The organism is Achromobacter sp. FW305-C-13 (assembly GCF_058783475.1).
This window is the reverse complement of sequence record NZ_JBYSYN010000005.1, coordinates 1-191163: the sequence shown is the minus strand read 5'-3', so window position 1 is coordinate 191163 and position 191163 is coordinate 1. Positions and strand designations below refer to the sequence as shown.

The 191163-nt window shown below is 65.3% G+C and carries 170 protein-coding genes, 2 tRNA genes and 1 pseudogene; 96 read left to right on the top strand and 77 right to left on the bottom strand.

Annotated elements, in window-relative coordinates; genetic code table 11:
• Window positions 1-166: 166 nt before the first annotated feature.
• Both AC3WMU_RS28505 and AC3WMU_RS28500 read right to left on the bottom strand, forming a co-directional pair.
• The gene (locus AC3WMU_RS28505) at window positions 167-907 is read right to left on the bottom strand and encodes an aldolase (protein WP_006223534.1); all 741 of its coding nucleotides are present in this window, start codon (window positions 905-907) and stop codon (window positions 167-169) included.
• Between the two features lie 43 nt (window positions 908-950).
• A complete protein-coding gene (locus tag AC3WMU_RS28500) occupies window positions 951-1664 on the bottom strand; it encodes a haloacid dehalogenase type II (RefSeq protein ID WP_006223533.1) in 714 nt (237 codons plus the stop codon).
• Window positions 1665-1814: 150 nt separating this feature from the next.
• On the opposite strand from AC3WMU_RS28500, the gene AC3WMU_RS28495 reads away from it, so the two are divergent.
• Window positions 1815-2690 (top strand): LysR substrate-binding domain-containing protein, encoded by an 876-nt coding sequence (locus AC3WMU_RS28495; protein ID WP_280029507.1) that lies wholly within the window; start codon window positions 1815-1817, stop codon window positions 2688-2690.
• 70 nt (window positions 2691-2760) lie between these two features.
• On the opposite strand, the gene AC3WMU_RS28490 is transcribed toward AC3WMU_RS28495, so the two are convergent.
• The 4 genes from AC3WMU_RS28490 to AC3WMU_RS28475 form a co-directional block, all read right to left on the bottom strand.
• The gene (locus AC3WMU_RS28490; protein WP_035212718.1) at window positions 2761-3162 is read right to left on the bottom strand and encodes a YchJ family protein; all 402 of its coding nucleotides are present in this window, start codon (window positions 3160-3162) and stop codon (window positions 2761-2763) included.
• A 17-nt stretch (window positions 3163-3179) separates the two neighbouring features.
• Complete coding sequence (locus AC3WMU_RS28485) at window positions 3180-3452, bottom strand: GNAT family N-acetyltransferase (protein ID WP_280029504.1); 273 nt, start codon at window positions 3450-3452, stop codon at window positions 3180-3182.
• A 90-nt stretch (window positions 3453-3542) separates the two neighbouring features.
• Window positions 3543-4250: a hypothetical protein gene (locus AC3WMU_RS28480; protein ID WP_006223529.1), complete on the bottom strand. Its 708-nt coding sequence runs from the start codon at window positions 4248-4250 to the stop codon at window positions 3543-3545.
• A 53-nt stretch (window positions 4251-4303) separates the two neighbouring features.
• Window positions 4304-5251: a 3-hydroxyacyl-CoA dehydrogenase NAD-binding domain-containing protein gene (locus tag AC3WMU_RS28475; RefSeq protein WP_492283320.1), complete on the bottom strand. Its 948-nt coding sequence runs from the start codon at window positions 5249-5251 to the stop codon at window positions 4304-4306.
• Window positions 5252-5366: 115 nt separating this feature from the next.
• Here AC3WMU_RS28475 and AC3WMU_RS28470 point away from each other — a divergent pair, with 115 nt between their 5' ends.
• Window positions 5367-5999 (top strand): cysteine peptidase family C39 domain-containing protein, encoded by a 633-nt coding sequence (locus AC3WMU_RS28470; protein ID WP_006223527.1) that lies wholly within the window; start codon window positions 5367-5369, stop codon window positions 5997-5999.
• A 4-nt stretch (window positions 6000-6003) separates the two neighbouring features.
• On the opposite strand, the gene AC3WMU_RS28465 is transcribed toward AC3WMU_RS28470, so the two are convergent.
• Window positions 6004-7401, bottom strand: a complete 1398-nt coding sequence (locus AC3WMU_RS28465; RefSeq protein WP_006223526.1) for an MFS transporter — start codon at window positions 7399-7401, stop codon at window positions 6004-6006.
• A 136-nt stretch (window positions 7402-7537) separates the two neighbouring features.
• On the opposite strand from AC3WMU_RS28465, the gene AC3WMU_RS28460 reads away from it, so the two are divergent.
• Window positions 7538-8407, top strand: coding sequence for a LysR family transcriptional regulator (locus AC3WMU_RS28460; protein ID WP_492283319.1), 870 nt, complete (start codon window positions 7538-7540; stop codon window positions 8405-8407).
• A gap of 102 nt (window positions 8408-8509) precedes the next feature.
• Window positions 8510-9925 (top strand): amidase family protein, encoded by a 1416-nt coding sequence (locus AC3WMU_RS28455; protein ID WP_006223524.1) that lies wholly within the window; start codon window positions 8510-8512, stop codon window positions 9923-9925.
• A gap of 9 nt (window positions 9926-9934) precedes the next feature.
• On the opposite strand, the gene AC3WMU_RS28450 is transcribed toward AC3WMU_RS28455, so the two are convergent.
• The 10 genes from AC3WMU_RS28450 to AC3WMU_RS28405 form a co-directional block, all read right to left on the bottom strand.
• Window positions 9935-10471 carry a GNAT family N-acetyltransferase gene (locus AC3WMU_RS28450; RefSeq protein WP_492283318.1) on the bottom strand — a complete coding sequence of 179 codons (537 nt, stop codon included), beginning with the start codon at window positions 10469-10471 and terminating at the stop codon, window positions 9935-9937.
• A 24-nt stretch (window positions 10472-10495) separates the two neighbouring features.
• Complete coding sequence (locus AC3WMU_RS28445) at window positions 10496-11281, bottom strand: 2-keto-4-pentenoate hydratase (protein ID WP_006223522.1); 786 nt, start codon at window positions 11279-11281, stop codon at window positions 10496-10498.
• Window positions 11282-11285: 4 nt separating this feature from the next.
• Complete coding sequence (locus AC3WMU_RS28440) at window positions 11286-11666, bottom strand: hypothetical protein (RefSeq protein ID WP_006223521.1); 381 nt, start codon at window positions 11664-11666, stop codon at window positions 11286-11288.
• Window positions 11667-11825: 159 nt separating this feature from the next.
• Complete coding sequence (locus tag AC3WMU_RS28435; RefSeq protein WP_492283317.1) at window positions 11826-13106, bottom strand: glutamate-5-semialdehyde dehydrogenase; 1281 nt, start codon at window positions 13104-13106, stop codon at window positions 11826-11828.
• 105 nt (window positions 13107-13211) lie between these two features.
• The gene (holA, locus tag AC3WMU_RS28430) at window positions 13212-14267 is read right to left on the bottom strand and encodes a DNA polymerase III subunit delta (RefSeq protein WP_006223519.1); all 1056 of its coding nucleotides are present in this window, start codon (window positions 14265-14267) and stop codon (window positions 13212-13214) included.
• A 3-nt stretch (window positions 14268-14270) separates the two neighbouring features.
• Window positions 14271-14933 carry an LPS-assembly lipoprotein LptE gene (locus tag AC3WMU_RS28425; protein WP_492283316.1) on the bottom strand — a complete coding sequence of 221 codons (663 nt, stop codon included), beginning with the start codon at window positions 14931-14933 and terminating at the stop codon, window positions 14271-14273.
• Between the two features lie 11 nt (window positions 14934-14944).
• Entirely contained in the window at window positions 14945-17602 is a 2658-nt protein-coding gene (gene leuS / locus AC3WMU_RS28420) for a leucine--tRNA ligase (RefSeq protein ID WP_492283324.1), read from the bottom strand.
• Between the two features lie 84 nt (window positions 17603-17686).
• Window positions 17687-18910, bottom strand: a complete 1224-nt coding sequence (locus AC3WMU_RS28415; protein WP_006223516.1) for an MFS transporter — start codon at window positions 18908-18910, stop codon at window positions 17687-17689.
• 54 nt (window positions 18911-18964) lie between these two features.
• Window positions 18965-19477: a MarR family winged helix-turn-helix transcriptional regulator gene (locus tag AC3WMU_RS28410; RefSeq protein ID WP_006223515.1), complete on the bottom strand. Its 513-nt coding sequence runs from the start codon at window positions 19475-19477 to the stop codon at window positions 18965-18967.
• Window positions 19478-19628: 151 nt separating this feature from the next.
• Window positions 19629-20087, bottom strand: coding sequence for an HU family DNA-binding protein (locus AC3WMU_RS28405; RefSeq protein WP_006223514.1), 459 nt, complete (start codon window positions 20085-20087; stop codon window positions 19629-19631).
• Window positions 20088-20445: 358 nt separating this feature from the next.
• On the opposite strand from AC3WMU_RS28405, the gene AC3WMU_RS28400 reads away from it, so the two are divergent.
• The 4 genes from AC3WMU_RS28400 (at window position 20446) to AC3WMU_RS28385 (ending at window position 25038) form a co-directional block, all read left to right on the top strand.
• Window positions 20446-21600, top strand: coding sequence for a D-alanyl-D-alanine carboxypeptidase family protein (locus AC3WMU_RS28400; RefSeq protein WP_424624311.1), 1155 nt, complete (start codon window positions 20446-20448; stop codon window positions 21598-21600).
• A gap of 39 nt (window positions 21601-21639) precedes the next feature.
• Window positions 21640-22188 carry a hemerythrin domain-containing protein gene (locus AC3WMU_RS28395; protein WP_006223512.1) on the top strand — a complete coding sequence of 183 codons (549 nt, stop codon included), beginning with the start codon at window positions 21640-21642 and terminating at the stop codon, window positions 22186-22188.
• Between the two features lie 82 nt (window positions 22189-22270).
• Window positions 22271-23143 (top strand): phosphonopyruvate hydrolase, encoded by an 873-nt coding sequence (locus AC3WMU_RS28390; protein WP_280029489.1) that lies wholly within the window; start codon window positions 22271-22273, stop codon window positions 23141-23143.
• Between the two features lie 143 nt (window positions 23144-23286).
• Window positions 23287-25038 carry a SulP family inorganic anion transporter gene (locus AC3WMU_RS28385; RefSeq protein WP_006223510.1) on the top strand — a complete coding sequence of 584 codons (1752 nt, stop codon included), beginning with the start codon at window positions 23287-23289 and terminating at the stop codon, window positions 25036-25038.
• A gap of 22 nt (window positions 25039-25060) precedes the next feature.
• On the opposite strand, the gene AC3WMU_RS28380 is transcribed toward AC3WMU_RS28385, so the two are convergent.
• The 6 genes from AC3WMU_RS28380 to AC3WMU_RS28355 all read right to left on the bottom strand — a co-directional run bounded on the left by AC3WMU_RS28380 (window position 25061) and on the right by AC3WMU_RS28355 (window position 31047).
• The gene (locus tag AC3WMU_RS28380) at window positions 25061-25819 is read right to left on the bottom strand and encodes an ABC transporter ATP-binding protein (RefSeq protein WP_280029485.1); all 759 of its coding nucleotides are present in this window, start codon (window positions 25817-25819) and stop codon (window positions 25061-25063) included.
• The gene (locus AC3WMU_RS28375; RefSeq protein WP_454677574.1) at window positions 25816-27693 is read right to left on the bottom strand and encodes an ABC transporter permease; all 1878 of its coding nucleotides are present in this window, start codon (window positions 27691-27693) and stop codon (window positions 25816-25818) included. The genes AC3WMU_RS28380 and AC3WMU_RS28375 overlap by 4 nt, the downstream gene beginning before the upstream one ends.
• Window positions 27693-28922 carry an ABC transporter substrate-binding protein gene (locus tag AC3WMU_RS28370; RefSeq protein ID WP_006223507.1) on the bottom strand — a complete coding sequence of 410 codons (1230 nt, stop codon included), beginning with the start codon at window positions 28920-28922 and terminating at the stop codon, window positions 27693-27695. Before AC3WMU_RS28370 ends, AC3WMU_RS28375 begins: the two co-directional genes overlap by 1 nt.
• Window positions 28923-29109: 187 nt before the next feature.
• Window positions 29110-29277, bottom strand: a complete 168-nt coding sequence (rpmG, locus tag AC3WMU_RS28365; RefSeq protein ID WP_003810296.1) for a 50S ribosomal protein L33 — start codon at window positions 29275-29277, stop codon at window positions 29110-29112.
• A gap of 37 nt (window positions 29278-29314) precedes the next feature.
• The gene (rpmB, locus tag AC3WMU_RS28360; RefSeq protein ID WP_006223506.1) at window positions 29315-29551 is read right to left on the bottom strand and encodes a 50S ribosomal protein L28; all 237 of its coding nucleotides are present in this window, start codon (window positions 29549-29551) and stop codon (window positions 29315-29317) included.
• A gap of 347 nt (window positions 29552-29898) precedes the next feature.
• Window positions 29899-31047: a Bcr/CflA family multidrug efflux MFS transporter gene (locus tag AC3WMU_RS28355; protein ID WP_006223505.1), complete on the bottom strand. Its 1149-nt coding sequence runs from the start codon at window positions 31045-31047 to the stop codon at window positions 29899-29901.
• 207 nt (window positions 31048-31254) lie between these two features.
• Between AC3WMU_RS28355 and AC3WMU_RS28350 the strand changes: the two genes are divergently transcribed.
• The 5 genes from AC3WMU_RS28350 to AC3WMU_RS28330 all read left to right on the top strand — a co-directional run bounded on the left by AC3WMU_RS28350 (window position 31255) and on the right by AC3WMU_RS28330 (window position 36939).
• Window positions 31255-32523: a class I SAM-dependent methyltransferase gene (locus AC3WMU_RS28350; RefSeq protein ID WP_454677572.1), complete on the top strand. Its 1269-nt coding sequence runs from the start codon at window positions 31255-31257 to the stop codon at window positions 32521-32523.
• 524 nt (window positions 32524-33047) lie between these two features.
• Window positions 33048-34049, top strand: a complete 1002-nt coding sequence (locus AC3WMU_RS28345) for an ABC transporter substrate-binding protein (RefSeq protein ID WP_006223503.1) — start codon at window positions 33048-33050, stop codon at window positions 34047-34049.
• A gap of 265 nt (window positions 34050-34314) precedes the next feature.
• Window positions 34315-35172, top strand: coding sequence for an ABC transporter permease (locus tag AC3WMU_RS28340; RefSeq protein ID WP_006223502.1), 858 nt, complete (start codon window positions 34315-34317; stop codon window positions 35170-35172).
• Window positions 35169-36425, top strand: a complete 1257-nt coding sequence (locus tag AC3WMU_RS28335) for a quaternary amine ABC transporter ATP-binding protein (RefSeq protein ID WP_488703502.1) — start codon at window positions 35169-35171, stop codon at window positions 36423-36425. The genes AC3WMU_RS28340 and AC3WMU_RS28335 overlap by 4 nt, the downstream gene beginning before the upstream one ends.
• Before the next feature lie 139 nt (window positions 36426-36564).
• Complete coding sequence (locus AC3WMU_RS28330; protein WP_006223500.1) at window positions 36565-36939, top strand: tautomerase family protein; 375 nt, start codon at window positions 36565-36567, stop codon at window positions 36937-36939.
• A gap of 24 nt (window positions 36940-36963) precedes the next feature.
• On the opposite strand, the gene AC3WMU_RS28325 is transcribed toward AC3WMU_RS28330, so the two are convergent.
• The 4 genes from AC3WMU_RS28325 to AC3WMU_RS28310 all read right to left on the bottom strand — a co-directional run bounded on the left by AC3WMU_RS28325 (window position 36964) and on the right by AC3WMU_RS28310 (window position 40565).
• Window positions 36964-37593: a Rossmann-fold NAD(P)-binding domain-containing protein gene (locus AC3WMU_RS28325; RefSeq protein ID WP_006223499.1), complete on the bottom strand. Its 630-nt coding sequence runs from the start codon at window positions 37591-37593 to the stop codon at window positions 36964-36966.
• 19 nt (window positions 37594-37612) lie between these two features.
• Window positions 37613-38035 (bottom strand): GreA/GreB family elongation factor, encoded by a 423-nt coding sequence (locus tag AC3WMU_RS28320; protein WP_424624314.1) that lies wholly within the window; start codon window positions 38033-38035, stop codon window positions 37613-37615.
• Window positions 38036-38333: 298 nt separating this feature from the next.
• Entirely contained in the window at window positions 38334-39170 is an 837-nt protein-coding gene (locus tag AC3WMU_RS28315) for an alpha/beta fold hydrolase (protein ID WP_006223497.1), read from the bottom strand.
• A 150-nt stretch (window positions 39171-39320) separates the two neighbouring features.
• Window positions 39321-40565 carry an MFS transporter gene (locus AC3WMU_RS28310; protein WP_424624316.1) on the bottom strand — a complete coding sequence of 415 codons (1245 nt, stop codon included), beginning with the start codon at window positions 40563-40565 and terminating at the stop codon, window positions 39321-39323.
• A gap of 60 nt (window positions 40566-40625) precedes the next feature.
• On the opposite strand from AC3WMU_RS28310, the gene AC3WMU_RS28305 reads away from it, so the two are divergent.
• The 3 genes from AC3WMU_RS28305 to AC3WMU_RS28295 all read left to right on the top strand — a co-directional run bounded on the left by AC3WMU_RS28305 (window position 40626) and on the right by AC3WMU_RS28295 (window position 44399).
• A complete protein-coding gene (locus AC3WMU_RS28305; RefSeq protein WP_424624317.1) occupies window positions 40626-41573 on the top strand; it encodes a helix-turn-helix domain-containing protein in 948 nt (315 codons plus the stop codon).
• Between the two features lie 182 nt (window positions 41574-41755).
• Window positions 41756-42574 (top strand): glucose 1-dehydrogenase, encoded by an 819-nt coding sequence (locus AC3WMU_RS28300; protein WP_280029475.1) that lies wholly within the window; start codon window positions 41756-41758, stop codon window positions 42572-42574.
• A 4-nt stretch (window positions 42575-42578) separates the two neighbouring features.
• Complete coding sequence (locus AC3WMU_RS28295; RefSeq protein ID WP_492283315.1) at window positions 42579-44399, top strand: glycoside hydrolase family 15 protein; 1821 nt, start codon at window positions 42579-42581, stop codon at window positions 44397-44399.
• A gap of 64 nt (window positions 44400-44463) precedes the next feature.
• Here the strand turns inward: AC3WMU_RS28295 and AC3WMU_RS28290 are convergent, their stop codons facing one another.
• A complete protein-coding gene (locus AC3WMU_RS28290; RefSeq protein WP_454677568.1) occupies window positions 44464-44751 on the bottom strand; it encodes a hypothetical protein in 288 nt (95 codons plus the stop codon).
• A 484-nt stretch (window positions 44752-45235) separates the two neighbouring features.
• On the opposite strand from AC3WMU_RS28290, the gene AC3WMU_RS28285 reads away from it, so the two are divergent.
• Window positions 45236-46018, top strand: coding sequence for a BON domain-containing protein (locus tag AC3WMU_RS28285; protein WP_492283314.1), 783 nt, complete (start codon window positions 45236-45238; stop codon window positions 46016-46018).
• Between the two features lie 65 nt (window positions 46019-46083).
• Window positions 46084-46263, top strand: a complete 180-nt coding sequence (locus tag AC3WMU_RS28280; RefSeq protein WP_081534063.1) for a hypothetical protein — start codon at window positions 46084-46086, stop codon at window positions 46261-46263.
• Between the two features lie 77 nt (window positions 46264-46340).
• Here AC3WMU_RS28280 and AC3WMU_RS28275 read toward each other — a convergent pair whose 3' ends face one another.
• Together AC3WMU_RS28275 and AC3WMU_RS28270 are read right to left on the bottom strand one after the other, a co-directional pair.
• Window positions 46341-47426 carry a calcium:cation antiporter gene (locus AC3WMU_RS28275; protein WP_492283313.1) on the bottom strand — a complete coding sequence of 362 codons (1086 nt, stop codon included), beginning with the start codon at window positions 47424-47426 and terminating at the stop codon, window positions 46341-46343.
• A gap of 94 nt (window positions 47427-47520) precedes the next feature.
• On the bottom strand, window positions 47521-49074 hold the full coding sequence (locus AC3WMU_RS28270) for a PAS domain S-box protein (protein WP_492283312.1): 1554 nt from the start codon (window positions 49072-49074) through the stop codon (window positions 47521-47523).
• Between the two features lie 76 nt (window positions 49075-49150).
• On the opposite strand from AC3WMU_RS28270, the gene AC3WMU_RS28265 reads away from it, so the two are divergent.
• Entirely contained in the window at window positions 49151-49684 is a 534-nt protein-coding gene (locus AC3WMU_RS28265; RefSeq protein WP_035212723.1) for a CinA family protein, read from the top strand.
• Window positions 49685-49742: 58 nt separating this feature from the next.
• Here AC3WMU_RS28265 and AC3WMU_RS28260 read toward each other — a convergent pair whose 3' ends face one another.
• The 3 genes from AC3WMU_RS28260 to AC3WMU_RS28250 form a co-directional block, all read right to left on the bottom strand.
• A complete protein-coding gene (locus AC3WMU_RS28260) occupies window positions 49743-51479 on the bottom strand; it encodes a hydantoinase B/oxoprolinase family protein (RefSeq protein ID WP_280029464.1) in 1737 nt (578 codons plus the stop codon).
• Window positions 51480-51490: 11 nt separating this feature from the next.
• Window positions 51491-53566, bottom strand: a complete 2076-nt coding sequence (locus AC3WMU_RS28255; RefSeq protein WP_492283311.1) for a hydantoinase/oxoprolinase family protein — start codon at window positions 53564-53566, stop codon at window positions 51491-51493.
• Between the two features lie 130 nt (window positions 53567-53696).
• Window positions 53697-54641 (bottom strand): LysR family transcriptional regulator, encoded by a 945-nt coding sequence (locus AC3WMU_RS28250; RefSeq protein ID WP_006223485.1) that lies wholly within the window; start codon window positions 54639-54641, stop codon window positions 53697-53699.
• A gap of 130 nt (window positions 54642-54771) precedes the next feature.
• Between AC3WMU_RS28250 and AC3WMU_RS28245 the strand changes: the two genes are divergently transcribed.
• Window positions 54772-55743 carry a Bug family tripartite tricarboxylate transporter substrate binding protein gene (locus tag AC3WMU_RS28245; protein ID WP_006223484.1) on the top strand — a complete coding sequence of 324 codons (972 nt, stop codon included), beginning with the start codon at window positions 54772-54774 and terminating at the stop codon, window positions 55741-55743.
• An 85-nt stretch (window positions 55744-55828) separates the two neighbouring features.
• On the opposite strand, the gene AC3WMU_RS28240 is transcribed toward AC3WMU_RS28245, so the two are convergent.
• Window positions 55829-56197, bottom strand: a complete 369-nt coding sequence (locus AC3WMU_RS28240) for a VOC family protein (protein ID WP_006223483.1) — start codon at window positions 56195-56197, stop codon at window positions 55829-55831.
• Window positions 56198-56458: 261 nt separating this feature from the next.
• Between AC3WMU_RS28240 and AC3WMU_RS28235 the strand changes: the two genes are divergently transcribed.
• Complete coding sequence (locus AC3WMU_RS28235; protein WP_492283310.1) at window positions 56459-57694, top strand: MFS transporter; 1236 nt, start codon at window positions 56459-56461, stop codon at window positions 57692-57694.
• 16 nt (window positions 57695-57710) lie between these two features.
• On the top strand, window positions 57711-58955 hold the full coding sequence (locus AC3WMU_RS28230) for an arsenic transporter (RefSeq protein WP_492283309.1): 1245 nt from the start codon (window positions 57711-57713) through the stop codon (window positions 58953-58955).
• Here AC3WMU_RS28230 and AC3WMU_RS28225 read toward each other — a convergent pair.
• Window positions 58945-59907 carry a LysR family transcriptional regulator gene (locus AC3WMU_RS28225; protein ID WP_492283308.1) on the bottom strand — a complete coding sequence of 321 codons (963 nt, stop codon included), beginning with the start codon at window positions 59905-59907 and terminating at the stop codon, window positions 58945-58947. The two genes, AC3WMU_RS28230 and AC3WMU_RS28225, sit on opposite strands and share 11 nt — an antisense overlap.
• A gap of 108 nt (window positions 59908-60015) precedes the next feature.
• On the opposite strand from AC3WMU_RS28225, the gene gbd reads away from it, so the two are divergent.
• The 3 genes from gbd (at window position 60016) to AC3WMU_RS28210 (ending at window position 64291) form a co-directional block, all read left to right on the top strand.
• Complete coding sequence (gbd, locus tag AC3WMU_RS28220) at window positions 60016-61152, top strand: 4-hydroxybutyrate dehydrogenase (protein WP_492283307.1); 1137 nt, start codon at window positions 60016-60018, stop codon at window positions 61150-61152.
• A 101-nt stretch (window positions 61153-61253) separates the two neighbouring features.
• Window positions 61254-62588 (top strand): MFS transporter, encoded by a 1335-nt coding sequence (locus tag AC3WMU_RS28215; protein ID WP_424624327.1) that lies wholly within the window; start codon window positions 61254-61256, stop codon window positions 62586-62588.
• Window positions 62589-62695: 107 nt separating this feature from the next.
• Complete coding sequence (locus AC3WMU_RS28210) at window positions 62696-64291, top strand: aldehyde dehydrogenase (NADP(+)) (RefSeq protein ID WP_492283306.1); 1596 nt, start codon at window positions 62696-62698, stop codon at window positions 64289-64291.
• A 50-nt stretch (window positions 64292-64341) separates the two neighbouring features.
• Here the strand turns inward: AC3WMU_RS28210 and AC3WMU_RS28205 are convergent, their stop codons facing one another.
• Complete coding sequence (locus AC3WMU_RS28205) at window positions 64342-65730, bottom strand: MFS transporter (protein WP_424624329.1); 1389 nt, start codon at window positions 65728-65730, stop codon at window positions 64342-64344.
• Window positions 65731-65872: 142 nt separating this feature from the next.
• On the opposite strand from AC3WMU_RS28205, the gene AC3WMU_RS28200 reads away from it, so the two are divergent.
• Complete coding sequence (locus AC3WMU_RS28200; RefSeq protein ID WP_088590878.1) at window positions 65873-66778, top strand: LysR family transcriptional regulator; 906 nt, start codon at window positions 65873-65875, stop codon at window positions 66776-66778.
• 93 nt (window positions 66779-66871) lie between these two features.
• Here AC3WMU_RS28200 and AC3WMU_RS28195 read toward each other — a convergent pair whose 3' ends face one another.
• The 6 genes and pseudogenes from AC3WMU_RS28195 to AC3WMU_RS28170 form a co-directional block, all read right to left on the bottom strand.
• Entirely contained in the window at window positions 66872-74248 is a 7377-nt protein-coding gene (locus tag AC3WMU_RS28195) for an autotransporter domain-containing protein (protein WP_492283323.1), read from the bottom strand.
• A gap of 30 nt (window positions 74249-74278) precedes the next feature.
• A pseudogene (locus AC3WMU_RS28190) lies at window positions 74279-74383 on the bottom strand (ESPR domain-containing protein); the annotation flags it as partial.
• A gap of 164 nt (window positions 74384-74547) precedes the next feature.
• Window positions 74548-75600: an asparaginase gene (locus AC3WMU_RS28185; protein ID WP_492283305.1), complete on the bottom strand. Its 1053-nt coding sequence runs from the start codon at window positions 75598-75600 to the stop codon at window positions 74548-74550.
• Window positions 75601-75683: 83 nt separating this feature from the next.
• A complete protein-coding gene (locus AC3WMU_RS28180; RefSeq protein ID WP_492283304.1) occupies window positions 75684-77210 on the bottom strand; it encodes an FAD-binding oxidoreductase in 1527 nt (508 codons plus the stop codon).
• A gap of 7 nt (window positions 77211-77217) precedes the next feature.
• Window positions 77218-78585, bottom strand: a complete 1368-nt coding sequence (gene glcF, locus AC3WMU_RS28175; RefSeq protein WP_492283303.1) for a glycolate oxidase subunit GlcF — start codon at window positions 78583-78585, stop codon at window positions 77218-77220.
• A gap of 107 nt (window positions 78586-78692) precedes the next feature.
• Window positions 78693-79649, bottom strand: coding sequence for a helix-turn-helix domain-containing protein (locus AC3WMU_RS28170; protein ID WP_088590883.1), 957 nt, complete (start codon window positions 79647-79649; stop codon window positions 78693-78695).
• 147 nt (window positions 79650-79796) lie between these two features.
• Between AC3WMU_RS28170 and AC3WMU_RS28165 the strand changes: the two genes are divergently transcribed.
• Complete coding sequence (locus AC3WMU_RS28165) at window positions 79797-80762, top strand: Bug family tripartite tricarboxylate transporter substrate binding protein (RefSeq protein ID WP_492283302.1); 966 nt, start codon at window positions 79797-79799, stop codon at window positions 80760-80762.
• Between the two features lie 188 nt (window positions 80763-80950).
• Here AC3WMU_RS28165 and AC3WMU_RS28160 read toward each other — a convergent pair whose 3' ends face one another.
• On the bottom strand, window positions 80951-81418 hold the full coding sequence (locus AC3WMU_RS28160; protein ID WP_492283301.1) for an ester cyclase: 468 nt from the start codon (window positions 81416-81418) through the stop codon (window positions 80951-80953).
• A gap of 230 nt (window positions 81419-81648) precedes the next feature.
• Here AC3WMU_RS28160 and AC3WMU_RS28155 point away from each other — a divergent pair, with 230 nt between their 5' ends.
• From AC3WMU_RS28155 to AC3WMU_RS28135, 5 genes are all read left to right on the top strand, one after another.
• A complete protein-coding gene (locus tag AC3WMU_RS28155) occupies window positions 81649-82611 on the top strand; it encodes a Bug family tripartite tricarboxylate transporter substrate binding protein (RefSeq protein WP_006222030.1) in 963 nt (320 codons plus the stop codon).
• 4 nt (window positions 82612-82615) lie between these two features.
• Window positions 82616-83257, top strand: a complete 642-nt coding sequence (locus tag AC3WMU_RS28150) for a glutathione S-transferase family protein (protein ID WP_006222029.1) — start codon at window positions 82616-82618, stop codon at window positions 83255-83257.
• A 10-nt stretch (window positions 83258-83267) separates the two neighbouring features.
• Window positions 83268-84050 carry an aldolase gene (locus tag AC3WMU_RS28145; RefSeq protein WP_006222028.1) on the top strand — a complete coding sequence of 261 codons (783 nt, stop codon included), beginning with the start codon at window positions 83268-83270 and terminating at the stop codon, window positions 84048-84050.
• A gap of 85 nt (window positions 84051-84135) precedes the next feature.
• On the top strand, window positions 84136-84690 hold the full coding sequence (locus AC3WMU_RS28140; protein WP_006222027.1) for a helix-turn-helix domain-containing protein: 555 nt from the start codon (window positions 84136-84138) through the stop codon (window positions 84688-84690).
• Window positions 84691-84734: 44 nt separating this feature from the next.
• Window positions 84735-85100 (top strand): cupin domain-containing protein, encoded by a 366-nt coding sequence (locus AC3WMU_RS28135; RefSeq protein ID WP_006222026.1) that lies wholly within the window; start codon window positions 84735-84737, stop codon window positions 85098-85100.
• A 10-nt stretch (window positions 85101-85110) separates the two neighbouring features.
• Here the strand turns inward: AC3WMU_RS28135 and AC3WMU_RS28130 are convergent, their stop codons facing one another.
• A complete protein-coding gene (locus AC3WMU_RS28130) occupies window positions 85111-85479 on the bottom strand; it encodes a hypothetical protein (RefSeq protein ID WP_006222025.1) in 369 nt (122 codons plus the stop codon).
• Between the two features lie 228 nt (window positions 85480-85707).
• Between AC3WMU_RS28130 and AC3WMU_RS28125 the strand changes: the two genes are divergently transcribed.
• From AC3WMU_RS28125 to pdxK, 15 genes are all read left to right on the top strand, one after another.
• Window positions 85708-86385: an STN domain-containing protein gene (locus AC3WMU_RS28125; protein WP_006222024.1), complete on the top strand. Its 678-nt coding sequence runs from the start codon at window positions 85708-85710 to the stop codon at window positions 86383-86385.
• A complete protein-coding gene (locus AC3WMU_RS28120; protein WP_492283300.1) occupies window positions 86375-86944 on the top strand; it encodes an RNA polymerase sigma factor in 570 nt (189 codons plus the stop codon). The genes AC3WMU_RS28125 and AC3WMU_RS28120 overlap by 11 nt, the downstream gene beginning before the upstream one ends.
• Window positions 86935-87939 carry a FecR family protein gene (locus AC3WMU_RS28115; protein WP_492283299.1) on the top strand — a complete coding sequence of 335 codons (1005 nt, stop codon included), beginning with the start codon at window positions 86935-86937 and terminating at the stop codon, window positions 87937-87939. The genes AC3WMU_RS28120 and AC3WMU_RS28115 overlap by 10 nt, the downstream gene beginning before the upstream one ends.
• Before the next feature lie 111 nt (window positions 87940-88050).
• Window positions 88051-100614 carry a filamentous hemagglutinin family protein gene (locus AC3WMU_RS28110; RefSeq protein WP_492283298.1) on the top strand — a complete coding sequence of 4188 codons (12564 nt, stop codon included), beginning with the start codon at window positions 88051-88053 and terminating at the stop codon, window positions 100612-100614.
• Window positions 100615-100944: 330 nt separating this feature from the next.
• Complete coding sequence (locus AC3WMU_RS28105; RefSeq protein ID WP_492283297.1) at window positions 100945-102582, top strand: ShlB/FhaC/HecB family hemolysin secretion/activation protein; 1638 nt, start codon at window positions 100945-100947, stop codon at window positions 102580-102582.
• Window positions 102583-102620: 38 nt separating this feature from the next.
• The gene (locus tag AC3WMU_RS28100; protein ID WP_427956449.1) at window positions 102621-104543 is read left to right on the top strand and encodes a DUF2341 domain-containing protein; all 1923 of its coding nucleotides are present in this window, start codon (window positions 102621-102623) and stop codon (window positions 104541-104543) included.
• A gap of 9 nt (window positions 104544-104552) precedes the next feature.
• Window positions 104553-104972 (top strand): ExbD/TolR family protein, encoded by a 420-nt coding sequence (locus AC3WMU_RS28095; RefSeq protein WP_006222018.1) that lies wholly within the window; start codon window positions 104553-104555, stop codon window positions 104970-104972.
• Between the two features lie 17 nt (window positions 104973-104989).
• Window positions 104990-105703: a TonB C-terminal domain-containing protein gene (locus AC3WMU_RS28090; RefSeq protein ID WP_006222017.1), complete on the top strand. Its 714-nt coding sequence runs from the start codon at window positions 104990-104992 to the stop codon at window positions 105701-105703.
• Between the two features lie 36 nt (window positions 105704-105739).
• Window positions 105740-107434 carry a putative porin gene (locus AC3WMU_RS28085; RefSeq protein ID WP_006222016.1) on the top strand — a complete coding sequence of 565 codons (1695 nt, stop codon included), beginning with the start codon at window positions 105740-105742 and terminating at the stop codon, window positions 107432-107434.
• A 10-nt stretch (window positions 107435-107444) separates the two neighbouring features.
• Window positions 107445-108137 carry a DNA repair protein gene (locus AC3WMU_RS28080; RefSeq protein WP_492283296.1) on the top strand — a complete coding sequence of 231 codons (693 nt, stop codon included), beginning with the start codon at window positions 107445-107447 and terminating at the stop codon, window positions 108135-108137.
• A gap of 44 nt (window positions 108138-108181) precedes the next feature.
• The gene (locus AC3WMU_RS28075) at window positions 108182-108679 is read left to right on the top strand and encodes a YbjN domain-containing protein (protein ID WP_492283295.1); all 498 of its coding nucleotides are present in this window, start codon (window positions 108182-108184) and stop codon (window positions 108677-108679) included.
• A gap of 73 nt (window positions 108680-108752) precedes the next feature.
• Window positions 108753-109814: a peptidylprolyl isomerase gene (locus AC3WMU_RS28070; RefSeq protein WP_492283294.1), complete on the top strand. Its 1062-nt coding sequence runs from the start codon at window positions 108753-108755 to the stop codon at window positions 109812-109814.
• The gene (locus AC3WMU_RS28065; protein WP_492283293.1) at window positions 109750-110247 is read left to right on the top strand and encodes an antitoxin Xre/MbcA/ParS toxin-binding domain-containing protein; all 498 of its coding nucleotides are present in this window, start codon (window positions 109750-109752) and stop codon (window positions 110245-110247) included. Before AC3WMU_RS28070 ends, AC3WMU_RS28065 begins: the two co-directional genes overlap by 65 nt.
• Complete coding sequence (locus tag AC3WMU_RS28060; protein ID WP_492283292.1) at window positions 110244-110753, top strand: RES family NAD+ phosphorylase; 510 nt, start codon at window positions 110244-110246, stop codon at window positions 110751-110753. Before AC3WMU_RS28065 ends, AC3WMU_RS28060 begins: the two co-directional genes overlap by 4 nt.
• 77 nt (window positions 110754-110830) lie before the next feature.
• Window positions 110831-111694 (top strand): pyridoxine/pyridoxal/pyridoxamine kinase, encoded by an 864-nt coding sequence (gene pdxK, locus AC3WMU_RS28055; RefSeq protein ID WP_492283291.1) that lies wholly within the window; start codon window positions 110831-110833, stop codon window positions 111692-111694.
• A gap of 28 nt (window positions 111695-111722) precedes the next feature.
• Here pdxK and cynS read toward each other — a convergent pair whose 3' ends face one another.
• The 8 genes from cynS to amaB all read right to left on the bottom strand — a co-directional run bounded on the left by cynS (window position 111723) and on the right by amaB (window position 120694).
• Window positions 111723-112166, bottom strand: coding sequence for a cyanase (gene cynS / locus AC3WMU_RS28050; protein WP_006222009.1), 444 nt, complete (start codon window positions 112164-112166; stop codon window positions 111723-111725).
• Window positions 112167-112177: 11 nt separating this feature from the next.
• Entirely contained in the window at window positions 112178-112972 is a 795-nt protein-coding gene (locus AC3WMU_RS28045) for an ABC transporter ATP-binding protein (RefSeq protein ID WP_424624344.1), read from the bottom strand.
• A 4-nt stretch (window positions 112973-112976) separates the two neighbouring features.
• On the bottom strand, window positions 112977-113819 hold the full coding sequence (gene ntrB / locus AC3WMU_RS28040; RefSeq protein WP_006222007.1) for a nitrate ABC transporter permease: 843 nt from the start codon (window positions 113817-113819) through the stop codon (window positions 112977-112979).
• A complete protein-coding gene (locus tag AC3WMU_RS28035; RefSeq protein WP_492283290.1) occupies window positions 113819-115165 on the bottom strand; it encodes a CmpA/NrtA family ABC transporter substrate-binding protein in 1347 nt (448 codons plus the stop codon). Before AC3WMU_RS28035 ends, ntrB begins: the two co-directional genes overlap by 1 nt.
• Before the next feature lie 135 nt (window positions 115166-115300).
• Window positions 115301-115939, bottom strand: coding sequence for a response regulator (locus AC3WMU_RS28030; RefSeq protein WP_006222005.1), 639 nt, complete (start codon window positions 115937-115939; stop codon window positions 115301-115303).
• A gap of 8 nt (window positions 115940-115947) precedes the next feature.
• Window positions 115948-117063 (bottom strand): sensor histidine kinase, encoded by a 1116-nt coding sequence (locus tag AC3WMU_RS28025; RefSeq protein ID WP_280029420.1) that lies wholly within the window; start codon window positions 117061-117063, stop codon window positions 115948-115950.
• A gap of 614 nt (window positions 117064-117677) precedes the next feature.
• Window positions 117678-118970, bottom strand: coding sequence for a phospholipase A (locus AC3WMU_RS28020; RefSeq protein WP_492283289.1), 1293 nt, complete (start codon window positions 118968-118970; stop codon window positions 117678-117680).
• Between the two features lie 221 nt (window positions 118971-119191).
• The gene (gene amaB / locus AC3WMU_RS28015) at window positions 119192-120694 is read right to left on the bottom strand and encodes an L-piperidine-6-carboxylate dehydrogenase (RefSeq protein ID WP_492283288.1); all 1503 of its coding nucleotides are present in this window, start codon (window positions 120692-120694) and stop codon (window positions 119192-119194) included.
• 196 nt (window positions 120695-120890) lie between these two features.
• On the opposite strand from amaB, the gene AC3WMU_RS28010 reads away from it, so the two are divergent.
• The 7 genes from AC3WMU_RS28010 to AC3WMU_RS27980 all read left to right on the top strand — a co-directional run bounded on the left by AC3WMU_RS28010 (window position 120891) and on the right by AC3WMU_RS27980 (window position 126060).
• Entirely contained in the window at window positions 120891-121640 is a 750-nt protein-coding gene (locus tag AC3WMU_RS28010) for an amino acid ABC transporter ATP-binding protein (RefSeq protein WP_006222001.1), read from the top strand.
• 106 nt (window positions 121641-121746) lie between these two features.
• A complete protein-coding gene (locus tag AC3WMU_RS28005; protein WP_006222000.1) occupies window positions 121747-122538 on the top strand; it encodes an ABC transporter substrate-binding protein in 792 nt (263 codons plus the stop codon).
• 71 nt (window positions 122539-122609) lie between these two features.
• Window positions 122610-123302, top strand: coding sequence for an amino acid ABC transporter permease (locus tag AC3WMU_RS28000; RefSeq protein WP_492283287.1), 693 nt, complete (start codon window positions 122610-122612; stop codon window positions 123300-123302).
• Between the two features lie 2 nt (window positions 123303-123304).
• Window positions 123305-123994 (top strand): amino acid ABC transporter permease, encoded by a 690-nt coding sequence (locus AC3WMU_RS27995; protein WP_006221998.1) that lies wholly within the window; start codon window positions 123305-123307, stop codon window positions 123992-123994.
• A gap of 16 nt (window positions 123995-124010) precedes the next feature.
• Entirely contained in the window at window positions 124011-125303 is a 1293-nt protein-coding gene (locus AC3WMU_RS27990) for an NAD(P)/FAD-dependent oxidoreductase (protein WP_492283286.1), read from the top strand.
• A 13-nt stretch (window positions 125304-125316) separates the two neighbouring features.
• Window positions 125317-125901, top strand: coding sequence for a helix-turn-helix domain-containing protein (locus AC3WMU_RS27985; RefSeq protein ID WP_006221996.1), 585 nt, complete (start codon window positions 125317-125319; stop codon window positions 125899-125901).
• Between the two features lie 82 nt (window positions 125902-125983).
• A tRNA-Arg gene (locus AC3WMU_RS27980) sits at window positions 125984-126060 on the top strand.
• A 62-nt stretch (window positions 126061-126122) separates the two neighbouring features.
• On the opposite strand, the gene AC3WMU_RS27975 is transcribed toward AC3WMU_RS27980, so the two are convergent.
• Window positions 126123-127133 carry a LysR family transcriptional regulator gene (locus AC3WMU_RS27975; protein ID WP_492283285.1) on the bottom strand — a complete coding sequence of 337 codons (1011 nt, stop codon included), beginning with the start codon at window positions 127131-127133 and terminating at the stop codon, window positions 126123-126125.
• Between the two features lie 12 nt (window positions 127134-127145).
• Between AC3WMU_RS27975 and AC3WMU_RS27970 the strand changes: the two genes are divergently transcribed.
• From AC3WMU_RS27970 to AC3WMU_RS27945, 6 genes are all read left to right on the top strand, one after another.
• Window positions 127146-129620 carry a nitrilase-related carbon-nitrogen hydrolase gene (locus AC3WMU_RS27970; protein WP_492283284.1) on the top strand — a complete coding sequence of 825 codons (2475 nt, stop codon included), beginning with the start codon at window positions 127146-127148 and terminating at the stop codon, window positions 129618-129620.
• Window positions 129621-129656: 36 nt separating this feature from the next.
• A complete protein-coding gene (locus tag AC3WMU_RS27965) occupies window positions 129657-131255 on the top strand; it encodes an ABC transporter substrate-binding protein (protein ID WP_006221993.1) in 1599 nt (532 codons plus the stop codon).
• A 7-nt stretch (window positions 131256-131262) separates the two neighbouring features.
• On the top strand, window positions 131263-132204 hold the full coding sequence (locus AC3WMU_RS27960; RefSeq protein WP_280027024.1) for an ABC transporter permease: 942 nt from the start codon (window positions 131263-131265) through the stop codon (window positions 132202-132204).
• 13 nt (window positions 132205-132217) lie between these two features.
• On the top strand, window positions 132218-133120 hold the full coding sequence (locus AC3WMU_RS27955; protein ID WP_492283283.1) for an ABC transporter permease: 903 nt from the start codon (window positions 132218-132220) through the stop codon (window positions 133118-133120).
• Between the two features lie 25 nt (window positions 133121-133145).
• On the top strand, window positions 133146-134807 hold the full coding sequence (locus AC3WMU_RS27950) for a dipeptide ABC transporter ATP-binding protein (RefSeq protein WP_492283322.1): 1662 nt from the start codon (window positions 133146-133148) through the stop codon (window positions 134805-134807).
• A gap of 107 nt (window positions 134808-134914) precedes the next feature.
• Complete coding sequence (locus AC3WMU_RS27945; protein ID WP_492283321.1) at window positions 134915-136447, top strand: M81 family metallopeptidase; 1533 nt, start codon at window positions 134915-134917, stop codon at window positions 136445-136447.
• Window positions 136448-136509: 62 nt separating this feature from the next.
• On the opposite strand, the gene AC3WMU_RS27940 is transcribed toward AC3WMU_RS27945, so the two are convergent.
• A complete protein-coding gene (locus AC3WMU_RS27940) occupies window positions 136510-137010 on the bottom strand; it encodes an anti-virulence regulator CigR family protein (protein WP_492283282.1) in 501 nt (166 codons plus the stop codon).
• A gap of 216 nt (window positions 137011-137226) precedes the next feature.
• Here AC3WMU_RS27940 and AC3WMU_RS27935 point away from each other — a divergent pair, with 216 nt between their 5' ends.
• Complete coding sequence (locus tag AC3WMU_RS27935) at window positions 137227-137430, top strand: cold-shock protein (RefSeq protein WP_174544694.1); 204 nt, start codon at window positions 137227-137229, stop codon at window positions 137428-137430.
• 122 nt (window positions 137431-137552) lie between these two features.
• Here AC3WMU_RS27935 and AC3WMU_RS27930 read toward each other — a convergent pair whose 3' ends face one another.
• The 4 genes from AC3WMU_RS27930 to AC3WMU_RS27915 all read right to left on the bottom strand — a co-directional run bounded on the left by AC3WMU_RS27930 (window position 137553) and on the right by AC3WMU_RS27915 (window position 138827).
• Complete coding sequence (locus AC3WMU_RS27930; protein WP_006221987.1) at window positions 137553-137792, bottom strand: hypothetical protein; 240 nt, start codon at window positions 137790-137792, stop codon at window positions 137553-137555.
• Between the two features lie 64 nt (window positions 137793-137856).
• Window positions 137857-138102 carry a hypothetical protein gene (locus AC3WMU_RS27925; protein WP_081533910.1) on the bottom strand — a complete coding sequence of 82 codons (246 nt, stop codon included), beginning with the start codon at window positions 138100-138102 and terminating at the stop codon, window positions 137857-137859.
• A 120-nt stretch (window positions 138103-138222) separates the two neighbouring features.
• On the bottom strand, window positions 138223-138501 hold the full coding sequence (locus tag AC3WMU_RS27920; protein ID WP_006221986.1) for a hypothetical protein: 279 nt from the start codon (window positions 138499-138501) through the stop codon (window positions 138223-138225).
• A gap of 89 nt (window positions 138502-138590) precedes the next feature.
• The gene (locus tag AC3WMU_RS27915) at window positions 138591-138827 is read right to left on the bottom strand and encodes a CrpP-related protein (RefSeq protein WP_006221985.1); all 237 of its coding nucleotides are present in this window, start codon (window positions 138825-138827) and stop codon (window positions 138591-138593) included.
• Between the two features lie 155 nt (window positions 138828-138982).
• Here AC3WMU_RS27915 and AC3WMU_RS27910 point away from each other — a divergent pair, with 155 nt between their 5' ends.
• Both AC3WMU_RS27910 and AC3WMU_RS27905 read left to right on the top strand, forming a co-directional pair.
• A complete protein-coding gene (locus AC3WMU_RS27910) occupies window positions 138983-139480 on the top strand; it encodes a low affinity iron permease family protein (RefSeq protein ID WP_006221984.1) in 498 nt (165 codons plus the stop codon).
• Window positions 139481-140084: 604 nt separating this feature from the next.
• Window positions 140085-140315 carry a hypothetical protein gene (locus tag AC3WMU_RS27905; RefSeq protein WP_280027002.1) on the top strand — a complete coding sequence of 77 codons (231 nt, stop codon included), beginning with the start codon at window positions 140085-140087 and terminating at the stop codon, window positions 140313-140315.
• Window positions 140316-140327: 12 nt separating this feature from the next.
• On the opposite strand, the gene AC3WMU_RS27900 is transcribed toward AC3WMU_RS27905, so the two are convergent.
• On the bottom strand, window positions 140328-141446 hold the full coding sequence (locus tag AC3WMU_RS27900) for a glycosyltransferase family 4 protein (protein WP_492283281.1): 1119 nt from the start codon (window positions 141444-141446) through the stop codon (window positions 140328-140330).
• The gene (locus AC3WMU_RS27895) at window positions 141421-142377 is read right to left on the bottom strand and encodes a glycosyltransferase family 9 protein (RefSeq protein WP_454677544.1); all 957 of its coding nucleotides are present in this window, start codon (window positions 142375-142377) and stop codon (window positions 141421-141423) included. Before AC3WMU_RS27895 ends, AC3WMU_RS27900 begins: the two co-directional genes overlap by 26 nt.
• A gap of 266 nt (window positions 142378-142643) precedes the next feature.
• On the opposite strand from AC3WMU_RS27895, the gene paoA reads away from it, so the two are divergent.
• From paoA to paoC, 3 genes are read left to right on the top strand one after another with little or no spacing between them, the layout of a single operon-like run.
• The gene (gene paoA / locus AC3WMU_RS27890; RefSeq protein WP_006221981.1) at window positions 142644-143285 is read left to right on the top strand and encodes an aldehyde dehydrogenase iron-sulfur subunit PaoA; all 642 of its coding nucleotides are present in this window, start codon (window positions 142644-142646) and stop codon (window positions 143283-143285) included.
• Complete coding sequence (locus AC3WMU_RS27885) at window positions 143282-144232, top strand: FAD binding domain-containing protein (protein ID WP_492283280.1); 951 nt, start codon at window positions 143282-143284, stop codon at window positions 144230-144232. Before paoA ends, AC3WMU_RS27885 begins: the two co-directional genes overlap by 4 nt.
• A gap of 4 nt (window positions 144233-144236) precedes the next feature.
• Window positions 144237-146438 (top strand): aldehyde oxidoreductase molybdenum-binding subunit PaoC, encoded by a 2202-nt coding sequence (gene paoC / locus AC3WMU_RS27880; protein ID WP_454677541.1) that lies wholly within the window; start codon window positions 144237-144239, stop codon window positions 146436-146438.
• A 32-nt stretch (window positions 146439-146470) separates the two neighbouring features.
• Here the strand turns inward: paoC and AC3WMU_RS27875 are convergent, their stop codons facing one another.
• Genes AC3WMU_RS27875 through cyoA form a run of 5 tightly spaced genes read right to left on the bottom strand, consistent with a single transcriptional unit; the run spans window position 146471 to window position 151533 of the window.
• Window positions 146471-147586, bottom strand: coding sequence for an aminotransferase class I/II-fold pyridoxal phosphate-dependent enzyme (locus AC3WMU_RS27875; RefSeq protein ID WP_006221978.1), 1116 nt, complete (start codon window positions 147584-147586; stop codon window positions 146471-146473).
• 10 nt (window positions 147587-147596) lie between these two features.
• The gene (gene cyoD / locus AC3WMU_RS27870) at window positions 147597-147992 is read right to left on the bottom strand and encodes a cytochrome o ubiquinol oxidase subunit IV (RefSeq protein WP_006221977.1); all 396 of its coding nucleotides are present in this window, start codon (window positions 147990-147992) and stop codon (window positions 147597-147599) included.
• Window positions 147989-148597 (bottom strand): cytochrome o ubiquinol oxidase subunit III, encoded by a 609-nt coding sequence (gene cyoC / locus AC3WMU_RS27865; RefSeq protein ID WP_280026996.1) that lies wholly within the window; start codon window positions 148595-148597, stop codon window positions 147989-147991. The genes cyoD and cyoC overlap by 4 nt, the downstream gene beginning before the upstream one ends.
• 3 nt (window positions 148598-148600) lie before the next feature.
• Complete coding sequence (cyoB, locus tag AC3WMU_RS27860; RefSeq protein WP_006221975.1) at window positions 148601-150577, bottom strand: cytochrome o ubiquinol oxidase subunit I; 1977 nt, start codon at window positions 150575-150577, stop codon at window positions 148601-148603.
• Window positions 150562-151533, bottom strand: coding sequence for a ubiquinol oxidase subunit II (cyoA, locus tag AC3WMU_RS27855; protein ID WP_492283279.1), 972 nt, complete (start codon window positions 151531-151533; stop codon window positions 150562-150564). The genes cyoB and cyoA overlap by 16 nt, the downstream gene beginning before the upstream one ends.
• A 191-nt stretch (window positions 151534-151724) precedes the next feature.
• Here cyoA and AC3WMU_RS27850 point away from each other — a divergent pair, with 191 nt between their 5' ends.
• Entirely contained in the window at window positions 151725-153113 is a 1389-nt protein-coding gene (locus tag AC3WMU_RS27850) for an aminotransferase-like domain-containing protein (protein ID WP_492283278.1), read from the top strand.
• On the opposite strand, the gene AC3WMU_RS27845 is transcribed toward AC3WMU_RS27850, so the two are convergent.
• Window positions 153110-154018, bottom strand: coding sequence for a LysR substrate-binding domain-containing protein (locus tag AC3WMU_RS27845; protein WP_424624360.1), 909 nt, complete (start codon window positions 154016-154018; stop codon window positions 153110-153112). The genes AC3WMU_RS27850 and AC3WMU_RS27845 overlap by 4 nt on opposite strands.
• A gap of 225 nt (window positions 154019-154243) precedes the next feature.
• Here AC3WMU_RS27845 and AC3WMU_RS27840 point away from each other — a divergent pair, with 225 nt between their 5' ends.
• Together AC3WMU_RS27840 and AC3WMU_RS27835 are read left to right on the top strand one after the other, a co-directional pair.
• Window positions 154244-155029 (top strand): SDR family oxidoreductase, encoded by a 786-nt coding sequence (locus tag AC3WMU_RS27840; RefSeq protein WP_006221971.1) that lies wholly within the window; start codon window positions 154244-154246, stop codon window positions 155027-155029.
• Between the two features lie 31 nt (window positions 155030-155060).
• Window positions 155061-155996, top strand: a complete 936-nt coding sequence (locus AC3WMU_RS27835) for a dihydrodipicolinate synthase family protein (RefSeq protein WP_006221970.1) — start codon at window positions 155061-155063, stop codon at window positions 155994-155996.
• On the opposite strand, the gene AC3WMU_RS27830 is transcribed toward AC3WMU_RS27835, so the two are convergent.
• Window positions 155993-156409, bottom strand: a complete 417-nt coding sequence (locus AC3WMU_RS27830) for an Hpt domain-containing protein (protein ID WP_081533904.1) — start codon at window positions 156407-156409, stop codon at window positions 155993-155995. The genes AC3WMU_RS27835 and AC3WMU_RS27830 overlap by 4 nt on opposite strands.
• A 129-nt stretch (window positions 156410-156538) precedes the next feature.
• On the opposite strand from AC3WMU_RS27830, the gene AC3WMU_RS27825 reads away from it, so the two are divergent.
• Window positions 156539-157240, top strand: a complete 702-nt coding sequence (locus tag AC3WMU_RS27825; protein ID WP_035212074.1) for a response regulator — start codon at window positions 156539-156541, stop codon at window positions 157238-157240.
• Between the two features lie 13 nt (window positions 157241-157253).
• Here the strand turns inward: AC3WMU_RS27825 and ggt are convergent, their stop codons facing one another.
• Together ggt and AC3WMU_RS27815 are read right to left on the bottom strand one after the other, a co-directional pair.
• Window positions 157254-158849 carry a gamma-glutamyltransferase gene (gene ggt, locus AC3WMU_RS27820; protein ID WP_035212072.1) on the bottom strand — a complete coding sequence of 532 codons (1596 nt, stop codon included), beginning with the start codon at window positions 158847-158849 and terminating at the stop codon, window positions 157254-157256.
• 24 nt (window positions 158850-158873) lie between these two features.
• A complete protein-coding gene (locus AC3WMU_RS27815) occupies window positions 158874-159854 on the bottom strand; it encodes a Bug family tripartite tricarboxylate transporter substrate binding protein (RefSeq protein ID WP_492283277.1) in 981 nt (326 codons plus the stop codon).
• Between the two features lie 216 nt (window positions 159855-160070).
• On the opposite strand from AC3WMU_RS27815, the gene AC3WMU_RS27810 reads away from it, so the two are divergent.
• A complete protein-coding gene (locus AC3WMU_RS27810; RefSeq protein ID WP_006221965.1) occupies window positions 160071-160727 on the top strand; it encodes a GntR family transcriptional regulator in 657 nt (218 codons plus the stop codon).
• A gap of 16 nt (window positions 160728-160743) precedes the next feature.
• Here AC3WMU_RS27810 and AC3WMU_RS27805 read toward each other — a convergent pair whose 3' ends face one another.
• Window positions 160744-161646 (bottom strand): DMT family transporter, encoded by a 903-nt coding sequence (locus tag AC3WMU_RS27805; protein WP_492283276.1) that lies wholly within the window; start codon window positions 161644-161646, stop codon window positions 160744-160746.
• A gap of 23 nt (window positions 161647-161669) precedes the next feature.
• On the opposite strand from AC3WMU_RS27805, the gene AC3WMU_RS27800 reads away from it, so the two are divergent.
• The 4 genes from AC3WMU_RS27800 to AC3WMU_RS27785 all read left to right on the top strand — a co-directional run bounded on the left by AC3WMU_RS27800 (window position 161670) and on the right by AC3WMU_RS27785 (window position 166482).
• Window positions 161670-162239, top strand: a complete 570-nt coding sequence (locus tag AC3WMU_RS27800; RefSeq protein ID WP_006221963.1) for a helix-turn-helix domain-containing protein — start codon at window positions 161670-161672, stop codon at window positions 162237-162239.
• A 162-nt stretch (window positions 162240-162401) separates the two neighbouring features.
• Window positions 162402-162905, top strand: coding sequence for a sigma-70 family RNA polymerase sigma factor (locus AC3WMU_RS27795; protein WP_492283275.1), 504 nt, complete (start codon window positions 162402-162404; stop codon window positions 162903-162905).
• A 32-nt stretch (window positions 162906-162937) separates the two neighbouring features.
• The gene (locus tag AC3WMU_RS27790; protein WP_006221961.1) at window positions 162938-163879 is read left to right on the top strand and encodes a FecR domain-containing protein; all 942 of its coding nucleotides are present in this window, start codon (window positions 162938-162940) and stop codon (window positions 163877-163879) included.
• Between the two features lie 134 nt (window positions 163880-164013).
• Entirely contained in the window at window positions 164014-166482 is a 2469-nt protein-coding gene (locus AC3WMU_RS27785; protein WP_006221960.1) for a TonB-dependent siderophore receptor, read from the top strand.
• 1 nt (window position 166483) lies between these two features.
• On the opposite strand, the gene AC3WMU_RS27780 is transcribed toward AC3WMU_RS27785, so the two are convergent.
• The 3 genes from AC3WMU_RS27780 to AC3WMU_RS27770 form a co-directional block, all read right to left on the bottom strand.
• Complete coding sequence (locus AC3WMU_RS27780; protein ID WP_006221959.1) at window positions 166484-168892, bottom strand: TonB-dependent siderophore receptor; 2409 nt, start codon at window positions 168890-168892, stop codon at window positions 166484-166486.
• Window positions 168893-168973: 81 nt separating this feature from the next.
• Entirely contained in the window at window positions 168974-169990 is a 1017-nt protein-coding gene (locus AC3WMU_RS27775) for a FecR family protein (protein ID WP_492283274.1), read from the bottom strand.
• A complete protein-coding gene (locus AC3WMU_RS27770) occupies window positions 169987-170505 on the bottom strand; it encodes a sigma-70 family RNA polymerase sigma factor (RefSeq protein WP_454677533.1) in 519 nt (172 codons plus the stop codon). The genes AC3WMU_RS27775 and AC3WMU_RS27770 overlap by 4 nt, the downstream gene beginning before the upstream one ends.
• A gap of 338 nt (window positions 170506-170843) precedes the next feature.
• Between AC3WMU_RS27770 and AC3WMU_RS27765 the strand changes: the two genes are divergently transcribed.
• Window positions 170844-172106, top strand: a complete 1263-nt coding sequence (locus AC3WMU_RS27765) for an MFS transporter (protein WP_006221956.1) — start codon at window positions 170844-170846, stop codon at window positions 172104-172106.
• A 1-nt stretch (window position 172107) separates the two neighbouring features.
• On the opposite strand, the gene AC3WMU_RS27760 is transcribed toward AC3WMU_RS27765, so the two are convergent.
• Window positions 172108-172980 (bottom strand): NAD(P)-dependent oxidoreductase, encoded by an 873-nt coding sequence (locus tag AC3WMU_RS27760; RefSeq protein WP_492283273.1) that lies wholly within the window; start codon window positions 172978-172980, stop codon window positions 172108-172110.
• Window positions 172981-173114: 134 nt separating this feature from the next.
• On the opposite strand from AC3WMU_RS27760, the gene AC3WMU_RS27755 reads away from it, so the two are divergent.
• Window positions 173115-173543 (top strand): PaaI family thioesterase, encoded by a 429-nt coding sequence (locus AC3WMU_RS27755; RefSeq protein WP_035212070.1) that lies wholly within the window; start codon window positions 173115-173117, stop codon window positions 173541-173543.
• Window positions 173544-173561: 18 nt separating this feature from the next.
• Here the strand turns inward: AC3WMU_RS27755 and cls are convergent, their stop codons facing one another.
• On the bottom strand, window positions 173562-175019 hold the full coding sequence (gene cls, locus AC3WMU_RS27750; protein WP_006221953.1) for a cardiolipin synthase: 1458 nt from the start codon (window positions 175017-175019) through the stop codon (window positions 173562-173564).
• Between the two features lie 220 nt (window positions 175020-175239).
• Between cls and AC3WMU_RS27745 the strand changes: the two genes are divergently transcribed.
• Window positions 175240-175315, top strand: a tRNA-His gene (locus AC3WMU_RS27745).
• Window positions 175316-175450: 135 nt separating this feature from the next.
• Here AC3WMU_RS27745 and AC3WMU_RS27740 read toward each other — a convergent pair.
• Both AC3WMU_RS27740 and AC3WMU_RS27735 read right to left on the bottom strand, forming a co-directional pair.
• Entirely contained in the window at window positions 175451-175936 is a 486-nt protein-coding gene (locus AC3WMU_RS27740; protein ID WP_492283272.1) for a hypothetical protein, read from the bottom strand.
• Between the two features lie 5 nt (window positions 175937-175941).
• Complete coding sequence (locus AC3WMU_RS27735; RefSeq protein WP_492283271.1) at window positions 175942-177015, bottom strand: S24 family peptidase; 1074 nt, start codon at window positions 177013-177015, stop codon at window positions 175942-175944.
• Window positions 177016-177086: 71 nt separating this feature from the next.
• Here AC3WMU_RS27735 and AC3WMU_RS27730 point away from each other — a divergent pair, with 71 nt between their 5' ends.
• From AC3WMU_RS27730 to AC3WMU_RS27645, 18 genes are all read left to right on the top strand, one after another.
• Window positions 177087-177326: a transcriptional regulator gene (locus AC3WMU_RS27730; protein WP_454677530.1), complete on the top strand. Its 240-nt coding sequence runs from the start codon at window positions 177087-177089 to the stop codon at window positions 177324-177326.
• Window positions 177323-178144 (top strand): YdaU family protein, encoded by an 822-nt coding sequence (locus AC3WMU_RS27725; RefSeq protein ID WP_492283270.1) that lies wholly within the window; start codon window positions 177323-177325, stop codon window positions 178142-178144. The genes AC3WMU_RS27730 and AC3WMU_RS27725 overlap by 4 nt, the downstream gene beginning before the upstream one ends.
• Window positions 178131-178814, top strand: coding sequence for a hypothetical protein (locus tag AC3WMU_RS27720; RefSeq protein WP_088589206.1), 684 nt, complete (start codon window positions 178131-178133; stop codon window positions 178812-178814). Before AC3WMU_RS27725 ends, AC3WMU_RS27720 begins: the two co-directional genes overlap by 14 nt.
• An 83-nt stretch (window positions 178815-178897) precedes the next feature.
• Window positions 178898-179290 carry a hypothetical protein gene (locus tag AC3WMU_RS27715; protein ID WP_454677528.1) on the top strand — a complete coding sequence of 131 codons (393 nt, stop codon included), beginning with the start codon at window positions 178898-178900 and terminating at the stop codon, window positions 179288-179290.
• Window positions 179287-179568, top strand: a complete 282-nt coding sequence (locus AC3WMU_RS27710; RefSeq protein ID WP_454677527.1) for a hypothetical protein — start codon at window positions 179287-179289, stop codon at window positions 179566-179568. Before AC3WMU_RS27715 ends, AC3WMU_RS27710 begins: the two co-directional genes overlap by 4 nt.
• Window positions 179569-179593: 25 nt before the next feature.
• Entirely contained in the window at window positions 179594-180205 is a 612-nt protein-coding gene (locus AC3WMU_RS27705; RefSeq protein WP_492283269.1) for a phage neck terminator protein, read from the top strand.
• 60 nt (window positions 180206-180265) lie between these two features.
• Entirely contained in the window at window positions 180266-181624 is a 1359-nt protein-coding gene (locus AC3WMU_RS27700; RefSeq protein ID WP_492283268.1) for a DUF3383 family protein, read from the top strand.
• 13 nt (window positions 181625-181637) lie between these two features.
• Window positions 181638-182066, top strand: a complete 429-nt coding sequence (locus tag AC3WMU_RS27695) for a phage structural protein (RefSeq protein WP_183012755.1) — start codon at window positions 181638-181640, stop codon at window positions 182064-182066.
• The gene (locus AC3WMU_RS27690; protein ID WP_454677524.1) at window positions 182066-182551 is read left to right on the top strand and encodes a phage tail assembly chaperone; all 486 of its coding nucleotides are present in this window, start codon (window positions 182066-182068) and stop codon (window positions 182549-182551) included. Before AC3WMU_RS27695 ends, AC3WMU_RS27690 begins: the two co-directional genes overlap by 1 nt.
• Before the next feature lie 148 nt (window positions 182552-182699).
• Window positions 182700-184970, top strand: a complete 2271-nt coding sequence (locus tag AC3WMU_RS27685; RefSeq protein WP_492283267.1) for a tape measure protein — start codon at window positions 182700-182702, stop codon at window positions 184968-184970.
• Window positions 184971-184978: 8 nt separating this feature from the next.
• Window positions 184979-185551 carry a phage baseplate protein gene (locus AC3WMU_RS27680; RefSeq protein ID WP_492283266.1) on the top strand — a complete coding sequence of 191 codons (573 nt, stop codon included), beginning with the start codon at window positions 184979-184981 and terminating at the stop codon, window positions 185549-185551.
• A 27-nt stretch (window positions 185552-185578) separates the two neighbouring features.
• A complete protein-coding gene (locus AC3WMU_RS27675; RefSeq protein WP_454677521.1) occupies window positions 185579-185911 on the top strand; it encodes a phage baseplate plug family protein in 333 nt (110 codons plus the stop codon).
• Entirely contained in the window at window positions 185898-186815 is a 918-nt protein-coding gene (locus AC3WMU_RS27670; RefSeq protein ID WP_454677520.1) for a phage protein, read from the top strand. The genes AC3WMU_RS27675 and AC3WMU_RS27670 overlap by 14 nt, the downstream gene beginning before the upstream one ends.
• Window positions 186812-187507, top strand: a complete 696-nt coding sequence (locus tag AC3WMU_RS27665) for a Gp138 family membrane-puncturing spike protein (protein WP_492283265.1) — start codon at window positions 186812-186814, stop codon at window positions 187505-187507. The genes AC3WMU_RS27670 and AC3WMU_RS27665 overlap by 4 nt, the downstream gene beginning before the upstream one ends.
• The gene (locus AC3WMU_RS27660; RefSeq protein WP_454677518.1) at window positions 187507-187875 is read left to right on the top strand and encodes a contractile injection system sheath initiator; all 369 of its coding nucleotides are present in this window, start codon (window positions 187507-187509) and stop codon (window positions 187873-187875) included. Before AC3WMU_RS27665 ends, AC3WMU_RS27660 begins: the two co-directional genes overlap by 1 nt.
• Window positions 187876-187904: 29 nt before the next feature.
• On the top strand, window positions 187905-189356 hold the full coding sequence (locus AC3WMU_RS27655) for a hypothetical protein (protein ID WP_492283264.1): 1452 nt from the start codon (window positions 187905-187907) through the stop codon (window positions 189354-189356).
• Window positions 189356-190018 carry a baseplate wedge 1 family protein gene (locus tag AC3WMU_RS27650; protein ID WP_492283263.1) on the top strand — a complete coding sequence of 221 codons (663 nt, stop codon included), beginning with the start codon at window positions 189356-189358 and terminating at the stop codon, window positions 190016-190018. Before AC3WMU_RS27655 ends, AC3WMU_RS27650 begins: the two co-directional genes overlap by 1 nt.
• Window positions 190019-190020: 2 nt before the next feature.
• Window positions 190021-191139, top strand: coding sequence for a hypothetical protein (locus AC3WMU_RS27645; protein ID WP_492283262.1), 1119 nt, complete (start codon window positions 190021-190023; stop codon window positions 191137-191139).
• The last annotated feature ends 24 nt before the right edge of the window (window positions 191140-191163 follow it).

Here is a 191163-nt window from a genome sequence, read left to right as displayed (position 1 = left end):
GTAGGTCATCGTCAGGCTTTTATTCCGCAAAACCCCACAGGTAATCCTGTGGGGTTTTGTCTTTGGGAAAACGGATTAGCAATACGGCTTAGCAAAAACGGCTTAGCCATAAAGAAACCCCCTCGCGGCTGGCGCCGCGAGGGGGTTTTGCGTTGGAGCTAAGAAATCAGGGCAATTGGCGGCGCAAGGCAGCGAAGAAGAGTTCCGACTGCAGGCGTTCGCTTTGAATCTGCGCGGCGACTTTGCTGGCGATGGCGGTATCGACCGGCTTGAGCGGCCGTCCGGTGGATTGCGCCAGGACCTGAGCGCTACAGGCGCGTTCGAGGAAGAACAGATCGTCGTAGGCGTAGTCCAGGCGTTCGCCGCACACGACAACGCCGTGATTGCCCAGGAACACGATATCTGCGCCCTGCATGGCGTGGGCGATGCGTTCGCCTTCGCTGACGTCCAGGGCCAGGCCGTTGTAGTTTTCGTCGATGGCCAGGCGTCCGTGGAAGCGCATGGCGTTTTGCGACAAGGTCGTGTCCAGTCCGCGATCAGAGGTCAACGTCAGCGCCGTGGCGTACGGCATGTGCGTATGCAGCACACAGGCCTTGCCGGCGATACGGTGAATGGCGGCGTGAATGAACATGGCGGTGGGCTCGACTTCGTGGCGTCCGGCCAGCTTGTTGCCATGGGCGTCGATCAGCACGATATCGTCCGCTTGCACTTCGTTCCACATCAGGCCGCGCGGGTTGAGCAGGAAGTGGTCCGGATCGCCGGGCAGTGCCACGCTGAAATGGTTGCAGACGCCTTCGCCCAAGCCGTGAGCGGCAGCCGCCCGCAGCGCCAGCGCCAGATCTGCGCGCAGTGCAGCAACGGGTTCTGCGTGAAAAAGAGCGTCGGCGAAACGGGGTTCTTGATTCATGACTACCTTCAAGGAGTTGGAGGGGAGGGGCGCGCGTTCGTCGTCAGAGCCAGTCGGCGGCGCGGAACAGCTCGGGCACGCGGTCCAAAGTCGGTACGGTAGCGTCCGGGCGGTAGTCCGGCAAGAGCTTGCGGCCTGTACCGCGGTCGATCCATACACAGCGAAAGCCGATCTCTCGGGCGGCGGCATGGTCCAGATGGGGGCTGGCGCAGATATGGACCACCTCGTCTGGCGTCACGCCTAGGCTGTTGTAGGCATGGCCGAAGATCTTGCGGGAGGGCTTGTAGGCCCCTGCCTGTTCGGCCGTGATGACGCGATCGATATGGCCACCCAACTGGGCCACATTGCCGGCGATGATCTGGTCATCGGTATTGGAGATGATGCACAGACGGAAGCCGGCCTGCTTCAAGGCGGCCAGCGTATCCACGACTTCAGGGAAGGGCGGCATGGCGGAGATGCTGCCGGTGAGCATCGCGGCGTCTTCTGGACGATAGGTAAGGCCGAAGTCCTGCATCGTGAGGCGGAGCGATTCCCGCGTGATGTCCGCAAAGCTGCGATGGGGCGGGGTACGTTCCAAGCGGTGTTCGTGTTCGTCGTATACATGCAGGAATTGCGCCGGCGTGGGCGCGTCTTGCGCATCAGTCCTGGTCGCCAGAATGCGGGACACCGCCGCTTGCAAGCCTTCGTCCCATTGAATCAGCGTGCCGTAGCAGTCGAAAGTGAGCCATTTGGGACGGGGAAGATGATCCAGCGGCATATCGATTTCCTCATGGATGAAGGGAAGGGTAGCGTCAGCTTAAAGTCCGGCTCACAAAGTCGTAAAATTAATAATTAGAATCTGATCAGTTGCTGAGTCGATATCGAGCCCGCTCTCTAACTGCTGCCTATAGACGGATGACGAACCATCATGTTGGACCTGGAACTCCTGAGAACCCTGGTGTGCGTCGCGGATGAAGGCAGCTTCACGCGGGCGGCCAGCCGCGTGCATCGCACGCAGTCCACGGTAAGCCAGCAGGTGCGCAAGCTGGAGCAGACCGTCGGCAAGACGCTTTTGCTGCGGGGCCGTGCGGGCAGCGACGTCGTGGCGACCGAGGACGGCGAGCTGATGCTGGTGTATGCACGCCGTTTGCTGGCCATGGCGGACGAGGCCGAGCATGTCGTGGCGGCGCCCCGCGCGGCGCGGGTGTTGCGGCTGGGAATTCCTGAAGACTTCGATGTGTCGCGGCTGACGGTGCTGCTGGCGGGCTTTGTCGCCAGGCATCCTGAGGCGCGCCTGGAGACGATCAGCGGCATGAGCACGGACCTGCGCGGCAAACTCGCTTCGGGCGATCTGGATCTGGCGCTGATCAAGCGGGAGCCGGGCGACGGTACCTGCCTTGCGGCCTGGCCGGAGCGGCTGGTATGGGTGGGCGACAAGCGTCACCTGGCGGGATCCGCCGCCGTGCCGCTGGTGCTGTTTCCCCATGGCTGTATCTACCGCAAGCGCATGATCTACGCATTGGAAAGCGCGGGGCGCCCCTGGCACGTCGCGTATCACAGCCATAGCCTGGCGGGGGTTCAAGCTGCCGTGGCGGCGGGGTTGGGCGTGAGCCTGCTGCCTGCTTTCGCAAGGCTGGAGACGCATGCGCTGCTAGGTGCGCAAGAAGGGTTTGCGGCGGTGCCGCCGACCGAGCTGGCGATCGTGGGCAACTCGCGCGCGGCAAGCGGCATGGAGCAGCAGTTGGTGGCGGCGCTTAAGCAGGCTGTCGAGACGGATATCCAGAGTCTGGCTGCCAGCGTATAGGGCTGATAGGATTCCCGCTGCGCGCCAGCTAGCGCCTGCTGGGCAATTGGCACGCAGCCGTCACTTCACGTCAATTCAGATCGCCGTCCACGTAATACCACTGGCCGCCTTCCCTGACGAAGCGGCTGATTTCATGCATGCGGTGCGCGCGGCCGGCCTGGCGGCTGCGTGCGACGAATTCCACGGTGGCGTGGTCGGCGTCTTGATCGCGGGCTTGCTTGATGGTCAGTCCCAGCCACTTGAGGTCGGAGGGATTTGGCTCCAGCGACTCGGGGCGGGTGCTGGGATGCCAACTGGCCAGCAGGTAGGGCAGCTTGTCCAACACAAACGCGCTGTAGCGCGAGCGCATCAGCGCTTCGGCCGTCGGGGCCTGCATGGCCAAGGGGCCTTCATGCCAGCGGCCGCAACAGCGGGAATAAGCCGCGCCGCCACACGGGCAGGGCTCGGCCAAGGGTGAGGATTTCTTCGTCACGATAGGGGGTGGGGCGCTTAGGCGCGCAGGTCGTTGTATTCAGGGTGGCGGCGCATGTAGACCTCGGCGTAGGAACACAAGGGGCGGACTTTCCAGCCGTTGGCCCGAGCTGTGTCCAGCGCAAACTTGGTGAGTTCCGCCGCGATGCCGCGGCCGCCCACCTGGCTGGGTACCCCAGTGTGGACGATGGCCATGATGTCCGCCTGGAGCTGATAGTCCAGCACGCACAGGACGCCATCGACGGTGGCGGTGAACCGGGATTGTCCGGGGTCTTGGGTGACAACGGTCATTCGGAGATTCCTTGGTCTGGTCAGGATACGAAGCCCAACGCCCAGATTAACAGTTGCGGGCGTAGGAGCGGGGCAGGTGCAGGGGAGGAACTAATCGGCGCGCCCGAGCGTGACGAAAATGCCGTCGGCTTCGTGTAATCGGGGGCCCGCCGGCAGGATCAAGATCGAGACGTCGTCGGGCAGCTTGGAGGCCAGCGCTTTCAGGCGTCCGCTGACGACGCCCTCCAGTGAATCGCGGCTTGCCTCGGCAGGGATGGCAAGGCTTAGCGCGACCTTGTTCCAGGCTTCCCACGATTCCGGCGCTTGCCGGTACGTCAACGTTGTCCATGCCGACGGGTTGATGGTGCTGCCATCCGCCAGCCGGGGAGGTGCATCGCTCGAGGCTTCGAGCTTCTCGCGCGTGGCGCCGGCATAGATCCACGAGGCTGGCGTGCGGATTCCCTTGCTGGCTTGGGCGGGAATATCCAGTTTGGCGGCCAACGCCTCCAATGCCTGATCCGTGGACAACCTGGCTTCTTGAAGCCGGACGGGATCAATCGAGATCCAAAGCTGGACCGGCTCTGGCAGATTGCTCCAGACCTGGGTGATGTACTGGCTGTCGCCAATGCCCGGGCCGATCGTTTCGGCAGCCAGGCGTTGCAGCTCGGGCTTGCTCAGCCGGGGGCTGGCGACCAGCAGATAGAGATCGGCGCTGGGGACGGCGCCCCACACCAGGGCGGGAGGCTGGACGGCGTCTGACGCACTGGCCTGCGTGGCACTTGCGGGCAGGCACACGCAGAAGGCCAGTGCGGTAAGCAAACTGCGGCCTGTTGGCCGCAAGCGGTGAATCCGGGTCACGAGAAAATAGGCCCTTAACGACGCAAGGTCTTGAGCAACGCCGTGAGCTGGGCGTCGCGGTTTTCCACGAGGTCTGCAATGCTGCGTTGGCCGGCTTCGGCGTTGACGCCTTCGATCAGGCGTCTTTGCAGTTCGGGCGTGACCTCGGGTGCGCCCAGGTCGTCCCACCAGGTTTGCACCGGGCCCAGCAGGTGGTCCATGAAGTTGGCCAGGCCGCCTGCACCGCCGCCCAGGTTGAAAGTCATGTGCGGGCCGAAGAGCGCCCACCGCAGGCCCGGGCCTTGCGAGACGGCGGCGTCGATGTCCGCCACGCTGGCGACGTTTTCGGCGGCCAGGTGGATGGCTTCGCGCCACAGTGCCGCTTGCAGGCGATTGGCGATGTGACCGGGCACTTCCTTGTTCAGGCGGATGGGATGCTTGCCCATCGCCTGGTAGAAGGCGATGCTGCGATCAATGGTCTCGGCTGAGGTCTGGTCTCCGCCCACCACTTCGACCAGCGGGATCAGGTGCGGCGGGTTGAACGGATGGCCGATGACGAAACGCCCGGCATGGCGGCAACGCGATTGCAGGCGGCTCATGATGAGGCCCGACGAACTGGACGCCACGATGACGTGCGGCGGCAGGATGGCGTCCATGCGCGCGAAGAGATCGATTTTGAATTCTTCGCGTTCGGGGGCATTTTCTTGCACGAAGTCCACGCCGGCCAAGGCGGCCGTCAAGTCCGGCTCGAAGCGCAACGCATCGGGCGACGCGCCGTCGGCCACGCGGCCCAGCTCTTTCAATACGGGCCAGGCCGCTTGCACGCGGGCACGGGTCAGGGCTTCGGCGTCAGAGGCCGGATCGCTGACGACAACTTCCAATCCGTGTGCCAGGAACAGCGCGGCCCAACTGGCGCCGATGGTGCCTGCGCCGACGATGGCGACGCGGCGGATGGACGGATTGGACGTGGCGGTGCTGGGCATGCGGCTCTCCGGTAGGTGGGGAATCGCCACATTGTGAAGCAAACGCAGGGCCGTTGCCACGGCACCCGTTGAACGGCAAGATGACGGATCTTCCTGAACACACGGAGCACGCCACGTGGATGCCAGATATGCCGGCCAATCGGCCGTACCGTATTTTTGCCAATGGGAATCGGCCCACCTGGCGGACGCGATCATCCGGAAGGAACTCGCGCTAGCCGACGATCCGGCATGGCCGACATCCGGTGCCCGCGATGTCGAGGAATATGTCCGCTGGGCCAACCATGTTTGCGGCATGGCGTGCCTGAAGATGGTGTTGGCGGCGCGCAGCGGGCAGATTCACCCCACGCTGGAACTGGCCCGGCGCAGCTTGGCGTTCGGTGCCTATACGGACCGCGAGGGCGAGATCAAAGGGTTGATCTATGCACCGTTCGTGCGCTTCGTCACGGAGGAGTTCGGACTGGACGCCCAGGTGCACGTCGGGCTGGAGACTGTGGCGTTGCCCGCCGTGCTGGAAGGCGCCGACTACTTCATGGCTTCCGTGCATCCGGACATTCGACAGACCGACCGACTTCCCCCCAGCAAAGGCGGCCATCTGGTGCTGGTGACGCGAGCGTCCGCGACCTCAGTCACGTTTCACAATCCGTCCGGTGAAGTGGGCCAGCAGGCGGATGTCGAGTTGCCGTTGGCCGTGTTCGACGCGTTCTTTGCCGGACGGGGCATCGCTATCCTGCCGGGCAGGCAGGAATGAGCCCTCAGGCGTTGCGCGCGCGCCGCAGGTGCCGCCAGACCAAGGCCACGGCCACGGCATAGCTGGCGGCGATGACGACATAGGCCACCGGCAGGCTCGCGTGCCAGTCGGGCAGCAGATGCAGGATGGTGCCCATCAGCGCGACGCCAACGAGCGCGCCGGACTGGCGGTTGGCATTTAGCGCCGCCGCCGCGCTGTTGGCGTGATGCTTGCCCGAGACCTGCATGACGACGCTGGTCATCGCCGGCACGGCGATGCCAACGCCCAGGTTGCCAAGCGCGACCATGATGGCGAACGGCCAGTAGGCCATGTCCGGCGAGAAGGCATAGATGCCGGCGGCGCTCATGATGGTGGCAAGGGATACGCCGCCCAACAGAGACGCCGATACGTTCCAGCGCGCCGAAACACGGCCCGAGATCATGTTGCCGATGGAGAACACGGCCAGCATGGGCACCAGCTGGATGCCGGTCTGCAGGGCGTCCGTGCCGCGCGCATGCTGCAGGAACAGGCTGAGCAGGAACAACTGGCCGTAGGACGCCAGGTTGATCAGAAAGCCTACACCGTTGGCTGCCGCGAATTGCGTCGTCTTGAACAGCGCACGCGGCAGGATGGGTTCTGCGTGGCGGCGTTCGCGGCGCACCAGCAGCACGACGGCCACGGCGCACAGTGCCGCGACGCCTGCGATGCGGCTGGAGGTCCAGCCATAGGCATTGCCCTGGATCAGCACGAAGCATAGGGATGACAACGCGACGACGCCCAACAGGTGGCTCAGCGGATTGAGCGCCCGGGGGCGGCGCGGCGCGGCCTGGATGCGGCGGCGAGCCAGCCACAGTCCGACAATGCCCAGGGGCAGATTGATCAGGAAGATGCCGCGCCATCCGAATTGGTGGATCAGCACGCCGCCCAGCAATGGGCCGGCGGCGCCCGCTACCGCCACGATGGCCGACCAGGCGGCCAGCATCCGGTTGCGTACGTGTTCGTCTTCATACGCATGGGTCAGCAGGCTCAAGGAGCTGGGCATGAACAGCGCGGCGCCCACGCCCTGCAGCATGCGAGCCGCAATCAGCGAATCCGCGTTGGGCGCCAGGCCGCAAAGCAGTGACGCCAGCGTGAATACGCCCAAGCCGCTCAGGTAGATGGTCTTGGCGCCGTAGCGGTCCGCCAGCGCTCCGGCCACCAGCAGCAGGGCGGCGAAGGTGAGCGTGTAGCCGTCCACGATCCAGACCAGGTCGGTCAACGGGACGGTGAATTGCAGCGCAATGCTGGGCAGCGCCACGTTGACCACGGTGACGTCCAGCATGGCCATCACAAAGCCGATGGCCAGCGTGACGAGCGGTAGCCAGCCGGTAATGGGTTTGACGTCCACGGCGGGGACGGAGGCTTGAGGGCAGGCGGTAGTCATGATGGCAGTGAGTGTTGCGGCATTCCGAGGGCTGAATCTTAGGAGGTTTCAGCGATGCAAAAAATCCGTATATCTGCTTTATAGTGATGCAAAAATGCATCGACTCGGCCCTTGCGGTCCGGGTAAAGGGGACGCCATGGATTGGGACAACGCCAGGATTTTCCTGGCCATCTATCGGATAGGCACATTGCGCGGCGCAGCGGCATTGCTGCAGATCGATCAGGCCACGGCTGGCAGGCGCCTGGCCGCGTTGGAGTCTTCCCTGGACGCGCGGCTGTTCCTGCGCACGCCGGGGGGCTATGTGCCGACTGCGGCGGGCGAATTGGCGTTTGCCGCCGCCGAGCGCATGGAGCAGGCGGCCGACCAGTTGCAGCGGCAAATGCAGGGCCTGGACCACCGCTTGTCCGGGGGCGTGCGCGTGGCAGCTTCGGAAACCGTGGCCAGCTACTTCATCATGGAGGCGGTGCGCCGCGTGCATGCCCAGCACCCGGATATTCGGGTGCTGCTGTCCACGTCGATCCAGATCAGCAACCTGACGCGTCGCGAGGCGGACCTGGCCATCCGCAACGTCAAGCCCGACAACCCGGACCTGATCCAACGCCACCTGACGCGCAAGGACGTGGGTCTGTACGCGTCGCGCAGCTATCTTGCCAAGCATGGCGAGCCGCGGCCGGGCACGGCGTTCGCCGGCCATGCGCTGGTGACGTACCAGCAGTCCGTGCTGCCGGGCTGGTCCGATACCTTCTGCGGCGAACCCACGGGCAATGGCCATGTCGCCATCGAATTGAATTCGGGGCTGATGATCATCGAGGCCGTGGCGGCTGGCCTGGGCATCGGTGAACTGCCTACCCATATGGCGCCGGACTATCCGGAACTGGTCCGTATTTGGCCCACCCGCAGCGAACCCTATGACCTCTGGCTGGTGATGCATGGCGATCTGAACCGCACCGCGCGAGTGCGCGCGGTAGCCGATGCGATTGTCGAGGTCTTCGAAACGGAAAAATAGCGGCCGACCCGCGACGCACTGCGGTAAACCGTGGCTTGTGGGCAGGCACGGCAGGCGCTAAGGTTTGCTTGCCCCCGAAAAACATCCCTTGAGGAGTGACGCGTGTCCGAAATCTGGCGTTTGTCCGCAGTTGAACTTGCCGCCCGCATCCGCAATCGCGACGTGACCGCCACCGAAGCGGCGCATAGCGCGCTGGCGCGGCTGAACGCCGCGAATCCGGCAGTCAACGCGGTGGTCGATCACCGTCCGGAAGATGTACTGGCGCAGGCTGCGGCCGTGGATGCCGCGTTGGCGCGCGGGGAAGACCCCGGCATCCTTGCGGGCGTACCCGTCACCGTGAAGGTCAATGTAGACCAGGCGGGCTACGCCACCACCAATGGCGTCACCCTGCAGAAAGACCTGATTGCCGCCGAGAACAGCCCGGTGGTGGACAACCTGCGGCGGGCTGGCGCCGTCATCCTGGGCCGCACCAATACGCCGGCATTTTCACTGCGGTGGTTCACAAGCAACGCCGTTCATGGCGAAACGCGCAATCCCCGCAATGCGGCGCTGACGCCCGGCGGATCCTCGGGCGGCGCGGCGTCGGCCGTGGCGGCCGGCATCGGGCACCTGGCGCACGGCACGGACATCGCGGGCTCCATCCGCTATCCCGCCTATGCTTGCGGCGTGCACGGGCTGCGCCCGTCGCTGGGCCGCGTGCCTGCATACAACGCCGCCTTGCCCGAGCGTTCGATCGGCGGGCAACTGACCGCAGTGTCGGGGCCCTTGGGGCGCACCATTGCCGATGTGCGCCTGGGGCTGGCCGCGCTGTCGGCGGCGGATCCGCGCGACCCGTGGTGGGTGCCGGCACCGCTGGTGGGGCCGGATGTGCCGCGGCGCGCTGCACTGTGCGTGAATCCGGAGGGCATGGAAACCGAACCGGCGGTCGTCAAGGCGTTGCAGGAAGCTGCGCGCAGGCTGACCGAGGCCGGCTGGACGGTCGACACGCTGGATTCGATTCCGCCGCTGCAGGAGGCTGCCGATCTACAGATCCGCATGTGGATGGCGGATGGCTACGACGGCATGCTGGCCGCTGCTGAGAAAGAAGGCGACCCCGGGGCATTGGTGGCATTGCGCGGCCAGCGCGATAAGGCCGCGGGCGCCGATCTGACCAGTTTTTCGGCCGTGCTGACGCGTCGTGCGACGTTGACGCGCTTGTGGGAATTGTTCTTTGCGGAGTATCCGATCCTGCTGTTGCCGGTGTCGGCCGAGTTGCCGTTTCCGGACAAGCTGGATTTGCAGGGCGATGCGGCCTACGCTCGGGTGTGGCGGGCTCAGATGCCCCAGATTGGCGTGCCCTTCATGGGCTTGCCCGCGTTGGCGGTCGCGATGGGCGGCGCAATGAGCAGCGTGGGGCCAAGCCCGGTGGGCGTGCAGATCGTGGCGGGGCGCTACCGTGAAGACCTGTGCCTGGCTGCCGGTGAAGTGATCGAAGCCGCCGGAGAGCCGGTCAGCATCGCGGAACCCAAGGCGCGCTAGTTCAGGCGTTCAACCGTGTGCGGAGGCAGGCGTTGCCGCTTGCCATTCCGCGCGCAGCAATCCCATCATGCCGGTGTCCCAACGCTCGTCTCCGGCGCGCGTGGACGAGCGCCGCACGCCTTCCATCGTGAAGCCCAATCCTTCATAGGTACGGATGGCGGGCGTGTTGAACATGTAGACGTTTAGTTCCAGGCGCTCGATGCCAGGGGTCTGGAAGGCTTCTTCGATCATCAGCGTAACCATGGGCCGGGCCAAGCCCTGTCCGCGTTCGGCCGGTGCGATGGCGACACGACCCAGGCGGGCGTTGCCGTCGCGCCAGTCGTACGCCAACTGCGCGTGACCCACGGGCGTGCCGTCACGGCAGACCATCCAGCAACGGCGATTGGGCGGGCTGGCCTGTCCTTGCGCCAGCATGTCGGACATGTCGGCTTGCGCAAGCGGGAACGACAGGTGAGAGCCCCCCCATTGCACGACCTCTGGCTGGCTGGAAAACCAGCTGGCCAAGAGCGGAAAGTCCGAGGAAGCGAAGGGGCGCAGGGTCAGCATGGCACAGGGCTCCGGGGGGATGCGCTAGTGGTTGAACCGCAGGCGCAGCACGCCCAGGTCGCCGTACGTCAATTCGATGTCTTGATTAGCGGGCACGTCCAGGAAACCGGCATACGAACCCGTGATGACGTGCTGGCCCGCATGCAGGCCCAGGCCTTGTTCACGCAGGAAATTCGCAAGCCAGTACAGGCCCGCCTTGGGGTGGCCGTTTGGGTGGAAGCCGGCATGCTGCTCGATTTCCTGGCCATCGATTGCCAGCGTGAGGCTCATGCTGGCGGGGGCGGCATCCGGCGATACGATGCGCGGGCCAAGCACGATGCCCTGATTGAACATGTGGTCCGCCAGCAATTCAGGCAGGCTCGCGTGTTCGGGCGACGCATAGCGGCAACCCAGGACTTCCAGCGCAAGCCGGGCGCCGCCGATTGCGGCATCGACTTCCGCTTCGGTGTACGGCGTGTCGCGTGCGGGCAGGTCGCGGGCCAGTTCGAACGCGAATTCGGGTTCGACGCGCACGACGGCGGTGCGGCTGGCGATGGGGCCGGCTTCTGCGTAGGCCGTGTTCGACGCATAGATCGGCGCCACCACGGTTTTTTCGGGCGACGGCAGTGCGCTTTTCCATGCCGCGATGCGGTCTTGCCGGGTTTCTTGCAGCAGCTGCGCCGTGCGCTGCTGCACGGCGAAGGCCTGGCCGAGGGACTGCGGGCGGAAGGCGGCGGGCAGGCGTGGACCGGCCACGCCGGAATCCCGGGCGGCGATCAACGCGCGGGCGGCGTCCAGGCTGCCGGGATAGTCTTCAATTCTGATCTGCATGCGTTCATGCTCCCAGGTACAACATGATCCACAGGACGATCATGGCGATAAGGCCCAGCCAGCAAGAGCCCCAAAAACCCACGATGGGCCACTTCAGTGCCAGCGGCGTCTTCTTCGGGTCGACATGGCCCAGCAGGTCATTGGCGTTGCCGATCAGCCAGAAGCGGGAGCCGGGGAACATCAGGCGGAAAAAGTAATCCAGCATGATCGCGGCCTGGATGGACAGCGGATATTGCTTGAATGGGCGGTGCTGCAGGTAAGGGTGCTTCAGCGTGGCGTTGATCTGCTTGCTCTTGAAGAAAAACAGCACGATGCCGCTGAGCGAGCAGGTGATGAAGCAGAGCACGAATAGGCTGAACGCCATGGCCATGACGGGTGAATGCATGGGGGTCTCAAGAGTGCGCGGCGTGCCGCGTTGGGATGATAAGAAGCCTGGAAAAATATTCTGGCCGTATTGTAGAAGGCTTGGCGCAGCCCCGTGTTCAGGGCTGCGTCAGCCGTGCGCGCCGGGGCCAAGCGCCACCGCGGCACGCGCACGCCGGCGTCAGCCGCGCGTCTGGCCTTCGCCGCTGAGCACCCACTTCAGCGTGGTCAGGCCTTCAAGGCCGACCGGGCCGCGGGCGTGCAGGCGGTTCGTGGAAATACCGATTTCGGCGCCCAGCCCGTATTCGAAACCATCGGCAAAGCAGGTGGGCAAGTTCACATAGACCGAGCTGGAATCGACTTCGCGCTGGAAGCGCTGCGCGGCTGACAGGTCTTCGGTGACGATGGCGTCAGTGTGGCCGGAACCCCAGCGCGCGATGTGTTCGATGGCGTCGTCCAGCGTATCGACGATGCGTACGGCCAGGATAGGGCCCAGGTATTCCGTGGCCCAGTCTTCGTCGGTGGCCGGCGTGATGTGCGGCAGCAGGGCCAGCGTGCGCGGGCAGCCCCGCAGTTCGACGCCATGCTCGATGAAGGCCGCGGCCAGCGTGGGCAGGATGGAAACGGCGGCCACGGCGTCGACCAGCAGGGTTTCCATGGCGCCGCAGATGCCGTAGCGATAGGTCTTGGCGTTGAAGGCAATGCTGTGCGCCTTGTCCGGATCGGCCGCGGCGTCGATATAGATATGGCAGTTGCCGTCCAGATGCTTGATGAGGGGCACGCGGGCTTCTTGCGACAGGCGGGCGATCAGGCCCTTGCCGCCGCGCGGCACGATGACGTCGATGTGTTCAGTCATGGTGATGAGTTTGCCTACGGCGGCGCGGTCGGCGGTGGCCACGACCTGCACGGCGTCTTGCGGCAGCCCGGCGGCGGCCAGGCCCGTCTGCACGACTCGGCCCAGGGCAATGTTGGAGTGCAGCGCTTCGCTACCCCCGCGCAGGATGGCGGCATTGCCGGACTTCAGGCATAGCGCGGCAGCGTCGATCGTGACGTTGGGGCGCGATTCGTAAATGATGCCGATGACACCGAGCGGCACGCGCATCTGGGCCACACGCATGCCGTTGGGGCGCACGGTGGTGGCGGTGATGCTGCCGATCGGGTCGGGCAAGGCGGCGATCTGGCGCAAGCCTTCGGCCATGTGGGCGAGGGTCTTGTCGGATAGCGTAAGGCGGTCAAGCAGCGCCGGTTCCAGGCCGTTGGCGCGGGCGGCGGCAACGTCTTTTTCATTGGCGGCTTTCAGCTCGTCGTGGCTGGCGGCCAGGGCGTCGGCCATCGCCAGCAGCGCCTTGTTCTTGGCGGCGCTGTTGGCGCGCATCATGGCGCGCGAGGCGCGGCGGGCGTTCTCGCCCAGGGTCAGCATGGCGTGTTCGATGGAGGACGAGGACATGGCGGCGTCGATCATAGAGTTGGGGCGGCGCAAGCGCCGTCTGAATATTTCAGTGTATATCCGGCCGGAGGGCCGGGCGTAGTGAGCGGGGGCGAGGCGAAGGCGGCGGCAATGCCGCCTTCACGGTCGTCCGCCGGCGGCGGCGACCCGCAGCGCCAGCCGGGTCATTTCTTCCCAGGGGTCGGACAGGCGGCCAGGCACGGACAGGCCCTTGATCAGGCGGTCGACTTCGTGGGCATGCTGCACTGCGGCTGGCCAGACGCCGGGCTGCACCCGGCTCAGGGCTTGCAGCGCCAGGCGTTCGTGAGCGCCGAAAATGCGCAGGCGGCGCATCAGGCCGTTGACGTCCTGGCCCAGCGCGCGCGCTTCCGCGACGCGGGCCAGCAGGCGGATTTCTTCGCCCACCGCCCACAGCACCAGCGGCAGCGCTTCGCCTTCGGCGCGCAGACCGTCGATCATGCGGATGGTTCGGGAAATGTCGCCGGCCAGCATGGCGTCACGCAGACCAAAGACGTCGTACCGGGCCACGTTCAGCACCGCGCGTTCAACATCTTCGGCCGCCAATTGGCCTTCTGGGTAGAGCAGCCCCAGCTTCTGGATTTCCTGATGGGCCGCCAGCAGGTTGCCTTCGACCTTGTCCGCCATCCATTGCAGGGTGGCGCCGTCGGCGCGCTGGTTCTGGCGGGCCAGCCGCATCCCCACCCAGGCCGGCAACCGGCCGCGTTCAATATTGGGGATGTCAACCATCATGCCCCCGCGAGCCAGCGCCTGGACCCACCGGCTTTCGCGGGTGGCTTTGTCAAGGCGGGGCAGGGCGATCAGGACCAGGGTGTCCGCATCCGGCTGCTTTTCGGCTTGCTCGGCCAGTTTGGTGAGCGTATCGGCGCCGGACTTGCCGGGCTTGCCGGTGGGGATCTTGATTTCAAGGATGCGGCGGTCGCCGAACAGCGAGACGCTTTGGGTGGCGGCGGTGACCGCGCTCCAGTCGCTGCGCGCGTCCATCACCATGGACAGCCGTTCGGAGTAGCCGGCGTTGCGCGCCGAGGCGCGCAACGCGTCAACTGCTTCGGTTACCAGCAGGGGCTCGTCGCCCGATACCGTGTACATCGCGGCGAGCCGGTTGCCCGGCCGCTGCAGATGTTCGGCCAGCCGGTCCGCGTCCATAGACTGTGCCATGGGCTAGCGGAGGATGGCCGGGTCAGTGGTGGACGGCGTCTGCCACGGCGTGGGCGTGCGCTTCGGTTGCGGCGCATTCGGGTCGTACAGCGGGATTTCGCCGTTTTCACCGCGTTCCTCGGCGTTTTCGAAGGCACGGCGCACATCAGGCGCGGTCATGCGGCGCAGCACTCGGGTGACGAGATCGCGTTGCATGGCCTTGTAGAGTGTCTCGATCTGGCCCTGCTTGGCCTGCACGACCTGATCGTCATACGGCATTTCGCGGTAGATCGACAGCGTGGTGTCCGGGATCAGCGCGCGTCCCTTGTTGTCGATCAGGCGGAACGTGTAGTTGATGCCGAGTTCGTATTCCTCGACACGGCCCTGCGCGTTCAGCGAGACCTCACGCAGCGTGCGCGTATCGGCGACTTGCTGCAGGATGGCTTGCGCCTCCTTGGGCGTGTCCACGAGCTTCGTATTGGGCGACGCCGCACGCAGGGAACGGCGCACGTCGGCACCGAACTGGGAGTTGTCGGGGATGCCGACATACAGCGTGTCGAACGGCATCGGGGTGACTCCCCGCAATGCGAAACCGCATGCGGAGAGCAGCATGAACAGCGCCAGGCAGGCGCCGCGCAGCAGCCAGGATTGGCGGGAGGAGTGCGTTTGTTGCCCGGCGAAGTACATGCTTGACCTCATCAGCCTACGACGTTGACCAGTTTGCCCGGAACCACGATAACGCGCTTGGGCGGACGGCCTTCCAGGAAGCGGGTGACTTCTTCCTGGCTGGCGGCGAGCTTCTCGATATCTTCCTTGGGGGCGGCGGCCGCCACGCGGATCGAGCCGCGCAGCTTGCCGTTGACCTGGAGCATCAGCTCGATTTCGTCTGCGATCAGCGCGGCTTCGTCCACATGCGGCCACGGCGCGTCGAGCAGGTCGCCCAGTTCCTTGGCGTAACCGAGGTCTTGCCACAGGTGCCAGGTGATGTGCGGGACGACCGGATACAGCACGCGCAGCAGCACGCCAAGGGTTTCGGCGTAGGCGGCGTCGGAGGCGGCGTCTTCGGCCAGCTTGGCGTCGTCGATGGCGTTCAGCATTTTCATGCAGGCGGACACGACGGTGTTGTACTGGATGCGCTGGTAGTCGTAGTCGGCCTGCTTGAGCAGCGTGTAGACCTCGCGGCGCAGATCCTTGACGGCGGCCTGGGCTTGCGACCAGTCGGCGCCGTTGGCCAGACCGCGCGCCACGGCGTCGCGGCGGGCATAGCTGATCGACCAGAGGCGGCGCAGGAAGCGGTTCGAGCCTTCGACCCCGGAGTCGGACCATTCAAGGGTCTGCTCGGGCGGGCTGGCGAACATGACGAACAGGCGGGCCGTATCGGCGCCCAGCGTATCGATCAGCGATTGCGGATCGACGCCGTTGTTCTTGGACTTGGACATCGTGCCCACGCCGCCATAAGTGATGGCGGAGCCGTCCGACTTCAGCTTGGCGCCGGTGATGGCGCCGCGGTCGTCATAGACGTTTTCGACGTCTTCGGGCCAGAAATATTCGATGCCGCCCTGGGGCGTCTTGCGCGAATAGATGTGGTTCAGCACCATGCCCTGGCACAGCAGCTTGGTGAAGGGCTCGTCGAAGTTGAGCAAGCCCATGTCGCGCATGACCTTGGTCCAGAAACGGGCGTACAGCAGGTGCAGCACGGCGTGCTCGATGCCGCCGATGTACTGGTCCATCGGCATCCAGTAGTCATTGCGCGCATCGACCATGGCGGTATCGTTGCCAGGCGAGGTGTAGCGCATGAAGTACCAGGACGAGTCCACGAACGTATCCATCGTGTCCGTTTCGCGGCGCGCGGGCTTGCCGCAGCTAGGGCAGGCGCAGGACAGGAAGGCCTCGTTCTTGGCCAGCGGGTTGCCGCTGCCGTCGGGGATCAGGTCGTCGGGCAGGACGACGGGCAGGTCTTTTTCGGGGACCGGGACGGGACCGCAATCCGCGCAGTGGATGATCGGGATCGGGGTGCCCCAGTAGCGCTGGCGCGAAATGCCCCAGTCGCGCAGGCGCCACGTGGTCTGCTTTTCCCCCAGGCCTTGCGCGCCCAGGTCGGCGGCGATGGCGTCCACGGCCTCCTTGTGCGAGAGGCCGTCGTACTTGCCCGAGTTGATGGTGCGGCCGGACTGCTTGTCGCCGTACCATTCCTGCCACGCGTCGGTGGAGTATTCCTTGCCGGCCACGCCCACGACCTGGACGATGGGCAGCTTGTATTTCTTGGCGAAGGCGAAATCGCGCTCGTCGTGCGAGGGCACGCCCATGACGGCGCCGTCGCCGTAGGTCATCAGCACGTAGTTGCCGACCCAGACCTCGACCTCTGCGCCCGTCACCGGGTGCGTGACGGTCAGGCCGGTGGGCATGCCTTCCTTTTCACGCGTGGCCATTTCGGCCTCGGTCGTGCCGCCCAGCTTGCATTGTTCGATGAACGACGCCAACTGCGGGTTGTTGCGAGCCGCGTGCGTAGCCAGGGGGTGTTCCGGCGCCACGGCGCAGAACGTCACGCCCATGATGGTGTCGGCGCGGGTGGTGAAGACGTACAGCTTGCCGTCCTGGATCAGCTGGCCGTCCGGGCCGGCGATCTTGTGCGGGAAGGCAAAGCGCAGGCCCTCGGACTTGCCGATCCAGTTTTCCTGCATCAGGCGGACGCGCTCGGGCCAGCCGGGCAGGTCGTTCTGGACGGCGCCAAGCAGTTCGTCGGCGTAGTCTGTGATGCGCAGGTAGTAGCCCGGGATCTCGCGCTTTTCAACCAGCGCGCCCGAACGCCAGCCGCGGCCGTCGATGACTTGTTCGTTGGCCAGCACGGTCTGGTCCACCGGGTCCCAGTTGACGACCTGGGTCTTGCGGTAGGCCACGCCCTTTTCCAGCATCTTCAGGAAGAGCCACTGGTTCCACTTGTAGTACTTCGGATCGCAGGCGCACATTTCGCGCGTCCAGTCGATCGCCAGACCCATCGACTTCATCTGCTTCTTCATATAGGCGATGTTGTCGTAGGTCCACTTGGCCGGCGGCACCTTGGACTTGATGGCGGCGTTTTCCGCCGGCATGCCGAAGGCGTCCCAGCCCATGGGCATCAGGACGTTATAGCCACGCATGCGCAACTGACGGGCCATCATGTCGTTGATGGTGTAGTTACGCACGTGGCCCATATGCAGCTTGCCGCTGGGGTAGGGCAGCATCGAGCAGGCGTAGAACTTCGGCTTTTCGGAGCCGTCGGCGTTCTTCGCGTGTTCGTGGACCAGATAGGCGTCGCGGGCCTGCCAGTCTTGATGGGCGGCCGCTTCGACGGTAGTGGGGAGGTAACGTTCCTGCATGGGCTCGGGCACGGTGGCAAAAAAGGGTGAGCCGCCCTGCCGCGTGGACGCGGTGGCGGTCAAAACCCCTGATTATAGGAGGTGCTAGGCGTGGGCAGGGGACGGAGCCGTTTCCGGGATGCGGGCACTGGGCGAGAACGCGCCATATGCCAAGGTAACAACGCCCAGGACGGCGCCCGCGGTGACCACGCCGGGCCAGCCAAAATGGGCGTAAAGCCAGGACGATACCAGTGAACCGGTCGCCCCGCCGATGAAGTAGCAGGTCATGTAGCCGGCGGTCAGGCGGCTGCGGGCCTCCGGGCGCAGGCGGTACAGCGCGCTGCTATTGGTGACATGGACGCCCTGGATCGCCAGATCCTGGATCAGGATGCCTGCGAGCAGTGCGACGACCGAGACCTGGCCGAAGGCCAGCAAGCCCCAGGAACCGAGCAGCAGGAGCAGGCCGACTCGGGTGGCCAGGTTGCCCAGGCCGCGGTCGGCCAGACGGCCGAATCGGTTGGCGGCATAGGCGCCGGCCGCCCCAGCCAGACCAAACAGCCCGATGGTGGTGGTGCTGTATTCATAGGGAGGGCTGGACAGCAGGAAGGTCAGCGTCGTCCACAGCATGCTGAAGGCGGCGAACAGCAGGAAACCCAGCAGCGAGCGGGCGCGGAACAGCGGTTCCTCAATGAACATGCGCAGAATCGAGCCCAACAGGCGCGGATAGCTCATCGACGTGGGGCTCTGGTAGCGCGGCAGCAGGCGCCACAGGGCGGCGGACATGGCCGTCATCAGGATCGCGGCCACCCAGTACACCGTGCGCCAGCTGCCCACATCGGCCAGTGCGCCCGCGACGGTGCGGGCCAGCAGAATGCCCAGCAACAGGCCGCTCATGACGGTACCGACCGCCTTTCCGCGTTCGTGCGGCGCCGCCAGCGTGGCGGCGAACGGCACCAGGATCTGGGCGACGACGGACAGCAGTCCGGTCAGCGCCGTGCCCACCAGCAGTACGGCGATGCTGGTGGCGAACGACGAAATCAAGAGGCCGCCAGCCGACAGCAGCGTCATCAGCACGATCAGGCTGCGGCGTTCGAACATGTCGCCCAGCGGCACCAGCAGCATCAGCCCCAGCGCGTAGCTGAGCTGCGCGGTGGTGACGATGGCGCCGGCCGTCGCGTTGGACAACGAAAACTGCTGGCCGATCGTGTGCAGCAGGGGTTGCGCGTAGTAATTGCTGGCGACGGCCAGGCCGGTGGCGACCGACATCAGCAGGATGATCGGCGCGGTCAGGGTGGGCGGGGTTGTCTGGGCGGGTGAAGCGGAAGTCATGGAGGCAGGCAGAAGGGGATGCGGGGCGAGGCGCAGGGGTGAGGCAGGCCGGGCTCAGGCGCCGATGCCGCCGGGGGTTTCCTGGTCGTGCTTGATCAGCAGCTTTTTCAGCAACCCGGCCATTTGCTTGCGCTCGGCCGCGGACAGCGGGGCCAGCAGTTCGTTCAGGTCTTTCAGATAGTCCTTCAACACCAGCTTGATCACGCGCAGCCCTTCCGCGGTCAGCGACACGATGATGCCGCGCCGGTCGTCGGGGTTGGGATTGCGGACCAGCAGACCGGCCTGCTCCAGGCGGTCCAGGCGGTTGGTCATCGCGCCGGAAGTCAGCAGCAGGGCGTCGACCAGCTTCTGCGGATTCATGGCGTGCGGGGCGCCGGTGCGGTACAGCGTAGCCAGGACATCGAATTCGCCCTGGTGCAGGTTATAGCGGCGGAAGCTGCGGTTCACGTTGCGGGTGGCAAAGGCGTTCAAGCGGAACACCCGGGTGACGACCGTCATGGCCGCGAAGTCCTGATTGGGGCATTCTGCGGTCCATTGCGAGATCACCTGATCGACGAGGTCATTCATGCGAAATCCGAATTTACTTTGATATGAAGTTTCTTTATGTTGAGATAAATTCTAACAGCAGGACCCCACGCGGCGCAAAGCGCGCGGCAAAAAAGAAGGGCCCGCCTCTTTCGAGGCGGGCCCTTCCGGCTTGACCGGATACTCGCGCGAATTACTGCGCGGCGTCCTTCAGCTTCTTGAGCGGGCGAACCTTCACCTTGACCGAAGCCGGCTTGGCGGGGAACCAGCGCTCGACGCCAGTGAACGGATCCTTGCCGAAGCGCTTGGCCTTGGCCGGAACCTTCTGCACGGCAACCTTGAACAGGCCGGGCAGCGTGAATTCGCCAGCGCCCTTCTTGTCCACGGAACCCAGCACCGAGGTTTCCAGGCTGGCCAGGACGGCCTTGACGGCCTTGGCTTCAACGCCGGATTGCTCAACGATGTAAGCAACCAGTTGGGTCTTGTTCAGGGCAGCCTTGATGGCCTTGGGTGCAGCAGCGACCTTCTTGGCGGCAACGGCCTTCTTTGCTGCGGGCTTCACAGCGGGTTTGGCGGCGGTTGCCTTCTTTGCGGGCGCCTTGACGGCGGGCTTGGTGACTTTCTTGGCAGGAGCTTTTGCTTTCGTGGCCATGGTCAAAATCCGTAGTTGAGGACATGGAGCAGCGCGGGCCGGATATCGGCTTTTAACGCTACGCGCCCGATGATAGCGGAAGACTTGAAGTTCTTGCGGCTTTCTAACGGGTTTTAAGCCACTGTTTGTTGTTTTCGACGCAGAAAGTGCTTCCTGCAAGGGCTTCTGCAATACGTCGTGACATTCGAGGCCTATTTTTGCGGAACATCGCAGCGCTGAACCATTGGCGCGGCGCGTGTTCCAATTGCGTGCGGCGCGCGGGGATATTGTTGAACGCCGGCTTGCTAGCCAAGCCGATTGGCGATCGTTCCCGCGCGGGAACAACCCAAGCATGGATTGAAGCTCTTATATGTTGTTGATGAAAAAGTTTGCAGCGGGCCTGCTCGTTGCAGCGGCGTGCGTATCCGGCGCGATGGCGCAATCAATGCCGCAGCCGGTGCTGTCGGCCAAAGCGTGGCTGCTGCTGGATGAGACGAGCGGTCAGGTGATCGCCTCACATGCGGCCACCGCGCGGATCGAACCGGCGTCGTTGACCAAGATCATGACCGCCTACGTCGTGTTCGAGGCGCTGAATAAGAAAGAAGTCACGCCTGGCCAACTGGTCGTGATTTCGACGCGCGCCTGGAAAGTGCCGGCGGGCAGCTCCAAGATGTTTCTGGAGCCGGGCTCCAAGGTGTCGGTGGACGAGTTGCTGCGCGGCCTGATGATCCAATCGGGCAATGACGCGGCGATTGCGCTGGCCGAGGCGGTGTCGGGCAGCGTCGAGGCCTTTGTGGCGCGGATGAACGACACCGCCGCCAGGCTGGGATTGCACGCGACGCATTTCGCCAGCCCCCATGGCCTGCCGGACCCGGGCACCTATTCCACGGCCAGCGACCTGTCCATCCTGGCCACGCGCTTCATCCGCGACTACCCCCAGCTTTACAAGACCTACGATTCCGCCAAGCAATTCACGTTCAACAAGATCACCCAATCGAACCGCAACCGGCTGCTGTGGCTGGACCCTAGCGTGGACGGCTTGAAGACGGGCCATACGGAATCCGCCGGCTACTGCATCGTGGCGACGGCGCGCCGGCCCAACGGCGCCGACCAACGCCGCCTGATCACGGTGGTGGTCGGCACGGCGTCCGACAAATTGCGCACCCAGGAAAGCCGCGAGTTGCTGGAGTGGGGGTTTCAGGGATTCAATACCATCAAGCTGTATGCGCGCGGCCAGGCCGTGGCCACGCCTGAAGTCTGGAAGGGCGAAAGCAACAGCCTGAAGGCCGGGTTTTCGCGGGACGCCTATGTGACCGTGCCCGCGGGCGCCAAGGTGGAGCCTGTGTGGACGCCGCAGGAGCCGCTGGTGGCGCCGATTGCGGCCCAGGACACCGTGGGCGCGTTGCGGGTGCTGGTGGACGGCAAGCCGTCCATGCAGTTCCCCGTGGTGGCGCTGGAGCCGGTGGCGGAGGCGGGATTCGCGGGACGCGCGTGGGATTCCGTCCGGTTGTGGTGGCGCGGCCATTCGAGTTGATCCGGGCATGCGCGGCGGGTGACGGCAAGGAGGTGTGCGATGGCAGTGAGCTTTCCTGGAGGTCCGGCCGCAGCGCCGGGGCCGGATGATCCGCTGGCGCTGCTGTCTGCCTGCCATGGGCGGATTGCGCGCCAATGCGCTACCTTGACGCGCCTGGCGGCGCATCTGCCCGCGCAGGGCAGCGACGCGGCTGCACAGACGGCCGCCGCCAGCGTGGCGCGCTATTTCGATACCGCCGCGGCGCACCATCACGAAGACGAGGAAGAAGATCTTTTTCCGGCCTTGATCGAGTCCATGGCGGGGTCCGATGCGGGCTGCCTGCACGCGCTGGTGCAAGGACTGATGGCCGAACATCGGCGCCTGGCGGACATGTGGATACCGCTGCGCGAGGTGTTGTCCGAGATCGCCGCCGGGCGGCCTGCCGCCTTGCCGGCGGCGCAGGTGCAAGCGTTCACCGAGGCCTATGCCGCGCATATCCAGCGTGAAGAGGACGAGCTGCTGCCGATGGCGGCGCGTTTGATTTCCGACGATGCGCTGGCCGATATCGGGCAGGCCATGAAGGCGCGGCGCGGCGGCGGCGCGAGCTGACCCACCACGCCAAGGCGGCGGCAAATGGCGCTACGATGCCTCTAGCCGGCGCATCGGGCGCTGGAATCTACGCATTCACGCCATGAGCCGCCACCGCATATTCCGCCAGAAATTGCAGGATTCCCGATTGATGCACGCCATGTCGGCGCATAACCCGATGTCGGCCCGGCTGGCGGCGGACGCAGGGTTCGATGCGATCTGGGGCAGCGGTTTTGAACTTTCGGCAAGCTATGCGGTACCCGACGCCAGCATTCTTTCCGCGTCGCAGCATCTGGACATGATGCGGGCCATTGCAGCGACGGTCGAGGTGCCGGTCATCGCGGACATCGACACGGGATTCGGCAATGCCGTCAACGTGTCGTACATGCTGCCGCAGTACGAAGCGGCCGGCGTGTCGGCGGTGGTGATGGAAGACAAGACCTTTCCCAAAGACACCAGCCTGCGGACGGACGGCCGGCAGGAACTGGTGCGCGTGGAGGAATTCCAGGGCAAGGTCGAAGCGGCCTGCGCGGCGCGGCGCGATTCGGATTTCTGCGTGATCGCCCGCACCGAGGCCCTGATCGCGGGCTTGGGCCAGGAAGAGGCGCTGGCCCGCGCGCAGGCCTACGAATCGGCGGGCGCCGATGCCATCCTGATCCATTCCAAGCAAACCACGCCCAACGAGATCGTGCGCTTTGCGCAGGCCTGGACGGGTCGCGTGCCGCTGGTGCTGGTGCCCACCGCGTATCCGCAGTTGCGTGAATCGGATATCCAAGCGCTGGGCAAGGTGGGGCTGGTGATCTACGGCAACCACGCCATCCGCGCGGCCGTCGGCGCGATGCGTGACGTCTTCGCCCGCATCCGCCAGGATGGCGGCATCCATGGGGTGGACGCCGGCTTGCCGACGGTGAAAGAAATCATCGCACTGCAGGGCGACGCCCACATGCGCGAGCTGGAACGCCGCTATCTGAAATGAGGCTGACGGCGGCGCGTTGCGCCAGCCGGGTCGAGCGATTACGCTAGGCGGCCTTGTTCCGCATGGATGCACGCGCGGACGAGGAAACCATAAAAGGGGAATAGGACAGGATGACGCAGGGGGCTAGAAATCTGGCGGGCCGCATGTTTGGCTCATGGGTCAATGACGTCAACAAGCTGACCCTGCGCGCCGACTTGTCGGCAGGCCTGCTGGGCGCGCTGCTGGTGCTGCCCCAAGGGGTGGCATTCGCCATGCTGGCGGGATTGCCCGCCGAATACGGGCTGTATTCCGCGATTGTCCCCTGTATCGTCGCGGCACTGTTCGGGTCCAGCCGCCATGTGATGTCGGGCCCGACCAACGCGAATTCGCTGGCGCTGTTCGCCGTGCTGACGCCCCTGGCTGCCGCGGGCAGTCCGGCCTATATCCAGCTGGCGCTGGCGGTGACGGTGCTGGTCGGCATCATGCAATGGCTGGTGGGCGTGCTGCGCCTGGGTTCGCTGGCGCATTTCATTTCGCCGTCGGCCCTGTTCGGTTTTACCAGCGGGGCCGCGCTGCTGATCGCGGTGCACGCCTTGAAGGACGCGCTGGGCGTGCCGTCGCCGGCCTCGCATGGGGCAGGGGCGCTGCTGATCAGCGTGGGCACGCATCTTGGCGACGTGCACAAAGGCGCCTTGTTGGTGACGCTGGTCACACTGGGCGTGGCATTGTTGGTGCGCCGGCTGGACAAGCGCAAGCCCTACATGCTGCTGGGACTGGTGGCGGGGGCGCTGGCAGCTGCTGCGTTCAATAAATGGGCCGTGCCGCCGGGCGGTGTGCCGGTCTCGGTCGTGGGCGCCATCGCCCAGCCCTGGCCGCCGTTTCATGTGCCCAGCGTAGATTGGCGCACACTGCCTGATCTGCTCAGCCTGGCCTTCGCGCTGACGATCGTGGCGCTGGCGCAATCGATCTCCATCGCCAAGGCGGTGGCCACGCGCTCAGGCCAGCGCATCGACGCCAACCGGGAGTTCACGGGGCAGGGGCTGTCCAACATCGTGGGCGGCTTCTTCTCTTGCTACCTGTCATGCGGGTCGCTGAACCGGTCCATTCCCAACTACGAAGCCGGCGCGAAGACGCCGTTGGCAGCTGTGTTTTCCGCGGTGTTGCTGGTGGTACTCGTGGCCTTGTCGGCGCCGTTACTGGCAATGATTCCCAATGCGGCGATCTCGGGCCTGTTGCTGTTGGTGGCATGGACCTTGCTGGACATTCCGCGCTGGCGCCAACTGATCCGGATGCAGCCGGGCGAGTGCGCGATCGCCGGCGCCACGCTGGCCGCCACCGTCACCATCCGCATGGAAGTCGCGATTCTGCTGGGCACGGTGTTGTCGTTGATGGCGTATCTGCACCGCACCTCGCGGCCGGCGATGCGCACGATGGGCTTCGATTCCCGCGGGCTGGACCGGCGCTTCGTCGTGCTGGAGCACCAGGAGGACGCGTTGCCCGAGTGCCCGCAGTTGAAGCTGCTGCGCATGGAAGGTTCCATCTACTTCGGCGCGGCGGCGCATGTGGCCCAGCGCCTGCACGAGTTGCGCGCGGCGCCGGACGCGCCGCGCCATCTGCTGGTGATGGCCAAGAGCATGAACTTCATCGATCTGGCTGGCGCGCAGGTGTGGGAAGACGAATTGGCCGCGCGTCGCGCGATGGGCGGCGACTTGTATTTCCACCGGCCACGGCCTGAGGTGCTGGACATGTGGCGCCGCACGGGGTTTCTGGAGCGCCTGGGCGCTGATCACATTTTCCCGGACAAGGCCACGGCGCTGCACACCATCTACGCCAAGCTGGACCCGGCGATCTGCGCGGGATGCAAGGCCCGGATCTTCTGGGAATGCCAGCCGCAAAACCCGCAAAGCGAGCACTGACGTCCCCGCCCGCGCGCCGGTTTCACGGGGCTTCCGTGCCCAGGTAGGCGGCGCGCACGCGAGGGTCCGCTGCAATGGCGGCGGGTTCGCCTTCGGCCATCAGGGCGCCGCGCACCAGGACGGCGATGCGGTCCGCGTGCTTGAACACCACGTCCAGGCTGTGTTCCGTGAACAGCACGGCAATGCGTTGCGTGTCGGCCAGTTGGCGCGTCAGCCGCATCAGCGCATGCCGCTCGTTCGTGGCCATGCCGGCCGTGGGTTCGTCCATCAGCAGCAAGCGCGGTTGGTGCGCCAGTGCCATCGCCAGTTCCACCCGTTTGACGTCGCCATACGCCAGCGTGCCGCAGGCGGCCTCGGCCTTGTCCGCCATTTGCACTTGCGACAGCAAGGCCATGGCTTCCTCGACGGCATGGCGGGTGGCGCGGCGCCAGGGATTGAACAGCAAGCGATCGCGCGACAGCAGGGCCGTCTGCACGTTTTCGCACACGGTCATGGAGCGGAAGGTGGCGGCCGTCTGGAAGGTGCGGCCCACGCCCAGCCTGCAGATCTTGCCGGCGGACAGGCCCACCAGTTCGCGGCCGTCCAGGCGGACGGATCCGGAATCGGGGCGCAGTTGCCCACCCAGCACGTTAAAGCAGGTGGATTTGCCGGCGCCATTCGGGCCGATCAGCGCCAGCATCCTGCCCGCTTCCAGCGTGAAGGAAACGCCGGCCAGCGCATCGATGCCACCGAACGATTTGCGCAGCGCGTCGACCTGGAGCAAGGCATTTACCGAGGTCATGCGCGCCTCCTGCCCAGTCGTGCGGCTGCGCCGGCCAGGCCTTCGGGAAACGCCATCACCAGCGCCAGAATGGCCAGGCCCAGCACAGCGTGCCAGTACTCGGTGCTGCGCGCCGCCACGTCCTGCAGCCACGTATAGGCGGCGGCGCCCACCAATGGCCCCGCCAGCGTCTGCAGGCCGCCCAAGAGCACCATGACCAGCCCGTCGACCGAGCGGCTGACGGCCAGCACGTCGGGCGCGATGCTGCCCTTGGAAAACGTGTAGAGCGATCCGGCCAGCCCGGCCGCGAAGGATGCGGCGACAAAGCCTGCCCATTGCACGCGCCGGGTCTCCATGCCCAGCGCTTCGGCGCGCATCGAGGAATCGCGCACGCCGCGCAACGCGTAGCCCAGCGGTGAAAACGCCAGGCGGCGCAGCCAGGCGATGCCTGCCGCGGAGAGCGCCAGCGTCAGGTAATAGAACCAGGGGCCCTGCGCCAGCCAGGACGACGGCCACACGCCGATGAGGCCGTTGCTGCCGCCCGTCACGTCATCCCATTGGTAGGCGAGTGCCCAGAGGATCTGCGCCACGGCCAGCGTCAGCATTGCCAGGTACACGCCGGACAGCCGCACGCAGAACCAGCCGAACAGCAGCGCGCCGAAGGCGGCGGCGAAAGGACCCAGCAGCAGCGCGGCCTCCATCGGCACGGCGGCCAGTTTCAGCAGCAGCGCGGCGCCATAGGCGCCCAGGCCGAACCAGGCGGCGTGGCCGAACGAGGTCATGCCGGCGAGCCCCGTCAGAAAGTGCAGGCTGGCCGCAAACAGCGCGGCGATGAGGATCTCGGTCATCAGGATGCCCAGATATGGCCAGTACAGCGCGGCGACGGGAACCAGCGCCAGCAAGGTCAGCAGCAAGCCGTAGGTCAGGCGCAGGCGACGCCCCGCGGGGGCGATGGGGCGTTCCGGCGCGCCCGCGTGCGAGGCGGGCGCCGGCGGCTTGCCCAGCAGGCCCCAGGGCCGCACCACCAGCACCACGGCCATCACCGCAAATTCGGCCAAGAGCGTCAGCTTGGACAGGTTGAACAGCCAGGGCCCGATCTGGACCTGGCCCAGGAACACGAACACGGCTTTGACCGAACAGATGAGAAGCGCGGCGAGGAACGCGCCGGGTATCGACCCCAGGCCGCCCACCACCACCACCACGAAGGCGCTGGCGATGATTTCCAGGTCCAGGCCCAGGGTGGCGGGCACCCGAGGCGCGGCCAATGCGCCCCCCAGGCCGGCCAGGAACGCCCCCAGCGTGAAGGCGGACGTGAACAGCCAGGCCTGGTTCACGCCCAGCGCGGCCAGCATGCTGCGGTTTTCAGCGGCGGCGCGCAGCAACCGGCCCCAGCGCGTGCGCATCAGCAGCAGCCATAGCAGGCCCAGTACCACCGGGCCGGCGGCGATCAGCAGCAGGTCGTATTGTGGGTAGCGCCGGCCCAGGATCTGCACGGCGCCGGACAGCCCGGGGGCGCGCGCAGCAAACAGGTCTTCGGGGCCCCAGATCGCCAGCGCGGCGTCGCCGATGATGAGCACCAGGGCGAACGTGGCCAGCAGTTGGAACAGTTCGGGTGCCTGGTACAGCCGCTTGAGCACCAGCCATTCCGCGGCCGCCCCGATCAGGCCGGTAGCCAGCGCGGCCAGCAGCAAGCCGGCCCAATAGCCGGCGCCGTCGCCGAAATACGTGGTGAACGTCCAGGCCAGGTAGATGCCCAGCATGTAGAACGAACCGTGCGCGAAATTCACCACACGGGTCACGCCGAAAATCAGCGACAGGCCCGCGGCAACCAGGAACAACGCGCTGGCGTCCGCCAGGCCATTAAGCAGCTGCGACAGCAGCCCGGACAGGCTCATCAGTGCGCCGGACGCATCTTGCGGACCTGTTCGTCAGGCGGCTGCAAGCGCGCGCCGTCGATGTAGGCGAAGTCCTTCATGATGCCCTTGCCGTCTTCCACGGCCGTCACACCCACGTAGACGCCCATCGTCGATTGATGGTCGATCTTGCGGTACTGGATCTGTCCATAGGGCGTGTCCACCTTCAGGCCGGCGAAGGCGTCGACCAGCTTTTCGGTGTCGACCTCGCCCGCGGCCTTCAGGCCCTGGGCGATGGACATCAGCGATGCATAGCCCACCACTGAGCCCACTTTGGGCGTTTCGTTGTAGCGCTTCTTGTAGGCGTCGACGAAGGCGTTATTGGCGGGGGTATCGATGGCGTACCAGGGGTAGCCGGTGACGATCCAGCCCGTCGGCGTGTCGGCACCCAGGGGTTCCAGGTATTCCGGTTCGCCTGACAGCACCGACACGACTGCGCGGTTTTCGAACAGGCCACGCGTGTTGCCTTCGCGCACGAATCGGGTCAGGTCGGCAGCAAACAGCACGTTGAAGATGGCGTCGGGCTTGGCGTCGGCCAAGGCCTGCACCACGGCGCCGGCATCCACCTTGCCCAGCGGCACGGCTTGTTCCGCCACGAATTCCACGTCGGACTGGAATGACTTCATCATGGCCTTGAACGTGGCCACGGCGGATTGTCCGTACTCGTAGTTGGGGTACACGATGGCCCAGCGCTTCTTGCGCAAGGCCAGCGCCTTGGGCGCCAGCGCGGCCACATGCATCCAGGTGGAAGGCCGCAATCGGTAGGTGTAGCGGTTGCCTTCCTGCCAGGTGATCTTGTCGGTTAGCGGCTCGGCGGCCAGGAAGAACACCTGCTGCTGCTTGGCGAAGTCGGTCAGGGCCAGCCCGGTGTTGGACAGGAAGCCGCCGAACAGCAGCTCGACCTTCTCGCGCGCCAGCAGTTCCTGGGCAGCACGCACGGAATCACCGGGGTTGCCGTTGTCGTCGCGGGAGATGACTTCCAGTTTCCGGCCCAGCACGCCGCCTTCGGCGTTGACCTGCTCAAGCGCCAGCTGCCAGCCCTTCTTGTAGGGCCCCAGGAAGGCGGGGATGGCCTTGTAGCTGTTGATCTCGCCGATGCGGATCGGCGGTTCCTTGTCTTTGGCGACGGCTACGGCGACCGGAGTCAGCGCCAGGGCCAGGAGCGCGGGCGCAACGGCGCGGCGCAGCAGGGTAAGGCTGGGACGAAGCATGGCAGGGTATCGCAGGCAAGAGGGATCGGGCGTCGCCGCGCGGCACGGGGCGCTGCGGGTTGCGGCCAATTGAAACACGCGCCTTTGCCAGGCGGCAATAGACGCTTCCCCCTGCTTGGGGCGGCCCGGCAATAAAAAAAGCCCTGCAAGGCAGGGCTCTTTCAGACTTACCAGAAAACCGGCTGAATTACTTCAGCTTGGTTTCCTTGTAGTCAACGTGCTTGCGAGCGACCGGATCAAATTTCTTGATCAGCATCTTCTCGGGCATGTTGCGCTTGTTCTTGGTGGTCGTGTAGAAATGACCCGTGCCGGCAGTCGACTCGAGTTTGATCTTTTCGCGGATACCTTTGGCCATGTCGTGCTCCTAGTATGGTGATTGTAGGGGAGGCCGATTAGGCGATTTCGCCGCGGGCACGCATGTCGGCCAGGACGGCGTCGATGCCGTTCTTGTCGATCGTGCGGATGGCCTTGGCCGAAACACGCAGGCGGACCCAGCGGTTTTCGCTTTCAACCCAGAACCGGCGCGATTGCAGGTTCGGCAGGAAGCGACGCTTGGTCTTGTTGTTTGCGTGCGAAACATTGTTGCCCACCATCGGGCCTTTGCCGGTCACTTGGCATACGCGTGCCATGGATGCACCTCTTTATGTCGTTCTTTTCGCGCATCGCTTGGGGGGTAGACAGGGTTTTAGCCGCCGGGCTGTGTGGGAAGCGCAATGTGTTGCCTGTTGCGCTGCCTTTGCCGGCCACCCAGTCTTAGTGGATGAGGGGGATCGGGATCCGCCCGTGCTTATACCCGCTGCCTGCCACCCGCTGAAATCCTGCTAGAAATTCCTGATGAATTCCTTGACCGGATTTCTCAACGCTACGCGGTTGGGGTCAGAGTGCTGAACTACAAAGCATAGTAGTCCGGCACGGGAAACTTCTTGTGAAGACTTAGATTCTAATACGAAAAAGCCAAGCAAATCAAGCGGCCGGCTCAGTTCGTGTGCGATTGCGCGACACGGCCCGATATCCAGGACAGGCAGGCGCAGCTGGCCAGCGTGGTCGTCAGGGGCAAGGCGCTGTCCGTTTGCCAGGCGCTGACGGCGAAACCGGCCAGCGCGCCGCAAGACAATTGCAGCGTCCCCAATAATGCGGACGCCGCGCCCAGCCGCTTGCCCTGGTCCGACAGCGCCAGCGCCGCCGAGTTCGGGTTCACGAAGCCCTGGCTGCCCATGTAGGCGATCAGGCACAGCATCAAGAGGGGCAGCGACATCCAGCCGGCCAGCGTCAGCGCCACAGCGGCAAGGCTGGCGATGGCCAGCGAGGTCAGGGCCTTGCGTTGCAGTTGGCGGGGCTTGTAGGTGCGCAGCAGGCGGGCGCTGATCTGCGAGCAGATGATGAGCGACAGCGCGTTGGTGCCGAACAGCAGGCCGTAATACTGGGGCGGCACGCCGTACAGTTCGATGAAGACGCGCGGCGACCCGATGATGTAGGCGAACATGCCGGCCTGGCCGAAGCCGCCCGCCAGGCTGTGCGCCATGAAGCCGCGATGCGCGAACAGGTCGCGGTAGTTGCGCAGGATGGTGCTCCAGCGCAGCGGCACGACGCGTTCAGGCGCCAGCGATTCCTTCATGATCTTCGCCACGGCCAGCATCAGCATGGCGCCGCCGGCCAGCATGATCCAGAACAGGCTGCGCCAAGAGGCGATCGCCAGCAATTGGCCGCCGGCAAGCGGAGCCAGAATCGGGGCGAGGCCCATGATCAGCATCAGCAGCGACATCGCACGCGCCGCCTCATGGGTTTCATAATGGTCGCGGATGACTGCGCGGGGGATCACGATGCCGGCCGCGCCGCCCATGGCCTGCACGACGCGCCAGCCCGTCAGGGCCTCGACCGAACCCGACAGGGCGCAGCCCAGGGATGCCACCATGAACAACGCCAGCCCCACCATCAGCGGCGGCTTGCGGCCGAAGCGGTCGGCCATCGGGCCGTAGAACACCTGCGCCAGCGCCAGGCCGATCAGGTAGGCCGCCAGCGTGCGTTCGACGTCGCCGCGCGGCACGCCCAGGTTCGCCGCAATGGTCGGGAACGCGGGCAGGTACATGTCGATGGCGAACGGGCCGATCGCCGTCAGCGCGCCCATGAGAATGAGCCAACCGGGCAGGCTGCTGCGGGAAACTGGTGATGGGGGCATGTTGGTCGCGGTAAAACGCAGAGACAGGGCGCGCATGCGTTGGATTGCACGGTTTTGCGCCAAGCCAGCGACTGTATCACGGGTAACCTGACACGCAAATTTCAGCTGTTTTCCGATACAGTCGTGAGCGTCCGTAAAGTACTCAGAGGAGAAGTCGTGAATCCTTTGCTATCTGTTGTGGAACGCAAGCTTGAGGCCTTGCCCGTCCCTGTCCAGCTGGTTTTGCCTGACGGCGCCGTGCTGGGGCCGCCCGATCCGCGGGTTCGTTTCGTGGCGCACGACAAGACGGCGCTGGCCCATCTGGCCGAAGGCGCCGTGGGCGTTCTGGGGCAGGACTACGTGGAAGGCCGCATCGACATCGAGGGCAATATGCGCGATGTGATGGCCGCGGCGTCGGCGTTGCTGCCGGGGTCGCCGGTCGATGCCGCGCGCGGCGGCTGGCTGACGGAGCTGGTCCGCAAGGTGATGTCGGTGTGGCGGCATTCCGTGGAGCGCGACGCCAAGCAGATCGAATTCCATTACGACCTGTCCGACGACTTCTACGCCCTGTGGCTGGATCCGCGCCGGGTTTATTCCTGCGCCTATTACCGCACGCCGGACATGACGCTGGCCCAGGCGCAGGAAGCCAAGCTCGATCACATCTGCCGCAAGCTGCGGCTGCACGCGGGCGAGCGCTTTCTGGACGTGGGGGCGGGGTGGGGCGGATTGCTGCTGTGGGCTGCCGAAAACTACGGCGTGGACGCCACGGGCATCACGCTGTCGCGCAACCAGCACGCGCACGTCACGAAACTGATCCAGGAAAAAGGCTTGGCCGGCCGGGTCCGCATGGAATTGCTGGACTACCGCAAGCTGGACGAATCCACGCCTTACGACAAGATCGCGTCGGTGGGCATGTTCGAGCACGTGGGCCGGGCGCAGCTTGAAGGCTATTTCGCCAAGTTGCGCCGCCTGCTCAAGCCGGGCGGCCTGATCATGAACCATGGCATCACCGCGGCCGGGGTCTACAACCCCGAGCTGGGCAACGGGATGGGCGAGTTCATCGAAAAGTACATTTTCCCCGGCGGCGAACTGACCCACATCAGTGTCGTCATGGAAGCCATGACCAATGGCGGGCTGGAAGAGGTGGACGTGGAGAACCTGCGGCCGCACTACGCACGCACCTTGTGGGCGTGGAGCGATGCGCTGGAGGCCCGCTTGCCGGAAGCCGCGCAGGTGCTGGGCGGTGAGCAGGGCGCGCGGTCGCTGCGGGCGTACCGGCTGTACCTGGCCGGCTGCGCCATGGCGTTCGAGCACGGCTGGATCGCCTTGCATCAGATCCTGGGCCAGCTCCCGGCGACCGGCCGTCCGGACGAGCTCGACCATCCGGCCGACCTCTCCTATCCGTGGCGCCGCGACTATATGTATGGCGATGACGCTGGCCGCTGATGGTTGGATGCGGCACCGGGCCGACTGAGCGGGCTTTTCAGCTGAACATAAGCTGAAAATTGATCGAACCCCCCCATTTCAGAGGCCCGAAACCGCGCTTTTAGGCCCTTCTGGAACGCGTAGTATGTATTAATAAGAACAAAATATTTACTGAATGTATCTATGGTTTGAGAGCGAGTTTTCTTAGGGGAATTTCGTAATCCCCCTCTAGTCGATGGGGGTTATCCCGTAGCTTTTTTGCCAGGAATGTATCTGTTTTGTTCAGGCTGAGGGTTGGGTGGCGCAGCAATTTCGTTTAAGATGCTGCCTTCTTCGTTCAGTTTGTTCACTTTCTGCGGGTTTTCAAAAACCTAGTTTTTGAAGCTCCTGTCTTAGCAAGATTCCGCACCGCTTGCGGATTTTCTTGTCGCTAGTGTCGGTTTGTATTGGCGGTTCTGCCCGTCTTCCGCACAACCCCCTTAGCTCCATGGCACTTCCGGGCCAGACCCGGCGTGTGTCCCTGAACCTATGGAGGCAAAAGCCAAATGCGTTTTACCCCTGTCAAGACCCTGGCCGCCGCGGCCGTTCTGTTTGCGTTTGCCGGCGCGGCCCAAGCCGCCGACGCACCGCAATGCGAAATCAAGCGTCCAGTCAATTTCGGCGCCATGAACTGGGAATCCAACCTGGTCCTGGTTGATGTCGAACGTTTCATCATGGAAAAGGGCTACGGTTGCAAGACCGAGACCCTGCCGACGGAAACCTTGCCCGCCCTGGCCGCGCTGGAGCGCGGTGACCTGGATATCAATACCGAAATCTGGCTGAACAGTGTGGCCGATCCCTGGGATCGCGCCGAAAAGACCGGCCGCGTCAAACGCATCGGCGACCTCTACATGGGCGCCGAAGGCTGGTACATCCCCCGCTACACCGCCGAACGCCTCCCCGAACTGAAGTCCGCAGCCGATCTGCCGAAGTTCAAGGACAAGTTCAAGGACCCCGAAGAGCCCGGCAAGGGTCGCTTTTATGGCTGCCCGGCGGGTTGGGGCTGCGAGATCACCAGCAACAACCTGTTCCACGCGCTGAAGCTGGACGACAGCTACACGCTGTACTCGCCCGGCACGGGCGCGGCGCAGAAGGCGGCGCTGATGTCGGCGTACAAGCGCAAGCAGAACGTGGTCTTCTACTACTGGTCGCCCACGCCGCTCGTCGGCGCGATGGATCTCGTCAAGCTGGACATGCCGCCCTTTGACGCCGAAAAGCACAAGTGCCTGACGTCGTCCAAGTGCGCCAACCCCGAGCCCAGCGCCTATCCCGACAATCCCGTCTTCACCGCGGTGAACACCAAGTTCTCCGAAGAAGCGCCCACGCTGACCGCCTTCCTGGCCAAGGTGTCGGTGCCGCTGCCGGTGATCAATGAAACGCTGGCCCACATGGAAGAGTCTGGCGACGATTCCAGCACCGTGGCCAAGTGGTTCCTGAAGAACAAGCCCGACGTCTGGACCAAGTGGGTCCCCGCCGACGTCGCCGGGCGCGTCCAAAGCGCGCTGTAACGCATCGTGGTGCAGGCCTCGCGCCGCTTCGGCGCGTGCCGGCCCGGCCAGCGGGAAAGTCTTCCGGCTTGTCGGGCCGCCTCAAGGGAAAAAGCCCCGTGCGGGCAAGTTGCCCTGGGCTTTTTCCCCTGGGATGGCTGTTCGCCGGACGCTCGCGTCCGGACGCAAGCCGTTGGCGCCGTCCGTCCAGCCGCCTGGACATCCGGTCTTTCGGACTATCCGGCGGCGACCGCCGCCGTAAGCGCCCCAGAATGGAGTCGAAACAATGTTTCCTGAAATTATTCCCGCCCGTCAGGTAAGGGCGGCGATCGACGGGTTCGTCGATCACCTGGTCACCAATTACGCGGACACGCTCGAGACCCTGTCTCAGCCGGTCCTGCACGCCTTGGTGTGGTTGGAGCAACTGCTGCGCAATTCGCCCTGGTGGGCGGTGGTCGCCGTGACCGTGGCCATCGCCTGGGGCGTCAGCCGCCGCATCGGCCTGAGCCTGGCGATGGGCGCGCTGTTGTGCGTGATCGGCGTGTTGGGCCTGTGGGACGCCGGCATGCAGACGCTGGCGCTGATGATCATGGCCGCCGGCTTGTCCGTGCTGATCGGCATTCCGCTGGGCGTGCTGATGGCGCGCGTGAACTGGCTGCGCTCCATCATGCTGCCGGTGCTGGACGTGATGCAGACCATGCCCAGCTTCGTGTACCTGATTCCGGTCGTGATGCTGTTTGGCCTGGGCAAGATTCCCGCCATCATCGCCACCGTGATCTACGCCGTGCCGCCGCTGATTCGCCTGACCGACCTGGGCATCCGCCTGGTTGATCGCGAAGTGCTGGAAGCCTCGCGCGCCTTCGGCGCCAATCCGCGCCAGCAATTGTTCGGCGTGCAGTTGCCGCTGGCCTTGCCCAACATCATGGCCGGCATCAACCAGACCACGATGATGGCGTTGTCGATGGTGGTGATCGCGTCGATGATCGGTGCACGCGGCCTGGGCTATGAGGTGTTGCTGGGGATCAACCGTCTGGAAGTGGGCCGCGGCCTGCTGGCGGGCTTGGGTATCGTGGTGCTGGCCGTGCTGTTCGACCGGATCACGCAATCGTATGGACAGCGCATGCGCATGGGAGGCCAGCGATGAGCAAGATCGAGGTCAAGAACATCTACAAGGTCTTCGGTTCGCATCCGAAGAAATGGCTGCAAGCCGCCCAGAACGGCATGAGCAAGGAACAGCTGCTGGCCGAAAGCGGCCACACGCTGGGCCTGCGCGACATCAGCCTGTCGATTGAAGAGGGCAGCATCTACGTCATCATGGGCCTGTCGGGTTCCGGCAAGTCGACGCTGATCCGCCACTTCAACCGCCTGATCGAGCCCAGCGCCGGCCACATCCTGGTCGACGGCGTGGACGTGGTGAGCCTGAACAAGCGCGATCTGGAAGTCTTCCGCCAAAAGAAGATGAGCATGGTGTTCCAGCGCTTTGGCCTGTTCCCGCACCGTACGGTGCTGGACAACGCCGCGTACGGCCTGACCGTGCAAGGCGTGGGCAAGGCGGAACGCGAGAAGCGCGCCCGCGACTGGCTGGAGCAAGTGGGTCTGGCCGGCTTTGAAAACCAGTATCCCCATCAGTTGTCGGGCGGCATGCAGCAACGCGTGGGTTTGGCGCGCGCGCTGGCGACCGACGCCGAAATCCTGCTGATGGACGAAGCGTTCTCGGCGCTGGACCCATTGATCCGCCGTGAAATGCAGGATCAGCTGCTGCAGCTGCAGGCCAAGCTGAACAAGACCATCGTGTTCATCACGCATGACCTGGACGAGGCCCTGCGCCTGGGCAACCGCATCGCCATCCTGAAGGACGGTGAACTGGTGCAGGAAGGCACGCCGGAAGACATCCTGCTGAACCCGGCCAATGACTACGTTCAGTCGTTCCTGCAGGACGTGAACCGCACCAAGGTGCTTAACGCCACGCACGCCGTGAATCCGGCGCGCCTGACGTTGACCATGCGTTCGCGTCCCGCGCACGCCCTTGACCGCATGCGGGCGATGGACTACCAGTATGCGCCGGTGCTGGACGGCAAGCGCCTGGCAGGCGTGCTGACGGCCAAAGCGGCCGAGGAAGCCATCCAGCAAGGCGCGCGCGACGTGTCGCGCTTTGTCGAAGACCTGGCGTCGGTGCCGGCTACGGCGGGTCTGGGTGAAGTGTTGGCGCAACTGGTGCACAGCGACCAGCCGGTTGCCGTCACGGGCGAGGACGACGAGTTCCTTGGCATGCTGTCGCGCAAGAAGGTCGTCGAGTTGGTGACCCCGGCGCTGACCGAAACCGCGGCGTCGCCGGAAGGCGCCCCAAGCGAGCTGGAAGCCCAGCCCGCTCCCGAGCACCGGGGCGAAGCGGCCTGACCGCATCAGCACCCCGATAGGGCGCCCGGCGCCCGGACTTTGCCCGCCTGCAATCGCTTGCACGCGGGCAAAGTCGCTATATGATGGCTGGCCGGTCAGTTCGGCCGGACTCCTGCTATTCGAAAAATCGGAAGCCGTCATGCCAATCTTGAATGTCCAGATCCTGCAAGGCCACTCGGCCGCCCAAAAGGCCGCGTTGCTGAAAGCCGTTTCCAACGCCGTAGTGGAAAGCATCGCCGCGCCGCTGCCCAGCGTGCGCATCGTGCTGCAGGAAGTGCCTGCTGAAAACGTGATCGTGGCCGGTGAAATCGGCAAGCGCATGGTGCGCGTGGACGCGGCGCTGATCGAAGGGCGTGACGAAGCTAAGAAAGCCGCGCTGATCGCCGCGGTGAACCAGGCCGTCTGCACCAGCATCGATATTTCGGGCGAAGACGTGCGCGTGCTGATCCGCGACGTGCCCAAGGTGGACATGGGCGTGGCCAACGGCATCAGCGCCAAGGCCGCCGGCCGCTAAGCGGGGCGCGCCGAGCGGGGCGCGTCAGGCCAGTTGGTCGGACGTGATGACGTGCATGCCGGGCGGCGCGTTGATGGCCGCCTCGAGCATCGCCTGCGCGATTGCGTGGGCCGGGTTGATCCGCCAACGGCGCGGCAGCACCGGGCCCAGTAGCGTCAGTGCGCCGACGGCGGCGCGTTCGCCAAGCCGGAACTCGGCGCGCCGGCCGCCGATCAATCCGGGTTGCACCAAGGTCAGCGACGCGAAGTCCAGGCCGGCCAGGTCACGTTCCAGCTCGCCTTTGACCCGGTTGTAGAAAAAGCGCGACGACACGTCGGCGCCGATGGCCGAGTTCAGCACATAGGCGGAAGTGCCGTGATGGCGGGCCAGCCGGGCCACGGCCAGCGGATAGTCGTGGTCGACCTTGCGGAACGCGGCTTCTGAACCTGCGGCGCGCATGGTTGTGCCCAGCGTGCAGATCACGGCGTCGGCGCGCCACCAGTCGGCGTCGTGCGGCAGGCGGTCGAAGTCGACCACGGGAGACTGCAGCTTGGGGTGCGCCGGCAGCGGGCGCCGGGCGATCGAGATCACGTCCGTCACGCGCGGATCGGCCAGGGCCTGATCCAGCACGTGGCGGCCAACCAGGCCGGTCGATCCGATCAGAAGCAGCTTCATGGAAGACTCCGGGTTGGCGTTACGCCGTGGTGTCGCCCGCCGCTTCGGGCTGATAGACGATCTCTTCGATCGTGGCGGCATGCTCGGTCTGGTTGGGGGCGGTCCAGGTGATGCGCTGGCCCTGGCGCGAGCCGATCAGGCTCAGCCCTAGCGGCGACAACACCGAAACCTGGCCTTGCGCCAGGTTCGCGTCGGCCGGATAGCACAGAGTAACGAGCATTTCGTCGCCGTTGGCGTTCAGCAGGCGCATGCGCGAGCGCATCGTGACGATGTCCGGCGTCACGTCTTCAAGCGTGATGATGGGCGCGGAATCCAGGATGTCCTGCGTGGCGTCGATCGCATCGCGCGACAGGCCGGCGGCGCTGCCGGGGCGGGTGATCATGCCCAGCAGGCGGGCGTGGTCCAGGGCGGTGATCAGTTTGTCTTGCGGCAAGGCGTTCATGTCGATTCTTCTTAGACGTATGGCCCCCTCGGCAGACACTTTTCAGGCTTGCTCGGGTGGGGCGATGGAGGTAGTGACAGCGCTATCGGGAAAAGAAGGTTAAGCAGCGCCGCAACGAAGCGTATCGATTGAAGCCGGTCTGAAGGGGTGCGCCGCCGTCACGGTGGACGGCGGATAAGCACCCTGTTCCGGGGAGCGCCCACGCGGGCGGGTTCAAGCGTCGTTGCGACGCAGGTTGTCGCGCGGTTGGCGCCCAATCTGCTGTCGGCAACAGCCAAGTATATAGGCCATTGTCAGATCAGCCCTTGATGAAGGCCAGCAGGTCGGGATTGATGACCTCGCCATGCGTGGTCAGCATGCCGTGCGGAAAGCCCGCATACACCTTCAGCGTGCCGTTCTTCAGTAGTTTGACCGACAGCCGGGAGGAGTCGTCGATCGGCACGATCTGGTCGTCGTCGCCGTGCATGACCAGGGTGGGAACGGTGATGGCCTTCAGGTCTTCGGTCTGGTCGGTTTCGGAAAAGGCCTTGATGCCCTCGTAATGCGCCTTGGCCGAGCCGATCATGCCTTGCCGCCACCAGTTATTGATGACGCCTTGTGACACTTGCGCGCCCGGGCGGTTGAACCCGTAAAAGGGGCCGGACGCTACGTCTGTGAAAAACTGGGCGCGGTTCGCAGCCAGCGCCGCACGGAAACCGTCGAATACCTCGATCGGCGTGCCGCCCGGGTTGGCATCGGTCTTGACCATCAAGGGCGGCACGGCACTTACCAGCACGGCCCGGGCGACCCGGCCCTGCGGTTGGCCGAACTTGGCGACATAGCGCGCCACCTCGCCGCCACCGGTCGAATGGCCGATGTGGACGGCGTTGCGCAGATCCAGGTGCTCGGCCACCGCCGACGCATCGGCGGCGTAGTGATCCATGTCGTGGCCGTCGCTGACCTGGCTGGAGCGGCCGTGGCCGCGGCGGTCATGTGCAATGACGCGAAAGCCCTTGGCGACGAAGTAGAGCATCTGCGTGTCCCAGTCGTCGCTGGACAAGGGCCAGCCGTGGTGGAACATGATGGGCTGGGCTGTCTTGGGGCCCCAGTCCTTGAAATAGATCTGCACGCCGTCGGGGGTAGTGATGGTGCTCATGGTCAGTGACTCCGGGAAGAGGCAGGGGGAAGGGGAACCGCGGGGGATGGCCGGGCCCTGGCGCCAGCCATCCTGCAGCGTAGCCGGCATGGCGACCCGGAGCTTGTACGTTATCAAGCAAATTTGGATGAAATCAACCTTGGCGGGGTATTACGCCTGGCCGGTGGCAGCCATCCGCCGGAGCTGGGCGACAGCGGCCGCGGCCAGCAGCAACAACAGGCTGGCGGCCACCACGTAGGGCACCCAAGGGCGTAGCCCGTACAGCAGCGTGCAAGCCAGCGGCACGATCACCATCGCCATGCCCTGGACCGCGGTGACCGAGCCGGCCGCGATGCCCTGTTCTTCCGGGCTGACCGCATTGGCGGCCAAGGTCTGGATCGACGGGAACACCAGGCCCATGCCTGCGGCCATCAGCGCATAGCTGAGCAGGAAGCCCGCCGTGCCCGGCAGCACCGCGATCAAGAAGAAGCCCGTGCTGGCCAGCACGGCGCCCGCGGCCAGGCAACGTGCCGCGTTCATTTTCCGGGCGCGAGCCAGGGCAAGCTGCACCAGGATCAGCACGATGCCCACCGTGGCCATGGCGATGCCTGCGACGCGCGCGGCGGGGCCGGCTTCCAGGTGCAGGGCGTCCATGGCGTAGAAGCCCACGATCATCTGCGCGGTGATCACGCCGCTCATGGCCAGCAGCATGGCGGCAAGCGGCAGCCGCAGGCGACGGTCGGACAGTTTCAGCGGGGGCGTGCCCCGGGGCGCGTGCGACGCGTCGGACGGCAGGCGCAGCATCAACCATGCCGTGCCCAGCACCGGCAGGACGGCGGCCAGGTACAACGGAACGATAAGGCTGTCCTTGACCAGCAGCCCGCCGATGGCAGGGCCCAGGACCATGCCGACGCCGTTGGCGGCGCCCAGTTTGGCCATCATGGCGCCGCGCTGCTCGGGCGCGGTGATGTCGGCGATTCGCGCGGCGCTGACGGCGGGCATGGCTGCGTAGAACGCGCCGATCAGGCCGCGCAGGACCAGCAACGCCGCCAGCGCGACCCATGGCGACGGCGGTTCGGCCAACATCCGGTCCAGCGCCCACGCCAGCAGCAGGTAACTGACGATGTAGCCGGCGGCCGCGCGCAGCAGCGTGGTCCGACGCCCCACGCGGTCGCTGCGGCGGCCCCAGTAACGCGCCATCAGCATCCAGAGCAGGCCGGCCACGGTGACGACCAGGCCTCCGTGCCATTCCGCCAGCCCCAGGCCGCGCACGACGGGGCCGATCACGGGCACGAACGCCATCATGGCGGTCAAGCACAGCATATTGAAAACGAACAGGGCAGCGGCTTCGCTGCGGGCGGAAAGCGGGGTGGGGTTCAAGGCGGCGTCTTTGATGAGGATGAAAACCGTTATCATCTTCACCTGGGCGTGGATGCGCTAGCGAATCTGCGCCGGCGATGGCGGAATTGAGGAAATATGGGCGATCAGCTTCGGACGACCCGCGCGACCGACGGTCCGCTGACTGCGGAGGACATGTTGCGTCTGATGCCGCCGGACTGGGCTGACATCCGCACGGAACACGAACTGGCGGGCGGCGTGTCCATCGGCTGCTATGACGGCACCCCCGTCACCGACTGGGCCGTCGAGGGCACCGCCGTTCCCAGTATGGGGTTGGCGATCATCCTTGAAGGGCAGTTCGGCTTGGGCTTCGAGGGCGGCGCCCCGTTGCATGTCAAACCGGGCACGGTGATTCTGCATTCCACCGACGCCCTGGTGCCTGGCTGGGACGAATTCAAAGGCCGGCGCGCGATCCGCACCGTCGACATCCGGTTTTCGTCGGATGCCGTGCGTCCGATCTGGGAGCAGGTGCTGCTGACTGCACCTGGCGGCATGCTGGCCGACGATGCCAGCGTGCCGGACAGGGGCGCGCATCTGGCGGTGCTGCCGGCATGGTCCGGCATCGCACGCATCGCCGGCGAGATCCTGAGCTGGCGCCACGACCGCAGCGAGATCGCTGCGTTGTATCTGCAGGGAAAGGCCAACGAGGCCCTGGCGCTGACGCTCAAGCACGTGAACGACGGCCATCGTGCGCTGCCACAACCCGCCGACCGCCGCCGGCTGGCCGAGGCCTACCACCGCATTCAGCGCCACTACGCGGACTGCAAGACCGTGCGCCAGCTGGCGCAATCCGTGGGCCTTAGCGAAAAACGCCTGCAGGCGGGGTTCCTGTCGCTATATGGCCAGTCGGTGCACGCCTGCCTCTTGGGGGCAAGAATGGATGCGGCGGAAAGCCTATTGAAGCGCGGCTGCTCGGTCACGGATACCGCTTATAGCGTCGGCTTCGCCAGCCTTAGCCATTTCATCAAGGCGTTCAAGGCGCAGCGTGGGAGCACGCCCGGGAATTGGCTGAAGGGCGGAGCGTAGGCGATCGATCGGGTGGCGTTGCCGCCCCAGCCGCCAGCTGCGAGGCCGTGATGCCGTCCTGACACCGTCAATGGTTGTAGCCGCGACAGTCCAGGACTAAGCTGCAAGCTTGGCTATCGAAAGCGGTGCTCGTGGATCCGCCCGTCAGCAACACCGGACCCGCTCGCCGCAAGGAGAGCAGCATGCGGCATGCAGTGGATCTGTCGGGGCGCGTGGCGGTCGTCACCGGCGCCAATTCCGGAATCGGGCGCGGTATTGCCTTGGAATTGGCGGCGGCGGGCGCGCGGGTGGTGGTGAACCACCGGCCCAATGAAGACTCCGAGCGGCGCGGCGCAGAAGTGGTGCAGGAAATCCTGCGCGCAGGCGGGCAGGCGGTTGCCGCGGCAGCCGATATCAACCGTGAGGAAGACGTCGAGCATCTGTTTCGCGTGGCCGAGGATCACTTCCAGGGCGTCGACATACTGGTGAACAACGCCGGCATCGAACAGCCGGCCGCCATTCAGGACATGACGCTGGCCCAATGGCAAAAGGTGATCGACACCAACCTGACGGGCCAGTTCCTGTGCGCTCGCGCTGCGGTACGGGCATTCCTGAACCGCACGCCCCGGCCGCCCGCTGATACGGCGGCGGGCAAGATTATTTTCATCAGTTCGGTCCACGAAGTCATTCCGTGGGCGTTCCAGTCCAACTATGCGGCGTCCAAAGGCGGCGTGTCGCTGCTGATGCAGTCGCTGGCGCAAGAGTTGGCGCCGATGAAGATCCGCGTCAATTCCGTGGCCCCCGGGGCGATACGCACACCCATCAATGCGCCCGCCTGGAACACGCCAGACAGCCTGGCCTCGCTGCTCAAGCTGATTCCCTACGGCCGCATCGGCGAGCCGGAAGACGTGGCGCGCGCTGTGGCGTGGCTAGCCAGCGATGACTCCGACTACGTGACGGGGTCGACTTTGTTCGTGGACGGCGGCATGACGCTGTATGCCGCTTTTCGTGGCGCGGGTTGAGCCTATGTCGAAGCCGCTTGAAGACTATGGCTTGATCGGCAACATGTTGTCGGCTGCGCTGGTGGCGCGCGACGGTTCCATCGACTGGCTCTGCCTGCCGCATTTCGATTCCCCGGCTTGCTTCGCGGCTTTGCTGGGCGACGACAGTCATGGCCGCTGGCTGCTGGCGCCCAGCTCCCCGGAGGCGATCACCACGCGCCGCTACCTGCCGGAAACGGCGGTGCTGGAAACGCGCCATGAGACGCCGGACGGGGTGGTGCGCGTCTACGACTTCATGCCGCTTAGCGATGATGAAGAACGGGTGGACGTCGTGCGTATCGTGCAGGGCGAATCGGGCCGCGTGGACATGCGGATGGAGCTGACGCTGCGCTTTAACTACGGGCAGGCCGTGCCCTGGGTGCGCCGGCGCGATTACGGGCTGAGCGCCATTGCCGGGCCGGACGCCGTCGAGTTGCATACGGCCGTGCCGCTCTCCGGCCGCGATATGAAGAGCGTGGCCGAATTCACCGTGCGGCAGGATGAGACCGTGCCCTTCACCCTGTCGTATCACCGTTCGCACAAGACGCCGCATTTCGTGCCGGACCGCCTGGAGAGCATGGATCGCACCATTGCGTGGTGGCGCGAATGGGCCAAGCGCTGTCATTGGGAAAATGGCCTGGGCGAACGGCGAGACGCTGTCGTGCGATCGCTGATCACCTTGAAGCTGCTGACCTTTCAGCCTACCGGCGGCATCGTCGCGGCGCCCACGACGTCGCTGCCCGAGCAATTGGGCGGCAGCCGCAACTGGGATTACCGGCATTGCTGGCTGCGCGATTCCGCCTTGACCTTGTATGCGTTGTTGAACGCCGGCTATCGGGAAGAAGCCGAGGCCTGGCGGCAATGGCTGTTGCGGGCCGCGGCCGGCCATCCCAACCAGCTGCAGATCATGTACGGCATTTCCGGCGAGCGGTGGCTGCCCGAACACGACATCCCCTGGCTTCCCGGGTATGAGGCAAGCGCGCCCGTGCGGCTGGGCAACGCCGCGGCCGGGCAGATGCAGCTGGACGTATATGGCGAACTGATCGAGACCCTGCATGCCGCGCGCGTGGCCGACCTGGCTCCGCTGGCCGAGGCGTGGCGCATGCAGAAGGTGTTGCTCACACCGCTTGAGCACCTGTGGCGCGAGCCTGACCATGGCATCTGGGAAGTGCGGGGGCCGCGCCGCGCGTTCACGCACTCGCGGCTGATGTGCTGGGTGGCGCTGGACCGTACCGTGAAATCCTGCGAGCGCTTCGGACTGGAAGGCCCCGTGGACCGCTGGCGGGCGTTGGCTGACGAGATCCGCACCGATATCTGCACGCATGGCTATGACGCCCAGCGAAATACGTTTGTGCAGTACTACGGTGGCACTGCGCTGGACGCCAGCCTGCTGCTGATTCCGCAGGTGGGCTTCCTGCCGGCAGATGACCCGCGCGTGACCGGCACGGTGCAAGCCATTGAAAGGGAATTGTTGCGCGACGGCCTGCTGCTGCGCTATTCGACACAGCACAGCGACGATGGGTTGCCGGGCGACGAAGGCGTGTTCCTGGCGTGCAGCTTCTGGCTGGCCGACGCCTACATCATGCAAGGCCGGCTGGACGACGCGCACCGCCTGTTCGACCGCCTGCTGTCCTTACGCAACGACCTCGGGCTGCTGGCCGAAGAGTACGACGTGGCGCGCAAGCGGTTGGTGGGCAATTTCCCCCAGGGCTTTTCGCATATCGGGTTGGTCAATACCGCCTACAACCTGAGCGCCGCCGGCGGGACGGCGCACCAGCGTTCGTCCCGGGACGCCCCGCAGGAATAAACCCGCGCATCCGTTGCGCCATTCCACTCCGTCCAGCTCCGGCATGCCGCGGCCCATGGCCGTCTCAGGCCATGAGCTGGTAGGCCATGGCCAGCGTCAGCAACAGAATTGTGCCCAGTACCCACAGCATTGCGGCCAAGGCGATCGCGAGGGGAACCCGCGTTCGGTGTGGGGCTTGCACGGCATGTACCGCCGGCGCCGGCAGCCCCTCCGGCGGCGGGGGCAAGATGCCGTCATTGGCGGCATCGCATGGGGCGGCATACTGGCCGATCGAACTTTCCGGCCCCATGCGGACAACGATCATGATGTTGCCAGCCGGGGTCGACGTTAAGGCAGGTTGGGGGGAATTCATGGCGATCACCGCTGTCGGGCAAGTGAAACTCTGATCGGGGACCGAAGTCTCCCCCGGTCCGTGTGCATGTCCGGCTGGCATGCCTGCTTAAGGCGCCTTCTTCACGCTTTGTGCCAGCCACTTGGCCTGGACTTCCATATGCCCGCTTCCTGGTGCCGCGACGGCAAGCAGGGTAACGGTGAGATAACGGGTATTCATGAATATCTCCGGAAACGGCGCATGGTGCTCGCCAGGCGAGTGGGGATAGGTCGTCCGGAAGGCATAGCAAGTGGCGTGCCCGGGGCGTGCCGCGCCCGTCCGATAGGTTCCGGTACTTCTTACGATGCTTGTAAGGAATGCCGGGCCGCCTGGTTCCCAAGCGGAGTTGAGCGGGGGCATTGCTGCGCTGCGGCGGGTGGCACAACGCTTGCTGCGTGAATGCCAGAGGTCCCCGCGCGGAGAAACTGCGCAAAGGGGAAACATCGTTACTCCCAGGAGGCTCGACATGAACCATGACCAACGATATCCGTGGCGTGATGAGGACGACTTCAACCGGGATCCCGGCAGCGGCAACCCCCGCGACCCCTACCGCCAGGCGCAGCAGCCCGGCCGGTCGGGCGGGCAGGCGCCGCGGGATTCCGTCAACGACGTGCGGCGCCAGCAGCATGCGGGCGCGGGGGACCAGGAGCCGTGGCGCGATCCGGCACCTTCGTTCGGATACCAGGGCGAAGGCACGAGCCACGCGCCCGGTACCCGTGAAACCCGGGGCGGTGTACGCAGCCGCAGTGCGGACCCCGGCCAGAGCAGCTACGGCGGCTTCAGGAACCAGGACCCGTCGTACCAGCGAGAGCAGGTGTATGGATCGCGCAGCCCCTCCTATAGCGGCCCCACTTCCTATGGCGACGAGGAAGGCGGCTATTACGGCGACCGCCCGCAATGGGCGGACGAGCCGGAAGCGTCTTTCGAGACCGCGGAGCGCGGCGGCTACAACCGTGGGCCGACCGCCTGGCGCGACCGCGGTTCGCGGCGGACGGATCCCAAAGGCTATACGCGATCGGACGAGCGCGTGCGGGAAAACGTGTGCGAGCACTTGGCCCATAGCGGCCTGGACGTGAGCGACGTGTCGGTGGCCGTGGCGGATGGCTGCGTGACACTGGAGGGAACCGTGCTAGACCGCCGCACCAAGCATCGCATTGAAGACTGCACGGACGCATGCGCCGGCGTGCAGGACGTCGACAACCGGATCCGGATTGCCGGCGTGGGGGGAAAGGAACCGGCGGCAACATGACGCAATAGGACCTCCCGCCCACCACGCGCGCACACCGCGCTATCGCAACCAACAGGAAAGAAGCCATGAAAACCAAACCAAGCAAACCCGATCCGACCGCCGACGACACTCCCCGCGAATCGCAGGCGAGTCACGGCGACACGCAAAACCGAACGAAGAAGGAAGGCCACGTTTCGCAGATCGGGACGGGGCAGGATCAGCAGAGCCAGCGTAACCGGGGTGGAGGTGCGCGCAGCAAACCCTGAATCGGGCCGGTCAGGCTGGATGGCACTGGCCTGGCCGCCTTCGGCGCAAAGGGGTAGGCGCCCATCGCATGGCTGCGCTATAAGCCCAGCGTCAAGAGCATCAGGAAGGTGCCGAACAGGATGAAGTGCGTCATGCCCTCGATGGCGTTGGTCTGACCATCGTTCAGGTTGATGGCGGCTACCAGAAGCGTGGCCAGCATCATCAGCGTCTGCACGGGCGTCATGGCCAGGTCGATGCGTTGGCCGGAGAACAGCGCCATGGCCTCCATGGCGGGCACGGTGAGAATGACGGTGGACAACGAGGCGCCCAGGGCGATGTTCACCACCGACTGCATCCGGTTGGCCAGTGCGGCGCGCAGTGCGGTCAGCATTTCGGGCGCGGCAGATATGCCGGCCACGATCAGTGCGATCAGCCCGATGGGCACATTGATGCCTTGAACGCTGCGCTCCAGCGAATGCGACATCAATTCTGCCAGAAAGCCCACGGCGATGATGCCGCACGCCATCATGGCGGCCGAGTATCGCCAGCCGGGAGAACCCGAGGCGGGCGTGTTGGCGCGCGTTTTCTTGTCGGGATAGCTGTAGCTGAAAAAGTAGCTGTGCGGCCCGGTTTGCATGCGAAGGAATACGCTGTAGAGCAACAGCATCGCCACGATGGTGAAGGCACTATAGGCCTGCCAGTCGGCCTGGGGGACGAATTCGGGAATGATCATGGACACCGTGACGGCTGTGAGGATCATCACGCTGTAAGTGCGCGCGGAATCATCGTTGTAAGCCTGTTCGCCGTGCTTGAATCCTCCGATGAGCGCGGCAACACCCAGGATGCCGTTGATGTCGAGCATGACGGCCGAGTAGATGCTGTCCCGCACTAGTGTCGGCGAACCCGTCTTGGTCGAGACGATGGCCAGCACGATCACTTCAACCAGCACTGCCGACAGCGTCAGGATCATACTGCCGTAGGGATCGCCCAGCTTCTGGGCGATGCGTTCGGCATGGCGCGCCACGTTCAGCGATGCGGCCAGGATCGCCGCGATGAGAAGGACCGTCTCCAACAAACCGGCGAGTCGGCCGAAGTCGGCCAGGCGGCTGTCGATCGCATATCCCGCAACGGCGACCGCGCAGGCTAGAACCAGGAATTTCTCTGACTGCAGAATGGATTTCATCTGGACTCGGCAGGCGGGAACTCCAGCGAGGCTAGCACGCAGGCAACCCGGGCGGGAAGGATGGCGGCAATCCCGATCCCACCTCGACCGCGGGCTAGCTGTTCTTCAGTACGTCTATCAGCAGTTCCAATGACCATGGCTTGGGCAACAGCGGAAAGGCTTGCGTCTCTGCATGGCGAAAGCGCCCGTCAGCGCCGGTAGTCAGCGCCACCCGGATGTGCGGCCACGTCTGGCGGACTCTCTTCGCCAATTCCAACCCGTCCAAGCCCGCCATTTCCACGTCGGTGATCATGAAGTCGACGCCGCCGTTGCTTCTTTCCAGGAGGCGGAGCGCCGACTCGGCGTTTGGCCGCAGCAGGACTTCATGTCCGATGTCCTCGAGCAACGATCGAAGTATGGCGCCCACGCTTGCATCGTCTTCGACCAGCAGGATTCGTTGCTGCGAGGTCCGCGGGGTGTCCGTCGACGCCGGGGTGGTTCCCTGAAGCCCCCCGCTGAGCCCGTCTTCGGGAATGAGAACGGTGAAGGCGGACCCTTTGCCGACCTCGCTGCTGACCCGCACGTCGCCACCCGATTGTTTCGCGAAACCGAAGACCTGGCTCAGGCCCAGGCCCGTTCCCTTATCCGCCGACTTGGTGGTGAAAAACGGTTCGAACACATGCGAGAGAACCTCGGGAGTCATGCCGAAACCCGTGTCGCGCAACTCGATTTCGACGCACGGCAGTCCGGTCGGAATCGCATCGCCTGCCGAGAGTGTCGAGATTTCCCGCCGCACCGCAACGATCAGGCGTCCACCGGCCGGCATGGCGTCGCGCGCGTTGATCACAATGTTCAACAGGGCGTTCTCAAGCTGGCTGGGATCGGCGCAGATGTACAGGGGGTGTTCCGGGAACTCGTACTCGATCCTGATCGCGGCGCCCACCGTCGTTGCGAAGATGTCACGCATGCCATCGATACAGCTCCGGACCTCGAACCGGGCGGGCTTCAGCGGCTGCCGTCTCGAGTAGGCAAGCAGCTGCGCCGTTAGATGGCTTGCCCGCTCGACTGTGGCGGCAACCAGCGTGGCCAGCTGCTTGCGCTTGTCGTTGCCCACCTCGGGTTTGCTCAGCATTTCCGTTGCAAAGCGGATCGTGGTGAGGAAGTTGTTGAAGTCGTGCGCGACGCCGCCGGTAAGGCGTCCCAGGGCTTCGAGCTTCTGCGCATGGTGCAGTGCATCGTGCGCGGCATCGATGTCTTCCTGGGCCTTTTTCTTGTCCGTGATGTCGCGGGTGATCTTGGCAAAGCCAAGCAGGTTGCCATCGTCATCGCGAATCGCGTCGATGACGACGCTGCACCAGAACTTCCGGCCGCTCTTGTGAACGCGCCAGCCCTCGGCTTCGAACCGGCCCTCGCGGCGGGCGGTCTCCAGCGCCTTTTGCGGGACGCCCACCAGGCGGTCTTCATCCGTGTAGAAAAGCGAAAAGTGCCGGCCGATGACCTCGTGCGAGGCGTAACCCTTGAAGCGCTCCGCGCCTCTGTTCCAACTGGTGATGCGGCCCTCGGTGTCGAGCAGATAGATGGCGTAGTCCATCACGGCCTCGACCAGCAACCTATAACGGCTTTCGCCGGCGAGCGTCAGGGCGGGATTAGCGCGGGTGGGCGGGGGCATCACGTTTCCTCGATAAGCGCGTGGCGCCTCGGGTATGCAAATTGCTGCCCACGCCATTCAATGCGGGGGCAACGCCATGAACGCCATAGAACGAGTTGCGAGATTCATGCTGGAGAATAACCTGACATTGGTCACGGCGGAATCCTGCACGGCAGGGCTGATCTCGGCGACTCTTGCCGATGTCCCCGGCGCGGGCGGCCTCCTGGATTGCGCATTCGTCGTCTATTCGGTGCAAGCCAAACGGCGCTGCCTGGACGTCCCCCAATCGACGCTGTCCGCCCACAACCTGACGAGCGAGGCCGTGGCCCGAGACATGGCGCTTGGGGCGGCCCGAAAGAGCCCGGCGAATGTGGCCGTGGCCAATACCGGGGTGACGGACGACACCGACGACCGTATCCCAAGCGGCACGCAGTGCTACGCCTGGGTCTTCAAGACGGGGCAGGCGGACGCCAGCCCCGTCGTGTATACCGCTACCCGACGATTCGCCGGCGATCGCAACAGCATCCGCAGGGCCAGCGCCGAGTTCGCCCTGCAGGGCATCGTGGACCATTTCTTGCAGCATTCGCCCATAAAGGGGGGCCTCGCTCGTTCCCGCGTCGGGGGGGCCTGAACCTGATCGCAGGGTATTCCCGCTACGCTGCAGGCGACGGGCTCCCGCGATCCCGCGCTCACACGCCTTCTTTCTGAAGGGCGCGGACGACCTTCTCGGACCCGTAGTCCCGCTCGGCGGCGGCGCGGCTTACCTTGCCCCCCAGGAGGTCTTGGCGAATGTCGGCCAGCGCGCGTTCGGCCGGCGCGCCATAGCCGCCCCCGCCGGGCGTTTCCAGGCGCACCGAGACGCCCGCCGGCAGCGGGTGGCCCGAAATCTTGTTGGGCAGGCGCTGCTCGTCGGCGAGTCCGGGGTTCTGGATCAGGCGCGAGGTCCCGCCGGTCAGGCCGCCATCCAGGCCGGCCGCGCCGAACAGCGCCGCGTCGCAACGGATGGTGCAGGCCAGTTGGTCGTGCAGCGACCGGATCTGGCGCGCGATGCCCATGCCGCCGCGGTACTTGCCCGCGCCGCCGGTGTCGTTCACCAAGGCGTATTCGTCGACCAGCAGCGGGTACTCGATCTCCAGGGCCTCGGCGGGCAGGTTGGAGGTATTGGTGACGTTGACCTGGATGCCGTCCATGCCGTCGCCGCGCGCGCGCCCGCCCGCGCCGCCGCCCAGAGTTTCAAGATAGACGAAGGTGCCCTTGCCGTCGCGCAGGGGGCCGGAGAACAGCATGGAGGGCATGACGTCGTTTGACGAGGCCATGCCGCGTCCGGGAGGCAGCAACTGGCCCAGTGCACCGATCACGGTGCCGGCCACGCGCTGCGCGGTGGTCACGCGCGCGCCCACCGCGGCGGGAAAGACCGGATTGGTGATCGTTCCTTCGGGCGCGCTGATGGTGATGGGCTGGAACAGGCCGTTGTTGGGCATCAGCTCGGGGTCGAGCATCGCCTTGACGGCGAAGTACACGCTGGCCCTGAGCGCGCTGGCCGGCAGGTTGAAGGCGCCGCGCGCCTGCTTGCCGGTGCCGGTGAAGTCCACGTGCAGCTGGCCGTCGCGCGCCTGCACGTTGGCCTGGATCACCACCGGCTCGCCGCCCATGCCGTCATCGTCCATGCGTTCGGTGAACGACACGCTGCCCTCGGGCAGTTGGGCGATGCGGTTGCGCAGCCGCCGCTCCGTATAGCGCAGGATGCCGTCGATGGCCGACAGCACCGTGTCCAGGCCGGATTGCCGCAGCAGCTCCAGCATCAAGCGAGCGCCCTTGTCGTTGGTGGCGATCTGGGCGCGGATATCGTGCATGCGGTTGTCGGGTTCGCGCGTGTTGTGCGCGATCATCTCCAGCAGGTCCAGGTCCAGCTCGCCTTGCCGCACGATGCGCATGGCCGGCAGGCGGATGCCTTCTTCCCAAACGGTCTTCAGGTGGTGCGAGGTCGAGCCGGGCACGGCGCCGCCCACGTCAGTGTGGTGGCCGATGTTGGCGGCAAAAAAGCGCAGCACGCCGTCGTAGAAGATGGGCGACACGACGGTGATGTCCGGTGCGTGAGTGCCGCCGGCCAGATAGGCGTCATTGCACAGGAACGCGTCGCCCGGGCGGATGCCGGCCACGCCATAGCGGCGCAGCACGGCATCGATGCCGCCCGACAACGAGCCCAGGTGCACCGGCACGTGGGCAGCCTGGGCCACCAGGCGGCCGGCGGCGTCGAACAGCGCGACGGAGCAGTCTTTGCGCTCCTTGATATTGCTGGAGAAAGACGAACGGATCAGCGTGTTGCCCATTTCTTCGGTGATGGACAGCAGGCGGTTGCTGAAGACCTCCATTTCGATGGGGTCGAAGGCGTCGGATTCGGCGGCGGCGGTCAGTGCGGTGGTCATGTCGGTTTGCCTTAGGGGTTGAGGTTGACGACAAGGTTGCCGTAGTCGTCAGCGCGCGCTTGCTGGCCGGGCAGGATCACGGTGGTCGAACTCATTTCCTCGATGACGGCGGGGCCGTCGATGGGCGCGCCCACCGGGAGCAGGGCCCGGCGGTAGACGGGCGTGTCGGCCCACCCCGTCTTCTCGAAGTAAACGGCGCGGCGCTCTTTGATCGCGTCCTCCAGGTTTGCGCCCCCGGGCACGTGAGCGATCGGCGCGCGGGGCACCATGCCCACCGCGCGCACGCGGCAATTGACGATCTCGACCTCGCGGCCAGTGGCGTCGTAGCCATACTCGCGGATGTGTGCCGCGCTGAAGGCCGCCACGAAGTCGGCCCGCGGCATCAGGCGCATGCCGTCCAGCGGTACGGGGATCTCGAAGTTCTGGCCCTGGTAGCGCGCGTCGATGACGGCCGACAGGCGTTGGGCGGCGTCGCCCACGCCTTCGCCGGCCAACCACGCGCGCGCCTTGCCGCCCAGCACGTCCAGCGCCGCTTGTACCGCCTGCCAGCCTGGTTCGCTGGCGCCGGCCATCAGCGTCTGGACGAAGTCCATGGAAATGTCGGACAGCAGGATGCCGCGCGCGCACATGGTGCCGGGTTCTTGCGGGATCAGCAGCGTGCCGATGCCGCAGTCGCGCGCAAGTTCGGCCGCGTGCAGGCCCCCCGCGCCGCCGAAGGCGCATAGCGCGAACTTGCGGATGTCGTGGCCGCGCTCGGTCGATACCGCGCGCACGGCCCGCGCCATGTTTGAGTTCGCGATCCGCAGGATGCCGTAGGCCGCCTCTTCGATGCTGATGCCCAGCGGGCCGGCCACCTGTTCGGCCAGCGCGGCGCGCGCGCGCTCGGCATGCACGGCCATGCGGCCTTCAAGCAGCGCCACGGGATTCAGGCGCCCCAGCACGACGTGCGCGTCCGTCAGGGTGACCGCCGTGCCGCCCCGGTTGTACGCGATCGGGCCAGGCACGGCGCCGGCGCTCTGCGGGCCTACCTTCAGCGCGCCGGCATCGTCGATGCGCGCGATGCTGCCGCCGCCCGCGCCGATGACGTGCACGTCGACCATCAGGGTCTTGACCGGATAGTCCGCCACCAGGCGGCTGGAGGTGAATAGCGGCTGCAGTTCGGCCACCAGCGAGACGTCGGTGCTGGTGCCGCCCACGTCGAAGGTGATCAGGTTGTGAAAGCCCGCCACCCGTCCAAGCTCGGCTGCGCCGATCACGCCAGCGGCGGGCCCCGACACACAAGTCCGCACCGGCGCGGTCAGCACCGACTCCACCGACATCAGGCCGCCGTTGGAATGCACTGTCGTGGGGGCTACCGCCACACCCATGCGCTGCACCGAGCCGACCAGATTGCGCATGTAGGAAGCCATGCGCGGGCCGACATAGGCGTTCAGGGCCGTTGTCGACATGCGTTCGTATTCGCGGAACTCCGGCAGTATTTCGCTGGACACGCTGAGGTAAACGCCAGGCAGATATTCCGCCAGGATGTCGCGCGTGCGGCGTTCGTGGGCGTCGTTGCGGTAGCTGTGCATGAAGCAGATGGCGACCGATTCCACCTGCGCTTCGGCCAGTTGGCGCGCGACAGAGACCACCTCGTCCTCGTCTAGCGCTTGCAGCACGCTGCCGTCGGCGGCCATGCGTTCGCCGATCTCGAAGCGCCACTCGCGCGGCGCCAGCGGCGCTGGTTTGATGACGTTGTAGTCGTACAGGTGAGGGCGGGTCTGCCGGCCGATCTCCAGCACGTCGCGAAAGCCGCGCGTGGTGACCAGCGCGCAGCGCGAGCCGCGCCGTTCGATCACCATATTGGTGGCGACCGTCGTGCCATGGCCCACGTGCGCCAGCTCGGTGCCGGCGATCCCGTGTTCGCGCATCAGGTGCGCCAGGCCGCTCTGGATGGCTTCGGACGGGTCGTGCGGCGTCGAGGGCACCTTGAAGTAGGACAGCTCGCCGCTGTGTTCGGCCAGCAGGGTGAAATCAGTGAAGGTGCCGCCCACGTCGAAGCCGACACGGAAACGGCGCTCGCCGGGAAGGGATGCGGGGTGAGTCAACGCGGGTCTCCAGGATGCCGGCGCACGCGGGCGCCGAAGCTAGGGTGACCCGAATGTTATCGACGGAGAATCATTCGATCTAATCAAAGATTTGCATTGATGGTCATCATTAATGTGAATGATGTGGCGATCAATAGGCGTGCGACTCGGCCCCCTGCGCCGGGTCGAACATCATGCCCTGCGCCTTGCATACCTTGAGGATTTCCTCGCGCAGCCAGCGATGCGCGGGCAGGTTGTCCGACCGCTCGTGCCAGATCAGGTTGACCGTGCGCGGAATCAGCGGAAAGGGTGGCTCGATGGCCTCAAGCTGATGGCTGTGCGGGCTGTTGCGTACGGCATTGACCGGCACGACGCAGATCAGGTCGGTCTCGGCCAGCAGGCGCGGGGCCAGCGCAAATTGGTTGATCGTCAGCACGGCGTTGCGCTTGTAGCCGTGGGCGGCCAGTTCGTGGTCAATCAGGGCGGCAGTGCCCAGCAGGCTGACAACCAGGTGCCGGGCGCGCAGGAAGTCATCCAGCGTAAAGCGCGGCAAAGAGAGCAGCGGATGGCCCTTGCGCATCGCGCACACGTAGGTCAGGGTTTCCAAGGGCAGGGTGCGCAGCGACGAGCCGAAGTTCGAATACACGCCTGCCGCCATGTCGACTTCACCCTTGTCCAGCAGCGCGGCGGTGTTATCCAGCGAATAGGGGTGCAGGTGGATGCGGATGTTCGGCGCCACCGATTGCTGCTCGACGAACAGCGGCCGGATCACCTGGTCGGCCACGTAATCGGACATGGCCAGGCGGAACACCGCCTCCGAGCGGGCGGGGTCGAATTCGTTGCGCTCCAGCGTCTCTGCGATGCGGGCAAGCGCGTCGCGGATGGGGGGCCACAGCAATTCGGCTCGCTGGGTGGGCAGCACCCCGCCTTGCACCTTCACGAACAGTGGGTCCTTCAACGTCAGGCGCAGGCGGTTGATGGCATTGCTGACCGCAGGCTGCGTCATGTGCAGCGTGAATGCCGCGCGCGTGACGTTGCGCTCGGTCATGACGGCGTCGAAGATGCGAAGCAGGTTCAGGTCGATGGCGTCAAGCACAGTAGCCCCGTATCGTTATCAACAATGTTGATGATGTTTTATTTTAATTGTTGATTGGTCACATAACACGAGACCGCTTAACCTTGCCCGGGTTCCTGCGCAGTTTTCACGCAACTTGGGTAATCAATCGATGATAAAGAACCTGAAGTTTCTGGCTGCTGCCTGTGTTGCGGCCTTGGCTGCCTCGCAGGCGGCGGCCGCGGACAACTACCCCAGCAAGCCGATCACGATCATCCTGCCCTATGCCACGGGTGGTTCCGCCGACATGCTGGCGCGTTTTGCGGCCCAGGCGGTGCAGAGCGAACTGGGGCAACCCGTCATTGTCGAGGCCAAGCCCGGCGCCGGCGGCGTGCTGGGCACCGAGCACGTCGCGCGGGCAGAGCCCGACGGCTACACCTTGGCGCTGACGGCCAGCGGCACCATGGCGGTCAACCCCTACGTCTACAAGTTGCGATACAAGCCGCTGGAAGACTTCAAGCAGATCACGGTGCTGGTGGACCTGCCTTTCGTGGTGGTGACGAACAACGAGTTCCCCGCCAAGACGCTGCAAGAGTTCATCGATTACGGCCGCAAGAACCCCAACAAGATCACGTTCGGCAATGCTGGGCTGGGCACCCAGCAGCACCTGACACAGCTCATGTTTGCCCGCGCCGCCGGCATCCAGATCAATATCGTTCCCTACAAGGGAAGCAGTCCGGCGATGAACGATCTGCTGGGCGGCCATATCGATGCCGTGCTGGACAACACCGGCGTGCAGACTCCTTTCATCAAGGCGGGCAAGGTACGGCCGCTGTTTGTCACCAACCCCGAGCGCGTGGCGGCGCTGCCGGATGTGCCGACGGGCCCCCAGGCAGGCATGCCGGGCTTTTCCGCGGTGGCCTGGTTTGGGCTGGCGGCGCCCAAGGGCACGCCGGACGTCATTGTGGACAAGATTCAGCAGGCCATCGCAAGAGAATTCGCCAAACCCGACATGCAGCAGCGTTTGCTGGACTTGGCGATGATCCCGCGTGCGTCCAGCCCGGCCGATACGACAGCCCGCGTCAAGACGGATCTTGACGCATTCGGCAAGATCGCTAAAGAGGTGGACCTGAAGCCGCTGTGAATCGTAGAGCGCGACGCGTCTGCGATGGCGGATTTGACGGCCCCACTTCGGTGGGGCTTTTCTTCTGGACGCTGGTGGGGCGCAATTATTCTTGTGGACGGTGGCAGACCGCTTCCACGTTATGGCCGTCCGGGCCGAATACGAAAGCGGCGTAATAGTGGGGATGGTAATGCGGACGAAGTCCGGGGGCACCATTATCCCGGCCGCCCGCAGCCAGGGCGGCCCGATGGAAGGCGTCCACTTCCTGCCGTGTCGTCGCCGCAACGGCGATATGCAAAGGGGCCGGCACCGAAGAGGCGGTGTACAGCCAAAGAGAAGGCTTGCCGTTTTTTCCCAACCCCACGCTATCGGGGCCTTCCATGGCAAGGCTTACGCCCAGCGGGCCTAGCGCCTGCAGGAAGAATTCGCGACTTTGGTTCATGTCGCTAACGCCGAAACCGATGTGATCGAACATGCGTTATCTCCGTTTGGCGGTGGCCTGCCGCCCGTCAATGGGATATTTGGTCGCTGGCACCGGATCAGTGTAGTGCTGGCCGGGATGGCCCAATGGTCGTGACGCTTGCCCGGTTTGCTGTCTACAATCCGGCGGTGCAGGTGTCTGGCTGAATCCCACCGACAATCGATGCGCAGGAATGGAAAATGGTGACGCAAGGACGCGTCCTTCGCGTTCGTTGACGGTCGACCCCGATCGATACCTACGGTTCTTACGGCTACTTTGCATCGTCCATCTTCTGCTTCGCGTCCACTGGACTGGCTGAATTTTTTCGTCGCCGATGTCCGCGACGGTCTCGGCCCCTATCTGGCCATCTACTTGCTCGCGGTGCATCATTGGCGGCCCGACAGCATCGGGTTGGTAATGACGATATCCGGACTTGCGGCGCTGGCCGCGCAGACGCCGGCAGGCGCTCTCGTGGACCGGACATCGAACAAGCGCGCCCTGTTGATCGCGGCGGCCGTACTGGTGACCGGGGCCTGCATGGCCCTCCTGGCCAATGCGAGTTTTGCCTGGGTCACGATCACGCAAGCCCTGGCAGGCGCCGCGTCGTCGGTGTTCGCCCCGGCGATTGCCGGCATCACGTTGGGGCTGACCGCCGCCAATGCCTTTACCCGGCGTATTGCGCGCAACGAATCCTATAACCACGCTGGCAATGCCTTCGCCGCCTTGCTGGCAGGCGGCCTGGCCTACCTCTGGGGGCCAGTGGCTGTTTTTTACTTGATGGCAGCGATGGCGCTGGCCAGCCTGGCCGCCGCGTCGTACCTTCCGGCGCATATCGATTTGGGCCGGGCGCGTGGCCTGGACGACGGCACAGCGGGGGCGGCAAACGCGCAACCCATTCCCCTGCGCCAGTTGCTGAGTCACCGATCGCTCTTGCTCCTTGCCCTGAGCTGCGGGCTGTTTCACCTGGCCAATGCCGCCATGTTGCCGCTTGTCGGGCAGAAGCTGGCGCTGGCGAACCCGGCGCTTGCCACGCCTTTGACGGCGGCTTGCATCGTGGCGGCGCAGTTCGTCATGATTCCCGCGGCGATGGCGGTAGGGCGCTATGCCGACCGCCTGGGACGCAAGAAATTGCTGCTGATCGGCTTCGCCATCCTGCCCTTGCGCGGCGTGCTATATACCTTTTCCGACGACACGGCCTGGCTGGTGGCGGTGCAGCTGCTGGACGGCGTGGGCGCGGGCATCTTCGGGGCCGTTCTGCCCTTGATGGTGCTGGATCTGACGCAAGGCACGGGCCGGTTCAACGCCAGCTTGGGCGCGGTTACCACCGTGTTCGGGGTCGGCGCGTCGCTGAGCAACGGCGTCGCCGGCGTGATCGTTCAGCATGCGGGATACAGCGCGGCGTTTCTGGTCCTTGCCGGGATTGCTGCGCTGGCCTGCGCGACCCTGCTGATCTTGCCCGAGACTCGCGCGTCAGGCGTATCGCCCGCCGCGGCCCCATCCTCGTCTTCTTGATTTCACCCTGGAAAGCATGTCGTTATCCAATGTCTTGATCTGGTCGATTGCCGCGGCGACCACCATGGCGATTCTTCTGCGTCCTTTTCGACTGCCGGAATATGTATGGGCGTGTTCGGGCGCGGTGGCGCTGGTGGCGTTGGGATTGCTCAGCCCCGCCCAAGCCGGCCATGCGGTCCTGGAAGGAACCGACGTCTATCTGTTCCTGGTCGGCATGATGCTCGTGGCGGAGGTGGCCCGGCAGGCGGGCCTCTTCGACTGGCTGGCGGTGGCGGCCGCCGATCACGCGGCAGGCTCGGCGCGGCGTCTGTTCGACCTGGTGTTCCTGGTGGGCACCGTGGTCACCGTGTTGTTGTCCAACGACGCAACGGCGGTCGTGCTGACGCCCGCCGTCTATGCGGTGACCCGAGTGGTTGGCGCGCCGCCCTTGCCCTACTTGTACGTGTGCGCATTCATCGCCAACGCGGCCAGCTTTGTGTTGCCGATATCGAATCCGGCGAATCTGGTCGTATTCGGCGATCGCATGCCGGCCCTGGCGCCGTGGCTGTTGCACTTCGCGTTGCCTTCCGCGCTGGCTATCGGTTCCACCTATGTCACGCTGCGATGGGTGTTCCGCGACGACTTGCGGCAGCCGCTAAAGCCCTCGCCGCCGCTGCCCGCCATGACGCCCGCCTTGCGGTGCGCCGCAATAGGCGTGGCGGGCACCGCCTGCACCTTGCTGATCACGTCGGCCCTAGGTTACCGCCTGGGTTTGCCGACGCTGGCCGCCGGCAGTGCCTCGGCGCTGTTGGTGCTGGCCGTGACGCGATCCAGCCCATGGCGCCTGGTCAAAGGCGTCGCCTGGGGCGTTCTGCCCTTGGTGGCTGGCCTGTTCGTCCTGGTCGAGGGGATGGCGGCCAGCGGCGTGCTGCAATCACTGGCGCAAATGATGCGCGGCTTGTCCGATACCGCCGTGCTGTGGACCAGCGGGATCGGCGCGGCGCTGTCGGGCAACATTATCAACAACCTGCCGGCGGGGCTGATGGCAGGATCGTTAGCCCGCATGGCCGACCTGTCCGGCTCGGCGACCGCCGCACTGCTCATCGGTATCGATCTGGGGCCCAACCTGTCGGTCAGCGGCTCGCTTGCCACCTTGCTTTGGCTGATGGCCGTGCGCCGCGAGGGGATGCATATTGGTGCGCTCAGCTTCTTGCGCTTGGGGCTTGTGGTCATGCCGCCGGCCTTGCTGCTGGCCCTGGCGGCGCTGCATCTCACGAGCTGATGCCGGGTGGGGAGGCCGATTGTCCATCGGGGACCAGCGCCTCCACCAGCAACGCCAACGCGGGACTCTTCGGGGTGCCTTTGCGAAACACCAACTCGTAGGGTTCACTGCGTGACTTGAGCGTCAGCGCCAGGGTGCCCACCAGACCGTTGTGGCAGAAATAGTTGGCCAGGTCTTCCGACACCAGCGCCACCAGATCGGTGTTGCGGCTTAGCAGGGTAAGGGTCGCCAGCGCCGACGTGGTTTCGATCAGGTGCAAGGGAAAGTTCAGCTCCGCTTCGTGGAATTCCCGTTCCAGCAACCGGCGCATCGGCATCTGGGCGCGATAGACCACCCAGCGGCTATCCTGCAATTCGCGCAAGTCCACCGTGTCCGCACCCATCGCCGAATGGCGCACGTTGGCGATCACCGCAAGGGATTCGGCTTTCACGAAAAGCGATTCATAGACGTCCGGATTGCGGCTGACGGAAGATCGGCAGATCGCCGCGTCCAGCCGGCCGCGATCAATCAGGCCCAACAGCGTTTCGCTGGTGTCCTCCACGATTTCCACGGACATGCGCGGCTGCTGGCGCAACAGGTGCGTCACCGCATCGGTCAGCACCGGCACGGCGCCCATGATGGTGCCGATGGCCAGGCGTCCGCCTGCGCCGCTGGCGATTGCATCCAGTTCGTGCCTCAGCTTGTTGATGTCTGCCTGGATCAGACGCGCAAAGCGCACGGCGCACAGCCCAGCCTCGGTAGGGATTAACCCGCGGTTGGTGCGCGCAAACAGTTCCACTTGCAACGTCTGCTCAAGCTCGCGCAGGGCCTTGCTGGCGCCGGGTTGGGTCAGGCCGATTTTGTCGGCCGCCCCCAGGAGGGAGCCGCATTCCTCGATGGTGATAAGCAGCCTGAGCTGTTTGGCATGGAGGCGCGACATGACGGAATTCAGGCTGGGCGAGAGGTTTGCCATGAGCAAAAGTTATAGCTGTATGGAAACTCGTCAGTGTACCGAAATGGGCCTCATGCCTAGACTCGCACTTCTTATCCGGTTGAGATGAACGAGAGGAGTAGCGGCAGCATGGCACTTATCAATTACGTGACCGAAATTCACTTCGGCGCCGGCGTCCTGGCAGACCTGAAAGAGGTCTGCTACCGCCTGGGTATTACAAAACCTTTGATCGTGACCGATCGGGGGGTGGAAGCGGCCGGCATTATCGATCGCGTGAAGTCGGCCCTGGCAAGCGCCAGCTTCGCGGTGTTCAACGACACGCCGCCCAACCCGTCGGAAACGGCCGTGCGTGCGGGCGTGGCAAGCCTGAAGGATGCGGGCTGCGACGGCGTCATTGCCGTCGGCGGCGGTTCGTCGATCGACCTGGCCAAGGCCGTGGCGATTTCGGCCCGCCATGAGGGCGCGCTGCGCCAGTTCGCCTTGATCGAAGGCGGCATGCAGAACATCACGGCCGCCACGCTGCCGATCGTTGCCATTCCCACGACGGCAGGCACGGGCAGCGAAGTCGGCCGCGGTGCGATCATCATCCTGGAAGACGGGCGCAAAGTGGGCATTCTTTCGCCGCACGTGATTCCCAAGGTCGCGATCTGCGATCCGGAGCTTACGTTGGGCCTGCCCGCTGGCCTGACGGCCGCCACGGGCATGGACGCCATCGCCCATTGCATCGAGACCTTTCTTGCCCCGGCCTTCAACCCGCCGGCCGACGGCATTGCCCTTGACGGCCTGTGGCGCGCATGGCGCCACATTGAAGTGGCGGTGAACGAGCCGTCCAACATCGACGCCCGCGCCAATATGATGAGCGCCTCGCTGCAGGGGGCGCTGGCCTTCCAAAAGGGCCTGGGTTGTGTGCACAGCCTGAGCCATTCCCTGGGCGGCATCAATCCCAAACTGCATCACGGCACCCTCAACGCCATCCTGCTGCCGGCGGTGGTGCGCTTTAACCGTGGCGCGGAAACGGTGGCGCGTGAAGACAAGATCGCCCGCCTGCAACAGGCGATGGGCCTGCCCGCGTCGCAGTCAGTGGAAGAGGCGCTGGTGACCAAGTCGCGTGCCCTGAACCTGCCCACGGGCCTGGGTGAACTGGGCGTGACCGAAGCACTCTACGAACGCATCGTCAAGGGCGCGCTGGCGGACCACAGCCACCGCACCAACCCGCGCGAAGCCAGTGCCGACGACTACGTCGCGATGCTGCGCGCCTCCACGTAAAGCGCCAAGCGCCTGTGGGCGCACCCCGATATGCCATAAGACCCATCCCGCATCCGCATGGGATGGCGATTTTCCATGAACAGACCCAATGAGGTGGAGACATGAGCACCCTATCCGTCAACAGCCCCGGACTTTCGGCGGCCGATAAAGAAACCCTGGTTCCGGAATCCGAGCGCCGCCGCGCGCTCATGGGCAGCGCCGTGGGTAGCACCATCGAGTGGTACGACTATTTCCTGTACGGAACCATGTCGTCCATCATTTTTGCCAAGCAGTTCTTTCCCAGCGACAACGCGCTGGTGAGTCAGATGATGGCGCTGGCCACCTTTGCCCTGGCTTTCCTGGTCCGTCCGCTGGGCGGCGTGATCTTTTCGCATATCGGCGACCGCATCGGCCGCAAGAAGACGTTGGCGATGACGCTGTCGATGATGGGCTTGTCGACGGTGCTGATGGGCCTCTTGCCCAACTATGCGCAGATCGGGCTGGCCGCGCCCATCCTGCTGACGCTGCTGCGCCTGATGCAGGGCCTAGCGCTGGGCGGCGAGTGGGGCGGCGGGGTGCTGCTTGCCGTGGAGTATTCCCCGCGCACGAAGCGCGGCTTCTATGGCGCCGTCCCGCAGACGGGGGCCGTGCTGGGCCTTGCCCTGGGCAACATCATTACCTCGTTGCTGAGCGCCAGCATGAGCGAAGACGCTTTCCAGGCCTGGGGGTGGCGCATTCCCTTCGTGGGCTCGATCGTGCTGGTGATGGTCGGCATGTGGATCCGCAACGCCGTGGGCGAAACGCCTTCGTTCAAGAAAATCCAGGCCACCCGCAGCAGCGCCCGGATTCCGCTTAAGGAAACGCTGCAACACCACTGGCGGGAAGTGCTGATCGCGATTGGCGCAAAGGTCGTGGAAACGTCCACCTTTTTCCTCTATGCCACCTTCACCATCTCGTACATGATGGACCATGGTTTCGCGCGCTCGACCATCCTGAACATCGTGCTGGTCTGTGCATTGATCGCCTTTCCGGCCATGCTGTTCTTTGGCCATCTTTCCGACCGCATCGGCCGCAAGAAGGTGTTCATCGGGGGCAGCGTGGCCTTCCTGGTGTGGATCTTCCCGTACTTCTGGTTGCTGGACCAAAAGTCGGTCTGGGCTGCAGGGCTTGCGATCGCGGTGGGCTTCGGTGTCATCTGGGCCAGCTACGGCGCGATGATCGGCACGCTGCTGGCCGAAGCGTTCCCCCCGGCCATTCGCTATACCGGCATGTCGCTGGGCTACCAGATCGGCGCGGCGCTTGTCGGCGGGCCGATGCCCTTGATCGCCACCGCGCTGATTGCCTACTTCAGCGGCAGCTATGTGCCCGTGGTGCTGTTCCTGGCCGCATGCGCCGCCGTGTCCATCATTTCCGTGGCGGTGGCTCGCGACCGCAGCGGTCAGCCCTTGGACGACTGATCCATCCCGCTTTTCCATCGATCCTTCTTCGCGCGCTGCGGCGCCATGCCGCCGGCAGTGCGCGAAGCACCTCCATTCATTCAGAACCCCATTCAAGGAGTCCCTTCATGCAGATCACTGGAGAGATGCTGATCGGCCATGCCGCAGTACGCGGCACGGGCGGCACCCAGCGCGCTTTCAACCCGGCGTTGAACGCAGAGATTTCAGAGCCAGTCTTCGGCCTTGGTACCCGTGCGGACGTTGAGCGCGCTGCGCAACTGGCTGCTGCCGCGTTCGATCCTTATCGCAATCTTCCGCTGGTGCGCCGCGCCGAATTTCTTGAAGCCATTGCAGACGAGATCCTGGCGCTGGGCGACGAGCTCATCGAGCGCGCCCATGCAGAAAGCGGGCTGCCCCGGGCGCGCCTGACCGGTGAACGGGGGCGCACCATGGGCCAACTGCGCCTGTTTGCCCAGGTGGTGCGGGATGGCCACTTTCTGGGCGCGACCGTTGACTCGGCTCAACCCGAGCGCCAGCCGCTGCCGCGCCCGGACCTGCGTCTCGCGAAAATTCCGCTGGGGCCGGTGGCCGTGTTTGGTGCCAGCAACTTCCCGCTCGCGTTCTCGGTGGCGGGCGGCGACACCGCATCGGCCTTGGCGGCGGGCGCGCCGGTAATCGTCAAAGCGCATAGCGCGCACCTGGGCACCTCGGAGCTGGTGGGACGGGCCGTGCAGCAGGCGGCGCGTCGCACGGAGATGCCCGAAGGCGTGTTCTCGCTGCTGATCGGGGCCGGCCGCGAGATCGGCGAAGCGCTGGTCGCGCATCCGGCCATCAAGGCGGTGGGTTTCACGGGCTCGCGCCAAGGCGGCCTGGCGCTGGTCAAGATCGCCAATGGCCGGCCGGAGCCGATCCCAGTGTATGCGGAGATGAGCAGCATCAATCCCGTGTTCGTGTTGCCGGCCGCGCTCGCGGCCCGCACGGACGCGATTGCACAGGGCTTCGTCGAATCGCTTGTCCTGGGCGCGGGCCAGTTCTGCACCAACCCCGGCCTGGTGCTGACCATCGAAGGCCCGGATCTGGACCGTTTCATCGCCAGCGCCGGCCAGGCGCTGGCTTCCAAAGCGCCGCAAGTCATGCTTACGCCGGGTATCGCCTCAGCGTACCGCAAGGGGCGCGAACAGGTTCAGTCGCTGCCGGGCGTGGAATCCGTGGCAAGTGGCACCGCCGCTGAGGCCCAGTCCAATGCCGCCCAGGCCGCACTCTACGTCACGGATGTGCAGAGCCTGCTGGGCAACGACGCATTGCAGGCCGAGGTGTTCGGCCCGGCCTCCCTGATCGTGAAGGCGCGGCACCTGGAGGAGTTGCTGCAGGTCGCCGAGCATCTGGAGGGCCAACTCACCGCAACATTGCAGATCGATGAGCCGGACCTGGCGGCGGCCCGCCAGCTTGTCCCCGTGCTTGAGCGCAAGTGCGGCCGTATCCTCGCCAACGGCTTTCCGACGGGTGTGGAAGTCAGTCACGCCATGGTGCACGGTGGGCCGTTCCCCGCCACGTCCAATGCGGCGCACACCTCGGTCGGCGCAACCGCCATTGAGCGCTTTCTACGCCCGGTCTGCTATCAAGACTTGCCAGACGCACTTCGGCCCCAGGCGTTGCAACAAGAGAACCCGCTGTCGGTCTGGCGGCTGATCGATGGGGTGCCGACCCGGCCGCAGGGGATTTGACGGGGCGGTCCAGGCCAGGCGCAGGCCGCGAATCGGCCTTGTCGCCTGGATCACGATGCCGCCAACGCGTGCCTGGCGTGGCGCGTGATGCGCTCCAGCATGCCGCTGGCCACGCATCCCGCCAACGCAAACGCCACTGCCGCCCACAAGGCCCACGTGGCGCCGGCGTCGGTGTTGAAGGTAAAGCACGCCGCCACAAACGCGGCGCCCATTGTCTGCCCCAGCAACCGGGCCAGGCCGGACAAGCCGCTTGCCACGCTGGCGCGATGCGTGGGCACGCTGAACATGATGAAACGCTGATTGGGCGACAGGAACAGGCCGAAGCCCGTGCCGCACAGCGCCATCGGCAGCATCACCGTCCACATCGGCGCGCCGGCCGGCAGCCAACTCACGCACAAGAGGCCCGTGGCCAGCAGCGCCAGGCCGATCACGCCAAGCAAGCCGGCCGACATGCGGTCCGACCATTTGCCGGAGAACGGCGCCAGGCACGCGCCCATGACCGGCCATGGTGCGATCAGCATTCCCACTTCAGCGATGTCGCGCCCCAGCGTCTGGTTCAGCAGGAAAGGCAGCGCGACCATGGCCGCGCCCTGCGCGGCGAAAGCCAGTACGCAGATCAGCACCGACATCGAGAAGGGCGGCAGACGCAGCAGGTCCCGCGGCACGATGGCGTGCGTGCTCACGCGCTCGCGGCGCAGCAGCAGCGCCCAGCACACCATGCCCAGCGCCCAGATGAGGGCGACGCTCCAGTCAGGCCGCGCCACGCGCTCCAGGCCCAGGACGGTCAGGCCGAAGGCCAGCGCGCACAACAGGGCAGCGCCTGCATCCAGCGCCTTGCCGTCGCCCGGCGACCTGGGCAAATAACTGCCCGCCAGCGCCAACGCGACCAGGCAGAACGGCACGTTCACATAGAACAACCAGTGCCAGCTAAGCACCGTCAGCATCGCCGATGCCAGGACCGGCCCGCCCGCCAGCGAGGCCGCCGCGATCATGGCGTTCAGTCCCATGCCCCGGCCCAGCTGTTCTTTCGGATAGATGGCGCTGACCAGCGCCATGTTGCAACCCATCAGCGCCGCGGCGGCCAGGCCCTGCACCGCCCGGGCCGCCTCCAGCGACCACAGCGTCGGTGCCGCGCCGCACCAGATCGACGCCAGCAGAAATAACCACAGTGCCGGCATGAACACCCGGCGATGCCCGATCTTGCCGGCCAGTGCCGCCAGCGGCAGCATCGTCGCCACCATCACCAGCTGATAAATCGTGACCACACCGATCACGTCCGAGGCGCTCACGCCGAGCTGCGACGCGATCGACGGCAGCGCCGTGTTCGTCATCGAGGTGTCAAGCGTCGCCATCGAGATCGACAGGGATACGGCCAGCATCGCATAGCGGCGGGTGGCGGGCGTCAACGGCGTAGGAGAGGGAAGGGCGGAAGCAGGCATCACGACACACGGGGAAAATAGATCGGCCCCCAGTATGAAAGCCGCGATCCTTGCGGTGAATAGCAAAATCCGTAAATCAGCCTTTCAGATATGAAATACTGGAACGGCAGGAACGTCTGCGAAAAACGTCGAGGATGAGGGGATGGTGACGCGATCGGAAGGCATGGCGCTATTGGTGGCAGCCGTTGACCAGGGCAGTCTCAGCGGCGCCTCGCGCGTGAGCGGGATCTCGCTGGCGTCGGTCAGCCGGCGCATCAGCGCGCTGGAGGAACGCCTGGGCACGCGGCTGCTTGTCCGCTCGACCCGAATCCTGAGGCTGACCGAGGCGGGTCAGCGCTACTACACCGAAGCCAAACGCCTGCTGGCCGAGATGGACGAACTGGAAAGCAGCATGCAGATCGAGGCCGCCGAGCCCTCGGGCCGCTTGCGTGTCACCGCGCCCACCCTGTACGGCCGGGTCCACTTGCAACCCCTGCTCGCACAGTTCCTGGTGCTGCATCCCAACGTGACGCTGGACCTGCATCTGATCGACCGCCCCGTCAATCTGCTGGAGGAGGGGATAGACCTGGCCGTGCTGGTGGGCGAGCAACCCAGTTCCAGCCTCGTGGCCCGGCGCCTTGGATCCATCCGCTGGGTGTTGAGCGCCTCGCCGGACTACCTGGCGCGGCATGGTGTGCCCGCCAGCCTGCAGGACCTCCTGCAACACGACGGCCTCGTCTACAGCCACCTGGCGACGGAAGAGATGTGGACGCTGATGGAAAAAGGCAAACCCACGACGGTGCGAATGCGCACACGGATGCGCTCGAACACGGTGGATGGCGTCGTCGCCGCCGCGGCGGCGGGAGCGGGCATCGTCTACGCACCCGCATGGGCCATCGCCGAGCACGTCGCGGCTGGCCGGCTGCTACCCTTGCTGCCGGAAACGGAAACCCCGCCAAGGCCGGTGTTTGCATTGATGACCCATCAGCGGCTGATGGCTGGCAAAGTGCGATCGCTGGTGGAATACCTGGCGAAGAACCTGACGGAAAAATCGTTGAACGAACTTTGAGACGGGCAGGGCCGGGGGCGCTGCCCGTTGATCGGGGCGAGACCGCTTGTTCACCGAAGTGTTGCGGTCCGCATCCCGCTCATCCAGTCACCCTCAATATCGCCACCGCACGTTCACCGAACCGGCATGTTCGCGGTTACCGCCGCCATACTGTCCGCTGTAGTTCAAGCCCATCGTTGCATTGCGCGACACCGCCACTTCGGCGCCCAACTCGGCCAGCGCCGCATTGCGGGCGATGGGCGAGCCCGACACCGTGAAGGCCTGGCCGCCGTCAAAGGCCATGGAGGTTTGCGGCAGCACATCGCCGAATGCATGACGCCAGCCCAGCGTGGCTTGCAAGCGGCCTTCAGCGCCAGCCAGCGTGAAGTCGGTCTGCGCCCGCACGCCCAGCGTGCTGGTGGTTTGCTGGTCGTTGCTGCTCTGACCCCGCAGTGCGGCCGACCCACCCGACTCCGAGAAGCCACGCGTGCGCAGGTCGCTCCAGGCCAGGCCGACAAACGGTTCGATCGTGGCGCGATCGGACAAGGGCAGCGAATAGCCCAATTCGGTGAAAAGCTGGGTGGTGCTGGCGCCGTAGTCGGCAGTCAGTTTCTGCGAGTCGCCAGCCACTGTGGCGTAGCGCCTGGTACTGACGTCGTGCCAGGTATAGGACGTGCCCACCAGCAGATTCAGCTTGCCCGCGCCGGCCTCGAAGGCCTTGCCGCCGTAGATGGCGGCGCTGTAGCCGGACACATCGGCCTGCGAGGCGCGGTCGTCCACGCGGATTTTGCTGTCGGTGTAGCCGACCGCACCGCCCAGGCGCCAGCCATTGCCTACGGCATGGTCGGCGCCGGCGAAGACGCCGCCCGTGTGCTGACGGACCTGCGCGGTATTGGCGGTGGCTTTCTGGGTTTGCCAGTTGCCCACGAGCTCCGCCCAGGCAGGCTGCGCGTTCGATGACGGCAGCGCCGCGGCGGACATCGTGCCGCCGGCCTGCGCCGTCGGTGCGCCGGCACGCATGCCCGCGCTGAGGTTGGCGCGCAGATAAGACAGCGGCAGCGTGCGCGTTGTCGTGCTGGACCCCATCAGGCTGGACGCGACGCTTGCGTGCGCTTCGCCCGACAGGCTGTTGAAGGCGGCAGGCGGCACGCCTTCGGGCAAGGTCAAGATGTACTCGTGCAGCGCATTGCCCGACGGCAGGCTATCCAGCGCGTTGGCCACGGCGCGCTGGTTGCCGGTGCGTGCAGCGTCTGCAAACGTGATCGGGCGGTTAGGCGCGGTGGGCGTTGCGGGGTCCACCGGCACTTGCTTGCGGCCGAGTTGCAGCGTGACGTCTTGCGTGCCGTAGCGCAGCGCCGGGTCCAGGAACGCGTAGTTGGACGACACGGTGTTGAACTGGCCGTTGATGGCACCCGCCGTCAGGATCGTGTATTGGCGCGTGCTTTCGAACCCGCCTTCCGGCCCAACGTGTACGACAGACCCGGCCAGGTTCGCCACGCCGCTGACGGCCAAGCGCGCGCTGGTGGACGATGCCGGGTCAGCCGCTACTTGGTAGACCGAACCTGGCATGAACGTCAGGTCGCCCGCCACATTCAGCGTGCCGTTGAGGTTGCCCGGCGCAAGGGTCGCACCGCTTTGCAGCGTGGTCGCGCCGACCTGGCCCGCGCCTTGCAGCAGCGTGCCGTTGGCTAGCGTCAGCGTGCCGCCGAGCTTGCCGGTTGACGCGATGTTCAACGCGCCAGCCTGCACCAATGCGTTGCCCGTATACGCGCTGCCGTCGCCCGATACAGTAAGCAAGCCCGCGCCAGTCTTGGTCAAATCACCGCTGCCGGCAATCGCGCCAGCGAGACCGAACGTCGTGCCAGACGCCACATAGATGCCGCTCGTCCGCGTGATTTCGACGGCGCGGTTCGTATCGAAGCTGGCCGTCATGGCCAGCACGCCGCCGCTCAGCGTCAGGCCGCCCGAGGCTGCGCCCAGGTTCGCGTCCTTGGACACCGACAAGCCGCCCTGGCGCACATCGGTGCCGCCGGTGTAGGTGTTGTTTGCGGTCAGCACCAGCGTGCCGAAGTCGGTCTTGGCCAACTTGCTGGCGCCGGTCAGTCGGGATGCAATGGTGCCGGTGGTGGTGGCGTCCGCGGCTGATCCCTCGCCCACTCGGATGATGCTTTCGCCGCCCGCGCCTTGCAGCGCGATGTCGTCGCCTTCGATGCGGTAGCCGTTAGTGGCAATCTGCATGCCGGTGATGCCGATGGCGCCCGCCGATGCGTCGACCATGACCGTGCCCGCTTGCGCCTGGAAGATGGCGAACGTGGGATTGGGCTGGAAGACGCCGTTCAACGTGCCGTCCACGTTGGCCCAGTTGCGGCCATCGGCGCGCCATGTGCCTGAGCCGCCGTCGATGGCGCCGTTGTCGTGGCGCGCCGTGTCGCCACCATCCCAGAAGCTGAGCGTGGCGCCGGACGTGGACGCCAGGTTGACCTGACCACGCGTGGCGGTTTGCAGCGTCAGCGCGCCGGCGGCGACGCCAGCCGGCGTTGCGCCCAGGGCCAAGCCGTTGTTCAACAAGTTGCCACCATAGTCGAACAGGCGATAAATGCCCGCGCCAAATCCGCCGTTATCGGTCACGTTCAATGTGCCAGCCAATGTCAGATTGCCGCCCACATCGAACAAAGCCGAGGCCGGGGCGGGCGCGCGGCCCAGAGACACGTTGACCTGGCTGGCGCTATCCAGCGTGAGGTCGCCGCCAATGGAAAGCTTGGACCCTTGTTCTCCTATCAGCACGCCGCCTGCCAGCGTGGCGTTGCCCGTGATACGGCCACCGTTGAACAGCATGCCGCCACCGCTGATCGCCGCATTGCCGCCCAGCACGCCGTCGATGTACAGCAGCCCGCTCGTCACCGAAACATCCCCGCCCAGCTTGTTCCCCACCATCAGCGTGCCGGCCTGAACCTCGGTCCGGCCCGTGAAGGCGCTGCTGTCGGCCGTCAGCATCAGCGTGCCCCCGCCCGTCTTGGTGAGCTGGCCTGCGCCAGACAGCACGCTGTCGTAAGAGGAGCCAGCCGATTGATCAAAGCGCATCGTGGCGCCCGAGGCGATCATCGTATTGCCGGTGTAGCGCCCTGCGCCGGCCGTGACGGTGCCAGCATCGATACGCCAGTCCTGACCGCTGATGCCGGTCAAGGTCAACTCGCCCGCACCTTGCTTGACCATCGAGCCGGTGCCGGAGATATAGCCGGCGTAGCTGGCGTCAGTGGCTTGTTTGAACACAACGGAGCCGTCGTTCGCCAGGTCGCCCCGCAAGGATGCCGCATCGCCCACCAGCGTGCCGGCCAGCACTTGCGTGTTGCCGTAAGTGTTGGCGCCCGTCAGCGTCAAGGTGCCACCGCCCAGCTTTTGCAGATTGCCCGTGCCGCCGATGGCGCCTTGCAAGCCCAGCGTGGTGCCTGCCGCCACCGTGATACCGGCGGTTTGTGTCAGCGTCACAGCGCGCGCGGAATCAAAGCTGTTCGTGGTGGCTAGCGCGCCGCCGTTCAACGTCAGCGCGCCTGCGGCTGCGCCCAGATTCCTGTCGGACGCCACCGACAAGGTGCCTGCGCGAACTTCAGTGCCACCCGTGTAGGTGTTGTCGCCCGTCAACACCAGCGTGCCGTAGTCGGCCTTCACCAGCTTGCTTGCACCGGTCAGGTTGGACTTGATGGTGCCGGTGATTGCCGCACCGGACACGCCGCCCGAGCCCACGCGCACAATGGTTTCCGCGCCGCCCGCCAACGTAATCGGATCGCCTTCGATGCGATAGCCATTGGTCGCGACCTGCATGCCCGTCACGCCCACGCCGCCTGCTGACGCGTCCACCGACACCGTGCCTGCCGCGCCTTGGAACACGGCGTAAGTCGGGTTAGGTTGGAAGCGGCCGTTGAGGGTACCGTCTACCGTGGTCCAGTTCAGGCCATCCGTGCGCCATGCGCCCGAGCCACCATCGATGACGCCGTTATCGCGCCGCGTAGCGTCGCCGCCGTCCCAGAAGCTCAGCGTGGCGCCCGCGGTGGACATCAGGTTGACCTGGCCGTTGACGGCGGTCTGGATGCGCAAGTCGTTGGCGGTGATGCCGGTGGGGGCGCTACCGATGGCCAGCGTGTTGGTGGTCAGTGCGCCACCATAGTCGAACAGGCGGTAGACGCCCGCGCCGAATGCGCCTTGGTCGGTGATGTTGAGCGTGCCGGCCAAGGCCAGGTCGCCGCCCACATTGAACAGTGCGTTGGACGGGGCGCGGCCCAGCGACACGTTGACCTGGCTGGCATTGTCCATCGCCAGGTTGCCACCGATCTTCAACGTTTTGCCTTGCGCGCCTTGCAGGATGCCGCCTGTCAGCGTGACGTTCTGGCCGATGGTGCCGGTGCCGGACAGGATGACGTTGTGGCCGATGGCGGCGTTGCCGCTCAAGGTGCCGCTAACGTGCAGGCGGCCGTTGGACACCTCTGCGTTGCCGCCCAGCTTGCTGGTCACGACCAGCGTGCCGTTCGTGACGCGCGTCGTGCCGGTGAATGCGCTGCTGTCCGCGTTCAGGCTCAGCATGCCCGCCCCGGCCTTCTCGAAGGTGCCGCTGCCGGAAATTCGGCCGGCGTAATCGGCTTCGGTGGGTTGATCGAAACGCAGTGTGCCTGCCGCACCGATCGCGGCGTTGGCCGTGTAGCGGGTCACGTCGCTGACGAGCGTGCCTTGCTCAATATTCCAGTTCAGCGTGTTCAGGCCGTTGAGCGTCAGGACGCCCGCGCCGCGCTTAGTGATGGCGCCGGAGCCGATCAGCATGCCGGACACGCTGTCATCCCACGTTTGGTTAAAGATGACCGTGCCGGCGTTCTGCAGATCGCCACGGATGGATGCACTATCACCGATGAGGGTGCCGGCTTGCACACGCGTGCTGCCGTAGGTGTTTGTGCCTGTCAGCGCCAGCGTGCCACCGCCTTGTTTGATGAGGGCGCCCCTGCCCGACACCGTGCCGGTCAGCCCCAACTGCATACCCGTGGCCACGTTGATGGCGCCGTCTTGCGTCAACGCGATATGGCGGTTCGTGTCGAAGCTGGCGGTTGTGGCGAGCGTGCCGCCGATCATGGCCACATCGGTGTTGGCGGCGCCCAGATTGTTGTCAGCCGAGACAGACAGCGTGCCGAATTGAATGTCGGTCCCGCCGGCGTAGGTGTTGTCGCCGCCCAGCACCAGGGTGCCGTAGTCGGTCTTGAACAGCTTGCTTGCGCCGGTCAGCGATGCGGTGATGGTGCCGATGAAGTTGCTGCTGGCTGCGGTGCCGTTGCCGACGCCTATCGTCGTCTGGCTGCCGCCTTGCAGCGCGATGGAATCGCCCTGGATGACATAGCCATCCGTGCCGATCGTCATGCCTTTGACGCCGATCGCGCCCGCCGTGGCATCCACGGTTACGACGCCCGCCGTGCCCTTGAACGTCGCCAACGAAGGCGTCTTGAACGCGCCGTTGGACGCGCCATCGGACGTGGTCCAGTTGCTGTTGGCGGTGTTCCAGACGCCCGAACCGCCATTGACGGCACCGTTGGCGTGCGTGCCGGCGGTGTTGCCATCCCAGTAGTCGAACACCGTGCCGACGGTCGACACAAGGTTGACCTTGCCCGTGAGGAACTGCAGCGTCAGACTGCCCGCGCCAACCCCGGCGGGCATCGACCCGAAGCCCAGCGAGGAGCCGGTCAACGACTTGCCGTAGTTGAACAGGCGGTAGACACCTGTGCCCAGCCCGCCCATATCCGACACGTTGAGTGTGGAGTTGGTCAGCGTCAGCTCACCGCCGACATCGAACAACGCGGCAGCCGGCCCCGGGGCGCCCACTGCCACATTGACCTGGGCGTTCGTCAGAGTCAGATCGCCGCGGATCGTCAACGTCTGGCCTTGCGTGCCCTGCAAGACGCCGCCCGTCACCCCGACATCTCCACCGATCGTGCCGGAACCGGCTAGCGTGGTGCCGCTAAACGCGGCGACGGTGCCGCCTAACTTGTTCGAGACGGTCAGTCCGCCCTTGGATACATCGGTCGATCCCGCAAAGGCGCTGCTATCGCCAACTAGTGACACGACGCCGGAACCATTCTGAAGGATACGGCCGGTACCGCTGAAAGCGTTGCTGAGCGTCATGTCGTTGGAGCGGGCCAGGTAGACCAAGCCGTCGTTCACGACGGCGCCCGTGCCAAGGCTGCCAGTCGTGCTGAGTGTCCCGAGCTGCAGGGTGCCGCCCGACACCGTGGTGATCCCAGTGTAGGTATTGTCGCCCTTCAGCACCAGGCTGCCGGCTCCGGTCTTGGTCAATCCGCCCGCACCCGAAAGCTCGCCATTGAGGACGATCCCGTTGTCGCTGGATACGGTCAGGCCATTGGTGCCCAACAGGACCGCATTATTTAGGACCAGTTGCACTGAGCCCGTTTGCAACGTGCCCCCGTTGCCGGTCACCGTGCCGGCGCCCAGCCCGTCCGAATGGTCGACAGTCAGAACGCCGCCATTGAGTTGGGTTGTGGTGGCGGCGCCGGTAAGGACCGGCCCCGCCAGGTTCCAGGTGCCGCTGTTGACGATCAGGTTGCTGAAGTTGACGTAGTTGGCGTTTGCCACGGTGCCCAAGCCGGCTGTGCCGGTGCCGCCACCGATGGCATTTTGCAGCGCCAGGGTGTTGCCGCCGCCGGCGCCGCCATCGACCACGCCGGCGGCCGCGAACTCCATTGTCGAGTTCTGCACCGATATGGCAGGCGCCGTGCCGGCTCCTTTCGTCACCCATGAACCCGTAATCGCGTTGAATCGGTTGGCGCCTTTGCCGGCGCCCAGCGACACACCGCCTACGATCTGGCCGGCGTTGGTGAATTCGTTGCCGGCAGCCGATGCATCAAACGCCACGCGGCCGGTAATGGTGCCGTTGATGGTGTTTGTCATGGTGACTTTGCCGCCCCCCGAAATCGCCACGACCGGCGCATCAGCTGCCTCCACAGACTGCGCCATCTGGGGCTTCGATGAGAGCGTCCCCGAATTGGTGACCTCGGTACTACCAAAGGCGCCGTTCTGGATATTCAGCGCCACGCCCTGAACGTTAGGCAGGGAGGAGCTGAGCAGCCCCGCCGTGCCATTGATAGTTCCCCCGTTTTTCACCGCCACAAGGCTGTTGGTGGCATTGCCGATGGTGACGCCAGAGGTCATGAATGGGGTCAAGCCCCCCGTCGGCTCAACCGTGCCCTGGTTGCTAAAGCGTGTGTTGTTGCCGGTCAACAAGATTGCACTTGCATCGCCCAGTGGCGCGTTGACTTGCGCGCCAGGGGCGACCGTCACGTCCATATTGTCGTAGGGCGAATTGATGGTGACGATGGTATCTGTGCAGATGACCGTCAGTCCCGGGCCAAATGCCGGGCTGCATGCGGCTTGCGCCGCGGGCAAATATCCGAACATGGCGCACACCGCCGCCATGGCGACCACCAGACTGCGCTTGCGTGGCATGCTGCGCGCTTGCGGCCCTGCGATGTGGCCTGCTGCTCCACGGCTTGTGCTTTTGCCCCTGACCTTTGCGGTTTCTGGCGCGGCGACCCAGGCGCCCAGGGACTGATTCCAAATGGAGCAGAAGGTTTTATTCATCGCAGCCTATTATTAGGGGAGGTAGGCTGCTCCCCTTGAGTCAGCCTGTTTGTAATGGACTATTACGCATTATCTTAGATCCTGTAACAAAATTTAAAAATCACTGAAACTTGGTAGTTTCAAGCCGAAAAGCGCGGGCAATGAGGCAGTAGCGGTGTTTTCTTTCACCGGTCAAACGCGGCCTGCAGCGCTTCCTTGCCGCGCTGTCCTTGATGCAACAGCAGCATCAGCAGCAGTCGGGCCTTTTGTGGGCTGAGGTCGCCCGCCATGACTGCCCCGGCGTCGAAAGTCGTTTTTCCCCCTCCAGGGAATCCATAGACCGGCATCGTGCGCCCATTCGGCACGCGCGTCGAAATGACGACCGGTACGCCCTTGTCCAGCGCATACTTCACGGCCTCGAACATGGAGACGTTCATATTGCCCATGCCTACAGCCTGGACCACGATGCCTTTCGCGCCCTGGTCTATCGCGTAGCGCAGCAAATCGCCATCGGCGCCGCCGAACATCGACAGGATTTCCACGCGTGGCATCTCGCCCTCGCCGATATCGATATGTTGGCGCCGCAACGGCGTGCGCGAGAACTGCACGCGGTCTGACCAGACCTCTCCAAGGAATCCGAAGTCACCAGACTTGAAGGTCTCGACGTCGGCGGTGTGGGTCTTTGTCGCCGTGCGCGCGGCGTTGATCTGATTGTTCATCGCAATCATCACCCCCTTGCCTTTGGCGTCCGGCGCGGTGGCGATCCGGATCGCATTGAGCAGGTTGCGCGGGCCGTCAAAATCCGGAGAAGACGCATTGCGTTGCGCGCCAATCAGAATCACCGGTTTGTCGGACTTCACCGTCAAATCAAGCCAATACGCCGTTTCTTCCATCGTGTCGGTGCCGTGGGCGATCACCACCCCGGCCACCTCTGGCCGTGCCAAGGCCTCATCCACCGACTTGGTCAGCCGCGTCCACCACTTGGGTTCGACATAATTGGCCGACATGGCCGAGAAGTTGTTGACTTCGATGCGTGCGTACTTGGAGGCGTCGGGCACCGTCTGCATCAGATCGTCGCCCGAGATGGCGGGAACCACCCCTTTGGTGACCGGATCCACCTTCATCGCGATCGTGCCTCCGGTGGCAATGAACTGGACGACCGGAAGGCTTTCGGCCGCGGCGCCGACCGACATCGCGCACATTGCAAAAAGCGAAAGAACTCGTAGTTGCAGGCTCATGAGACGATTCCCGAATGGTGAACGGAATGCCTATTCTAGTCAGGAAGGCGCCCGGGGCCGAGCCACCCCGGGGCCGTTCCGCTTCATTCGATGCCGTATTTGCCCGGGGCAATGACGCCATTCGGATCCAGGGCGGCTTTGATCGATGCGCAGGCGCGCACGAACTCTGGCATGCGCTGGGCCTGGTGGAACCCGTGGTACAGGGTCGGCGCGCGCCCGACAAAGATCCCGCGATCGGCGAACAACTTGGCCAGCGACCGGTAGCAGGCGTCCGCGCGGGCGGTTTCGTCGGCGTCTTCGCGGTTGTAGATGATGGCGTGGATGGCGCGGGCGAAACGCGCGCCGCAAACGTTCGACAGCAGGTATTCCAGCCCGTGGTCCTGGCAGATGCGGCGCGCCTGCGCCTGCAGGTCGTTGACGATGTCTCCTGCGACAGGAGAGCCCGCCGACAGCCAGATCGCGCCGCCGCCCGGGCGCCAGCCCAGCATCTTCAATTCGCTGTCGGTCGGCACGCCGGTGTTGGAGTTGATGGCGATGTGCAGGGGGCCGATTTCTTCTGCCTCCTCCAAGGGAAGCTGGCGCCCCTTGCCCGAGGCCAGGAAATGTTGGGCGATGCGGTCGATCTGGGGTTGCACGGCGGCGCGGCTGGCGCCGTACACGGCGCCTGATACGGTCCAGGATCCCAGGTCATATTGCCGCCGCAGTGCGGCGCGGCCTTCGTCCGACAGCGAGCGCTTGCCGCCGTTGGTCGCGTATTCCGGGTTGGTGGCAGCGGACGACAGCAGATACAGGTCGTTGGTGGCGCGGATCAGCGTCGGCACGAAATTGCTTAGCTTCAGCGGACGGATGCGTTCGACGATCTCGCCCAGATCTTCGTCGTCGGGGAAGGTGAAAAAGAAGGGTTCGATATGCGGAGGCCGGGGCATGAGCCACATGCCCACGCGGGTGACGATGCCGAAGTTGGATTGAGAGAACAGGCCGTCCAGCGTCGGGCCGAAGCTGTACTTGGAAACGTGCCAATTGGGATGCGACGAACCGGCCAGGCTGCCGTCGCCGGTACGGATCACGTCGCCATTGCCGAGCACGACCTCCATGCCGCAGCTCATCCCGAAATGATCGGCGTAGGCGCCGCTGCCGCCGCCCTTGTCCAGGGCGTTGGCGAGGATGCTGCCCTGCGACGGACCTGCGGTCGGCGAGATCATCAGCTTGCTTTCCCGGCGCTGCAGTTCGTCGTGCATGGCGCGAAAGCTCACACCGGGTTCCAGCACGCAATAACCCAGCGCCTCGTTGACCTCCAGGATGCGGTTCATGCGGCGGCCCAGGTCCACCACCACCTGGCCGGGACGGATGGGCGAGCGCGTGCCCAGCCCGATGTTCTGGCCATTGCTGATGGGATAGAGTTGGACGCGGAAGCGATTGGCCAGGCGCACCAGCGTTTGCACCGCCGCGGTCGAGTCTGGATAGGCGACTGCGCCGGGCCGCACGTCGGCGCAGGGCAGGGTATGTTCGCCGTAGCGTCCCAGGACGTCCTCGCCCAGCGTTATGGCGTCCGCGCCAAGCTCGGCCGCGGCCGCATTGGCGAAATCTACGATAGGATCATTGGAAGGCATTCGTCGTTCACCACAGAAGATCGCCGCTGCCGGCGGTTGCTGGAACCGGCGTGGCCGCCGGCGTTGGAGTGTTGGCCGCCGCCTGAGGCGGCTTGGGCCGGAAGTGTTCAAGACCGCGAGGAGGCGGCCCGCCCGTGGCCCAGTCCAGCAGCTGGACCGTGTGCGCCACGGGCACGGGCGTGAAGCGCGAGATCTGCACGAGGCATCCCAGGTTGCCGGCGGCGATAACGTCAGGCTGGCCCGCCGCGGCGTGGGCCGCTTTACGTTGGCCCAGTCGATCCGAGATGGCCGGCTCGAGGATGTTGTAGGTCCCCGCCGAGCCGCAGCACAGGTGCGATTCCGCAATGTCGCGCACTTCCATGTCCAGCCTGCCCAGCGCTCGGCGCGGCGGCCGTTCGATCTTCAGACCGTGCTTGAGCGAACAGGAGTCGTGATAGGAAACGGCCAGGCCGAGGGCCGCGCCGTTAGCGGTCAACGGCAGGCTGGCGGCGATCTGCGCGATGTCCTGGGTGGCCTCGACCACGCGCCGCACCTGGGCCGACAGTTCCGGGCGGTCAGACAACAGTTCCTCATAGCGTTTGATCACGGAACCGCAGCCCGAGGTGGTGCTGATGATGGCATCGATGTGCCCCGCCTGCAGTGCGGCCGACCAGCTGCGGACGGCCTGTTCCATGTGGCGGGTGGCGGCCTGGCGTCGTCCCATGTGCAGTTCGAGCGCGCCGCAGCATTGCACGCCGGGCACGGGGATGACGGCGACGCCGGCGCGTGCAAGCAGGCGCTTGGCCGAGTCGGTGATCTCGGCGCCGAGCACGGATTGGGCGCAACCGTCCAACAGCGCCACGCGGCGCGTCGCGTGCACGGGCGGCCGGGGAGCTGCTTCTGCCCGCGGCGCGAACGCCGCGAGCGCGGGGGCGGCAGATAGGGAGAGCAACGCGCCCAACGGCCCGCCCAGCCGGCCCGCTGCGCCGCGCAGCAATCGGCCCATGGCTGCGGCGGGACGCAGCAGCGAGGGGGTCGTCAGAACCCGGGCCAGCGCTGAGCGCAGCAGGCGCTGCGTCAGCGGGCGGGCCTTGCTCTTTTCGATGTACTCGCGCGCGCCGTCGATGATGGCGTGATACGAGACGCCGGCCGCGCAGGTGGTTTCGCACGACAGGCACGACAGGCAGCGGTCCAGATGGCGCACCGCGGTCGGGCTGGGTGCGTCGCCGCTGTCCAGCATCTCGCGCGCCAGCGCGATCCGGCCGCGTGGTGAATCCAGCTCTTCGCCATCGAGCACGTAGGTAGGGCAGACGGCGGTGCAAAAGCCGAAATGCACGCAACGCTCGGCGGCGGCGCTGACCGCTTCTTGGCGGTGGATGGTGATGGTTTTGGGCATGGTGCGACGTGAGCTTGCCGGCCAGGGCCGGGATGGAGCTCATTCTGTCGCCAGGCGGCGCGCGGGGCTGTGCCCAGCGCGCCAGCGGACGCCGCCCAGGGCGTCAGTCAGCGGCGCGGCTGCCCTTGTTTGAGCAAATTGACGGGCAATTCGCCGTATCGCTCGGAGAACCGCCGCGTGAAATGGGAGAGATTGTTGAAGCCGCAAGCGAAGGCGGCTTCGCTGACGGTGCGGGTCTTGCCGGCCGCCAGCAGCTCATGCGCGAGGGCCAGGCGGCCCTGCACCACGTAGGCCTCGAACGACAGCAGGCCATGCCGCGCGAACAGGCGGTGCAGGGTGCGGACCGATATGCGGCAGGCGGCCGCCACCGTTGCGGGCGACAGGTCCGGGTTGGCAATCGCCGTATCGATGTGGCGCTTGACGCTGACGAAGCTCAGTTCGGTGGAAGGGGGCGCCGCGGCCTGCGCCACGGACGTGCAATGCAGCGCGACGATTTCGATGACGGTATCCAGCAGCGTGTCGACGGTGCGGTCCAGCAGTTTGACCTCGGTATCGGTCAACAGGCGTATGGCTTCGGTCAGCACGGGCGCGAATGGCATATCGGCCGGCAGGCTGGCCGGCGCGCGCAGCCGCCGCAGACCCGGGGCGCGCGCGCTCAAGGCATGGCGCGGCAGCAGGACGAGCCGACGCGAGGTCGCTTCCGGGAACGTGATGTCGAACGCGGATCCGGTGTCGAGCAGCCCGAATGCGCCCGGCCGCAGGCACAACTGCTCGTCACCCTGGGACATCAGGGCGCTACCCTGCAATTGCAGGCTGAGCATGAGGTGATCGCCATTGAGACGGCTGACTTGCCGCTGCGAGCGCCGGATCATGTGCGGGGAACTCGCGAAGTTCACAAGCCGGACCCCTGCGCGGTTCTGGCTCGACATCGTGCCGGCGAATCCGGCGTCCGGTTCGGCCCGGAATTCGGAGTCGAGCACGCCGGCACAGACCGCGTCCTGCCAGAACGCCAGGGCGTGCTGGCCGTGATCGAGGGTGCTCCATTTGTGCCATTCAGGCGCCATATCGGCTCCGAGGTCCGTCGCGTGCTGTCGCTGCCAGCGGCATCGGCTGGCACGTTGGGTCGTGCCCAATGTAGCGAGGCGGTGGAGAATGGGCCATCCGTGCATTCCCCAGTAACGGCGCACTATGTTCAACGAATGGAGCGTGGCATGAAACGGTTTCTATCTTTGTGGGCGGGTGCGGTGCTCGCGGTGTCGGCCTGTTACGCCGCGGCGCAGGAATATCCGGCGCGTCCCGTGCGAATGATCGTGGGCTTTGCGCCTGGTGGCGGTAACGATATCCTCGCCCGCGTGATGGCCGAGCAGCTCCAGCGCCGCCTGGGCCAACCCTTTATTGTTGAAAACCGGCCCGGCGCCAGCGGCGCCATTGCCATCAGCGCCGTCAAGCGGGCAGAGCCGGACGGCTACACGCTGCTGGTGGGGCCAAGCAGCGGCATGACCGTCAATCCGGCCATCTACAACAACCTGGACTACGACCCCGTCGCCGATTTCGCGCCGATCTCCCTCGTCGGAGACATTCCGATGATCCTGACCGTCAAGGCGGACAGTTCGGCGCGTTCGGTGGCGGATCTGGTCGGTCAGGGCAAGAAGAACGGCAAGCCGCTGTTCGCCGGCTCGGGCGCCAATTCTTTCCAGCTTGCTACCGCACTCTTCGCCAAGCGCGTCGGCCTGGAAGCGGAGGTCGTCAACTACAAGGGGAACGGCAGCGTGGTCGCGGCGTTGTTGGCCAACGAGATCGACTTCGCGCTGATCGACATGGCAGCCGTACGGCCCCAGATCCGCAGCGGCCGGCTGAAGGCGCTGGCCGTCACGGGCGCGAAGCGTTTCACCTTGTTGCCTGACGTGCCCACCGTCGCGGAATCCGGCGCGCCGGGCTTCGCGATGTCATTCTGGTCGTCCTTGTACGCACCCGCGGGCACGCCGCCAGCCGTTATCCAGAAGCTGCAGGCCGCCGTGTCCGTCGCCGTGCGAGAGCCCGCCGTGGCCGATCGCTTGCTGGAGCTGGGCATCGACCCCGTCGGTAGTTCACCGCAGGCCCTGGCCGACACCATGGCCCGGGAGATTCCAATGTATGCCGCGGCCGCCAAGGCGGCGAACCTGGCGCCGGTACAGTAACTGCGTGGTTGGAGACCTGGCCGGCGGGGCCAGCGGAAAGCTAAAGTACAGCTTGCCGCCACGATGGCCCCTAATTTGCCTGGCGCGCTGCTGGCGCATGGTTTGCCGTCCGGCCTCAGCAGCGTGTACGTCTTTGGGCGATGAGCACCAGGCAAGGGCGCTGACTCGGTGTTAATCCGTGGCGGCGCCTAGGCGTCGCTATTCCGAGCCGTCGGCTTGATCAGGCCGAGTTGCGTCAGCGCGGCTACGCCATCGTCCAGTCCGCGCTCTTCAACGATCTTGCCGTCGATCACCTTCAGCACCGTGGTGCCGGCGAAGTGCATCTTCCGGCCGGTTGCGGCAGGCAAGCTACCGGTCAGGAAATCATCGTGCGCCGGCCCGGTATGCGTGCCACCGCCTTCCCATTGACCGACCACGTAGTCACCTTCAGCAATCAACTCCGCCGTTCCCCAGAAATTGAGGTCGGGGAACGCCTTGCGAAAGTCCGTCATGAAGGCACGGATGTCCTCCCGGCCGCGGCGTGGTTCATGCAACGAGTATTGCAGCAGCATGTCGGGCGCGGCGACTTCATCGATGACGGCCAGGTTCGGATTCTTACCCCAGAATTCGGTGAACCAGCGGCCGACGACTGCCTTGTTTTGCGCTTCCTTGCTCATGATGAAATCCTCACAGTAGTTTCGGGTAGACCGTCGAGCGTGCTCGACAACCTGAACAACAGAATAGGCAGTCGGCGAAATGTATGAACTCTGGTTCTTGCTGTGAGGACGTCAGTCAAGATGCCCCGCGCTCAGGGATTTCCCCAATCATATTGTCCTTGCGGAAAATCAATGCTCTATAGGACACTTTGTGTCATTAGGGCTGACACGGCCCAGTCAAGGGGAATGGCATGAAGGTTCTGAGCAAGGTGGCCGCGTTGGCGCTGGCGGCGGGAATAGGGGCAGGCGCGCACGCGGCGTTTCCGGAGCGGCCCGTTCGGCTGGTGGTGCCGTTTGGTGCCGGGGGCATCACGGATATCGTGGCGCGCCAGGTGGGAAAGGGCATGGGAGACGTGCTGGGCCAGAGCATCGTGATCGAAAACCGCCCCGGTGCGGGCGGGATGATCGCCGCGCAGGTGGCGGCCACCGCGCCGGCCGATGGCTATACGATCTTCATGGGCACGGTCGGCACGCAAGTGGTGAACCCGCTGATCTACAGCAAGCTCAGCTATGACGCGGACAAGTTCGCGCCGGTGGGCATGGTGTCGGGGTCGCCCTATGTGCTGGCGGTGCGGGCGGGCTTGCCGGCGGCGTCGTTCAGCGAGTTCGTGGCGTACGCCAAAGCCAATCCGGCGCGCTTGAATTTCGGGTCGGCGGGCAACGCCAGTTCGCCGCATCTGGGGCTGGAGCTGCTGAAGCTGACGGCGGGCCTGGACATCGTGCACGTCCCGTTCAAGAGCGGCAGCGAAGCGGTCAATGCCGCGATTGGCGAGCAAGTGGATGTGGTGATGGACGCCAGCCCGGTCATCATGCCGCACGTGGCGTCCGGCAAGCTGCGCGCGTTGGCGGTGGCTGCGGACAAGCGTCTGCCGTCGGCGCCCGCCGTGCCGGCCAGCACCGAGGTGGGCGATGCACAGCTGCAGATAAGTTCGTGGAACGCTTTCTTCGCGCCGGCGGGCACGCCGCCCGAGGTGCTGGCTGCATTGAACGCGGCGTTACAGAAGACGCTGGCCTCGCCCGAACTGAAAGAGCGGCTGGCGGCGCAGGGCACCCAGTTGTACACGGGGACGCCGCAGGAGTATCAGCATTTCATCGCCGGTGAAAAGACGAAGTGGACCGAGATCGTGAAACGCGCCAACATCAAAATGGACTGACCGCATGACTCAGACGATGCATCCCCTGGCGGGCAAGCCGCTGGAACTGGCCGATACGCTGCGTTCGGGCAACGCCTGGAAGATCCGATTGGCCTGCGGTTTCATGGGCTTGCCGCTTGCGCGCCGGACCTTCGACATTGTGCAGGGCGACCTCGAGACCGATGCGTTTGCGCGCATCAACCCATGGCGGCAGGTCCCGGCCTTGCTGACGCCTGAGGGCGAATGGCTGGCCGAGTCGCAGGCGATCCTGTGGTATCTGGCGCAAGGCACGTCCTGGCTGCCCGAAGACCGGCTGGCGCAAGCGCAGGTCAGCAGCTGGCTGAGCTTCGAGCAGACCCAGCATATGCATGCCTTCGCCCAGCCGCGGCTGTTGATCCACCTGCGTCAGACCGCGGCCGTGGATGATCCGGCGATGGTCGCCTGGCGCGCCATCGGCATGAAAGCCGCGGCGCTGATGGACGCGCATCTGAATGGCCGGACGTACCTGGTGGGCGACGCGCCGACGATTGCCGACGTGGCGCTCTATCCCTACACCAGCATGGCGGAGCAGGGCGGTTACGACCTGTCCGCCTTTACCCATATCACTGCCTGGCTGGCGCGCATCCGCGCCTTGCCGGGATTTACGCCGTTGATGGAAACGGCATGACGGAGACATGATGAGCGATACGATGCACTTGGGAAAAGACGAACTGATTGCGCGCGCGAAAGCCGAGATGCAACGTCAGTTCGATACGCCGCAATGGAGTCTGCGCGAGCGCTTGGCGCTGACTTGCCGCATCCTGTTCGACGGCGGGCACGATTCCGGGCTGGCTGGGCAGATCACTGCGCGGGCGGCGGAGCCGGGCCGGTACTACACGCAGCGGCTGGGTCTGGGCTTTGACGAGATCACGGCCAGCAACCTGCTGGTGGTGGACGAAGACCTGCGCGTGCAGGAGGGCGGCGGCATGCCCAACCCGGCCAACCGCTTCCATTCCTGGATCTACCGCGCGCGGCCGGACGTGAACTGCATCATCCACACGCACCCGCTGCATGTGGCGTCGCTGTCCATGCTGGAGGTGCCGCTGGAAATCTCGCACATGGACAATTGCCCCTTGTATGGCGACGTGGCGTTCCTGAAGGATTGGCCGGGCGTGCCGGTGGGCAACGAGGAAGGCGAGATCATTTCTGCGGCGCTGGGGGACAAGCGCGCCATCCTGTTGTCGCACCACGGCATGCTGATCGCTGCGGGTTCGGTGGAAGAAGCCTGCGTGTTGGCGCTGCAGTTCGAGCGCGCCGCGCGCATGCAACTGCTGGCGATGTCGGCCGGCAAGATCCAGCCGATTCCGCCGGCGCTGGGCCACGAGGCGCACGACTGGATCCTTACGCCCAAACGTTCCCAGGTGGGCTTTTCGTACTACGCCCGGCGTGCGTTGCGCACGCATGCCGACGTGCTGGCCTGAGGCAACCCAAGCCGGCGGGCAGGGCGGCTCGACGGCGGGGCCGGTTTCGGGCATGCTTACCGGTCGGATTTTCGACCCACTGCCCATGATCGACCTGCCCCACCGTCTACGTACCCTGCGCCGTCAGCAAACCCTGTCCCTCGAACAGCTGGCGCAACGCACGGGGCTGACCAAAAGCTATCTGTCCAAGCTGGAACGCGGCTTGAGCGAGCCGTCGATTTCGACCGTGCTGCGGCTGGCCGAGGCCTACGGCGTGGGCGTTTCACAGCTGGTGGGGACGGATGACGCCGCGCAGGACGAAGTGGTCAGCGTGGTTCGCGTGGCGGACCGTGAGGCCCTGCAACGTGGCGGGCTGGGCAGCGAATATCATTATGAATCGCTGGCCGGGCGCCGCAAGGTCAAGGCGATGGAACCCTTCGTGGTGCATCCGCCGCGCGACTTTCCGGACGCGACCGCGGTCTTTCCGCATCCGGGCGAAGAATTCCTGCTGGTGCTCAAGGGCGCCATCGAAGTCCATGTGGGCGAACGTCAGTTCCGCCTTGAGACCGGAGATTCGGTCTATTTCGATTCCGAACTGCCGCACCGCATGCGCACCGTCAGCCGGGCCATGGCCGAGGTGCTGGTGGTGGCCGCGCATTAAGCGCCGTCGTCTGGAAACCGCACAACAATATCCATAGGTGTCCCATGAAACATGACCAGTCGCGGCTTGTCCGCATCGATGCCGGCCCGCTGAAGGATCCGGTGCCCGGCAAACCCCGCCGTCCGATTTCGGGTGATGCGGCCTTTCTGACCGTGACCGCCTTTGAGGGCAACGCGGGCAAGGCCGAAGCCGGCGTATGGGAAAGCACCGCGGGCGTGTTCCAGTCGAACACCACGGGCTACATCGAATTCGGCTACATCGTCGAAGGTTCGGCGCGCCTGGTCGACCCGGACGGCACGGTGCACGAATTGACCGTGGGCGAGGCCTTTGTCATGCCGGAAGGCTATACCGGCCGCTGGGAAGTGGACCAGTTCGTCAAGAAGATCTACTTCATCACGCGCCTGGGCTGAGGCCCGACCGCTACGGCTGCGGCCGCTGCGGATAGGCCGACGTGCCGAACGTGTTGCCCATGCGGTTGCCGATCGTGGCTGGCGTGGGCAGGCCCATCTGGTTGGGCGGGCGTTGCGTGACGGCTTCGGACTCCAGTCCGGTTGCCGGCCGGTGCGGCGTGTCAGGCGCCATCTTCTGGTTCAGGCAATCGTAGGACAGCGCCCGATATCCGTTGACCTCCGTATCGATGCACGCGCCGCCGGATGTGGCGGGTTTCTGTGCGCCTGGCGCGGGGGCGGCGGGCGCTTGGGGCTCGGCCGCCCACAAGGAGGCTCCAGCCAGCGCGGCCGTCAGGCATAGCAGAACAATGCGGCCAGCGGCCAGGGGCACCGTGCGCATGCGCGCTCCTTGAGCAATGCCGGCCGGAGGCGGCCGATGTGATCCATCAAGTATAGGGACGGGCGCGGCCGCGCAGGTGACCATTGCGTGTCGGCGGCAAGGGCGGTGCGGCAACGGTGTCACGAATGCGTCATTCGGCGCCTCTAGCATGGCGGCTTTTGTAAGGGCGGGCGCCCAGGCGCCTGGTGTTGCGGCCATGTCAGGCACTTCCCCATTGCGGTCACGTTCATGAGCGGCGCCTTCAGGGGCTGCGGCACGGCGCTGCGCGCCTGTCTGGCCTTCGGCCTGTTCACGCTGGCGGCCGCGGGCCGCGCGGAGCCGCCGCCCAAGCCCATCGCGTTTGCCATCTCGGCGCAGCCCTTGGCGCAGGCGCTGGTCGAATACAGCCTGGCCAGCGGGCTGACCGTGTTGGTGGACAGCACGTTGACGGCCGGCCGGCAGGCTCCTGCGGTGATCGGCAACTACACACCCGGCGATGCCCTGCGCAAGCTGCTGGCGGGGTCGCCGTTGGCGATCCGCTATGCCAGCGCGCAGTCGTTCACGCTGGTTTCCACGGAACAAGAGGCGGCCACCCCGCCGCGGTCTGGCAAGCGCTTGCGCGATACGCCTTACGCGGCTGTGGTCCAGGGAGCCATCAAGCGCGCTTTGTGCAAGGCGGCCGGGACGCAGCCGGGCAGCTATCGGGCCCTGGTGCAGTTGTGGTTCGACAAGGCTTGGCGGGTCAGCCGCGTGGGTTGGGTGGCGACGACCGGGTCGCCGGCGCTGGACGGCAGGTTGGAGGCGGCCTTGCGCGGCGTGGTGATCGGCCCGTTGCCTGCCGGCATGCCGCAGCCGCTGACCGTCTTGCTGGAGCCGCGCGGGGCAGCCGAGTGCGCGGCGGTTTCGGGAGCCGGCCGTGCGGGATAGCAAACCGGAAACTTCGCTGCGGTCCTTGTTCCTGGAACGCTACAACGATTTCCGCAATCAGCTCAAGCGGCGCCTGGGTTCGGAAGACCTGGCGCATGACGCCATGCAGGAAGCCTTTCTGAAGGTCAATGACCTGCCCGCCAGTTCGTCGATCCAGCAGCCTGCGGCGTATCTGTTCCGCGTGGCGCTGAATATCGCCGAAGACCAGCGCCGCAGGGACTCCCGGCTGCTGACGGGGGTAGAGATCAGCGAACTGATTCACATCACGGACGAGGTCGCGGACCCCGCGCGCATTGCGCAGGGCCGCAGCCAGGTGGATGCCTTCGAGCGCGCGCTGCGCAAGCTGCCTGAACGCACACAGCAGATGTTGCTGGCCGCGCGCGTGCACGAATTGCCCCACGCGGAAATCGCGCGGCGCTACGGCGTGTCGGAACGCATCGTCTCCAAAGAACTCAAGCGCGCGCTGGAACACTGCGCGCGGGAACTGCTTGTGGCGGGCAAAGGGACGGCGGACACGTCCCGCCTTGCCGCGGGCGGGGATGAAGAACCATGGCACTGACGATGAGCATGCCCGGAAGCAACCATAACCAAGACGTGGCGGCGCGCGAGGCGCGGGCCTGGCTGCTGACGCTGACGTCCGGGCGGGCAACCGAGGCCGACGCCCAGGCGTTCCGGGAGTGGCTGCGCGCCGACCCGCGGCGTCAGGCGGCCTTTGCCGCGCAAAAGCAGCTGTGGCAGGACCTGGGGCCCGCAGTGCAGGCGGTGGTGGCCGAAGGGGCGCATGACCGGACGCGCAACCGGACACCCAACCGGGCGCGCAACGGAGCGGGCAAGCCGCTGATGACCGGCAGGCGCGCGTTCCTGGGTGGCGCGCTGGCCGCGTCGGCGGCCTATCTGGCTTTCAAGCCGCCGCTGGGCCTGTGGCCCGGCCTGGATACGCTGGGTGCGGATTACCGGACGGCGGCAGGCGAACAGCGGCTCGTGGCGCTGGGCGATGCGCTGGACGTGCAGATGAACACGCTGACCCGCATCAATGTCGCAAGCGGGGGTGACGGCGCAGTGATTGAGCTGGCCGACGGGGAGGCCGAAATCCGCAGCGGGGCGCAGGCCGCCGTCGTGGTGGCGGGCAAAGGCCGGATCACCGCGAAGGACGCGGTGTTCAACGTCCGGTACATCGGGGGTGAGGCGCGCCTGTGCTGCCTGTCGGGTGTGGTGCGCCTGGCGCACGAGCAAGGCGTGTTTGACGTGGTGGCCAACCGTGAACTGCGTTACGACGACACCCGGGTGATGCCGCCCGTGCAGGTCGATCCGGCTGTCGTGACCGCCTGGCGGCAGGGCTGGCTGGTGTTCAACCAGCAGCCGCTGGCGCAGGTGGTGGACGAGCTGAACCGCTACCGGCGCGGGCGCCTGGTGCTGATGAACGAACAACTGGGCAGGCGGCAGGTGCAGGCGCGCTTTTCGCTGGCGCAGGTGGCGGACGCCGAACGCCTGATCCGCGACGCGTATGGCGCCCACGTGACCCGTCTGCCAGCGGGCGTCGTGCTGCTGTCATAGGCCTGCGCCGCCCTGGTGCCTTGATGAATTATTTGTGACAGGGTTCTGGTCGGCATTTTTCCATCCGTCTGTCTTGTTCTAGGTGACGAACACGCGCGATTGGAACAAGGGATGGCGATCATGCAGGCACGGATGTCGGAAATGAGCGGTAAGGGAAAGAGGGCGCGTACGCCGGGGCGTGGGCGTCCGAACTGGCGTCCGACGCCGCTGTCGCAGGCGGTCACTGCGCTGTTGATCGCGGGTAGCGCCAGCAGCGCGGCGCAGGCGCAAACGCGTGCATTCAGCCCCGGCTGGTTTTCCGACAAGAACGCCGTGCAGTCCACCGCGCAACGCACGGGCCGCATGCCGGATGGCAGCGTCGCGGGCATCGGCGCGAGCGCGCGCCAGCAGCAACAGTCGCGGCAGCAACTGCAGCGTTCGCTGGACAATTTGAACCGCACCGCCGCTGCGGTGGCCGCGCAGCAGGCCGCTCAGGCCGCGGCGCGTGCCGCTGCGGCGGCTACTGGCGGCGATGTGCCGGACGGCCTGACCGAAGGCGGGTTATGGGCGGCCGAGGGCGGCCTGGCGAAATGGGAAGGCGCGAAAGCCGCCAAGTCCAGCATGGAGAACGGCCGGCAGGTCGTCACCATCGAGCAGACGCAATCGCGGGCCATCCTGAACTGGGACACCTTCAACGTTGGCCGCAACACCACGGTGCAATTCAAGCAAGGCGTGGACGATGCGGTGCTGAACCGGGTGGTCGGCGCATCGGCCAAACCCAGCCAGATCCAGGGGGCCATCAAGGCAGACGGCACCGTGATGGTGGTGAACCAGAACGGCGTGATCTTCACTGGCACCAGCCAGGTGAACGCGCGCAACCTGGTGGCAGCGGCTGCCACGATCACGGATGCACAGTTCCGCGACAAGGGGCTTTACGTCGACAACGGCGCGCAACCGACTTTCCAGGACGCGCTGGGCCGTGTCGAGGTGCAGCCGGGCGCAGTGATACGCACCGCGACGCCGACAACTTCGACCGCGGGCGGCGGCTACGTGCTGCTGGTGGGCAAAGAAGCCGCGAACGCCGGCACGATCGACACGCCGGGCGGTCAGGCGCTGTTGGCGGCTGGCGACAGCTTCGTGATCAAGCGCGGTCAGGGCACATCGGGCAACCTCGTCTCCACGACGAAGGGCAATGAGGTGACGCCCGCGGGTACGCCGGGGCGCGTCGTGAACACCGGTTTGATCCAGGCTGCCACGGGCGACGTGACGTTGACGGGTGGCGACGTGGTGCAGGGCGGCGTGGTGCTGTCGAGCACGTCGGTCGATACGCGCGGCACGGTGCACCTGACCGCGACGGGCGCGGACGGCCGGATCACGGTGGCCGAGAACAGCGCCACGGCGATTCTGCTGGACCGCAGCGGCACCCTGGCGCTGGACAGCCAGCGCGACGGCCTGCGCGTGCCGCCGGCGGTGCAAGGCGATTCGCCGTTGTTGGCGGCGGGGGCCGACCGGCGAGAACTGTCGCGGGTGGAGATCAGCAGCTCGGGCACGGTGGATTTCACGGCGGGCTCGATCACGCTGGCCACCGGCGGCCAGATCGCCGTCCAGGCCGCGCAGCGCAGTTTGCTGCGCGATGGCGCGGTGCTGGACGTGTCGGGCGCGGTGGGCGTGCCCGTCGCGATGGAAAACAACAATCTCAAGATCAACGTGCAGGGCAACGAGCAGCGCGATGCGCCCGTCAACCGGGAAAGCGGCAAGCTCAACAACAACGACGTCTGGGTCGATATCCGAGACCTGGTGCTGGTGCCGGCGGGTACGAACGGCTACGCCACGGACCGCTGGTACACGGCCGGCGGCCTGCTGGAGGTGAGCGGCTATCTGGGCACGCAGGGGCATGCCGTCTACGAGTGGATGGCGCAGGGCGGCAACGTTGAATTCACCGGCGGCGACGTGGTGACGCGGGCCGGCTCGCAGATCAACCTGTCGGGCGGCACGCTGGACGTGCAGGACGGCATGGTCCGCCAAAGCTGGCTGCGCGGGGTGGATGGCCGGCTGTACGAGGTGACGCGGGCGCCGGGCGACCTGGCCTATACGGGGCTGTACAAGGGATTTGAGGCCAACAGCGAACGCTGGGGGCAGACGCGCTATTTCTACAACCCGCTGATCGCGCCGCGCGAGCGGTTTGAGGCCGGCTATACCGTCGGGCGCGATGCCGGCCGCCTGGTGATCGGCACGCGTAGTGCCGTGCTGGAAGGCGAGCTGATCGGCACGACGTTCCAGGGCGACCGGCAGAATGCCGCGGCGCAGGCCGGCCTGGATGGCTACCAGCAATCGCAGCGTGCGGTAGCGCGCGGCGCGCAACTGGTGGTGGGCACCTATACGCCGTACTACAGCAAGGCGACGGGTGCGCTGCAGTACGCGCTGGGGCGCAGCGACGGCACGGTCGATCAGGTGGTGCTGTCCGACCGGGTGGCGGCAGTTGCCGCCGGCCTGGACCTGGCCACGGCGCTGCCCGAGGACCGCAGGGGCATCCTGCATCTGGATACGACGCGGCTAAATGGCTTTGGCCTGGGCGCCGTGAAGATCGCCGCAGACGACATTGCGGTGCAATCGGACCTGACGGTGGCCCCGGCGGGCGACATCACGCTGTTCGCGAATAACCTCGCGGTGGACGCCGCGCTGACGGCCCACGCCGGCAGCATCCGGCTGGGCAATGTGCTGTGGCAGGCCACGCCCAGCGGCATGGCCGACACGACGGCGGGCCTGGCGAACGCGGGCGGCGGGCTGGCCGACGACCGGCTGACGCTGGGCGCACGGGCGCGCCTGGACACGTCGGGCCTGTGGGCCAACCTGGCGCTGGCGCCAGGGCAGACCGGCGCCATGCCATATCTGAACGGCGGCAGCGTGTCGCTGCGCAGCAGCCTGGACATCGACCTGCAAGCCGGCAGCGTGATTGATGTGGGTTCGGGCGCCGCGCTGCGCGCCAAGGGCAACGTCACGGGCGGCAAGGGCGGTAACGTGACCGTGGAAGCGGTGGCGGGCGGTACCGCCACCGGCGGCCGGCTGGTGCTGGACGCGGAACTGCGGGGCTACGGCGTCGAGGGCGGCGGCACGCTGGCCGTGACCGCGGGCAAGGTCGTGCTGGGCGCCAAACCGTCTGACGCCGGCGACGACGTGCTGGCGCTGGCGGCGCCGTTGTTTCAGCAGGGGTTCTCGCGCTATGAGATCACCGGCAGCGGCGGCGCCTCCGTGGCTGAGGGCGCGCGCATCGACGTGTCGATGCCGGTGTACCGGCCGGTGAGTGATGCGATGGGGCTCGCGACAGGCGCGCCGGCCCGTGCGGCATTGGAAACCTGGCAGCCGCCCGTCTACCTGCACGACCCCGTGGCGGGTACGGTGACGCGCCGCCGCGGCGCCAGCCTGTCGCTGCAAAGCGGCCGCAGCCTGTCGCTGCCGGGGGCGGACGCCGATGCGGCGTTGCTTGTCGGCCGTGGCGCGCAGATCAATGTGGACCCGGGGCAGTCGATCCAACTGCGCGGCGCGGGCCAGATCACGGTGCTGGGCGCGCTGACGGCGGCTGGCGGCAAGATCGATATCCGCCAACTACGCATGGGCGACATCGATGTGGCAGAGTCCATCGAGACCGCCGCAGGCCAGGTGCACAACCGGTCGATCTGGATTGGTGAGCAGGCGGTGCTGAACGTGGCCGGCCGCGCGGAAACCGGCGTGGACGCGCAGGGCCGGCGCTATGGCGTGGCGGACGCGGGTGGCGTCATCGTGATCGGCGGTGAAATCAATCATGACCGCGCCACGGCAACCGCTTCTGACGCCTACGTCATCATCCGGCCGGGCGCGGTGCTGGACGCGTCCGGTTCGACTGCGACCGTGGACGTGAACGGGGTGGGCCCCTTGCAGCTGGACCGCAACGGCGGCCGCATCGCGCTCAGTTCCTACAACGGCCTGTTCCTGGACGGCGCCTTCATCGCGCGCGCCGGCGGCGCAAACGCCGCGGGTGGTGCTCTGGATATCGCGCTGGAAACGCCGCTGTACCGCGGCGCGGGTGACAACCCGTCCAGCATGGAGGTGCAAGTGCCGCGGGAACTGGTGCTGGCGGCAGGCAGCGGCAACGCCCTGGCCTCGGACGTGTTGCCGGGCGAGGCGGCCGACGCGCTGCGCTACGGGCAGGCCCGGTTGGACGTCGCGCGCCTGTTGGCGGGCGGGGGCTTTGATCAGTTGGGGCTGCTGTCCAATGGCTTGATGTCGTTTGACGGCGCGGTGGATATCACGCTGCGCCAAAGCCTGCGGCTGTATGCCGGGGCGTTTTCCCTGGCGCCGGATGCCGACCCGGCAACACGCGTGAACCTGACGGCTTCACAGGTTCGCCTGTCCGGGCCGGGCAAGTACTACGCCACCAACGGCATGATTCGGCCACGCGTGCTGTTTGGCGATGCGCCGTCGGTGGGAGACGGCGTCTTCACGGTGCGCGCCACCGACCTGCTGGAAGTGGGCAACAGCCTGTCGTTCGGCACCCAGGGCAGCATCAACCGCAGCGTGGGCGGCCCCCTGGCGGTGGCGCGGTCGGGCTTTGACCGGGTGACGCTGGAAAGCGGCGGCGACCTGCGCTTCTTGCTGAACAACGACAGCGAACCGCGCACCCGGCTGTGGACGCGAGGCGATCTGGACCTGACCGCCGCGCAGTTGTATCCGGTGACGGGCGCCGAGGCCGAGGTGCTGGCGGGCTATACCCGCAATCCGGTATCCGGCGTCAATGTGTTCGATCCGACCCGCACGCTGCGGGTGGGCCGGTCGGGCGACGCCACCGCGCCGTTGCCAGCCGTGCCGTATTCGGCATTTGGCTCGCTGCGCCTGGCGGCAACCAACGTGGAGCAGGGCGGTGTGGTGCGTGCGCCGCTCGGCGCCATTGTCCTGGGCGACGTGAGTTCGGTGTTGGGCACGCAGCGCCTGACCTTGTTGCCCGGCAGCGTGACCTCGGTCAGCGGCGCGGGGCTGTTGATGCCCTACGGTGGCACGACCGATGGCGTGTCGTACAAGTTCAAGGGCGCGGAAGTCTCCCTGGTGGGCGCCGGCGGCGCCACCGGCTCGGGAAGCGGCGCGTCGTTGCGTACGGGCATCACGCTGGGGTTCCGCGATGTGGACGCGCTGCCGGGATCGGTGCTGGACCTGTCCGGTGGCGGTGAACTGACCGGCGCGGGCTTCGTGTCCGGACGCGGCGGCTCGACCGACGCGCGTTATTCCCCGCTGGTGCGCAACAATCCCAAGGGCGGCTTCACCTTGCCCGGGCTGGCGGCCAATCCGGTCTATGCCATTGTGCCGGGCGTGCAGCCGGGCTATGCGCCGGTCGGCGGCGAAGCCGGCGCCTCGGCTCCGGGCCTGGGCCAGAGCATCACGATCGGCGCGGGCGTGCCGGGCTTGCCGGCAGGCACCTATACGCTGATGCCTTCCACCTATGCGTTGTTGCCTGGCGCGTTCCGCGTTGAAATCAATACCGGCGCGACGCCGGGCGCCGCTATGGCGCCGACGCAGATGCGCAATCTGTCGTGGGCGGCCAACGGCACGCTGTCCACTGCGGGTACGGGGGTGGCCGACAGCCTGGCGACCCCGGTGATCCTGACGCCGGCCAACGTGCTGCGCACCTATTCGCAATACAACGAGACCAGCTACGCCAGCTTTGTGCGCGCCGATGCGGCCACGCGGGGCGTGCCGCGCGCGATGCTGCCGGCCGACGGCCGCACCCTGCGCCTGGCAATCCATGCCGGTTCGCAGGACGGGCAGGCGCTGCGCTTTGACGGCCTGGCCGATTTCAAGCCCGCGGAGGGCGGCTTTGGCGGCGCGGTGGCGCTTAGCGGCGGCAGTTCGAATGTGGAGATCCTGGCGGCAGGCCAGGCGCCCACGGCGGGCTTTGCGGGCGCGTCAGTGCAGGCCGATGCGCTGGTGGCGATGGGCGCCAGCCGGTTGGTGATCGGCGCGTTGCCGGTGGTGATGTACGGCCAGGGTGGCCGCTTCTATACCTTCCAGGGCGACGCGAGTGATGTGGTGATGCGCGCCGGCGCGCAACTGGCGGCGCCCGAGGTACTGATTTCTGCGCGGACGATCGAGCTTGAAGCGGGTGCCGGCATCTCGACGCTGGGCCGCGGCGCGCCGTCGGTGGATTCCACCAACGGGTACGCGTTCGAACCCGGCAGCAGGGGGTTGCTGGCCGTGTCCAACGGCCGCCTGGATGTCCTGGCGCCCGATGCGCTGGGCACGGGCGCGATCCGCATCGGCACCTGCGCGGCGCTGCCGTGCCAGGGCGTGACGCGGCTGTATTCCGGGGGCACGATCGCCGCGGCCACCAACGGCACGTTCGACCTGGGCGAACAGGTGCTGTATGGCACCCGCAACCTGACGCTGGCGGTCGGGGCGATCAACGCGGGCACCGCCGACGCGCTGGCGCAGGCGGCCGCGCGTGGCGTGCTGCCCAACGGGCTGACGCTGAACCAGAACATCCTGGGCCGTCTGCTGCGTGGCGACACCAGCACCGGCGCCCCGGCGTTGGAGCGGCTGACGCTGACGGCGCGCGAGTCCATGAATTTCTACGGCACGGTCGCGCTGGATACGCGCGACCCGCTCACGGGCAAATACAGCCTGTCCACGCTGTCCCTGGGCACGCCGGCCATCTACGGCTACGGTGCGGCCGGTGACGAGGCCAGCATCCGCACCCAGAACCTGATCTGGAACGGCGCCACGCAGGCGCCTGGGGCGGTGGCGGCCGGCGGGGCCGGCACGGGCCACGGTGTGCTGCGCGTCGAGGCCGAACGCATCGAGTTCGGCTACGGCCAGGGCGCGCAGCCCAGCGGGTTGGACGATAACGGCCGCTTGACCCTGGGCTTTGCCAGCGTCAACCTGAACGCCAGCGAACGCATCACGGCCAATCACCGTGGCAGCCTGGCGGTATATGAATCGCAAGGCGCGTATGCCAGCGGCAGCGGCTACGCTTACAGCGGCGGGAATCTCGACCTGAACACGCCGCTGTTGACCGGTTGGGCGGGGTCCGTGAACAAGATCACGGCCGGGGGCGACGTCCGCGTCGCGGCGCTGCCGGGCGCGCAAGCGGCAACCTTGCAGGAACTGGGCGCGGAACTGAGCCTGGCGGGCGCCAATGTGCGCGTGGACGGCGCCATCGTGCTGCCCAGCGGCAAGCTGACGCTGCAAGGCCGCGACAGCGTGGTGCTGAGCGGCACGTCGCAACTGGACGTGGCCGGCCGCGCTATCGCCTTCAACGACGTGTCGCGCTATAGCTGGGGCGGCGACCTGATCCTGGAAAGCAGCCAGGGCGGCATCCGGCAAGAGGCTGGCTCGGTGATCGATCTGTCGGCCCAGGAGAACAACGCGGGCAGCCTGCGAGCCGTGGCGCTGGCGCCAGGCGCAGGCCAGGTGGAGCTGCTGGGCCGCATCCTGGGCGCCAGCTCGGGCCATTACGACGCCGGCGGCACCGCGGTGCCGTATCGCGCGGGCAGCATCGACATCCGCGCGCAGCGGCTGGGGGCGGCGGGCGCCTTGAACGCCGATTTCGACGCGCTGAATCAACGCCTGAACGACGGCGGCGTGCTCGGGGCGCGCAGCTTCCAGATCAAGCAGGGCAGCTTGACGGTCGGCGACACGCTGCGCGCCAACGACGTCAACCTGTCGATCGACGGCGGCAGCCTGACGGTGGCGGGCCGGGTGGACGCCAGCGGCGAGCGGGTAGGCCGCATCCGCCTGGCGGCGCGCGACGGCTTGACGTTGTCGGGGACGTCGGTGCTGGATGCGCACAGTACGGTGCTGCGCGTGGACAGCTACGGCAAGATCATCGACGCCCCGAACCGCGCGGTGGTGGAACTGAATTCAGGCCAAGGCGTGCTGACCCTGGCCAGCGGCGCGCGTATCGACCTGCGCCACGGTACCGCCGCGGCGGGGCAGCTCGACGGCGTGCAACGCGGCACGCTGGAATTGCTGGCGCCGCGCATCGATGCTTCCGGCAACTCGGAAATCAACGGCGGCGGGGCGCCGGGGTCCGCCGCCCGCTATGGCGACATCGCCATCGAGGCGCGCGGCCCGCTTGCGATCGACGGCGCCAAGTCGATCACGCTGACCGCCATGCAGCGCTATGACGATGCCGAGGTGGGCAATCCGGGTGACCGGACCAACGGCCGCGATTACCAGATCATCAATCAGGCCTACCTGCAAGCCAAGCACGACGACAGCACCGCCTTCATGGACGGAGCGGTGGTCAATGGCAACCTGATCAACGGCAAGCTGGCGGGCCTGAACAACGCCACTTATCGTGACGTTTTCCATCTGCGTCCGGGCGTGGAAATTGTCAGCAAGACCGCCGACGGCGATCTGGTGGTGCAGGGCGACCTGGACCTGTCGCGCTACCGCTACGCAGGCGTGAACCCGCGCACGCCGTTGACGGGGGTATACGGCTCGGGCGAGGCCGGCGCGCTGATCCTGCGCGCCAAGGGCAACCTGGATGTCTACGGCAGCATCAACGACGGCTTCGCGCCGCCGGCCGCCACGCCGGACGACGAGCACGGCTGGGTGCTGACGCCCGGCGTGCAGCCGTTTGGCGGCGACGTGGTGTTGCCGCGCGGCGGCGTCACGCTTGCGGACGGCACCGAGTTCCCCGGCGGCAAGACGCTGAACTATCCCTTGCCCCTGAAGGCCGTGAAACTGGCGGCGGGCACCCGTTTGCCGGTGGAGGCCGCGCTCGACCAGGAGCTGTCCCTGGCCAGCGGCACGGTGCTGTCCGGCGACGTGCGTGATGCGTCCGGCCAACTGCTGTACGGCGCTGGTACGGTGCTGAGCCAGGCGGTGGACCTGCCCGCCGGCACGCGCCTCGGGGCGGGCACGCTGCTGGCCGGCGGCACGTCGCTGCAGTCGTTCACTTGGCCCGCGAACGTGGCCCTGCCCAATCTGTACACGACGCAAGGCTATGAGCCGAACGTGCTGCTGATGGAAGGCACCATTACGCTCAAGCAAGGCGCGTTCATTCCGTCGCAGACCAAGCTGGTATTCCCGGCTGGCACCGACTATGTGGACCTGCGGCCCGGCACGTCCGCAGACCAGCGGCGCAATTGGGCCGTGGCCCAGATGCTGCCCGCGGGCAGCCAGTCGTGGTCGGTGCAATTGGTAGCCGGCGCCGACCTGGACGCGGCTGATCCGCGCCGGGTGCTGACCGGGCCGACCGCCGGCAAGTTGACGCTGGCGGACACCCATTACAACGCCAGTCTGGTTCAGGGCGGCGGGTGGGTCTGGGGGCCGGACGCCGAGCAGTCAGGCTTTGAGCCCGGTACGCCGGTGCCGGACGATATGGCCTGGTTGTGCGACGTGATCGAAGGATTCTGCGAGCGCGGGGACGCCAACGGGGTGTCGGTGACGCCGCATACCCAGAATTTCAGCGTGCTGCGCACCGGCACCGGCGATCTGGACCTGAACGCGGGGGGCGATATCAGCCTGATGTCGGCCTATGGCGTGTACACCGCCGGTACGCAGTCGGCGAACATTGCGTCCGCCTACCAATTGCCGCGCGGCCGCTTCGGCGCCACGGTGCTGGGCGACGACCATGCGGCGACCTATGAACCGTTTGTGACGGCAGGCAGCGGCTACCAGGCCTGGTATCCCGAAGCCGGCGGTAACCTCAGCCTGTACGCAGGCGGCGCATTGCGCGGCGACGCGTGGGGCCTGACCGCGCAAAGCACGTACGACGCCCGCAGGGTGGATGCCAGCGTGGGCGTTGGCAATTGGCTATGGCGCCAGGGGACGGGCAGCGCAAACGGGGGCGATACGCCAACCGCATGGTGGATCAACTTTGGCAGCTACACCCAGGCACCGTCGGATTTCAAGGACAACACGCCGTTGCTGGTGGGCTTTACCGGCTTTGGCGCGCTGGGCGGCGGCAATGTCAGCGTGCGCACCGACGGCGATGCCGGCAACATCGAGGCGCGCGGTTCGCGTAGCAACCCGCGCAGCCAGGGACTGGTCGTGGCGGTGGGCAGCACCGGCCGCATTGCGGCCGACGGCGGCATGACGTTGACCGGTGGCGGCGATATAGACCTGCGCATCGGCGGGGCGCTCAACCCCACGCAGAATGCCCGAGGCGCCGTGTCGTCGACCTCCGGGCCTACGCCGTACTACGGTGATCCCGCCATCGACATGCAAGGCGCGCTGATCAACCTGCGCGGCAGTGTGCAGTTCGCGGGCGGCGCGATCGGTGGACTGGATCTGCGCTATGGCAGCCAGCCAGCCCTGCGCGACGCCAAGGACAGCCGCGGCTACGATCCTTATGAATCCTCGCTGGCCAGCGCCACCGGCGGCTTGGCGCTGATTCCGGGCGATGCGGTGATTCGGGTGGACACACGTGGCGACCTGGTAGTGGGCGGCGCCAGCGATCCCGGCCGTGTCGCGTTGCAGAACAGCACGCCGTTCCGGTTGCGCGACGGCACGCAGATCGATGGCGGCGGCTACAGCTGGTTTTCGATGTGGACGGCCAACACCGCCATTGAACTGTCCAGCGCGGGCGGCAACCTGACGCCCAGCCGGCAGACGTCGCACAGCGCCCAGGGCCTGGCGCTGCAGACCGGCCGCAACACGTCCGCGTCGGATGCACGTTATCTGTACCCCTCGATCCTGCGCGCCACCGCGTATGACGGCAGCATCTACGCGGGCGTCTCGGCGGGTTACCTGAACGCCGAGGACGGCGGCCTGCCGTATTCGCTGACGCTGGCGCCCGGCGCGCGCGGCCAGCTCGAGCTGCTGGCGGGCAATTCTATCTACGCGGGCGGCTACGCCATCAACCGTTCGGGGGCCGATCCGGCCAGCGTGGCCAATGTGCTGGCGCCGGCGTTCGCGGGCTATACCTCGCAGGCCACCAGTGCCGTCACCTTGGGCAACCAGGGCGCCAACGGCATCACCGGCGCTCGCAACACGCACTTCCCGTTGTTCTACTTCGATGCGCCCACGGCCAGCGCGGCCGGGTCAGGCCAGGTCACGCGCCTGTATGCCCGCGACGGCGATATCGTGGGGTTGCGCAGCGGTGAAACGCTGGCGATCATCGCGGGCCCCAACCTGGGGCAGACCTGGTACGAGGCCGCGGGCCCGGTGTGGATGATGGCCGGACGCGACATCGTGGCCTCCGGCACCGATAACGGCGCGCAGTTGAACGTGCCGACGACCAACGGCTACTACTTTGCCGCGGGCGTGGCCTCGGCTACCTCGTCCGGCAATCTGTTCCTGCACGGCGATGCGCTGGATGTGTCGCGGGTGTCGGCGGGCCGTGACATTCTCTACAGTTCCTTCCAGGTGGCCGGCCCCGGCACGCTGGAAGTCACCGCCGGCCGCCATGTGCTGATGGGCGACCGGGCGTCGATCAACAGCCTGGGCGCAGTGCTGCCGGGCGACCATCGTCCCGGCGCATCGATCGCCGTGCAGGCGGGCGTGGGCGCCAAGGGACCGGACTACGCGGGCTTCCTGGCGCGGTATCTGGACCCGACCAACGCGGCGGACCCGAGCCGTCCGCTGGTGGACCAGGGCCTTGCTTTCAAGACGTACGAGGCGGAACTGCTGCTGTGGTTGACGCAGCGCTATGGCTTTGCCGGCAGCACGGACGACGCGCGCGCTTACTTTGCCGCCTTGCCGGCGGCGCAGCAGCGCATCTTCGCCCGCCAGGTGTATTTCGCCGAACTGCGGTCGGGCGGCCGGGAATACAACGACAAGGCCAGTCCGCGCAGCGGCAGCTACCTGCGGGGCCGCCAGGCGATCGCCGCGTTGTTCCCGGAGACGGCGCCGGGCGCGTATCAAGGCGACATCACGCTGTATGGCGCGTCGGGCATCCGCAGCGCCTTCGGCGGCGATATCCAGTTGATGACGCCGGGCGGGCAGCAGGTGTTCGGCGTGGAGGGCGTCGCGCCGCCGGCATCGGCGGGCATCATCACGCAGGGCGAGGGCAGCATCCAGCTGTATGCGCTGGGCAGCATCCTGCTGGGCCAAAGCCGCGTCATGACGACGTTTGGCGGCGGCATCACGGCGTGGTCGGCGCAGGGCGACATCAACGCGGGCCGCGGTTCCAAGACGACGGTGCTGTACACGCCGCCCAAGCGTGTCTACGACGCGTTCGGCAACGTGACCTTGTCGCCGAACGCGCCCAGCACGGGCGCGGGCATCGCGACGCTGGCGCCGCTGCCGGAGGTACCGGCGGGTGACGTGGACCTGTATGCGCCGCTGGGCACCATTGATGCGGGCGAAGCCGGCATCCGGGTGTCGGGCAACGTGAACATCGCGGCCTTGCAGGTGGTGAACGCGGCCAACATCCAGGCGCAGGGCGACAGCGCGGGCGTGCCGGTCGCGGCCTCCGTCAACACCGGTGCGCTGTCCTCGGCCAGCGCGGCGGCTACCTCGGCGGTCAATGCGGCGCAGGACTCCGCGCAGCGCGCACAAAGCCAGGCGCGCCAGAACCAGCCTTCGGTGATCAACGTGCAGATCCTGGGATACGGCGACGAACCCGTGGCCGGCGCCGCCCCGGCGCCACAAGGCAGCCCGTCGGCGTCTGCGCCCGCGTATGACGCTGCCAGCGCCGTGCAGGTGCTGGGCGCGGGGCCACTCAATGCCAGCGAGACCGGCGCCTTGCGTGAGGAGGAACGGCGCAAGCTGACGATGTGACGGTGTGCCGGCAAGTCGCCGGCGGTCATCGCAATGTCATGCAGCGGCCAGTATTCACTGGCCGCTTTTTTTTTGCGCTTTGCATGCCAGCGCCGTCATCTTGCCCGGCCAGAATTCCTGCCGGGCGGCCCCCGCCGCGGCCGCTCCGATTCTTTTTCATGAAGTTTTTCTTACAACGCGCGGTCTTGGGTGTCCCAGTACGTCTAGTAACAAGCAGAAGCTGTGGGCGCGGGATAGCAGGCAAAAACCGTAACGGGATTGTCGCGAAGCGCACGGCACGGCAGCGGCCGGTACCAACCGGTTTTCACACAAGGAACCGAGTGCATCGCTATGCATGATTTCGAAAGTAGGGGCAGCGCGTTGCGCGCCATATTGCGCCGCGCGCCGCAAGCCTTCGTTCTGACGGCCGCCATCAACGCGGCGTGGGCGCAAGCGGCGCCCGAAGCGGCCCCGGCCCCGGCCGCAGCCGCCGACGCGCGCCGCGTCAACATCAACGAGTACATCGTGCGTGGCAACACCGTGCTTGAAGCCCGCGACATCGAACGCGCCGTCTATCCCTACCTGGGGCCGGACCGCACGCTGGCCGACATCGAGTCCGCGCGCGAAGCCTTGCAGGCCATCTACCAGGAACGCGGCTACCAGTCGGTGTATGTGGACCTGCCCGAACAGCAAGTGGCCGACGGCATCGTGTTCCTGCAAGTGTCCGAGACCAAGGTCGGACGCGTGCGGGTGGTGGGCGCGCAGCACTATTCCCCGCTGGCAATCCGCGACGAAGTGCCGGCATTGCAGGAAGGCCAGGTGCCCAACTTCAACCGCGCGCAGGCCGAGCTGACCGGCCTGAACAAGGGTGCCAGCCGCCAGGTCGTGCCGCTGGTGAAGGAAGGCCGCATGCCGGGCACGATGGACGTGGACCTGAAAGTCGAAGATAAGAGCCCCTGGCACGCCAGCCTGGGCCTGAACAACGACTACAGCGCCGACACCACGCGCCTGCGCAGCACGGCGTCGCTGGGCTACGACAACCTGTGGCAACTGGGGCACTCCGTCAGCCTGACCTTCTTCACCGCGCCGCAGGAAACCGACAACGCCAAGGTCTGGTCGGGCTCGTATTCCATGCCGCTCTCCAGCCGTTGGGGCCTGCAGTTCTCGGGCTACAAGAGCGACAGCAACGTCGCCACCATCGGCGGCACCAACGTGCTGGGCAAGGGCTACTCCTTCGGCCTGTCCGCCATCTACACGATGGAACCGCAAGGCGACTGGAGCAATTCGCTGTCCATCGGCCTGGACTACAAGAAGTTCGACGAGTCCACGCGCTTCGGCGCCAACGAAGACCAGGTTCCGATCAAGTACCTGCCGTTCACGCTGGCCTACAACGGCTACCGCTATTCCGAGTCGTCGCAAAGCAGCCTGGGCCTGTCCGTGGTGGGCGCCAGCGGTTCCTTCTTCAATCAAGGCAGCGGCTGGAAGGAATTCGACGACAAGCGCTATCGGGCCAGCCCCAGCTTCGCCTTGCTGCGCGGTGACGGCACGCACACGCAGAACCTGTTCGGCGACTGGCAACTGGGCCTGCGCGGGTCGTTCCAATTGGCCTCGGGCGCCCTGGTGTCCAACGAACAGTTCTCGGCCGGCGGCGCGACCAGCGTGCGCGGCTACCTTGCTGCCGAGCGCACCGGTGACGACGGCCTGCTGGGCTCGGTCGAATGGCGCACGCCGTCGCTCGCCCGTTGGCTGGGCGCCAACGTCAACGAATGGCGCTTCTACGCCTTTGCCGACGCCGCCACCTTGCGCCTGCGCGACCCCATGCCTGAACAGGACGCGAGCTATTCGCTTGCCAGCGTCGGCCTGGGCACCCGCCTGCAAGTGCTGGATTGGCTGTCCGGCTCGCTGGACTGGGGCTATCCGCTCAAGGACGGCCCCAACACCCGCAAACACGATCCCCGCCTGAACTTCAGCGTACGCGCCAGCTTCTGAGCGCACGCGATTACCGCATTCTTCCCGGAGTCTTGACCATGCAACGCTTATTGATGCTCCTACTGACCGTGCTGGCCGGCGTATTGCCGTCCGCCGCCCAAGCCTGGTGGCAGCCCGACTGGCAGTACCGCAAGCAAATCACCGTCGACAGCACCGCACAGGGCATGCCGCTGGGCGGCTCGGCCGGCCGCACGCCGCTGCTGGTGCGCCTGCACACCGGCAACTTCACCTTTGACGGCATCAACGAGAAGGGCGCCGACATCCGCTTCGTGGCGGCCGACGACCAGACCGTGCTGAACCACCAGCTGGAATCCTTCGACCCCTTGCTGGGCATGGCGCTGGTGTGGGTGGACGTGCCTGAAGTGGCCGACGGCCAGCGCCAGGACATCTGGATGTACTACGGCAACCAGAAGGCGCCGGCCTCGGCCAATGGGCAACTGACGTTCGACCCCAACTACACGCTGGTCTACCACTTCGACGGCGCGGCCGGCGCGCCGCCGCGCGACACCACCGCCTACAGCAACCACGGGCAGACGCCGACGGGCGCCGCCGTGGATGGCGTCATCGGTCGTGCCGCGCAGTTCACGGGCGCCGCGCCGCTGATGCTGCCCGCCAGCCCGTCGCTGGCCATTCCCGCCGCGGGCGCCTTCACGTTCAGCGCCTGGGTCAGAGCTGACCAACCGGCTGGCGAACAACTGATCTACGCCCGCCGCGACGCCGGCAACGCCTTGCTGATCGGTATCAACCAGGGCGTGCCCTTCGTGGAAGTGAACGGCCAGCGCAGCCAGCCCGGCCAGCCGCTGACGCCCGCCGCCTGGCAGCACCTGGCCGTGACGGCCGACGGCAGCCAGGTCCACCTGTACGTGAACGGCCGCGCGACCGCGTCGCTGGCCGCCAGCCTGCCGCCGCTTGGCACGACCGCCGCCCTGGGTGGCGATGTGCCCACGCCGGCCGCGCCCGTGGCCCCTGCCGCCGCGCCGGCTGCGGACGGCTCGGTGCCGGAGCAAGCCGCACCCGTTGCCGCCCCGCATCCGGTCTACGCGCCGTTCGTGGGCGCCATCGACGAAGTGCGCCTGTCCAAGGTGGCGCGTCCCGCGGCGCTGATCTACGCCGACGCCAGCTCGCAGGGCGCGGAATCGCGCCTGGTCGCCTACGGCGCCGACGAAGAGCAGTCGGGCTTCGGCTTCGGCGGCCTGGGCTTCCTGCTCAAGGCGGTGCCGATCGACGCCTGGATCATCATCGGCGTGCTGGTGCTGATGATGGTGCAGTCCTGGATCATCATGATCAAGAAGAGCCGCAACGTGGCCCGCCTGGCGCGCGCCAATGAAGCCTTCCGGGAGTCCTTCGCCAACGTCGGCAAGCGCCTGGAAATGCTGGCTGACGACGCCGGCTTGGCCCAACGCCTGGAGCACGCCTCGTTGTGGCGTCTGTACCGCGTGGCCGTCAACGAGATCCGCACGCGCCGCGCGCAGGGCGCCGACACGACGTCGATCTCGGCCGCCACCATCGAGGCCATCCGCGCGTCGATGGACGCCGTGCGCACCAAGGAAAACCAGGCGCTGGGCGCCAAGCTGGGCTCGCTGTCCAACGCCATCGCCGGTGGCCCGTACATCGGTCTGCTGGGCACGGTGCTGGGCATCATGGTGGTGTTCCTGGGAACAGCCATGGCCGGCGACGTGAACATCAACGCCATCGCCCCGGGCATGGCCGCGGCCTTGCTGGCCACCGCGATGGGCCTGTTCGTCGCGATCCCCGCGCTGTTTGGCTACAACCGCCTGGTCTCGCGCAACAAGGAAGTCAGCGCCGACATGCGCGTGTTCGTCGATGAATTCGTGACGCGCCTGGCCGAAGTGCACGGCGAGACGCAGGCGCAGGAAGCCGCCCACCACCCCGCAATGCGTGCGCCGGCGGCCAGCCGCCCGGCCGCGCGCGATGCGCAACCCGCGCCCGCCGAGGCATAAGGAGCATCCATGGCTTCCGTATCCGCATCCCAGGACGATGACGACGACGCGCCCGTGGACGGCATCAACATCACGCCGCTGGTCGACGTGCTGATGGTCGTGCTGGTCATGTTCATTCTGACCGCCACCGCGCAGATCGCCGGCATCAAGGTCAACCTGCCCAAGGCCAGCTCCACCATGGCCTTGTCGCAGCCCAAGACCAAGGCGATTTCCGTCAACGATGCCGGCCAGGTTTTCCTGGACGCCTATCCGGTCACCTTGCCCGAGCTGGAAGACCGGCTGCGCACGGAGAAAGCGCTGAACCCCGACTTCCCGGTGATTGTGCGCGGCGACGCCGCCGTGCAGTACCAGAAGGTCGTGGAAGTGCTGGATCTGCTGCGCCGCCTGGAACTTGCCCAGGTCGGCCTGGTTACCGGCAAGCCGCAATAGGGGCCGGGACCAACGTCATGCCGCAACACGCATCCGATTCCTCGCGCGTCCCGCATCCGGCGCGCCGCTGGCTGAAGCTGGCGGCCGTGGCGGTGGCCGCGGCGGTGGCGGCCTACGCGCTATGGCGCTGGGCCAACGACATGTCCGGCGTCCGGCGCGATGCGCCCAAGGTCACGGCCATCATCCCGTTGCCTCCGCCCCCGCCGCCGCCGCCCGAACCCGAGAAGCCGCCGGAGCCCGAGCAGCCCAAGGAAGAACCCGTGGCCACGCCCGAACCCGAGCCGCAGCCCACCCCCGAACCGCCCAAGCCGCAGGACGAAGCGCCGCCGCGCCCGGCCGACGACCTGGCCAACCCGATGCAGATCGACGGCGATGCGCAGGCCGGCAGCGACGCGTTCAACATCGGCGCGGGGCAGGGCAAGGGCATGGCGGGCGGCGGCGGTGGCCGCGCCGGCAACGCCACTTATAGCCAGTACCTCGCCTACGCGCTGCAGAAGATCCTGCGTGAAGACGAGCGCACCCGCAATCTGACCTTCCGCCTGCAAGCCAACATCTGGCTCACGGCATCGGGCCAGATCACCCGGGTGGAACTGACCCGCGGCAGCGGCGACGCCGACGTCGACGCGCGCGTGGTCGCCGCCTTGCGTGCCGTGCCGGGCCTGGACGAGCGCCCGCCGGCCTCGGCCAACATGCCCATCCGCGCGTCGCTGACCGGCCGCCGGCCGTCTTGAAATCCCGAACAGACCTGATCCCGGAGTGACTACAGAATGAAGTTCGAACTGAATCGGCTGGCGGCATCGCTGGCGCTGGCCGCGGCGAGCGCCGCCGCGCTGCCGGCCCATAGCGCCCCCGCGCCGTCCGAGAACGCCACCATCAACTTGATCCGCCTGCTGGTGCAGCAAGGCGTGCTCAAGCCCGAACAGGCCGACGCGCTGGTTGCGCAGGCCGAAGCCGAAGCCAAGACCGCGCGCCAGGCCACCCCCGACCGCGGCGCGGCCGTGGCCCAAGCCGGCGACGTGCGCGTGCCCTACATCCCGCAGACCGTGCGCGACCAGATCCGCGACGAGGTCAAGGCCGAAGTCATGGTGCAGGCCAAGGAAGAGAACTGGGCGCAGCCCAATACCTTCCCCGACTGGGTGTCGCGCATCACGGTGGAAGGCGACGTGCGCGTGCGCGATGAGTCGCGCTTCTACAACGGCGGCAACAGCAACGAAATCACCGATTTCGCCAAGCTCAATGCCAAGGGCCCGTACGACGTCAACCCCAACACCAACGGCGGTTACCCGCCGATGCTGAACACGCGCGAAGACCGCCGCAACCAACTGCGCATCCGTGCGCGCCTGGGTGTGCGCGCCGAACTCTCGGAAGCGTGGACGGCCGGCATCCGGCTGGCCACGGGCAGCGACGACAGCCCGGTGTCCACCTCCCAGACCTTGGGCGGCGGCATGGGCAAGAAGGACATCTGGCTGGACCAGGCCTACCTGACGTACCGCCCCGCCAAGTGGGCTACCGTCACGGGCGGGCGCATCGCCAACCCCTTCGAATCGACCGACACGCTTTTCTCCAACGACCTGAACTTCGACGGGGTCGCCGCCATCTTCAAGCACCCCCTGGAAGGCCGCGACGTGACCTTGTTCGGCACGCTGGGCGCATTCGCCACCGAATACGCGAACAACGGCTGGAACTCGTCGTCGCTGAGCGAGGGCAGCACCGAGAACAAATGGCTGCTGGGCGCGCAGGTCGGCGCCGACTGGAAGATCAACAACCAGAACAGCCTGCGCGGCGCGCTGGCCTACTACCACTTCGACAACATCGCGGGCAAGCGCTCCAGCTCCTGCTCGCCTTGGGCGGGCGATGAGAACTGCGACACCGACTGGTCGCGCCCGGCGTTCATGCAGAAGGGCAATACGCTCTTCCTGCTGCGCAACATCGCGCCCAATCCGCTCAACCCGGCCGACACGCCGCAGCCGCAGTACGTGGGCCTGGCGTCCAAGTTCGACTTGCTGGACCTGAACCTGCGTTGGGACACGCGCGTGTTCGACGGCCTGGGCTTGCGCTTGAACGGCAACTACATCCGCAACCTGGCCTACAGCAAGAGCAAGATGGCCAGCCGCTCGCAGGGCTACATCGTCAACAACTTCGGCGAGAACGGCGACATCGAAAGCGGCCCCAACGCCTGGATGCTGCAAGCCACGCTGGGCCGGTCGTATGACCTGAAGGAAAAGGGCGATTGGCTGGCCTTTGTTGGCTACAAGTACATCCAGCCGGATGCGCTGCCCGACGCGTTCAACGATTCGTCGTTCCACCAGGGCGGCACGAATGCGCGCGGCTACTACATCGGCGCGGGCTACGCCTTCGAGAAGAACGTCTACGGCGTCTTCCGCTGGATGAGCACCAAGGAGATCTACGGCGCGCCCTTGGCCATCGACACGATGCAGTTCGAAATCAACGCCAGGTTCTGAGGCCATGGACATGCACATCGTATGGGATGAAACCCGCCATTCGCCCGCGGCGGGGCGCGGCCGGCGGTTCGCCGCCGCCGTGGCCCTGTGCGCGGCCGGGCTGAGCCTGGCCGGCGGCGCGCAGGCCGAAAGCATGGAAGAGCGCCTGCGCGCCCAGTTGCGCAGCACCACGCAGCAGCTGCAGCAATTGCAAAGCGAGCAGGCGCAGGTCAATGCGGCGAAAGCCGCGGCCGAAGCGCAGCGCGACGCCGCGCAAAAGGAACTGGAGTCGCTGCGCGGGCAACTGGCCAAGAGCCGCGGGCAGGCCGAGAAGCTGGCCGAGCAGCAGGGCGCAGTGATGGAAAGCGCCCAGGCGCAAATCGCGGCCAGTCATGCGCAGTTGGGCAAGTTCAAGGGCGCGTACGACGAGCTCTTGACGCTGACGCGCGCCAAGGAAGCGGAACGCCAGACGCTGGCCCGCAACCTGGCGCAGCGCGACGAGGAGGTCAAGGTTTGCGTGGGCAAGAACCGCGACATGTACGAGGCGGGCAAGGAAATCCTCACCGCCTATGAACGCATCAGCACCGGCGACATCCTGGCGCTCAAGCAACCTTTCGCGGGCAAGGCGCGCGTCAAGTTCGAAGAGCAGGCGCAGGCGTATGGCGACAAGCTGTACGACGCGCAGGTGCCGCGGAGTCAAGCTGCTGCAACGTCCAACCCGTAGTCTGTCCTCCGATTGCCATTTTTCTTTATCCAGGAAATACCGAAATGACCGAAACCAGCCTGATTCTCGACGTGAACGCCGAACGCCTGCAGGCGCTGCTGCAATCCCTGGGCTACCGCGTGACCCTGTCCGAACAGAACGGCATGGTCCAGTTGCTGAGCGCCAGCCAGGGCGTGGGCTTTGCCGCCCGCCTGGGCAATCCGGCCCAGCAGGAAGGCCACTATCTGGACTACACGCTGAGCTGCGCGCTGCGCGTGCAAGGCGAGCTGCCGGCCGGCCTGACCGACCGCTGGAACGTGGAAAAGCGCTTCGCCCGCCTGTCGGTGCAGGGCGTGTTCCTGGTGCTGGAGCTGGACGTGATCGTGGCCGGCGGCGTGTCGGAGAACTATCTGCGCGCCACCACCGAACTGTGGGATCGCCTGCTGCAGGAATTCCTGCTGTTCCTGCGTGCCAATGCGTCGGCCCAGGACGTTGCTGACGCCCCCGCTGAAGCGCCGCAGGACGCCGAGGCCGATACGGCCGAAACGACGGTTGCCGCGTAACGCGCCCCCCGCAGCGCGCCGCCGGATGTATGCGCGTCCGGCGGCGCGTTGATGCCATACAGAGGTTTCCATCATGACCAAGTCCCTGAGCGCTTCCAACCGGCTGCGCCTGACTGCCGCGGTGCTGTTCATTGCCGTGCTGGCCGGCGCCATCGCGCTGATGCGTGGCAAAGACGCCCAAAGCAGCGAGGCCGCGCCGCCCAAGGCGGTGGTGTCCGCCACCCCGTCCGCAGTGGCGTCGGCCAGCGCACCTGCCGCCGCGCCCGTCAGCCGGCCGCCCGCGATCGCCACGCTGGGCGCGGTCCAGGTTGATCGCGACGAACTGCTGCGCCAATTGCAGGCGATGCCGCCGCAGGCGCGCGAGCAGTTGAAGGAAAACCGGACGGGCCTGGACCAATGGCTGCGCGCCCGCCTGGCCGAAAAGGCGTTGGTCGAGCAGGCGCGTGCGCAAGGTTGGCAGGACAAGCCAGAGCTCAAGCGCGCGTTCCAGGCGGCGCAGGAAAGGATCGTGCTGCAAAGCTATCTGGAATCGGTCAGCCGGGCGCCGGACGACTATCCGGGCCAGGCCGATCTGCAAGCCGCGTATGAGCGGGCCAAGCCGCAGTTGGCGGTGCCGGCGCAATACCGGGTCAGCCAGATCTTCCTGCCCGCCGCGCTGGGCGATGCCGACGCGGTCACTGCGGCACGCAAGCAGGCGCAGGACCTCGTCAAGCGGACCCAGGCGCCCAAGGCCGATTTCGCGGCGCTGGCGCAGAGCTACTCGCGCGATGACACGTCGCGCGCACAGGGCGGCGACATCGGTTTCGTGCCGTTGGCGCAGTTGATGCCCGAGATGCGACCGGTGATCGAGCAGATGAAAGAGGGCGAGGTGTCGGCGCCGGTGCAGTCGGCGGCAGGGTTTCACATCCTGAAGCTGTCAGCCTCGCGGCCGGCCAGCGTTACGCCGTTCGATCAGGTGAAAGAAGAGCTGCGCGCCGCGCTGCGCTCCCAACGTCAGGAACTGGCCGCGCGGGCCTATCTGGAGGGCTTGTTGAATGCCGGTACCGTCAGCATCGATGGCGCGGCCCTCAATGCCGCGTTTGAACAAACCGCGGCCGCCCCGGGGGCCAACCCGGCCGTCGCCCGCGCCCCGTGACGCGACGGCGCCGCAGCTTGCGCCGGCCATCGGCCGGCGGCTGGATGCCCGGCTGAAGCTGGCGCTGGGCGATGCCCAGCCGCCCGCCAGCCTGCAGTGCGCCGGCGCATTGCTGCAGGCGCTGCGGCAGACCTATCCCGATGATTTGGGGCGCTGGTTTCCGCTGGTGCCCGAACAGGCGCCGGTGCGCGCTCGCGACGTGTCACGCGAATTGGGGCTGGACTTGTCGGACTTGCGGGTGCTGTACCGGGCGTTGCGGGTGACCTGGCTGGCCGAACTGGTGTTTGGCGGCCGCGAGCAGGCGCGCCAGTGGCTGTGCAGCCCCAAGCGACGCCTGCTTGGGCGGGTGCCCTTGTCGCTATGCCAGCATGGGCGGCACGCCGGGATGATCGAACAATGGCTCGTCAATATCGATGAAGGAAACGGTCCATGATTGCGCTGTGGCGCTTGAGCAATAGCCAGGACCTGCAGCCGCGGGCCCGGCCGGCGGGCCGCTGGCATGGCGCCGGCGCGCCGGTGGTGGTGCTGGACGCGAACCCGGCAGCGGCCGTATTCGCGCGGCTGGCCTTGTCGGAAGTGGGGCATCCGCGGGCGTTGCCCAGCCACTATTTCCTGTTGGAGGTGATGGCGCCGGACCATGCCGTCAGCGATGCCGACCCGCCCCTGCACTGGGAGACCGACCTGCCCGGTACCCGGGCGGTGGGCGATGCCTGGCTGGCGCGGGGCGACACCTTGCTGCTGCGGGTGCCGTCGCCGGCGGGCGGCTTCCAATACCTGTTGAATGCCGCCCATCCGCAACTGGCGCAATGCCAGATCGTGTCGTCGGCGGCGTATCCCTATGCGCCGCATCTGGCGGGTATTGCGGACGCGGTGATGGATGGGGCGGGGTGGCTGGTGGCGGCGGGCCGAGAGGGCGGACGGGAAGGCGGACGGGACTAGGGCCGGTTATGGCCCTAGAATGAGGCACAGCCGGCGTTGCGCCGGCTGGCAACCCGTTCCCGTCAGGAGCCCGCCGTATGACCGCAATCTCCGCTGCCCCCGCGCCGGGCGCAGCGTTGCCCGCCTACACCGCGCAGGTGGACATCGTTTCCATCCAGTCCCAAGTCGTCTATGGCTACGTCGGCAACAACGCCGCCATGCCGATTTTCCGCCGCGCGGGCCTGCGGGCCATCGCGGTGCCCACCGTCATCTTGAGCAACACGCCGCATTACCCCACGCTGCATGGGGGCGCGGTGCCGCTGGATTGGTTCGAAGGCCTGTTGAAGGGGCTGGACGAGCGCAGCGTGACCAAGGTGGCGCGCGCCGTCGTCTGCGGCTACCTGGGCCAGCCGGGGCAAGCCGATTTGCTGGCGCGCTGGCTGCCGACGGTGCGCGCGGCGCGCCCGGACCTGCGCGTGCATATCGACCCTGTGATGGGCGACCGCAACGACGGCCTGTATGTGGACGCCGGCCTGGTCGCGCAATACCGCGATTTGCTGGTGCCGCTGGCCGACGGCATGACGCCGAACCACTTCGAACTGGAACTGCTGGTGGGCCGCCCCCTGGCGTCGGTCGATGACGTGGTGGAGGCCGCTCGTGAATTGATCGCGCAAGGGCCTGAATGGATCGTCGTGACCAGCGCTGCCCCGATGGCAGCCGCCCCCGGCACCTTGCAGCTGGCGGTGGTGACGCGGGACAAGGTCAGCGTGGTGACCCACCCCGAGATCGCCATCCCGCCGTCCGTGCATGGCACGGGCGACGTGTTCATGGCCAGCCTGACGGCCAGGTTGCTGACCGGGCAGGACCTGCCCGAAGCGGCGCGCGAGGCCGCCGCCCAGGTGACGGCAACGCTGGAGCGCACGCGCGAACTGGCCTGGGAAGAGCTGGCGGTGGAAGACTAGGGCCCGGCCCCGGAAGGGGCCTCTGCCATCAGTACGTCTTGTACGGCAGGAACTTGCCGCTCATCACGATCTGCACGCGGTCGCCCTTGGGGTCGGCCTCGCGCGACAGGTCCATCTTGAAGTCGATGGCGCTCATGATGCCGTCGCCGAACTCTTCATTGATCAGCGCCTTGAACGTGGTGCCGTAGACGCTGATCAGTTCATAGAAGCGGTAGATCAGCGGATCCGTCGGCACCGACGTCGGCAGGGACCCCTTGTAGGGCACCACTTGCAGTTGCACCACGGCATCGGCGGGCAGGTCCAGCACGCGCGCGGCGGCCAGGGCCTGTTCCTCGGTCAGCGTCATCTGGCCCAGCAGCGCGGCCGTGGTCCATTCCTTGCTCTGGCCGACGGCTTCGGCGATGGCGGTCCACGTCAGCTTCTTTTCCAGCTTGCGGGTGACGATCAGTTCGGTGACTTCAGCGCGGGACATCATGATGGGATTCACTCCTTGTGGGATGCCTTGTCGACTAGGAAGTCGACGAGATGGTTGCGGATTTCGTAGTAGCGGGGCTCGTGGTGCAGGCTGGCCCGGGTCCGGTCGCGCGGCAGGTCCACGCTGACGGATTCGGCGATGCGGGCATAGGGGCCCGCGCTCATCAGCAGGATGCGGTCCGACAGCAGGATCGCTTCGTCCACGTCGTGCGTGATCATGAATACGGTCTGGCGGGTTTCCTGGACAATGCCGCGCAGCTCATCCTGGATGGTGCCGCGGGTCAGCGCGTCCAGCGCGCCGAAGGGCTCATCCAGCAGCAGCATCTTAGGCTGGATCGCAAAGGCGCGGGCAATGCCCACGCGCTGCTTCATGCCGCCCGACAGCTCGCAGGGCTTCTTGCCAGCGGCTTGCGCCAGGCCCACCATGTCCAGATAGCGCAGGCTGTGTTCGCGCACCTGTTCGCGGTCGTAGGCCGGCCAGCGCGACCGCACGCCGAATTCCACGTTTTGCAGCGCGGTCAGCCACGGCAGCAGCGCGTGCGCCTGGAACACCACGCCGCGTTCCAGCGAGGGCCCGGCGATCTGGCGGCCGTCCATGATGACGATGCCCTCGTTGGTGTCGTCGATACCGGCCAGCACATTCAGGATGGTCGTCTTGCCGCAGCCGGAATGGCCGATCACGCAGACGAACTGGCCCTGTTCGATCGTGAAATCGATGTTCTCGAAGACGGGCGGCTGGGGCTGCCCGTTGCGTCCCGGGTAGCGTTTTCCCAGTCCTTGTACTTGCAGGAAAGCTTGGCTCATGGCGTCATTCCCGATAGCTGACCAGCCGCGCGGCGCGCGCCAGCAGGGTATCCAGCAGCATGCCGATCAGGCCGATGAAGAAGATGGCGCAGATGATGTTCGCGATAGACAGGTTGTTCCATTCGTTCCAGACGAAGTAGCCGATGCCGGTGCCGCCGATCAGCATTTCGGCGGCCACGATGACCAGCCAGGCGATGCCCACCGAAATGCGCATGCCGGTCATGATGGTGGGCGCGGCGGCGGGCAGGATCACCTGCAGGGCGGTGCGCAGGCGCGACACCTCCAGCGTGCGCGCCACGTTCAGCCAGTCCTGCCGCACGGCGCCCACGCCGAAGGCGGTGTTCACCAGCATGGGCCACAGCGAGCAGATGAAGATGACGAAGATGGCGGACGTGTCGGCGTCCTTGATGGTGTAGAGCGCCAGCGGCATCCACGCCAGCGGCGAGATCGGCTTGAGCACCTGGATGAACGGGTCGAAGGCGCGGTAGACGGTCTTGGACATGCCGATCAGGAATCCCAGCGGGATGGCCGCGAGCGCCGCCAGGCCAAAGCCCGTCAACACGCGCGCCACCGAATAGGCCAGTTGTACGCCGATGCCCTTGTCGTTGGGGCCGCGGTCGTAGAACGGATCTTTCAGGTGCTGCCACAGTTGCGCGCCGACGTCGGCGGGGCCGGGGAAGGGTGTCTTCGACCCGCTGGCCGCGGCATTGCCGACCAGCGCGGCGTAGGCCGGGTCCACCGTCGCGCCCCCCGTGTCGGGGCGTGTGGCAACGTGCCACAGCAGCAGAAAAGCCAGGAACAGGGCGACGGAAAGGAACGTCGCCCGCCAGTGTTGCACGGACCGCATCAGGTCCTCCGGATCTTGAAGCCGGCCAGATAGGCCTCGGGTTGGGCGGGGTCGAAGGGCTTGCCCATGACGCTGAAGGTCTTGGCCGTTTCGGCGGGCGGGGTCAGGCCGGCTTCGCGCATCAGGCGCACGGCGTCGGTTGCCAGGAAGACCTCGCTGGCCACCTTCTGGTAGTCCACGTCGCCCTTGATCTGGCCCCAGCGCTTCATCTGCGTGAGGATCCACACGGCGAAAGACTGCCAGGGCATGGGATCGAAGTCGATGCGGTTGGGATCGGTCAGCACCTTGCCCAGCCCGTCAGCGTAAGTGCCGGTCAACACCTGCTCCACCACGGTCACCGGCTGGTTCAGGTAGTTGGGCGCCGCGATGGCGGTGGCGATTTCCTTGCGGTGCGCCGGGTTGCGGGCGTAGGCGGTGGCTTCGATGATGGCCTTCAGCAATGCCTGGTAGGTATTGGGCATCGTCGTCACGAATTCCCTGCTGGCCGAGAAGGCGCAGCAGGGATGGCCGTCCCAGATCGCCTTGGACAGCGTGTGGATGAAGCCCACGCCGTCATAGACCGCGCGCTGGTTGACGGGGTCGGGCGCCAGGAAGCCGTCGATGTTGTTGGCGCGCAGGTTGGCCACCATTTCGGGCGGCGGCACGGAACGGATCTGCACGTCGGTGTCGGGGTCCAGTCCGTGTTCGGCCAGGTAGTAGCGCAACAGGTAGTTGTGCATGGAATAGTCGAACGGCACGGCGAACTTGAAGCCTTTCCAGTCCTTCGGATCGCGCCGGTCCTTGTGCTTCATCGACAAGGTGATGGCCTGGCCGTTGATGTTCTCGACCGCAGGCATCGTCCACGGCACGGCGCGGCTGGCGCCCACGCCCATCGAGATCGCCAGCGGCATCGGCGACAGCATGTGCGCGGCGTCGTATTCGCCCGACATGGCCTTGTCGCGGATCAGCGCCCAGCCGGCCGTCTTCACCACTTCCACATCCAGCCCCTGCTTGGCGTAGAAGCCCATGGGGTGCGCCATGATGATGGGCGTGGCGCAGGTGATGGGAATGAAACCGACTTTCAGCTTCTGCTTTTCCAGCGGGCCGGCGGATTGCGCGAAGGCCTCGCGGGCGGCAGCCAGCGGGAAGATCGACGCGATGGCCGCCATTGCCGTGCTGCTGCCCACCGCGCGCAGGAAGCGGCGGCGCAGCGCATCCTGCGGGAAAAGGGCGCGCATCACCGCCTGTTCGACGGCGGTATCCGTGGCGGATTGCCGGGCGGCTTCGTGTTCAGCCTGCGAGGCGTGGCGGCCGCAACCGCAGGCAAGGCGGGTGTCGGCGTCGAACGGATTGCTGAATAGGGACATGGGATGGCTCCGGCCAGACTGGGTTGGAGCCATCATGGGGCCGGCCGCGCAGGGCCGGTATCCCGGGTTCGACGATATGCGTGTAGTGCCTTTACTACGCGGTGCGGGCCGTGCGCCGTGCTGGTGCGCGGGCGGCTACGGCGCACCCAGCTGGTGCGTGTTGGCGTAGGCCACCAGCTCCACCAGCGTGCGCACGCCGAGTTTTTCGAAGATGCGGCTGCGGTAGGTGGAAATGGTGTTGACCGACAGCGCCAGCTGTTCGCCGATGGCCGATACCGAACGGCCAGCCACCAGCAGTTGCAATACCTGGAATTCGCGGTTGGACAGCAGCTCGTGCGGCAGGCGTGAGCTGTCCTGGCGGACGGTCTGGGCCAGCAGTTCGGCCACGGCGGGGGTGACGTACATCTTGCCGGCGGCGGCGTTGACCAGGGCGGCCAGCAGTTCGTCGGGGTCGCAGCCTTTGTTCAGATAGGCGTGGGCGCCGGTACGCAGCGCGCGCACGGCGAACTGCGTCTCGGGGTAGACGGACAGCATCACGACGCCCAGCGCGGGGTAGTCGGCGCGCACGGTCTTCAGCACGTCCAGGCCGTCGCGTTCACCCAGCGCCACGTCCAGCACCATGGCGTCGTAGCGGGCCTGGCGCAGGGCGCGCAGGGCGGACGGCGCGTCGGCGGCTTCGTGCACGAGGGCGACGCGCGGATCCTCTTCCAGGATGCGGGCCAGGCCGCGGCGGATGATCAGGTGGTCATCGACGATAAGCAGGTTCAGGGCCATATTGCGTGTCAGGGGGGGTTAAGGCGCAGGCGGGCGCGCATGCCGGCGCCAGGCGCGCTGTCCAGCGCGAGGTCGCCGCCGATGCCGCGGGCGCGTTCACGCATGCCGAGGATGCCGAAGGTGCGAGGCGTTTCGGGCAGCTGCATGCCGATGCCGTCGTCTTCCACGGTCAGCAGCAGGCCGTCTTCGCTCCAGGCGGCGCTGACGCTGACGCTGCGGGCGCGGGCATGACGCTGCACGTTGGTCAGCAGTTCCTGGACGATGCGGTAGACGGCGATTTCGGCGTTGCGGTCCAGGCGCCGGCGTTCAGTGTCGGGCGGGCACAGGTAGCGGCATTGCAGGCCCGTGCGGGCCTGCAGATCCTGCAGCAGCGTTTCCAGCGCGGCCCACAGGCCCAGGTGGTCCAGGACGACGGGGCGCAGGTCGCTGAGGATGCGGCGGGTGGCGCCCATCGCGGTCTGGGTGACTTCCAGCATGCGATCGACGTGGGTCTGCAGCGCGGGCGTGGCGCCCAGTTGGCGGCGCAGCCAGTTCAGGTCCAGCTGCAGGGCGGTGAATGACGCGCCCAAGTCGTCGTGGATGTTGCGGGCGATGTGGGCGCGCTCTTCTTCGCGCAGGCTGGACAGGTGTGACGACAGGCGGCGTAGCGAGTCGTGGGCGTCGCTGAGCTCAGCGGTGCGTTCGCCGACGCGGCGTTCCAGTTCGCGTTCGATGCGCTTGCGGTCGGTGATGTCGGAGAAGGTGACGACGGCGCCGACGACTTCCTGGTCGTTGAGGATGGGGTAGGAGGCGTATTGCGCATCGAAGCAGGACCCGTCGCGTCGCCAGAGCACTTCGTCATCGACGCGTTCGCCGCGGCCTTCGCGGAACGCCCGGAAGATGCGGCAGTCGTGGACGGGCATCAGGGCGCGGTTGGCGTGGGAGTGATGGATCAGGTAGTGCATGTTGCGGCCAACGACTTCATCGGGGGTGTAGCCGAGCATGGCGGCGCCGGGACCGTTGATGAAGATGCAGCGGCCGCGCAGGTCGATGCCGTAGATGCCTTCGCCGGCGGATTCCAGCAGCAGTTCCAATTGCCGGCGCCAGGCGGCGTGGTGCGAGAGGTGGTTCAGGTCGGCGAACATGGCTGTTTGTCTTTCCCGGGGGTGATGCCCCGGCCCCTTGCGAGTTTTTTCGCGTGCTTTTTTTGGGGGAGTTTACGCTTACGTTCGCTGCGTGGTGTGTGTTTGCTGGCTGGTTGTGGGTGTTGGTTCTGTTGACGCCCGGGGTGGCGGCGGCCTGGGGGGCGCGGGTCAACGATTGCGGTCCGGAGCCTTCGCTCCGGACTGCCCCGTCGTCATCCTCGTTGCCGCCTACGGCGGCTGCCTTCGGATTCCCTCGGGCTTATCGACTCCCCGCACCCCCCAGGCCGCCGCCACCCCGGGCTCTGACAGTTCATGCCTGACGTCAGCGGGGGAGGTTGGGGTGCTTGGCGTCTTGTTGGGGCCTCAGCGCAAGTTCGGAAGATCTTGCAGGGCCGCCCATCGCCTGCCGCGCGGGCGGCGGGCGATGGGCATTTGGGGGGGAAGGTGGACGGATGCTGAACGCGTCTGGAGGAGGGGTGATCGGACTGGGCGCCCTGAATGGGGCGTCGCCGCATTGGTGGATATGACGAAACCCGTAGGATGGGTGGAGCGCGGGATGTTCATCACGCGCAACCCATTGCGGATCGCGCGTAACCCATCACCCCGCGCCTGCCTTACGGCACCAACGACAACCCAATCCGGAACTGCGATTCGTTGCGCTGGTTGTATCCAAGCAGCGTTTCGCCGTAGCCGTTGAAGTACTGCAGGTGCAAATACCCGTTCATGTTCAACCACGTACGCTGCAGCGGCCATGCGAAGTCCAGCTGGGTCGTGCGGCGTTTCTGGTCGCCCTGGCGGTACATCGCCGACACGACGGCGCCGTTGTCTTGCGCCCAGCGCAACTGCCAGTCGACGCGGCCGGCGTAGTCGGCGTAGTCGCGGTTTTCGTCGGCGACGGCGAAGTAGGCTTTGACCTTGGGGGCGAAGGTCAGGGTGCTGCCGCCGTCGAAGCGGTAGTGGAAGCGTGGCTCGATGTAGCCGTCGTTGACCGAACGGGAGTCTTCGCCGTCCTTGCCGTTGGAGTTGTGTTCGACGCCGGTGTTCATGCCGAAGCGCCAGTTCTGGTTGGCGGACTGCCAGATGTTGTCCGACAGCCAGAAGGCGCTGGGGTTGAAGGTGGTGTCGATGAAGGGCATGGAGTCGCCCTGCAGGTCCCACAGCGAGGTCTGGGTGTAGGCCAGGTAGAAGTTCTCGCCCCACGTCGCCGGGCGGTCGCCGCTGGGGCTGAAGAGGCGGTACTTGGCGCTGATCTGGAAGCGGGCGGTGGTTTGGCCGCGGGTGCCGATGTCGAAGTAGACGGGCTTGTATTCCGAGATCGAGCTGCGGAACCGGTCGAACGCCGTTTGTTGCGCGACGGTGGGGACCACCGCGGCGCTGGGCGCGGGGCCGCCTTCGGGCGAGGCGCCGACGGCGGTGACGGCGGCAGGCGGCACGGGTTGGCCGCTGCGGGCATCCACCACGGGGCCTTGCGCGGGCGTGCTGGCCAGCGTGCCGCTGTCGCGGCCGGTGGCGTCCAGCGCCATCATGGAGGGTTGGCCTTCGATGGAGACAGCTTGCAGGCCGCGCGCGGTGCTGGGCACGACGGCGGTCCACGCCATGCGCGCGAAATTGTTGACCGGCACGCTATAGCTGGCGCGGTCGCCGGCCAGTTTGGCCAGGCTACGCACGATCTGGCCGTCCTGGCTGCGCCATTGCAGCACGAGCTCTGGCGGCGCTTCCCAGTTGGCGCGCGTGCTGCCTTCATTGAAGTACACCGCTTCGATGGTGACGGTCTCGCCAGGGGCGGCGGATGGGCGGTCCAGGCGGTACGACACGCCGGCGGCGGCTGAGCCTGCGGCGCCCAGGGCGACGATGGCCGTCAGGGTGCGCAGGGGGAATGAGGGGGCGGTGAGACGTCGAGGGGACATGGGCGCAATGTGTTTTTCTTGTGACGAGGCAATGTAGCATCGCGCGCCGAAACTGTTTGTAAGGCAGGCTTATCGGATGTAGAGGGTGTAATAAACGGGCGGTAATCAGAAGGTGCCGCTATGGCATGCGGCGCGGGCATGGCGCCATCCGCCGCGCATGCAACAAGGCCCCGCGCATTGTCGACAATGCGCGGGGCCTTGTATTTCAAGCCTTGCGGGGCTTATTCGCCGAACTTGATGCCCTGCGCCAGCGGCAGGTTGCGCGAATAGTTGATGGTGTTGGTCGCACGGCGCATGTAGTTGCGCCAGGCGTCGGAACCCGATTCGCGGCCGCCGCCCGTCTCTTTTTCGCCACCGAAGGCGCCGCCGATTTCCGCGCCCGAGGTGCCGATGTTGACGTTGGCGATGCCGCAGTCCGAACCCGATGCCGACAGGAAGGTCTCGGCTTCGCGCAGGTCATTGGTGAAGATGGCCGACGACAGGCCTTGCGGCACGCCGTTCTGCAGCGCTAGCGCATCGGCGAATTCCTTGTAGCGCATCACGTACAGGATGGGCGCGAAGGTCTCGTGGCAGACGACGTCGGTCTGGCCGGGCATTTCGGCGATGGCCGGGCGCACGTACCAGGCGTTGGGGTATTCGTCGGCCAGTACGCGTTCGCCGCCAGTGACCTTGCCGCCTTGCTCGCGCGCGGCCTTCAAGGCGTCTTGCATGGCGTCGAACGACACGCGGTCGATCAGCGGGCCGACCAGGTTGCCGCTGTCCAGCGGGTTGCCGATGGGGGCGCTGGCGTAGGCCTTGTGCAGGCGTTGGACCAGTGCGTCGGCGACGCTTTCGTGCACGATCAGACGGCGCGTGGTGGTGCAGCGTTGGCCGGCCGTGCCGATGGCGCCGAAGACGATGCCGCGCGCGGCCATGTCCAGGTCGGCGGTGGGGCCGACGATGATGGCGTTGTTGCCGCCCAGTTCCAGCAGCACGCGGCCGAAGCGTTGCGCCACGCGCGGGCCCACCTGGCGGCCCATGCGGGTCGAACCCGTGGCCGAGACCAGCGCCACCGTGTGCGAATCCACCAGCGCTTCGCCGACTTCACGGCCGCCGATCAGCACTTCGGACAGGCCGGCGGGCGCGTCGCCGAAACGATGCATCGCCTGGGCGAAGAGCGCCTGGCAGGCCAGGGCGGTCAGCGGGGTCTTTTCCGACGGCTTCCACACCACGGCATTGCCGCAGACGATGGCCAGTGCGGCGTTCCAGGACCACACGGCCACGGGGAAGTTGAAGGCGCTGATGACGCCGATGACGCCCAGCGGGTGCCACGTTTCCATCATGCGGTGGCCGGGGCGCTCGGACGCGATGGTCAGGCCATACAGCTGGCGCGACAGGCCAACGGCGAAGTCGCAGATGTCGATCATTTCCTGCACTTCGCCTTCGCCTTCCGCCACGATCTTGCCGGCTTCCAGGCTGACCAGTCGGCCCAGCGCGGTCTTGTTCTCGCGCAGCGTTTCGCCTAGCAGGCGGATCAGTTCCCCCCGGCGCGGCGCCGGCACGTCGCGCCAGGCCAGGCTGGCCTGACGCGCACGGGTGATGGCCGAATGGGCTTGCGCCACCGTGTGTTCGTGCACTTGGGCCAGTTCGGCGCCGTCGATCGGGCTGCGTGCGGTCAGCGTGCCGCCGGTAAGCGCGGCCGCGTTCAGGCCGAGCGCGCGCAGGATGTCTTGGGGGGTGTCCATGCCGGTTCCTTGGATTGCCAGCGAAGCCCATGTCTTCGCTTAAGGGTTATGCCTAAGTGGCGATTCTGGAAAAAAATTTACTATACGAAACTCCAGCGAGAATTGCGAAACTTTTTTTTCTTAACCGGCTTAGGCGCCGCTTCTCTCGGGAGGCCGCCCCGGGACCGGTTTGGAAAACCTCTTTCGGGGTGCATCAGTGGCAGACGCTTTACTTGATGTCCAAGCAGTCACCAAGACCTTCCAGCGCGACGGCCAGCCGCCGCATCGGGCGCTGGACGGCGTCGATTGCCAGCTGAACCGGGGCGAAGTCATGGTGGTGGTCGGGCCTTCCGGCTCCGGCAAAAGCACCTTGCTGCGCACGCTGAACGGTCTGGAAAGCATCGACAGCGGCACCATCCGCGTGGACGGCGTGTCGCTGACAGACCCCGCCACCGACGTCAATCGGTGGCGCACCGAGGTCGGCATGGTGTTCCAGCACTTCAACCTGTTCCAACACCGTACTGCGCTGGACAACGTTGCGCTACCCCAGCGCGTGGTCCGCGGGCGCAGCCGCGCCGACGCCGAACGCTACGCCCGCGACCTGCTGGGCCGTGTCGGCATGGGGGATTACGGCGAGCGCTATCCCAGCCAATTGTCCGGCGGCCAGCAGCAGCGCGTGGCGATTGCCCGCGCGCTGGCCATGGACCCCAAATTGATGCTGTTCGACGAAGCAACGTCCGCGCTCGACCCTGAAACCGTGGGCGGCATCCTGGAACTGATGCGCGGCCTGGCGCGCGACGGCATGACGATGGCCGTCGTGACGCACGAAATGGGCTTCGCGCGCGACGTCGGCGACCGGGCGCTCTTCATGGATGCGGGCCGCATCGTGGAAATGGGCACGCCCGACGAGGTGTTCTGTCATCCGAAAGAGCCGCGCACGCGCGCCTTCCTGGAAAAGATTTTGTAGTCCAAGCAAGCCGGTCCGGCTAAATCCGGGCGCTGCCGGCCTTGCGGCAACACCACATGCTTTGCCCGGAATGACAAGGTTTCATCCACCTCTAGGGGATATTGAAATGCTGAAAATCAAACAATGGCTGGGCGTGGCCAGCGTCGCCCTGGCGGCCGCCACCGTGGCGCTGCCGGCGCAAGCCGATGAACTGGGCGACATCATCAAGCGGGGCGAACTGCGCGTGGCGGTGCAGACCTCGGGGCCGCTGATGAGCTTCATGGACAAGACGGGCAATCGCACGGGCCTGGCGGTGGAAGTCGCCAAGCGCATGGCCGACGACCTGGGCGTGAAGCTGGTTCTGCAAGACTATGAATGGAAGGGCCTGTTGCCCGCGCTGCTGTCCGGCAAGGCCGACATGGTGGCGGCCGACATGACGCCCACGCCGCAGCGCGCGGCCCAGGTGCTGTTCTCGGCGCCGATGTTCTATGCCGAGACCGTGGCCGTCGTGCCCAAGGATTCCCCATACAAGTCGTACGAGGAACTGGACAAGGCGGGCGTGAACGTCGGCGTGCTGGGTGCCAGCACCTACGCCGAAGTGGGCAAGAAGATGTTGCCCAAGGCCACCATGAAAGAGTTCTCGGGCGGCAGCGCCCCGGTCGGCCAAGCCCTGTCCAGCGGCCGCCTGGACGCCGGCATCATGTCCATGTCCACCGCCAACCAGTTCCTGGTCGACTTCGGCAACCTGCGCGTGCTGGACGGCGTGATGGTGCGCGAACCGCTGGCCTTTGCCGTCGGCCCCAACGCTTTCCGCCTGAAGTTCTGGCTGGACAACTGGCAAACGCTGAAGACCGCGGACAACACGCTGCCCGAGCAGGTGAAGTACTGGTACTCCACCGACTGGAAGAAAGACCATTAATCACTTTGGCCTGCGCAAGGCTTCTTAGTGTCAACAGGCTCTAGCACCGCTACGGGGAGACCGGACCGCCCATGGACTGGCTGATCGATTACTACAACTGGCGCATCGTCAGCCAGTACACGGGCCAATTCGCCACCGGCCTGGCCAACACGCTGATCGCCGCGGGCGCAAGCCTTGTGCTGTCGGTGTTGGCCGGTGTGCCGCTGGCGCTTCTGCACATGTCGTCCAAAGCGGCCATCTGGCGCCCCGTGGCGGCCTACGTGCAATTCATCCGGTCTACCCCGTTGCTGGTGCAGATCTACCTGGTCTATTACGCCGTGCCCATGCTTATCCCGGGCGCCAACGGCTGGAGCGAGATGGTGCTGGGCATCCTGGCGATGACCCTGCACCACGCCGCCTACATGAGCGAAATCATCCGCGTGGGCATCGAGTCGGTGCCGCGCGGCCAGATAGAAGGCGCCAAGGCCTGCGGCATGAACTATCAGCAGCGGCTGCGCTACGTGGTGTTGCCGCAGGCCTTCGTCAATACGCTGCCGCCCTTGCTGGGCCAGACCGCCGTGCTGATCAAGGACACCTCGCTGCTGTCGCTGATCACCGTGTTCGAACTGGTGGCAGCCGGCGTGCAGATGAACAGCGACCGCATCGTGCCCAACGAAAGCTTCCTGACCATCGCCGCGGGCTATTTGCTGATCTACGGCGTCATGCTGTTGTTGTCCCGAGGCGTGAGCCTCTGGCTGGCGGGTCCGGCCTGGAACGCGAGGTAAGCATGCTGGATTCCTATCTTTCCACCGCCGGCGTCGTGCTGCCTTTCTTGCTGAAAGGCTTCTGGGAGACGCTGAAGATCTCGTTCGTGGCCATCATCGCGGGCTCGCTGTTGGGCTTCGTGATCGGCGTGATCCGCAGCTACCGCATCCGCGGCATCCACCAGTTACTGGGCCTGTACATCCATATCCTGCGCGGCACGCCGTTCCTCGTGCAGCTCTATATCTTCTACTTCGTGCTGCCCAGTTCCGGCATCGAACTGCTGCATTGGGATTCCGGTACCGCGGCCTTCGTGTCGCTGTCCGTGTACACGTCCTGCTATGTGGCGGAAATCGTCATGGGCGCCATCCAGTCCGTGCCGCGGGGCCAGACCGAAGGCGCCATGACCCTGGGCCTGCGTCCTCTGCAGATCCTGCGGCTGGTCATCCTGCCGCAGGCCATGCGCCTGATCGTGCAGCCCATGAGCGGCGTCTACGTCATGCTGATCAAAAGCACCGCCATCCTGTCGGTGGTCGGCATCACGGAACTGACCCGGCAAGGCGAGGTGTTCATCATCACGTTCCCGGCTAAATCGCTGTTCATCTACGGCATGATCGCCGCCATCTATTTCATCTACTGCTACCCGTTGCTGCGCCTGGCCAACTGGCTGGAAAAGCGCCTGACGGGTGGTTTGCAGGGCGCAAGCCTGCACTGACACGGACACCACCGGCATGGCCTCCGAGTACATCGACACCTATTACAAGCGCACGCTGTCAGACAGCGCGACCTGCTATCCGCCGCTGGCGGGTGCCTGCAACACGGACGTCTGCGTGGTCGGCGCCGGCCTGGCCGGGCTGTCCACCGCGCTGGAACTGGCCCGCCGCGGGCGCAACGTCACCTTGCTGGAAGGCAAGCGCGTCGCGTGGGGCGCGTCGGGCCGCAACGGCGGATCGGTCTCGCCGGCGTTCTCCGCCGGCGCCGACGCCATCAAAAAGCACGTCAGCGAAGACCACTATCGGCAGCTGTACCGGCTGTCCGTGGAAGGCGTGGAGATCATCCGCGACAATATCCGCAGCCTGGCCATCGCCGACGCGCACAAGGTCGACGGGCGCCTGCGTGTGGTGCGCTATGAAGCGACCGATGCGCTGAACCAGTGGTGCGATGCCCAGCGCCGCGACTTCGGCCGCGACGTGCGCTTCCTGACGCGCAGCCAGGTGCGCGAGCGCCTGGTGTCGGACGTCTACCACCAGGGGGTCGAAGACCCCGCCTCGTTCCATTTCCATCCGTTGAACTACGCGCGCGCGCTGGCCCGCGAATGCGCCCGGCTGGGCGTGCGCATCCATGAAGATTCCCCGGTCATCGGCGCCGCCCTGAACGGCGCGGTCAAACACCTGCAGACCGAGCGCGGGCAGGTCGACGCCCGCACCGTCGTGCTGGCCACCGGTGGCTACACCGGTGACGTCGTGCCGGCCCTGCGCCGGGCGATGCTGCCCATCGCTACCTACATCATGTTGACCGAACCCCTGGGCGATCGGGTACGGGAAGCCATCCGCAGCACCGCGGCCATCGGCGACGACCGGCGCGCCGGCAACTATTACAGAGTGCTGGATGGCGGGCGCATCGGCTGGGGCAGTAGAATCACCACCCGTGTCGACGACCCGCCCGATCTGGCCGAGTCCCTGCGCCGCGAATTGCTGTCCGTCTACCCCCAATTGCAGGGGCTGCGCGTCGAGACCGCATGGTCGGGGCGCATGGCCTACGCCCGGCACCTGATGCCGCAGATCGGCCTGTTGGCGCCGGACGTGTGGTATTGCACGGCGTTCGGCGGCCACGGCATGAACACCACGTCGATCGGCGGGCGCGTCGTGGCCGAGGGGATCACGGGCGACACCCAGCGCTACAAGCTGTTCGAACCCTTCGGACTGGCATGGAACGGGGGCAGCCTGGGCACGGCAGCGGTTCAACTGACCTATTGGTCTTACCAGGCGCGCGACTGGTGGCGGGAGCGCACAACGCGGGCATGACAAGGTACACAGGATGCAAGGCAACAAACAGAGCGCATTGGCACAACGGCTGCGAGCCCTGCGCCAGGCGCGCGCTTGGACATTGAAGCAGGCAGCGGCGGCCACCGGCGTCGCCGCGTCCACGCTGTCCAAAATCGAGAACAGCCTGCTGTCGCCCACCTATGACAACCTGATCAAGATTGCTGCCGGCCTGGACCTGGACGTGGCCGAACTCTTCACGGCGTCCGACGCGCACATGGGCACCGGCCGCCGCAGTCTCAGCCGCCAGGGCGAAGGGCGCCAGTACGAAACGCCGTACTACGACCACCGTCTGCTGTGCACCGCGTTGTCGCACAAGCGCATGATGCCGTTCCACACGCGAGTCAAGGCGCGCTCGTTCGACGAATTCCAGGACTGGAGCCGCCACCGCGGCGAGGAATTCGTCTACGTGCTGGAAGGCGAGGTGCAGCTGTACACCGAGTTCTACGAACCCGCGCGCCTGAAAGCCGGCGAAAGCTTCTACATAGACAGCCGCATGGGGCACCGGGTGATCAGCCTGAGCAAGGACGACGCGATCGTGCTCTGGGTGTCCACGCACGCGGATATCGAAGAAGAGTAGGGCGGCATCGGTCCCGCCCACCTTTTTCCGCAACAAGGTAAAATGCGGCGCCCGGATCTCTTCCGGGGCGCCAAAAGACTGCGCGGCAGTAGCTCAGCTGGATAGAGCACGGGCCTTCTAAGCCCGGGGTCGGGGGTTCGAGCCCCTCCTGCCGCGCCACGTTTCCTAGATAAATCAACGGCTTGGCCATACTCGCACCGCATTTCCTGCGGCGCACCACCTCAACTGCGGTTGTTCAGTATCTGCAATTGCATGGACGGGGTCTGGCGGGTAACCGCGGCATGCTGCGCGAAATGTTGATCGCGTTGATGGCGGAATTCATCGGCTTCGGCAAGCATCCACCCCTGCAGCGCGGCGATCTGTTCGGACGGTTGGTGTGCGGTAGCGAAGAAGTAGGAAGCGGGTGACGGCGCGAAGATGCCGAACACATCGATCAGACGGCCTGCCAGCACGTCTTCGAAAACGATGGCGGCGCGTCCCATCGCGATGCCTTGCCCGGTCATGGCCGAGCCCACCGCCAATTGCGACAAGTTAAAGCGTTGGCCCAGGTGCAAGTCCGGCAACTCCACGCCGGCATGTTCCAGCCACGTGCGCCATTCGATCAGGGCGGGTGCCCCCGCCCATGCCGAGTCGTCATGCAGCAGGAAGTTCGGCCGCAGGTCTTGAGGGGTCAGGATTTCGGGGTGCGCTGCCAGGAATTCCGGACTGGCGACGGGGAAGATCCATTCATCAAGCATTGCCACGCCCTTGGCGGGCGCCGTCTGCGCGGGCGTGAAGCAAATCATGGCGTCGATGTGTTTGCCAGGAAGGTGCTTGTCGTCCAGGGGCTGCACTTCGGCCTGCACGCGTAGGGGTATATCAGGATGACATCGAAAAAAGTCTCCCATGCGGGGCATCAGCCAACGCATGGCGAACGAGGGCGCGCAAATCATTTCCAGGGGCGCGGTCATGCGTTCCTGGCGGATTTCTCCGATCACCGTATCCATGCAGCGAAAGGCATCGCTGACCACGCGATGCAATCGTTCGCCTTCCGCGGTAAGCAGGACTTCCCGCGGTAACCGCTGGAGCACGGGCACTTCAAGCCAACCTTCAAGCTGCTTGATTTGCTGGCTGACGGCGCCCTGGGTGATGTGAAGTTCCTGCGCCGCACGGGTAAAGCTGCCGCAGCGCGCAACGGCCTCGAAGCAGCGCAACCAAGTCAATAGAGAGGGTGAGAAACGCGTCTTCATCATCTGCTTCGTTAGTTGGGTGGCCGCTCCCCGGCGTGGTGCAGGATTGGCACGAAACGGTGCGAAAAAAACGTCATCGCGGTGCAGCAAATTGTGCGTTGCCTGATCCCGGCGATTGTCTGGCCTGAGATTAGTGCCGCTAATGGGCTGGGCCAGTATAAGTCGTTTGTATCGCCTTCTGATCAAGGTGACTATGCAGCCATCAGCGACCACATGCAGGTCGCCTTCACGGAGACAACGATGGCACGGCACATCACGATCGGCGCGGCGCAGCTTGGCCCGATTGCCAAGGGAGAGGGCAGGGAAGCGGTGGTCAAGCGGCTGATCGCGTTGCTTCGGCAAGCCAGTGCCCGCGGCTGCGAACTCGTGGTTTTTCCCGAGCTGGCGCTGACCACCTTCTTTCCGCGCTGGCTGATTGAACGCGGCCCCGAGCTGGACGCGTGGTACGAGGCGGAAATGCCGAATGCGCAGACGCAACCGTTGTTCGATGAGGCGCGCGCCTTAGGCGTTGGCTTCTACATCGGGTATGCGGAGCTGGCCGTCGAAGACGGCAAGACGCACCACTACAACACGTCCATTCTGGTCGGTGCGGACGGGGAAATCATTGGCAAGTACCGCAAGATCCATTTGCCTGGGCATGTGGAGCCGCAACCCGGCCGCGACTCCCAGCATCTGGAGAAGCGTTATTTTGAACCGGGAAATCTGGGTTTTCCCGTATGGGACGCCTTTGGCGGCGTGGTGGGCATGTGCTTGTGCAATGACCGGCGCTGGCCCGAAACCTATCGGGTGATGGCCCTGCAAGGCGCGGAGCTAGTCGTGCTGGGCTACAACACGCCCAATGACCACACCGGCGACGGTGCGGTGGATGGCTTGTCCAATTTCCACAACCACCTGGCCATGCAGGCAGGGGCGTATCAGAACAGCACGTGGGTCGTGGGCACGGCCAAGTGCGGCCGCGAAGAGGGGGCCCTGATGATCGGGCAGAGCGCCATCATCGCGCCCTCCGGCGAAATCGTGGCGATGGCGACGACGCTTGAAGACGAACTCGTGACCGCGCGCTGCGATCTGGACATGAGCAAGGTGTATCGCGAGACATTCTTTGATTTCGCGCGCCATCGCGAGCCGCAGCACTACGGCTTGATTGTCGAGCGCAAGGGCGTGGGTCCGGCCTTGACCAAGAAAGTGGCCACTCGCGCCCATGCCCCCCTTGATGCCTGCGTGAAAGGAATGCCGGGCCTGATCGGGGCGGTGCCCATCGAGGACATCGCCAAGCAGGGATGGAACGTATTGCGCGAGGATTTGCCGCTACCGCTGGCGGTGATCAGGCAAGACGCCCTGCATCACAACAGCGACTGGATGCGCCGGTTCCTGGAAGAGCGCGGCTCGATTTTCGCGCCCCACGGCAAGACCACGATGAGCCCCCAGCTGTTTGATCTGCAACGCCGCGATGGTGCCTGGGGCATCACGTTGGCGACCTGCCATCAGGTTCAGGTCGCCCGCCAGTTTGGCGCGCAGCGGATTGTGTTGGCGAACCAGCTGGTCGGCAAGCAGTCTGTCGCGTACATCCTGCAGGCACTGCGTGACGATCCGAGCTTCGATTTCTATTGCCTGGTGGACGACGCGGCGCATGTCGAAGCCCTGGCGCAGGCCGCCCGCGAGGCCAATATCGGCAGGCCGTTGCAGGTGCTGCTTGAAGTGGGATATGCCGGCGGCCGTACCGGGTGCCGAGATGATGCGTGCGTGCAAGCGGTGATTGCCGCCTTGAAGCAAGCGTCTCCTTACCTGGCCCTGCGTGGGGTGGAAGGATTCGAGGGTTTGATCAAGCCCTTGCCCGAGCAGGATGTGGAAACGCAGATCGCCGCCTTCCTTGCCCGCATGATCGCGACCGTGCAGGCGTGTGAAGCCCAGCAGGTGTTTGCCGACGGCCCGATTCTGCTGAGTGCCGGCGGCTCGTCTTTCTACGACCTGGTGACACGGCACTTTTCCCCGCTGCGTTTGTCGCGCGAGCACATGGTGTTGACCCGCAGCGGTTGCTACCTGACGCACGATTCGCATCTCTACAAAGAGGCCTTCGCTCGATTGAAGGATCGCAGTCCGGATGTTGCCAGCCTGGGGCATGGCTTGCGGCCGGCGCTGGAAGTCTGGGGCTATGTGCAGTCCCGGCCGGAGTCGGGAAAGGTCATCGTCAATCTGGGAAAGCGCGATATTTCGCCCGACCATATGCCCCCCGTGATGGGGTGGTTCAGGCCGGGCACGGACACTGTTCCCGCAGCTGGCGCGGCGCCTTCCCCCTTGTCGCCCGGTCACGTCGCGACTGGCCTGGATGATCAGCACTGCCACATGAGCGTGCCCGTCGATTCGCCTTTGCGCGTGGGCGACATGGTGTGTTTCGGCATTTCGCACCCGTGCCTGACGTTCGACAAGTGGGAGGCCATTCTGATGGTGGACGAGCGTTACGACGTGGTAGGAGCCATTCGCACTTACTTCTAAGCAGCTTTCATTCTTTTAGACCAAGGGGAAAAAAACATGGCACAAAAGCAATCGATGGCATTGCAGGCGGTACGCCTGGCGCTGACCGCCAGCGCGGTATTCGGCACGGCCGCATTGGCGCCCGTTCAGGCGCAGACCGTGACGGCCGTGATGCATGCCGCTCTACGTTCATTGGACCCGGTGATCACCACCGGCTATATCGTCCGGAACCATGGCTACATGGTGTACGACACCCTGTTCTCCCTGGATGGAGACAACAAGATCCAGCCTCAGATGCTGGAGTCCTGGAAAGCCTCCGATGATGGCAAGACCTATACCTTCATCTTGCGGGAAGGGCTGAAGTGGCATGACGGCAAGCCGGTGACGTCGGCCGACTGCATCGCGTCGATCAAGCGTTGGGCGTCGCAGGACAAGATGGGCCAGATGATGGCGTCGATGATGTCCGGCATGGAAGCGGTCGATGACAGGACTTTTGTCATGCGCTTTTCCGAGGCCACGGATCTGGCCGTGCGCGCCTTGGCCAAGCCCAGCGCCATCCCCGCCTTCATGATGCCCGAGCGCGTCGCCAATACGCCGCCGTCGCAAGCGATCAAGGAGACCATCGGTTCGGGTCCGTTCCGCTTTGTGACCGAGGAATACAAGCCGGGCGTGCAGGTGGTGTACGTGAAGAACACGGACTATGTACCGCGCAAGGAGCCTGCAAGCGGCCTGGCGGGGGGCAAGGTCGTCAAGGTGGACAAGGTCAAATGGGTGACCATGCCGGATCAGATGACGGCGGTGAATGCGCTGATCAACAAGGAAATTGATTTCCTCGAAAAAGCGCCTTTCGACCTGTTGCCGATGCTGGAGGGCAATAAAGACATCAACGTGCACGTCTTGACCTCGCAAGGCGGGCAATCCGAGATCCGCTTCAATTTCGAGCAACCGCCGTTCGACAACAAGCTGATTCGACAAGCCGCGGTATTGGCGGTCGACCAGAAAGAGGTGCTGCAGGCGCAGATTGGCAATCCCAAGTACTTCCAGACCTGCGCCGCCGTATTTGGCTGCGGCGGCCCCTATGAAAGCAATATCGGCGCCGAAAAACTGGTGAAGGGCGACCCGGTAAAGGCCGCGGCGCTACTGAAAGAGGCCAAGTACGACGGCACGCCGGTCGTGATATTGATGCCCTCGGATAATCCGGGCTCGGCCCCCATCCTGCAGGTGGTGGCGCAATCGCTGCGCAAGGCCGGCTTCAAGGTGGATCTGCAGTCCATGGACTGGCAGACGGTGCTCAATCGTCGCGCTTCTCACGAACCGGCCGCCAAGGGGGGGTGGAATATCTTCGGCACCTATACGGTGATTCCGGATATTCGGGACCCGCTTGCCTTCATGGGCGTGGCGGCGAACGGCAAGGACGCCTGGTTCGGCTGGCCGGACGTGCCGGAGATCGAAAAGCGCCGCGCACAGTTTGCGCGCACGAATGACCCGGCCGTGCTCAAGCGCCTGGCCGACGAGATCCAGGAACTGGTGATCGATGAAGGCGTCATCGTGCCCCTGGGGCAGTTTTCAAACCTGTCTGCCACGGGCAAGCAAATAACAGGTGTGGTGGTGGCTCCGGTTCCCGTGTTCTGGGACCTTCAAAAAACCGGTAAGTGAGTCGGCCATGCCTGGATTTCTTTTGAAGCGCCTGTTCTCCGTCATTCCGGTATTGGTGGTGGTCGCCATCATTGTTTTTGCCATGTTGCGTCTGACGCCCGGGGACCCCGCCGCAATCATTGCCGGCGACGGGGCTACCTCGGCTCAGATAGACGAAATACGCAAGAACATGGGGCTGGATAAGTCCATCCCGGATCAGTTTTCGATTTGGGTGGGCCGACTGGCACAGGGAGATCTGGGCACCTCGTTGATTTCCGATGCGCCGGTGTCCAGTCTGATCGCCGACCGCATCGGGCCGTCCATCGCGCTGTCGCTGTCGACTATCGTCTTCACGGTGCTGGTTGCGATTCCCCTGGGCATCGTGGCGGCTTGGCGGCAGGGGAAATTGGTGGATCGCGCCATCATGGCAGGCTCCGTCGTCGGATTTTCCGTGCCGGTGTTCATCATTGGCTACGTGTTGATCCTGATCTTTTCAATGCAGCTGGGCTGGTTCCCCGTGCAGGGCTATCAGCCGATGTCCGAAGGGGTGTGGCAGTTCGCGCAGCGCTTGATCCTGCCGACCCTGGCCTTGAGCACGGTGTATGTCGCCCTGATCGCACGCATTGTGCGCAGCAGTGTGATTGAAGTCATGCAGGAAGACTTCATCCGCACGGCGCGCGCCAAGGGGCTGCGCGAAAGCGGCGTGTTGCTGCGTCATGCGCTGGGCAATGCTGCCGTTCCCATCGTGACGATCATCGGGGTGAGTATTGCGATGCTCATCGGCGGCGTGGTGGTGACGGAATCCGTGTTCAACATTCCAGGCCTGGGGCGATTGGTCGTGGATGCCGTCCTGGCGCGGGATTATCCCGTCATCCAAGCCATGATCCTGCTTTTCTCATTGGTCTATGTCGGAATCAATCTGGTGATCGATCTTTCGTACACCGTTCTTGATCCGCGCATTCGTTATTGAAGGTGCGCACGCCATGTCTGCTACGACTTCATCTTTGCCGGCGCCTGGCGCGCCTGCCGTCGAGGCCGCCGCCTCGTCTTCGATCCTGGGGCAACTCAAAACCACCATGTCGGCCTGGCCGGCCATGCTGGCTATCGCCTTATTAGGCTTGTTGCTGGTCGGTACGATCTTTGCCCCGTGGTTGGGGACCGTGGATCCCACGCTGATGGATCCGGCCATCCGCCTGAAGCCGATGTCCGCCGAGCACTGGCTGGGCACCGATGCGTATGGCCGCGATGTGTACTCGCGTACGCTTTTTGGCGCGCGCGTGTCGTTGGCGGTGGGGTTGGGCGCGGTGGTGGCCAGCTTGCTGGTCGGCCTGGTCCTGGGGATCCTGGCCGGATACTTCAAGGCCGCCGACACCGTCATCATGCGCTTTCTGGATGGGGTGATGGCCATTCCCGGCATCTTGCTGGCGATTGCGCTGGTGTCCTTGTCCGGGGCCAGTCTGTTCACGGTGCTGGTGGCGATTTCCATTCCGGAGATTCCCCGGGTGGCGCGTATGGTGCGCAGCGTCATCCTGTCTGTCCGCAACGAACCCTATGTTGAAGCGGCGGTGTCGCTGGGTACCCGGGTGCCGGTGCTGGTGCTGCGGCACATGCTGCCCAATACCTACGCGCCGCTCATCGTGCAAGGTACCTACATCTTCGCCGCGGCGATTCTGACGGAGTCGGTACTGAGCTTTCTGGGGGCGGGAATTCCGCCGGAAACGCCGTCCTGGGGCAATGTGATGGCCGAGGGGCGCGTGTACTTCCAGATGCTGCCTGGCCTGATCCTGTATCCCGGGCTCTTGTTGTCGTTGACGGTGCTGAGCGTGAACATTCTTGGCGACGCGCTGCGCGACGCGCTCGATCCGCGATTCTCGCGCCGCTTCTGATGGCTTACCCAGGATTCACGACGTTATGAAAACAACCTCCGCTAATCGTGAGACGGACCAGGCGCCTGCGCTGAAGATCTCGGCGCTCACCGTGCAAGCCGGCCATGGCGCCGCCCGTCGGCCGGTGATCGAGAACATCTCGTTCGAGGTCTATCCCGGCGAAACCCTGTGCGTGGTGGGCGAATCCGGGTCGGGAAAATCCGTGACCTCGTTGGCCGCCATGGGACTGCTGCCCAAGGGCGTGTTGACCGCGACGGCCGGCAGCATCCTGCTGGGCAATGATGATGTGCTGCAGGCGACGCCTGACCGACTGCGCGCCCTGCGCGCTTCCCGGATCGCCATGGTGTTTCAAGAGCCCATGACGGCGTTGAATCCCGTGCAGAAGGTGGGCAGGCAGATTGATGAGGTGTTGCGCTTGCACAGCCGCCTGGGTGCGTCCGAGCGACGCAAACAGGTATTGGCGATGCTGGAGTCGGTGCATTTGCCGGACATCGAGCGGGTCTACAACGCCTACCCGCATCAATTGTCTGGCGGGCAGCGCCAGCGCATTGTGATTGCGATGGCCTTGATCCTGAAGCCGCAGGTGTTGATCGCGGATGAGCCAACCACCGCGCTGGACGTGACGACGCAAAAGCAGATCCTGACCCTGATCCGGGAGCTTCAGGAGCGGCAGCGCACGGCCGTGGTGTTCATCACGCACGATTTCGGGGTGGTGGCCGAGATTGCCGATCGCATTGTGGTCATGAATCGAGGCAGTGTCGTTGAGACCGGCACGCGCGATCAGATCCTTGCCCGGCCGTCGCAAGCGTATACCCGCATGCTGGTGTCATCCGTGCCCAGTCTTGTACCGCAGCAGCGGTCCTTGCCCAGCGGGGAGAAAGTGCTGGAGATCATCGGACTGGGCAAGACCTACAAAGAGAAGCCGTTTTTTGGCGCAGCGCGTGTGGTCGCGGCAGCCAAAGACGTGGCCTTGACGGTAAGGCGCGGTGAAATTGCGGGGGTGGTGGGCGAATCGGGATCAGGCAAGTCGACTGTCGCACGCTGTGTCGTCAGATTGATCGAGCCGAGCGCGGGCGCCATTTTCCTCAAGGACGAGGACATCGTGCAGGTATCGAGTGCCCAGATGCGGTTGCGGCGGACCCGTGTACAGATGATTTTCCAGGATCCCTATCGTTCGTTGAATCCGCGGCGTCAGGTGGGCGATTCGCTGATCGAGGGCTTGGTCAACTTTGGCGTCGCAAACGCCGAAGCGCGCGAGCAGGCCGCGCAGGCGCTCGAACTGGTGGGTCTCGGGCGCGACGTCATGCAGCGCTATCCCCACCAGTTCTCGGGCGGTCAACGTCAACGCCTGTGCATTGCGCGCGCCGTCGTGATGGAGCCGGATCTGCTGGTGGCCGATGAGGCGGTTTCCGCCCTGGACGTGTCGGTGCAGGACCAGGTTCTCAAACTGCTGGAGGAGATCCGGGCCCGGACGGGCGTGGCGATCCTCTTCATTACGCACGATTTGCGGGTGGCGGCCCAGATCTGCGACAGCATCGTTGTCATGCAGAAGGGATGTGTCGTGGAGTCCGGCCCTGCCGCCCGCGTGTTGACGGCCCCACAGCAGGCCTACACGCGCGAACTGATCGAGGCGGCACCCGGGCGGGATTGGGATTTCCGCAATTTCCGCGCCTTGCGCGCGGCATGAAGCGCTGGCCAAGAATTCAGTTCACAGCGCCAGCCGGATCGAGGCTTGGTCCCTCGTCCAGACAGGTCGGTGGTCTAACCGTTTTTCCATTTTCAGAGGAGCGCAAGATGCGCATCATTGTTGGCGGCTTTCAGCACGAAACGAATACGTTTGCACCAAGCAAGGCAGATTGGGACGCCTTCATGCTGGGCGGAGGCTGGCCTGGCATGGCGCGTGGCGAAGCCGTCTTCCCGGCTATCCAGGGCGCCAATATTCCCGCGGCGGGCTTCGCGGAGGCGGCGCGTGGACACCAGCACACCTTGATCCCCACGTTGTGGTGCGCCGCGAGCCCTTCCGCGCACGTCACGCGCGATGCCTTCGAGCGCATTGTGGCGATCCTGCTTGCGGACATCGCCGCGGCGCTGCCTGCGGACGGGGTATATCTTGATCTTCACGGGGCAATGGTCGCCGAGCATTACGACGACGGGGAAGGGGAAGTGCTGCGCCGCGTGCGCGAGCTGATCGGGCCGGAGGTGCCGCTGGTCGCCAGCCTGGACCTGCACGCCAACGTGACCGAGCGCATGTTGAAAGAGGCCGATGCCCTGATCGCCTATCGCACGTATCCCCACGTTGATATGGCTGACACGGGCGCCCGCGCATTTGCCTTCATGCAAAAGCGGTTAGATGGCATGCCGCGTCCCTGCGTCGCCGCCCGCCGCATCTCGTATCTGTTGCCGACCTGCTGGCAAAGCACGATGGCCATGCCGGCCAAAGGACTATACGAACGTCTTGAAACGCTGGAGGCCGCGCCGGGCGTTTCCAGCATGTCCTTTTGCATGGGTTTTCCCGCCGCGGACTTTCCGGACTGTGGCGCGCTCGTGTGGGCCTATGCCGACACGCAGTCAGCGGCAGATGCTGCGGCAGATGCGCTGACAGCCGATGTCGAGGCGGCCGAAGCCGCGTTTGCGGGCAAGCTGTATTCACCGGAAGAGGCGGTGCTGCAGGCGGCGAAGCTGGCTGCCAGCGCCAATAAGCCGGTCGTCATTGCCGACGCGCAGGATAATCCCGGCGCAGGCGGAGACTCCGACACCACGGCCATTCTGCGCGCGCTCGTGCGTCACAACGTGCCGGGCAGCGCATTGGGACTGATGGTGGATCCTCAGGCGGCCTTGCTGGCTCACCAGGCCGGGGAGGGGGCGACGGTGCGCATCGCGCTGGGCGGTCATTCTCGGATTCCAGGCGATGCGCCTTTCGAGGCGGATTTCGTGGTGGAGCGGCTGTCCGATGGGAAGTTCGTCGCAACCGGCCCCTTCTACTCCGGCTTTCGCATGGAGCTGGGGTCGAGCGCCTGCTTGCGTATTGGCGAAGTGCGCGTGGTCGTGGCGTCGCATAAAGCGCAGATGGCGGACCAGGCCATGTTCCGCTACGTGGGCATCGACCCCACCCAGCAGAACATCCTGGTGCTCAAGAGCACGACGCATTTCCGGGCGGATTTCACGCCCATTGCGGCAGACATCCTGATTTGCGCCGCCCCGGGACCGATGCCGATGAATCCTCTGGATTTGCCCTGGACCAATTTGCGCGACAGCTTGCGCATGCATCCCGGCGGCCCTACCTTCGCGCAGTTCAAAGCGGGCACGCGCGAGCTGCAATCGGCTTGAGGTCCGAGACGGGGGGCGTCGAGACGTTGGCGCGCTGACGCTGCGGAGCGACGCTTTTCCCGTCAATCAAACACGTCAAAAAGCACGTCGGCGACTATCGCCGTGGCGACGGCTACAAGGATGAGGTCCGCCCCGGCAACTCTCCATTCATACCCGGGATAGACGGGAAGGCGTGCCAGCATGGGGCCGGGGACCATCTTTTTGGCGATTCCCGGAGGCAGGGGCTTGCCGCGAGCGAGGTTCTTCCGTACGCCCGGCGGCAACGAACCGTAGCCCGACAGCCCGTACTCCTGCGCGTAGCCCCTGGCGGTAGAGATCGTGATGCCGGCGTGGCGAAGCGTGACATTGACGTCGCTGGAATTGCTCCCTTTGCCTGAACCGTCGTTCCCGTTGTTACCCTTGCCGTTGCCGTTGCCGTTTCCTTTGCCGTTTCCCTTGTTTTGCCCTTGACCCGGATTGTCGGGTTTGCCCTTTCCTTCAGGCGGAGCAGCCAGCGCGTTGCCCGCCACAAACAGACAGCAGAGGGCGGTAGCGGCGAATCGCTTCGAGGTGGTGGGGCGCATGGGATAGCTCCGATTAGGCCGAAAGTGGTACGGCGATTCTAGAGTCGGCCTGGCCTTTCGGCGTAGCGGGTGAAGTGATAAAGATGTAAGCAGGTCCACGTCCCTGGCTGACCTGTAGATGTGTCATTTCGAAACAGCGATATCTTTGTGGTGGCCAATCACCCATAGTGGCTCCGGGAATATTTTTTCCCTGTACATCTAGGACATACATTGAAGATAGAAACTGGCATCGTGAAGTGGTTCAACAACGACAAGGGCTACGGCTTTATTTCGCCGGAACTGGGTGGTAAAGACCTCTTCGCGCATTACTCTGAAATTCAGGGTGATGGGCACAAGTCGCTGGAAGAAAACCAGCGCGTGTCGTTCGTCGCCGGCCAAGGACAGAAAGGTCCCCAGGCGACGATGATCAAACCGATTTAATGGCTGAACTGCTTGCCGGAAGGCGGGCAGGTCGGTAGCAGTTGTGGGGCCGGATCCTTTGAAACATTGGATCCGGCCCTTTGGTTTTGGGGCGGACGGCAAGCAGCCGCCGTCCGCTGCGGTCAGGCGTCGGATTTATTCTTCATCACCCCACGGATATTCATCGCCGCCAACCCCAACTGCAATGCGATGAGGGCAATGGCATCATCGTGCAGCCCCCAAGCGATCCACAGCACGTTGCTCAGCAAGAAGACCCAAAAGCCCGCATTGCGTTTGCCTTGTCCGCGCGATGCTACGAGCCAGGCGGCGGCGAGGGACGTGGCCATCGCCGGCCATTGAAGAAGATCCCACGTCACGTCCATGTCGTGTGCCGCGCATTACCTGAATCATGGCTTGGCGACGGTGGGCAGATCAGCGATTGTCGATTCATTGCCACCACGCCGACGGACCATAAGCGCCCAGCCGGTCGATCCCCGGAGTCTGCTGCGGATCGACCCCCGGCATGGGGTTCGGGATGCTGTCGGGCGGCCACGGTGCGTCCTTCCCGCCTTTCTGCTCTCCGGGGGCATCCTGCTTTGGCTTGGAAGGCGGAATTTCTGCCGGGTGTTGCTCGGGCTGTGCGCCGTCGTTATCCGGCCGTGGAGGCGTATCGCTCGCAGGTAAGGTGTTCATGTGTTGCTCCTTGGGCTACCGGGAAGGGGCATGTCGTGGGGGAGGTCCGCCACGATGGCACTCACAGCAAACGCCGTGCCGAACACGAGGAACGGACGGCGTTACGCAACGTTCGCTTTGTCAGTGGAGTTTCTTGAGCACGCGCGCCACGCGTGCGATGCCGCCGGTACCGCTGGCCGCCCTGCCGATCAGGGCGCTGCCCACGGTGGTCATGGCCAGACGGGTGAGAAGGGTGCCTCGGCGCATCCCTGCCATTAGCAGCCATGCGCCGAGGCCGAACACGATCAGGTGTTCGCCTGGGAAATCGGGACGTTGCGCATCAATGTCCCGTAATTGCCGCGCCAGCGATTGAGGAGCGCGGTCATGGGTGGCGGATTCGGCATTTGCATCGGCTTTCATGGGGATCCCCAGTTTTCAAAGGATCCCCCGCGTCAGCAAGAGGCATGCCATGTCGGCGTTGCCCGCGGCCGGTTCTCCCTTGCCACGGTTTAGTGGCGGCGTCGTTCGGTTGCGCGCGGCACATACCGGATGACCCCATCGGGCGGTTTCCAGGATTTTGTTTCAGCCATCCAGCCAGCTTCCCAGGCCTCGACCTTTTCGCGCCATTCAACGATCGATTCACCGGTATGCCCAGGCATGACTGCTGCCTGATAGTAGGGACAATCCCACAAGGTCAAACCATCACGGGCGGCTTGGGCGCCCAGCTTTCGGATGTCATCGTGCATTGCCGCACCTCCAAAAGTGGATGAATGGGCAATTAGTATCGCGCCGCCGATTCCCTCTCCGCAATAGTGTGGGGGTGCTAGGCGGCCTAGTATGGCCGCAGGGGCTTTCGGTACGAAACTTGCTCAGTGTCGCTCATTGCTGAAGGGTAACGGGCATGCCAAAAGAAAAGCAGGGCAAGAAGATGAATGCCGTCTCACGGTTTTTTGATCACTTCGCGGCGCATGTGACCAAGTGGGCGGGTTCTCCCATGGCCTTCGGGTCTGCATTGATCGCCGTGTTGATCTGGGCGGCGTGCGGCCCCGCTTTCGGTTATTCCGAAACCTGGCAGCTGGTGATTAACACCGGCACCACGATCGTTACGTTCCTGATGGTCTTTTTGATCCAGCAGAGCCAGAACAAGGACGGGCAGGCATTGCACCTGAAACTGGACGAGTTGCTGATCGCCCTGAAAGGGGCGGATGAAGGACTCGTCGATGCCGAACAGCTGGACGAAGACAAGCTGTTGGCGCTGGCCGCGGCCTGCACCGCGCGCGCCCGGCTTGCCGCGCGGTCGGACCGGCGCAAGGGGCGCGAGGAACGGGTCCCGGGAAAAGGCCACCGTACGGTGCGCGGCAGCTTGCGGGTACGCCGCAAGGCTTTGCGCGCGGGATAGCTGAACAACGCTTTCCGCTACCCTTTGGAACCCCTCTGCGGACCGGGGCTTGCTATAAAGATGGCTATAGCAGCTATCCAGGGCCAGTAAGATGTCCATTCATACGTTGAGCCGATGCAGTGTCGCGCTCGTGCTCGTCGCACTCGTTGCCGGGTGTTCTTCGATCCTTCCGGGGTCATCCAGCTCCAGTCCTGGCACCGGCTCAAGTGCCGCCTCCGAACGGGTGGTCAGCGACAACTGCAAGTTTCTTCGCAGCCGGTGCATTTACGAGGGATCGTACGATGCAGGAGAACGTAACTATGCCGAGCAGGAAGCCAAGCGTCTGAATACTGCCGAATTGGAGCGGTTGCGGCGCGCATTTGCCAAATAAGTCGAAGGGCTGCGCGCGGAACGCCCACGTAATCCGGGGGTATTCGGCTAAACGAACGCGCCGATTGCGCGTTCTTTGGCATTGCCGACATTACGCGGAAAACTATATTGCGGAATAAATCGAAATATAGTTAACGAGTTAGATACTTTCTGTCTGCTTTATTTGCGTTTACTAGCGACGGCGAATCGCAACTCTCTCTACACTTCGCGCTCCGTGTAGAAATGCGAATCCAGGATGCTGAACTGGGCTGTGGTCGTGTCTGTGGCTTCTTTACTTGCGGTCTGGCCATCGCAAAAAATAATGGAAGAGATAATCTGCGTGACGCCGCCGGTCCAGGCAAAAATAATCGTGTTAATGAGAAAAGACGTTTTTCTGCAATGGCGCCAGCCCCAGGTATCCGGCTGCAGAAACGCGCAGGAAAAAGGCGTCGGGCAAATCCGGCTCGTCACCGGGGTGCGTGGCTGATCCCTGACTGAACTACGTCGCTGCCGTCGCCCGCCGGTATGCCTGCAGCGTGCTGAACATCTTTCCGCCCAAGCGGAAATTCGTTTCCGCGAACGCCCTGGCGTTGGACACGACGGCCTGCGCCTGCCGCGGGCCGTTTCTAATCTGCATGATGCAATCGGCATAGCCCGCGACGTCACCGGCTGCGGCTAGCCAGCCGGTCAGACCGGGGGTGACGATCTCCGGCAGGCCGCCCACATTGCTGGCGACAACGGGCCGGCCTATCGCGAATGATTCGGGCACGATGCGCGACCAGGCTTCCGTTGCCGACGGTACCAGCACCACGTCGGCCGCCTGAATCATGTCGGGTACATCGGTCCGGTGGCCGGCGAATACCACATGTTCTGCAATGCCCAGATCCACTGCCAGGCGGTAGAGTTCGTACGCATAGGGTTGGGTGCTGGGGGTGGGCATGCCCACGACCAGAGCCGCGGCGGGCACGCCCTGGCTGCGAAGCCGTTGCACCACGCGCAGCAGATCGGCCTGGCCCTTTTCCCGCCGCAGCATTCCCACGGTCGCGATCACGTAAGCGTCCTCGGGGGCGGCCAACTCCAGATTGCGCCGGATGCGCAAGCGAGCGTCGGGCTCGCTGGCTGGCCGAAAGAAGTCGTCGCCGGCCCACTCGCCCACGACGCTGATCCGGTCTTCGGGAACCAGCCGTGCCGCCAGTAGTTCCTGTTTACCGACGTCGCTGGTCGCGATGACGTGGTCGCAGCCGATCTTCCATTCCAGCCGACGGCGGGGCGAGGTGCGCATGGCTTTGGCGAAATGGCGGGTCCGGACGACCGCGCACAGGTCGCGGCAGAGCGCAGCGGTCTTGCCGTCGGCGCGGCTGTGGCTGTCGATGACCTGGATCCGTAGCGCCTTGATGGCGCGCCGCAGCGCCAGGACGGTCGACGGCGAATACGCCGGCTTGAAGTCGATGTCCACCGTCGTCACGGCGCGCGCGCGGGCCTCCTGGCTGACGGCGCTGCCTGCGGGTGAGGCGATGGCCACCTCGTAACCGTGGCGTTGAAGCCAGCTTGCTTGCTCCAAAGTGCGGAATTCCAGTCCGCCCAAGCCATGTTCAGCCAGCGTATGCAATATGCGCATGATGCTCCAGTACCTTGCGGCAGGCGCCCAGCACGTCGTCGGGCGTAATGGTGTCGATACCGTCCTCGAGGCGGCGCGGAACGACCGCGGCCGAGCGGGGCCGCTGCCAGAACCATTCGGGATTCGGTTCGTTGAAAATTCCGACGTACGGCACACAGGCGCCCTGCGCGATATGCGAGGGGCCGCAATCATTGGCCACCACCAGGCGCGCCTGCAGCATGACCGCACTAAGCTCCGGTATTGGCCGGCAATAGGCGATGGCAAAGTCCGGCCGCCGCATCGCCTCCAGCGCATCCCGTTCCGCCGCCTCTTGTCGGCCCAGTACGTAGAGGAACCGGGTGCCGTTGCCCAGCAACTGTTTGAGCCGGTCAGCCAGCCGAACGTAGTTCGCCAGGCTCCATCGCTTGAACGCGCCGGCGCCACCGCCCGGAATCATCACCACGTCGGCACGCGGGGCGGCGCGCAGGTGCGGGCGCGCCAGCGACTGGAAGCACTCGCGCGCCGCGCGTTCAAGGTCGAAGGGGCGGTACGAGGCCAGCAAGCGCAGATTGGCCAGGCCGATGTATTCGGCGGTGTCCTTGCGGTGGCAGTGCGTCCAGATCAGGTCGCTGAGGCGTGCGTTGCGGAACCCAAGCCGGATCGCCGGCAGCCGCAGCAGATTGATCAGGCCGAAGCGTTCGCTGCTGTGGTGCAGGCTGACGCAAATCCGGGTCTCTTTTTTCAGGCTGCGCAGGTAATCGCCGAATGTCGACGCGCGCACGAACTCATCGACCCAGGGCAGCGATCGGTAGAAATTGCCCACATCATCCCGCGCGACCACCTTGATCCGTTTCGATGACCACCACGTCTTCAGCTGATACAGGGTCGGCAGGGCGACGATCTGGTCGCCCAGTTGCGGCTGGCTTCTGACATACACAACGATTTCCGACACGTGGGCCTCCCTTGCTTACGCTGCGGCCGGGCGACCGCTGGCGGGCAATGTATCGGGAGACGGGCGGCAATTTTCCCGGATCCCTTTAAGGAGTGTGAAGAACAAGACGGGGCTGCTTTAAACAACTACACAATTTATCGGCCCCCCGGCCCCCAGGGCGAACTGGGCCTGCGGGGCCGGAGTGCGCGTCCTTCAGGAATGCGGCTTGCTGGCAGTCCCGCCGGATCGCGGCACGGCCCGCGGCGCGGATTAAAGAAGGGGCTGCCTTGGAAAACTCGCTATCAATCAAGATCACCCGCCGTAGTCTGCTGAAGGCGGGCGCGGTTTCTGCGACGGCGATGGCTGCCCCGTCGGTAGCCTGTGCCCAACAAGCTGCCCAGGGCAACATGCAGCCGATGGCGGCCACCGTGACCCTTCGTGTCAACGGCACGGCGCGCGAACTGTCGCTGGACATGCGCACGACGTTGCTGGATGCCTTGCGGGAAAATCTACAACTGACCGGCACGAAAAAGGGCTGCGACCACGGCCAATGCGGCGCCTGTACGGTGCTGCTGGACGGCCGGCGCGTCAATTCCTGTTTGACGCTTGCCGTGATGCATGACGGGGCCGACATAACGACTATCGAAGGCCTGGGAACACCCACCGCCCTGCATCCGCTGCAGGCCGCTTTCATCCGCCACGACGGTTACCAGTGCGGCTACTGTACGCCCGGGCAGATCTGCTCCGCGTCTGCCATGCTGGAAGAGGTGGCCCAGGGCATTCCCAGCCATGTCAGCGCCAGCCTGACGGAACGTCCGCTACTCAGCGTGGAAGAGATCCGCGAACGCATGAGCGGCAATATCTGCCGATGTGGCGCCTATTCGAACATCGTCGACGCGATCGTCGAAGTGGCGGGGGACAAAGCATGAGGCCCTTCACCTATGAACGCGCCCGTACGCCGGCCGAGGCGGCCGCCAGCGCCGCCCGGGTGCGCGGCGCGCGTTTCATCGCCGGCGGGACGAACCTGCTTGACCTGATGAAGCTGGAAGTGGAAACCCCCACGCATCTGATCGATGTGAACGGATTGGACCTGGACCACATTGCCGAGACCGCGGAGGGCGGCCTGCGGATCGGCAGCCTGGTGCGTAACACCGACCTGGCCGCAGATACGCGAATCCGGCAAGACTACGGCGTGCTGGCGCGCGCCATCCTGGCCGGCGCCTCCGGACAGATCCGGAACCGCGCCACGACCGCCGGCAATCTGCTGCAGCGCACGCGCTGCCCATACTTCTACGATACGAATATGCCCTGCAACAAGCGGGCGCCGGGCAGCGGTTGTTCCGCCATTGGCGGCGTCACCCGCCAACTGGCCGTACTTGGCGGCAGCGAGGCCTGTATTGCCACGCATCCCAGCGACATGGCGGTGGCCATGCGCGTGTTGGATGCCCAGATCGAGACCGTGAAGCCTGACGGCGCCCAGCGCGTGATTCCGATTGCGGACTTTTATCGGCAGCCGGGAAACACGCCGCACATCGACAACGCCTTGGATGCCGGGGAGCTCATCACGGCAGTCACATTGCCGAAGCCCATCGGCGGCGTCCACCTCTATCGGAAAGTGCGGGACCGCGCGTCGTTTGCCTTCGCGCTGGTTTCCGTGGGGGCGGTGGTGCAGCCGGACGGCAGCGGCCGTATCGCACTGGGCGGCGTGGCGCCGCAGCCATGGCGGGTTGAAGCCGCTGACGCGGAATTGCCTCGCGGGGCAGCGTCAGTGGCCGGTCGGCTGTTAGCGGGGGCGAGCCCCGCGACCGATAACGCCTTCAAGCTGACGCTGGCGACGCGAACCCTGAGTGCAGTGCTGGCGCAAGCGAGGGCCTGACGCGATGAAATTCGATACTCCTGCCACCCAAAACCCCATCGACCAGCTGAAGGTCGTTGGCCAGGGCGTCGACCGCGTCGACGGCCCCTTGAAGACGACGGGCAAGGCCGCCTATGCCTACGAGCGCCATGACGCGGTGCGCGACGCGGCCGTCGGCTACGTGCTGGGCGCCGCCATCGCCAAGGGTCGGATCGCCGCCATGGACATCGAGGCGGCGCGTCGTGCGCCGGGTGTGCTGGCGGTGGTCACCGCGCAAAACGCAGGCAAGCTGGGCAAGGGAAAAATGAATACCGCCACGCTGTTGGGCGGTCCCGACATCCAGCACTATCACCAGGCCATCGCGCTGGTCGTGGCGGAAACGCTGGAGCAGGCGCGGGCGGCAAGCCGGCTGATCCGGGTGCAGTACGAGCGCGCGCCGGGCGCCTTCGACCTGGCCGCGGAAAAAGACGCGGCGGAGAAGGCCGGCAAACTGGCCAAGCCGGACGTGGTGGGCGATTTTGAAGGCGCCTACGCGGGGGCGGCAGTCCACATCGACCACACCTACCGAACGCCCGACCACACGCACGCGATGATGGAGCCGCATGCCTCCACCGCCGCGTGGGAGGGCGACGCGTTGACGCTGTGGACCTCAAACCAGATGATCGACTGGGGACGCGGTGACGTGGCCAAGACGCTGGGCGTGCCGAAGGACAAGGTGCGGCTGATCTCCCCTTACATCGGCGGCGGGTTCGGCGGCAAGCTGTTCGTGCGCGCCGACGCGCTGTTGGCGGCGCTGGGGGCGCGCGCGGCGCGGCGTCCGGTCAAGGTGGCGTTGGCGCGCCCGCTGATCGCCAACAACACGACGCATCGGCCCGCCACTATTCAGCGTATCCGCATCGGAACGACAGAGGACGGCAAGATCACCGCGATTGCGCATGAAAGCTGGTCGGGCGATCTGCCTGACGGCAAGCCTGAAGAAGCGGTCCAGCAGACGCGCCTGCTGTATGCGGGCGCCAACCGGCTCACCGCGTTGAACCTGGTGGAGCTGGATTTGCCGGAAGGTAATGCGATGCGCGCGCCGGGCGAGGCGCCAGGACTGATGGCGCTGGAAATCGCCATGGACGAGATGGCCGAAACGCTTGGCCTGGATCCCGTTGAATTCCGGGTGCGCAACGACACGCAGGTAGACCCTTCGGAGCCCGAACGCCGGTTTTCTCAACGGCGCCTTGTCGAGTGCCTGCGCATGGGCGCCAAGAAATTCGGCTGGCAGGAACGCAACGCGCGCCCGGGTTCACGCCGGGACGGCCGCTGGCTCGTGGGGATGGGCGTGGCGGCGGCCTTCCGCAACAACCTGGTAACGGACTCGGCCGCGCGCGTGCGGCTGGACGCGGCAGGGCAGGTCATCGTGGAAACCGATATGACCGACATCGGCACGGGCAGCTATACCATCATCGCCCAGACCGCAGCCGAGATGCTGGGCGTGCCGCTGGCGAAAGTCATTGTGCGCCTGGGCGATTCGACGTTTCCCGTGTCTGCCGGATCCGGCGGGCAATGGGGGGCGAACAGCTCGACGGCCGGCGTGTACGCGGCCTGCCAAAAGCTGCGCGACGCCGTTCTCGCGAAGCTGGGCTTCGCTGCCGAAGGGGCGGTGTTCGCGGATGGCTCCGTGACGGAAGCCAGCGGCCGGACGGCGCTGTTACGGCAAGCGGCTTCGGACGGAGAGCTGGTCGCCGAGGACGTGCTTGAATTCGGCGACCTGGACAAGACCTACCAGCAATCCACCTTTGGCGCGCACTTCGTCGAAGTGGGGGTGGACGCCGCCACGGGCGAAACCCGTATCCGCCGTATGTTGGCCGTCTGCGCGTCGGGCCGCATCCTCAACCCCAAAACAGCTCGCAGCCAGGTGATCGGCGCGATGACGATGGGCATCGGCTCGGCGCTGATGGAAGAACTCGCCATCGACCAACGGGCCGGCTTCTTCGTCAATCACGACCTGGCCAGCTACGAGGTGCCGGTGCATGCCGACATCCCCTTGCAGGAAGTGATCTTCCTGGACGAAACCGACCCGATGTCCTCGCCCATGAAAGCCAAGGGCGTGGGCGAATTGGGCCTGTGCGGTGTGGGTGCGGCGATCGCCAATGCGGTCTACAACGCCACGGGCGTACGGGTGCGTGACTACCCGATCACCTTGGACAAATTGCTGGCAGGATTGCCGGAACCGGCGTGATCCCCGCCGCACCGGGGGCTGCCCGCGTGCTGTCAGGGCGCGCTGGCTCCCGCGATCGCGTGGGCGATCTGAGGCAGGTTGCGTTCGGTGATCAAAGAAATACCCAGCCGGCCGGATGCCGACACGATGCGCGGATCAGGCAGGGCAGCAGCTTCTGCCAGGCCGCTGGCCGGGTGCAACGCCGGGTCGTAGCTGAAGAACCCGCGCTGATGCGTCAGATACGACCAGTCCCACGCGGGCGACAGCCTGCACAAGGTCTTGTGCAGGGCCGCGCGCACTTGCCCGACGCGGTCGCGCATGCTGTTCAGTTCGTCTTGCCACAGCTTGCGCAGGCCCGGCTGGCTGAGGATGCGGGCCACCACACCCAGCGACGCGGGCGGCGCATCCATGCGCGTCCACGACTGCATGGCGCGGGCAAGCGGCTGCGCCTGGTCGGCCGAGGGGCAATAGGCGCTAAGGCTGCCGCAGCGCGTTTCCGACAGTTGGAAAATCTTCGAACACGATTGCGCGACCAGCGTGAAGACCCCGCGGTCGGCCATGGCGGTCACGCCGTAGTTGTCGTTCTGCAGCGTATCGCCCAGGCCCTGGTAGGCCATGTCGATGAAGGGGATGTGCCCCAACGCTTTGATCACGTCGGCGATCACATCCCATTGGTCGCGGCTGAGGTCGCTGCCGGTGGGGTTATGGCAACTGGCTTGCAGCACGATGATGGCGGGGTCGGGCAGCCGGCACAGGAAGCCGACCAGCGCGTCCACATCCAGCTGGCGCTCGTGCGCATCGAAGTAGGGATAGTGTCCGACCGCGAACCCCGCTTCTTCGAAGATGCGCTGGTGGTTGCTCCAGCTGGGGGTGGGCAAGTACACGCGCCGGGTAGGCGGCATGCCCGCCAGCAGGCGCGCACCCAGCGTCAGGGCGCGTGTGCCGCTGGCCGTCGGGTGGGTCAGGAAATGCCGCGGGTCCCGGCCGTCGCGGCTGTCGCCGAACACCAGGCCGCCCACGGCCTCGGCGTACAGGCCGGCATCGGCGGCGGCTTGCGCCGATCCGCCCACGCGCAACTCGGTACGCGCCTGGCGCACGCTCTCGAACTGGGGGACGTTGCCCTGGGCGTCCAGGTAGAGGGCGGGCGGGTCCAAGCGCAGGCGTTCCATCTTGCTTTCCTTAGGGGCGGGACTTCGCCTGATCCACCGACATCTGCATGGGCATCATGTTTTCGTTGGCGTTGTGCATGACCCACAGCGAACCCGCCACGATGATGGCGATCAGCAGCGCCGTGCAGATGAAGACGCCGGTGTTGTCGCGCTGCGTGCGGGACGCGCCCAGGTGCAGGAAATACACCAGCTGCACCAGCAACTGCACGATGCACAGCACCACCAGGGCCAGCAACCGGCTCTCGCGCGGCACCAGGTCCGTCATGACGGCGCCGAATGACGCCAGCGTGAGTACCAGCGACAGCAGGAAGCCGACGATGTAGCTCTTCAGGCTGCCATGGGACTTGTCGTGCCCGTCCGTATGCGGATGCGCGCCATGGGGGGAGGGATGGGTGATCGTGCTCATACGAACTCGCGCAGGTAGACAAAGGTGAAGACGCAGATCCAGACCAGGTCCAGGAAGTGCCAGAACATCGACAGGCAGGACAGGCGGCGCGTGACGATGCCGTCCAGGCCGAAGCGATGCACCTGATGCATCAGGACCAGGATCCAGATCAGGCCGAACGACACGTGCAGGCCGTGCGTGCCGACGAGTGTGAAGTACGCCGACAGGTACGCGCTGGTGCTGGGGCCGGCGCCTTCGGCCAGCAGTACCGAGAACTCGTAGAGCTCCATGACGATGAAGCCGGCGCCGACCAGGAAGGTGATGCCCAGCCAGGTGATGACCTGCTGCTTGCGGCCCGCCTGCATGCCCAGCATGGCCACGCCGAAGGTGAAGCTGCTGATCAGCAGCAGCATGGTTTCGCCCAGCACGAAGGGCAGATGGAAGAGTTCCGCGCCGGTGTGCCCGCCCGCGGTGCTGTTGCCCAACACCGCGAAGGTGGCGAACAGCACGGCGAAGATCAGGCAGTCGCTCATCAGATAGATCCAGAACCCCATCGTGGTCTTGGATCCGTCGTCGTGGTGTTCCTCGTGCGCGCCTGCGGCGTCGCTAAGGGTCAGATGGCTCATGGCTTACGCGGCCTCCTGAAGGCGTTCATAACGGGCGTTCTCGATGCTTTCGACTTCGGCGGCGGGAATGTAGAAGTCCACGTCGCGGTCATAGCTGCGCACCACGAACGTGATGACGATGGCAACCAGGCTGCCCACGGCCACGGCCCACATGTGCCAGACGAGCGCAAAGCACAGCAACAGGCCCCACATCGAAATCGCAAAGCCCACCGCGGTGTTGCGCGGCATATGGATCGGGTCGTACTTGGCCGGGCGCACATAGGCGCGGCCGGATTGCTTGTTGTCCCAATGCTGCTCCAGCGACGTGATTTCCGGCGTCACGGCGAAGTTGTAGGACGGCACCGGCGACGCGGTCGCCCATTCCAGGCTGCGCGCGTCCCAGGGGTCGCCCGTCAGGTCGCGGTTCTGCTTGCGGTCCTTGATGCTGACGGCGATCTGGATCAGCAGCGACAGGATGCCCAGGCCGATGATGACCGCGCCCACCAGGGCCACGATCAGGTAGGGCTGCCAGTCCGCATGCGGGTAGTGGTTCATGCGGCGCGTCATGCCCTTGAAGCCCAGGATGTACAGCGGCATGAAGGCCAGGAAGAAGCCGATCAGCCAGCACCAGAACGAGGTCTTGCCCCAGAATTCATTCAGGGTGAAGCCGTAGACCTTGGGGAACCAGAACGTCAGGCCCGCAAGGCAGCCGAACACCACGCCGCCGATGATGACGTTATGAAAGTGCGCGACCAGGAACAGGCTGTTGTGCAGCACGAAGTCCGCGCCCGGCACGGCCAGCAGCACGCCGGTCATGCCGCCGATGGCAAACGTCACCATGAAGCCGATCGTCCACAGCGTGGCGGAGTGGTAGCGGATGCGGCCGCGGAACATCGTGAACAGCCAGTTGAATAGCTTCACGCCCGTGGGAATCGAAATGATCGACGTCATGATGCCGAAGAAGGCATTCACGTTGGCGCCCGAGCCCATGGTGAAGAAGTGGTGCAGCCAGACGAAGAACGACAGGATGCCGATGGACGACGTGGCGTACACCATCGACTTGTAGCCGAACAGCGGCTTGCGCGAGAACGTCGCGATGATTTCCGAGAACGCGCCGAACGCCGGCAGGATCAGGATGTAGACCTCGGGGTGGCCCCAGATCCAGATCAGGTTGATGTACATCATCGCGTTTCCACCAAGCTCGTTGGTGAAGAAATGCATGTCGAAGTACCGGTCCATGGTCAGCAGCGCCAGGGTCGCCGTCAGCACGGGGAACACCGCCACGATCAGGATGTTGGTGATCAGCGCGGTCCACGTGAACACCGGCATCTTCATCAGGTTCATGCCGGGGGCGCGCATGCGCAGGATGGTCACGATGAAGTTGATGCCGGACAGCGTCGTGCCCAGCCCCGATATCTGCAGGGACCAGATGTAGTAGTCCACCCCCACGGTTGGACTGTATTGCAGCCCTGACAATGGCGGATACGCGACCCAGCCCGTGGCGGCGAAATCACCCACGAACATCGAGATCATGACCAGGACCGCGCCAACAGCCGACAGCCAGAAGCCCAGCGAGTTCACCAGCGGATAGGCCACGTCGCGCGCGCCGATCTGCAGCGGCACGACCACGTTCATCAACCCCAGGATCAGGGGCGTGGCCACGAAGAAGATCATGATGACGCCATGCGCCGTGAAGATCTGGTCGTAGTGGTGCGGCGGCAGGTAGCCGGCGGCGTCGCCCACGGCCATGGCTTGTTGGGCGCGCATCATGATGGCGTCGGCAAAGCCGCGCAGCAGCATGATTAGCGCCAGGATGATGTACATCGCGCCGATGCGCTTGTGGTCGACGGTGGTGATCCACTCGGTCCAGATGTACCCCCACTTGCGGTAGTACGTCATGGCGGCCACCAGGGCCAGGCCGAGAAGAATGACGACCCCCAGCGTGCCCATGATGATGGGCTCGTGATAGGGGACCGCCTCTAGGGTCAGTTTGCCGAACATAGTTCGCTCGCTATTGCTTGTTCCAGGGATTGCGTAAGCGCCAGTTGCTTGGCGGTTGCGCGCGGGGTGCCGTGGTCGTGCATGTACAGGTTGACGATGGCGTCGAACAGCGCGGGCTGCACCTGCGAGAACACGGCCGGTTCCATGCGGCCGCTGGGCTGTGCCAGGCGTTCATAGGCGGCGGCGTCCAGCTTCTGCGGCGCGTTTTGCGCCTGCTTCACCCAGGCGTCGAACTCGGCGCGCGAGGTCGCATGAGTCAGGAAGTGCATGTCGGAAAAGCCCGGGCCGCTGTAGGCGGCGGACAGGCCCGGGAACACGCCCGGTTCGTCCGCGATCAGGTGCAGCCGGGTCTGCATGCCCGCCATCGCATAGATCTGCGTGCCCAGTTGCGGGATGAAGAACGAGTTCATCATCGACTGCGCGGTCAGCTTGAATTCCAGCGGCGTGCCCACGGGCACCGGCAACTGGTTGATCGTGGCGATGCCGTAGTCGGGGTAGATGAACAGCCACTTCCAGTCCAGCGCCACTACTTCGATGCGCAGCGGCGCCACTTCGGATTCCAGGGGCTTGTACGGGTCCAGTTCGTGCGTGGTCTTCCAGATCAGCACGCCCAGGATGGCCACGATGATGCAGGGGATGGTCCAGACCACGACTTCGATGGAAGTGGAATGCGACCACTTCGGTTCGTAGCGGGCGCGGGTGTTCGTTTCGCGGTAGCGCCAGCCGAAATACAGCGTCAGCAGAATCACGGGGATCACCACCAGCAGCATCAGGCCTGATGCGATCAGGATCAGGTTCTTGGTCTGGACGCCGATGTCGCCCTTGGGCGCGAACAGGGCCCAGTCGCAGCCGCTCAGCAGCAGGGGCAGCAGGGCGGCGCAGGCGGCCCGGGGCGCGGCGCGCAGGCAGGATGCCCGGGCGCCGGCCAGGCGGGCCCAGAGTCTAGAGTTGGACATGTGATATCCCTTGGTTGAGGACACTAAATCCATACATCAGCCAGGGATTGGGTCGGGCAGGCGCGCAACAGCATCCGTCCGGCTATGAAAGCCGTACAAGATTTCTAATGTATGGACTCATGTGAAGATTGTTGCCATACTAATTGATTAATATCATCCATACATTGCGACATTCTGGCGCAGGTAAAACCATGCAAGAGCAAGATTTGTATGCAGTTTGGCCCCAGGCCCTCACGCGTGGCGGGGGCCCGCGCTACCGGCAGATCGCGGATTTCATCGAGCGCGCCGTGGCAGAAAACCAACTGCAGCCGGGCGACCGCCTGCCGCCGCAGCGCGGGCTGGCGCAACGTCTGGGCGTGGATCTGACGACCGTCACGCGGGCCTATGCCGAAGCGGGGCAACGGGGCCTCCTGGATCCGCGCGGGGCCTTGGGCACCTTCATCGCACGGCCGGCCGCGCAAACCGCGCAACTGATCGACCTGGGCATGAACATGCCACCCCCGCCGTTGGGCTGCGACTTGCAAGACCTGGTGCAGCGCGGGTTGGCCAAGGTGATGGACCGCCACGACGTCAACGTGATGATGGCCTATCACCTGGCCGGCGGCGGGCCGGAGGCTCGGGAGGCCGGCGCGCAATGGTTGGCGCAGGCGGTCGGGCCCATCGACCCCGCGCTGGTGCTGGTGTGCCCCGGCGCGCAGGCTGCGCTGGCCGCCCTGATCCTGGCCTATAGCCAGCCGGGCGATGCCATCGTCGCCGAACCGCTGGCGTATCCGGGGCTGCTCAGCGCGGCGCACCACCTGGGCCGCGAGGTGCGGGCCGCCGATGTCGATGAGGACGGCATGACGCCCGCGGGCCTGGAGCGGGCGTGCCGTGAAAGCGGCAGTCGATTGGTCTATCTGAACCCGACCCTGCAGAACCCCACCACGCACACGATGAGTGCGGGGCGGCGGCGCGATCTGGTCCGATCTGCCTCGGCGTGCGGCGCCCGCATCATCGAAGACGATCCCTACCGCTTGTTCCTGGACGACGCGCCGCCGCCGCTGGCCAGCTACGCGCCGGCCTCCGTGTTCCACATCGCCACGCTGGCCAAATGCCTCACGCCGGGCCTGCGCACCGCCTTCGTGCTGAGCCCCGATCAGGACAGCCGCGAACGCGTGCTGGCCGCCATGCGCTCGTTCGCGCTGATGGCCACGCCTCTGATGGGTGCCTTGACGACGCAATGGATCGTCAGCGGCGCGGCGGACACGGTGCTCAACGGCGTGCGGGCCGAAGCGCAGGCGCGCCAACGGTTGGCGCGCCAATTGTTGCCTGGCCCTTTTCCCTCTGCTCCCGTCGGCATTCACCTGTGGCAGGCGATGCCGCCGCAATGGACCGCTTCCGATCTGGCGCGCGTCGCGCGCGATGAAGGCCTGAGCGTCACGTCGTCCGACGCATTCCAGGTAGGGCAGGCGGCGGGCCCCAACGCCATCCGCATTTCGCTGGGCGGCGTGAAGGACCGCGAGGAACTTGCGCAGGCGTTGGCCCGCCTGGCCGAACTGATGCGCCGGCGGCCGTATGCGCAGCGCGACCCTATCGTCTAAGGATTGGCACGCGCCTGGCCGCTTTCCTCCAGCAACCAGTCCCTGAATGCAGCGACGGGCGGGGTCGCAAGCTTGTCCGGCGGCGCCAGGAAAAAATAACCCGCGCCCGTGCTGAAGGCTTCGTCGATGGCGGGCGCCAGCACGCCTTGCTGCAACTCGTCTTCCACCAGGAACGTCGGCAGCAGCCCGATGCCGATACCCGAGGCCACCGCCTGGATCAAGTGGGTGGTCAATTCGAACTGCGCCCCCCAGCGCATGGTGCGCACCGGCAGGCCGTGCGCTTCGAACCAGCGTTGCCACACCGCGGGGCGGGCCGCCACCTGAAGCAGGCTGTGCTGGGCCAGATCTGCCGGCTGGCGGATCGGGTGGCTGGCGGCCAGTTCGGGGCTGATTACCGGGATGACGTGTTCATCCATCAAGCGGTAAGACGCCAACCCGGGCCAGTCGCCGTCGCCCACGGCGATCACGGCGTCGATGCCGGCCAGGTCCAGGTCGAAGCGCGTGACCCGCGAATGCAGGTGGACCAGGATGCCGGGGTGCCGCGCATAGAAGCGGTTCAACCTGGGCATCAGCCATTTCGCGGTAAAGGTGGGCAGCGCGGCCAGATGGAAGGCGCCGCGGCCGGTCCGGTGCGAGATCGCCTGCAGCGATGCGCTGCGGATGCGTTGCAGGGCCGCTTCCAGTTCCTTCTGATACCGCATGCCGGCTTCGGTCAGCAGAATGCGCCGCTTCTCGCGTCGGAACAGCGCGACTTCCAGTAGGTCCTCAAGCGCCTGCACCTGCCGGCTGACGGCGCTTTGCGTCAGCGCCAGCTCGGTCGCGGCGCGGGTGAAGCTGAGATGGCGGGCACTGGCTTCGAATGCCAGCAGCAGCGACATGGACGGGGTGAGACGGCGCGGGTTCATTCTGGAAAGGCATGATCGGAAGAGGTTCACTATACCGTGCGCCCCTGCTGCTTCCGATGTTTGTCCGGAAAGCCTGGGCAGAGGCGGATAGGGGCAGATCATTCAAAAAATGAATGATCTGCCTGAGTATTTTCCATTTTCACACTTCCGTTTCCTGACTGAAAATAGGATCAACGGACGGCAGACGCCTGCCGGGTCCCGGCAAGTTCAATGATGGAGGTAACGATGGATTTGGGTATCAAGGACAAGATCGCGCTGGTACTGGGCGCAGGTGGCGGCCTGGGGGGCGCCATTGCTGCCTCGCTGGCGCAGGAAGGCGCGCGTGTCGTGGTGGCGGATCTGAACCTGGAGGCGGCCACCGCCACGGCGGACAGGATCAAGGCGGACGGCTTGACCGCCATACCGATGCAATGGGACCTGCGCGCGCTGGACGCGGTCGACAGCCAGGTCGCATGGATCGAGTCCCAGGTGGGTCCGGTCGATATCCTGGTCAACAACACGGGCGGTCCGCCGCCCACGCCTTCGTCGGGCCAGACGGCCGATCTGTGGCGCGAGCACTTCGAAGGGATGGTGCTGTCTGTCATCAAGCTGACCGACCGTGTGCTGCCGGGCATGCGCGAACGGCAGTGGGGCAGGATCATCACCAGCACCTCGTCCGGCGTGATCGCGCCGATTCCGAATCTGGGCATTTCGAACGCGCTGCGCATGTCGCTGGTGGGTTGGTCCAAGACGCTGGCGCGCGAAGTCGGCAAGGACGGCATCACGTCGAACATCGTGCTGCCCGGCCGCATCGCCACCGCCCGCATTTCGTTCCTGGACGAGGCACGCGCCAAGCGCGAAGGGCGTAGCGTGGAAGACGTCAGCCGCGAAAGCACCGGCAGCATTCCGGTGGGCCGCTACGGGGACCCGAAGGAATACGGCGACGCCGTGGCCTTCCTGGCCAGCGCGCGCGCCAGCTACATCACCGGATCGACGATCCGCGTGGACGGCGGCCTGATCGCCAGCATCTGATCGCAAGCCAAGACATTCAAGGACGTTGAAAATGAAACTGACTGCCGACGCCAAGGGCGTTTTCCCCATCGCGCCCACTCCGTTCTTCGATGACGGCGCGGTGGACCACGCGTCGATCGACCGCATGATGGATTTCTACCAGTCTTGCGGCGCGACCGGCCTGACGGTGCTAGGCCAGCTGGGCGAGGCGCCGAAGCTGGATTTCGCGGAATCGCTGGACATCGCCTCGCAAGTGATCGGCAAGGCCGGCGGCATGCCCATCGTGGTGGGCGTGTCGGCGCCGGGCTTCGCTTCCATGCGCTCGCTGACGCGCGCCGTGATGGACCTGGGAGCCGCCGGTGTGATGATTGCGCCGCCGAACACGCTGCGCACCGACGACCAGATCGTCACCTACTACCATCAGGCGGTCGAGGCCATTGGCGACGACGTGCCGTTCGTGCTGCAGGACTACCCGCTGACGTTCTCGGTGCAGATGGCGCCGTCGGTCATCCGGCGCATCGTGACGGACTTGGCGTCTTGCGTGATGCTCAAGCACGAAGACTGGCCCGGGTTGGAAAAGATCTCGGCGCTGCGCCGCTTCGAGGCCGAAGGCGCGATGCGCCACATCTCGATCCTGTGCGGCAACAACGGCCTGTTCCTGGACTACGAGATGGCGCGAGGCGCAGACGGCGCCAACACCGGCTATTGCTTTCCCGACATGCTGTGCGACTTCGTCAAATGGGTAGGCGAGGGCAAACGCGAGGCCGCGCATGATCTGTTCGATGCACACCTGCCGCTGCTGCGCTACGAGCAGCAACCGGGGGTGGGGCTGGCGGTGCGCAAGTACGTGATGATGCGCCGGGGCATCCTGTCCAGCGCCGCGCAGCGCCGCCCGGGCGCCGTCCTGACGCCCGCGGCGAAGGCCGAGGTGGATCATCTGCTGGCCCGCCTGGCCAAGCACGATCCACGCGCCAAAGATCTGGTCTAGGCGTCTTCTGCGTTTTGCGCGTCTTGGGCGATTCGGCGAAAGGACTCGCCGAATTCCTTCAGGGCAAATTCAAGGCGTTGGGTACAGGCATCAAGCGCCGATGCGTCTGGGGCAGGATCAGCGCATAGCCGTCCTACCGCAGCGCAAAGCGCGCTTAGCTGGGCGTCGCCTGTCATCTGGGCAGCGCCCTTGATGCGATGGGCAAGCACGCCCAACCCGGTCCAGTCCCGGTTCGCCTGCAACGTGCGGACTTGCAGGATGTCCTGGGCATTGACGGTGCTGAAGGCGTGCGCCAACTCATGGATGCGTGCGGGATCCGCGGCGGTCAAGTCGACGAGCATGCGCAACCGTTGCGCGTGGCGCTCTGAGCGGGTAGGGGAGGGCGTGTCGCGGGGAAGGGATGTCTGGCTCATGCAAAGCCATTGTGCCGCATAGTGACTTTCGTATTCTTCCTATTTTTTTATTGAAGATACGACAGCACTATGTGCTGTATGCCGGAAAGTATTTCCCCTCCGGCGAACCCCATGCGAGTCATCCGTCCTATGCCATCACGATATATTCGCGTTATTGTTGCCGACGATCACCCGGCAGTGGCCTTGGGCATCAGCTACGAACTCGGCCTGGATCCGGCGATCGACGTTATCGGATGCGCCAAGAATTCCACTGACCTGGTCGCCCAGCTTGAAGTGCAGCCGTGCGATGTGCTGGTCTCCGACTACACCATGCCGGGCGGTAAGTATGGCGACGGACTCGCCTTGTTTGCCATGCTGCGGCGGCGGTACCCCGAGCTGCGTATCGCGGTCCTGACCATGATCGATACCCCGACACTGATCCGGGCCTTGCTGGGGCACGACAACGTTTGCGTATTGAGCAAGTCTGATTCCACCAGCCACATCGTCAATGCGGTCCATGCCGTATACCAGGGCAAGACCTACTACTCGCCCAAGATCAAGGGAATGATCATCGATGAGGCGTTCACACAGGGAAGCGAGCGCTTGACCCGGCGCGAGGCCGAGATCGTCCGGTTGCTCTGTGCGGGGGCGACGGTGACCGAAATTGCGCAACAGTTCCACCGTAGCGTGCAGACGATCAGTTCGCAGAAAAGAAACGCAATGAAAAAGCTGGGTCTGGAACGTGACGCCGACCTGATCCTGTATGGCGCCGACGCCGCCAGAGACCCTCTGGGCGAAGGCGGGTTTCAAGCGCTTTCGCGGCCAGATCCGACCGCCTGGCGCAGCACGTGAAACCCCTGCCTGCTTAGTAGCCTACCGCCTGCCCATCGCGACGCGAGTCTGAGGCGGCCATATAGCCGCCCTGCGGCAGGCGGCAGATCAACTGGGCCGACCCGAATTCCAGACTGTCTGCAGGCGCCACCGCCACGTTGTGGCCGCGGGCTCGCAGCGTCTCCACTACGTCCGCAGGCAGGTGCGATTCCACATTCACGACCGGGCCCTTTTCCACACGGAAGCGCGGCGCGTCGCTCATGGCCTGGGGGTTCTGGCCGAACGCGGCCAGACGCGTCACCATCTGCAGATGGCCCTGCGCCTGCATCGATCCGCCCATCACTCCGAACGACATTAACGGTTGGCCGCCGCGCGTGACGAACGCGGGGATAATCGTGTGCATGGGTTTCTTGCGCGGCGCCACCTGGTTGGCGTGGCCCGGCGTGAGCACGAAATTCAAGCCACGGTTGTGCAGGCTGATGCCGGTGCCGGGTACCACCACGCCCGAGCCGAAGCCGTGATAGTTGGACTGGATGAAGGACACCATGGTGCCGTTGGCATCCGCGGCGGTCAGGTAGACCGTGCCGCCGGTGGCGGGCGTACCGGCGGTGGGCACGCTGGCGCGGTCCATCGAGATCAGGCGCGCGCGCTCGGCCAGATAGGCGCGGTCAAGGAGTGCGCGGGCATCGGTACGCATGTGGCGCGGGTCTGCCACATGGTGGTGCAGGTCCGCGAATGCCAGCTTCATCGCTTCGATGCTGACGTGGTAGTAGTCGGCGCTGTCGCGGCCCATGCCTTCCAGATCGAACTGTTCAAGCATGCCGAGTGCCATCAGCGCGGAAATGCCCTGGCCGTTGGGCGGGATCTCATGCAGCTCGACGTCGCGGAACGATTGCGAGATGGGGGCGACCCATTCGGGGCGGTGCTCGGCCAGATCGGCGGCGCTTAGCGCGCCCCCTGTCTGGCTGGCAAAGTCCGTGATCTTGCGGGCGAGTTCGCCGCGATAGAAGCTGTCGCCGCCGCTTTCGGCGATCTCGCGCAGGGTCTTGGCCTGGGCGGGAAAGCGCCACCATTCACCGGCTTGCGGCGCGCGGCCTTGCGGCAGGAAGGCGTCGGCAAAACCGGGCTCGTGCGCCAGCTTGGGCGCTTGAGTGGCCCATTGGCGCGCAATGGTCGGCGATACGGCAAAACCCTCTTCGGCGTAGGCGATGGCGGGTTCGAACAGCTTGGCGAACGGCAGCTTGCCGAAGCGCTCGGACAAGGCCTTCCAGCCCGCTACCTGGCCGGGCACGGTGACGGTGCCCCAGCCGGTGCCGGGCATGGCGTCGCGGCCGTTGAAGTATTCGGGCGTCCATGCGGCCGGCGCACAACCGCTGGAGTTCAAGCCATGCAGGCGGCCGTCATGCCAGACCAGCGCAAACATGTCGCCGCCGATTCCGTTCATGACGGGTTCGACGACGGTCAGGGCGATCGCGGTGGCAATGGCGCTGTCAACGGCATTGCCACCGGCCAGCAGCATGCGTAGTCCCGCCTGCGCGGCCAGCGGCTGGCTGGTCGCGACCGCATTGGCGGCCAGGACCGGCATTTTTCGGGAAGCGTACGGAAAAGACCAATCGAAGGGGGAGGACATGGATGCTGGAACTCGTAGAAAGGATTACTGCGGGGTGATGCCGGCTTGGTCGATCAACTGCTTGGTGCGCGGGATTTCGGCCTTGATGAAGGCGGCGAATTCTTCGCGGCTGCCGCCGCGCGGTTCGGCGCCGGCTTCGGCGAGCTTACCGCGCAATGCGGGGTCGGCCAGCACCTTGTTCACGGCGCGGTTCAGTTTGTCGAGGATCGGCGCGGGCGTGCCTTCCGGCGCGACCAGACCGTACCACGGGGCGATGTCGTAGCCGGCATAGCCTTGTTCCGCGATGGTGGGGATGTCCGGGGCCAGCGACGAGCGCTGCGAATTCGACATGCCCAGCGCCAGCAACGAACCGCTCTTGACCTGGGGCAGGCCGGTCATGATGGTGTCGAAGTACATCGACACCTGGCCGGACAGCAGGGCCGGAATGGCTTCGCCCGCGCCTTTGTACGGCACGTGCAGGATATCGATGCCGGCGATGGACTTCAGCATTTCGCCCGCCATGTGCGAGGTGGTGCCGGTGCCGAAAGAGGCATACGTCAGCTTGCCCGGATTGGCGCGTGCGTACGCGACCATTTCGGGCAGCGTCTTGAAGGGCTGCTGCGGATTGGCCAACAGGATGTTCGGCGTGTAGGCCACCATCGACACCAGCGCGAAGGCGTCCGGGTCATAGGCCAGGCGCTTCTGCAGGAAGCGGTTCGTGACGACGGCGGCGGGGCCGCCCATCAGCAGCGTGTAGCCGTCCGGCGCCGAGCGCGCTACCGAGGCGCTGCCGATTGCGGCCGCGGCGCCCGGACGGGCTTCCACGACGAAGGGCTGGCCAAGTTCGGTGGCCAGCGCGGCGCCCAGCTGGCGCGAAATCAGGTCGGTCGCGGATCCGGCCTGGAAGGGCACGACGATGCGTACCGGATGTTGCGGCCAATCGGTGGCGGCGGCTGTCTGCGCGCCGGCCTGGGCCGCGAAGGCCACGGCGGCGCCGGCCAGCGTCCGGATGAGACGAAATTTCATGGATTCCCCTTGATCGCGTTATGGAAAACGAGTGCCGCCGGGCGGGTCTGATGCCCGTTCCAGCGCGTAGGGCGCACGACAGCGCCCGGCCAGGACGATTAAACGGGAAGGGGCCATTGCGGCCTATTGGTGTTTGCATCCATGGATCACTGGATCCAGTTTGTGTTATTTTTGCGTTTATCTATCATTGCGGCTTTCCAAGCCCTGGGGACGACGATGCTGCAATTTCAGAAGACAGCGATCAGCGCCGAAGACGAGGCGTACCTGCATTTGCAGCGCGAGATCCGGCTGGGCCGCTATGCGCCCGGCCAGCGCCTCGTGCCGGACGTGGTCGCCAGCGAAATCGGCACCAGTCGCATGCCCGTTCGGGGCGCCTTGCGCCGGCTGGCGTCTGAAGGCCTGGTGGAAATCCGCGCCAATCGCGGCGCGGTGGTGCGCGGCCTGAACCAGCAGGAAATGCTGGAAGTATTTGAGATGCGCTCGGTGCTGGAAGGCCTGGCGATGCGCAACGCCGTGCTGCACATGAATGCTGAACACGTCCGCCGCCTGTCCAGCCTGTTAGACCAGCTGGAGCAGGGCTCCGGCGACTATCTGGACTGGACGACTGCGCACCGCGAATTCCACGAATACCTGTGCGGCTTCTGCCAGCAGCCGCGGCTGCTGCGCCAGATCTCCGAACTGCATTCCGTGGTGGAACCCTATATGCGCCTATGGGCGGCCCAGCCCGGCCGCGTGCTGCGCGTGCGCGAATCGCACCAGGAACTGATCGATGCGCTGCAAACGCGCGATCCGGACAAATGCGAGGCGGCGATGCGCCAGCACGTGCTGAATACGGTTCCCGCCCTGCAGGCATTCCTGGAGCAGGCGGCCTGACGGGGGCCGCTCCGCATCAGGCTTCGTTCAACTGGGTGTTCACGGATTTTTTCCGGCGGAACTTGATTTCGCTGGCAAGCACGCCAGCCACGATCAACGCGGCGCCCACCAGCGCCAGCGCCGGCAGCCGGTCGCCCGCCAGGCGCCCGACGATGCCGCCCCAGACCGGCTCGCCCGCGTAGATGACCGTGGCGCGGGTGGGCGATACTGATTTCTGCGCCCAGTTCATGGTCAGCTGGATAATCGCACTGGCCAGCCCCAGCCCGATGGCGGCGCCGGCCCACAGCCATGAAAACTCGGGCACGCCTTCGCCCAGCACCGGCATCAGCGCAAACGACACCAAGCCGGCGGTCAACAACTGCACCGCGGTCACGCGGCGGCTGTCCACGCGCTTGGCGAACATGCCGATCAGGATGATCTCGGCGGCGATCGCCACCGCGCCGGCCAGGGTGGCGACCTCGCCGGGGCTGAAGTTGAGCGAACCCGCTTCGGGGCCTGCCAGCAGGATCAGTCCCGTGAAAGCCAGCGCCACGCCTATCCAGCTCATCAAGCCCGGCGGGCGCTTTAGCACCGCCCATTGCAGCAGCGGCACAATCGGCACGTACAACGCCGTGATAAAGGCCGACTGGCTGCTGGTGATGGTGCGCAGGCCGTGCGTTTGCAGGTAGTACCCCAGGAACAATGCGCAGCCGATGGCGATGCCCGCGCCGATCTCGAATCGGGTAATGCCCATCATGTGCTTGCGGAACAGCAGCATCGTCACCAGGCCGGCAATGGTAAATCGCACGCCAACGAAGAACAGCGGTCCGCTATGCTGCATGGCAATATGGATAATGAGGAACGTGCTTCCCCACAGCATGGTGACCAGCACCAGGGCAAACTCCTGGCGCGACAAGGCGAATATCGATTTGGGCTTCACGGCAGACTTCAGGCGTCACTAATTTGAGCAATATACTGCACATTACCAATTCCGAAAGCGATGTCCTCACGCACGTCGGGGCCAATCTGAAGCGGCTGCGCAAGGCGGCTGACCTGAGCCAGACGGCGCTGGCCGATGCCTCGGGCATCAGCCGCCGCATGATCGCGGGGCTGGAGGCCGGCACGGCCAACATCAGCCTGTCCAGCCTGGACAAGCTGGCGCATGCGCTGGGGGTGGGTTTCGTGGATCTGGTCAGCGACCCGGCGCGCGAACGGCGCCGCATCGAGGCCCGCGCTTGGCGCGGCAAGCGGCCCGGCAGCCAGGCCGTGCTGCTGGGCGCTGCCCCGGCCAGCTGCGAGGCGCAGTTGTGGCTGTGGGTGCTGGCGCCGGGCGAGACATACGTGGCTGAGCCCGATCCGCCAGGCTGGCACGAGATGGTCTACGTCATGGAAGGCACGCTGCGGCTGGAATTGTCGGGCGTGACGCAACACGTGCAAGCCAACGACTTCGCCATCTACAGCAGTGCCCAGCCGTATTCCTATCGCAATGACGGTGACGCGCCGCTGCGCTTCGTGCGCAACGTATTGAGATAGCGCGGTGCAGATCCGGCGCCCAGCGGGGCTCTCCCGGCCGGCCGTGGGTTTGCCGCAACGGCCCGATTTTTCCTGTGCCACGGCGGCGGGCCTGTCGGCTAGAATCGAGAATAATATTCATTCTTAAGTCGCTCGGTTGCGTGGGCGTCAAGTCCGTCACCCATGTCAGACCAGGCTCCCGCCCTCTCTCTCCAAGCGCTGTACAGCGACCACCACCCCTGGCTGGTGGGCATGCTGCGACGCAAGCTTGGCAATCGCGACAACGCCGCCGACCTGGCGCAGGATACTTTCCTGCGCGTGCTGGCCAACCGTAACGTCGAAGCCATCCTGCGTCCGCGCGAATACCTTGCCACCATCGCCCGCGGGCTGGTGACCGACGCCTACCGCCGCCAAGCCATCGAACGTGCCTATCTGGAAACCCTGGCCGCGCGGCCCGAACCGGTCGCCATCTCGCCCGAGGCGCGCGCCATCGTGCTGGAAACCGTGCTGGCCATCGACCGCATGCTGGACGAGCTGGGGCCGCGCACCCGCGCGATCTTCCTGTTGGTGCAGTTCGAGGAACTGACCTACGCCCAGGCCGGCGCCAAGTTGGGCGTGTCCGTGACCACCATCAAAAAGCACATGGTGCGCGCGCTGACGCAGTGCCTGCTGCTGGCCGCAGACTAGGGGCTTCCTGCCGTGCTGCAACGGATTGATCCATGACGGTTTCCGCAGAAGCGCTGGAGGCCGCCGCGCGCTGGTACGTGGCCTTGCAGGACGTCGATGCCGACGAGGCGACGCGCGCCGGTTGGGGCCGTTGGCTGGACGCCGACGCTCGCCATCGTCAGGCCTGGGCGCGCATGCTGGACTTGCAAGAGCGGCTGGGCAGCGTGCCCGGCGACGTGTTGCTGCCCACCCTGCAAGCCGCCCGCCAGCAGCAGCGCCGGCGCCTGTTGGCCCTGGCCCTGCTGGCCGGGGGCGGCGCGGCGCTGGGCCTGTACAGCACACCGCCCTGGCGGGTGCTGACCGCGGGGCTGCGTACCGCCACCGGCGAGCGGCGCACGGTGACGCTGCCCGACGGCGGCATGCTCTATCTGAATACCGGTTCAGCCGTCGATGTCGACTACGGGTCCGAACGCCGGCTGCTGCGCTTGTACCAGGGAGAGGTGCTGGTGCAGACCGCGCCCGACAACGCCGGCCGCCGGCCGTTCGAGGTGCTGACGTCGGACGGCAGCGTGCGCGCGCTGGGGACGCGCTTTTCGGTACGCCGCGACGAGGACGCCACCCGGGTCGCGGTCTTCCAGGACGCCGTGCTGCTGCAGCCCGCCGATCCGGGCGCTGCGCCCCTGCGCCTGTCGGCTGGTCAGCAAAGCCTGTTGACGGCGCGTGCCGCCGCGGCGCCCCAGCCCGTGCTTCCGTCGCAGGCGGCCTGGGTCGACGGCCGGCTGGTCGCCATCGACCAGCCACTGGGCGACTTCATCGCCGAGCTGGCGCGCTACCGCAGCGGCAGCCTCACCTGCGATCCGGCGGTGGCTCACCTGCGCCTGTCGGGCGCCTTCCGCCTGGCCGATACCGACGCGGTGCTGGAAAACGTGGCCGCCTCGCTGCCCGTGGCGCTGCGCACCCGCACCCGCTATTGGGTGCGCGTCGTGCCGCGTTGACCCAAAAATATTTTTATCGCGGGGTTGCTCTTTCCCGTTCTCGTCCGGCCTACCAGATAGGGCCGCCTGGTCCAGGGTCTGCCAACCCTGCCTGGGACCTTGCGGCATGTTCCGTCCTGCCTATGAGAGCCGCCGTGTCCCGCAAGCCGCAAGCCGCCGATTTCCGTTCCGAACCCCGCTCGCCATCCCGTTCTGAAGCCCGCCCTGGGCGCCACGCCGTTGCCGGTAAGACTCGCCGCCTGACGGGCGCCCTGGCTGCGCCGCGCCTGTTGCCCGTCCTGCTTGCCGCCGCCGTGTGGTCCGCCTGGGCCGTCGGCCCCCTGGCGCCCGTCGCGCGAGCCCAGTCCGCGCCTGCGGCGCGTAGCTACGACATTCCCGCCGGTCCGCTGGACGTTACGCTGAGCCGCTACGCCGCCGCCGCCGACATCACCCTGTCGTTCAACGCCGACCAGACCCGTGGCCGCCAGTCCGCCGGCATCCGGGGCAGCTACGGCGTGGACGCCGGCCTGGCCTATCTGCTGGCCGGCAGCGGACTGGAAGCACGCCACCGCGGCGGCGGCAACTACGTGCTGCGCGAGGCGCCCGCCGCCGGCGTCGCCACGCTGCCCGCCGTCACCGTCACCGGCGAAACAGCCTTCAGCGCGGTGCCCGGGTACGCCGCCAGCCGCACGGCCACCGCTACCAAGACCGACACGCCGATCCTGGAAGTGCCGCAGTCCATCTCGGTGGTCGGCCGCGACGAAATGCAAGCGCGGGGTGCGCTGGATGTCATGGACGCCGTGCAATACACCCCGGGCGTATCCGGCAATACCTACGGCCCCGACAACCGCGGCTGGGAATACATCAACCTGCGCGGTTTCTCGACCTACTACGTGTCGTTCCGCGACGGCCTGGCGCAGACGCCGACCGGCGTCACCCGGTACTCCACCGAACCCTATGGCCTGGAACGCATCGAAGTGCTGCGCGGTCCGTCGTCGATGACCTTCGGTCAGGGTGACGCGGGCGGCGTGCTCAATCGCATCAGCAAGCGGCCCACCGGCGAACGCATCCGCGAGGTGGAAGTGCAGTACGGCAGCTACGAGCGCAAGCAATTGGCCTTCGACCTGGGCGACGCCTTCGGCCAGGACGACACGCTCAGCTACCGGCTGGTGGGAGTGGGGCTGGACAGTGATGACCAGGACAAATACCCCAATGGCGACAAGATCAACCGCAAGCGCCTGTATCTGGCGCCCTCGTTGCGCTGGCAGCCCAGCGCCGCCACGTCGGTGACGTTGCTGGCCGAGTACATCAAGAACAAGACCGGCGAAGATCCCTACTATTTCGCCAAGGACTACAAGCTCACCGATGTGAAGATGGGCGACCCGGGCTTCAGCCGCATGCGCAGCGAACAGGCATCGATCGGCTACCTGTTGGAACACCGCTTCAACGATGCCTGGACCTTCCGCCAGAATTTCCGCTATAGCCACCTGTCGATGGACCGGCGGGTGATCTGGACGGACGAAGTCAATGAAGACGTCACGGCGATATCCCGCGTTGCCCGCACCTGGGACGACCCCCTGAGCCAATCCGTGGTGGATACCCAGATGCAGGGCAATCTGCGGCTGTGGGGCACTGAACATACCGTGCTGATGGGGTTCGACTGGAGCGAACAACGCGCCAAGGCCAACCGCTACATCGGCCCGGCGCCCGACCTGGACCTGCTCAACCCCATCTATGGCGTGCCCATCGCCACGCCCACCAATCCGCTGGCCGACTACCGCCAGACGATCCGCCAGGCCGGCCTGTATCTGCAAGACCAGATCAAGCTGGATGACCACTGGATCGTGACGCTGGGGGGGCGGCAGGACCGGGTCACCTCCACCACGAACGACCGCCTGCATAGCACCAGCCAAAAGCAAACGGACAACGCCTTCAGCGGCCGGGCCGGCCTGACCTACCTGGCGGACAACGGCCTGGCGCCTTACATCAGCTATTCGGAATCGTTCATACCCAATAGCGGCGTGGACGCGGACAACAACGCCTTCAAGCCCAGCCGCGGCAAACAGGTGGAAGTGGGCGTCAAGTACCAGCCGGCGGGTTCGCGCAGCCTGTACACGCTGGCCGTGTTCGACCTGAACAAGACCAACATCGTCAGCTACAACCCCATCACCGACGAACAGCGCCAGACCGGCAAGCAGCGCGCCCGCGGCATCGAACTCGAAGCCAAGGGCGAACTGCTGCGCGGCCTGAACGTCGCCGCGTCCTACACCTATCTGGACATGGAGGTGCGCAGCAGCGGGGATCCCCTGGAGGTCGGCAAGATCCCGATGGGGGTGCCCAAGCACACCGCGGCCCTGTGGCTGGACTACACCTTGTCCCAGGGCCTGGGTGCGGGCGCGGGGGTGCGCTATACCGGCCGGCGTCAGAACGACGAGCACAACACCTCCAGCGAGCCCGGCGTGGCCCTGGTCGACGCCGTGGTGCACTACGAGAACGGGCCGTGGCGCCTGGCGCTGAACGCCACCAACCTGTTCAACCGCGACTACTACTCGATCTGCTACATGGGCGAGTGCTACCGCGGCGCCGAGCGCACCCTGGTGATGACGGCGCGCTATCGCTGGTAGCTTAGAACTCGTATTTCAACGTTGCCACGACATTGCGTTCTTCGCCGTAGTAGCAGTAGTTCAGGCTGGCGCATGACGCCACGTAGGTCTTGTCCAGCAGGTTGTTGGCGGCCACGCGCACGCTCATTCCCTTGAGCGACGAGGACAGCCGGCCCAGGTCGTAGCGCACCGACAGGTCTACCAGTGTGTAGGCCGGCACCTTCAGCGTGTTGGCGCTGTCGGCCCAGCTTGTGCCCACGTAGCGCACGCCGGCGCCCACGCCCAGTCCGGAGTCGAACTGATAGTCGCCCCACAGGGACGCCATGTGGCGCGGCGCCTGGTACGGCGTGTTGCCGGTCAGACCTTCGGTGGATTCGCGGTAGGTCATCGCGGTGAAGGTGTAGGCGGCCAGCATGGTGAAGTTGTCGGTCAGGCGAGCCTTACCTTCCAGTTCGATCCCGCGCGACCGCACCTTGCCCGCTGGCGTGTAGTAGGTCTGCGCTAGCACGCGGTTGGCTACGTTGTCCTGCGTCAGGTCGAAGGCGGCCAGCGTCACCATGTTCTCGGTGCCGGGCGGCTGGAACTTCACACCCGCTTCGTATTGTTTGCTTTGTGTGGGCGGCAGCAGGTTGCCTTGTTGGTCCGTGTAGGCATTGGGGTTGAATGACTCGCTGTAGCTGACGTAGGGCGACACGCCGTTGTCGAACAGGTACACCAGGCCTGCGCGCTTGGTGAACTTGGATCCGCTCCAGCTCTGCTTGGACGCGTAGTCGCCAGTGCGGCTGGATTCGGTCGTGCGGACCTCGTCCTGGCGGCCGCTCAGGATCAGGCGCCAGCGGTCATAGGCCAACTGGTCTTGCAGGTAGAAGCCGGTCTGCTCCAGGCGGCGGTCGAAGAAGGTGCGGCTGGTGATCTGCACATTGCCATTGGCGTAGTCGGGATGGAAGGCGTTCAGGTTGGACGCCGAGCCGGAATCCCATCGGCCGTCGGCGTGGCGGTTCTGGTAGTCCAGGCCCAGCAGCACGGTGTGCTTGACCGCGCCGGTCTCGAACTTGCCTTGCAACTGGTTGTCGATGGCGAACGCGTTGAGCGATTCATCGGCGCCCGAGTAATAGCGGTTCAACTCCGTGCCGTTGGCCCAGCCGTAGCCGTAGACCTGCTTGAGCGCGACGTCGGACGAGACATACCGCGCGTTCTGGCGGAACGTCCAGCGGTCGTTGAAGCGGTGGTCGAACTGATAGCTGAAGATGCGCTCGTTGCGCTTGAATTCGTTGTTGTCGGGATCGGAATCCACGAAATGGCGCGAGATGCGCTGGCCCGCATGGTCGTTGGTGATGCTGGCGTCCGCCGGCACGCCGCTGTGGAAGCCGCCGCTGGGGTCACGCTGCAGATAGGCTTGAAGCAGCAGACTGGTGTCCGGCGTGAAGTTGAACATTACCTGCGGCGCGATGGCATAGCGCTCTTCGCGCGTATTGTCGAACTGGGTGTCGGTGGAACGGCCCAGGCCGGTGACGCGATAGGCCACCTTGCCGTTGTCGTCCACGGGACCGGCGACGTCGAAGCCGGCGCTCTTCTGGCCCTGGGTGCCATAGGACACCTCCACCGAGCGGTACGGATCGAACAGCGGGCGCTTGCTGGTCAGCTGCACCAGGCCGCCGGGGGCGCTGCGGCCAAACAGCACGGAAGAGGGCCCGCGAAACACGTCGATGCGCTCGACGAAGTAGGGATCGATCTGGATCGAGCTGAAGGTGCCGGAATCGCTCAGCAGTTTCAGGCCGTCGTAGATGGTGTTGTCCGTGCTGTTTTCGATGAAACCGCGCAGCGCCACATAGTCGTAGCGGTCGGCGGCGCCGACCAGGCCCGTGAAGGCGCCGGGTGTGTAGCGCAGCGCTTCCGTCACGCTGCGGGGCTTTTGTTCGTCGATCTGCTCGCGCGTCACAACCGACACCGACTGCGGGGTCTCGATCAATGGCGTGTCCGTCTTCGTGGCGCTGGAACTGGTCGAGGCCAGCAGGCCCGAGGTCGGGTCCAGCGCGCCCGGCACGCTCTGGCCGCTGACGCGCACGGCAGGCAGCGTGGTCGTCCCGGGCACCGGCGCGGCCACCAGCACGTAGCCGCCCGCACTGCGCGCGGCGGTAAATCCGCTGCCGGCCAGCAGCAGGCGGAAGCCCTCATCGACGCGGTAGCGTCCGTTCAGCCCGTTGGTGGTCAAGCCCTGGATGCGGCTGGCGTCCACGGAAATCGCCACGCCGGCCTGCTGCGCATAGCGGTTCAAGGCCGGAGCCAGTGGGCCGGCGGCGATGTCGAACGGGATCGCGGCATCGGTCTGCTGTTGGGCATGGGCGGGCAGGGCGGCGGCCGCGCCCAAGGTGGCCAGCAGCAGGCTGAAGGCCAGCGGGGTGTAGCGTAGGTTCAAAGTCGGCAGGGGCATGGAAAGTTCCGTGTGCGTGAGTGTCCTGATTGCTATGACGCACCAGATCGGAAAAGCGGAACTCCGCCGTAAAAGAGAACGCTATCTGCCCGGCCCAGCCCGATCCACGATGACGACCCAAGGCGTCAATGTGCGCACCCGGATGGGGAAGCTGCTGGCCAGCAGCTGCAGGGCGCGGTCGGGATCGTCCAGCGGCAGGACGGCATTGACCTGCAGGCCGGCCAGCGCGTCGCGGTCTACGCGCAAGAGGCCGCTGCGGTAGCCGCCCAGCAGTTCCAGTACATCGGCCAGCGGCTTGTCCTGCACGACCAGGCGCCGGTATTTCCAGGCGTCTTCGACGGCGGCGGCGTCCAGCCGCTGCGGCGCGCCCACGCCTTGGGCGGTGATGCGCACCTGCTCGCCGGCCTGCACCTGCCGGGCATGGTCCGGGGCGGTGTCGTCGCGGGCGGTGGCCAGCACCTTGGACTCCAGCATGCTCAACACGGTCACGCCGGATTCCGCGCTGACGACAAAGCGGGTGCCCAGCGCACGCAGGCTGCCTTGCGCGGTGCGCACCACGAAAGGCCGCGTCGCGTCATGGGCGACTTCAACCAGGATATCGCCGCGCACCAATTCCACTTCGCGGCGCTGCGGGTCGAAATGCAGGTTGACCGCCGTGCCCGGCTCCAGGGTCACGCGGCTCTGGTCGGCCAGCACATGGGTCTGCCATTGGCCGGCGCCGCTGCGCATATCCGCCAACAGATAGGACGACGGATAGAAATGCAGGAACACGGCCAGCGGCGTGGCCAGTGCCGCCGCCAGCGCCAGGGCGGCCGCCACGCGCCGGATGCGGCGCTGTCTGCCGCCTGCCCAGCCGGCCTTCAGGCCTGCATGCAAAGGTGTGGTCTGTCCGGCGGCATCGTCGCGCAATGCGCCCAGTTGCGTCAGCACGGCTTCCATTCGCCGCGCCGCGGCGTCGTGGCGCGGGTCTTGGCGCTTCCAGGCATCGAAGCCTGCACGCAAGCGATCGCGGTCGGCCGGGCTGGCGTCGTCTTCGGTCAGGCGCATCAGCCATTGGGCCGCTTCGCGCGCGATGTCCTGGGACCCGACGGCGCTCATGCGTCCACCGCGTCGTGGCAATGCAGCAGCGCGGACACCAGGTACTTGCGCACCATGCGATCGGTCACGTCCAGCTTGGCGGCAATCTCGGCATGCGTGTCGCCATCCAGGTAGTGCAGCAAAAAGGCCTGGCGCGGACGTTCCGCCAGGCCTTCCAGGATGGCGCTGATCTGGGCCAACGCCTGCGACGTCATCAGGATCTGCTCGGGCGAAGGCGCGCCCGGGTGATCGGCCATGGCCAGGCTCAGTTCGGCCAGATAGGCCTCTTCCACTTGGCGGCGGCGGGCCTGGTCGATGATGAGCCGGCTGGCGGTCACCGACAGGAAGGCGCGCGGTTCGCGCACCGCGGCCAGGGCGTCGCGCGATGCCAGGATGCGGGCAAAGGTGTCGTGCGCCATGTCCGCCGCATTGTGCGGGCAGCCCAGCTTTTTCTTCAGCCAAGCCAGCAGCCAGCCGCCGTGGTCGACGTACCAGGCGTGCAGCTCGGAATCGGGGCGGGAGGTTGCCGAAGGCATGAAGGACGCGCGGTGGCCGGAATGACGAAAGGCCACCCCTCGGGCAGCTCATGAATGAAAATCGATATCAATTATATTTGCTTCGCTGAAATTTGCGAGTCAGGCGAAAGTGTCCGCTGACCGAACCCAAGTTCCCGGGGGCGAGGCGGCGGCCGCCTTGCCGGCTTATAGCCGGGAGTAATATGTGGCGTCTGGCGGTTGTAGCCGCGGACAAGAACAAGCCGATTCACGCCTCGCCCTTCCCACCCGTGTCGATAGCGGATTCTTTCCGCGCCTCCCTGCGGTGTCTGTAAGCCCTGGCGCATGAACGGCCATAAGAAGACATCGAGGAGAAGCACTTGGACAAGCAAGAGTCGGGCGGCTGGTATTTCGGCTGGAACATCGTTGGCGCCGCCGCGGTACTCACCCTGTTGACGGTCGGCCTGCGCATGGGCATCGGGCCGTTCTTCCTGCCGATGGCGGACGGGCTGGGATTTTCGCGCAGCTTGCTCTCGGGCATCGTCGCGATCGGCATGCTGTGCTATGGCCTGGCCATGCCGCTGGCGGGCTACCTGGTCAGCACGCGTGGCACCCGCTTCGTGCTGCTGACCGGCACCGCCATTGTCGTGGCGTCTTCCTTGTGGACGGTGTTTGCCCGGGGCCCCCTCGAATTCCTGCTGTCATTCGGCGTGGCGCTTTCCGTCGGGCTGGCGTTCACCAGCCCCGTGGCGCTGACCCCCGTCATCAGCCGCTGGTTCACCCGCCAGCGCGGCATGGCGCTGTTCTTCCTGTCGACCGGATCGATGGCGGGCATCGCCTTGATGACGCCCACCCTGACGTTCGCGATCGAAGCTGTGGGCTGGCAGGAAACGCTGCTGGCGTTCGCCGTGCTGTTCGCCTTGCTGACCGTGCCGGTCGCGCTGTTCATCATGCGCGACACGGCGCCGGAACACACTGACCTGCTGCCGCATCAGATCATCGACAACAAGTCGTCCGCCAAGCCCGCCGCCCGCGGTCCCGCGCCGAACGTGCGCGATGCCTTGCGCACGCTGCCGTTCTGGCAAGTGGCGCTGGGGTTGTTCGCCTGTGGCTACAGCATGAACTTGTTAGGCACGCACGGCATGCCGATGCTGATGGACCATGGCTTTGACGCCACCACGAGTTCGCTGGGTATCGGGCTGATTGGTCTGGTCGCCATTTTCAGCACGCTGGTGCTGGGCCGCATGTCGGACCAGGTCGAGCGCCGCAACATCCTGGCGGCGATCTATCTGGTGCGAGGGCTGGGATTCTTCGCGCTGGTTATGGTGGGCGCGCACTGGGAGCTCTATGCTGCAGCCACGATCGGCGGCATCGTCTGGGCGGGCAGCATCGCCTTGTCGTCGGCGATTCTGGCTGACGTCTACGGCATCCGCTTGGTCGGCGTGCTGTATGGCCTCACGTATCTGGGCCACCAGGTAGGTGGCATGATCAGTTCGTGGCTGGGCGGGTGGGCGTTCGACACATTCCACACGCATTGGGTCGCCTTCGGATCGGCTGGCGTGTTGCTGCTGCTGGCCGCGGCGATTTCGCTTCGGCTGCCGGGGCGCGGCCTTGCGCGCGCGCCGGCAGCCGTGGGACGCTGAATCAGCGGTCTTTCAGCAGCGAGACCAGTTCGGGTACGTAGCGGTCACCGCCGCCCTGCGTAACGGCCTGGTCGAAGGTGTGCTGCACGGCGGCGCCGATCTCGCGCACCGCGCCGGCTTCCGCCGCCATCGTGTTGTAGTAGGACAAGTCCTTCTGCGCGTTCGACATGAAAAAGCGCAGCGAAGACGGGTCCTGCTCCAGCAGGTACGGCTTGAGGCGTTCCAGCGCCACGCCGCCGCCACCGCCCTTGGCCAGCACATCGGCAAACACGGCAGGGTCGATATCCGAACGCAGTGCGCAGGCGGCCGCTTCCGACAACAAGGCCACCACGCCCAGCGATACGTAGTTGTGCAGCAGCTTCATGCGGTGGCCGGCACCGATCGGACCCGCATGCGTGATGTTCTCGGCAAAGCAGGCCAGGATCGGCTTGCATTCTTCAAACAAGGCCGCGTCGCCGCCCACCAGCAGGTTCAGCCGGCCTTCGGCGGCTTCCTTCGGCGTGCGCGTCATCGGCGCGTCCAGGAAGCGCCCGCCGGATTCCGTCACGGCCTGCGCCACCTTCACGGTGGACGAGGGGATGGCCGTCGAGCAGTCGATGATCACGGTGCCAGGACGCAGGCCTTCCAGGACGCCACCCTCGGACAGCAGCACGGCTTCCACCTGCGGACTGCCCGTCACGCACAGGATGATCACGTCCGACTGCGCAGCCAGCGCGGCACCGCTGTCCACGCTGGTCGCGCCAGCGGCCTTCAGCGTATCCAGGGGCTGATTGCCCGGGTGTTCCAGGACGGTCAGGGTGTGACCGTGCTTGACCAGATTGCTTGCAATGCCGTGGCCCATGAGGCCGATTCCAACCATGCCGACTTTCGCCATCTTCCACTGCTCCTGCCATGTGTAGGGATTTGTTGTGCTGTAAATCTTACTCTCAGAATTCAGGCGGGGACCCCCATGGGGTGCCGGTTTGCGGTACTTTCATTCCTCCATTATCGGATTCCCGTGATCAGGCTATGACAGATTCCATCCCCGAGGGTTTTGCGCGCTGGCGCCCCAGCAGTCCCTTCATGACGCACCTGGCCGATCTGGGCGCTTTGTACCGGCGCGATACGGACAGTGTGCTGGCGTTGCGGGTGGGCGAGGCGCACACGAACATGCACGGCATGGCGCATGGGGGGCTGTTGGCCACCTTGGCCGACAGCGCGTTGGGCCATACCATCGCGCAGCAAGCGCAAGTGTCCATCGTGACGGTGCAGATGTCGGTGGAGTATCTGAACGCGGTGCAGCCGGGGGACTGGCTCGAGGCGCACGTGCAGATCGACAAGCAAGGCAAGCGCCTGATCTACGCCACGTGTCTGCTAAAAGCGGACGGCCGGCTGATGCTGAAAGCCAACGCCGTGTTCGCTGTCCGCCACGCGGCCGTGCCCGCCTCCGATGGCTAAGCCGCCAGCCGCGCGTCGTCACAGATACGGCGTGGCCAGCCAGATGATCTTGTTGCGCAGCCGCTTGGCAAACGGCGCCTGCGTCAGATCTTCCAGCGCCACGCGTTTGGCCTGGCCGATCAGCCCGTCAACCCGGTCGCCAATCCAGCGGGCAACCGTGGGGTCGTAGATCTCGGTGTCCAGCTCGAAATTCAGCCGCAGGCTGCGCGGGTCGAGGTTGGAAGAGCCCACATACGCCCAGGCGTCATCCACCGTCATCAGCTTGGAATGGTCGAACGCGCCATGCGCGCGCCACACCCGGCAACCCGTGCGCACTACCTGGTCCAGCTGCGCCGACATCGCGTAGTCCACCAGCCGCAGGTTGTTCTTGCCCGGGATGACGATGTCCACATGGATGCCGCGCCGCGCGGCGGTCGCCAGCGCCCCGATCAGCGTCTGGTCGGGCAGGAAGTAGGGCGACTGGATGCGCACATGGCGTTGCGCCACCGCCAGCGCGCCCAGCAGCATATTGTGCGAACTGCCCAGCGCCCGGTCGGGGCCGGAAGGCACACAACGCATCGGCACGTTGCCTGAGGGCGGCAAGGCGTGCGGGTCGAACCAGGGCTTGGCGGGCAAGGATTCGTGCGTCGTGAAGTTCCAGTCGTGCGCAAACACCGACATCAGCTGCGTCACGATCGGCCCCTCCACGCGGAAGTGCGTGTCGCGGTTGGTGGCGTCGCCCGCCAATGCGCTGACAAAGGCCGCGCGCACGTTCATCCCGCCGGTGAAGCCCACGCGCCCGTCGATCACCAGCACTTTGCGGTGGCTGCGCAGATTCGCGTACGGCATGCGCAGCACGCCCAGCGGGTTCGTCATGAAGCGCGCCACCGGCACCCCGCCGCGCGCCAGCATGCGCACGATGGGCGGACGCGAATACTTGGAGCCGATGGCGTCGATCAGCACGCGCACCTCGACGCCGCGCTGGCGGGCCTCGATCAGCGCCTGCGCCAGCTCGCGCCCGATCGCGTCATTGTCGAAGATATAGCTTTGCATCGCCACGGCGTGACGCGCGCCGCGGATGGCCTGCAGCATGGCCGGGTAAGTCTCGTCGCCACCGGCAAGCGGCTGCACCGCGTTGCCGCCCAAGAGCCGGAACCGGCTGACGTGGTCGCCAAGCACTTTCAACGACGCGAACTGCGGACCCGAAATCGGCGCCACGTCCACGGGCAAGGTCTCGACCTGCTCGGCATCCACCACCATTGCCTCGTCGCGCTGCTGCGACAGCCGCGTCTTGCGGATCCGGTTGATGCCCGCCACGAAATAGAACAGGGCGCCGAACAACGGCGAGAACAACGCCACCCCCACCCAGCCGATGGCCGCCCGCACGTCCTGCTTGGTCATCGCGGCATGCACTGCCGCGCCCGTGCCCGCCACGATGCTGATGGCAAAAACCAGATGGGGCCAGTAATCGATCAAAATTGCGTGTATGCGATCCATAGCGACGGCGTAAAAGACGGCCTCCAAGTGGGAACCATGCGGAAGGATAGCAAGCTGTGACAGTCAGGCAAGTGAAATTGGGGGCAGGGCGTTTGACGGGCCAAAAAAGTGTGCTATAGTTCGGCCTCTTCGTTGTTGAGCTTCTTTCTGAAGCGCGGCGGCAGAAGAAAAAGGCGCTGCGAAAGTAGCGCCCGAAAAGTAGCACCAAGCAGTACCAGAGGTGGCTGTAGCTCAGTTGGTAGAGTCCTGGATTGTGATTCCAGTTGTCGTGGGTTCGAGCCCCATCAGCCACCCCAAAGAATTCCTTAGAAATCAGCCGCCTAGAGCGGCTTTTTTCTTTTGTGCGCAAGAAAAATTCTAATAATGCTTTTGCGCCTTCTAATTCGTTGGGCCGCGGGTGTGCCGCGCTCCGGCGCCCCGGGCATTACCGGCTACCCAAGAAATGAATCAATCGTTCGGATGCTATCCGGACTGCAGACCAGCCGTTCAGATTCATTGCCTTTGGTTTTATCCATGAATTTCCCCACCGTGTTGTAGACCCGGATCTCCGCGTGGGGGAAGCCGCCTTTCCTGTCTTCGGTGGCGAAGAATGCGTACACGTACGTTCCGCGCACGTATCCGAATGCCGCGACGGCCTGCGTCGGGCTGAACGCGTTCTCTTTGAATGACTCCAGGACGTTGTCGGTTTCAAAGCGCAATTCGGCCGGACCGGTGCCTTGGGTATAGGTGTAATAGCCTTCCTTCAGCGCCGGATAGGCACCGGGATCATCGAGTTTGCAGAATTCCGCATGGGCATCGGACTTCTCGATGTTGCAGCTGAAAAACGTTTTCCAAGGCGACATGCAATCTGCCGCTGCCGGCATCGACACCGCCGAGATCGCGGCGCTCAGTGCGAGTTGCGTCCAGATGCATGCCATGGGGTCTACAGCAGCCGCTCATCCACGCCATTGCGCAGATCATAGGGCGACCACAGGATCCGTCCGACGATGCGCACTTCGCATCCGTCTTCCTTTTCCAGCGGGAAGGGCGCGTAAGCGGGGTTCAGCGATTTGGCCAGCCATCCGCCTTCGCGTTCGCGCGCGATGCACTTCACGATCATCTTGCCGCCGTGGTTGATCGCGTACACCGTACGCGGGTCGATCTCGCGCGGGTCGGTGACGGGGTCTTCGAAGAACAGCATGGGGCCGCCATTGCGGATGACGGGTTCCATGCTGTCGCCCTGCGCATAAACGATTTTCATGCGGCTGAGCGGCAGCTTGAATGACTCCAGGAATGAGCGGCGCAGCAGGATTTCGCCGATCTCGGTCTCGTGGTAGTTCTCAATGCCAAGCCGGCCGGCGGCCAGGCGCACATCCAGTTCGGGGATGGGCATGAATTCCTGGTCGTTGGCGGAGTAGCCGGCGTTGGCGACGTGGCCGACGTTGGCCGCCGTGCTGATGCGCAAGGCTTGGGCGCGATCAGCCTGATGGGTGGTGAGTCCATCAGGATCCCATGGGGCAGCAGCGACCGGCGCCATCGGGAATTCGTCTGCGGCGGCGTCGATGTTCATGACGGTGCCGCGTTTGGCTTGCTGAGCCTTGGACTGCGCGGACGATCCCTTGGCCTTCACGCCCATCTGGCCCAGTGCGAGCAGCAAGGCGCCTTCCAGGCGCTTGAGCTGATCGTCGGCCAGGCCTCTTATCAGCGACGCGGGCACGGAAGGAAAAGGCCATGCGACGTCTGCGGTCGGGGGGGGGAGGGGGGCGGCCGTTGATAGCGACGCTGCCTTTTGGGCTTCGAGGGCCAGGCGCGGGCTGATCGCGGCGAGTGTGCAGCCGAAGCCTTCGGCATAAGCCATTGCGGCCTCGATGCCAATGGGACGCCGACCAGTGATGTGCTGATAAATCATCGCCTGGCCGCCCTTGACCTCGTGGTCGCGAGCGAATGCCGCGCGGTTCACGCCTTCAAAGCGTGCGCGCAGGGCGGCGGCTTCCTCTTCGATCGTCCACATTTTCATATAGCAATGCTATTCAAATAAAACTATAGCATGGCTTGCTTATAAACTGTAGCATCGCTATAGTTTTAGTGATGAAGCTACATGATTATTTCAACCGGGAGGGGGCGCTCACCGCTGCGGCGCTCGCTCGACGCGTGGGGGTATCCCCCGCGCTGATCTATCAGTGGCGCACGGGCCGCAGGCCCGTCCCGGTCAAGCATTGCGCCCTGATCGAGCAAGCCACCTGCGGCGTGGTCACCCGGCGCGACCTGCGTCCCGCCGACTGCATCCGAATCTGGCCTGAGCTGGCCGAAGGGACGAAGGCGCAATGAACTACTACCCCCACCACATTGGCGATTTCAACAGCGCGACCCGGCACCTCACGCGTATTGAACGTAGCGTGTACCGCGACTTGATCGAACTCTATTACGACACGGAGGCCCCCTTGTCCCGGGACGTCGACAAGCTGTGCCGTTTGCTGATCGCGCGGTCCGATGAGGAACAGGCCGCCGTTTCCCAAGTATTGAACGAGTTTTTTGCTGCAACGGAGCACGGTTGGAGGCATGCCCGCTGCGACGCGGAGATCGCCCGCTATCACGGCAACAAGGAGGCGAAGTCCGTCGCAGGCAAGGCTAGCGCCGCAAAGCGGGCACGGCAGGCGCAGCACCGCAAGCTCGGCGTGGGCGCCGAGGCTGTTCAATATCCGTTGAACGTCGACGCAACTAACCAGGAACCAGAACTAGAACCAGGAACCAGAAGCCAGCAAGAATCCGTTCCAACGCCGTGCCCTCGCAGAGCCGGATTCGACGCCGCGGCGATTGCGTTGCCTGAATGGCTGGATCCCGCGGACTGGAAAAGTTGGGTAGCCGATCGAAAAGACCGCAAGAAACCGATAACGGAGGAGGGCGCGCGGCGTCAGTTGCAGCAACTTGCGGGTTACCGGGCTGACGGCATTGCCCCGCACGCCGTTATCGCCCACAGCATTGCCAGCGGTTACCTGGGCCTGTTCCCGCCGCGTGATACCGCTCGTGCCGCGCCCGCCAACCGGGCGCGGCAGCGGGCAGATTGGTCGTCGGAGCTGCGTAGCGTGCTGGCTGAAAGTCATGCTCGCAACGAGATCGACATGGGAGTGATCGATGCAAGTCGCTGACGCATCGGCGGGGCTGGGGGCACTGGTCGTTCGTGAAATGCATCTGCTCTACGGCGCGAAGTTCGCGCAGCAGTGGGAAGGCCTGACGCCGCGCGAGCTGAAAGACTCTTGGAACCAGAAATTGGCAGGGCTTGACGAGCCGCAGGTCAGGCGCGGCTTGATGGCGTGCCTGGCGCGGGAGTGGCCGCCGACGCTGCCGGAGTTCCTGAAGCTGTGTTGCCCGTGGTTGACGCCGGAAGTGGCCTATCACGAGGCCGTGCGTGGCATGTCGGCGCGGCGTCGGGGCGAAAGCGGCTGCTGGTCTCATCCCGCCGTTTATTGGGCGGCAGTGGGTGTCAGCACGGTGGATCTTCTGAACAGCAACTACGGGTCGATGAAGGTGCGCTGGGAAAGGACGTTGTCTGAAGAACTGGGCAAGGGGGCATGGCCAGAAATTCCGCCGCCGCGTGCGGCGTTGCCCGCGCCAGGCCAGACCCTCGCCACGCGCGCCCAAGCCGAGGCCGCACTCAGGGCGATGGGCGCGGGCCAGCTGCTGGAGCCCCGCAGCCGGTCGCATCGCGAGTGGATCGATCGATGGGAAGCGCGGATCGCAATGGGAGGACATCCCACGAAAGCGATCGCGGAAATGCTGACGGTCGCCAAAGGCACCTCCCATCCGCAAACCCCATGAGCAAGCGATTCGTATCCGGGCGGCGTATGCGAGACGAAGGGCTCGCCCGAATTGGCATCAATGGAATTGAGACGAGGTGTGGAATGGAAGAAGGATTGCCCCGTTGGGTGGAAGACGAGATCCGCAACTGGATGCGGTCGCAGTGGGAAGGCGATTGGCCAGGTCCGCGTCGGATGGCGCAGGCAATGCCGGACGTGTGCGAGTTTCCGCCGCAGCCCGGCCACGATGACGACGACGAGCCCATACGCATTCCGGTGAACCATGAGCGCGCGTGCAAGGTGCATGCCCTGTACGAAGCGCTGCCGCTGGCCGAGCGTCGCATCATCCAGGCGGAATACACGCGCCGTGCGGAATACGGCGACCTGCCCGCGCATTTGCGTCAGGACAAGGCGTGCCGCGTTATCGGCATCACGCTGCCGTACTACAAGGTGGCGCTGGGAAGTTTCAAGCAACGGGTTTGGAGGGCTTTCAAATGAAGTATGCGCACGAGGTCATTGATCTGCTAGCCGCGTATCCGGGGCGCGAATTCAAGATGCGCGAAATCTTGCGTCATGTCAGCCGCGGCATTCCGCTCGCGCCCGCGTCTCACGAGGCCATGCGCCGCGGCGCCCGCCGGGTGCTCGATCATTTGCTGGATGCGGGCCACGTGCAACGTTGCGGCGGCAACACCAAGTCGGTTACCTATGCGTGGTCCGAATTGGGACATGCGCTTGCCGAAAATCGTCCACATTTGGGACCGGATTTGAGACAATAACGGCGGGCCATTGCGCCCGCACGAAATGCAGCCCGCCAACCAAAAGGTTCGCGGGCTTTGTTTTTTCCAGGCTGTAAAAGGCCTATTGATGCAACCCATTCTCTGGGACGCCATGACGCCAGAAGACGCTATTTTTGAATTGGTAAGGGCCGCGGCAGATGGCATGCCTGTCCTGTTTGCCGAAGAAATTGAACCGGCGCCGCCGTCGCCTTATGTCACGTTGGCCGTGCGGTGGATAGACGCCGGGCCCGCCGAAGAAGGTCAAGTCGATGCGGACGGCAACCTGGCCATGCTGGAGCATCGCGATGCCACCGTTGAACTGAAGAGTTTCGGTGTTGAGGCGTTCAACGCGCTGGATAAGCTGGGGTTGACTCTGCAGCATCCGGTATTTGAAGAGCGCGCCGAAGCGTTGGGTCTGGCGCTCTTTGAGACGGGCCGTCTGCAGAATGTTCCGCCCGAGGAGGGCGCGGCATTCGATGTACGGCGCGGCGCCTTGGAGTTGGGCGTCCGCTATTCGCAAACCTATACCGCTTTCGTCGGCACGATTCAGACCGTGACCGGCGTGGCCACCACGGCTGGCGGAACCACTGCCGCGATCAGCACCCCTTTCACCGTGAAGACACCCACGGCGCCTTAGCGTCACGGATCTTCCTAACTGTCCTGCCGCCTTATGGCGGCTTTTTTATTGGAGCCGCAAATGGCAAAAATCGACCGGATCGTCAATGTGGCGATCTCGCTGAACACCACGGCGATCAAGGAGCAGAACTTCTCTGACATCCTGATCCTTGGCGCACACGCGCTGGCGGTCAATCGCATTCTGGCCGTGACCGAGCCCGGCGAGTTGCTGGACATGGGTATCGCTCAGACCGACCCGCTGTACGTCGCCGTGCGCGATGCGTTCAAGCAGATACCGACGGTTGCTCGGGTTTTTGTTGGCCGCCGCCACGTGGATGCGTCGACGTTCACCGTAATGCGCGCTGCCGCCACGGACTACACCGTGACCCTGTCGTGGCGTGATGGCGCCGGCCTGGTTCAAAAGGCCGACGCGATGGCTAAGGGCGTTGCCGACAGCACGCCGGAAACGATCGCTACCGCGTTGGTCGCTGCCATTGCCGCGACCGACGCACCCGTGACCGCTGCCGCTGTTGGCGCCGAAGTGTCGGTGACTGCGGAGCAAACCGGGAATGCGGTAGCGATCGCCATCAAGGGCAATCTGCAACTGTCGGCGCCCGTCAGCACCGAAGCCCCCTCGGCCGCGCTGAATGCATGCCTGCGTGAAAACGGCGACTGGTACGGCGTGGCCTTGGCCAGCCGTGTTGAAGCCGACGTGCTGGATGCCGCGGAATGGGTGGAGTCCAATGAGCGCCTGTTTGGTGTGTCGTCCGATCAGGCTGGCATCATCGATGCCGCCGTGTCCAGCGACATTGCGTCCAAGTGCCAGCAAAAGCAGTACTTCCGCACGCACGTTTGGTATCACGGCCAGGCCCAAAAAGAAGCGCTGGAAGCTGCTGTCAGCGCCAACCGTTTTACGTTCTATCCGGGCGGCGAAACCTGGGCCAACACGCGCTTGTCCGGCGTGACGTACGACAATCTGAGCGAAGGCCAGGCGTTGGCTGCGCATGCCAAGAACGCAAACACGTTCGAGCAGATGCGCAACTTTGCCGTGACGCAAAACGGTAAGGTCGCCGCCGGCGAATGGATCGACGTGATCCGTGGCCGTGATTGGCTGTCCGAGCAGGTGAAGATCAACGTCGCATCGCAACTGATCAACGCGAACGGCAAGGTTCCATACACCGACGTGGGCATTCAGATTCTGGTCAATGGCATTCGCCAGGCACTGCTGCTTGGTCAAAGCCGTGGCCTGATCGCGCCCGACGAGATCGATGACGCGGGCCGCACGATTCCCGGCTTCGTGATCACCGTGCCGCGCGCTGCTGGCATCTCCACGAATGACAAGGCCAATCGCATTCTGCGTGACCTGAAGTTCAGCGCCCGTCTGGCGGGCGCCATCCATGTTGCCGAGATCAAAGGCAACCTCACCTACCAACAACTGTAATCGGGGTATTTCCATGTCCGTCAAAACTTACGCACCGAACCAGGTGAAGATCGTGGTGGGCGCGCTGCCCATCTCCGGCTTGGCTGAGGACAACTTCGTGACCGTCACCGAACTGGGCGATGGCATTGCGTCCGTCGTCGGTATCGACGGCGAGGTGTCGCGCGCCATGTCGCGCAATTCGCGCCTGAGCATCAAGCTCACGCTGATGCAGACCAGCGCCAGCAATGCAGCCTTGTCGGCGCTGCATCAGGCCGACAAGGCCACCGAGGGCAATGGCGCCTTCCCGATTTCGATTACCGACCTGCGCGGTTTGTCTCTGCATGCGTCGGACTCGGCATGGATCGTGAAGATGCCGGACGCCGGCTACGGCGCGAAGGTCGGCTCCCGCGAATGGACGATCGAAACCGGCCAGGCCATCAACGTGGTCGGAGGTAACGCCTGATGGCCGCGATCAAGGAAGTGGTCATCGGTACGACGATCTTCCGAATTTCGCGCTTTGATCCATTCCGTCAGCTCAAGCTGCTGGGCGATCTGCAAAAGGAAGTGCTGCCGGCGGCCGGTTCGATGCTGACCACCGCGTTCGGCAGCGATAACCCCACGCAGGAACGCGATGAAAGCGCCATGCTGAACGCCTTTCGCGAGTTGTCGGCCAAGCTGGGCGGCGACGCGCTGGGCGGCTGGGCCGAGCGCCTGATCGACCCAGAGCTGATCAGCTTTGAGCTGGTGGGGCGCGAGCCCCAGAAGCTCACCGCCGCGCATCGTGGTTTGGCGTTTACCGATTACGCCGAAATCCTGGAACTGCTGTTTCACATTCTTGAGCACAACTTCGCCGGCCCTTTGGCGCGTTGGGTCGGCCGCTTTGGTCCGGCCCGCGAGAAGCTGGCGAGTCTGTCGGGCAGTTCGACGCAGGCTTCGAACGAGAGTTGATCATTTGGCGGCCCATCCTGGCCCGCCATGTCAGTTTGGACGCCGTCAAACGCGGTGACGTCGACCTCCTGGACATCCTGAAGCTGAACGCTCTGATGGATGCCCAGGAGGCGGCGCAAGCCGCGTCAGAACGGAAGGCGAGGTAACGATGACCGTTGTAAGGGAAGTAGTGGCTGTCCTGAGCTACCAGGTGGACGAAACCGGAATCAGGCGATACCGGCAAGGGTTCAAGGACGCCATGTCAAAGATGGCGGCCGACTCGGCGGGCGCCATTCAGGCGATGCGTGATGTCGCAAGCAGCATGACCGGGGCCCAGGCAGGTCTGAATGACCTGATCCAGCTGCAGAAGAAGGCGGCTGGAGCAACAGGCATTCTGGCAAAGGGCGTTGCCAATTTGCGTGGCGCCCTGGGTTCGTTGGTGGGGTTTGGTTCGGTTCGGCAGCTCTTGGGCGACATGGATGCCTGGGTGCAGGTGGAAGACGCCATGCGCCGGGCAACGAATTCAACGCAGGAGTACACCGAGGCCGACCGCGAGTTGGCCAAGATGGCGCGAACGACGCGTACAGCCTATGCCGACAATGCCGATACGTTCATGCGCATGCAGCGCAGCATGGCGGGCCGGGGAAAGTCCACGCAGGACACCTTGGATGTCACGCAGCTTGTGGCGCTGGGCGCGGCCTTGTCTGGCAGCAAAGGCGGTGATCGAGGCGCGATCATGGAGTCGATGCTCAAGGCCGTTGAGCAGGGCGGGTTTGGCGCGGAGCAGTTGGCTGCGTTGCCCAAGCGTCTGCAAGACGCCATGGCCAAGGGAATGGGCACCACGCTGCAAGGTCTGACAGCCCAGGCCCAAGGCGGCATAATCAGCAACGACCGCGCACTGCCGGCTTTGCAGTCACAGTTGCCTGCGCTGCAAGCAGAGGCAGGCGCCAAGCCGGCAAGTCTTGCCGGTTCGGTGACGGTGTTGAACGACGCCTGGCAACGATTCTTTGGGACGATGATTGGCGGCCGTTCCACGTTGCAGATCGTGACGGGGGCCGTTGAACTGCTGGCGGACAACCTGGGCTTTGTGATCAGGATGCTCGCGCTGGCCGGGGCATCGTTTGGCCTGGTGATGTTGAACCAGTGGCTGGCTGCGGCGTCGCGTCAGTCGGGCGGTTTGCTCCGAGCGCTACGTGACGCGACGGGCGCTGCCTTGGGTTTGAATACCGCAATGTCTGCCGGCTCCGGGCCTGCGGGCGCGGCGCAGACGTTCTCGGGTTTGAGCCGTTCGCTCGGGCCGATGCTGCGCATGGCTGCGGTTCTGACCACGATCTATCTGATCGGCGAAGACATATCCAACTGGCTGAACGGTAGCGAATCCGTGCTGGGCAGCATGGTCGGAGGCGTGGAGAACTGGCAGGACGAAATTGCGGCTGTTTCCACGGTGCTGACTTTTGTGAAGGACTTGCTGGGCGGTGCAGGCCTGGCAGTGGGCGAGTGGGCGAAGCAGCTCGCCATGGTCTCGGCGGTCGCCTATGGTTTGTGGCGCATTCTTTCGCCCATCGGCCCCCTGTTCATGTTCTTGGCCCGGACGGCTGTGCCTATGTTGTGGCGGGCAGTGACCATGAACCCGCTGGCCCGGATTCTTATGCTGTTCGCCATGCTGGCCCTCGGTGTGTGGCAAATCTACGAAAACTGGGATGTGATCAGCGCAGCGATAGTGGCTATGTGGAATTCCGTCACGGGATATCTGAAAGCGGCGTGGGATGCCGTAACGTCGTATCTGTTGGCGGCTTGGGATACGGTCACAGCCTATATCTCGTTGGTGTGGGACACGCTGATGGGATTGGCACAGAGCTATTTTCTGGCCCCCTTGATGGCGTGGTTTTCAGCGCTGTGGGCGTTCTGGAGCGGTCTGGTCAACGCCGTGGTCGCTGCGTTCACAGGCGACTGGGATGCTGCGATCGCTCACCTGGTCGGCGCGTTTACCGGCTTGTGGACGTTCTTTGCCAACATCGGCAGTGGAATCCTGAACGTGATCCGCGCGATTGGCGACGCCATCCAGACCTGGGTCATGGACAAGTTCAAGTCGGCGGTCAGCTGGTTCAAGAGTTTGCTCCCCGGTCAGATGCTGTCAGATGAGCAGAAGGGCGCTATGACGGATTCCGCCAGGGCGCTGGCCGCACAACCGCAAGTGCAGGCATTTGCGTCGGGAAATGCCGTTCCGGGTGTACCGCCAGGTTCGGCGCTGCGAGGCGGTCTCGGCAAGATGAACCAAGCGGTCAATGTGCAAAACAGCTTCACAGTCAACGCGACCGGTCTGGATCCTGTGGCTATCGGCTCAGAGGTCAGGAAGGCCGGGGAAGGCTTCAACTTTGACAGCAGGGAAATCATTACTCGGTCGCTATCCGTGCCGAGAAGCGTCGAGGCTTCGAGCTAGGAGAAACCATGAGCTTTGTATCCATGATTTTTGGCTGGAACGGTGGCAGCAGGATCGGCACCGTTCCGCTTGATGCCCTCTTGAACGAGAAAACCTCGCTTAGCAGCCAGGCCACGTCGTATGCCGTCGAGGAAGGCTCGCCCGTGTCCGACCACGTCGTGCAGGAATCAGAGAAACTCTCGCTGGATGGTTGGGTGACGGCGGCTGAAGTTGCCCTGATGGGCTCGGCCAACCGTGGCATAAATGGCGTCAGCTCAGGCGGCGCAGGCCGCTCCAAACTGATCAGCGCCAAAGCCGCTTTGCGTGAGATTCACGCGAACCGTTTGCCCATCACGATTTCGACTGGCTTGGACCAATACGTCGACTTCGTGATGGAGTCCTGCGAAATCGGACGCAGCAATTCTGGTGGCGAGCGTTTCGAAATCTTCGCCAGCTTCAAGAAGATCCGAAAGGTGGCGCTGCGTCATGTGGATATTCCACCCGAACAGACGTCGGGCAGCGCTACCGGAAAAGCGGGCGCCACCAAAACCAATGCGGGCAAAGTTTCCAAGCCTTTTGAGACGCCCGCCGCAACAGCATGACGTCTGCCAAATTTCCAGGAAGGTCCCATGTTTGAGATTCCAATTCTGGACGCTAACGACAGTCTCACCGAGGTGGAACTGGACGGCGTCACTTATTTCTTGCGGCTGTCCTGGAACAGCGAGGCCGACCAGTGGGTCTTGTCGATCGAGAATGCCTACAACGAGCTGATCGTGGCAGGCATTGCCGTCATGCCTGATACGCCGTTGCTGGGCAGCTACCGGCACCTGGCGTTGCCGGCCGGTGAACTGGTGGCTCGCGCCCCGGACCGTCGTGACGCCATCAGCCGGACAGCGTTGCCCAGCGGCGTGGTGCCGCTGATGTACATCGAGGCGGACGAGGCGGCAGATGGCCAGATTTAATCGGGTCTACCGGCTGTTAGTGGGCAAGGGCGGTACCAAAGGCTATGAGATCGTGCCGCCTATACGGCTGGCGTTCGAGGTCACCAAAGACGTCAACGAAGAGCCGAACGATCACAAGATCCGTCTTTACAATCTGGCGCCCGCAACGCGTAAATCCTTGGAAGAACCGGGGCTGCGCTGTGTGCTGTACGCGGGTTATGCCGAAGAGGGCGGGCCGATTTTGATGGCCTCGGGCAGCATCGTGTTTGCCTATACAAAATTCGACCAACCTGACGTGGTCACTGAACTGATCGTCAAAGATGGCTATACCGAGGTGCGGGACACGGCCGTGTCTATCGGCTTGGGGCAGGGCGCTTTGGCAAGCTCCATCATTCGTGACATTGCCCGTCAGATGGGCTTGTCGCTAATGATGGCCGATGACGTGCCTGACCGCACTTGGGTCAACGGCTTTTCGTTCTATGGCGCGGCGCGGACGGCACTGCACAAGGTTACGCAAGGTACAGGCCTGGAATGGTCGATTCAGAATCAACAGTTGCAAGTGCTGCAACGTGGTGGCACCACGCGACGCCAGGCGGTGGTGTTGGCTGTCGATACGGGCTTGCTGGGTCATCCTGAGCGGGTAAGAGAAGCCGCGCAGGAAAAGGCGAAGCCGAAGGGCAAGCCGGCCAACGATGCCGCCAACCCGGTTAGCGCACATCAGGAGCGAGACGGCTGGAGCGTGAAATCATTGCTGCTGCCGATGATCAACCCCGGCGATTTGGTCAAGCTGGAAAGCCGCACTGTTGAAGCCTTTCAGCGCGTCGAGAAAGTGCAACATAAGGGCGACAGTGAAACCGGCGATTGGCTGACCGAATTGAATCTGGTTGACCGGTACGCGCCGGCCAAGAAAAAGGATAAGAAATGAGCAGCGCAATTAACGCTATCCGCTCGATTATTTCGACGGAGCTGGCCGACGTTTACACGACACTGCCGGGCGAAGTCGTGAGCTATGACGGCATGTTCGTGACGGCGCGTCCGGCGCTGGCCAAGCGTCTGGCAAACGGCGAGAATTTGCCTGCTCCCCAGATTGTTCGCGTACCGGTGTGCTGGCCAGTCGGTGACGTGAATGGCGCGCAGGCCCTGATTTCGGTGCCGCTAAAAGCGGGCGATGCGATCAAGCTGTCGTTCTCGGCCCGCGCGCTGGAAAACTGGCTGACAGGCGACAACGGGCCTCCGGACGACCCGCGCCAGTTTGATCTGTCCGACGCCTTTGCCACGCCATTGTTGAGGCCGGGTTCGTTGGCAGCCGACACCGACAACGTCTGCATTCGATATGGCCCCGGCACGCTTAAGTTGTCGCCGGCGGGCGAACTGACCTTTCAGGTCAGGACCTGGACCGTAGAGGCCGAGCAGGCCATCTTCAACACACCCGTCACGATCAATGGGCCGCTCGTCTACACGCAAGGCATGGCGGGCGAGGGTGGCGCGGGCGGCGCATCCATGCGGATCCGAGGCGGCGTGGCCTATGAAGGCGGATCGATTACGCATAACGGCAAGAACATCGGCGACTCGCATCGCCACCCTTACGCCGGCGGTATTACGGAGGACCCTGTCTGATGGCTTTGGACCTAGCACTTTCCGCCGACCACGATCTGGATCTGGATCTGCTCGGGCGGACATCGTTTTTGGATGGCGCCGACCGGATCGCGCAACAGATCAAGGTGACATTGCTGGCCTTTATGGGCGAGTGGTTTCTGGATACGACCTTTGGCGTCCCGTACTTCGACGACATTCTTGTGAAGTCGCCTGACCGGGCCAGCATTGAAGCGATCTTGCGCGCCCGGATTCGAACGGTGCCCGGTGTTGAGCGCGTGCGCCGCCTTGATCTTGAAATAGAACGCCAGCTGCGCGTTCTGCGCGTCAGTTTTGACGCGGATACGACCGCGGGACGACTCGATCGAGTCGTCGAACTGCGTAAGACCTAACCCCCCACCCCACTTTTTTCGAGGTACCTATGGCCTACGGTGTCACACCGGACGGGTTCGTGCGTCCGCGCCTTCCCGAGATTCGACAGGAAATCGTGGCGGACTTGCGTGCCCGCATGCAGTCGGCCGGATTTAACGGGGCGGTAGAGACCCGCCCCGACAGCATCACCGGCTTGCTGATTGATACCTTCGCCGAGCGCGAAGCCACCTTGTGGGAGCAGGCCGAAGGCGTCTACTACGCCATGTATCCCGGCTCAGCCACGGGCGTGTCACTGGACCGGTCCGTGTCGTTTACGGGCGTGTCGCGCTACCAGGACGAGCCCTCCCGGGCCTATGTGGTGTTGTATGGCGACGCCGGAACCACTGTGCGGGCCGGCGCGCAAATCCGTCATCGCGTCAGCCAGAACCTGTGGGAACTGGCTGCGCCAACGCAGATTCTTGCCGGTGCGGCGGCCGACGTGACGCTTCAACCCCTTGTTGCGACGCACACCGAGTATCGCGTTTCGATTGATGGCCAGGCCTACGCTTATACAAGCGGCGCCACGACCAACCTGCCGCAGATCCTGGCGGGATTAGTCACGGCGTTGTCAGCCAGCGGCCTGGCGGTCTCGAGCGACGGCGCCGCCGTGCGGATTCATACCGATGGCCGCAGCGCGGCCGCGCTGGCCTGGTCTGCAGCGTTGAGCCTGGCCCGCTTGGGTTCACCTGCGCTGGTTCAGACCGCGCAGGCATCGACCGAGGGCGCTGCAGAAGGGGACCTGAACGGGATCGTCACGCAGGTAGATGGCTGGATCGCTGTCGACAACCTGCAGCCCGGCGTAGCGGGCAGGTTGGCCGAGAACGCCGCCGAACTCCGTGCACGCTATCCCACCGGCCTGTTCCGTCTGGGCGCGGCAACACTGCCCAGCATCGCGCCGAATGTGCGCGACCGGGTGGCCGGTGTGCGTACCGTCAAAGTGTTCATGAACAACACCGACGAGCCGGATGCGCTGGGTCGGCCTCCGCACAGTGTCCACGCGGTGGTTGACGGCGGCCTGGACAATGAAGTGGCGGACGCGCTGTTCCGGGTGGTCGCAGCCGGCATCGATACGCATGGCCAGCAATTGGTGGTGATCAAGGATGCGGACGGCGCCGATCAGCGTATCCGCTTCGACCGCCCGGAGCAGGTCTACGTCTGGGTGCGTTGCGTGACCACTTTGCTGCCGCCATCCGAGCAGGCGTTTCCGCCTGACGGTTTCCAGGAGATTGCGGGCAACCTGGTCGTGGTGGGCAAGGCCTTTGCCATCGGTGAAGACGTCATCCTGCAACGTCTGTACGGCGCGATTTACCGCAGTACGGGTCTGGCATCGGTGGACCTGACGCTGGCGTTTTCGCCAGACGCAGCTTTTGTGCCCGCGCCGTCGGATTACCGCAGTGCCAACGTGGCGATCCAGGATTTTCAGGTTGCTGCGTTTGATTTGTCGCGCATCGAGGTGACCTGATGGATCTGACTCAAGACCACGCACAAATGGCCTGGAGCCATTGGCTGGGCCAGTTCCAGACCAAGCGGAGGTTGGAGGCGCTGGTCAAGGCGCTGCTTAAGCCCGCCGAAGGGCTGCAAGGAGCGTTGCGAGCGTTGTACGAAGATCGTTGGTTGGACACCGCGGTCGGCAAGCAGCTCGACGGCATCGGTGAAATCGTGGGCCTGCCGCGGGTGGTCGATGAAACGCTGTATGTGCGCTTTTTCGGCTTTCTGGATCAGCCCAACGTAGGCGGCTTTGGCGAGGCCCGCTTCCGGCGTTCCCATGAACGGCCGGTTGCCGGGTCTACCACCTTGCTTGATGCCGAGTACCGCAAGCTTCTGTACTGGAAGATCGCCCTGAACAACGGACACGGCACCACGCCGGAAATCGCGAGCTCCCTTAAACCAATTTTTGACGTGTCCCGCGTGATCGTGCAAAACGCGGGCAACGCAAAGATCCGCATCTGGGTTAGCCGGATCCCTGGTCCGAATGATCCTCTTATGGCCAACCCCCACAAGTGGATCCCGCAAGCCGCCGGCATCGGCGTGCAACTCATCACCGGTTCGACAGAAAAGCCATTTGGCTTTCGCGAACAAGGTTTCCATGGTTTTGGCGTCGGCGTGCTGGCGCGAGGTATCTAAAAATGGCAGATCCCACTTTCTTCGATCTCTTCAAGTCGACCTGGGCGCAAAACGGCCTGACGGAAGGCATTACGGACCTGCAATACAAGACCGGCTGGTCCTATATCGGGTCCGTTCCGCCTTCGGTGGAACAGTTCAACAAGGTTCAACAGGCCACCGACGAGCGCCTGAGCTGGCTGTACCAGCAGCTTGATGGTTTGGCTGCGGTGACGGGCCGGCCGCTGCAAGAAGGCGGAACCGACGCACTTAGTCACGCGATCCAGAATCTGGATGCAGGGAATGTGAAAACGGGCACGTTGCCGGTGGCGCGGGGCGGGTCTGGTCTGGCGAGCGTACCAGCAGGGTCTTTTCTGACGGGCAATGGAACGGGCGCATACGCCGCCCGTACGGCGGCCCAGGCATTAACGGACATTGGCGCTGCGCCTTTGTTGTCAGCTGCCTTGACGGGTGCGCCCACTGCGCCTACGCCGCCCAGCGCAGACCGGAGCACTCGTCTGGCCACTACGGCCTTTGTGGCGGGAAATTTCCCCAGGATTTTCTCCATTACTGCGTTGCCTACGGAGGACATCGGTCCGATCATCGTGGCGGAATGCAGTGAGATCTGGATCTGGTCGGCATCCAGCTATTTCAACGGCTACCGCTCTCCTAGCTGCGGTCGTCCGTTGGATGGCCATACCACCACTCCGCTGCCCAGCGAGATTGACGCCGTGGGAGGTGTCCTGCCGAAGGCGGCTTATGCGGGCCTGTGGGGCTATGCCCGGGAAAATGGTCTTGTCGTTAACCAGGCGACATGGACAGCGAATCCTGGCGCACACTACTTTGTGGACGTGGATGCAAATCAATTCCGGGTTCCTGATTTGCGCAACATGTTCCGCCGCTTTACGGGAACTGACGCTGACACTGCAAATGCGAGGTCTTTGGGATCGAGGCAGGGCGGAGACGTTCAAAGCCATGTTCATACCCTGACTGCTGGCGTAAGCAACCTACAAACCAGCGCTACGCCAAATGCTAACGACGTTGGCCGCTCAGGCGGCACGAACGACGGCGGCCGCACGCTGGCGACAGGCGGAGCGGAAACGCGCCCCGTCAATGCCGCATTCCATCCGCGAATCCATGCCTGACGTCCCTCTCACTGCAAATGCGAG

Excerpts from the sequence above, each read along its gene's own strand:
- AC3WMU_RS27955 (WP_492283283.1), top strand. The coding sequence starts at position 132,218 with ATGTCTGCTACGACTTCATCTTTGCCGGCGCCTGGCGCGCCTGCCGTC.
- AC3WMU_RS28215 (WP_424624327.1), top strand. The coding sequence starts at position 61,254 with ATGAGCACCCTATCCGTCAACAGCCCCGGACTTTCGGCGGCCGATAAA.
- AC3WMU_RS27915 (WP_006221985.1), bottom strand. The coding sequence starts at position 138,827 with ATGCACGATGACATCCGAAAGCTGGGCGCCCAAGCCGCCCGTGATGGT.
- AC3WMU_RS28345 (WP_006223503.1), top strand. The coding sequence starts at position 33,048 with ATGCGTTTTACCCCTGTCAAGACCCTGGCCGCCGCGGCCGTTCTGTTT.
- AC3WMU_RS28165 (WP_492283302.1), top strand. The coding sequence starts at position 79,797 with ATGAAACGGTTTCTATCTTTGTGGGCGGGTGCGGTGCTCGCGGTGTCG.
- AC3WMU_RS28285 (WP_492283314.1), top strand. The coding sequence starts at position 45,236 with ATGAACCATGACCAACGATATCCGTGGCGTGATGAGGACGACTTCAAC.
- AC3WMU_RS28225 (WP_492283308.1), bottom strand. The coding sequence starts at position 59,907 with ATGGCAAACCTCTCGCCCAGCCTGAATTCCGTCATGTCGCGCCTCCAT.
- AC3WMU_RS28505 (WP_006223534.1), bottom strand. The coding sequence starts at position 907 with ATGAATCAAGAACCCCGTTTCGCCGACGCTCTTTTTCACGCAGAACCC.
- AC3WMU_RS28045 (WP_424624344.1), bottom strand. The coding sequence starts at position 112,972 with ATGAGCCAAGCTTTCCTGCAAGTACAAGGACTGGGAAAACGCTACCCG.
- rpmB (WP_006223506.1), bottom strand. The coding sequence starts at position 29,551 with ATGGCACGCGTATGCCAAGTGACCGGCAAAGGCCCGATGGTGGGCAAC.
- AC3WMU_RS28155 (WP_006222030.1), top strand. The coding sequence starts at position 81,649 with ATGAAGGTTCTGAGCAAGGTGGCCGCGTTGGCGCTGGCGGCGGGAATA.
- AC3WMU_RS28415 (WP_006223516.1), bottom strand. The coding sequence starts at position 18,910 with ATGACTTCCGCTTCACCCGCCCAGACAACCCCGCCCACCCTGACCGCG.
- rpmG (WP_003810296.1), bottom strand. The coding sequence starts at position 29,277 with ATGGCCAAAGGTATCCGCGAAAAGATCAAACTCGAGTCGACTGCCGGC.
- AC3WMU_RS28405 (WP_006223514.1), bottom strand. The coding sequence starts at position 20,087 with ATGGCCACGAAAGCAAAAGCTCCTGCCAAGAAAGTCACCAAGCCCGCC.
- AC3WMU_RS27920 (WP_006221986.1), bottom strand. The coding sequence starts at position 138,501 with ATGAAAGCCGATGCAAATGCCGAATCCGCCACCCATGACCGCGCTCCT.
- AC3WMU_RS28150 (WP_006222029.1), top strand. The coding sequence starts at position 82,616 with ATGACTCAGACGATGCATCCCCTGGCGGGCAAGCCGCTGGAACTGGCC.
- AC3WMU_RS28195 (WP_492283323.1), bottom strand. The coding sequence starts at position 74,248 with ATGCCACGCAAGCGCAGTCTGGTGGTCGCCATGGCGGCGGTGTGCGCC.
- AC3WMU_RS28450 (WP_492283318.1), bottom strand. The coding sequence starts at position 10,471 with ATGCTGACCCTGCGCCCCTTCGCTTCCTCGGACTTTCCGCTCTTGGCC.
- cyoC (WP_280026996.1), bottom strand. The coding sequence starts at position 148,597 with ATGAGCCATCTGACCCTTAGCGACGCCGCAGGCGCGCACGAGGAACAC.
- cls (WP_006221953.1), bottom strand. The coding sequence starts at position 175,019 with ATGGATCGCATACACGCAATTTTGATCGATTACTGGCCCCATCTGGTT.
- AC3WMU_RS27885 (WP_492283280.1), top strand. The coding sequence starts at position 143,282 with ATGAGGCCCTTCACCTATGAACGCGCCCGTACGCCGGCCGAGGCGGCC.
- AC3WMU_RS28110 (WP_492283298.1), top strand. The coding sequence starts at position 88,051 with ATGGCGATCATGCAGGCACGGATGTCGGAAATGAGCGGTAAGGGAAAG.
- AC3WMU_RS28240 (WP_006223483.1), bottom strand. The coding sequence starts at position 56,197 with ATGTTCGATCACATCGGTTTCGGCGTTAGCGACATGAACCAAAGTCGC.
- AC3WMU_RS28145 (WP_006222028.1), top strand. The coding sequence starts at position 83,268 with ATGAGCGATACGATGCACTTGGGAAAAGACGAACTGATTGCGCGCGCG.
- AC3WMU_RS27755 (WP_035212070.1), top strand. The coding sequence starts at position 173,115 with ATGACAGATTCCATCCCCGAGGGTTTTGCGCGCTGGCGCCCCAGCAGT.
- AC3WMU_RS28370 (WP_006223507.1), bottom strand. The coding sequence starts at position 28,922 with ATGCTTCGTCCCAGCCTTACCCTGCTGCGCCGCGCCGTTGCGCCCGCG.
- AC3WMU_RS28135 (WP_006222026.1), top strand. The coding sequence starts at position 84,735 with ATGAAACATGACCAGTCGCGGCTTGTCCGCATCGATGCCGGCCCGCTG.
- AC3WMU_RS28340 (WP_006223502.1), top strand. The coding sequence starts at position 34,315 with ATGTTTCCTGAAATTATTCCCGCCCGTCAGGTAAGGGCGGCGATCGAC.
- AC3WMU_RS27675 (WP_454677521.1), top strand. The coding sequence starts at position 185,579 with ATGTTTGAGATTCCAATTCTGGACGCTAACGACAGTCTCACCGAGGTG.
- AC3WMU_RS28185 (WP_492283305.1), bottom strand. The coding sequence starts at position 75,600 with ATGAGCCTGCAACTACGAGTTCTTTCGCTTTTTGCAATGTGCGCGATG.
- AC3WMU_RS27735 (WP_492283271.1), bottom strand. The coding sequence starts at position 177,015 with ATGAAAATGTGGACGATCGAAGAGGAAGCCGCCGCCCTGCGCGCACGC.
- AC3WMU_RS28200 (WP_088590878.1), top strand. The coding sequence starts at position 65,873 with ATGGTGACGCGATCGGAAGGCATGGCGCTATTGGTGGCAGCCGTTGAC.
- AC3WMU_RS27960 (WP_280027024.1), top strand. The coding sequence starts at position 131,263 with ATGCCTGGATTTCTTTTGAAGCGCCTGTTCTCCGTCATTCCGGTATTG.
- AC3WMU_RS27910 (WP_006221984.1), top strand. The coding sequence starts at position 138,983 with ATGCCAAAAGAAAAGCAGGGCAAGAAGATGAATGCCGTCTCACGGTTT.
- AC3WMU_RS27665 (WP_492283265.1), top strand. The coding sequence starts at position 186,812 with ATGAGCAGCGCAATTAACGCTATCCGCTCGATTATTTCGACGGAGCTG.
- AC3WMU_RS27900 (WP_492283281.1), bottom strand. The coding sequence starts at position 141,446 with ATGCGCATATTGCATACGCTGGCTGAACATGGCTTGGGCGGACTGGAA.
- AC3WMU_RS27835 (WP_006221970.1), top strand. The coding sequence starts at position 155,061 with ATGAAACTGACTGCCGACGCCAAGGGCGTTTTCCCCATCGCGCCCACT.
- AC3WMU_RS28385 (WP_006223510.1), top strand. The coding sequence starts at position 23,287 with ATGTTTGGCTCATGGGTCAATGACGTCAACAAGCTGACCCTGCGCGCC.
- AC3WMU_RS28100 (WP_427956449.1), top strand. The coding sequence starts at position 102,621 with ATGCAACGCTTATTGATGCTCCTACTGACCGTGCTGGCCGGCGTATTG.
- AC3WMU_RS27845 (WP_424624360.1), bottom strand. The coding sequence starts at position 154,018 with ATGAACCCGCGCCGTCTCACCCCGTCCATGTCGCTGCTGCTGGCATTC.
- holA (WP_006223519.1), bottom strand. The coding sequence starts at position 14,267 with ATGGCACAGTCTATGGACGCGGACCGGCTGGCCGAACATCTGCAGCGG.
- AC3WMU_RS28245 (WP_006223484.1), top strand. The coding sequence starts at position 54,772 with ATGATAAAGAACCTGAAGTTTCTGGCTGCTGCCTGTGTTGCGGCCTTG.
- AC3WMU_RS27875 (WP_006221978.1), bottom strand. The coding sequence starts at position 147,586 with ATGGAACGCCTGCGCTTGGACCCGCCCGCCCTCTACCTGGACGCCCAG.
- pdxK (WP_492283291.1), top strand. The coding sequence starts at position 110,831 with ATGACCGCAATCTCCGCTGCCCCCGCGCCGGGCGCAGCGTTGCCCGCC.
- cyoA (WP_492283279.1), bottom strand. The coding sequence starts at position 151,533 with ATGTCCAACTCTAGACTCTGGGCCCGCCTGGCCGGCGCCCGGGCATCC.
- AC3WMU_RS28325 (WP_006223499.1), bottom strand. The coding sequence starts at position 37,593 with ATGAAGCTGCTTCTGATCGGATCGACCGGCCTGGTTGGCCGCCACGTG.
- AC3WMU_RS28290 (WP_454677568.1), bottom strand. The coding sequence starts at position 44,751 with ATGAATTCCCCCCAACCTGCCTTAACGTCGACCCCGGCTGGCAACATC.
- AC3WMU_RS27730 (WP_454677530.1), top strand. The coding sequence starts at position 177,087 with ATGAAGCTACATGATTATTTCAACCGGGAGGGGGCGCTCACCGCTGCG.
- AC3WMU_RS27930 (WP_006221987.1), bottom strand. The coding sequence starts at position 137,792 with ATGGACGTGACGTGGGATCTTCTTCAATGGCCGGCGATGGCCACGTCC.
- AC3WMU_RS28295 (WP_492283315.1), top strand. The coding sequence starts at position 42,579 with ATGTCGAAGCCGCTTGAAGACTATGGCTTGATCGGCAACATGTTGTCG.
- AC3WMU_RS27830 (WP_081533904.1), bottom strand. The coding sequence starts at position 156,409 with ATGAGCCAGACATCCCTTCCCCGCGACACGCCCTCCCCTACCCGCTCA.
- AC3WMU_RS27670 (WP_454677520.1), top strand. The coding sequence starts at position 185,898 with ATGGCCAGATTTAATCGGGTCTACCGGCTGTTAGTGGGCAAGGGCGGT.
- AC3WMU_RS28170 (WP_088590883.1), bottom strand. The coding sequence starts at position 79,649 with ATGGCGCCTGAATGGCACAAATGGAGCACCCTCGATCACGGCCAGCAC.
- AC3WMU_RS27965 (WP_006221993.1), top strand. The coding sequence starts at position 129,657 with ATGGCACAAAAGCAATCGATGGCATTGCAGGCGGTACGCCTGGCGCTG.
- AC3WMU_RS27650 (WP_492283263.1), top strand. The coding sequence starts at position 189,356 with ATGGATCTGACTCAAGACCACGCACAAATGGCCTGGAGCCATTGGCTG.
- AC3WMU_RS28180 (WP_492283304.1), bottom strand. The coding sequence starts at position 77,210 with ATGCCTTCCAATGATCCTATCGTAGATTTCGCCAATGCGGCCGCGGCC.
- AC3WMU_RS28400 (WP_424624311.1), top strand. The coding sequence starts at position 20,446 with ATGAAAAAGTTTGCAGCGGGCCTGCTCGTTGCAGCGGCGTGCGTATCC.
- AC3WMU_RS27720 (WP_088589206.1), top strand. The coding sequence starts at position 178,131 with ATGCAAGTCGCTGACGCATCGGCGGGGCTGGGGGCACTGGTCGTTCGT.
- AC3WMU_RS27770 (WP_454677533.1), bottom strand. The coding sequence starts at position 170,505 with ATGCCTTCGGCAACCTCCCGCCCCGATTCCGAGCTGCACGCCTGGTAC.
- AC3WMU_RS28460 (WP_492283319.1), top strand. The coding sequence starts at position 7,538 with ATGGATTGGGACAACGCCAGGATTTTCCTGGCCATCTATCGGATAGGC.
- AC3WMU_RS28465 (WP_006223526.1), bottom strand. The coding sequence starts at position 7,401 with ATGACTACCGCCTGCCCTCAAGCCTCCGTCCCCGCCGTGGACGTCAAA.
- AC3WMU_RS28270 (WP_492283312.1), bottom strand. The coding sequence starts at position 49,074 with ATGCCCCCGCCCACCCGCGCTAATCCCGCCCTGACGCTCGCCGGCGAA.
- AC3WMU_RS28025 (WP_280029420.1), bottom strand. The coding sequence starts at position 117,063 with ATGTTCGCCGACCTGAACCACCTCTCGCACCACGCCGCCTGGCGCCGG.
- AC3WMU_RS28475 (WP_492283320.1), bottom strand. The coding sequence starts at position 5,251 with ATGCCCAGCACCGCCACGTCCAATCCGTCCATCCGCCGCGTCGCCATC.
- AC3WMU_RS28265 (WP_035212723.1), top strand. The coding sequence starts at position 49,151 with ATGAACGCCATAGAACGAGTTGCGAGATTCATGCTGGAGAATAACCTG.
- AC3WMU_RS27985 (WP_006221996.1), top strand. The coding sequence starts at position 125,317 with ATGCAAGGCAACAAACAGAGCGCATTGGCACAACGGCTGCGAGCCCTG.
- AC3WMU_RS28390 (WP_280029489.1), top strand. The coding sequence starts at position 22,271 with ATGAGCCGCCACCGCATATTCCGCCAGAAATTGCAGGATTCCCGATTG.
- AC3WMU_RS28275 (WP_492283313.1), bottom strand. The coding sequence starts at position 47,426 with ATGAAATCCATTCTGCAGTCAGAGAAATTCCTGGTTCTAGCCTGCGCG.
- AC3WMU_RS27840 (WP_006221971.1), top strand. The coding sequence starts at position 154,244 with ATGGATTTGGGTATCAAGGACAAGATCGCGCTGGTACTGGGCGCAGGT.
- AC3WMU_RS28065 (WP_492283293.1), top strand. The coding sequence starts at position 109,750 with ATGCCGCGTTTGAACAAACCGCGGCCGCCCCGGGGGCCAACCCGGCCG.
- ggt (WP_035212072.1), bottom strand. The coding sequence starts at position 158,849 with ATGTCCTCCCCCTTCGATTGGTCTTTTCCGTACGCTTCCCGAAAAATG.
- AC3WMU_RS28280 (WP_081534063.1), top strand. The coding sequence starts at position 46,084 with ATGAAAACCAAACCAAGCAAACCCGATCCGACCGCCGACGACACTCCC.
- AC3WMU_RS27850 (WP_492283278.1), top strand. The coding sequence starts at position 151,725 with ATGCAAGAGCAAGATTTGTATGCAGTTTGGCCCCAGGCCCTCACGCGT.
- AC3WMU_RS28445 (WP_006223522.1), bottom strand. The coding sequence starts at position 11,281 with ATGCAGATCAGAATTGAAGACTATCCCGGCAGCCTGGACGCCGCCCGC.
- AC3WMU_RS28070 (WP_492283294.1), top strand. The coding sequence starts at position 108,753 with ATGACCAAGTCCCTGAGCGCTTCCAACCGGCTGCGCCTGACTGCCGCG.
- AC3WMU_RS27685 (WP_492283267.1), top strand. The coding sequence starts at position 182,700 with ATGACCGTTGTAAGGGAAGTAGTGGCTGTCCTGAGCTACCAGGTGGAC.
- AC3WMU_RS28410 (WP_006223515.1), bottom strand. The coding sequence starts at position 19,477 with ATGAATGACCTCGTCGATCAGGTGATCTCGCAATGGACCGCAGAATGC.
- AC3WMU_RS28230 (WP_492283309.1), top strand. The coding sequence starts at position 57,711 with ATGTCGTTATCCAATGTCTTGATCTGGTCGATTGCCGCGGCGACCACC.
- glcF (WP_492283303.1), bottom strand. The coding sequence starts at position 78,585 with ATGCCCAAAACCATCACCATCCACCGCCAAGAAGCGGTCAGCGCCGCC.
- AC3WMU_RS27705 (WP_492283269.1), top strand. The coding sequence starts at position 179,594 with ATGCAGCCCGCCAACCAAAAGGTTCGCGGGCTTTGTTTTTTCCAGGCT.
- AC3WMU_RS28090 (WP_006222017.1), top strand. The coding sequence starts at position 104,990 with ATGCCGCAACACGCATCCGATTCCTCGCGCGTCCCGCATCCGGCGCGC.
- AC3WMU_RS28035 (WP_492283290.1), bottom strand. The coding sequence starts at position 115,165 with ATGTCCCTATTCAGCAATCCGTTCGACGCCGACACCCGCCTTGCCTGC.
- AC3WMU_RS28435 (WP_492283317.1), bottom strand. The coding sequence starts at position 13,106 with ATGATCGACGCCGCCATGTCCTCGTCCTCCATCGAACACGCCATGCTG.
- AC3WMU_RS27655 (WP_492283264.1), top strand. The coding sequence starts at position 187,905 with ATGGCCTACGGTGTCACACCGGACGGGTTCGTGCGTCCGCGCCTTCCC.
- AC3WMU_RS28060 (WP_492283292.1), top strand. The coding sequence starts at position 110,244 with ATGATTGCGCTGTGGCGCTTGAGCAATAGCCAGGACCTGCAGCCGCGG.
- AC3WMU_RS27680 (WP_492283266.1), top strand. The coding sequence starts at position 184,979 with ATGAGCTTTGTATCCATGATTTTTGGCTGGAACGGTGGCAGCAGGATC.
- AC3WMU_RS27690 (WP_454677524.1), top strand. The coding sequence starts at position 182,066 with ATGGCCGCGATCAAGGAAGTGGTCATCGGTACGACGATCTTCCGAATT.
- AC3WMU_RS27780 (WP_006221959.1), bottom strand. The coding sequence starts at position 168,892 with ATGCCCCTGCCGACTTTGAACCTACGCTACACCCCGCTGGCCTTCAGC.
- AC3WMU_RS28380 (WP_280029485.1), bottom strand. The coding sequence starts at position 25,819 with ATGACCTCGGTAAATGCCTTGCTCCAGGTCGACGCGCTGCGCAAATCG.
- cynS (WP_006222009.1), bottom strand. The coding sequence starts at position 112,166 with ATGTCCCGCGCTGAAGTCACCGAACTGATCGTCACCCGCAAGCTGGAA.
- AC3WMU_RS27700 (WP_492283268.1), top strand. The coding sequence starts at position 180,266 with ATGGCAAAAATCGACCGGATCGTCAATGTGGCGATCTCGCTGAACACC.
- AC3WMU_RS27810 (WP_006221965.1), top strand. The coding sequence starts at position 160,071 with ATGCTGCAATTTCAGAAGACAGCGATCAGCGCCGAAGACGAGGCGTAC.
- AC3WMU_RS28205 (WP_424624329.1), bottom strand. The coding sequence starts at position 65,730 with ATGCCTGCTTCCGCCCTTCCCTCTCCTACGCCGTTGACGCCCGCCACC.
- AC3WMU_RS28075 (WP_492283295.1), top strand. The coding sequence starts at position 108,182 with ATGACCGAAACCAGCCTGATTCTCGACGTGAACGCCGAACGCCTGCAG.
- AC3WMU_RS27990 (WP_492283286.1), top strand. The coding sequence starts at position 124,011 with ATGGCCTCCGAGTACATCGACACCTATTACAAGCGCACGCTGTCAGAC.
- cyoD (WP_006221977.1), bottom strand. The coding sequence starts at position 147,992 with ATGAGCACGATCACCCATCCCTCCCCCCATGGCGCGCATCCGCATACG.
- paoC (WP_454677541.1), top strand. The coding sequence starts at position 144,237 with ATGAAATTCGATACTCCTGCCACCCAAAACCCCATCGACCAGCTGAAG.
- AC3WMU_RS28310 (WP_424624316.1), bottom strand. The coding sequence starts at position 40,565 with ATGATAACGGTTTTCATCCTCATCAAAGACGCCGCCTTGAACCCCACC.
- AC3WMU_RS27775 (WP_492283274.1), bottom strand. The coding sequence starts at position 169,990 with ATGAGCGCCGTCGGGTCCCAGGACATCGCGCGCGAAGCGGCCCAATGG.
- AC3WMU_RS27760 (WP_492283273.1), bottom strand. The coding sequence starts at position 172,980 with ATGGCGAAAGTCGGCATGGTTGGAATCGGCCTCATGGGCCACGGCATT.
- AC3WMU_RS28080 (WP_492283296.1), top strand. The coding sequence starts at position 107,445 with ATGCACATCGTATGGGATGAAACCCGCCATTCGCCCGCGGCGGGGCGC.
- AC3WMU_RS28315 (WP_006223497.1), bottom strand. The coding sequence starts at position 39,170 with ATGAGCACCATCACTACCCCCGACGGCGTGCAGATCTATTTCAAGGAC.
- AC3WMU_RS27905 (WP_280027002.1), top strand. The coding sequence starts at position 140,085 with ATGCTGAACTGGGCTGTGGTCGTGTCTGTGGCTTCTTTACTTGCGGTC.
- AC3WMU_RS27790 (WP_006221961.1), top strand. The coding sequence starts at position 162,938 with ATGACGGTTTCCGCAGAAGCGCTGGAGGCCGCCGCGCGCTGGTACGTG.
- cyoB (WP_006221975.1), bottom strand. The coding sequence starts at position 150,577 with ATGTTCGGCAAACTGACCCTAGAGGCGGTCCCCTATCACGAGCCCATC.
- AC3WMU_RS27995 (WP_006221998.1), top strand. The coding sequence starts at position 123,305 with ATGCTGGATTCCTATCTTTCCACCGCCGGCGTCGTGCTGCCTTTCTTG.
- ntrB (WP_006222007.1), bottom strand. The coding sequence starts at position 113,819 with ATGCGGTCCGTGCAACACTGGCGGGCGACGTTCCTTTCCGTCGCCCTG.
- AC3WMU_RS28495 (WP_280029507.1), top strand. The coding sequence starts at position 1,815 with ATGTTGGACCTGGAACTCCTGAGAACCCTGGTGTGCGTCGCGGATGAA.
- AC3WMU_RS28375 (WP_454677574.1), bottom strand. The coding sequence starts at position 27,693 with ATGAGCCTGTCCGGGCTGCTGTCGCAGCTGCTTAATGGCCTGGCGGAC.
- AC3WMU_RS28115 (WP_492283299.1), top strand. The coding sequence starts at position 86,935 with ATGGCACTGACGATGAGCATGCCCGGAAGCAACCATAACCAAGACGTG.
- AC3WMU_RS28330 (WP_006223500.1), top strand. The coding sequence starts at position 36,565 with ATGCCAATCTTGAATGTCCAGATCCTGCAAGGCCACTCGGCCGCCCAA.
- leuS (WP_492283324.1), bottom strand. The coding sequence starts at position 17,602 with ATGCAGGAACGTTACCTCCCCACTACCGTCGAAGCGGCCGCCCATCAA.
- AC3WMU_RS27725 (WP_492283270.1), top strand. The coding sequence starts at position 177,323 with ATGAACTACTACCCCCACCACATTGGCGATTTCAACAGCGCGACCCGG.
- AC3WMU_RS28020 (WP_492283289.1), bottom strand. The coding sequence starts at position 118,970 with ATGTCCCCTCGACGTCTCACCGCCCCCTCATTCCCCCTGCGCACCCTG.
- AC3WMU_RS28485 (WP_280029504.1), bottom strand. The coding sequence starts at position 3,452 with ATGACCGTTGTCACCCAAGACCCCGGACAATCCCGGTTCACCGCCACC.
- AC3WMU_RS28005 (WP_006222000.1), top strand. The coding sequence starts at position 121,747 with ATGCTGAAAATCAAACAATGGCTGGGCGTGGCCAGCGTCGCCCTGGCG.
- AC3WMU_RS28335 (WP_488703502.1), top strand. The coding sequence starts at position 35,169 with ATGAGCAAGATCGAGGTCAAGAACATCTACAAGGTCTTCGGTTCGCAT.
- AC3WMU_RS28085 (WP_006222016.1), top strand. The coding sequence starts at position 105,740 with ATGAAGTTCGAACTGAATCGGCTGGCGGCATCGCTGGCGCTGGCCGCG.
- AC3WMU_RS28210 (WP_492283306.1), top strand. The coding sequence starts at position 62,696 with ATGCAGATCACTGGAGAGATGCTGATCGGCCATGCCGCAGTACGCGGC.
- AC3WMU_RS28105 (WP_492283297.1), top strand. The coding sequence starts at position 100,945 with ATGCATGATTTCGAAAGTAGGGGCAGCGCGTTGCGCGCCATATTGCGC.
- AC3WMU_RS27945 (WP_492283321.1), top strand. The coding sequence starts at position 134,915 with ATGCGCATCATTGTTGGCGGCTTTCAGCACGAAACGAATACGTTTGCA.
- AC3WMU_RS27715 (WP_454677528.1), top strand. The coding sequence starts at position 178,898 with ATGGAAGAAGGATTGCCCCGTTGGGTGGAAGACGAGATCCGCAACTGG.
- AC3WMU_RS27925 (WP_081533910.1), bottom strand. The coding sequence starts at position 138,102 with ATGAACACCTTACCTGCGAGCGATACGCCTCCACGGCCGGATAACGAC.
- AC3WMU_RS27950 (WP_492283322.1), top strand. The coding sequence starts at position 133,146 with ATGAAAACAACCTCCGCTAATCGTGAGACGGACCAGGCGCCTGCGCTG.
- AC3WMU_RS27815 (WP_492283277.1), bottom strand. The coding sequence starts at position 159,854 with ATGAAATTTCGTCTCATCCGGACGCTGGCCGGCGCCGCCGTGGCCTTC.
- AC3WMU_RS28320 (WP_424624314.1), bottom strand. The coding sequence starts at position 38,035 with ATGAACGCCTTGCCGCAAGACAAACTGATCACCGCCCTGGACCACGCC.
- AC3WMU_RS28095 (WP_006222018.1), top strand. The coding sequence starts at position 104,553 with ATGGCTTCCGTATCCGCATCCCAGGACGATGACGACGACGCGCCCGTG.
- AC3WMU_RS27740 (WP_492283272.1), bottom strand. The coding sequence starts at position 175,936 with ATGGCATGCATCTGGACGCAACTCGCACTGAGCGCCGCGATCTCGGCG.
- AC3WMU_RS27710 (WP_454677527.1), top strand. The coding sequence starts at position 179,287 with ATGAAGTATGCGCACGAGGTCATTGATCTGCTAGCCGCGTATCCGGGG.
- AC3WMU_RS27825 (WP_035212074.1), top strand. The coding sequence starts at position 156,539 with ATGCCATCACGATATATTCGCGTTATTGTTGCCGACGATCACCCGGCA.
- AC3WMU_RS28140 (WP_006222027.1), top strand. The coding sequence starts at position 84,136 with ATGATCGACCTGCCCCACCGTCTACGTACCCTGCGCCGTCAGCAAACC.
- AC3WMU_RS28500 (WP_006223533.1), bottom strand. The coding sequence starts at position 1,664 with ATGCCGCTGGATCATCTTCCCCGTCCCAAATGGCTCACTTTCGACTGC.
- AC3WMU_RS28305 (WP_424624317.1), top strand. The coding sequence starts at position 40,626 with ATGGGCGATCAGCTTCGGACGACCCGCGCGACCGACGGTCCGCTGACT.
- AC3WMU_RS27645 (WP_492283262.1), top strand. The coding sequence starts at position 190,021 with ATGGCAGATCCCACTTTCTTCGATCTCTTCAAGTCGACCTGGGCGCAA.
- AC3WMU_RS28030 (WP_006222005.1), bottom strand. The coding sequence starts at position 115,939 with ATGGCCCTGAACCTGCTTATCGTCGATGACCACCTGATCATCCGCCGC.
- AC3WMU_RS27940 (WP_492283282.1), bottom strand. The coding sequence starts at position 137,010 with ATGCGCCCCACCACCTCGAAGCGATTCGCCGCTACCGCCCTCTGCTGT.
- AC3WMU_RS28260 (WP_280029464.1), bottom strand. The coding sequence starts at position 51,479 with ATGACCACCGCACTGACCGCCGCCGCCGAATCCGACGCCTTCGACCCC.
- AC3WMU_RS27795 (WP_492283275.1), top strand. The coding sequence starts at position 162,402 with ATGTCAGACCAGGCTCCCGCCCTCTCTCTCCAAGCGCTGTACAGCGAC.
- AC3WMU_RS28160 (WP_492283301.1), bottom strand. The coding sequence starts at position 81,418 with ATGAGCAAGGAAGCGCAAAACAAGGCAGTCGTCGGCCGCTGGTTCACC.
- AC3WMU_RS28125 (WP_006222024.1), top strand. The coding sequence starts at position 85,708 with ATGAGCGGCGCCTTCAGGGGCTGCGGCACGGCGCTGCGCGCCTGTCTG.
- AC3WMU_RS28000 (WP_492283287.1), top strand. The coding sequence starts at position 122,610 with ATGGACTGGCTGATCGATTACTACAACTGGCGCATCGTCAGCCAGTAC.
- AC3WMU_RS28440 (WP_006223521.1), bottom strand. The coding sequence starts at position 11,666 with ATGCATTCACCCGTCATGGCCATGGCGTTCAGCCTATTCGTGCTCTGC.
- AC3WMU_RS28395 (WP_006223512.1), top strand. The coding sequence starts at position 21,640 with ATGGCAGTGAGCTTTCCTGGAGGTCCGGCCGCAGCGCCGGGGCCGGAT.
- AC3WMU_RS28300 (WP_280029475.1), top strand. The coding sequence starts at position 41,756 with ATGCGGCATGCAGTGGATCTGTCGGGGCGCGTGGCGGTCGTCACCGGC.
- AC3WMU_RS27975 (WP_492283285.1), bottom strand. The coding sequence starts at position 127,133 with ATGATGAAGACGCGTTTCTCACCCTCTCTATTGACTTGGTTGCGCTGC.
- gbd (WP_492283307.1), top strand. The coding sequence starts at position 60,016 with ATGGCACTTATCAATTACGTGACCGAAATTCACTTCGGCGCCGGCGTC.
- AC3WMU_RS27660 (WP_454677518.1), top strand. The coding sequence starts at position 187,507 with ATGGCTTTGGACCTAGCACTTTCCGCCGACCACGATCTGGATCTGGAT.
- AC3WMU_RS28355 (WP_006223505.1), bottom strand. The coding sequence starts at position 31,047 with ATGGGCGCGCTGACGGCGATCGGCCCGTTCGCCATCGACATGTACCTG.
- AC3WMU_RS27695 (WP_183012755.1), top strand. The coding sequence starts at position 181,638 with ATGTCCGTCAAAACTTACGCACCGAACCAGGTGAAGATCGTGGTGGGC.
- amaB (WP_492283288.1), bottom strand. The coding sequence starts at position 120,694 with ATGGACACCCCCCAAGACATCCTGCGCGCGCTCGGCCTGAACGCGGCC.
- AC3WMU_RS28130 (WP_006222025.1), bottom strand. The coding sequence starts at position 85,479 with ATGCGCACGGTGCCCCTGGCCGCTGGCCGCATTGTTCTGCTATGCCTG.
- AC3WMU_RS28425 (WP_492283316.1), bottom strand. The coding sequence starts at position 14,933 with ATGTACTTCGCCGGGCAACAAACGCACTCCTCCCGCCAATCCTGGCTG.